This window comes from Streptomyces sp. 840.1, from assembly GCF_003751445.1.
GTDB lineage: Bacteria > Actinomycetota > Actinomycetes > Streptomycetales > Streptomycetaceae > Streptomyces.
Map to the genome: position 1 here is coordinate 2,500,947 of NZ_RJUU01000001.1, position 227,752 is coordinate 2,728,698.

Genomic DNA, 227,752 nt, shown 5'->3' on the forward strand with positions numbered 1-227,752 from the left:
TGGACCCGGCCACGTCCGCCGGGGATGCGGCCGCCTCGGACGCACCGGCCCGCGCCGGGGCCGGTGAGGTGGTGCTCCGGGTCGAGGACCTCGTCAAGACCTTCCCGGTCACCAAGGGGGCCGTCCTCAAGCGCCGGGTCGGCACGCTGCACGCCGTCAGCGGAGTGAGCTTCGAGCTGCGGGCCGGCGAGACCCTGGGCCTGGTGGGCGAGTCGGGCAGCGGCAAGACCACGACCCTGATGGAGATCCTCCGGCTCGGGCGGCCCGAGGGCGGCCGCATCGAGATCGCCGGCACCGAGGTGGGCGCGGCCGGTTCCGCCGCCCGGGTGCGGGAGTTGCGCCGGGACGTGCAGATCGTCATGCAGGACCCGCTGGGCGCGCTGGACCCGCGGCTGCCCGTCTACCAGCTGCTCGCCGAACCCCTGCAGGCCGTCGGGCGGGACCGCGAGGCGATCCGCTCCCGCATCGGTGAACTGCTGGCGCTGGTCGGTCTGGACGACGCGGTGAGCGACCGGTTCCCGGCCGCGCTCTCCGGGGGGCAGCGCCAGCGGGTCGGTATCGCGCGGGCCCTGGCGACCGAGCCGAGACTGCTCGTCCTGGACGAACCGCTCTCGGCCCTGGACGTGTCGGTGCAGGCCGGCGTGATCAACCTGCTGGCCCGGCTCAAGCGCGAACTCGGCCTGGCCTACCTGGTGGTGGCCCACGACCTCGGCGTGGTCCGGTACATCTGCGACCGGGTCGCGGTGATGTACCTGGGGCACATCGTCGAGACCGGGGACACCGAGACGGTCTTCTCCGACCCCCGGCACCCGTACACCCGGGCGCTGCTGTCGGCGATCCCGGTGCCCGATCCGCAGCGCGAGCGCACCCGTGAGCGCGTCGTGCTGGAGGGCGAGCAGCCGAGCGCCGTCGCGCTGCCCGCGGGCTGCGTCTTCGTGGACCGCTGTCCGCTCTACCGCCTGGCCGACGAGGACGTGCGCGAGCGCTGTCGTACGGAACGCCCCGCACCGTCCGAGGTGGCGGGGCGGCCCGGCCACCAGTACGCCTGTCACGCCGTCTGAGACCGGCTCCGCGGTCCGGGAACCCCGTTCACGGCCGCCGGCCACGCGTTCGGGCCGTTCGCTCACTTCTTTCCCCCGCCAGGCCCTCCGGCCCGGCGGCTCCACCGAACCCGAAGGAACCTTTCGTCATGCGCGCAGGACTGGCTCTCCCCCTGGCACTGGTCGCCGCCGTCTCCGTGGCGGCCACCGCGTGCCAGTCCTCCGGCGGGAAGGACACCGACGGCCCGAACGGGAAGGACGCCCCCGGGGCCGCCTCGGCCGCCGTCGACTACAACCCCCAGCCGTACGAGAAGATCAAGGACGGCGGCACCTACACCACGGTCGGCACCTTCGACGACCAGGGCAACCCGTTCAACGTCAACGCCACGCTGACCGCGAGCCGGGTCTGGGGCTGGTACAACGCGGATGCGATCACGTACTCGCCGACCGGCGAGGTGCAGTACAACCCGGACTACTACAGCGATGTGAAGGTCGCGGTCGAGGGCGGCGACCAGAAGGTCACCCTGACGATCAACCCGAAGGCGTCCTTCAACGACGGCACCCCGATCGACTGGAAGGCGATCCAGGCGACCTGGAAGGCCAACAACGGCTCGGACAAGGCCTTCGCCGCCTCGTCCACGGACGGCTACGACCAGATCACCTCGGTCGAGCAGGGCAAGAACGCCAAGCAGGCCGTCATCACCTTCAAGGGCGTCAACGCCTCCTGGTCGACCCTGTTCACCACCTTCCTGCACCCGAAGGCCGCCACGGTCGGGAACTTCAACAAGGCGTACGTCAAGAAGGCCCACCCGGAGTGGGGCGCGGGACCGTACACGGTCGGCAAGTGGGACACGCACTCCGGCAACATCACCTTCGTCCGCAACCCGAAGTGGTGGGGCAGGAAGGGCAAGCTCGACAAGCGCGTCTACGTCAACCTGGAGCCGACGGCGGGCGTCAACGCCTTCAAGAACGGCCAGCTCGACTACACCTCCGCCGTGGACGCGGAGAGCCTCAAGCAGATCAAGGGGCTCAAGGGCACCGAGATCCGCAGCGGCGGCAGCCCCTTCGAGTACGCGCTGTACTTCAACACCAAGTCCGCGGTCCTCTCGGAGACGGCCGTGCGCAAGGCCGTCGCGGAGAGCGTCGACCGCGCGCAGATCGCGAAGATCCAGTTCCAGGGGCTCGACTACCGGGAGCCGCTGCCCGGTTCGGCCGTGCTGTACAGCTTCCAGAAGGGCTACCACGACAACGTGTCGGCCGTACTGAAGCACGCGCCGGACGAGGCCGGGAAGGAGCTCGACGCGGCCGGCTGGAAGCCCGGCCCGGACGGCGTCCGGGCCAAGAACGGCAAGCGGCTCGACGTCGGGTACACGCTCCTGGGCGATGATCCGCTGGGCAAGGCCACCGCGGGCGCACTCGCCGCGATGCTCAAGCCGGTCGGCATCCACCTCGTCATCAAGAAGGGCGACGACGCGGACTTCTCCAAGGTCCTCAGCGACCGGCGCTTCGACCTGTTCCTCTCCGGCAACCGCTCGATGGACCCCTTCGGCGCCCGCTACCTGTGCGACTTCTACTGCTCGGACCGCGACTCCAACATCACCGGCGCCGGAACGCCCGCGCTGGACAAGGAGATCCGCGCCACCACGGAGATCGCCGACCTCGACAAGCAGACCGCCGCGGTCAACGAGGTCGAGCGGAAGGCGCTGCGCCAGTACGCCTTCCTGCCGCTGTTCAGCGGTCCCTCGACCTACGGCGTGAAGAAGGGGCTCGCCAACGTCGGCGCGACCATCTTCAACAGCCCGCTCCCGGAGACGGTCGGCTGGCAGAAGTGACGCGGCGGAGGGCGCCGGTACGGGCGGCCGGTCCGTCGAGCAGCCGCACGCGGCGCTGCCGACGACCGGCCTCCATGTGGCCCAGGTCACATATGCGGGCTCGATGACTTCTCGGGGCGGCGTGGGTCATACCTGCAACACCCGGACGAGAAAGGCCCGCCATGACTCAGACGCTCAACTCCCGCCAGTACACAGCAAGTTCGGCCGAAGCGCAGGCCGCCGTGCCGTCGTCCTCCCGGCTTCTGTCCGCCGGTGCGGTGGTCGCCGGCCCGCTGTTCCTCGGCGCGGGCATCGCGCAGGGCCTGGCGCGGGAGGGCTTCGGTTTCACCCGTAACGCGATCAGCCAGCTGGCCCTCGGCGACCTGGGCTGGATCCAGACCGTGAACTTCGTGCTCACCGGCGTCCTGCTGCTCGCCGGGGCGGCCGGCCTGCGCCGCGTACTGAGACCGGAGCCGGGCGGGACCTGGGGGCCGGCGCTGATCGCCGTCTTCGGGGCGTCGTTCCTGGTCGCGGCCGTCTTCCGGGCCGACCCCGGAGGCGGCTTCCCCGTCGGCTCCCCGGAGGCCGGCACGCTGAGCGCGCACGGTGCGGGCCACATGGCCGGCGGCGGGATCGGATACCTCGCGCTGTCCGTCGCCTTCGTCGTCCTGGCCCCTCCGCTGGCGGCCCGGGGCCACCGGGGCTGGGCGACGGCCTCCCGGATCGCCCCGGTCGTCGTCCTCACCGGATTCATGGCCTCGGCCGCCTCGGTCCTGGTGTTCACCCTCGGAGCCGGCCTCGGCCTCTGCTGGCTGGCGGCGGTCACGGTCCGGCTGCTCACCAGCCGTTCCGCGCAGGGGCGTTAGGCCGTACCGGCGGGCGTGCGGCGGGTGATCGCCCCGCCGGTAGGCTCGTCCGCCATGCCCATACCGATGCCCACCCGGATCACCCCGCGCGGCACGAGAGCCGCCCTCGTCATCGCCGCCGTGTTCGCGTCCGGCTGGTACCTGGGGCAACCCGTGCAGGCCGCGCGGTGCGAGGCGCCGCCGAGGACCGTGCGCTACAGCGACCACCTGGCCGCCGACACCCTCCCGGACTGCGACGAGAAGCCGCGCCTGCTGGCCTGGCTCACCGGGACCCTCCGCTGAGGGCCGGGCGGGACCGCGGCCCCCGGCGCCGGCCCTGACGACGGAGACCTCCCACGGCTCCTTGCCGGGGCCGTGGACCCACACCGTGTCCTGGAGGGCGTAGCAGCAGGCCACCGACGCGTCGAGGAGCACCGGCACGGCAGCCCCGGCCGGCGTCGTAGGACCGCTCGTCGAAGTGCCCGTCCTCATCGGCCCGGCCCATCTGGCAACTTACGGTTACGGAGCGCCGTGGCCCTGATCCTGGAGCGACGCGACGCGGGTGGCGACCAGCCGGCCGTTGACGTGCGGATCCTGCGGAACGGGCAGCACCTGCTCACTGGCACACAGCAACTGCACCTTCCCCGCAGCGGCCAGAGTGACCACACCGGTCGCGCTGAGAGACGCTTCGTTGTAGCCGCTGCCGCGCGGCGTGGCCATCGAGGCGCCGCCCGTGACGTGACAGGTTGCCTTGTCGGCATACACCAGAGACGCGGAACCGGTGAGCGTGTAGGTGCCCTGCGGCAACGTGAGAGCCACCACCTGCGTCGGCGACCCGCCGATCGACGTGACCGAGTAAGCCGTGTAGGTATCGCCCGCAGCGGCGGACGCGGCGGTCGCCTGCTGCCCCGCACCCACTCCCACCCACACCGCTCCCAGCGTCACCACAGCCGCCAGCGCCGTAGCTGCGGTTCCCCACGTTCTTCTGGCACCCATAGCGTGTCGTCCTCCTCGATGAGTTCCGTGGTCGGCGAACGCCAAAGTAACGGCTGCGCACACGTCTGCTCCGTGGGAGTCCGACCTGTCGGCCAAAGGTCATCGGCCGGTTGAACGCAGGTTCCTCACCCACCACGCACCGTTCATCCGTCACTTCGCGGGCCCGCTCCGGGCGCGGCCTCTCGTCAACTCCGTGTCCAGCGACAGGCCCGCGGTGATCTCCCTCAAAACGGCCGTCTGCTCCTCGAAGTACGCCGCCCAGTGCGCGACCGTGTCGCGCTCGTCGACACGGAAGTCCTCCTCGTACCAGCCCTCTTCCACCGTCTCGGGCCACTCGCCGGGGAGCACCCGCCCCGCGACGATGACCTGGAACCACCGGCGTTCCCAGAGCGCGGCGTGCTTGAGCAGGCCCAGCAGGGACAGCGGGCTCACCGTCGGCGCCCTGCGGGCGTCCGCGTCGGACACGCCCACGATCTTCCGGAGCAGGTCATGCCGCGCGACGCTACCGATCTGCGGAACGGACCACGGGGGCCTCGCACCTGTCGCGGATCGCCTGCGTTTGTCGCCGGTCCCCTGCAGCTTTGTCCGCGATCCGTAACGGGGGATCTTGTGGCGGCGTTCGTATGTCTTGATGGGTGCAGGGCATCGGCGAAGACGACAAAGGGGTGGGCGGACATGGCGAAGCACAAGGGAAGGGGATGGCACGGCAGGCTTCTCGCGGCGGCGCTCGGAGTGACGGCGGTGGCGGCCGCCACCTCGGTGTGGACCGCGCAGGCCGACACCACCGGAGGGCGGCAGCCGCAGGCACGGGCCGGCGCACCGGCCAACGGTCCCGCGGCCAAGGTGGCCGAGGACATCGCGCACGCCTCGGACCGGGGCGCACGGGGCGTCAACATCACGATCGACGACGGACCCGACCCCACGTGGACCCCGCAGGTGCTGCAGCTCCTGAAGGAGAGCGGCGTCAAGGCCACGTTCTGCATGGTGGGCACCCAGGCCCAGGCCCACCCGGACCTGGTCAAGGCGGTCGTGGCGGGCGGGCACCGGCTCTGCGACCACACCGTCTCGCACGACACCTCGATGGACCACAAGTCCGAGGCCTACCAGTCCCAGCAGATCCTGGACGCCGAGCGCATGATCACCAAGGCGTCCGGCGGCGTCCGGCCGCAGTACTACCGAGCCCCCGGCGGCGCCTTCACCCCGTACAGCCGGCACCTCGCCGCCTCCCGGGGGATGCGGCCGCTGGGCTGGAACGTCGACACGAAGGACTTCGAGCACCCCGGTGTCGCGGCGATCGTCGCCACCGTGAAGAGCGAGATCTCCAACGGGCCGACCATCCTCTTCCACGACGCCGGCGGGGACCGCGCCGAGACCCTGGCCGCGCTGCGCGAGGTGCTGCCCTGGCTGAAGGAGCAGGGATACAGCTTCGGCTTCCCCGTGCGGTGAGTGCTGCTCTCCCGCGCACACGCCACATCCCGGCTCCGGCAAGGGCGGACCGGGTTGGGTCGGGCGGCGACGGCCGGACGTCCCGGGCGCGCTGTCTGCTGAGGAAGAGGCCGGACCACCACCGCGAAAAGCATCGTTGAGTCCCGTGGAGCCCCCCGCAGGAACGCCCTCATCCGCGCATCGGCACGCACACAAGCCGGCCGCATCACACCTGATGCCGCCGGCTTCCGTGCGCGCCGAGCCCGGGGTGGCCGGGTTCCCGGGCCTGCTGTCCTGTCGTTCCTAGGTGTTCTGCTTGCGGAGTGTCCTGGAGGTGACCAGTACCCCGGCGGCGACGGCTGCCAGGAGGGTGCCGAGGACGGCGGCGACGATCACGGGGGCGTTCAGGTGCAGGCTCACATCGGTGGAGGTGGCCTGGGACAGGCCGGAGGCCATCGCGGCCAGCGGGGGCAGTGTGACCAGGACGCCCAGGGCGGCGCCGATGACGACCAGGAGCGCGGTCTCGCCCGCGGCCAGGAGAACGAGCTGGCGGACCGTGCCGCCGGCGGCCTTCATGACTTCGTAGTCGCGGCGGCGGCCGTGGGCCGCCATCGCCATGCTGTTGGCGACCGCGATCACGCTGTAGCCGACCGAGATCACGATGAGCATGGTGGCCAGGCTGTCGGTGAGCTCGGCGTCGGTGTCGTAGTCGGCCAGTGCGTACTCCAGGGCGTCATGGGTGGCGGTGCCGGGTACGGCGTCGGTGGCCTTGACGCCGGCCGGGACGAAGACGTCGTCGGTCAGGGCGGCCGGGTCGTGGGCGCGGACCAGGCCGCGGGCGACGACGAAGTCGCCGCGGGCCGGGTCGTCGGGCAGCACCGCGCTGACCCTCAGGGTGACGGTGGCGCCGTCGTCGAACCGGACCGGGACCCGCCGGCCCTCCTTGAGGTTCAGGTCCTTGGCGGTGCGGGTGCCGACGACGGCCTGGCCCGGCTCGTCCCACTTGGCGTCCCGGCTGCCCAGGACGTCCATGACGACGGGGCTGTCGGCCTTGCCGACGAAGGCACGGGTGGGCAGGGCGGCCTTGCCGACCGGGTTGGCGGCGACGACCTCGTCGGTGTTCCCGGGGGTGCCGTCCGGGGTGACGATCGTCTGGCCGGCGACTTCGAGGGCCGCACCCGCCGGGTAGGCGAAGCGCATCGTCTCGACCGCCCCGCTGAGCAGGACCGCGAAGCCGACCGCGGCGATGACGGGGGCGACCAGGGCGGCCGCCCGGCGGGCATTGGCGGTGAGCTCGGAGCGGATCAGGACCGGGGCGGCCGTGCCGCGACTGCGGAAGGGGGCGGTCAGCAGCCGGCCGGCCGGGCCCACCAGGACCGGGGAGAGGAGAGCGGCGGCCACGACGAGGGTCATGGTGGCGAAGAGCGCCGTCCCGATCCGGTTGTCCGCACCGGTGGTGGCGGTGGCGATCGCGAGGACCACGCCGAGGCCCAGTACGGCCGAACCGGTGATCCAGCGGCCGCGTCCCATGGCCGTGTTGGCCGAGCGGCTGTCCAGTAGCGCCTCGATCGGAGCGACCCGGGTGGCCTTGCGCCCTGCCGACCAGGCGCCGATCACGCTGACCCCGATGCCGACCGCGGCCGCGGCCGGCATCGGCCAGGCGGCCACGGTCACCCGCATGCCCGGCGGGACGACGCCCAGGCCGTCGAGGATGTTGCGCAGCAGCGGTGCGCCGGCCACGCCTGCCAGACAGCCGGCGATCGAGCCGAGGAGGCCGACGACGGCGGCCTCACCGAGGATCATGCGGCGGATCTGGGCGGGGGAGGCGCCGATGGTGCGCAGCAGGCCGATCTCGCGGCGGCGCATCCCGGTGGAGAGGACCAGCATCGAGGCGACGACGAAGACGGTGGTGAAGAGGCCGAGGGCGGCCATGGCGCTGATCAGCTGCACGCCGAGGAAGCGCTTGTGCTCGATGTACTCCGGCTGGAGCTCGGAGCGGGAGTCTCCGGCGGCGATCGTGCCCTTGCCGTCGAGGACCTTCCGTGCGGCCGAGGAGATGGCGGAGGCGGAGGCGCCCTTCTCCGGAACCAGGCCGATGGCGCGCACGCCGGGCTGCTGAGCGGCGGCGAACGCCTCGCTGAAGTAGTAGCCGGGACCGTCGACCGTGCCGGTGACGGTGAACTGCCGCCGGCCCTGGGTGATGTTGACGGTCAGCCGGCTGCCGACCGGTACGCCCAGGGCGCGGTCCACCACGACGTCGCCCCTGCCTTCCGGAGCCTTTCCGGCAACCAGCCGGTAGGGGGCCATCAGGGCGCTGTCCCAGCCGTGGCCGGACTCCAGGGCGCCCTCGTCGGTGACGGGCCTGCCGTTCCGGATGGCCTGGGCGTAGAAGGAACGGTCCAGGACAGCGGTGGCCACTCCGGGCACCGCGTCGAACCGGTCCCTGAGCGGTGCCGCCTCGGACGGGCTCCACGGGATGCGGTCCTCGGGGCTGCCGTCCCGGTCGAGGGCCTGCTCCGGGAGGGCCATGGCGGCGGCGCCGGCGTAGCGGGGCTGGACGGTGGGGCGGGCGGAGTCGTAGATGATCAGGGTGGTGGTGACCAGGGCGACACCGACCAGGACGGCGAGAAACGCGCCGAGGAATCCGGACCGGCGTTCGCGTACGTTCGCGAGAATGAGCATCACGCCTCCATCCGGGCCATGCGGGCGGCGACGGCCTCGGCGTTGTTGGTGCCGGCATCACGGTCCAGTGCGATCCGGTCCGCGATCCGGCCGTCCTTCAGGAACACGACGACGTCGGCGAACGCGGCGGCCACCGGGTCGTGGGTGACCATCAGCGTGGTCTGTCCCTCCCGGTCGACCAGCATCCGCATCATGCGCAGCACTTCCTGCGAGGTGACCGTGTCCAGAGCGCCGGTGGGCTCGTCGGCGAAGAGGACGTCGGGGCGGGTGACCAGGGCGCGGGCCAGCGCGACGCGCTGCTGCTGGCCGCCGGAGAGCTGACTGGGCCGGTGCCCGGCGCGCTCGGCCAGGCCCACGGAGGCCAGCGCGGCGTCGACCTGCCGCCGGTTGGCCCTGCGGCCGGCGAAGCGGGAGGGGAGCTCCACGTTCTGGGCCGCGGTCAGCGACTCCACCAGGTTGAAGGCCTGGAAGACGAAACCGATGTGATCGCGGCGCAGTTCGGTGCGCCGCGCCTCGTTCATACGGCCGATGTCCGAACCGGCGAGGATGATCTGCCCCTCGCTGGGCTGCTCCAGGCCCGCCGCGCACTGCAGCAGCGTCGACTTGCCCGAACCGGACGGGCCCATGATCGCGGTGAACGTGCCGCTCGGGAATCCGAGGGTGACCCCGTCCAGGGCTGTCACCGCGTGATCGCCACTGCCGTGTACCTTGCGCAGGCCGCGCAGTTCGACCGCGGCCTGAACTGGGGTGTTCCTCGTTGCCGTCATGCATTGATCCCACCGCGGGCGGGGGGCCCCGGGCACTGGCCCTTCCTCTACTTCCGGGGTAGTGCCACCTCTACTCCGGCGGGGGCGTGACCGGGCTACGGTGCCCGGTATGCGTCCCACAACGGCCTGGCAGGCGATGGCCCAACGCCCGGTGAGTTTCCTGACGTCCAGCTGGCCGTGGCGTTCCCTGGCCTACCTGGCCGGCGGGGTGGTGGTCGGTGCGGCAGCGACCGTGGCCCTCGTCGCCGGCCTGGCGACGGGGCTCGTGCTCCTGGTCGTCCTGCTCGGCATCGCACCCCTGGTGGGCCTGGTCCTGGGTTCCACGGTGGTGGCGTCGGTGGAGCGACGGCGGCTGCGGCTGGTCGACCTGGACCCCGTCCCCAACCCGCACCGCGCCCCACCGGCTCCCGGCTTCAGGGCCTGGGTGGCGACCCGCCTCAAGGAACAGGCCACCTGGCGTGAGCTGATGTTCACCCTGATCTCGGCCGCCGCACTGTGGTGGCTGGACCTGCTGGTCCTCGGCTTCTCCTTCGGGGTACCCGCGATCACGGTCTCCTCGCTGGACGGCGACACGTGGCCCTGGGCCGTCTTCGGCGCCACCGTGCTGCTGGCCTCCCCCTACACACTCACCTCCTGGGCGGGCGCACGGGCCGCGATGACCCGCACCTTCCTCGCCCCGCGCGACCAGGAACTCGGCGAGGAACTGCGCGAGGTGCGCGCCACCCAGTCCCGCCTCCTGGACTCCTTCGACGCCGAACGGATCCGTATCGAGCGCGACCTGCACGATGGTGCCCAACAGCGCCTCGTCTCCCTGGGCATGACCATCGCGATGCTCCGCCTCGACACCCCGCAGGACTCTCCGCAGTCCGAGCTGCTGACGCAGGCCGAGACGCAACTGAGCTCTGCGAACCAGGAGTTGCGCGCCCTGATCCGAGGCCTGAACCCGCCCGTCCTGGCCGACCACGGGCTCGTCGCGGCGATCGAGGACTACGCGGGCCGGTTCCCGATCCCGGTCACCGTCGACCTGCGGCTGCCCCAGCGGCTGCCGAGGAAGATCGAGACCACCATGTACTTCCTCCTCAACGAGGCGCTCACGAATATCGCGAAACACAGCGGTGCCAGCACCGCTGCCGTACGCGGCCGTTATCATTCCGATCTGCTGATCCTGGACATCACGGACGACGGCCGCGGCGGCGTGGACACGGAGGCGGGCAGCGGGGTGACCGGGCTGGCCGACCGGGTCACGGCGCTCGAAGGCCGGATGCGGGTGTCGAGCCCGGCCGGCGGTCCCACCCTGCTGCACGTGGAGGTACCTTGTCGCTTCGCCTGATTGTGGCCGAAGACGCCGTCCTGCTGCGTGAAGGCCTCGTCGGCCTGCTGCAACGGGTCGGACACGAGGTGGTGGCCGCGGTGGGTGACGCCGACGCGCTGGTCGCGGCCGTCCGCGCCGACCGCCCTGACCTGATCGTCACCGACGTACGGATGCCGCCGACGATGAGCGACGACGGCCTCAAGGCGGCCGTGCGGCTCCGGCAGGAGTTCCCCGGGCTGCCCGTACTCGTGCTCAGCCAGTACGTGGAACGCTCCTACGCGCTCGGTCTGCTGGACTCCGGCGGCGGGGCGGGCGTGGGCTATCTGCTCAAGGAGCGGGTGGCGGCGGTCGCCGACTTCACCGCTGCGATCGACCGCATCGCCGTCGGCGGGACCGTCGTCGACCCCGAGGTGATCCAGCAGCTCGTACGGCTGCGCCAGGACCCCCTGGAACGGCTCAGTCCCCGAGAGCGCGAGGTCCTCGCGCTGATCGCGCAGGGGCGCTCCAACGCCACCCTCGCGGCCGAACTGTTCATCAGCGAGGCCGCCGTGAACAAGCATGTGGGCAACATCTTCGCCAAGCTCGACCTGCCCGTCGGAGCCGAGGGGAACCGGCGCGTGCTGGCCGCCCTCGCCTACCTCCGGGCGTGACACGGCCTCCTGTTCCCGCAGGCGCTCCGGCTGAGCAGCCCACGGGCCCGCACGGCGGGGGAGGCCCCGCACGCGTCGATCGCGCGTGCGGGGCCTTTCCGGTGCGCGGTGCGTATACCGGGCGGAGCTGAGATCAGCACGCCTCGACGCGCTCCGCGATCTCCCGTACCGCGTCGCGGAGTTCCTGGTCCGACAGATCGTCCGGTTCCTTGAGGGCGGGGTCGATGGAGTAGTCCTCCAGGAGCGAGAAGACCTGGTCGAAGGCCGTCAGCAGCGGCTCGCGGAGCCGTTCGCCGTTGGCGTCGGACGTGCGGCGGGCCGCCGGCCAGCCACGGGCGAAGTCCGCCGCGTCGACGGACCCGATGGCGAAGCCGCGCATCAGCTGCAGTTGCCGGGCCGTGCCCGTCCCGGCGGGAACGTCCCCCGCGCGGCCCCACGCGCGGTGCCGGGGAGGCAGGGACCGAGCGACCGCCTGCAGTTCGGGCCACCGGTGGGCCACGGACCGTGCGTAGCGGGCGAAGCGGGCCCGGCCTCCGTCCACCCCCTCCGGGACGGCGCCCGCCAGGAACTTGGGCGTGCCCGCCACCAGCGCGTAGCCGGGGCGGGAGAACAGGACCGCGCCCTGCCGGTCGGAGGCGGCGAGCAGCGCGGGGCACCCGATTCCGTCCAGGGCCGGCGCTCCGGCGCCCGGCACGACCGGTCGCCAGGTGCGGCCGGAGGCGCCCGGTCCGTTCGTCAGCACCAGCACACCGTCCGCGCCTCCCGCCCGGCAGCCCTCGGTGACGCGCCGGACGAGAGCACCGTCCACGTGCGAGGCGGCGGGGACCGGCACGACGGGTTTCGGGCCGTCGGACAGCCAGGCCTCGTCGAAACTCCAGCTGCCGGGGACGAGATCCGGATCTGCGACCCCGTACCCGTGCCCGTCCGTGCCTCTGTCTCTGTCTCCGTCTCTGTCTCCGTCTCTGCGCGGGGCACTCATGTCGTTCACCGGGGAATCCCCTCTCTGTACGGCCGGCCGGATCCTGTCGAGGGGATACCCGTCACCTTGGCGGGACAGCCGGGAGGGATGCGGGTCCCTGAGTCATACTGGGCCGCCGGGGCCGGGAGGGGCGTAGAGCGTATGAGGTACGGGGCAGACGGCGCGAGCCTGCCGGAGCATATCGGCGGGTACGCAGTGGAGCGGGAGCTGGGCGCCGGCGGGATGGGCACCGTGTACCTGGCCCGCTCGCGCGGCGGCCGTGCGGTGGCGGTGAAGGTGGCGCGCCCGGAGCTCGCGTCCGACCCGCACTTCCGGGAGCGGTTCCGCGCCGAGGTCGCGGCCGCGCGCAGCGTGGGCGGTTTCCACACGGCCCCCGTGGTGGACGCGGACCCGTCGGCGGACGCGCCCTGGCTGGCCACGGCCTACGTACCGGGGCCGACGCTCGCCGCGCTGCTCGATGCGGAGGGGCCGATGGGCGAGGCCCGGCTGCGGCAGCTCGGGGCGGCGCTCGCCGAGGCGCTGGAGGCGATCCACCGCTGCGGCCTGGTGCACCGTGACCTGAAACCCGGGAACATCATCATGGCCTCGGACGGGCCCAGGGTCCTCGACTTCGGCATCGCGAAGGCGCTGGAGTCGCCGCGTCTGACGGCCACCGGCATGGCCTTCGGCACCCCGGGGTTCCTGTCGCCCGAGCAGGCGCAGGGCCAGGAAGTGGGCCCCGCAGCCGATGTGTTCGCGCTGGGCGCCGTGCTCGTGGCGGCTGCGGGCGGCAGCGCGTTCGGGGCGGGTACGCCGATGGGCATGATGTACCGGTCGGTGCACGAGCAGCCGGACCTGACCGCCGTACCGGACGGGCTGCGCCCGGTCGTGGCGTTGTGCCTGGCGAAGGTCCCGGAGCAACGGCCGTCGCTGGGGCACCTGCTGGACCTGATCGCACCGGCCACCGCCGGGCACTTCCCCGCGGCGGCCATTCCTCCGCCGCCGTCCCATGCGCCGCACGTCCCTGCCCCGGTGTATCAGGCTCCGGCGGGATACCTCCCGGGGCGCGAGGTGCCGCCGGACGGCGAAATCGCCTTCGTGGCGGTCGCGCCGGACTGCGCGATCCTGATCGACGGCATGGGTGTCACGCTCGAATTCCGTTACAGGTCACTGCAGTTCACCTGGGATGAGATCAGGACCGTCGAGTACGCGCCCGAGGGCACCAAGCACCTCAGGGTCGTCGTCCACCTCCATGACGGCACGGCCCACCCGTGCCTGCTCGCCGCCCGCAGACGGAGCCGTCTCAGGGAGTGGCTCCAGGACCTCCCGATGATCCTGGCCTGCTTCGCCTGAACGGTGGCCTGCCTCTGGCCGGCCGTCGACCGAAGGAGGCCGTGGATACTGGCCGGCACCGACCCGGACCCGGGCGCAGCATGACCCCGGCACGCGGCCGGGCACGCGGTCAGGCACGTACCGGGGGTGCCCGGCAGCCCTCGTAGGGCGAACGCGGCCTGCCTCACCCCCACCCTCACCCCGCCGCTGTCGCCGCAGACGCCTCGGCCAACTGCTCGAACGTGTCGTTGAGTACCGCCCTGCGCGCTTCCTTGTACGCGGGTTTCGGCTCCAGGCCGTCGATCGTCCGCTCCCACACCGCCAGGAACGTATCCCGCCAGGCCCGGATCACCTCGGGAGGCGGGAGGGTCACACCCACCCAGCCCTGGCGGTCCAGTACGAGCAGCAGCTCCAGGTTGCAGGGGACGGTCACGCCCCAGTACTCATCCGGTTCGAGTTCCACCGGATCGCCGGCCATCGCCTCGGTCACCTCGGCGACCAACCGTGCCACCAGCGACGAGAGATGGTCCGCCGCCGTGTCGCTGTCGAAGTTGCCCGCGCCCCACGTGCCCACAGTTACGCCTCCGCGTCGTGCGTCGTCGATGCGTTCCGTCGGCCATCACAGCAGACGGCACTGACACCCACCCGGGACGGCCCGCCCGGGGGCGCGCGGTGGCGGCTGGCAGGATGCGGTGCCATGACCGCACCGATCACCGAGTCCTGGACGCGCATAGAGAACTGGCTGGCGGCCCACGCGCCGACGACGCACGCCGCGCTGGCGCCGCCCGCGCAGTCGGCGGACATCGCGGCGGCCGAACGTGTCATCGGCCGGCCGCTCCTGAAGCCACTGGTGATGTCGCTTCTGCGGCACGACGGCATGCGCGACCCGCGGTGCGAGCTGCTGCCGGGCTCCTACCGGCCACTGAGCGCACGGGAGACGGCGGCCGAATGGCAACTCCTCACCGGCTTCCACGACAAGCGCACGGCGGACGAGTCAGGAGAGGACGTGGACGAGGACTTCGTCCGTACCGGCGTCAGCGGCCTCCTCTACGGGCACCCCCGGTTGATCCCCGTCGCACGGGACGTCCGCGGGGGTCGCTTGGTGCTGGACCACCGTCCGGTCGCCGACCGGGGACGCCTCCACGAAGCCGAGGTGGAGGACGGCATCGTGCGCGGCCGCGACGGCATGTGGGCATCCCTGCCGGTGCTGCTGGAGAGGGTGGCCACGTCGCTGGAGACCGGCCGGCCCGTCGGCGCCCACGCGCCCGCGGTGGACGAGGGGCAGCGGCTGTACTGGGACTTCGTCCCGCTGCGCGGCGAGCGGAGTCGTCAGGCCGACGACCCGCTGTCGACGACCAGATCGGTGCCGACCACAGCGCCGGCCAACGGCGAGGAGAGGTAGAGCACGGCGGCCGCCACTTCCTCGGCCTCCGCGAGCCGCCCGAGCGGGTTCTCCGACTTCATCCGCTCGACCCGGTCGGCCTCGGTCTCGCCCGGCCGCAGTGACATGGGGGCGGCGGAGGCTCCCGGACTGACCGCGTTGATGCGGATGCCCTGGTGGATGTGGTCGAGAGCGGCGGCCCGGGTCAGCGCCGAGACCGCGGCCTTCGAAGTGATGTACGGGGCGAGGTTCGGGATGCGCAGGTGCGCGCCGAGGTTGGAGGAGATGTTGACGACGACCCCACCGCCGTTCTCCTTCATGTGCGCGATCTCGTGCTTCATCGCCAGCCAGACGCCCGTGACGTTGGTCCGCAGCACCGCGTCCCAGTCCTCCTCGCTCACCTCGCCGACGGGGCCGGCGCCACGGAGTGTCCCGGCGTTGTTGACCGCGATGTCGAGCCCGCCGAAACGGGCGACGCTCTCGCTCACGAGGTCCCGGAGCCGGTCGGAGTCGGTGACGTCGGCCGTGACGGCGGCAGCCGTGCCGCCGGCCGCCTCGATGAGCCGGACCGTCCCGTCCAGCGAGTCCGCGGTGCGGCCCGCAGCGACCACGGACGCGCCCTCGGCGGCGAAGGCGAGCGCGATCGCCCGGCCGAGGCCGGACCCCGCGCCGGTGACGAGCACAGTCTTGCCGGAGAAGTGGGTCATGGTTCGGCAGCTCCTTCGAGTGGTGAGATATTTGATCGATCGTTCCATTATTCGGACAGGCGAGACGTGCCCGTCGGCTCCGGTGAGCCGTGGGAGGGGCCCGGTCCGGTGGGGGTGCCTCAGTCCAGCAGGGTCAGTGCCTGTTCGGCCGCGTCCCGCACCCGGGCGGGATCGCCGGAGGTCTTGCCGACGACCCGCACGCCCTGCAGCAGCACGAGCAGCATGCGGGCCAGTGCGCGCGGATCGCGGTCCTCGGGCAGCTCGCCCTGGGCTCGCGCCCGTGCGAGGGAGGACTGCAGCAGTGTCTCGAAGTGCTCCCAGCTGATCTCGACCCGGCGGGTCGCCGCAGGGTCGTGCGGGGCGAGTTCGGCCGCCGTATTGGTAATGAGGCAGCCGTTCGACCCGTCCTCGGGGGAGGTGGCCTCCGCGGTGAAGCGGCGTACCACCGCCCGTACGGCGGGCAGAGCCGGGCCCGGCTCGGACAGCTCGGCCAGCAGGAGCGGATCGCGCGCCTCGGCGTACCGGTCCAGGGCCTTCAGGTACAGCTCGTGCTTGTTGCCGAAGGTGGCGTAGATGCTGGCGCGGCCGATGCCGAGGTGCTCGACGAGGTCGGCGACCGACGTCGCCTCGTATCCGCGCCGCCAGAACAGCTCGAGCGCCGACTGCAGCGCGGCCTCCGGATCGAATTCCTTGGTTCTGGCCACGTCCAAGACTCTAAGCTAATCCAGAACGATCGGTCAATAACCGCGTGGTCGCTGCAAGTTGCGGCAAGTCGCTTTGCGTGTAGCCGTGTTGTGGTCGCGGGCCGACACGACACGGCCCGCCGGGCTGAAGCTCGGCGGGCCGTGGCGCGTCTCGTGCCGGGATGTCCCGGTCGTCAGTTACGGGCCGCGCGGCGGCGGACCAGCAGGACCGTGCCCGCACCCGCGGCAAGGACCGCGGCAGCCGTGCCCGCCAGGGGGAGGGCCGGACCGGAGCCGGTGTCCGCCAGTCCGCCGTTGCCCGTGGAGCCGGAGGTGCCCGAGGACCCGGTCGTCGTGGAGCCGCCGGTGCCGGAGCCGCCAGTGGAAGCGGAACCGCCGGTGGAGGTCGCGCCGGAGTCGCCGGTGGAACCGGAACCGCCGCTGGAGGACGTCGAGCCGTCCCCGCCCGTCGAGCCGCTCCCGCCCGTCGAACCGCCGCTCGTGGACGTGTCGCCCGTGGCGCCGCCGCCCCCCGTCGAGCCGCTGCCGGGGACGTCGAACGTGAACGTCGTCGCGTCGTTCTTCTTGTTCGTGTCGTAGGGGCGCGACTTCGTTTCGAGCGCCACCGAACCCTTGGCCCCGGGAACCACCTTGTCGACGCGCAGCGTGAAGGGGAAGGACTCGGTGGTGTTCTCCCTGACGAAGGTGTATCCGGCGCTCGTGGGGCGGCAGCTGTAGCTGAGGGCACCGGTCTTGTCGCAGTGGCTGTACGCCTTGGTCACGGTCGTTCCGGCGGGCAGCTTGACCAGGACCCGCGACACCACCGGGCGGAGCTCCTCGTACGCCACCCACGCCGGCCCCGCGTTGACGAAGTCGGCCTCCAGCGTCACCGTGTTCCCGACGCGGCCGGTCTCCCGTGCGGCGACCTGCAAGTCCGCCGTGTTCACCACGTTCAGGGGTGTGGTGATGTAGTCCCTGTCGCGGCCGTCCTGCGAGGACGGCCTGTTGCCGTCGCCCACCGGGGTGGTCGGGGGCAGTTCGACCAGCTTCACGGCGGGTGCGGTTCCCGGTTCGGCGCCCTCGACGAATTCGGCGGGGTCGTAGTTGCTGACCGTCACACCGGTCTGCTCGTACATCGCGTAGTCGAGGACCTTCAGCGAAAGCCCCTTCTCCGGTGCGTAGATGCCGCCGGCCCTCACCGTCTGGTCGAACTCGCAGACCATGGAGAACCCGCCCGGCTGCCCCTCCTCGGTCGTGGCGGCGTCGCTGCCCAGGAGAATGCAGTTGGAGGGCAGCTCCCGGTTCAGCAGTCCGCGGCTGAACTCGTAGGACAGGAAGACCTTGTCGTACGCGGTCGTGCCCCTGTTCGCGAAGGTGCCGGGAATCACCACGCTGCCACCGGGCTCGACTCTGGAGACCGGCGGGAGCGGCCCCACCACCAGACCGGGCCGGCTCTCCTCGGCCGAGGCGGGCACCGCGGCCAGGGCGATCAGGGTGACGGCGCCGATCGCGGCGGCGGTCCTGCGCAGCGGGCGGCCGGTGGAGGCAACAGTTCGGAGCATGGTTTCCCTTGCAGTGAAACGGCGAATACGTACGGGTGAGCGCTGGGGGAACGCGAGTTCCGCCACATCAGACACGCGATGACACCCGACGGTTGTACGGGTCCGGGGCCCGGCCGAGGGCCGGCCGCCACGGCGAACCCGCCGGTGGCCGGGCCGCGTGCCACCTGCGTTACTGGACCGTGGCCGGCGGCAGCCCCACCCGCGTACCGCGCCCGGCACCATCCGGAAAGGCTCGTATGAACTCCACGACCATCGACCAGTTCGCCGTCCCCGGCAGTGGCCCGTACGCCCTCACCACCGGCCCCGACGGCGCCCTGTGGTTCACCCTGACCGGCAGCGGCGGCATCGGCCGGCTGGTGCCCGGGGAACGTCCGAGGGTCCATCAGCTCGACCCGGAATCCGGTCCGACGATCATCACCTGCGGCCCGGACGACGCGCTGTGGTTCACCGAGTACCGGTCCCACCGCATCGGCCGCATCACCACCGACGGCGCCCTCAGCCACGTGGTGCCGCCGACGCCCGAATGCGGGCCGTTCGGCATCGCCACCGGGCCGGACGGCGCGCTGTGGTTCACCGAGACCGCCACCGACCGGATCGGCCGGATCGGCCCCGACGGCGACGTCGACGAGTTCGCGCTTCCCGGAAGCGGGGCGTTCCCGTCCGCCCTCACCGCAGGGCCGGACGACGGAATGTGGTTCACCCTCAACCAGGCCAACGCCGTCGGACGCGTCGGCATGGACGGATCGGTCGCCGTGCGCCCCTTGCCGCCGCCCTTCGGCGCACCGGTCGGGATCACCGCGGGGCCGGACGGCGCGCTGTGGTTCGTCGCCATCGCCTCGGGGCACATCGGCCGGATCACCACCGGCGGCGAGGTCACCGCCTTCGCGCTGCCCGATCCGGCCGCGCGGCCGCACGCCATCACCGCCGGCGGCGACGGCGCCCTGTGGTTCACCGAGTGGGGCGGCAACCGCATCGGCTCCCTGACCCCCGACGGCCGGATCGAGGCCCACGATCTGCCCGTCCCGGCCTCCGAGCCGCACGGCATCACGCTCGGCCCGGACGGCGCGCTCTGGGCCGCCCTGGAGACCGGCGCCCTCGCCCGTATCGTGTCCGGCCGCCGGCCGGGCCGGTAGAGCCCGGCCCCGGGGGGCGGCTCACTGCCCCGGATGCCCCAGGGTGCGCAGGAACTGCTCCGTCAGCTGCTCGGTGTCGATGCCGGCCGCGTCGCGTCCGGACAGGATGTGGAAGAAGGGCGGGCCGATCAGGAGCGCGGTCGCCTGTTCCAGCGAGAGCGCGGTGCCGCTCGACTTCCGCGCCGCCTCCACGACCTCTGCGGCGCTCTCTCCGAGGATGTCGCGTGAGGTGAGCAGGGCGGCGACGTTCGCATCGTGCTGGGCCTCCCCCATGAGGGCGCGGTAGGCCGCGCCCGCGTGCGAGCGGGACAAGAAGGTGACCAGGGCGTCGAGGTACGCCTTGAGGTCCTCGCGGGGGTCGTCGGTCCCGGGGACGGACAGCTCCTTGCGGGCGTCGATGGCGCTGGCCTCGTAGAGGACCTCCGCCTTGTTCGACCACCACCGGTACACGGTCTGACGGCCCACGCCCGCCTGCTCGGCGATGCCCTTCATGGTCATGGCCGCGTACCCGACCTCGACCAGGAGGTCGTCGACGGCGTGCAGCACGGCGGTGCGTGCGCTTTCGCTGCGAGGCCGTCCCAGGCCGCTTCCATCCACCATGCCGCCACTATATATGAGACACGGTGTCTCGCATGTGCTAGCTTTTCGGTGCACGGTGACTCGTAAGTGGTTGCCCCGGCGCTTCCCCCCGTCCGATCCCCGGACGGGCCTGCCGGGCGGCGTCCGGCCGTGCTCCGTACCGCAACCCCCGAAGGAATCGCCGTGCCTCGTACCGCAACCCCAGCCCCGGCCCCGGCCCCAGAAGGAACCGAGGCAATGGCTCCCGCACCGGAAGGCACCGGACACCCGGCGCGGCGGTCCGGCCCGGTGCTCGTCTGCGTGAGCGTGTGCACCGCCCTGGTCGTCGGATTCGTCGCGGCGATCAACCTGGCGGTGCCGCAGCTGGCGGCGAGTTCGCTGCGGCCGTCCTCGGCGAACCTGCTGTGGATCGTCGACGCCTACGTCGTGATCTTCGCCTGCCTGGTCATCCCCGCCGGTGCGGTGGGCGACAAGCTCGGCCGCAAGGGCGTCCTCCTGGCGGGGCTCGGCATATTCGCGCTCGGCGCCGCGCTGTCGGCCGTCGCGCCGAACGTGGCGGTCATGCTGATCGGGCGCGCCGTCACGGGGCTCGGCGCCGCGTGCGTGCTGCCCAACTGCGTCGGCATCCTCCTGCACGCCACGGCCCCCGAGCGGCGCCCGCACGCGCTCGCCGTCTGGGCGGCGGCCTCCGGAATCGGCGGCGTCGCCGGCAACGTCGGAGGCGGCGTGGTGCTGAGCGCGGGCTCCTGGCGGGCACTGTTCGTCGCGGTCGCCCTCGTCGCGGTCTGCTGCCTGGCATGGGCGGCACGGTCCGCGCCGCGCAGCGCCCGGCACGAGCGCACCCTCGACCTGCCCGGCACGCTGCTGTTCGTGGCGGCCGTCGTGGCCCTGCTGATCGGGATCATCGAGGGACCCGAACAGGGCTGGGGCAGCGCGCTCGTCCTCACCGCCTTCGGCTGCGCCATCGTGCTGAGCCTGTGCTGGGCGGGCGCGGAACTGCGCACACCGCACCCCATGCTCGACCCGAGGCTCTTCCGGAGCCCGGCACTCAGCAGCGCCGCCCTCGGCATGACCATCACCTTCTTCGGAAGCTTCGGCCTCTTCTACGTCAACGCCTCACTCCTCCAGTACGGCCGCGGCTTCTCCGTCCTCCAGGCGGGGCTCGGCATCATCCCGGTGACCGTGCCGCTCCTGGTGGGAACGCGCTACGTTCCCGGGCTCATCGCCCGCATCGGCACCCCCGCGACGCTCGCCGCGGCCTTCGCGCTCACCAGCGGCGGCCTGCTCGGGCTCTCGTACACCTCGACCTCGGCCTACCCCGTCTATGCGGCCGCCCTGTTCGTCGTCGGGCTCGGCATCATGCTCGCGGCGCCCTGCCTGACCGCTCAGATCGCTTCGGCCCTGCCCGTGGAGAGGGCGGGCATCGCCGGAGGCCTGCAGTCCGCGACCCGCGAACTGGGCAGCGCGCTGGGTGTGGCGGTCGTCGGCACCGTCCTCACGGCCGGGTTCACCCACCGCCTGCCCGCCGGGCTGAGTGGACGGGCGCCGCTCCCGCGAACGGTGCAGGAGGCGCTCACGCTGGCACCGGCCGACCACACCGCCGTCACCGATGCGTTCACCCACGCCGCGAACAGCGCGCTGCGGGCCGCAGCAGTTGTCGTGCTACTGGCCGGAGCCCTGGTGGTTGCGGGCAGCCGCCGCGCCCACCGGACCGCCCCGCGGTAACAGCGGGGGCAGCGGCTGGGCCACACACCACCTGACCAGGCACCGAGCCGAAATCAGAACACGCCCGCCCACACCCACAACCCCACCCGCACTTCTCTCTCCATCTCCATCTCCATCTCCATCTCCATCTCGTTCACCTGCCCCTCCCGGGGCGAAGGAGGTCACGCGCATGCGCGCATTTGTCACCGGAGCGACCGGCTGGATCGGATCCGCCGTTGTCGACGAACTCATCTCGGCCGGCCACCAGGTCGTCGGCCTGGCCCGGTCCGACCGGTCCGAGCAGACGCTCCTGGCCAAGGGCGCCGGCGTCGTCCGGGGCGACCTGGACGACCTCGCCTCGCTCCGGCGGGGCGCCGCCCGTGCGGACGCGGTCATCCACCTGGCCAACAAGCACGACTGGGGCAACCCCGCCGAGTCCGACCGCTCGGAACGGGCTGCGGTCCAGACCCTCGGCGACGCCCTGGCCGGATCCGGCCGCCCGTTCGTCGTCGCCGCGCCCCTCTCCGGGCTCGTCGAGGGCCGGCCCGCCACGGAGGCCGACGCCTCTCCGGCGATCGGCCCGGACTCCAACCGGGGCGGCGCCGAGAACCTCGCCCTGGACTACGTGGCCCAGGGCGTGCGGACCGTGATCGTCCGCTTCGCGCCGAGCGTCCACGGCAGCGGCGACTGGGGGTTCGTCAACTTCCTCACGGCGGCCGCCCGCAAGCAGGGCGTCTCCGGTTACGTCGGCGACGGCTCGGCGGCCTGGGCCGCGGTGTACCGCGCCGATGCCGCCCGCCTCATCCGCCTCGGCATGGAGCAGGCGCCTGCGGGAACGCGCCTGCACGCCGTCGCCGAGGAGGCCGTCACCACCAGGGCGATAGCCGAGGCGATCGGCCGCAGCCTGGGTCTGCCGGTCGAATCCGTCGCCCCGCAGGACGCCGGAGCCCATTTCGGCTTCGTCGGCGGCTTCTTCGCCTCCACGATGACCGCGTCCAACGACGCGACCAGGCAGCTCCTCGCCTGGGAGCCGACCGGGCCGACCCTGCTCGCGGAGATCGACGCGGGGGCCTACACGGACTGACGGGGCGCCCCGGCGAACCACGAAGGGAAGAGCCGCCGCTACGGCGCGTCCCGAGCCCACTCCGTACCCCGCACCTCACCCCGACCACCCCTCGCAAGGCGCATCGCGCATCGCGCAGCGCCCACCGCTCGAAGGAGCCGGAACCATGCCCACGTACCCCTGCACCCTGGCGGAACCGCGCGTCTCCGCCGCCCTGAACCGCATGTTCGAAGCCGCCGCCCGTGACGATGAGACCGCGGCACGGCTGCAGGAAGTCCAGCCCTACGAAAAGGAGTCACTGACGGCGCGGGAACTCGCCGACGCGGTACAGGAGATCTACATGCCGGTCTCCGCCGACGGCGGCCGGCTTCTCTACAACCTCATCCGCGCGAGCCGGCCGGCCACCGTCGTCGAGTTCGGGACCTCGTACGGCATCTCCACCCTGCACCTGGCCGCCGCGGTCCGCGACAACGGCACGGGCCAGGTCATCACCACGGAGATGAACCGGACCAAGGCGGCCCACGCTCGCGAGACCTTCGCCGCCACCGGCCTCGACGACGTCATCACCGTGCTGGAGGGGGATGCCCTGGAGACGCTCGCCGCACTGAGGCAGCCGGTCGACTTCCTGTTCCTGGACGGTTGGAAGGACCTCTGCCTGCCCGTGCTGCGACTCCTGGAGCCGCACATCGCCCCCGGCACCCTCGTCGTCGCGGACGACGTGGACCTCCCCGACCTCGGCACCTACCTGGAGCACGTCCGCGACACCGCGAACGGCTACCACAGCGTCACGTTCCCCGTGGAGGACGGCCTCGAGATCAGCTGCCGCCTCTGACGGGACCGGAGGCGGGCGGCGGTGTCGGCTCACTCCATGATCTGGAGGTGGGGGTGGTCCGGAGAGGCCGGGCAGACGTGGAGTTGGAGGGTGTAGCCGCCGCGGATGTCGACGAGGGTGGGATCCGCCGGGTCACCCGGGAGGTGCCCGAACGGATCGGCCCGGTCCTCCCCGGGCCGCCAGCTCTCGCTGCCGATGTCCCACTCGGAGCTCGCGATCGTGAGGAGCGGGATCTCCGGGGTGCCACAGGCGGGGCAGTCACGGGGCTCGGGGTCGGTCAGGCTCCAGCAGGTCCAGCCGCCGGCCTTCCAGCCGGGGGCGGTGCTCAGGTTGCGGAAGTAGAACTCGTGCGGATCCTCCGACTCGCCGTCGTCCCACTCCGCTCCGGCGGCCTCCCACCGGCCCTCGTCCTCCACCTGCTCCCGCAACTCCTCGCTCAGCTCCATGGGACCGGGGTACTCGGTGACCTGTTCCGGCGTCAGCAGACAAGGCCGGGGCAGGTAGCCGCCCCCCTCGATCACGGCCGGCTCGGGCGGGGCGTCGAGAACATCGGTGACGGTGGCGGAGGAGCGCCAGAACAGCGCGGTCCGGGGCTCCGACACCCCGTGGCCGTAGGGGCACCACAGGACCTGGAGGAGGTCGGCCCCGGCCGGGCGGGCCGGGAGCGGGACGTCCCGGACGTAGAGCTGGGCCACGGGCAGCATGGCGACCGGCCCGTCACTCCACGCCCGGCCCCGCCCGAGCCGCTTCGCGGTCTCCCGTTCGTCGGGCGTGGGCACGTGCTCCCGGTGCCCGCGCAGCCGCCGCTCGGCCGACGCAGCCCGCTCTCGGCGCAGCACCCGTACATCGTCCGGGGACAGCGGCGTGCCGTCGGCCGCCTTCCTGTCATGCGGCCCCTGGCAGCGCGGCCACGCCTCGTCGGCCGGCCACAGCAACGGCCCGCCCACGGAGCTGTCACGCACACCGGGCGCCCCGGGCCGGGGATGCAGCCGGGTCGCCGTGCGTGCCAGCGTGGCCAGTTGAGGGATGAGCGCGACCGGGTCGACCGGACGCGGCGGAGTGGTGAAACGCATACCGGCTCCCGAAGGCGCGACGTAGGGGTTCGGCTACCGGGGCCGAGCGTCCCGGTGTATTGCCCGGCGTTGGGGCCACGGACGTCGAGGAACGGTGCGCCGCGGCTCTCGTTCGCCTGTTCGCGGCCGTTCGATAGTAGCGATCACCGCGACTCAACCTCCCCGAGCAGCGCCAAGCGCCTGCCGCGACGAGCGGCAGATGCCCACCAGCACCAGCACCAGCACATGGCTCGGGTTCCGCGGAGTCCTCGAAGTCACCGCCGGACGGGTCCGCTCACAGATGGCGACCGTCCGCCGACAGTGTAAGAAATTCCGGAGAGCCCGTCGTTCCTGTCACACGAGACGGAAGTCCTGTTTCCACGGGAGCCTTCACGAGCACCCACCCCACAGCGCTGCCGACTCGTCATGTCCCGGCGGTTGAGGCTGTCTGGGACATGGCGGCGTACACGGGCCTGCCGCCGGACGAGTCTCCTCCCCAACTGTTCGCTGGCTCCTCCCTGGATGGCTCACTCCCGGGTCGGTACCCGAAGCCGGGGTCGACAGATTGTGGTCACGCCCCCCAAGCCCGCCCTCGCCCACCGGGTCGCTTTCACAACCAGTGGGAGCAGTCATCCACGGAGAACTCCCCGACGGCTGCGTCCGTCACGCCCTCAAGGTCCGGGATGTAGGGGAGGACGTCGGGAAGGGGCGTGCAGAAGGTGACGTTGGAGGTCAGCGGTGCCTTGTCCGTGTCGGCGAAGGACAGCGAGACGTAGGCCCTCACCGCAGTGTCGCCGAAATCCTCCTGCGCACGCTGCAGGCAGGCAGCGACGTAGGCCAGGCACCTGCGTACGAGGACAGGCGCGCGTTCGTCCGTCAGGATGGGCAGGTCGTAGTCCGTCATTGCCCTGCCGTTGATTTTGATTTCCTCTGCGAGTCGGTCGCAGTATTGCGGCGAGCTCTCGAGGAGGAGATCGGCCAGCACCCGGCCGCCGGAGGGCGTCAAAGACCATCCGCGCTCCACCACTTCACGGAACATGGGAGGGATGTCCTGGGAGTTCAATCCTGCCGTTTCGGTCTCCTGCAGGAGTGCCCTCATTCGAGCATTGCTTCGCATATCTAGCCCTCGCCGAGCGCGGCGATGCCCTTTCTAATTCCCTTGAGAGAGACAGAACTTCGCCCCGCCGGCAGTCAGCGCGCCCCTTGGAGGCTCCGGCAGCCCTTGCGTTACTACGCAGCGTACGAGCGGTTAGCTCTGCGCCACCACGAGTTCAGCCTCGGCGGCCGGGACGGTGCAGTCGTAGCTCACGGCGGGCTGGAGGCCTCGCGGGGCCCAGCGGATTCACGATGGTCGATCGGACGGCGCCACCACTCCGTAGACTTGAAACAGCCCATCAGCCAGTGTGCTTCCGCAATGTCGAGGATGACGTTTCCGATCCAGGGGATCGGCTCGAATCGGAGCATCCTCTCCTGAATGCGCACCGGCTCCCAATCCAGGTCATGGTGGAGCAGTACCGCGTACGGCTCACCGCGACGCTGCCAGAAGACCATGGGTTCGTGGACCTCGTTCTCGAAGGGTTTGACGATGTCGTCCGGAGCGAACTCGACGTTCGCCATATCCGCCCACCTACCGACCCCCTCGCGTTCCCGTGCCAGGTAGCGCCGCATGACCTGCACGAATGCTGTGAGGTTCGCGTCGTCCAGTAGGGACTCCCGGGAGACGACGATCGACTTCACTTTCTTACGCAGCGCCCTGCCCCGACGAAGCTGACGGGTCGCATTGGCCCAGAAAAGCCCTCCGCGCCCGGCATCGTGAACCACACAGAGAACGGGAAGACTGCCATCGCGCCAGTTGTCGCCGTGATCGCCCACCGGTACGCGGTGCCCGCGTTTGGTTCGGGTCGAGTCTCCACCCTTCACCTGAACGGTCAGGGAATCCTCCGTCCGCTGTCCGTTATCGACAAAGGTGATGAGTAGATCCTCGCCATGGTCGTTACTGCCGTCTATCTCCTGAACGATGTGGCCGTGTCGTTCCAGCAGTGATCGCACCTCATTCACTGCCACCCGTCCGATACGCCTGGATTCTGGCACCTTCGGCATGGAGCCCCCTCACGAATACGCGGGAACCAGATTAGGACCACCCACTGACACACAGGTCGCGTCCGAAGAACTCGGTCGGGTCTGCATGGCGACGCCTGGGCTGACGCCGGTCGCCGTGCTGTCAGCGACGCCGAGGCAGAGGCGGGCGAGCGGGTCGTGTCCCTGTCGGCCTTCGTCCGTACCGACCTTCGGCATCATCATCTGGACCGGTATGTGGAGAAGGGGCCGGACGGACGTCTGTCCGTCGGGGAGAAGTGCGAGCCGTTCCGACGCTCCACCTTCGGGCGGAAACGAAGAGAGAGCCGTGTGCCCGTTGGCCTGCCGGACGGATTCCGCTCCTACGAGCTCTGCCGCACCGGGCACACCCCGGCCATTCGGTTCGGGGCCACCCCTCAAGGACACGCTGGTCCGGGCCGGCAGCCGGCCGATAGTCAGCGCCGGAAACTTCCCTCTCATTTGTCACTTTCATGTCATAAGCTGCCCGACAGCAGCCGCGCCCCGCGCGTCACCGCCCTCTGCGGTCACGTCCGGATGCTGCGCGGCGCTATCAACTCCCGGTCATCCACCGGGTTTTCTCGTGGGGGTTAAACACTGTGCGTACGCGCAGCATCTCGACCGCGACAGCGCTCGCGGTCCTCTTCAGTTCGGTGGTACTGAGTGCCGCCGCGGCCGGTCCCGCGTCGGCGGTCACCGCGACCATCGGCTCGCCCGCGACCGTCGGCTCGCCCGCGGGCATCGTCGTCGACGGCGTCGGACAACGGGTCTTCGTCGGCGACGACACGAACGACAGGATCATCGCCACCGACTACACCGGCAAGATCGTCGACTCGGTGAGCGGCATCGACGGGATCTTCGACCTGGCTCTCTCCGACGACGGCACCACCCTGTACGCGGCGGCGCGGGTCAGCCACGAGATCGTGGCCCTGGACGCGGCCACCCTCGACATCAAGGCCCGGTACCCCGTGGCCACCAGCATCGGCCCGCTGTTCGTCGAGTTCGCCGGCGGCAGGGCCTGGTTCTCCTACGAGGATCAGTCGGACGGCCACGGCAACCTGGGCTCGGTCGACCCGGCGGTGGACCCGGCCGGGGGGACGGACCCGGTGACGCTCGGGCAGCTCTCCCGGGATTCCGGGTTCGGGGGCGCGCCGTTCCTCGACACCGACCCGTCCGCACCTGGACTGCTGGCCGTCGGCGCGACCGACTTCTTCGACAGGACCAAGGACCTGATGGCCGTCGTCGACGTCTCCGGCGTCACGCCCCAGGTGACCGCCTGGCACGACGGCGACTACTCGCTGAACTACGTCAGCGACATCGACCTCGTGCCCGGTACCCGGCAGGTGCTGGTCGACGGCACGGACCGGCACGCCTACGCAGACGGGAAGTTCACCGCCGCCGGCGCCTACCCGGCCGGGCAGCGCGCGGACATCGCCCCGAACGGTCTGGTCGCCCAGATCAGCGGCGCGAACGTGTCGGTCTACCGGCCCGGCGCGACCAAGCCGATCCGCACATACGCCGCCGACACCTCCACCCTCGCCTGGGCCCCGGACGCCTCCCGGATCTTCGCGCTGGTGAGCTCGCCCCGCGGCTACACCCTCAAGGCGCTCACCGACCCGACGCTGAACGTCCCGAGCCTGACGGTGAACGCCCCGTCGTCCGCCGCGCGCGGCAAACAGCTCACCGTGACCGGGAAGCTGTCGGCGACAGTGCCGCTGCCGAGCGGCGTCAGACTCCAGGTCACCCGTACCGACCTGGAGAGCCCCAAGGGCAAGGCGCTGCCCGCTGTCACGCTGAAGTCGGACGGTTCGTACACCTTCAAGGACACCCCGCAGGCCGGCGGCACGGTGACCTACAAGGTCGCCTACGCGGGCGACGCCGCGCACATGGCGGTCAGCACGTCCGACAAGGTCACGGTTCCCCACGCGAAGCCGGCGCTGACCCTGAACAAGAACGGCAACATCTACGCCTACGGCGCCGACGTCTCCTTTACCGCGCACCTGGGCTCGACGTACAAGAACCGCACGGTCGAGATCTGGGCGAACCCTTTCGGCGGCGACAAGCCCAACAAGCTGCTGAAGACCGGGAAGGTCAACTCCAGCGGCAACGTTTCCGCGACGGTGGACATGACGCGGGACACGGAAGTCACCGCGGTCTTCAAGGGGGACACCCGCACCGCGCCCAGGACGGTGAAGTCCACCGCATACGCCCGGGTCAAGGCGTCCACCGCCGTCTCCAAGCACTACAAGACGGCCAAGATCGGCTCGACGTCGTACTACTGGTTCCACAAGAAGACCGATCCGCTGCTCACGACGACCATGACCTACTACAAGGGGCGTAAGCAACGTCTCGACCTCCAGGTCTACTCGGGCGGAAAGTGGTACTCCGCCGGCTCGGAGTACTTCCCGCTCGGCACGAACGGAAAGTCCGCCGTACGCCTGGGGGCGCCGGGGCAGTCCGGGATCAAGGCGCGGATGCGTCCGGTGTACGTCAACGCGTCGTCCGGCGACACCGTGAACACCACGACGTACGGCTCGTGGAAGTACCTGTACTTCTCCAACTAGACCCAGTCCGTTCCGTCCGGATCACTTCGCGGATCCGATGCCTTGTGAAGGGCCCCGCCGCTCGCGGTGGGGCCCTTCGAGGTTCGCCGCACGGCGACGGGGCGCGCCCGGCGGCCGAGCTGCGTGGCCGATGGTCACGCAGGTGGTGTGCGGCCGGGACTCGGAGCCGGGGCGGGCGTCAGCCGGGCGGGGTGTCGGGGCGGGCGTCGTACACGGCGCGGGCGGCGTCGATGTGCTTCAGGTGCGTGGTGCTCCACTCCAGCAGGGGAGCGGTGGCTTCGCGGAGGGTCCTGCCCATCGGAGTGAGCTCGTAACTGACGTGCGGCGGCATGACGTTGAGGACGGTCCGGGTCAGGATCCCATCGCGTTCCAGGCCGCGCAGGGTGACGGTGAGCATGCGCTGACTGATCCCGTCGACGGCCCGCTTGAGTTCGGTGAAGCGGCGTGGGCCCTGGCTGAGGTGGCGCACGACCAGCAGCGACCACTTGTCGCCGACGATGCCGAGCACTTCACGGGCCTGGCACGGGTCCGCCGGCCGCGACGCGCCGCCCGCTGTGCCGCTCATGGGTTACCTCCAGAGAACCGGGGCACCTAAATGTGCCTTATTGATCGAAGTGCGGCAGGTGCAGCACGATGGTTGTGGTTCCTGAAGAGTACCGAGGCACGAACGGGAACCGTGATGTTCCGGTGCCTCGACGCCCCGAAGAGTAAGAAGATCTCCACTTATGTCAACTTTTCTGCTGGTACATGGTGCCTGGCACAGCGGTCGCTGCTGGGAGCGGGTGGTCCCGCTGCTGGAGTCGGCCGGACACCGCGTGTTCGCGCCCTCGCTGACCGGCTACGGCGACAAGGCCCACCTGCTCGGCCCCGGGGTGGGGCTCGACACACACGTCGAGGACGTGCTGAAGCTGATCCACGAGGAGGACCTGACCGAGGTGGTGCTCGTGGGTCACAGCTACGCGGGGCTGGTCGTCTCCTCCGTGGCCAACGAGGTACCGGAACGGATCGCGCATCTCGTGTACCTGGACGCGATGGTCCCGGAGCACGGCGAGACCGCCGTCGACGTACAGCCCATGACCCAGAACCTGATCGACCTGGCCACCAAGTCCGACAACGGCTGGCGCGTCCCGCCGCTGCCCGAGATGCCCCCGCCCCTCGGTCTGTTCGGGGTCACCGACCCGGCGGACATCGCATGGCTGAGTGCGACGCTCTCCGACCAGCCGGTGCGCTGCTTGCAGCAACCGGTCCGGATGGACAACCCCGCCCTGGACTCGGTTCCCCGCACGCACATCCACTGCGTCGGCGCAGAGCCGGCAGGCATCGTGCGGCGGCCCGTCCCCGCGACCCAGCCCAACGGCTCTCCGGCACGGATACGGGAACTGCGGACCGGACACGACTGCATGATCACCATGCCGTCGGACCTGAGCGAACTACTGCTTGAATCCACCCTTCGGTAGCGTCCGAGCCGGGCCCCGCGGCAGCGAGCTGGATCCGGCCCGCCACTGACCGACAGCGCACCTGGGCCACGAAGCCGCCCGCGCGCCACGAGGCCGCCCGCGCGCCACGAGCTGGGACATAGCGGGGCCTCGGCGCCCGCATCGTTGTACGCATGCTCGCGGGTGGGCGACCTGCGCGCACATCCCGGAGAAGGCGCAGGGAGAAGCCCTCTGGTGCGGGTCTGGTGCTGGGCTCTGAACTGGGTGTTTGGTCGAGACGTGTGCGGTTGGAGTGGTCTCCAGGTGCCGTACATGACCGCGGTGGTCCACCCCGCTGGGCACGGATGAGGCACGGGCGGCGCAGTGCACCAGAAACTGCTGAGGTTCATGCTCCGGGTGGGCTGGAGGTCAGAGAGGGATGATGCGGACCTGGCTGCCGCAGAGCTTGGTCATGTCGTCGCTGTCGGAGGTCAGCAGGGCGACGGGTTTCGGCTGGCGGAGCGCGACCTCGGGGACCGTGGCGTCGATGGCGTACTTGTGTCCGTGCAGCCCGGCGCCTTTGAGGAGCTCAGCCGCCGCTTTCGCCGCCTGCTCGGTGACCGGCTCCACCTTGATGCGGGACAAGGCCCAGTTGAGGCGAGGCATGTTGGTACGGGCGTGGGTGACTTCAACGATGGTGTTCGCCCCGATCACCAGGTCGACCCCCATGTCGTGGAAGACCTGCAGAATCGCGAGGAGCTTGCGGTCCTGCGCGATCCAGGCGGAGCGCCCTTCCGAGTCCGGGACAACGGTCTCGATGTGCTCACTCACGCGGCGTCCGCGTCCTTGGCGCAGCCGGGGGTGCCGAAGATCTTCGCGTGGGCCTCGGTGAGTTCCTCGTCGCTGAAGTCTCCGTGCTCTTCCTCGTGCCGACGTATGCACATGCTGGCCCGGCCCAGACCTTCGGTTGCTGTGGAGTCGTCGACCAGGTGCCGGCGAGTTCTGGACAGGCCCGGCTGCGGTGTGCGCAGAGGCGAGTGAGGTGGGAGGGGTGAGAGGAAGAGTAGTGGCACGGCAGCGGCTGCAACTGCTGGTTTCACGCGGCGCACCAAGCGAGCCGCTGTGCCCGGCGGCAGGTGGGGCGGGCACCGAAACGGCTGACCGACAGCGTTCCGCCGGGTTGTACTTCTGGGACAGTGGAAATCGGATTTCGAACCCACGGGCCGCCGTCGGGGTGCAAGCCCTGCCGTTCTGCAGAGCCGCAGGAGGACTGAGCTCGAGCCTCTGCGGCACGTGGAGGGCAATCGCACTCAAGTACCGGATCGCACAGGCAGTACCGACCTCATCAACAGGAGGCACGCCCATGCACGTCCGCACCTCACATCTGTCGAGCAGACCCGTCCGGGCCGTGATGCTCGTTCTGGGCATGGTGGCCGCTCTTCTGGCCGCAGCTCTTCCCGCAGCCGGCCCGGCACACGCCGCCGTACCCGACCGCTGGGGCTTCGCGTACCTGGACAACGCGACTCCGCCCCCCGGCTACGCACCCGACCCCTCTCGGCAGTGGGGCAGTTGGGCTTCACCTTCCGCCAATCCCGTGAAGGTTGACCAAATCGGTCTCGGTTCGTACGTGGTGCACTTCCCCCTGATCGGTGGTCCGGGTGGCATCGCCCACGCCACCGCGGTGAACAGCGTTGCCCACTGGTGTCAGATCGCTGACTGGAAAACTGTGGGACCTGGTCAGGACGTGTACGTGAACTGCTACCTCCCCAGCGGTGCACCGGACAACTCCACCTTCACGGTCCTCTACACGAGCAGCAGCGGCTTGCCCGCCACCCCCTCCGGCTCGTACGGCTACCTGAATTCGGACAGCAGCGGCACCGTACTCACCCAGTACAACTCCGCGGGCTCCACCAATGCGGTGAGCAAGGGCTCGACGGGCATCTGGAAGGCGTGGCTTCCGTCTCTCGGGCTGTCCAGCTACGCGGGCGATCTCCAGGTCACCGCTGTCGATCCACGGCAGGGAGCGCGGTGCAAGGTGTCAGACTGGACACCAGGGACGGCGGGCCAGACCGTGATCGTTGCCTGTTACGACGCGTCCAACCAGCCATACGACACCGAGTGGACTTTGAGTTACTCCTATCTGCGAGCGGTACACGGCCCGGCCTTTCCGCCGAAGTCCTTCGGGTATCTCTGGTACAGCGGGTCACTGCCCGCTCTGACCAACTACAACTCCAGCGGAGCCACCAACAGCCTCGGTGGCTCGGGAGCGCCCTTCACCGTCACCATGCCGTCGGTGGCCGTCCCGTCGGACACCGCGCACGCCACCGCCTACGGACGCAGCGCCGACTACTGCGGCCTGTACAGGCCCTGGGACAGGACCAGCGGTTCCGTCCGGCTCTACGTAGCGTGCTTCGACTCCGGCGGAGCGCCGGTGAAGACGCCCTTCTTCGGCGCCTACACGTCGGCGCTCTGACCTGAGCACGACTACCACCGGAGCACGTTCCTGGAAACGTGCGCTTCGGGCACTCCGGAGGCGCCGAACGAGTGGCACTCGGACCACGAGCGGCAGCGGGGGGTTGCCGATGGGCTGGACCGGATGGTGCGGGCTGTCGCGAAAGGCAGTGTGACCAGCGGCAGAAGGGCCCACGTGGCGCAGAGGTGTTGCGCGGTTCCTGAACGGGTCCAGACCATGACAGAGGCCCAGGTCGCCGACCTGGGCCTCTGTCATGGAGCGGGTGACTTCCTGTGGCTCTGCCCGCGAGGAATAAGCAGCGCTTCTCGATCTGGTGTATGCCAGTGTCCCAGGGCTGGCGATCCGCCTTGCGGGCCGCCGCGTAGACTCTGAGCCATTTGCCACTGGGGAGCGGCATCCATGAAGGTGAAGCGCGGGATTCAGGGACCGGTGATCGCCGCCATCCTTGGGCTGTTCCTTCTGGCCTGTGGGGTGCGTTCTGGTCATGCCACCGACGCTGACATACCCGAGTCTCTGGGCGCGGACGGGACGACGATCGTGGTCGGTGATGAGGACGCGGGTACCACCGTCCAGCTCTTTGAGGATCTGCGCTGCCCTGCCTGTCAGGAGTTCGAGACACAGGGCGCCGGGGTTGAGCTGCACGAACTGACTCAGAGCGGTTCAGTGCAGGTCCACTACACACTCGCGTCCTTCCTCGACGGCAAGTTGGGCGGCAACGGCTCGAAAAAAGCTGTGAACGCGTTGCGCGCCGCACTGGCAGAGGGCCGGTTCGTTGAGTTTCACCAGGTCCTCTACGCAAACCAGCCGGATGAAGCAGTCGATGGCTTTACCAACGATTTCCTCCTGAAGATGGCGTCCCGCGTCGAGGGTCTGCGCGGGCCAGGCTTCGATGGTGCGGTCCGAACGATGAAGTACCAAACCTTCGTCGACGCATCCGAGAGCGCCTTCCAGAACTCCAGTGCCAGAGGTACGCCGACACTCAAGGTCAGTGGAGTGGAACGGCCGGAGTTCGAGAACGGCTACCTCGCCGACTACATCGAGAAGCCCTCCTGGATCTCAAGGCTTTAATACCTTCCAGTCTGCCCCAGCGCCTGGCGCCAGGCCGACTTGATCCCTGATTCGCCCTTGCGTACTCCGCAGAAGCTGGGCGAGAACCAGAGCCAGAACTCGTGAGTAAACCGGACTGCTCTTCGTGGGTGAGCAGGGAGCGCCGTTCCGTCGTTCATCCTTCGGGCGGAAGCGGCGCAGGGCGCGGGGCGCGGTCGGTATGCCCGACAGCTTTCGTTTCTACGATCTTCGTCACACCGGGCACACGCTCGCCACGCGCTCGGGGGCGACGCTCAAGGACACGATGGTCCGGGCCGGGCAGTCGTCCGAGAAAGCCGCACTGATCTATCAGCACTCGGATCACGAGCGGCAGAAAGAAGTGGCGAGCGGGCTGGGCAAGATGGTCCGGGCCGCGCGGGGGAAGGGCGCTGAACAGCGGAAAGACGGTCAAGGTGGTGCGGAGGTGGTGCGCGACGCTTAGACCGGTCTAGACAACAAGAAAGCCCCGGGCCGTTGGCCTGGGGCTTTTGCATGGAGCGGGTGACGAGAATCGAACTCGCGCTCTGAGCTTGGGAATCAACGGTTCTTGGGCTACCAAAGGTGCCCTGACCTGTGGTTTCTCGTTGGATGGGATGGTTGGTTACGGTCCCTGGGAGCGGCACCTGACCGCTGTTGTCCGCTCTGCTGGGCACGGATGGGGCACGAGAGCTGACAGTGCGACCCGTGCTCCGAGCGAGCCGACTGGTCAGAGGAGGATGATGCGGACCTGGTTTCCGCAGAGTTTGGTCATGTCGTCGCTGTCGGAGGTCAGGATGGCGACGGGTTTCGGTTGGCACAGTGCTACCTCAGCGACTGCCGCGTCGTTGGCGTGCTTGTGTCCGTGCAGCCCGGCGCCTTTGAGGAGCTCCACTGCGGCTTTGGCCGTGTTCTTGAACCCTTCTGGGAACAGCTACCCCCGAGCCATGGCAGACCACTTCCACCTGCAGACCGCCACGCGACCTGCCGTTCAGGTGTCGGCATCCGGGGGCGCCTCACTCCGCCGCCCTTCCCAGGAGGCCGGCGGCTCGGCTTGCGGCTACCGAGGGCGGGCTTGCCGAGAGGGGGACACGATCGGGAAGCGCGGCCTGCCCACTCATTCGGGCTCGGATGACCCTAGAAGCTGGATACCTCCCTTCCACGGCAGTTCGTCCTCGAAGTTACACGCCGCAACGGCTTGCGCCTCTACACCCCACAACGCCTCGAGAATGCGTGAGACGATCTCCACCGCAACCGCCTCCCCGTCTTGCGTCGTCGGTTCCGTCTCGACCTGTACAGGCCACCGGACAAAGTCGTTCGACGGAGCTTCGTCGTCCCGTGCATCAGGGTTCCGGCGCACCTCGACTTCAACGTCGCCCACCGTCAGCGCGCGCCGCTCGAAGGTTCCCTTGAAGACGCCGCCAAGAAGGATTTGAGTATCGGCGACCGTAATTCCAGCGACCATGATCCTGCAGTAAGAGTATCGGCTCATGGTGTTCACGGGACCCGAATGAAGGGAGGGTTGTCAAATGGTCCGCCCCTGCGAATGATAGACAGGTCGACCTCCATCCCCAGTTGTGCTTCCAGCGCCTTTCGCAAGCCGCGCAGGCCGGCTTCTCCTGCTTGGATCTTCCCGGTTTCCATGGCGTGCAACATTGTTCGCTCCTTAGCGCTTTCGGGGTTGGGCTTGCCGAAGCGTTCCCCGATCAGTTCGTCGAACTTGCCGGAGTCGACGCGGATCGCGAAGTCGATGTCAGACGTCGGACGGGCTGTTCCGCCGGCTCGGCTGCCTTGGACGACCATGTCATCGCCGTAGTGACCCGCCCCCTCACGCAACATCCTGGCGGCCTCGTCAAAGGACTCTTGGGAGACGCCTTGCGGCGGACCCGGCCGATAGGGCGACAGGCCAAGGGGGTCGCTCCAGGTGTGGGGGTTGTGGACATATGCTGTCGGATTGGGGGCGGGGGACAGCCCCAGAGGGTCGGGAGTAAGGTATCGGGCCGTCTGAGGGTCGTAGTACCGGTGGTGATTGTAGTTGAGGCCGGTTTCGGGATCATAGTACTGGCCTGGGAATCTGAGTGGGGTGTAGGTGGAGGCCCCGGAGTTCCAAGTCGTGGTCCCCCAAAGGGTGCTGCGGGAATACCAGGCGATGTGTCCCTGCTCATCGACAAGTTCGGTGGGAGCTCCGACTAAGTCGGTGGCGATCGCGAAAAAGCGTTCGTCCACTTCAAGTTGAGAAGCGGTATCGATTCGTCGTTCCGTCTGACTGACTGGAGTCAGCCCTCGGTGGTCCCAGGTTAAAGTCACTGGAAATGGCAGTCGGCCGGACTGGACGGTGGTCTGCTCGACCAGGACGGTTCCGTCCCAGGTAAAGGTGGTTTGTTCGGCTACCGTGACGCCGTCGTCAGCGATGCGTTCCTTTCGGGTGCGGCGGCCGAGAGGGTCGTAGCGATAGCGCCACCTGACGCCGTCAGGGGTCGTTACGGCAGTGAGCTGGTTGCTGGCGTTGTAGGTGTAGTGCCAGGTGGCGGGTTTCTTGGACAAGCGGGTTTTGGTACGCGCCACCATGCGGCCCGCAGCGTCGTGCTCGTATCGGTTGCGGCCGGCTCGCAGGACCCGGGTGCCGGTGTATAGGCGCTCACCTGATGTGTCGTTTCCCGCGTGGTGTTCGGGCCAGTCAGCGAACGTTTGGTTGCCCAGAGCATCGTAGGCGTAGCTTTCGGCCCAGTCGGTGGCGGTGACCGCAGTGACCTGGCCTGAAGTGTCGAGTTCAAAGCGAGACGGACCGCGGAGTGCGTCGTGCCATCCCGTGAGATAGCCGTCTTCTTGGTACGTGTAGGAGCGGCGATTCAGTGTGCGCGCGCCACTGGCGAGATGCTGGGAGGAGAGGCGACCAGCTTCGTCCCAGGCAAAGGCCAGAGTGAGGTTGTCGCCGACGGAGCGTATCCGTTCACGGCCGGCCGCGTCGTGTGTGAAGGCGATGCGGTGTCTGCCGGCGGTCAGGCCGGTGGCGCGGCTGACGGCGTCGTACGAGTAGGTGGTCACCTGGCCGCTAGGTGTTGTGCGTTGAGTGCGGCGGCCTAGAGCGTCGTACGCGTACGTGGTGACGTGTCCGTCGGCGAGCTCTGTCTTGACCCGGCCACAACGATCGTAACTGTAGGCCACCTCGCTGCCTGGGCCGACCGCGTGGCTAAGCCGCCCGGCCTGGTCGTAGGCGAACGCTGTCACTTCGCCTGCGGCGTCTCTGTGAGTCATTCGTCCGAGCTCGTCACGCTCGTACGTGATGGTCTCGCCCAACGGTGTTGTCCGGGCCGTCATCTGTCCGGCTTGATCAATGGTGTAAGTGAGCGTGCGGTCGTCGAAGTCCTCCTCGGAGACAAGACGGCCTGCGTGGTCGTAGACGTAGGACCATGTTTGGCCTTGAGGGTTGACGACCTCAGTGAGGCGTAACTGCGAGTCGTGGGTGAACTCGTGACGGCGGCCGTCGGGTTCGACACGGGCTGCCAGAAGGTCGAAGTCGGCGTACTCGAAAGCTGTGGTCCGGCCCATCGCATCGGTGTGACCGATGAGGTTGCCTTCGCCGTCCCAGTTCCATGATTCCGTGTTGCCGTCCGGGCCCGTGCGTTTGGCGAGCTGGCCGTCGACGGTCCACTCGAGGATGGTGGGCAACCCCAGCGGGTCTGTGATGAGAACAGGGCGACCGAAGGCGTCGCGCCGGTACTGGGTGGTGCCGTTAAGCGGGTCGGCTACCTCAAGCGGAAGCCCGGCAGAATCGCAGTGGACTCTGGTCACGCCACCGAGTGCGTCGGTGACGGAGGTGAGATGGCCGCGGGCGTCGTAGGCGTAGTACGTGGTGTGGCCGGCCGGGTCGGTGAGTGCTGTCCGGTTGCCGTGCTCGTCGAACTCCTGGTGCCAACAGGATTCGTCCGGCCCGGAAAACGCCGTCGGTCTCGCCAATGCGGTGTGCGTAGTGTGGAATTGGCTGCCGTCGGCGAGGATCACGTGAGCCAGTCGTCCGTCCTCGTCGTACCTGAAGGTGGTGGTGCGCCCGAGCGGGTCGGTGCGGGTGAGCTGATTGCCCCAGGCGTCGTAGCTGAAGCCGGTTCTGTGGCCCAGTGGGTCCGTTATGGCCAGAACTCGGCACCCGTCGTCGATCAGGTAGCAGGTGGTGCGACCGTCCGGGGTGGTCAATGTTGTCGTGCGGTGGCCGGTGGTGGAGTCCGGTTCGCCGTATGCGAGGCTGACTTGCAGATGGCCAGCTCCACCGCCTTCGGCTGACACTCGGTCCTGATTGTCGTAGGCGTATTCGTAGCTGCGGTTGTTGGAGTCGATCCACATGGTGAGGCGCCGGCGGTTGTCGTACTCGAAGGTGATAGTTCCGCCGGACGGCCTGGTGACGGTGGCGAGGTTGCCATTCGTATAGCTGTAGTTCCTCACGGAGTGGACGACGCCGTGAGCTTCGAGTGCCAGGCAAGTGACGCGGTTCTCCACCACTGTCAGGGTGAGGTGGTGGCCGGCAGAGTGGACCAGGGCCAGGGGCGTGCCGTCGTCGGTGCGGTCGAAGGCGATGGTGTTGTCATTGCGGTCGCTGATTTCGGCGAGCCAGGCGAGACCGTCTTCTCCTGGTTCCGCCCCACGTGGGGCGTCGAAGTGGCGTATGAGGCCGGTGTCTGGGTCGGTGATGGTGTAGTCGCCGGTCTGGTCACGGTTGAGGACGGTGTGTGAGGTACCGGTCTCGGGGCGGGTGGGCAGGCCGGGTGCGGGGTGGGGGTAGGTGATGAGGCGGCCGTCGTCGGTGACGTGGATGACGCCGTTGGCGTCGATCTCCAGGCGTTCGTCGACGGTGGAGGACCAGGAGGGTCCGAAGAAGCGGCCCGCTGTGTAACCGGATTCGGTGCGCCGGGTGAAGGCGAGCGGCAGTACGCCGGGCAGGACGACATCTGTCTGGGGCAGGAACATGCGGCCGGAGGCGAGGTCGACGGGGTCGGTGCCACCGGTGGGGCGTTTGGCGTCGGGGCGGTCGTGGGTGCCTCGGGGGGCGTCGTCCACCAGGCGGCGGGCCTTGTTCGCGTCCTGTGCGAGGTCTGCGAGTTCCTTGGCGGTTCTGGCGCCCTTGACCGCAGCTCCGCCGCCTCCGGTGGCGGCGGTGAGGACGAGGTCGGGGACGAGGCGGCCGAGCCCTTCGGCCGGGTCCTTCATGAACTCGGTGACCATCTGCTTGCCTGCGCCCGCAGGGTCGTTGGCGACCTGGACGAGTCCGGCGGCGGTGTTGTTCAGCGAGAGGGCGTACTCGGCGGGGTGGGTGAGGTTGTACGCGTCCATCGGGTTGACGCTGCGCACGAAGTTGAGCATTCCGGCGGTGCCCTTGGCGATCCCGCCGACGAAGTGGGTGCCCGCCAAGTTGAACTCGGAGACTCCGCTCACGGCCTGCTCGGCGTAGGTGGGTTTCTTCGGTGCGGTGTCCCGGGCGGCCGTCACCAGGGTGCGGGCGGTCTCGCCGGCGGTGTTGCGCTGTTTTCTGGCCTCGGTGAGGAGCTGCTGTGCTTCTTCCATCTGGGCCTTGCCGGGGTCCTTGAACTCCCCGGGGCGCGGGGGCAGCATGGCCGGGTCGCGTTTGTCGGAGGGGAGGGCGTTGTACTTGTCGACGGCCTTGTTGTAGGTGTCGCACCGGTCCTTGTGGGCGTCCATGGCCTCCTCGGACGCCTTGGTGCCCGCCTTCCACTGGTCGATCGCCAGCTGGGCCTGGCCCTGGGCCCATTGGACCGTTCCGGCGAACGACTCCAGTGCGCCTGCGGCCTTCTCGAAGGCGTCGGCGGCTTTGAACCACTTCGGCGGCTCGATGGATACCGAGTCCCGGAAAGCGTCCGCGGTCTTGCCCTTGAGTGTGGAGGCGTCGAGCCCTTTGAGTCCTCCGCCGACCTTGTCGAACGCGCCCTGGAGTGCTTTGAGGTGGGCGGCGGAGGAGCGGAGCCCGGAGGGGCTGCCGTAGATCAGCTTCGTCTTGTCCTCGGTCTGCCCGAGGTCCATCTCGTCGACCTCGGCGCCCATCCGGTTGGCGACCGAACGCGACTGTTCTCGCACCCAGTCCGCACCGGACTCCCAGCCGACGTCATCCAGCCGGTCGGCCGTCCAGTTCCCGACGTCCTCGACCCGGTCGCCGACCCACTTGGTCCCGTCCTCGACCGCGTCCTCAACGACGTCCGGAGTGAGGTCGCTGACAATGTCCCCGATGCCCATGGATCAGTTCCCCCCGTTGCCTTGCTGCTGTTGCCGGGCACGTTCCTCGGGCGAGGGACCGAACGTCTCGTCCACGCCCCGGTCGAAGGTCTCCTGATCGACCCCGAGGAAACGGTTCATCATGTCGGTGTGCCGGCCGCCGCTCCCCTCGGTCAGCAGCGCCCGCCCGGTGTCCTTCCAGGTCTGGTCTGCCTCGTTCTTCGCCCGCTCGGCCGATTCCAGGCTGTAGTCGGGGTTGAGGTAGTCCGGAGTGAACACATCACCCCAGCCCTGCTTGATGACGTCGTCCTCGGACGCGTTCGGATTGCCGACACCGGAATTGACCACGACTTTCAGCGTGCCCTTGATGTACTGGTCCTCCTCCCAAAGGACCCCGGCGGACAAGCCCAGCGCCGCCGCGATGGTGTTGGCGTCCTGGACCAGAGCCCGCACGCCCCACTCCCACCGCTCGCAGAAGTCCTCGAAATCCACCGACAACCCGTAGTAGCCGACCGCCATCCCGGTCATCGACAGGTCCGACAGCCCCTTGCCCAGAAGCGCACCGGTGCCGGTGCCGACCTCCTTCAGCTCGGTCACCACTGCCCGCAGACCACTGGTGATCTGCTGGACACTCGCCGGATCTACGTTGAGATCCGCCGCGTCGCCGCTCATCGCTCACGCTCCTCCGCCGGGGCCTACCCCGCCGACCGCAGCTTCCCCGTCGACGGCGACCGCGTCCGGCACGATGCCCGTCACCGGCGGGAAGAACATCGACCCGTCCGGATCAGCGATATTCACCGCGAGCCCCGCGGGCACTCCCATCGCTGGAATGACCTCGTCCAACAGCCGAGCGCCCCGCAGCTCCGCGAACTCCCACACCCGTCCGCCGGCATCGGGATCGTGCAGAGCACCCCGCGCCTGCGCGAAACGGGCCAGCGCCGCCTCGTCAGTAAACCCGCACACCCAGCGGACCCCGCCGAGCTCAGCGGCCCACAACCCACCACCATCGACGGGCACCAGCACCAACGCCCGACGCAACTCACCCAGCATCGCGCGCGGATCACCGCCACCAACCCGCTGCTCCGCTATCCGCTCCGACAGCGCTGTTCCCTCAGCCACGGATCCCCCGTTCCTAGCCGCCGATCGGTCCCGGACAGCGTAGGACAGCACCCACAGCACGAACCGGCAGCTCCGGCCACAGTGACTGATTCCGGCCGGTGGAAGACGTGAAGTGGCTCGGAGTACGGGGCCCACCCGGCGGAGCAAGGCCGACTCGCGCGCGGGAGGCGCGCATGGGGTCGCACGCAGAAGCTGGTGAAGCACCTGGGAGAACTCGTACGGCCTGGACAACAAACAAGGCCCTGGTCTCCGACCAGGGCCTTCGTCATGGAGCGGGTGACGAGAATCGAACTCGCGCTCTGAGCTTGGGAAGCTCATGTTCTACCATTAAACTACACCCGCGTAGCGCACTGGCTGACCAGCGACGCATCGTTCCACACTGTACCCCATGGCGGGTCTCTCCCTGTGTCGTGCCCTGGTTCCGGGCTGGGTGGGGTGTGTTGTGTCGAGGGGTGGATGCGGTTGGGTGGGGCGGGAGTTGGGGGCGTAGCGTGAGTTGTCGGAGTGCCGCGTGGAGTGGCGTCCCGTTCATCCCCTAATGTGGCTTTCTCGTCCACGGCTTGATGGGGAAGGGACTTGATGGAGTCCATGGAGCGCACCGTCGTCCGCTGTGCCGAAGGGCACGTTTTCGCTACCGCCTCGTTCCCGATGCAGCAGCTCGGGTCCGGGCGGATCGGTCCCGGGCGGCTCATCCGCTGTCCTCGTTGCGCCCGGTTGCGGCATGCCGTGCCGGTGGGGTTCGAGGAGCGGTAGGGCTTCCGGGAGCGTGGTGACAGGCGCGCGGGGCGGCCCGATGTGGGTGGGTCCGCGCGTTCTGCGTATCCTCGGTGGGTGCTTCTCTCAGACAAGGACATCCGGGCCGAGATCGACGCCGGACGCGTACGTATTGATCCGTTCGATACGTCGATGGTGCAGCCGTCGAGCATCGATGTGCGGCTCGACCGCTATTTCCGGGTGTTCGAGAACCACCGCTACCCGCATATCGATCCGGCCGTCGAGCAGGTCGATCTCACCCGCACCGTCGAGCCGGACGGGGACGAGGCGTTCATCCTCCACCCCGGTGAGTTCGTGCTCGCCTCGACGTACGAGGTCATCTCGCTGCCCGACGATCTCGCGTCGCGGCTGGAGGGCAAGAGCTCGCTCGGCCGGCTCGGGCTGGTGACGCATTCGACGGCCGGGTTCATCGACCCGGGGTTCTCCGGGCACGTGACGCTGGAGCTGTCGAACCTGGCGACGCTGCCGATAAAGCTCTGGCCCGGGATGAAGATCGGCCAGCTGTGCATGTTCCGGCTGACCTCTCCGTCGGAGTTTCCGTACGGCTCCGAGCGGTACGGGTCGCGATACCAGGGGCAGCGCGGTCCGACCGCATCGCGGTCCTTCATGAATTTCCACCGGACGCAGGTGTGATGACCGATGGGCGATGACGTGCGGGAGAACCTGACGTACGACGGCTTCGGGCGCGCCGTGCGGGAGCTGGCGCAGGCCGTGGCCGATGACGGGTACGAGCCGGATGTGGTGCTGAGCATCGCGCGTGGCGGGGTTTTCGTCGCGGGCGGCCTGGCGTACGCGCTGGACTGCAAGAACATCCACCTGGTCAACGTGGAGTTCTACACCGGGGTGGGCACCACCTTGGAGATGCCCGTCATGCTGGCACCGGTGCCGAACGCCATCGATTTCTCGGACAAGAAGGTCCTGATCGCCGACGATGTCGCCGACACCGGGAAGACCCTGAAGCTGGTCCGTGACTTCTGTATCGATCACGTCGCCGAGGTGCGGTCCGCCGTCATCTACGAGAAGTCGCATTCGCTGGTGAAGTGCGAGTACGTGTGGAAGAAGACCGATCGCTGGATCAACTTCCCGTGGAGTGTGGAGAAGCCCGTCGTGCGGCGCAGCGGGCAGGTTCTCGACGCCTGAGGCGGTGCGGAGACCGAGCCGAAAAGACCCCCGGGCCTGGCGGCTCCGGGGGTCTTTTCGGCTCGGTCGGGTCAGATCGTGCCCAGCTTGAGGATCGACACCAGCGCGATCAGCTGGATCGCGCTCGCGCCCAGCGCCTTCGGCCACGGCAGGTCGTGGGACTTGCTCACCATGGACGTGAGCAGGGCCGCCGCGGCCAGCCAGGTCAGCCAGCCGAGGATCTGGACCAGGGAGTTCTCGCCGCCCAGGAACAGGGCGAAGATCAGGCGGGGGGCGTCCGTGATCGACATGATCAGCATGGAGAGGCCCACCGTCGGCTGCCAGGCCCCGTCGCCGCCCAGCTGTCGGGCCAGCGAGTGGGTGACGGCGCCGAGCACCAGGCCGCCGATCACGAAGCCCAGGCCCGTGATGATGACGTAGGGGATGGCGTTGCCGACCGGGGCGCTGATCGCGTCGTCGCGGGCCTGGTCGAAGCCGAAGAGGGCCAGCAGGCCGTAGAGGAACGTGACGATGAGCGCCGGGCCCCAGACGGGGTAGTCGCGCATCTGCCAGAACGTCGGGGCGGGGCGCGTCACGATGCCGCTCAGCAGCTGCTTCCAGTGCAGGCGCGGGCCCGACGGCTGGACGGGGGCCTGGCCGGCGCGGTAGGTGTTCCCGTCGCCGTAGGGGTCCTCGTTGATGCTGAAGGCCTGCGTGTGGCCCGGGTTGTTCGCGTACGGGTCGCCCTGGTGCGGTTGCTGGGGCTGCTGCGAGTGGTGTGGTTGCTGGGGGTACGGGTCGGTGAAGTACTCCGGCTCGTCCGCTCCGCCGCCGCCCTGGTACCCGCCGCCCTGGTAGCCACCGTTGCCCTGGTGGCCGCCATTGCCTTGGCGGCCGCCGCCCTGGGGGTATCCGCCGTTGTTCTGGCCGCCTCCGTTGTAGCCGCCCTGGTAGCCGCCGTTGTTGCGCGGGGCGCCGTTTCCTCCCGTCGGCGGCCATTGCTGCTGTCCGTACGGCGGCGGTGCCTGACTGCCGTACGGCTGCTGCCGCGGTTGCTGCTGCGCTTGCTGCGGGGTGCGGTTGTCCCGGCCGCGTCCGATCCTGAATCCAGCCACGTAATCGAACGTACCTGGTCCGTCCGGGGTGGGTGGGAGGGGCGGGGGAACTTGGCTGCCTTTGACGCTCAGCTGTGACATCCCCTAAGGGAACCCTGGGGGGTTGTCCGCAGTGGGCCGGAGCCGTCGTCAGCCCGCGTTGAACAGCGCGCTGGTGAACGTGATCAGCGGGCGGTCCGGGGCGGCCGCCGGGTACAGGGCGATCAGGTCGGCGCTCTCGCCCCGGTGGGTGCGGACCACCGTGTCCGGCTTGCTGTCGCCGTCGAAGTCCGCGTTCCGGATGAGCAGGGTCGTTTCCGCGGAGGCGGTGGCCGAGGCGGAGGTCTTGCCCGGGTTCCTCGGCAGGGGTGCTTCCGGGAGCTTCCCGGCGGGGGCCCTGAAGCGGTACGCGCCACCGGGCCGCCCCGGTCCGTCGGGGCTGCCGAGCAGCAGCGTGCCCTTTGCCGCCGTACCGGGCTCGTGGGGGCGGGCGGCGTACACCAGGTCGTCGTAGCCGTCGCCGTTCGCGTCCGCCCGGGGATCGGGGGGCGACAGGGCCGGGCCCGCGCCGGGAATGGTGCCGCCGGCGGCGTGCGGGCGGCCGGCGCGGGTGAACGGGCCGCGCAGGAAGCTGAGCCGGCCCGCGCTCGCCGTCACGGCCAGGTCGGGCTTCTTGTCCCCGTCGAAGTCGCCGCAGACGGGGTGGTCGGGCCACTCGTTGCCGAAGCGGGCCCGGTCCGGGATGCGCAGCGCGACCGCCTTACCGGTGAGGCCCGCCGGGGAGCCGAACAGGATCTGCAGCGGTACGGGCGGGCGGCCGATGCCGTTGTACGGGGGGTCGGTGGCCACGACCAGATCGGTGAAGCCGTCCTGGTCCAGGTCGCACGAGGCCTCCGCGTCGAACGCCGAGGGGAGCGTGTCGCCGATCTTGGCGGCGTTCGCGTGCGCGCTCAGCAGCTGTCGGGTCGACGGGTCCAGGCCCCGGGAGGCGGAGCCGTAGACGATGCCGATGCCCGCGTCGTCGCCGTGCGCGTCGGACGCGGGCTTCACCAGGTGGTTGAGGACGAGGTCGCGGTGGCCGTCGCCGTTGAAGTCGTCGGGGATGTGGCTGCCGTCGCCGCGCGGGACCCCGTGGCGCTGCGCACCCGCCAGGCCGGACAGGGCGGTGGGCGGGGCGTCGCCGTTCTTGCCCGGCCCGGGGTCCTGGGCGCCCGCGCAGGCCGCCAGGAGGAGGGCGCAGGCGCAGCCGGCCGCGGCGGTGACCGTCGGCCTTGCGATACGTATCCGCACTGGAGTGCTCCGTCCCTCGGCTCTCGTCTGTCCCGTACGATCCGCGTGCCCTGTGCTCCTCGGACGTCCCGTGCGCTCCGCGTGCCCTGCGCGCCTTGGACGTCCCGTGTGCCTCGGAGGCCCTGTGCGCCCCGCGCGCCTCGTACGTCTTGGACGCCCCACATGATGCGTCACCGGGGCGGGAAAGCAGAAGCGGCCGGTCCTGCCCCCGAGGCAGGTCCGGCCGCTGCTGCGCCGCGCGGGCGCGGTTCCGGTTACTTCACCGGTTCCGGCTCCGGCGCGTCCGCCGTTTCCGGCTCGCCCGCCGGGTCGGCAGGGGTCTTCACGGAGTCGAGCAGCAGCTGCGAGACGTCGACCACCTGGATCGACTCCTTCGCCTGGCCGTCGTTCTTCTTGCCGTTGACCGAGTCGGTCAGCATGACCAGGCAGAACGGGCAGGCCGTGGAGACGATGTCCGGGTTGAGGGACAGGGCCTCGTCGACGCGCTCGTTGTTGACGCGCTTGCCGATCCGCTCCTCCATCCACATCCGGGCGCCGCCGGCGCCGCAGCAGAAGCCGCGCTCCTTGTGGCGGTGCATCTCCTCGTTCCGCAGACCCGGGACCTTCGCGATGATCTCGCGCGGGGGCGTGTAGATCTTGTTGTGACGGCCCAGGTAGCAGGGGTCGTGATACGTGATCAGACCCTCGACCGGCGTCACCGGGATCAGCTTGCCCTCGTCCACCAGGTGCTGGAGCAGCTGCGTGTGGTGGATGACCTCGTACTCGCCGCCGAGCTGCGGGTACTCGTTGGCGATGGTGTTGAAGCAGTGCGGGCAGGTCGCGACGATCTTCTTCGTCGCCTTCGCCTTCTTCGTCGAGTCGTCCTCGTCGTCCTCGCCGAAGGCCATGTTCAGCATCGCGACGTTCTCCTGGCCGAGCTGCTGGAACAGCGGCTCGTTGCCCAGGCGGCGGGCGGAGTCACCCGTGCACTTCTCGTCGCCGCCCATGATCGCGAACTTGACGCCCGCGATGTGCAGCAGCTCCGCGAAGGCCTTGGTGGTCTTCTTCGCCCGGTCCTCCAGGGCGCCGGCGCAGCCGACCCAGTAGAGGTAGTCGACCTCGGTGAGGTCCTCGACGTCCTTGCCGACGATCGGGACCTCGAAGTCGACCTCCTTGGTCCACTCGACGCGCTGCTTCTTGGCCAGCCCCCAGGGGTTGCCCTTCTTCTCCAGGTTCTTGAGCATCGTGCCCGCCTCGGACGGGAACGCGGACTCGATCATCACCTGGTAGCGGCGCATGTCGACGATGTGGTCGATGTGCTCGATGTCGACCGGGCACTGCTCCACGCACGCGCCGCAGGTGGTGCAGGACCAGAGCACGTCCGGGTCGATGACGCCGTTCTCCTCGGCGGTGCCGATGAGGGGGCGCTCGGCCTCCGCGAGGGCGGCCGCGGGGACGTCCTTCAGGGCCTCGGCCGAAGCCTTCTCGTTGCCCTCCATGTCCTTGCCGCCGCCGGCCAGCAGGTAGGGGGCCTTGGCGTGCGCGTGGTCGCGCAGGGACATGATCAGGAGCTTGGGGGACAGCGGCTTGCCGGTGTTCCAGGCGGGGCACTGCGACTGGCAGCGGCCGCACTCCGTGCAGGTGGAGAAGTCGAGGATGCCCTTCCAGGAGAACTGCTCGACCTGGGAGACGCCGAAGGTGTCGTCCTCGCCCGGGTCCTCCCAGTCGATCGCCTTGCCGCCCGAGGTCATCGGCTGCAGCGCGCCGAGTGCGACGTCGCCCTCCGCGTTCCGCTTGAACCAGATGTTCGGGAAGGCGAGGAAGCGGTGCCAGGCGACACCCATGTTGGTGTTGAGCGCGACCGTGATCATCCAGATCAGCGAGACGCCGATCTTGATCATCGCGGTGAGGTAGATGAGGTTCTGCAGCGTGCCGAGCGCGAGTCCCTTGAAGGCGAGGACCAGCGGGTACGAGACGAAGTACGCGGCCTCGTAGCCGTCGACGTGGTGGATCGCGCCCTCGAGGCCGCGCAGGGTCAGGATCGCCAGGCCGATGACGAGGATGACGTACTCGACGAAGTACGCCTGCCAGGCCTTCGAGCCCGCGAACCGGGACTTGCGGCCGGCCCGGGAGGGCAGGTTCAGCAGCCGGATGGCGATCAGCACGAGAATGCCGACCGTCGTCATCAGGCCGATGAACTCGATGTACAGCTCGAACGGCAGCCATTCACCGATGATCGGCAGCACCCAGTCGGCCTTGAAGAGCTGTCCGTACGCCTGGAGCAGCGTCGGCGGCAGCGTCAGGAAGCCGATGGCGACGAACCAGTGCGCGAAGCCGACGATCCCCCACCGGTTCATCCGGGTGTGGCCGAGGAACTCCTTGACCAGGGTGATCGTGCGCTGTTTCGGGTTGTCGGTGCGACTGCCGGCCGGGACCGGCTGTCCGAGCGTGACGAACCGGTAGATCTGCGCGACGGCTCGGGCGATGAGCGCAACGCCGACCACGGTCAGCACCAGCGACACGATGATCGCGGCGAGTTGCATTGGGGGCTCCTCGGGCCTGCGAGGGTGGGTTCCAGCGTTTACTGGCGAATGCTTACTGGCGAGTACGGGGACTGCCGGGGACTACTAAGCAGTAACTTAATCAGTCTGTGCTGACACTATCCACTTATTCCGCCGCGCTGTAGTTGGGCAGGCGGTGATCTGTGTCGCTCAGGCATGCCTGGCCGCGCCGGCTGAGGCCGCGCACCGCCCGGCGCAGCGGCGTGTGTACGGCCTCGGCCAGGATCGCCAGGTCCAGGGCGGCCCGGTGGTGCCCGGCGTAGTGCTGGTCGAGGAGGTCCGCCTCGTCCCACGGCATCGTGGAGCGGCGGCGCACCTGCGCGAGGCCGGTCAGTCCGGGCTTGAGCTCCCGCCGCCAGTCCCGCGCACCGGCGGCCGTGCCCCGCTCGTCGCCGGGCGCGAGCGGCTCGGGGCCGACCAGCGAGAGCTCGCCGCGTACGACGTGGGGCAGCCGCGAGAGCACGTCGAGCCGCAGCCGCCGGGTGCGCAGCGATCGCAGTACGAAGGGCCTGCCCGCGAGGCCGGTGCGCGGGGAGCGGTCCAGTACGCCGCCGGGGCGCCGGCGCACGGCGAGGGCGAGAGCGGCCGCCGCGAGGGCGGGGGCGGCCAGGAGCAGGAGGGCCGAGCCGAGGAGCAGGTCCAGGGCGCGCTTGGCGGTGGGGCGCGGCGGGGCGGCAGCGGCGAGGGTCCTGAGGGCGGCGAGGGCGCGTGCCGTGCGGGTGGGGCGCGGTGGCTGCCAGGGGCGGCGCGCCGGGGCCGGCCTCCGGCGCGCGCCCCGCCACCCGCTCTGCCACTGGCCCTGCCACCGGTTCGGCCGCTGATCCCTCCTCGGCACATGCCGCTGCCGCCGGCGCTGCCTGGGCCTCCGCGTCTGCGTCTGCATCGTTCGCACCTGCCTGGTGTCGCTGTCCGGTACCGGATGGCTGGGGTGTCCGGGGTGTGTCTGCTGCCTGCTGTCGATCGAGTGCCGCTTTTGTGCGGCTCGCGGCAATTTGTGACAGAACGATCCCACGGCGCGATGATGGTGGGGGGTGTGTCGCCCACAGAGCGGGCAGGTGTCGCCCGCAAGCGGCTCGGATTCGTCCCGTGTGACGCGTATGCGGTGTGTGTCCGGCACCACAAAAATAGACAAATCGCTGGTGGCGCGGGGTGTGTGCACGATAGTTGAGTCGCCTCGACTCAGGTCTGTTGACGCCGAGGGCGATGTCATGCATCCTTGAGCCAGATCCACTCAAGTAGTCAGTAGGAGGAATTGAAATGGCACGTGCGGTCGGCATCGACCTGGGCACGACTAACTCCGTCGTCAGCGTTCTCGAAGGCGGCGAGCCCACCGTCATCACCAACGCCGAAGGCGCCAGGACCACGCCGTCCGTCGTCGCCTTCGCGAAGAACGGCGAGGTTCTGGTCGGCGAGGTCGCCAAGCGCCAGGCAGTGACGAACGTCGACAGGACCATCCGCTCCGTCAAGCGCCACATGGGCACTGACTGGAAGATCGACCTGGACGGCAAGAGCTTCAACCCGCAGCAGATGAGCGCCTTCATCCTGCAGAAGCTGAAGCGTGACGCCGAGTCGTACCTGGGCGAGAAGGTCGCCGACGCGGTGATCACCGTTCCGGCGTACTTCAACGACTCCGAGCGTCAGGCGACGAAGGAGGCCGGCGAGATCGCGGGCCTGAACGTCCTGCGTATCGTCAACGAGCCGACGGCCGCCGCGCTGGCGTACGGGCTCGACAAGGACGACCAGACGATCCTCGTCTTCGACCTCGGTGGCGGCACCTTCGACGTGTCCCTCCTGGAGATCGGTGACGGCGTCGTCGAGGTGAAGGCCACCAACGGTGACAACAACCTCGGTGGTGACGACTGGGACCAGCGCGTCGTCGACTACCTGGTGAAGCAGTTCGCCAACGGACACGGCGTGGACCTGTCCAAGGACAAGATGGCTCTCCAGCGTCTCCGCGAGGCCGCGGAGAAGGCGAAGATCGAGCTGTCGTCCTCGACGGAGACCACGATCAACCTGCCGTACATCACGGCGTCGGCCGAGGGCCCGCTGCACCTGGACGAGAAGCTCACGCGCTCGCAGTTCCAGCAGCTCACCGCGGACCTCCTGGACCGCTGCAAGAACCCGTTCCACAACGTCATCAAGGACGCGGGCATCCAGCTCTCCGAGATCGACCACGTCGTTCTCGTCGGTGGCTCGACCCGTATGCCGGCCGTCGCCGAGCTCGTCAAGGAGCTCACGGGCGGCCAGGACGCCAACAAGGGTGTGAACCCGGACGAGGTCGTCGCCATCGGCGCCTCGCTCCAGGCCGGTGTCCTCAAGGGCGAGGTCAAGGACGTCCTGCTGCTCGACGTGACCCCGCTGTCCCTCGGTATCGAGACCAAGGGAGGGATCATGACGAAGCTCATCGAGCGCAACACCACGATCCCGACCAAGCGCTCCGAGATCTTCACGACGGCCGAGGACAACCAGCCGTCCGTGCAGATCCAGGTCTACCAGGGCGAGCGCGAGATCGCGGCGTACAACAAGAAGCTCGGGATGTTCGAGCTGACCGGCCTGCCGCCGGCCCCGCGTGGCGTGCCGCAGATCGAGGTCGCGTTCGACATCGACGCCAACGGCATCATGCACGTCGCGGCCAAGGACCTCGGCACCGGCAAGGAGCAGAAGATGACCGTCACCGGTGGCTCCTCGCTGCCGAAGGACGAGGTCAACCGGATGCGTGAAGAGGCCGAGCAGTACGCGGACGAGGACCACCGCCGTCGCGAGGCCGCCGAGTCCCGCAACCAGGGCGAGCAGCTCGTCTACCAGACGGAGAAGTTCCTCAAGGACAACGAGGACAAGGTCCCCGGCGACGTGAAGACGGAGGTGGAGACCGCGCTCACCGAGCTGAAGGAGAAGCTCAAGGGCGAGGACACCGCCGAGATCCGTACCGCCACCGAGAAGGTCGCGGCCGTCTCCCAGAAGCTGGGCCAGGCGATGTACGCCAACGCCCAGGCCGAGGGCGGCCCGCAGGCCGAGGGCCAGCCGGGTGCCGAGCAGGCGCAGGGTGACGCCCAGGACGATGTCGTCGACGCCGAGATCGTCGACGACGAGAAGGACTCCAAGGGCGGTGCGGCGTGACCGAGGAGACTCCGGGCTTCGAGGAGAAGCCCGACGTCCCCTCCGGCGCCACCCCTGAAGACGCCGGGACGGAGGACGCCACCCCCTCTTCGGAGGAGGCGGCGGCCCCCGCCGGGGACGCGAACCAGACAGCCGGTCTGACGGCACAGCTGGACCAGGTCCGCACCGCGCTCTCCGAGCGCACCGCAGACCTCCAGCGGCTCCAGGCCGAGTACCAGAACTACCGTCGCCGCGTGGAGCGGGACCGGGTCACGGTCAAGGAGATCGCGGTCGCGGGTCTCCTGTCCGAGCTGCTGCCCGTGCTCGACGACATCGGCCGGGCCCGGGAGCACGGCGAGCTGCTGGGCGGGTTCAAGTCGGTGGCCGAATCGCTGGAGACGGTCGTCGCCAAGCTCGGCCTCCAGCAGTTCGGCAAGGAGGGCGAGCCCTTCGACCCGACGATCCACGAGGCCCTGATGCACTCGTACGCGCCGGACGTCACCGAGACGACCTGCGTGGCGATCCTGCAGCCCGGGTACCGGATCGGCGAGCGCACCATCCGTCCCGCACGGGTGGCGGTGGCCGAACCCCAGCCGGGGGCGACCCCCGCGGCCGCGAAGGACACGAAAGAAGAGCAGGCAGCCGACGAGGAGAGCGGTGGCGGCGAGGAGGTCTGACATTCTGTCCGACCACTCGGCGGCACACCGCCCGGCCGACGGGGCCGACCGCCCGGAGCGTGCCGGACTCGATGAGTCCGGCAGCAACCGGGCGGGAGGCCCCTGGCCGGTCGTCCGGAAGGAGGGACGTCGATGAGTACGAAGGACTTCGTCGAGAAGGACTACTACAAGGTTCTCGGCGTCCCGAAGGACGCCACGGACGCCGAGATCAAGAAGGCGTACCGGAAGCTCGCCCGCGAGTTCCACCCGGACGCCAACAAGGGTGACAACAAGGCGGAGGAGCGCTTCAAGGAGATCTCCGAGGCCAACGACATCCTCGGTGACACCAAGAAGCGCAAGGAGTACGACGAGGCCCGCGCCCTCTTCGGCAACGGCGGCTTCCGCCCCGGACCCGGCAGCGGCGGCGGCAACTTCAACTTCGACCTGGGCGACCTCTTCGGAGGCACCCCGGGCGGTGGCCAGGGCGGCGGAGCCGGCGGCTTCGGCGGCGGTGGCGGCGGTCTGGGCGATGTCTTCGGCGGCCTCTTCAACCGGGGCGGCGGCGGTGCCGGCACCCGGGTGCAGCCGCGCCGCGGCCAGGACATCGAGTCCGAGGTGACGCTCAGCTTCACCGAGGCGGTCGACGGGGCCACGGTCCCGCTGCGGATGTCCAGCCAGGCGCCCTGCAAGGCGTGCTCCGGCACCGGCGACAAGAACGGCACCCCCAGGGTCTGCCCGACCTGCGTCGGCACCGGACAGGTCTCCCGGGGCACCGGCGGCGGGTTCTCGCTCACCGATCCCTGCGTGGACTGCAAGGGCCGGGGCCTCATCGCCCAGGACCCCTGCGACGTCTGCAAGGGCAGCGGCCGGGCGAAGTCGTCCCGCACCATGCAGGTGCGGATCCCCGCCGGCGTCTCCGACGGCCAGCGGATCCGGCTGCGCGGCAAGGGCAGCCCCGGCGAGCGCGGCGGACCGGCCGGCGACCTCTACGTCATCGTCCACGTCGACGCCCACCCGGTCTTCGGCCGCAAGGGCGACAACCTCACGGTCACCGTGCCCGTCACCTTCACGGAGGCGGCGCTCGGCGGCGAGGTGAAGGTGCCCACGCTCGGCGGACCGCCGGTCACCCTGAAGCTGCCGGCCGGCACGCCCAACGGGCGCACCATGCGCGCCCGGGGCAAGGGCGCGGTGCGCAAGGACGGCAGCCGCGGCGACCTGCTGGTCACCGTGGAGGTGGTGGTCCCCACGGACCTGGGCACGGACGCCCGGGACGCCCTGGAGGCCTATCGCAAGGCCACCGCGGACCAGGACCCGCGGGCGGAGCTGTTCCAGGCAGCGAAGGGAGCTTGAGATGGACGGCCGCCGACGTAATCCGTACGAACTGACCGAAGAATCGCCGGTGTACGTGATCTCGATCGCGGCCCAGCTCTCGGGTCTGCATCCCCAGACGTTGCGCCAGTACGACCGCCTCGGCCTGGTCTCGCCCGACCGCACGGCCGGGCGCGGCAGGCGCTACTCGGCCCGTGACATCGAGCTGCTGCGCACCGTGCAGCAGCTGTCGCAGGACGAGGGCATCAACCTGGCCGGCATCAAGCGCATCATCGAGCTGGAGAACCAGGTCGCCGCGCTCCAGCAGCGCGTCGCCGAGCTCTCGGCGGCCGTGGACGGGGCGGCGGCGACGCTCCAGCAGCGCGAGGCCCAGGTGCACGCCTCCTACCGGCGTGACCTGGTCCCGTACCAGGACGTGCAGCACACCAGCGCACTGGTCGTCTGGCGGCCCAAGCGGCCCAAGGACTGAACGGCCCGAGGACGCAACGGGTCAAGGACCCGACCGGTCAAGGACCGAACGGGTTCGACCCGTCCTCGGCGCAGCCCGTCACCCCGGCGTCACCGGGGGGACGGGCTTCTCCGTCGTCCCGGGCGGTGCGGACCCGTCCATCCCGGAGCGGACGAGCAGCGCGCCGAGCTGGGTGCGGCTGGTGGCGTTGAGGGTGTGCATGAGCCTGGAGACGTGGGCGCGGCAGGTGCGGACGCTGATGCCGAGCTTTCCGGCCACGACCTGGTCGGTGTGGCCCTCGACCAGGAGGCGGGCGACGCTGAGCTGGACGGCGGTGACCGAGACGCTGGGCGGTGGCGCCGGCAGCGGATCGGTGAGCGGGGTGGCCTGCGCCCACAGGACTTCGTACATCTGGATCAGATAGCGGATCAGCGCGGGGTGGCGGATCTCCAGCGCGACGTCGCGGGCGGTGTTGGCGGGGATGAAGGCCACGGTGTGGTCGAAGACGAGCAGCCGCTCGACCGTCTGCTCCAGCGTGCGGATCTCGATGAGGCCCGGCGGCATCTGGTTCAGATAGGCCTTGAAGGTCTGGTTGTAGCGGATGGGGTGCTGGTAGATGTGCCGGAGCGGGGTGCCCCGCTCCAGGGTCAGCCGGGCCCGCGACAGGGCCCGCTGGAGCTGGTCGGGCGGCCGGGTGCTGCCGGGCTGAAGGGTCCTGATCTCCTCCGTGGCGCTCTCCGTCGCGTGCTGGACGGCGGCGTCGATCAGGGGGATGCCTTCGAGGACCGTGATGGCGAGGTTGGGGTCCGTACTGGCCACGGCCGCCAGCGGCGCCAGCGAGTCGGCCAGCGCGGCCGAGAGGCTGATGCGCTCGTGGATCTCCCGGACGACGGGCTGCAGCAGATGGGCCAGGGCGGCGGACGGGGGCACCGGGCGCACCCAGGCCTCGTCCTGCGGGTCGGGGTGGACCAGCGCCAACTCGGTGAGGCAGGGCGCCGGTTCGATGGCGGTCCGGGGTATCCGTCCCGCGCTCAGCGCCTCGGTGTAGATCCTGACCGCCGCGTCGCACAGCGCACGGTTCTTGTGTGCGTGCGCCGGTGTGTCCTCATCCCTGCCCATTCGGGCCCCCCATTTTTTGCAGTGCAGCAAGATGACGGTGGTGGCAGCCCGGTTCGCGGGCCACTGTGGGTGTTGTCGGGGGAGCCGGGAACTCTCCCGGCACCTCGGAGGCGTGGCCAGGTGTCCCCACTGACACGTGGCCGGCTTTCCGGCCCGGGGGTGGGGGCCTCCGGAGCATCGGCCGGTCAGGAGTCCTGATCGAGGATTCCTGACTGGGCGATCAGGTAGCCGAGCTGGGCGCGGCTCGTGCTTCCCAGCACGGCGGACAGCTTGGCGACATGCGCGCGGCAGGTACGGACGTTCATGCCGAGCCGGCGGGCTATCGCTTCGTCGACGTGCCCCTCGATCAGCAGCGTGGCGATGGCGCGCTGGACGCCCGTGATGCCGTCGCGGGCCGGGTCGTAGGGGGCCGCTTCGTCCAGCGGGACGGCGCGGCGCCAGAGTTGCTCGAAGACCTTCGTCAGGTAGGCGACCAGCCCGGGGTGCCGTAGTTCCAGGGCGACGGGCAGGTCGTCCTGGACCGGGATGAAGGCCACGGTGTCGTCGCAGATGATGAGGCGCTCGATGAGCTCCTCGAGCGTGCGGATCTCCATCCGGGCGCCCGCCATGAGGTCGACGTAGGCGAACGTGCGCTGGCTGTGCCTGACGGTGTGCTGGTAGAGAGTACGGACCCTGATGCCGGAATCTATGAGAGGTTTACTGCGGATCAGGGCCTCGCTGAGGACTTCCTCGCTGCGTTTGCCCCCGGGCTGGACCGTCAGCACTTCCCTCCGGCTCTCGGCGATGGCCAGGTCGAGTGCTCCGTTGATCCGGTCGATGCCTTCCAGCACCGTGATCGCGTGCGTCGGCGCGGGGCTCTGGGCGCTGATGGCCAGGAACGGTTCGAAAGCGTCGGTCAGCTCGACGGACGTCCGCCTGCGATCCTGGATCTCGCGCTCCAGCGGGTGAAGACGCTGGGCCAGGGCGGCGGAAGGCGGAACCGGGCGAAGCCATGACGCGTCGTCCGGATCGGGCAGCAGCAGACCGAATTTGACGAGGCAGGGTGCCGTCCTGACCTCGGAGCGGGCCAGGCGGCCCACGCTGAGCGCCGCCGCATACAGCCTGGTGCCCTCGGTGCACAGGTTCGTGACCGCATGAGTATGTGTCGGTTTCGTGTCCATTATAGGCAAAACTCCACCCCCCAGGGTCCTGAACATTCAGGAACATGATGCATCGCTCCTGTGGCATTGACGCGTCCGAATAAGCCATCGTCTCTTGGAGAGCGGGGGAGAGGATCCATCAAGTGAGGACGAAGCCGACTATGAACAAGAGAATGCTTCGCTCAGTGCTTGGCACTGCGTTCGCGGCTGCTGCACTGCTGCTCGTGACGCACGGCTCTGCTCCGGACGTCGGATGGGGCAATGCGGAGGCCGGCGACTCCTATCAGGGCGACGTCGGCTGGGGTTATGTCCAGCCCGCCGGCGGCGGCGGTGTCCACCAGGCCGATGTCGGCTGGGGCAACGCGCAGCCCGCCGCTCTCGGTGGCCCTCAGCAGGCCGATGTCGGCTGGGGTTATGTGTCGCCCGCCGTCTACCAGGGTGATGTCGGCTGGGGCAACGCGCAGCCCGCCGCTCTCGGTGGTGCTCACCAGTCCGACGTCGGCTGGGGGAATTCGGTCGAGAACAGGGCGGAGTTGTGACCACTCCGCCGGACGACCGGACCTTCAGACGTGAAATGGCAACCGCCTACCGCTCAGGGTGGCATTTCATCGACCTCGTCACGGCACTCCCCCACCGTGGTGATTCGTTGATGGTCACCCTGTTCGGCGACCCGGTCGTCGTCGCCCGTGAGGACGACGGGGAGGTCCGCGCCTACCGCTGCCTCCGCAAGCCTCGCGGGGCGCCGCAGCCCGTGCGCTGTGCCATCCGGTACGACATGATTTTTGTGAACCTCGCACAGCGTGACCATCAGCTGTTCGAACCTGAAGCCATCTCCGCCACCCCCCGCAGTGCCTGAGCGATCCCCCGTCGTTCCACGTCGCTCAGACACTCCCCCACACAACGGCGTCACCGTGACCTGAACACGGTGACGCCGTTGTGCTGTGCCCGCCCGCAGGGCGCCCGCCGGTCAGCCGCGGCCGAGTGCCCGGTCCAGGGTGATCTCGATGGCGACGCGGTCCGGGTTGGGCTTCGGCGCGCGCCCGTAGCGGGCCGTCTTACGGCGTACCGCGTCGTCCACCCTGTCCTGCTCCGTGCGCACCCTGGCGACGCCCTCCAGGGTCGCCCAGCGGCGTCCCTCCAGCTGGCAGACCGCGACCCGTGCGCCGTCCGGTCCCGCGGCCAGGATGTTGGCGACCTTGCGGCTGTGCCGGCCGGTGATGATGCGGGCGAGACCCGCCTCGGGGTCGTACGTCACGCACACCGGGACCACGTGCGGCGTGCCGTCGGGGCGCAGCGTCGTGAGGGTGCACACGTGGGGTTCCCGCCAGAAGGCGAGGTACTCGGGGCCGGGGTTGCGTACGTCGACTGCCATGGGGCCAGGGTAGGCAGCCGTGTACCGCTCCGGGGTGGCGGGCGGGCCGGCCGGCCGCTTCACTCGGACATGAGGGGTGCGGCGGCGCGCGTGGTCCGCCGGGGCCGTTGCTACCTTGAGTGGAATAGACTCAACTTTACGCACGTTGATCGTGTCAGAAGTGAAGGTACGGGCCAGTCGTCGCAAGGAGGAGAGAGCGCACGTGGACGCCGAGCTGACCAACAGGAGCCGGGACGCCATCAACGCGGCCACCAACAGGGCCGTGAAGGACGGGCATCCCGATCTGACCCCGGGGCATCTGTTGCTGGCGCTGCTCGCGGGTGAGGACAACGAGAACCTCGTCGATCTGCTGGCCGCCGTCGAGGCGGACCAGATCGCCGTTCGCACCGAGACCGAACGGCTGCTGGCCGCACTGCCCAGCGTGACCGGGTCGACCGTCGCGCCGCCGCAGCCCAACCGCGAGCTGCTCGCCGTGATCTCCGACGCGGCCCGGCGGGCCAAGGAGCTCGGCGACGACTACATCTCCACCGAGCACCTGCTCATCGGGATCGCGGCCGAGGGCGGCCGTGCCGGTGAGATCCTCGACGGGCAGGGGGCCAGTGCGAAGAAGCTGCTGGACGCTTTCGAGAAGAGCAGGGGAGGGCGCCGGGTGACCACACCCGACCCGGAGGGCCAGTACAAGGCCCTGGAGAAATTCGGTACGGACTTCACCGCGGCCGCCCGCGAGGGCAAGCTCGACCCGGTCATCGGCCGTGACCAGGAGATCCGTCGCGTCGTCCAGGTGCTCTCGCGCCGCACCAAGAACAACCCCGTGCTCATCGGTGAGCCGGGCGTCGGCAAGACGGCCGTCGTCGAGGGGCTCGCCCAGCGCATCGTCAAGGGGGACGTCCCCGAGTCGCTGAAGAACAAGCGGCTCGTCTCGCTCGACCTCGGCGCGATGGTCGCGGGCGCGAAGTACCGCGGCGAGTTCGAGGAGCGGCTGAAGACCGTCCTCTCCGAGATCAAGGAGAGCGGCGGCCAGATCATCACGTTCATCGACGAGCTGCACACCGTCGTCGGCGCCGGAGCGGGCGGCGACTCCGCCATGGACGCGGGCAACATGCTCAAGCCCATGCTGGCCCGGGGCGAGCTGCGGATGGTCGGCGCCACCACGCTCGACGAGTACCGCGAGCGGATCGAGAAGGACCCGGCCCTGGAGCGCCGCTTCCAGCAGGTGCTGGTGGCGGAGCCGTCCGTCGAGGACACCATCGCGATCCTGCGCGGGCTCAAGGGCCGCTACGAGGCCCACCACAAGGTGCAGATCGCGGACTCCTCGCTGGTCGCCGCCGCGACCCTGTCGGACCGCTACATCACCTCGCGCTTCCTCCCCGACAAGGCCATCGACCTGGTCGACGAGGCGGCCTCCCGGCTGCGCATGGAGATCGACTCCTCGCCCGTCGAGATCGACGAACTCCAGCGCTCCGTGGACCGCTTGCACATGGAGGAGCTGGCCCTCAAGAACGAGACCGACGCCGCCTCCAAGCAGCGCCTGGAGAAGCTGCGCCGCGACCTCGCCGACAAGGAGGAGGAGCTGCGCGGCCTCAACGCCCGCTGGGAGAAGGAGAAGCAGGGCCTCAACCGGGTCGGTGAGCTGAAGGAGCGCCTGGACGAACTGCGCGGACAGGCCGAACGCGCCCAGCGCGACGGCGACTTCGACAGTGCGTCCAAGCTGCTGTACGGCGAGATCCCGGGCCTCGAACGGGAGCTGGCCGAGGCCGCCGAGGCCGAGCAGGAGGCCGCGAAGGAGCCCAAGGAGACGCTGGTCAAGGAGGAGGTCGGCCCGGACGACATCGCCGATGTCGTCGGAGCCTGGACCGGCATCCCGGCCGGACGGCTGCTGGAGGGCGAGACCCAGAAGCTGCTGCGCATGGAGGAGGAGCTGGGCAGGCGCCTCATCGGGCAGACGGCGGCCGTGCAGGCCGTCTCGGACGCGGTGCGCCGCACCCGGGCCGGCATCGCGGACCCCGACCGGCCCACCGGATCGTTCCTCTTCCTCGGCCCGACCGGCGTCGGCAAGACCGAACTGGCCAAGGCCCTCGCGGACTTCCTCTTCGACGACGAGCGGGCCATGGTCCGCATCGACATGAGCGAGTACAGCGAGAAGCACAGCGTGGCCCGGCTGGTCGGCGCCCCGCCCGGCTACGTGGGCTACGAGGAGGGCGGTCAGCTCACCGAGGCGGTCCGCCGCCGCCCGTACAGCGTCGTCCTGCTGGACGAGGTCGAGAAGGCCCACCCCGAGGTCTTCGACATCCTGCTCCAGGTCCTGGACGACGGGCGGCTCACCGACGGACAGGGCCGGACGGTGGACTTCCGCAACACCATCCTGATCCTGACCTCCAACCTCGGCAGCCAGTACCTGACCGACCCGCTGACCAAGCCCGAGGAGAAGAAGAAGCAGGTCCTGGACGTGGTGCGGGCCTCGTTCAAGCCGGAGTTCCTCAACCGGCTGGACGACCTGGTGGTCTTCTCCGCGCTGTCCGGCGACGAGCTCGCCCATATCGCGGGGCTCCAGATCGACCGCCTCGCGAGGCGGCTGGCCGACCGCCGCCTGACCCTCGACGTCACCCCGGCCGCCCTGGCCTGGCTGGCCGAGGAGGGCAACGACCCGGCGTACGGCGCCCGGCCGCTGCGCCGGCTCATCCAGACGGCGATCGGTGACCGGCTCGCCAGGGAGATCCTCTCGGGCGAGGTCACGGACGGCGACACGGTCCTGGTGGACCGGGACGGCGACGGCCTGACGGTCGGCCCGGCCTCGTGACGGGAGCGCGGGCGCGCCCGTGACCGGAACGGGTGACGGCCCCGGTCCCCACCGGCTGGATATCAGCTTGTGGCGGATCGGGGCCGTTCCCGCTTGCCATGCCCCGCCCGGCATGGGGGAGGATGGCAGCCAACCGCACGAAGGGAAATTACGGTGAGCATCGATCCGTCCTCGATTCCTAACTTCGGGGGCCAGCCCGAACCGCAGGCGGCAGGACCGGAGGGCCCCGTCGTCCCTGACCAGGACCTCGTCAAGCAGCTCCTGGAACAGATGGAGCTGAAGTACGTCCTCGACGACGAGGGCGACCTCGCGGCGCCGTGGGAAGACTTCCGCACGTACTTCATGTTCCGTGGTGAGGGCGAGCAGCAGGTCTTCTCGGTCCGTACGTTCTACGACCGCCCGCACGACACGGACCAGCGCCCGGTCCTGCTCGACGCGATCGACGACTGGAACCGCCGCACCCTGTGGCCCAAGGTCTACACGCACACGCACGAGCCCGAGGAGGGCGCCGAGGACACCACCACCTCGGTCCGCCTGATCGGTGAGGCGCAGATGCTCATCGGCACCGGCGTCAGCCTGGAGCACTTCGTCTCCTCGACGGTCAGCTGGGTGCGGGCCTCGATCGAGTTCGACAAGTGGCTCCTGGAGCGCCTCGGCCTCGCCCCGGCCGAGGACGAGGCGGAAGGCACGGAGCAGGACGCTCCCGAGGCCTGAGCCCGATCCGTCCCACGAGAGCCCGGCGCGGGGAACGGTCCGGCCACCGGACCGTTCCCCGCGCCGGGCTCCGTCACAGCCCCTTCAGCCGCGAGACGGCCTCCTCCAGCACCTCCGTGCGCTTGCAGAACGCGAAGCGGACGAAGGGCGCGCCCTGTTCCCGGTGGTCGTAGAAGACGGCGTTCGGCACGGCCACCACCCCGCACCGCTCCGGCAGCGACCGGCAGAACGCGAAGCCGTCGCCGGCGGCGTCCAGCGGGCGGATGTCGGTGGTGACGAAGTACGTGCCGGCCGGGCGGTAGACCTGGAAACCGGCCTCGGCGAGTCCGCCGCTCAGCAGGTCCCGCTTGGCCCGCAGATCCGCGCGCAGCGCGTCGAAGTAGCTGTCGGGCAGCCGCAGCGCCTCGGCGACCGCGTACTGGAACGGGCCTGCGGAGACGTACGTCAGGAACTGCTTCGCCGAGCGCACCGCCGTCACGAGATCCGGGCTCGCGGTGATCCAGCCGACCTTCCAGCCGGTGAACGAGAACGTCTTGCCCGCCGAGCTGATGGTGACCGTCCGCTCGCGCATGCCGGGGAACGAGGCGAGCGGCAGGTGCTCGCCCTCGAACACGAGGTGCTCGTAGACCTCGTCGGTGACGACGAGCAGGTCGCGCTCGCACGCCAGGGCGGCGATCGCGGCGAGTTCCTCGCGGGTCAGGACGGTGCCGGTGGGGTTGTGCGGGGTGTTGAGCAGCAGCAGCCGGGTGCGGGGGGTGACGGCCGCGCGCAGCTCGTCGAGGTCCAGCCGGTAGCTGCCGGTGGGGGGCTCGGGGTGCAGGGTGACGGGGACGCGGGTGGCGCCCGCCATGGCGATGCAGGCGGCGTAGGAGTCGTAGTACGGCTCCAGCGCGATGACCTCGTCGCCGGGCTCCAGGAGGGCCAGCATCGAGGCGGCGACGGCCTCGGTGGCGCCCGCGGTGACCAGGACCTCGGTGTCGGGGTCGTACGTCAGGGCGTAGCGCCGGGCCTGGTGCTCGGTGATCGCGGTGCGCAGTTCGGGGACCCCGGGCCCCGGCGGGTACTGGTTGCCGTGGCCGGCGCGCAGGGCGCGGACGGCGGCCTCGCGGACCTCCTCGGGGCCGTCGGTGTCCGGGAACCCCTGGCCGAGGTTGATGGCGCCGGTGCGGACGGCCAGCGCGGACATCTCCGCGAAGATCGTCGTGCCGAACTCGGCGAGGCGGCGGTTGAGCAGCGGTCGTCCCTGTGTCATGACCGCCATCCTGCGCGGAAGCTCTGGAGTTGCTCAAGTCTGCTTTGGCCGAACGGGGGCGAGGGAATCCCCCCTCCACGCAGGAACCGGTGCGAAGCGGGGGACTCGCTTCGGGGGACGGAAGGACGTGAGGTCGGTGGAGCTGGCGATCGGTGCGGTACTCGTGCTCATGGTCGTGGCGGTGTTGGTTCTCGTCGCGTCGATGGCGGACACGGCGAAGCGCAACAAGTCACTGGCCGGGAACAAGCGCCGGCGCGGCACTGCCGGTGGCAGTGCGGCGGGCGGCAGCTGGTGGGCGAGCGGCGGCGGGGGCGGTTCGTCGTGCGGCGGCGGCAGCGGTCACTCGGGGGGCCACTCGGGCGGCGGTCACTCAGGTGGCCACTCCTGCGGTGGCGGCCACTCGTGCGGCGGCGGTTCGTCGTGCGGTGGCGGCGGGGGCGGATGCGGCGGAGGCAGCTGACACGGGGCAGCTGGTCCGCAGCCGGGCGGGGCGTACGAAGGCCCGGTGCCGGTGGAGGTGTCCGGCGGGATCGGGGGCGGGGCTGCGCGGCGGCCCGGACGGCCCCGGTCCCGCCGGACACCTTTTTACGTGGCCTTGCGGCGAGTCGCCGGTGAACAGGTGAACCGGAAGGCCCCCGAGGGGATGGAAACCACGTCAAGTTGGGTAAAAACACTGCGAGTGCGGCTTAGTTCGTGATTCCCTCGGTGGAGAGAACATTCAGCCCTCGGACCCCAGTTGGACCTGATCGGGCGCTCCTCACCTCCCACGTGCAGCACGTCGGGGGCGTCCCCCTGTCCATGTGTCCATGTGTGTTTTGCGGAGCCGACCCATGCTCACGACCCTCCATACGGCCTATTCCGACACCCGTGCCGCCGATCTGGCCTGGGCGCTGGGGCGTGAACCGCTCCCGGCGCTCGCCGTGCTGGATCTCCATCTCGCCGGTGCGCAACTCCAGTTGCGCCTGCTCGGCGCCTCCCATCAGGTCCTCCTGGAGGAGGACAACGGCAGTTGTTCCGAAACCGTCGCCTGTATGCCGGGCAGCAGCACCCCGCTGCCCCTCGGCGTCTCCAAGCGGCTCGGGGAGTGGGAGTACGAGTTCGCGGCCCGCGTCGAGACGCTCGGCGCCGGTTCGTTCGCGGGGCGCGCGCAGGAGCTCCTGGCGCTCGTCGCCGACCATCCCCACGGCCTGGCCGGGACGTTCCCGGGCAGCCCGCACGCCTTCACCGCCATGCTCGCCCAGCGGACCGAGGGGCAGGTGCGCTGGCGCACCTGGCACGCGTACCCGCAGGAGGGACAACTGGTGGTGACGCGCACCCGGGTGGGCGTGCGGATGCCGGCGGCCGTGGTGTGACGGGGGCCGACTCCGTCACCGGCTCGGTGGCGAACTCCCTTGCCGCTGAGCCACTTACACCCTTGTGGGTGACAAACGGCGACGTTCCAGTCACGTAGCGTTCGCGGCATGATCGACCAGCAGGTGTCGCTGCGAGGGGGCGCGGCGCGGCTTCCCGTACGGCCGAGGACCGGCCGCTACCTCGTGCTGGCCGCGGTCTTCGTCTGCGCCGCCTGCGGTCTGGTGTACGAGCTCGAACTGGTCGCGCTCGCCTCCTATCTGATCGGTGACTCCGTCACCCAGGCATCCGTCGTGCTCTCGGTGATGGTCTTCGCCATGGGCATCGGTTCGTTGCTCGCGAAACGTTTATGCAGCCGGGCCGCGGTCGGCTTCGGGCTGATCGAGGCGGCGCTCGCCCTGGTCGGCGGCTCCTCCGCGCTGGTGCTCTACGCGACGTTCGCCTGGATCGGGGAGTCGCGGTACGCCCTGGTCGGCTTCTCGCTGGCGATCGGGGTGCTGATCGGTGCAGAGATCCCGCTGCTGATGACGCTGATCCAGCGCGTCGACCGGCAGGACGCGGGCGGGGCCGTCGCCGATCTGTTCGCCGCGGACTACGTGGGGGCGCTGGTCGGCGGGCTGGCGTTCCCGTTCCTGCTGCTGCCGATGCTCGGGCAGCTCACCGGGGCGCTGCTCACCGGCGCGGTCAACGCTGCGGCGGGCGGGGCGCTGGTGATGTGGGTGTTCCGGCGGGACCTCAGCTGCCGGTCCCGGTGGCTGCTCATCGTGGTCAACGTGACGGTGATCGCCCTGCTGGCCACGGTCGCGGTGCTGGCCGACGACTTCGAGCGGGCGGCGAGGCGCGCGGTGTACGGCGACCAGGTGCGGGTCGCGATGCAGACCGACGTCCAGGAGGTGGTGCTGACCGGCGCGGGCCGCAGCTCCCTGGACCTCTACCTGGACGGGCGGCTGCGGGTCAGCTCGCGCGACGAGTACCGCTACCACGAGGCGCTGGTGCACCCGGTGATGAACGGGCCGCACGCGCGGGTGCTGATCCTGGGCGGCGGCGACGGTCTGGCGGCCCGCGAGGTGCTGCGCTACCCCGGGGTGCGGAGCGTCACGCTGGTGGAGCTGGACCCGGCCGTCACCCGGTTGGCCCGTACGGACCGGGCGCTCTCCGCGCTGAACGCGCACGCGTACCGGGACCCCCGGCTGACGGCCGTCACCGGGGACGCGTTCACCTGGCTGCGGGCGGCGCACGGGCGCTACGACGCGGTGATCTCGGACCTGCCCGATCCGGGGATCTCGGCCAGTACGAAGCTCTACTCGGCGGAGTTCTACGGCCTGGTCTCCGAGGCCCTCGCGCCGGGCGGGCGGCTGGTGGTGCACGGCGGGCCGCCGGTCGGCCGGCCGCACACCTACTGGACGGTCGAGGCGTCGATGCGGGCGGCGGGGCTGCACACCCGCACCTACCGGATCGGCGGCCGCTACGCCGGTTTCGACGCGGGCCCGGACCGGGCGGCGGGCGGCGGCACCCAGGTGGGCGGCTGGGGCTTCGTGCTCGCCGGGCTCGGCCGGGCCCCGGCGCTGGGCCTGGACCCGGAGGCGCCGGAGCTGAGGTCCCTGACGGATGCGGCGCTGAGGGAGGCGGGGCGGCGGGCGGAGTCCGGCCGGCTGCCGGGGCTGGCCCCCTCGACCCTGGTGCACCCGAGGTACTGGGACGAGCCGTGAGCGGGGGCCGGCCGGATGCGGGCCGGAGCGGGGGCCGGGCCGGAGGTTTCGCGGGGGGTGTGAGGGGTTCCGGAGGGGCGAAGCGCTGACGTGGCGGCCGGGGCTGAGTAGGCTCGGTTTCCATGGAGCATGAGGTGTTCGTTCCGGTTCCGGTCCCCGTCCTTCGTCGGGCGCTGGGCGACCCTGCCCGGGTCGCGCGCTGCGTGCCGGGGCTTCAGCAGGACGCCGAGGCGTCCGCGGGCCCGCTGGCCGGCCGGCTCAAGGTGCGGGTCGGCGGCCACACCATCACCTACCGGGGCGCGCTGCGGATCACCGCGCAGGCGGACGACGGCCCGGCGGCGGACGGCCCGGCCGACGCCTCCGCGTACACCGTCTCGGTGGCGGGCGAGGGCGTGGAGGCGCGCGGCACCGGCTCGGCCGAGCTGGCCCTGACCGTCCGCCTGAGCGAACGGGACGGCGGTACGGCGATCGCGTTCGAGGGCACGGCGAGCGGCGACGGCCGCCTGGCGGAGCTGGAGGCGGCGGCAGCGCTCGCCGCGGCCCACCGGCTGCTGGACCGGTTCGCGCAGCAGCTGGTGACGGAGGCGCTCGCCGCGCACGGAGACGATTCCGGGGAGCGGCCCGAGGAGTCCGTCGAGGACGAGTCCGCGGGCGCGTCCGTCGAGGATGCCGAGGAGCGGTCCGTCGGGGAGGCGGTGGAGAAGGCCATCGAGGAGGCCGCCGAAGAGGCGGACGACACCGGTGTCGCGGAGGCCCCGACCACGCATGACGCCACCCCCGACGAGGCACCCGGCGGTGAGGCACCCGGCGGTGAGCCGCAGCCGGACGGGGCCTCGGTCTTCGACGCCCCGGTGCCGCCGTCCTCGCTGGACGCGGTGGCCGGCATCGAGTTCACCGTTGCGGACGGGCCCCCGGCCGAGGCCGCGCATGCCCGGCGCACCATGATCGGGCGCAGCGCCGAAGAGGTCGACCACGCCCCGCCGCGCGGCCGGTACGCACCCGTGCCGGCGCCCGGCTCGGGCGGTGCGGGCGCCACGCTGCGCTGGGTGGCCCCGGCGGCCGCGCTCGCCCTGGCCTCCGCCGTGGTGGTGGGCCGGGCGCTGCGGCGCCGGAGGTAGCCGCGCCAGTAGTGTCCTCGTGTGAGCAGCAGCGAGAAGGACGTCCGGCTGTCCGCCGGCGACGCAGAGTTGACCGTGAGCCCCGCCAACGGCTGCCGTATCAGCAGCCTGCGGATCGGCGGTACCGAACTGTTGCGGCAGGGGGAGCGGTACGGCTGCTTCCCGATGGTGCCGTGGTGCGGACGCACGGAGAACGGCCGGTTCCGCAACGGCGGTGTCCTGCACCAGATGCCGCTGACCGCTCCGCCGCACGCCATTCACGGCACGGGCCGAGACACGGCCTGGCAGACCGACCGGGATACCGGTACGCAGGCCTCGTTCCACTACGACCTGGCCGAGCCGTGGCCGTACCCGGGCCGGGTGTCGCAGACCTTCGAACTGACCGAGGACTCCCTCACGTTGGCGTTCGGCATCGAGACGTACGCGGACTCCTTCCCGGCGCAGGCCGGCTGGCACCCCTGGTTCCGGCGCAACCTCGGCGGCGAGGACGTCGCGCTCGCCTTCGACGCGGCCTGGCAGGAGGAGCGCGGCGAGGACCATCTGCCGACCGGCCGCCGCATCCCGCCGCTGGACGGCCCGTGGGACGACGCCTTCGGAATGCCCGACGGCGTCGACGTCACCCTCACCTGGCCGCAGCAGCTGGAGCTGAGTGTGAAGAGCCGGGCCGAGTGGGTCGTGGTCTACGACGAGCAGGCCGAGGCGGTCTGCGTGGAACCGCAGTCGGGCCCGCCGAACGGACTGAACACCGCGCCCCGCTACGTCACCCCGGTCGATCCGCTGGAGATCGCGGCGACGTGGAGCTGGCGCAGGCTCTGAGCCCGCCGGCGTGGGCGCCGGGCGCGGGCGCCGGGCACGGGCCGCTGGTGGGCGCCTTATCCTCGTAGCCATGACAGACGTACGCGCTGAGCTGCTGCAGCAGATCAAGGACAAGGCCGTCGTGCACGGCAAGGTGACGCTCTCCTCCGGCCTGGAGGCCGACTGGTACATCGACCTCCGCCGCATCACGCTGGACGGCAAGGCTGCTCCGATGGTCGGCCAGGTCATGCTCGACGCGACCGCGGAGCTGGACTACGACTGCGTGGGCGGGCTGACGCTGGGCGCCGACCCGGTCGCCACCTCGATGCTGCACGCCTCGGCCGCCCGCGGCCAGGAGCTGGACGCGTTCGTCGTCCGCAAGGCGCAGAAGGCGCACGGGATGCAGCGCCGGATCGAGGGCGCCGAGGTCAAGGGCCGCCGCTGTCTGGTGGTCGAGGACACCTCGACGACGGGCGGCTCGCCGCTGACCGCCGTCGAGGCGGTGCGCGAGGCGGGCGGCGAGGTCGTCGCCGTCGCCGTGATCGTGGAGCGGGGTGCGGCTCCGGCCATTGCCGAGGCGGGTCTCCCGTACGTCCACGTGTACTCGGTCGCGGACCTCGACCTGTCCTGACCTGCTGTTTTTTACGAGGGCGGCCTGTTTCACGTGAAACAGGCCGCCCTCGTCGTGTGCCCGCTCCGGGGTGGCCCCGAATACGGGGGGATCCGCTGGGTGGAGCCGAACCGAGAGTCTGGGAAGATGGGGGCGACGATGACGTCGCCCCCAGGTCAGGGAACCAGCAACGCACACCCGCACATCCCAAGGAGCGGACAGATGCCCATCGCAACCCCCGAGGTCTACGCCGAGATGCTCGACCGGGCGAAGGCAGGCAAGTTCGCCTACCCGGCCATCAACGTGACCTCGACCCAGACCCTGCACGCTGCGCTGCGCGGTTTCGCGGAGGCCGAGAGCGACGGCATCATCCAGATGTCCACCGGTGGGGCTGAGTTCCTGGGCGGCCAGTACAACAAGGACATGGTCACGGGCGCCGTCGCCCTGGCCGAGTTCGCGCACATCGTCGCCGCCAAGTACGACATCACGGTCGCGCTGCACACCGACCACTGCCCCAAGGACAAGCTGGACACGTACGTCCGTCCGCTGATCGAGGTCTCCGCGGAGCGCGTCGCCAAGGGTCTGAACCCGCTGTTCCAGTCGCACATGTGGGACGGTTCGGCCGAGACGCTGGCCGACAACCTCTCCATCGGCCAGGAGCTGCTGGCCAAGGCCGCCGCCGCCAAGATCATCCTTGAGGTCGAGATCACCCCGACCGGCGGTGAGGAGGACGGCGTCACGCACGAGATCAACGACGAGCTGTACACGACCGTCGACGACGCGCTGCGTACCGCCGAGGCGCTCGGTCTGGGCGAGAAGGGCCGCTACCTGCTGGCCGCGTCCTTCGGCAACGTGCACGGCGTCTACAAGCCGGGCAACGTCGTGCTCCGCCCCGAGCTCCTGAAGGACCTCCAGGTCGGCGTCTCCGCCAAGTACGGCAAGCCGGCCGGCAGCCAGCCGTTCGACTTCGTCTTCCACGGCGGCTCGGGCTCCACCGCCGAGGAGATCGCCACCGCGCTGGAGAACGGCGTCGTGAAGATGAACCTCGACACCGACACCCAGTACGCCTTCACCCGCCCGGTCGCGGACCACATGTTCCGCAACTACGACGGCGTCCTGAAGGTCGACGGCGAGGTCGGCAACAAGAAGACCTACGACCCGCGCACCTGGGGCAAGGCCGCCGAGGCGGGCATGGCCAAGCGCGTCACGGAGGCCTGCGCCAACCTGCGGTCCACCGGCACCAAGCTGAAGTAGTCCCGTACGGCTGTGTGTGTGGGCCCGGCATCCCTTGGGGTGCCGGGCCCACGGCATGTCCGCACCCGGCAGGAACGACGATCCGAGGAAACAGCTGTGAGCACGTCCTACGACTTCGACACCGTCATCGACCGCCGCGGCACCTGGTGCGTCCAGTGGGACGGGGTGGCCGACCGGTTCGGGGTGGACGGGCTGCTGCCGTTCACCATCTCGGACATGGACTTCGCGACGGCTCCCGAGGTGCTGGCCGCCCTGCGGGCCCGTATCGACCACGGAGTGTTCGGGTACACCGACTGGCAGCAGGACGACTTCAGCTCGGCGATCGCCCACTGGTACGAGACCCGCTACGACACCACGATCGACACCGGCGGTCTGGTGTACGCGCCGTCCGTGCTCAGCCAGCTGTCGCAGCTGCTCCAGATGTGGACGTCCGAAGGGGACGGCGTCGTCGTCCACACTCCTACCTACGACGGTTTCCGCAAGGCGATCACCGGGCTCGGGCGGGAGCTCCGGGGGGTGCCGCTGGGGGACCCGGACGCGCTGGAGCGGGAGCTCGCCCGCGCGGACAGCAAGGTCCTGCTGCTCTGCTCGCCGCACAACCCCACCGGCCGGGTGTGGACGGAGTCCGAGCTCGCGGAGATGGCCTCGCTCGCCGCGCGGCACGGGGCGGCGGTGATCAGCGACGAGATCCACGCGGACTTCGTGCACGGCGGGCGCCGGCACGTGCCGTGGACGCGGGTGGCGGGCGACGGGCGCTGGGCGGTCATCACGTCCGCGTCGAAGTCGTTCAACTTCCCCGCGCTGACGGGGTCCTACGGGCTCATCGGCCGGCCGGAGGACCGGACGGAGTTCCTGCGCCGGATGCAGACCGCAGAGGGGCTCGCCTCGCCGGCGGTGCTCTCGCTGACCGCGCACATCGCGGCGTACCGGGAGGGCGGGGCGTGGCTGGACGCGGTCCGCGCGTACGTCACCGGGAACCTGGACTTCGTCGCGGAACGCCTGAACGCGGCCTTCCCGGAACTGGGGTGGGAGCCGCCGCAGGCCGGTTACCTGGCCTGGATCGACCTGCGGAAGGCGGGCGTCGAGGACGACGAGGCGCTCCAGCGGGTGCTGATCGAGCGGGAGCGGGTCGCGGTGATGCCGGGGAGCGTGTACGGGGCGGAGGGCTTCGTACGGCTGAACGTGGGGTGCGCGCGGAGCAAGGTGGAGGCGGGGGTGGATGCGTTGATCCGGGGGGTGCAGGCGGTACGGGTCGTCGGCGCGTAGCGGGGGCGGGTGGGGGTGTGGCGCGGGCCGGTTTCGGGGGCGCTGCCCCCGGGCCCCCGCTCCTCAATCGCCGGAGGGGCTTGATTTGTCTGGCTGGGGTTGAGTTGGTGGGCTGCTGGGCTTGAGTTTTCCGGTGGCCTCTTGGGGCGGTGGCGTCGATGCTGGGGGCATGGAGAAGTCAGAGGCGGACGGGCCCGGCATCCGGGTTGCCTCCGCTGCCGGGCGCTGGGTCGTCCTCACGACCGTGCTCGGGTCGAGCATGGCCATGCTCGACTCCACCGTCATCAACGTCGCCCTGCCCCGTATCGGTGAGGACCTCAGCACCGACCTGGCCGCGCTCCAGTGGACCGTCAACGCGTACATGCTGACGCTCGCCGGGCTGATCCTGCTCGGCGGGGCGCTCGGGGACCGGTACGGGCGGCGGCGGGTCTTCGTCATCGGCGTCGTGTGGTTCGCCCTCGCCTCACTGCTCTGCGGCATCGCGCCCAACGCCTTCGTCCTCATCGCCGCCCGCGCCCTCCAGGGCGTCGGCGGGGCGCTCCTCACCCCCGGGTCGCTGGCGCTGATCCAGGCGAGCTTCCACCCGGACGACCGGGCCCGCGCGGTCGGGCTGTGGTCCGGGTTCGGCGGGGTCGGGGCCGCCGTCGGGCCGTTCGTGGGCGGCTGGCTCGTCGACGGACCGGGCTGGCGGTGGGTGTTCCTGCTCAACCTGCCGCTCGCCGCCGTCTGCGTGCCCATCGCGCTGCGCCACGTACCGGAGTCCCGCGACCCGTACGCGCGCGGCCGCTTCGATGTCCTCGGGGCGGCGCTCGGCGCGCTCGCCCTCGCGCTGGTCACGTACGCGCTGATCGAGGCGCCGGGGATGGGCGCCTCCCCGCTGGTGATCGGGGCGGCAGTCGGCGGGGTGCTGCTCGGCGCCGTGTTCGTCCAGGTCGAGCGGCGCCGCGCGAACCCCATGCTGCCGCCGTCGGTCTTCGCGTCCCGGCAGTTCACCAACGTCAACATCGTCACCCTCTGCGTGTACGCGGCGCTCGGCGGCTACTTCTTCCTCTCCGCCATCCAGTTGCAGGTCGTGGCCGGGTACTCGGCGCTCGGCGCGGGCACCGCACTGCTGCCGACGACCGTCCTGATGCTGCTGTTCTCGGCCAGGTCCGGCGAGCTGGGCCAGCGCATCGGCCCCCGCATCCCCCTCACCGTCGGCCCGCTGATCGCCGCCACCGGCATGCTGCTGATGCTGCGCGTGGGGCCGGGGTCGAACACCGTCTCCGGGTACCTCACCGACGTACTCCCGGCGGTCGCCGTCCTCGGCGTCGGCCTGGTCACCGTGGTGGCCCCGCTCACCGCGACCGTCCTGGCCTCCGTGGACACCGGCCGGGCCGGACTCGCCAGCGGGATCAACAACGCCGCGGCCCGCGCCGCCGGGCTGATCGCGGTGGCCGCGCTGCCGCTGCTCGCCGGGATGGGGCCCGAGGCCTACCGGGACGCGGGGGAGTTCGCCGCGACGTTCCGGCGGGCCATGCCGATGTGCGCCGGGCTGCTCGTGGTGGGCGCCGCGATCGCCTGGGCGACCGTCCGCACGCCCCACGCGGCCGTCCAGGACACCGCACGCCCCGAGTGCACGGTGAACTGCGGTGTCGCCGCCCCGCCGCTGGAACCGGCCCCGGAAGCGGCCCGCCGGGCGGACGAGGCCTGAGGGGCCGGGGAGCACGCCTCCGGGCCCTCGGGCGGGCGTCCCGCGCCCCGGCGCCCGCCGTTTGTGCACCGGCGGCGCCGGTGCCAGGCACACTTGGACCATGTCGATCCACGAGAACCTGCTCGGGGGCCCCGCCCCGACCCATCTGCCCGACGAACCGGGACCGCGCGAACTGCTCGCCGCGGACGTGGCGCCCGCCGAGGTCGCCGCGAAGTACCCCACCTCCTCCCTGGCCTGGGCGCAGCTCGCCGACGAGGCGTTCGAGGGCGGCCGGGTCATCGAGTCGTACGCGTACGCCCGTACCGGCTACCACCGCGGCCTGGACGCGCTGCGCCGGGCCGGCTGGAAGGGCCACGGCCCGGTGCCGTTCGAGCACGAGCCGAACCGAGGTTTCCTGCGCGCCCTGCACGCCCTGGCGCGCGCCGCGCAGGCGATCGACGAGAAGGAGGAGTACGAGCGCTGCTCGGCGTTCCTGCGCGACTCCTCCCCGACCGCGGCCGAGACCCTCGGCTAGACGGCACCCGCCCCACCGGCCCCGCGGACGCATCGGCGTCCGCGGGGTCTGCGCGTTCCCCGGGGTGCCGTTTAGGATGCGAACAGGGGACCGGAGCTCCACTTCCTCATGGAAGGGGCGGACCGCTACCCGGAAGCTCGTGTCGAGGAGACAGCGATGTCGACGATTCCCCCCGACCCCGAAGCCACCGGTGCGGCGACCCCGCACCTCGACTTCGCGGGCACGACTCCGTACGAGGACTATGTCCAGGCGGATGTCCTGACCCACCTCCAGCACCTTCGCTCCGACGACCCGGGCGAGATGGTCTTCCTGGTCACCACCCAGGTCATGGAGCTGTGGTTCACCGTCATCGTCCATGAGTGGGAGACCGCCGCGCACGCCCTGCGCGAGGACCGGATTCCCGTCGCGCGGGACGCGCTGAAGCGGTCCGTGCGCGAGCTGGAGGCGCTGAACGGCTCCTGGACGCCGCTCGCCCAGCTCACCCCCGCCCAGTTCAACTCCTACCGGTCCGCCCTCGGCGAGGGCTCCGGCTTCCAGTCCGCGATGTACCGGCGGATGGAGTTCCTGCTCGGCGACAAGTCCGCGTCCATGCTCGTGCCGCACCGGGGTGCGCCCCGCGTGCACGCCGAGCTGGAGAAGGCGCTCGGTGAGCCGGGGCTGTACGACGAGACCCTCGCGCTCCTGGCCCGGCGCGGCCACGCCGTCCCGCAGGCCGTGCTCGGCCGCGACCTCAGCCAGAAGTACGAGCCGTCGCCCGAGGTCGAGGCCGTCTGGGCGGAGATCTACGCCAACCCCGACCAGAACGACGAGCTGGTCAGGCTCGGTGAGGCGCTCACGGATGTCGGTGAGCTGGTCTGGCGATGGCGCAACGACCACCTCGTCGCTACCCGGCGGGCCATGGGCTCCAAGACCGGGACCGGCGGTTCGGCCGGTGTCGCCTGGCTGGAGAAGCGCGCCACCAAGAACGTCTTTCCTGAGCTCTGGACGGCCCGCAGCCATGTCTGACCTCCAGGAGCGCGCACGGGCGCTCGACACCGCCGACGAACTTGCCCCGCTGCGCGAGCTGTTCACCCTCGACGACACCGTCTACCTGGACGGCAACTCGCTGGGCGCCCTGCCCCGGCACGTGCCCGCCCGGCTGCAGGAGGTCCTCGCCCGCGAGTGGGGCGAGCTGCGCATCCGGTCCTGGAGCGAGAGCGGCTGGTGGACCGCGCCGGAACGGATCGGTGACCGGATCGCCCCGATCGTCGGGGCCGCCGCCGGCCAGATCGTCGTCGGGGACTCCACCAGCGTCAACGTCTTCAAGGCCGTCGTCGCCGCGACCCGGCTGGCGCCGGAGGGCCGCGACGAGATCCTGGTCGACGCGAACACCTTCCCCACCGACGGCTACATCGCCGCGTCCGCCGCCCGGATGACCGGTCACCGGATCGTCCCGGTCGCCCCCGGCGACGTGACGGCCGCCCTCGGCCCGCGCACCGCGGCCGTCCTGCTCAACCACGTCGACTACCGCAGCGGCAGGCTCCACGACCTGCCCGCGCTCACCGCCGCCGTGCACGCGGCGGGTGCGATCGCGGTCTGGGACCTGTGCCACAGCGCGGGCGCCCTGCCCGTGGACCTGGACCGGCACGGGGTGGACCTGGCGGTCGGCTGCACGTACAAATACCTCAACGGCGGGCCCGGTTCGCCCGCGTACCTGTACGTCGCGGCCCGCCACCAGGCGGTGTTCGACTCGCCCCTGCCGGGGTGGACCTCGCACGCCGACCCGTTCGCGATGACCCCCGGCTACGAGCCCGCCGAAGGCGCCGTACGGGGCCGGGTCGGGACCCCCGACATCCTGTCCATGCTGGCCCTGGAATCGTCCCTCGACGTGTGGGACGGGGTCGGGGTCGAGGCGGTACGGGCCAAGTCGCTGGCGCTGACGGACTTCTTCCTGGAGTGCGTCGCGGCGTACGTCCCCGAGGGGCGCGTCACCTCGGTCACCCCGGCCGCCCACGCCGAACGCGGCAGTCAGGTCGCGCTGCGGTGCGAGGACGCCGAACCGGTGATGGCCGCGCTGATCGCGCGCGGAGTCGTCGGTGACCTGCGCCGTCCCGACGTGCTGCGGTTCGGATTCACCCCGCTGTACGTGGGATTCGCGGACGCGGAACGCGCGGCGCGGCTGCTCGCGGACGTGTTGGACGGTTCGGCCGCCCCGGTGGCGTAGGCTCCCGGGTCAGTCCGGCGACCGGCTCGCCCCGGTCGCCGGACGGGTTCCGCCCCCGTCGCGGGGCGAGCGGCGGCGGTGACCGCCACCGTGACAGGGAGAGCCTCCCGCGATTCCGTTCCCGCCCCGGCACCGGCGGCAGGGAGCGCCTCCGTACTGATACCGTCCCCGCAGGTCAGCCCAGTTGGGCATTGTCAGGGACGGTTGGAGCAGCATGTCGGATTCTGCCGCGCGTGATCAGGACGCAGCCGAGACCGAGTCCGCGTTCTCGCATCCGGTGCTCGCCCCCGATGCCTCCGCCGCCTACGGCAGCCACCCGGACCAGACCATCGACTTCTACGCCCCGTACGACGGGCGCACCGGCGCGCCCGTCGTGGTCGTCCTGCACGGCGGGGCGTGGCGGGCCCCGTACGACCGGCTCCACCTGTCCCCGTTCGCGGGCTTCCTGGCCCGGCGCGGTTTCGCCGTCGCCAGCGTCGAGTACCGGCGCGGCAGCGAGATCCCGCAGCAGCGCGGCTCGGGCCCGGTCGCGGGCCGCTGGCCGGAGACCTTCGACGACGTCGCGGCGGCGATGGACGCGCTGCCGGCGCTGCTGGCGCGGGAGCTGCCCTCGGCGGACGCCCGGCGGATCGTCGTGACCGGGCACTCGGCGGGCGGGCAGCTCGCGCTGTGGGCGGCCGCGCGGCACGTGCTGCCGGAGGGGTCGCCGTGGCGGCTGCCGCGTCCGCCCGCGCTGCGCGGTGTGGTGGCGCTCGCACCGATCGCGGACTTCGCCTCCGCGGTCGAACTCGATGTGTGCTCCGGCGCGATCGGCCAGTTCCTGGGGACCGACGAGGACTTCGCCGCCCGCAGCGCGCAGGCCGACCCGGCGCAGCTGCTGCCCACCGGCATCGCGACCGCCGTGGTGCAGGGCACCGTGGACCTCACCGTTCCGCAGGCCGTCGTCGAGGCGTTCGTCGATGCCGCGGCGAAGGAGGGCGAGACGGTGGGGCTGACCCTGCTGCCCGGCGTCGGGCACTTCCCGCTGATCGATCCGGCGGCCGACGCGTGCGCCGTGGTGGCCGAGGAGATCGCCCAGCTGGCCTGGTGAACCCCGCAGCGGGACCGGGCGGGGCCCTCGGCGGGCGGCCGGGCGGACCCGGGTAGTACTTGCGACGGACGGTCCAGGATCCGTATCTGTGCTGACGACCCTGCCCGCCGCGCCGCCTACCGTGGAAGCGTGACCGAGACCAAGACCCGAAGCCCCGAGCTCCAGGCCGCCGCGGGTGCGATGGCGGGCCTGCGGCAGGACCTGATCCATGACGCGTTCGCCTACCGCCCGCTGCCGCCCATGCGGACCGACGGGCCGTTGACCCGGCGGCTGCCGGAGCGGCTGCGGGCCCGTGCCGGCTGGACCCCCCACGCGGTGGTGCTGGGGGCCGCGCTGATCGCGTTCATGCAGGGTTTCGCCAGCACCGGCAACGCCGGTGTCCTGCTGTCCGGGCTGCTGCCCGCCCTCTGCATCGCGATGACGCTGATCAGGCCGATCGGGGCGTTCTGGCTGTCGATGGCGCTGATCCCGCTGACCGCGGTCCTCGGCGGCGGGGACGGGCCGTGGGGGCCCAGCTCCTTCTTCGCGCACCTGGCCGTGCTGAACCTCGTCGCGGCCCGGACCCGGCCGCGCACCGCCGCCTGGATGTGGGGTCTGACCCTGCTGCTCGGCACGCTCGTGGAGAACGTGGTCGGCCGGGGCACCGGTTCGGACACCGCGGCCATGGCCGTGGCGTCCGCGTTCGCGCTGCTCGTCGTGAGCCTGGTGCAGATCCGCCGGGAGGCGGAGCGCGAGGTCACCGTGCAGCGCACCGTCACCGCCGTCGAGCGCGACCGCCGCACACTCCTGGAGGAGCGCACCACCATCGCCCGCGAACTGCACGACGTCGTCGCCCATCACATGTCGGTCGTCGCGATCCAGGCCGAGGCCGCCCCGTACCGGGTGGAGAATCCGCCGCCCGAGCTGGAGCAGGCCTTCATCACGATCCGGGAGAACGCCGTCGCGGCGCTCACCGAACTGCGCCGGGTGCTCGGCGTCGTACGCGCCGAGGGCTACGAGGCGCCGGACGCGCCCCAGCCCACCCTGGCCGAGCTGGACCGTCTCCTCGCCAACGTCGGGGAGGCGGGCCTGGCGACGCGCAAGACGGTGACCGGCGCGGTGCGCGAACTGCCGCAGGGCGTCGAGCTGTCGGCGTACCGGATCATCCAGGAGGCCCTCAGCAACACCCTGCGGCACGCGCCGGGCGCCGCCGCCGAGGTCGAGATCGGCTATGTGCTGGGCGGCCTCGGACTGCGTGTCGTCAACGGCCCGCCGACCGGCCCGGTGAAGCCCTCGCCGGGGGCCGGGCACGGGATCACCGGGATGCGGGAGCGGGTCGGGATGCTGAACGGTGAGATGACCGCCGAGACGACCTCGGACGGCGGCTACGAGGTCACCGCTTTCATCCCCGTCCAGCACACCCCCTCCGACACCCCTGTGGAGCAGGCATGACGATGGCCCCGGACGCGGCGACTGCCCCGGACGCGACGATCCGCGTACTGATCGTCGACGACCAGATGATGGTCCGCGAGGGGTTCTCGGTGCTGCTCAACGCGATGCCGGGCATCGAGGTGGTGGGCGAGGCGGTCAACGGCCGCGAGGCGGTCTCGCAGGTCGCCGCCCTCCGCCCCGACGTGGTGCTGATGGACATCCGGATGCCGGAGCTGAACGGGATCGAGGCGACGCGCGAGATCGTCGCCGCCGACCGGGACGCCAAAGTACTGGTGCTGACCACCTTCGACCTCGACGAGTACGTCTACCAGGCGCTGCGCGCCGGCGCCTCGGGCTTCCTCCTCAAGGACGCCTCGGCCCGGCAACTCGCGGACGGGGTAAGGGTGGTGGCCTCCGGCGAGGCACTGCTCGCCCCCACTGTCACCAAGCGGCTGATCAACGAGTTCTCCAAGCTCGCGGCCGGCCCGCGCCCGCCCGCACTCGCCCGGATCGGTGACCTCACCGAGCGTGAGACGGAGGTGCTGGTCCTCATCGCCCAGGGCCTGTCGAACGGGGAGATCGCCTCGCACCTGGTGGTCGCGGAGTCCACGATCAAGACCCATGTGAGCCGCATCCTGGTCAAGCTGGGCCTGCGCGACCGCACGCAGGCGGCCGTCTTCGCCTACGAGGCCCGGCTGGTCACACCGGCCTGAGACGCGGGCCGGGACGGGGCGGGCCGGGACGGGCCGGGACGGGAGGGGACGGGGCGGGGCGGGACAGGGGGAGACAGGGTGGGGCGGGGCAGGGCCGAGACAGGGCGGGGTGCGGTACCGGCAGGTGGGGGCTGGTCCGGTGGCGGGTGGCCGGTTAGCGTCGGTTCATGAACCAGCCCCCGCGTGCCGCCTCCGGCCCCGCCGCCCCCTTCGACCCGTGGTCGGCGGCTTTCGTCGCCGACCCGTACCCCGCTTACGCCGAGCTGCGTGCCACCGGTCGGGCGCACTACTTCGAGCCCACCGACCAGTGGCTCGTCCCGCACCACGCCGATGTGTCCGCACTGCTTCGCGACCGGCGGCTGGGGCGGACGTATCTGCACCGGTTCACGCACGAGGAGTTCGGCCGGACCGCGCCGCCCGCCGAGCACGAGCCGTTCGAGACGCTCAACGGGCAGGGGCTGCTGGATCTGGAGCCCCCGGACCACACCCGGATCCGGCGGCTGGTCTCCAAGGCGTTCACCCCGCGTACCGTCGAGCAGCTCGCGCCGACGGTACGGCGGCTGGCCGCCGGGCTCGTCGACGACTTCGTCGCGCAGGGCGGGGGCGACCTGCTCACGGCGGTGGCGGAGCCGCTGCCCGTCGCCGTGATCGCGGAGATGCTCGGCATCCCGGAGTCCGACCGCGCCCCGCTGCGGCCCTGGTCGGCGGCGATCTGCGGAATGTACGAGCTGAACCCGTCCGAGGAGACCGCCCGCGCCGCCGTGCGCGCCTCGGTCGACTTCTCCGCGTACCTGCGCGAGCTGATCGCCCAGCGGCGCGGCGATCCGGGGACGGATCTGATCTCCGCGCTCATCGCCGCCCACGACGAGGGCGAGCGGCTGACCGAGCAGGAGATGGTCTCCACCTGCGTGCTGCTGCTGAACGCGGGACACGAGGCGACCGTCAACACCACGGTGAACGGCTGGTGGACCCTGCTGCGCCACCCCGAGCAGCTGGCCGCGCTGCGGGCCGACCACGGGCTGCTGCCGTCCGCGATCGAGGAGCTGATGCGCTACGACACCCCGCTCCAGATGTTCGAGCGCTGGGTCCTCGACGACATCGAGATCGGCGGCACGGTCATCCCGCGCGGCTCCGAGGTGGCATTGCTCTTCGGCTCGGCCAACCGCGACCCGGCCCGCTTCCCCGACCCGGACACGCTGGACCTCGCCCGGCAGGAGAACCCGCACATCACCTTCGGCGCCGGCATCCACTTCTGTCTGGGCGCCCCGCTGGCCCGGGTGGAACTGGCAGCCTCCTTCGGGGAGTTGCTGCGCAAGGCGCCGGGCATGCGGCTGGCCGCGGAGCCGGAGTGGAACCCGGGCTACGTGATCCGGGGTGTGAAGGAGCTGCGCGTCGAGCTGTGAGCGGACGGGCCGGGGTCCCGGCCCGCCGTACCGGGCCCCGCGCCCCGGGTGCGGGCCGGGTGCGGCCACCGGTGCGTCCTCAGCAGACCGACCCGCACGGCGGCGGCGGCCCGTCGAGTACGCCGAACGTCACCCCGACGACGGCCAGTACCGCGAGGAGCGCCCCGAAGCCGAGGGCCCCGAGCCACCTCCCCCGGACGAGCCACAGCGTGCCCAGCGCGGCCGCGACACCGCCGAGGGTCATGACCGGCAGCCCGTGCCAGAGCACGTCCCACTCGGAATGGCCCTCGATGCTGCCGAACAGCCCGCGCCGCGCGTAGGGCGCCCAGACGAGCATTCCGGCCGTCGCCCCGGCTGCGGCCACGGCGAACCCGGCAATCCCGCTGAGGGCTTCCCGCCGGCTCTCCCGCCGCCCGTCCCGACCGGTGCCCGTACCAACGTTCGTACCGATGTCCATATCGGCGGGGACGCCTGCGGGGAGCCCCGGGGTTGCGGGCCGTGGCGCTCAGTTCAGCATGTCGCGCCGTCGCAGCGCGGCCAGACCGCCGGCCGTGAGGGCGGCCGCGAGCACGGTGAGCAGGACCACCGCACCCCACACCAGCTCCGCCCCAGGCAGCTTCGGCAGGTGCGTGAACGGCGACAGGTCCATCACCGGCTGCGGCAGATCCAGGGCCGGTCCTATCCAGCCCAGCGCCAGACAGATCCCCACCAGCCCCCAGGCGGCCGAGGCGGCCTTCGGGAGCGCCCCGTACAGCAGGACCGTCACCCCGCCGAGCAGCCAGACGGCGGGCAGTTGTACCAGTGCGGCGCCGAGCACGGCGGGCAGTTCGTGCCCGTACCCGGCGGCGAGACCGAGGCCGCCGGCCGCCATGATCAGGGCCGCGCCGCCGAAGGCGATGAACAGATGACCGGCCGCCCAGCCGATCCGGCCGACCCCGCCTGCCAGCACCGGTTCGGCCCGTCCGCCGGTCTCCTCGTGGTGGAGACGCAGCACCGAGGAGACGATGTACAGCGCCGCCACCGTGCCGAGCACGGAGACCATCGAGGCGAGGAACGCGTCGGTCAGACCCGCCTGGCCGCCCATCCGCTCGAAGATCTGCTTGGTCTTCTCGTTGTCCCCCACGAGATCGGCCGCCCCGCCCGTCAGCCCGCCGAAGACGGCACCGACCGCGCCGAACGCCACCGTCCACCCCAGCAGCGCACCGCGCTGGAGCCGCAGGGCGAGGCCGAAGGCGGTGGAGATCCTGCCCCGGGCAGGCCCCGGCCGCGTCGCCAGGAAGCTCATGCCGACATCGCGCCGCCCCGCCAGTACGTACGCCGCGGCGCACTGCACCGCCACCGCGCCGGCGATCACCAGGAGCACCCACCACCGCTCGTCCGCGTACGGTCTGACGTTCTCGGCCCAGCCGATCGGGGAGAGCCAGGTGAAGACGGACGAACCGTCGTCCGTCGCGGAATCGCCCGCCGCCTTCAGGACGAACGCGGCGCCGACCACCGCGGCGGTCAGCCCCTTCGCGAGCCGGGCGCTCTCGGTGAACTGGGCGGCGATCGCGGCGGTGCAGGCGAACAGCACACCGACCCCGGCGACGGCCAGCGCTATCGCCACCGCCCCGGCCCCGCCCGCCCCCGACCCGGCCATCCCGGCCATGATCACCAGGGCCAGCGCGGCATTGGCGGTCACGGCGGCGAGCAGGGCGGCGGTCAGCGGGGCGCGGCGGCCCACCATGGCCGAGGAGAGCATCTCCTGACGGCCGGTCTCCTCCTCCTCGCGGGTGTGCCGTACGACGATCACCAGGCTCATCACCGCGGCCAGCGCGGCGCCGAAGGCGATCATGCGCCAGCTGACGAGCCCGCCGACGGAGTCGCTGAACACCGGCCCGTACATCGCGCGCAGGGAGCTGTTGCCGTTCATCGAGGCGGCGAGGGCGGCGCGCTGGGCCTCGGTGCCGTAGAGCGAGGAGATGGACTTGCCGACGGAGGAGAACGAGCCGCCGAGCACGAGCACCCAGAGCGGCATGATGATCCGGTCGCGCCGCAGAGCGAGCCTCAGCAGGGCCCAGGTCCCCGCGAGCTGTCCGGTGCCGGTCCCGGTCCGGCGCCCGGTGCCGGCCGGTGCGGGCACGGCCACGGCGGTCATCGCGCCACCACTCCCGTCCCGGCCTTCGCGCCCGGTCCGGCCCCCGCGTCCGCCGCGGTCCCCGTATCCGCCGTGTAGTGCCGCAGGAACAGCTCCTCCAGCGTGGGCGGGGTGCTGGTCAGCGAACGCACCCCGGACGCGGTGAGCGATCTCAGGACGGCGTCGAGCTTGTCCGTGTCGACCTGGAGCGAGACCTCGTACCCCCGCACGTCCAGATCGTGCACACCGGGGAGGCCCGCCAGCCCCTCGGGCTCACCGGCCAGCTCGGCCTTGATGTTCGTCCGCGTCAGATGGCGCATCCCGGCCAGTGACCCCGTCTCCACCGTCCGGCCCTGGCGGATGATGCTGACCCGGTCGCAGAGCGACTCGACCTCGCTGAGGATGTGGCTGGACAGCAGGACCGTGCGCCCGCGCTCGCGCTCCTCGGCGACGCAGCTCTGGAAGACCTCCTCCATCAGCGGGTCCAGCCCGCTGGTCGGCTCGTCCAGGATCAGCAGGTCCACATCGGAGGCGAACGCGGCGACCAGCGCGACCTTCTGCCGGTTCCCCTTGGAGTACGTGCGCCCCTTCTTCGTCGGGTCGAGCTCGAACCGCTCCACCAGGTCGGCGCGGCGGGCGTCGTCCAGCCCGCCGCGCAGCCGCCCGTACAGATCGATCACCTCGCCGCCCGAGAGGTTGCGCCACAGCGTGACGTCACCGGGGACGTAGGCCACCCGCCGGTGCAGCTCCACCGCGTCGCGCCAGGGGTCGCGGCCGAGCAGCTGGGCGGCGCCGGAGTCGGCACGCAGCAGGCCCAGCAGTACCCGGATGGTCGTGGACTTCCCCGACCCATTGGGCCCGAGAAAGCCGTGGACCTCACCGGACTCGACGGTCAGGTCGAGCCCGTCCAGCGCATGCGTCCGGCCGAACGACTTGTGCAGTCCGGCCACGGTGATTGCCTTCGTCATGATTTTGAACGTACGCTACTTTCACAAATTTGTGAAGTTAAGGAAACGTATAAACTTCGGACGAGTGACGGCACCGCTGCCGGTGCCGACGCCGGGACGGGTACCCGGGTGGATACAGGGAGACGATGGAGCTGATGAGCAGCGAGTCCGCGGAGAACACAGAGGACCGGAAGGACGCGGCCGGGGCCCCAGCGCAGCGCGACGCGGAGGCGGTCTCGCGCTTCGTCGAGCGGTTCGCGTCCGACATGACCGAGGCGGGGATGCAGCGGATGGCGTCCCGGGTCTTCGCCGCCCTGCTCGCCGACGACGACGCCTCGATGACCTCGGCCGAGCTCGCCCTGGCGCTGCAGATCAGCCCGGCCGCCGTGTCCGGTGCGGTGAATTACCTCACGCAGGTCAGCATGGTCGGCCGCGAACGCGAACCGGGCTCGCGCCGCGACCGCTACCGCCTGCACAACGAGATCTGGTACACCACCTTCGCCAGCCGCGACCAGGTGCTGACCCGCTGGGAGCGCACCCTTCGGGACGGGGCCCGCACGCTCGGCGAGCACACGCCCGCCGGCGCCCGGATCGCCGAGACGGCGGCCTTCTTCGAGTTCCTGCAGTCGGAGCTGGAGGGGCTCATGGCCCGCTGGCACGACCACCGCAAGACGCTCGACCTCCCGGCGGCCGACGGGGGCGCGGGCGGCCGATACACGTCCGACGAGGGCGCGGGCGGCCGATACGCGTCCGACGGGGGCGCGGACACCTGAAGGCTGAAGGCACCCGCGCCCCGGCCCGGGGGACCTACCCCGCCGGCACCGGCAGCATCAGCCCCCACGCGCCCGCCCGCACCGTCCAGGTGCGTGTCCGCACCGGCCCGCCGACCTGTATGTCCGCGCGGTAGCGGAAATCGGGTCCGGAGACCGTGACGGCCTTGGCCCCCGTGGTGACCGGGTCGCCGTCCGTCGGGTGGATCGTCACCTCCGCGAGGCCGCCGTCCCCGCACCCCGAGGTCACCGTCACCGATTCGACCGGGCGGTCCAGATCGTTCAGCAGGATCCCGTCCGCCTCGATCCGCAGCCGGTGCGTGCGCAGCGGCGCGGGCAGCGCGGAGGGCGCGGGGCGTACCAGGGTCCGGACCAGGGAGCGGCAGGTGTCCCAGACCGCGGTGACGCCCGAATGGGACCCCTCCGTGCCCGGTGCGCTGCTCGGCGCCGGGATGCGCAGCGCGCCGAGCACCACGCCGTCGCTGTCGTCGACCATCAGGTCCAGGCGCCGCACGGCGCCGTCGAGCGCGGTGCGGGCGGCCGCCACCGCACTCGTCGGCACGCCGAGCGAACGGGCGAGTTCCAGGGCCGCCGCCGCGCCGACCGGGATCAGCGAAAGGGCATTTCCGGCCGGTTCCCGCTCCCGGTGCAGCTGGGCCACCGCCCGCCGCAGCGCCCGGTCGTCACCGATCACCACCGGCCGCCGGCCGCCCCTGCGGGAGAGGGCCCGTGCGAACTCCTCAGGGCCGTCGGGAAGGCAGATCTTGGCGTGCGAGCCCGCGCTCAGCACGTCCTTCGCGATCCGGACGGACTCGCCGTCCGTCCTGCGGGCGACCGGATCGATCACCACCAGCAGATGGGGCGCACCGTTACCGGGGGGCTGGGCAGCCGACACCTCGGTCCTTCCTCGGGTAGCATCTTGGTGCAAGAGCCCCTTGCGCTATTGCGCCAGGGGCTTGGTCTATTCCGGGGCACCCGGTTCGACGGTTCAGGCCTTGTCGTACAACGTCGTACGGCATGTACGACGTTTACGTACGCCCCCTGACCTTGGACATGCCCCGCCCGGAAGGGGTGTACGCCTGTGCCCGCACTTGTGCTGCTCGGTGCTCAGTGGGGTGACGAGGGCAAGGGGAAGGCCACCGACCTCCTCGGTGGATCCGTGGACTATGTGGTGCGATACCAGGGCGGCAACAATGCCGGCCACACGGTTGTCGTCGGCGACCAGAAGTACGCACTGCATCTCCTCCCCTCCGGAATCCTGTCACCGGGGTGTACCCCGGTCATCGGGAACGGTGTCGTGGTCGACCCGGCCGTCCTGCTCTCCGAGCTGAGTGGGCTGAACGACCGCGGCGTGGACACGTCCAAGCTGCTGATCAGCGGTAACGCCCATTTGATCACCCCGTACAACGTCACGGTCGACAAGGTGACGGAACGGTTCCTCGGGAAGCGCAAGATCGGCACGACCGGGCGCGGCATCGGCCCGACGTACGCCGACAAGATCAACCGGGTCGGCATCCGCGTCCAGGACCTCTACGACGAGTCGATCCTGGAGCAGAAGGTCGAGGCGGCCCTGGAGCAGAAGAACCAGCTCCTGGCCAAGGTCTTCAACCGGCGCGCGATCGAGACCGGCAAGGTCGTCGAGGACATGCTCCAGTACGCGGAGCAGATCAAGCCCTTCGTCGCCGACACCTCGCTGATCCTGAACGACGCCATCGAGGCGGGCAAGGTCGTCCTCTTCGAGGGCGGTCAGGGCACGCTGCTCGACGTCGACCACGGCACGTACCCCTTCGTCACCTCGTCGAACCCGACCGCGGGCGGCGCCTGCACCGGTTCCGGCGTGGGACCGACGAAGATCAGCCGCGTCATCGGCATCCTCAAGGCCTATACGACGCGCGTCGGCGCCGGTCCGTTCCCGACCGAGCTGCTCGACGAGGACGGCGAGGCGCTGCGCCGCATCGGTGGCGAGCGCGGTGTCACCACCGGCCGTGACCGCCGCTGCGGCTGGTTCGACGCCCCGATCGCGCGGTACGCGACCCGGGTCAACGGTCTCACCGACTTCTTCCTCACCAAGCTGGACGTGCTGACCGGCTGGGAGCAGATCCCGGTGTGCGTGGCGTACGAGATCGACGGCAAGCGCGTCGAGGAGCTCCCGTACAACCAGACCGACTTCCACCACGCGAAGCCCATCTACGAGATGCTGCCGGGCTGGTCGGAGGACATCACCAAGGCGAAGACCTTCTCCGACCTGCCGAAGAACGCGCAGGCCTACGTGAAGGCGCTGGAGGAGATGTCCGGCGCCCCGATCTCCGCGATCGGCGTCGGCCCCGGCCGGACCGAGACGATCGAGATCAACTCGTTCCTGTAGGGAACACCACGGTGGCGGCCGACAGTCATGACCCGTCGGCCGCCACCGTGCACCCGCACCCGCGGGCCGTGTGGTGTGACTAATGTGTCCGCCATGAAGGAGCCAGGATGCTGCTGAGATTCCGGGTGGCGAACGTCCGGTCATTGCGCGACGAGCAGGAGCTGTCGTTCGTCGCGTCCGAAGGGACCGAGAGGGAGCTTGCCGCAGCCCGCGAGACGGTGCTGTCCGACGGGCAGCACCTTTCCGTTCACACCGTGCTCGGAATCTTCGGTGCCAACGCTTCCGGTAAGTCAAACGTAATCACCGCGCTGAAGAGCATGAAGCACGCTGTCATGCGCTCCTACGCCGACTGGACCTCCTACGACGGCATCCCCCGCGACGAGTTCGCCCTTGACCCCAAGGCGGCGACGCAAACGTCTCTGTACGAGGCGGACTTCGTCCTCGACGACGGTGTCCGCTGGACGTACGGGTTCGAGCTGGGTGCGCGCCGGGTCGAGGCGGAATGGCTTTACGCCTACCCCAAGGGCCGTCGGCAGGTCTGGTTCGAGCGGGACGCCGGGCGTGACAAGGACTTCGACTTCCCGGGCGACCGGCTCCACGACCGCACCCGTCTGGCCCGGACGACGCGACAGGACGCCCTCCTTCTGACGCGCGCCGCCAACGACGGCCACGAACAGCTCACCCCGGTCTTCGACTGGTTCAAGAACAACCTCTGGGACGTCACTCCTGAGACGGAACGCAGCCAGCGCGAGGACTACACGGCCGGGAAGCTGTTGCGGAGCGAAGACTTCCGGCGCCGGGCCGAGGAATTGCTGCGGGTAGCCGATCTCGGCATCGCGGGCGTGGAGGTCGAGCGGTCATCGTCCGGGCGTCCGGTCATCCAGCTGATCCATACCAGCGGCGGAGAACGCACGGCGTTGGACTGGGCCTCGGAATCCTGGGGCACCCGCTCCTGGTTCGCGTTGATCGGCCCGCTCCTGCTCGCCCTCGACACCGGCGCGGTCCTGCTCGTCGACGAGCTGGACGCGAGCCTGCACTCGCGCTTCGCCGCAGAGGTCGTACGCCTCTTCCAGACGCCGTGGGTGAACCTCAAGGGCGCCCAGCTGATCTTCACCGGCCACGATCCCTCGCTCCTGCGGACGCCCGGCGGTGGCCGTCTCCTGGAACCGGGGCAGCTGTGGCTCACGGAGAAGGACGACACCGGCGCGACGGAGCTGTCGTCGGTCGCGGACTGGGAACCGACGGACGAGGAGGACCTCATGGCGTCGTACCTCGCCGGGTCCTTCGGTGCGGTGCCGAAGGTCTCAGAGGGGCAGATCGGGCGACGGCTGGTGCGGACGGACGACTTGGCGCGGATGGAGGCGGAAGAGGGCTGATGGCGAGGCCAAGGGGAGGGGACAGCATTTCCCGCAAGAAGGATGGCGGGAAGGGGCGCGCGAATCGCCCTCGTCAGGTGTACATCTTCACCGAGGGCGAGGTCACCGAGCCCGAGTACATCGACATCATCCTGAAGCACGGCACCCCGGCCACTGCGGGCCGCAGTGTGGATCACCACTTCGAGAACGACAAGGCCGTGGGCAAGCACCGTAAGCCTTATCCCATGGTCAAGGACGCTGTCATCACGCTGCGCAAGGTTCGCCGCGAGGCCAAGGACGCCGGGCTGACAGCCAAGGACTGGAACTACCCCGAGGTGTGGGTCCTCTTCGACCGCGACGACCACCTGAACATCCGCGAGGCCAGGCAGCTCGCGGACAAGGAGGGCATCAAGGTCGCCTACTCGCACCCCTGCTTCGAACTGTGGCGGCTCCTGCACTACACGAACTACACCAGCAGTTTCGGCGGCGTATGCACCGACGCCAACAGTCGGCTCCGCTCCCGCCCCGACTTCGCGGCGACGTACGGCCGCAACGTCCGCACCGTTTCCGAGCAGCAGTCGAAGCACATGCGCGAGGAGCAGGTACTGAGCAAGGACGGGCAGCGGTACAAGGACGCCAAGAAATACGCAAAGGCGATCAATACTCGCGTCGAAACGGCCAATCCTGAGAAGTGGGACCCGTTCACCGACATCTGGAATTTCGTTGAGGAAGGCCTTCTTCTCAGCGGCTACTAGGCTGCGTGGAGATACGTCTTCGACGGTCACGGCTGGGCGGTTCGCCGCCCGGCGTCCCCCCTTCAGCTGCACAGCGCAGGCATCACATCATTTTGGAGTCCGTCCGTGGCCAAGCTCACGCTCGATCAACTGGAGCGTCACCTCTTCGCTGCCGCGGACATCCTGCGCGGCACCATGGACGCCGCCGAGTACCGCGACTTCCTCCTGGTGCTGCTGTTCCTGAAGCGGGTGAACGACGAGTTCGAGGCCGCCCACGACCGGATCGTCATCAAGGAGATGGACGACGGACGGAGCGAGGAAGAGGCCCGGGAAGAGGCGGACGAGCCGTACCACTACACGGCCGACCGGATCATGTACGTCCCGGAGGAGGCCCGCTGGGCCCGGCTGGCCGGAGCGGTGGACGACGTGGCCACGAGCTACCTCCAGCCCGCACTGGACGCCCTGGAGGGGCAGCAGGGCAACGAGGGGCTGCACGGCCTGTTCAGCCAGGTCAACTTCAACCGCATCGGTGGCGGCGGCGGTACCGGAACGTCGGCGGCCAAGCTCGCGGACAAGCGGCTCTCCGCGCTCATCGGCCACTTCGGAACCTTGCGGCTGCGGGGTGAGGACTTCGAGTTCCCGGACGTCATCGGCGCTGCGTACGAGTACCTGCTGAAGGACTTCGCCGACTCGGCCGGCTCCAAGGGCGGTGAGTTCTACACCCCGCGCGCCGTCGTGCGCATGATGGTCGAGCTGGCCCGTCCCGAGGCGAACCAGCACGTGTACGACCCGTGCGTGGGCTCCGGCGGAATGCTCATCCACACCAAGGAGTACATCGAGGAGCACGGCGGCGACACCGAGGACCTGGCCCTGGCCGGACAGGACGCCAACAACGGTTCCTGGGTGATGGCCACGATGAACATGCTGTTCCACGGCGCCAGCGACTTCGACCTGCGGACCGGGGACACCCTCACCAACCCGCTGCACGTCGACAAGTCGTACGACGTGGTACTCAGCAACCCGCCCTTCTCCATGGACTACAGCGTCGACGACCTGCCCGAGATCGAAGGCCGGATGAAATACGGCCACACCTCGGAAAAGGGCAAGGCCGACCTGATGTTCCTCCAGCACATGCTGTACATGGTCGAGGGCCGGGGCGGCTCCGTCTTCACCGTGATGCCGCACGGCGTGCTCTTCCGCAGTGGCGCGGAGGGGGACATCCGGGCCAAGCTCATCGAGGCCGACATGCTGGAGGCCGTGATCGGCCTGCCGTCCAACATCTTCTACGGCACCGGTATCCCCGCGTGTGTGCTGGTGCTGCGAGCCCAGGGGCGCAAGCGCGCGGACCGGCACGACCAGGTCCTGTTCATCAACGCCGACCGCGAGTACCACTCGGAGCGCGCGCAGAACGTACTGCTGCCGGAGCACGTGGAGAAGATCGTCTCCACGTTTCACGAGCCGGTCGGGGACGGCTCGGGCGTGCCCCGGTTCGCCCGGTGGGTGAAGCGCGAAGAGCTGAAGAAGAACGGGTACAACCTCAACATCCGCCGCTACGTCGACAACACCCCGCCGCCCGAGCCGCAGGACGTCCGCGCGCACCTGACGGGCGGCGTTCCGAGGTCCGAGATCGAGGCGGCGGACAAGGCGAACCTGCTGACGTCGTACCGGGTCGCGATCAGCGCCCTGTTCGCCGAGAGCTCCCCCGACTCCGAGTACGTCGACTTCCTGCCCGAGGGCGAACGGCCGGACGCCGACCGGCTGACCGCGCTGGCCGAGGGGCGGGAGCGGGAGCTGTGGGACGCGTTCGACAAGTGGTGGGCCACGGAGACGGAGCAGATCGCGTCCCTGGCCCCTTACGAGGGCGACCACCGCACGGAGTTCGAGAAGCGGTCCCAGCTCGCCGGCCTGCGAGCGGGCTTGATCAGCTCGTTTCGTCGGCGGTTGCTCAGTGTCGACCTGCTGGACCGGTACGCCCTCTCGGGGGCGGTCGCCGGATGGTGGCAGGACGCCAGGAACGAGCTGAAGGCTCTGGCCGGCAACGGCTTCAAGGGCGTCGTCGAGGGCTGGGTCGACACGGTCGAGACGCTGCTCGAACCGGAGCCGAACCCGTGGACGGGCGGCGCGCGCAAACGCTCGGGCGCGGAACGCCGCCAGGCGTACGGCCACAAGATCGTGGCCCGGATCGCCTCCGACTTCCTGCGGGACCTGGCCGACGCGGACGCCGTCAAGGCGAAGCTGGACGCCAAGGTGAAGGCTGCCGAGGAAGCGGAGGCCGCGCGGGCGGCGGCTGCGGCGGGCGTCACGGGGGAGGACGGCGAGTCGTCCGAGGCTCTCGATCCGGCGGTGGCGGATGCGCTGCTCAGCGAGCCGGAGTTGAAGAAGCTCAAGAAGGAGCGGACGGTGGCGGGCAAGGCGGTGAAGGCGCTGGAGGAGGCGTTCTATCCGCTGGACGGGATGGGCGGCGCGGCGAAGGCCGCCACGGTTGCCGCTGCCGCGAAGAAGAAGGCCGGGGCGGCGTCTGCGTCTGCCTCTGCGTCGGCCGCGTCCGACGGTCAGACGGCGTTGGACGTGACGGTTGCCGGGGCGGGTGACGGCGCCGAGGAGGCTCGGCCGACGCCTGGGCTGCATGAGGTGCGGGATGCGCTGAGTGAGGACGGTGCGCGGGAGATCGTTCTCGGCATCCTCCGGGACGACTTGGCGTCGAAGCTGGAGGGCCATGTGGTGCGTCGGAGGCGGGAGTTGGTCGACGTGTACCTGGGCTGGGAGCGGAAGTACCTGGTGTCGCTGCGGGATATTGAGGTTCGGCGTGAGGCTGCGGCGAAGCGGCTGGATGGGTTCCTGAAGGAGCTGGGTTATGTCGGCTGAATCGGACGAAATCCGCTGGGTTCCCGTGCGGGAGGTCGGCGAGGTGCGGATGGGTAAGCAGCTTTCGCCTGCGAGTAGCCAGGCGGATGGCATGCACGGCCCCTATCTCCGAGTCGCTAACGTCCTCGATGGCCGGATTAGCTATGCGGATGTGAAGACTATGAGTTTCACCCCTTTGGAGCGGCATAAATATAACCTGTTGCCGGGTGATATTCTGCTCAACGAGGGGCAGAGCTTGGAGCTGGTAGGGCGCAGCTCGATCTATGATGGGCCGCCGGATAGATATTTCTTTCAGAATACTCTTATTCGATTTCGGTGTGGTCCAGAGGTGCTTCCGGCGTATGCGCGCGAAGTATTTAGGGCCTGGGTTAACGATGGAACATTTGCATCGATTGCAAAGAAGACCACGAGTATTGCACATCTTGGTGGCGATAGGTTCGCGAGGCTATCTTTCCCGCTTGTTTCGATGTCGCGGCAGCGTCGTATTATTGAGATCTTGGATGCAGTAACAGACTCAGAACGCATCACCGAGGAGGAGATTTCAAAGCTGCGAGCAACTCGACAGGCGGCCATTGATGGACAGATCTCCGCCTCGGGCCGGTCAATTTCTTTGAGTGGCTACACTCTCGGAATTCAGTCCGGATGGAGCCCTGCGTGCAATCAGCGACCACCAGGCCCCAGTGAGTGGGGCGTAGTCCGTGTCAGTGCTGTGACTCAGGGTATATTTCGCCCGGAAGAGTCAAAGCGGCTACCCGATTCTCTCGACCCTCGCGAGAATCTAGAAATTCATCCAGGTGATCTACTTATGGCTCGCGCTAACGGTGCAAAAAGCCTCGTAGGTGTTACTGCCTTGGTCGGTGAAACTCGCAGAAAGCTCATGCTTAGCGATAAAACTTTTCGAATCATCCCCAGCCCTTCCTGTTCTGGTGCGGAATTTCTGCATGTTCTTCTGGGTGCTAGTATTGTTAGGGCGCAGATCGATTCGCTGCTGAGTGGCAGTACTGGGCAAGCTAATATTTCCCAGGCTGCCGTGATGTCTTTGCGGGTGCCTAAATTTGAGCTGTTGCAGCAGGCGGGCTTTGTTGCGCTATCTGTCAACTATGCCGAGTTGATCAAATCGCGGATGGATGGTCTCCGCAAGCTTCGCCAGGTTGGGGACGGGATCATCTCAGAGTTTCTAACTACCAGGGTTCCGGGTTGAGTCATTCGTGCTTGGTGGGGTAATGTAGGATGAGAGGCGTAATACGTTTCCGTGCGGAAACCACCCACCGCCCGAAAGCGGCGGCTCGGGGCCGAGCTTCGGCGGATGCGGGAACACGTCGGGCTCTCCCTCACCGATGCTGCCGCGCTGCATCGCGTGGACAAGACCGCGATCAGCAACACCGAGTCCGCGAGGTTCGGAGTCAGTGCCGACCGCGTCCGGGTGTGGGCGTCCAACTACTCCTGTCCCGACCACGCGTACGTGGACGCGCTCGCCGACATGGCCCGTGAGCGGGCCGGGGCGAACTGGTGGGACGAGTTCCGGGACTCGGTCGCCTCGTTCATGCTCGACCTGGTGGAGTTGGAGCACCATGCCGTCTCGCTGCGGCATGTGCAGATCACGCACCTGCCCGGACTGTTGCAGCACGAGGACTACGCACGCGCCGTCTTCGGTGAGGCCGTGCCGCCGCTGAGTTCGGCGGCGATGGATCTTCAGGTGAACTTCAGGATGAGTCGTCGGTCGTTGCTCGACAGGGAGAACCCGCCTGGCTGTTCGTTCCTTCTTCACGAGGCCGCACTGCGGATGCTCTTCGGTGACCGGGCCGTCGTGCGGCGGCAGTTGGAGGAGCTGCTCACGTGCTCGGAGCGGGATGCCGTGACGTTGCGGGTCATCCCGTTCGCCGCGGGCGGATTCCCCAGTGCGGGCAGCTCGACCATGTACGCGAGCGGGCCTGTGTGCCAGTTGGACACCGTGCAGATCGACGTGCCGAACAGCATCACGTTCCTTGATGCCGAGACGCATCTGACCAACTACCGCGCGGTGTTGGATCGTATGGAGACGCGCTCGCTCGATCCGAAGCGGTCGCGCGACTTCATTCGCAGCGTGTTGCGCGAGCTATGAAAGCCTGAGGACCGTGGACATTCAGTGGCGCAAGTCGTCCTACTCGGAGCAGTCGGGGAACTGCCTGGAACTCGCAGTGGTCGACGGTGACGTTCTCGTCAGGGAGAGCGACGACCCTGGCGTGATCGTCCGGACGACCCCGTCCAAGCTGGCGGCGTTCCTGGCGGGGGCCAAGGCCGGCGAGTTCGACGACCTCGTGTAGCGGGAGCGCACCGCGCCGGGGAGGGGACACCCGACGTTTGTAGGTGCATATGCAATGCACTTCGTTGCGCATCAACATTGATGCATCAGCACTTTTGTCGCTACTCTTGGTTGCGGGCGGTAGTCGATTGGTTACCGCTTGAACTGGAGTGCCCCGGCGGTGTGCAACCACCCCGGGGCATGGCCAACGCCTCGAAGGAGCGTCAGCATGTCCCACCGTATCCGGACCCCCCTGCCACGCACACTCGTGCACCTGGTTCTGGCATTCCTGGCCAGCGCCCTGTCGGCCTTCAGCCGGCCCGCACCCCCGCCCCATGCCGCCCCCCAGCCCGCGCCCCAACCCCCGCACCCTCTACGCCTCGTCCCTCCGGCCCGCGCCCGCGCCATCGACCCGGAACGCCGCGCACGCCGTACCGCCATGCGGCTCGCGCTCGACGGGTTCGTGGTCAGCGCCGGGGCGGCTCAGGCGTACAGCGCGGGCAGCCTGGTGCTCGCGACGACGAGGGGGGCGGCCTGATGGGCGGCATGGAGCGGGTACGCGTCAGCCGGGTGCCCAGTAAGCCCGTGCGGCGGGAGGCGGACGGGTCGCTGGCGATCGACCTGTGGTTCCGCCGTGACGGGGCCTTCGAGGCCGATGCCGCGCTGCGGCTGACGCCCGCCGAGGCCGAGACGCTGCACGCCCAGCTCTGCTACGCGCTCGACGAGGACCCGGACGCCCGCGTCAGCCCGGCCGCCGACCTCCCGGACTGCCGGAAGAGCATCCTCACCACCCGCCGCCAGGCCTGACAGTCGCCACCCCCGCCAGGCCCCGCGGTTTCACTGCGGGGCCTGGCCCGCATGCCCGTTCCACCCCTGGCGCACAATGGACCCTCGCACGGGTTCACGAGTACGTCGGGTCGGTACGCGGGGGAGGCACGGGGATGGCTGCCGAAGAGGTTGAGGGCACGACCGAGCAGGTCGAGGCGGAGTGGCCGATGCTGGCCCACCTCAAGGCCATGGGGTGGCAGCACATCGAAGGTGCCCGGCTGGCGGCCGCCGGAGAGCGCGACGACTTCAGGGACGTACTGCTTGAGCGGCGGCTGCGGGCCGCCGTGCGCCGGTGCTCCCCGTGGATGACGGACGACGCGCACACCAACCCGGCCGTCCTCGCCCTGCGCGCCGCCGCACGTCACGTGTCCGCGCAGTCGCTGCCGCAGGCCAACCGGGACGCGACTGACCTGATCCTGAGCGGCATCCTGCAGTCAGGACCGGACGACCGGGACGTGAAGACGCGGTTCGTCGACTGGTCGTACGAGGCGCTGGAGGGCAGCCGCGAGGAGCGCCTCGCCCGCAACGACTACCTCGTCGTCGATCAGCTGCGGGTCTGCGACGCGGACAACAAGCCGGCCGTGCTGGACCTCGTGCTCTTCGTCAACGGCATCCCACTCGTCGTCATCGAGTGCAAATCCCCCCGCGTCCGGGACCCGCTGGGCAAGGCCATCCGTGATCTGCGCGCCTACGCCGGGCGTCCCGTGGGCGACGACACCCGCAGTGGACCCGGCGCCCTGCGAGGCGTCCCGCACCTGTTCGCTCCGGCCCAGCTGCTGGTCGCCGCAGACGGAACGGACGCCGCGCTCGGGACGTACTCCTCCTCCGAGGAGCACTACGCGCTGTGGCGCAGCACCAGCCCGGACTACGCGAAGCCGGAGCACCTACGGCGGGAACTGCGCGGCTGGGGGCTCCTGGACGCGAAGGCACAGCCCACCCTTCAGCAGCAGCTGACCGCGATCGTCCTCAAGCCCGGCAACCTGCTCAACGTTCTCCGGCACTACGTCTTCGAAATGCCGCTCGGCGACGTCGCGGGTGCGAAGGGGCGCGGGAGCAAGGCCGTGCAGCCCCGTACGGCGAAGGTGGTCTGCCGCCACCAGCAGTACCGGGCGACGGAGAAGATCATCGAACGGCTGCGTACCCGGCGCAGCCGCGCCCTCACCGGCGGGGACCTCGACGGGCGCGGCGGGGTCATCTGGCACACCCAGGGCGCGGGCAAGAGCTTCACCATGCAGTTCCTGGCCCGGCGGCTCCACGCCAGCCCGGACCCGGCACTGAACCGCATCACGATCGTGGCCGTCACGGACCGCATCGACCTCCAGCGGCAGCTGCGCAAGGCCGTCGCGCTCAGCGATTCCGAGGTGCGCGAGGCGAAGTCCCGTACCGATCTGGAGAGCCTGCTGGGCCGGGCCGGAAAGGACGGCGGGCGCGCGGTCGTGTTCGCGACCATCCAGAAGTTCCTCGGGGACCTGGTGGGCAAGGACGGGGCGGGCGACACGGCGGGCGGCGAGGAGCGGTCGCTCGACGGGGAGTTCGAGGCCGGCCGGGCGAAGGCCGCAGCGGGTGCGAGCGCCCAGGAGATCGCCGATCCCACGCCGGACGAGGAGACCCTGCGCAAGGCCGCACGAATCTTCCCCGAGTGCAGCGACTCCGACCGGGTCCTCGTCCTGGTCGACGAGGCCCACCGCTCCCACACCTCCGTGCTGCACGCCTGTCTGCGCAAGGCGCTGCCCAATGCGGCACGGATCGGCTTCACCGGCACCCCGCTCATGGACGGCCGGTACACCGACACGGGACGCATCTTCGGGCTGGAGCCGAGCACCGCGCCCGGCGGGGATCCGGAGTTCCTCGACACGTACCGGATGACGGAGGCGGAGCGCGACAAGGTCGTCGTGCCCGTGCGCTATTCGGGCCGTGCGACCACGGCCGAGGTCCGTGACAAGGAGCAGCTGGACGACTGCTTCGAGGACCTCATCGAGCCACTGGAGGCGGGCGAGAGGGCCCGTGTGCGGTCCAAGTACGGCACACCGTCCAAGCGGGCCGTGGCGGAGTCGCCGCCACTGATCTGGCGCAAAGCCGCCGACATGCTGGAGCACTACGTCACGGGACCGCTCACGGGCGGGTTCAAAGCACAGGTGGCCGTCGTCAGCAGGAAGGCCGCAGTCCTCTACCGCAACGCGTTCCAGGAGGCACGTACCGAGCTTCTCCTGCGGGTGGCGGAATTCGACCGAAGTGGGCGGCGGGAGTCACTCCGCGGACGGCCGGCGGAGAGCTATAGCAGGGAGGATTCGCTTCTGCTGCGCGCCTGGCAGTTCCAGGAGCTGCTGCGGCGCATCGACTTCGTGCCCGTGATCTCGGCCGGTGAGGAGCAGAAGGACGGGAGGTGGCGCGAGTGGACCGACGAGACGAACCGACGCGAACACATCGCCCGGTTCCTCCAGCCGTTCCCCGAGCTGCCCCCGGACAATCCATGGGCGTTCACGCCTCCCGCCGAGCCCGACCCCGTTCCCGCCGGGTCCGTCGGCGGGATGAACCCCTGGAGCGACCTGGTCTGGGGCGAGGAGGTGGCCGACCCGCCACCTATCGCCTTCCTCATAGTGAAGTCCATGCTGCTCACCGGCTTCGACGCCCCCATCGAGCAGGCGCTCTACCTGGACCGCCCGATCCGCGACGCCGAACTGCTCCAGGCGATCGCCCGCGTCAACCGTCCCGCACGGCGCAAGACCGAGGGGCTGGTGGTCGACTACTACGGCGTACTGAACAACCTCGCCGAGACCCTGGCCGCCTACCAGGGCAATCCACGCGCGCTCGACTCGCTCCGCGACATGTCCGACGAACTGCCCGAACTCGGGCGTACGGCAGCGGAGTTCCGTACCTTCCTGTCGGAAGAGATGCACGCGGGGGACCTCACGACGAGAGCGGGACTCGCGGAGGCGGTGCTTGCGCTCTCGGACCCCGGGCGCAGGGCCGTGTTCGATCGCAAGCTCGGCGAGTTCCTCGGGGCGGTGGACCGGGTCCTGCCCCACCAGGACGCCCTGGATTTCATGCCCGACGCACGGGCGTGGAGCGTGCTCCAGATGCGCGTACGTCGTCACTACCGCGACGACACCGGCGGCGGGTTCGTGATGCGTGGGTACGGCCGCAAGGTGCGGGCGCTGATCGCCGACCACCTGGAGGCGCAGGAGGTGAACCAGGCGGTACCGCCTGTGTCGATCCTCGCCCCCGACTTCGACGAGGTCGTGAGCAGGCTGCCGGTGCGCGAGGCGGCGGCCGAACAGATCCAGGGTCTGCGCTACCACCTGGAGGAGCGGCAGGCGGTGGAGGACCGCGCGGTCTACCGGCAGCTGTCCGTGGAGCTGACGCGGGTCCTGGAGGAGTTCGCCGGACGCTGGGACGACATCGTCCGGGAACTGGGTCCGTTGGTCGCGAGGGCTGTCCGGGCGGAGGAAGTCGACCCCGCCGTCGCCGATCTCACCCCCATGGAGCAGCGGCTCTATGTCCTCATCGGTGAGCGGCTGACGGAGAGCGAACTGCTGGACACCGCGGAGCCACCGGAACTGCGCCGGGTCGTGGCCGAGGTGTACGACGAGATCACCAGCGGGGTGAGCCTGGCTTCCTTCGGCGGTGAGGCCAGGCATGTGGCGCTGCTGGAGGCGCGTCTGATCATCCGCCTCCGTGAGGCCGGGTACCGCCTGCGGGGCGAGGGGCGCCAGGAAGTGAACCGGCTCGCCTCGACACTCGCGGGCTACGCGGCGCAGAACCTCGAGGCCTTCCGGTCGGAAGCGCGGAGAGAATAGGCGTATGCCCTCCTCGTCCCCCGCCCCCGCGCCCCTCCCCGGTGAGCCCGAGCTCATCGAGGACGGTGTGCTGGTCGTCGACGGGCGGGAACTGGGCGTACGGATCAGCCTCCGCCGCCGGCGTCTGGGGCTGACGGTCGAGCGGGACAGATCGCTCACGCTGCACGTGCCCAAGGGGTGCGGGGTGCGGCGGGCCGAGGACTTCGTACGCTCCAGTGCGGGCTGGATCGAGGCCAAGGCGCGGCTCAGCGAGGAGCGTCGGCAGCTCCATCCCGTACGGACCCTCAGGGACGGCGAGATTCACCGGTACCTGGGGCGGGACCATCGGATTCTCGTCGTTGACGACGCGCCGGACGAAGGCCGCCCGGTGCCCGCTGTCCGTCTTGTCGCCGGGAGGCTGCGGCTGGACAGCCGGGTCGCGGCGGACCCGGTGCTCGCGCGCAAGGCACTGGCCGACTGGTACAGCCGGGCGGGACAGCGCTGGGTGCGGGGCCGCCTTCAGCCCTGGGCCGCCCGGATGGACCTCCCCGAGCCGACGGTCGGGGTGCGGGACCTGGGTCATCGGTGGGGCAGCTACCGGGCCGGTAAGAGCGGTGCCGGGGCGATCTCGCTGCACTGGGCGGTCTTCCAGCTTCCGATGCACCTCGTCGACTACGTGGTGGCCCATGAACTGGCCCATGTCCGGGTGCCGGGGCACGGCCCCGACTACTGGCGCCTTCTGGGGCGGGCCCTGCCGGAATGCCGTCGGCTGAAGACCGAGCTGGATGAGCTCGGCCGTCGCGTCTGGATGGGAGACCTCGCCTGACGCGTCCCCCGGCCCCGCACCGGGCGCCCCCTCATTCCTCCCCGCAGATCCGCAGTCCCTGCGGCGTCGCGCACGGCAGGTGGCCGTGGGTGCGGATGATGTCCTGGCCGCTGCCTCGGCTGAGGTAGGCCAGGAAGCTGGAGGCCAGGGAGTCGGCGGGCGGGCTGCCGTAGGTGTACGCGTACTCGATCTCCCGGTACGGGTAGCTGCTGGTGGCGATCGTGTCGACGGACGGGGTCCGGCCGTCGATGGCGATCTGGTGTGCCCCGGCGGGCTTGGTGCCGGAGCGCAGTTCGCTGTAGCCGATCGCACCGGCGAGCCGGCCCACCTCGGCCAGGACCTGTTCGGTGGAGTCGAGTTCGCAGCGGATGACGGCGGCCTGCGGATCGTCCTTCGTGGTGCAGTCGCGGGAGGACTGGGCGGGTTCGTTGCGGCCCAGGACGCGGCGCTGGAACACCTCGCGGGTGCCGGAGTTGGCGTCCCGGCTGACCAGCAGTACGGGGAGGTCGGGGCCGCCCAGCTCCCGCCAGTTGCGGATGTCGCCCCGGTAGATCCGGCGGATGTCGTCGCCGGTCAGGTTCTTCAGCGGGACCCGGTCGTTGACGACGAGGCGGAAGAGCGAGACGGCGACGCGGTTCTCGCGCAGTTGCGGGAAGCCGCTCGGCTTGGGCCCGTCGGAGAGGGCCACCAGGGCCGGTGAGCCGGACTTCCCGGACCGGGCGCCGGTGTCGGCCAGTTCCCGTATCCCGGCGGTGCTGCCGTGCGCGTCCACGGTGACGGTGGCGCCCTCGCACGCCTTGCCGTACTTCGCGGCCAGTTCCCGCAGCGCCGGGGCGAAGGCGGTGGAGCCGGTCACGGTCAGCTCGCCGCGGGCGCAGCCGATGGGCGGCGGGGTGTCGTCCCGCACCAGGATGATGGAGGCAAGGGTGACCACGCAGACGGTGAGCGCCACGGTGATGAACCGGGCGGCGCGGCCGAACAGCGGGGGCTTCTCGTCGGGGCGGGCCGCCTTGTTCGGCGTCACCTCGCCGTCCCGGATGCCGCCGGTGACCCGGACCGGGGAGCCCACCCGGGAGCCGGTCAGCAGCACCAGGAGCTTGAAGTGCTCGCCCCGGTTGAGCGGTACGCGCGGCAGCCGGATCAGGGAGCCGCTCTCGCGCAGACCGGCGGACGGGGTGAAGTGGTCCATGAGGTGGTCGGCGCCCGGGGAGTGGGTGACGGCGATGCCCCGGACCCGGCGTTCGGTGAACTCGACTACCAGGCCGTGGAGTTGTTCGTCCGGTCCGGTGTAGTCGCCTCGGGCGATGGACTGCGATCCGTCGTTCTCGATGCGCAGCAGGACGAGCGTGGCGTCGGACATGTCCGGGGTCTCGCCGAAGAGGCCGAGCCGGACGTTGGCCCGGCCCTGGCCGGCGTCGCCGCCGATCGGGGTGTCCATCTGGACGCGGTAGCCGATGCGTTTGCGGCGGGGCACCCGGCGCTCGTACCAGAGCACTCCGATGGAGACGGCGACGCCGACTACGGCGGTGAGCACGGCCACGACGTTCTCGGCGCTGAGCCACTCCACGGCTTCCACCAGCTCCCCCCGGGGTGCCCGCACACGCGGGGCGGCCGGTCTGCGGTTCGCGTCACCGTACGTGCACGGAAAGGGAGTTGGGGCTATCGGGCGGGACCTTCGGCCGGTGTTCGTCCGCTGTTCGCCCGGCGGCCACGGGTGCGGTGCGACCGGGCGGCGTGCGACGGCTGGTCTAGACCTTGACAGGTCCAGACCAGCGGGGGTTGGGTGTCGGGATGCCCGGACGCATGCCGGAGCCCGTGCGGTGTGCCCTGTCGAAGGAGTGAGCAGCGCTGAACCGCATGAAGAGCCTTCTGACCGCCCTGAGTGCCGTCGTGGCGACGGCCGCCTTCCTCCCGGCCACGGCGAACGCCGCGGCGAACGGCACGGCGAACACGGCGGCCCCCGGGCCCGCCCCGGCCGCCGCCTGCGCGCCGCTCTGGAGCTCCTCGTCGGCCTACACGGCCGGCGGTACCGTCTCGCACCACGGCCGCAACTGGACGGCCAAGTGGTGGACGCAGAACGAGAATCCGGGCGCCACCACCGTCTGGGCCGACGGCGGGGCCTGCACGGGCGGGGTCTCCGACTTCGTCATCAGCGAGGCGGAGTTCGACCGGATCTTCCCGGACCGCGACCCCTTCTACACGTACCAGGGGCTGATCGACGCCCTGCACGCCTACCCGCGCTTCGCGAACACCGGGACCGAGGCGATGCGGAGCCGGGAGGCCGCGGCGTTCCTGACGCACGCGGACTTCGAGTCGGTGGGGCTCAGGTACGTGAAGGAGATCAACGAGGCCAACTACTGGATCAAGTGCGACTACAGCCAGCCCTTCGGCTGCCCGGCCGGGCAGTCCGCGTACTACGGGCGCGGCCCGATCATGTTCAGCTGGAACTTCAACTACAAGGCCGCCGGTGACGCGCTCGGCCTCGACCTGCTCAACAACCCGTGGCTCGTTGAGCGGGATCCGTCGGTCGCCTGGCAGGCCGCGCTCTGGTACTGGAACACCCAGAACGGCCCCGGCGTCATGACCTCGCACGAGGCGATGGTCGGCGGCGCCGGATTCGGCGAGACGATCCGCTCGCTCAACGGCGCGCTGGAGTGCGACGGCGGCAACCCCGGCTCGGTGGCGGCGCGGGTCGCCAAGTACGAGCGGATCACCGGGATCATCGGCACGGCCCCCGGCTCCGGGCTCACCTGCTGACGATCCGCGAGCCGTGGTGTGCGCCGGGGTGCGGCTGACCGGTCGGACAGTAGGGCGTCCCGCATGCTGGACGGGCCCGAAGGTTTTACCTTCGGGCCCGCAGCCGTTCCGGGCGCGGGTGCGGAGCGACTCCCTCCGGAATCAGCCCTGTTGGGGGTGGTGTGGCGCGGGCTGTCTGTGGCTCGCGCGCCGCCGGCCGGCGTGGTGGGAAGGTTTCATTACCATGGTCTAGACCTTGACAGGTCCAGACCAGCAGCGCTTGAGTGTCGGCACCCCCCATGGCGGCGCACCGACGAGCTCGGTGCGCCGCGCCGAAGGAGTGTTCACATGATCAGACGCATCATGGGCCTGCTCACCGCGCTGGGCGCGGTCGTCGCGACGCTTGTCATCCTTCCCGCCACCACGGCATCGGCAGCCGACTGCGCGGCTGCCTGGAACTCCTCGTCCGTCTACACGGGCGGCGGCGCCGCCTCGTACAACGGGCACAACTGGACCGCCAAGTGGTGGACCCAGAACGAGAGGCCCGGCAGCTCCGACGTCTGGGCGGACGCGGGCAGTTGTGGCGGCGGCGGCACCGATCCGGGCGACCCGGGCTCGTCCGACGGCTTCGTCGTCAGCGAGGCGCAGTTCAACCAGATGTTCCCAAACCGCAGCTCCTTCTACACCTACAGCGGGCTCACCGCCGCGCTGAGTGCCTACCCGGGCTTCGCCAACACCGGCAGCGACACGGTGAAGAAGCAGGAGGCGGCGGCGTTCCTCGCCAACGTCAGCCACGAGACCGGCGGCCTGGTGTACGTGGTCGAGCAGAACACGGCCAACTACCCCCACTACTGCGACAGCAGCCAGCCCTACGGCTGCCCCGCAGGCCAGTCCGCGTATTACGGGCGCGGCCCGATCCAGCTCAGCTGGAACTTCAACTACAAGGCCGCCGGTGACGCCCTGGGCATCGACCTGCTGGGCAACCCCTACCTGGTCGAGCAGGACGCCGCCGTGGCCTGGAAGACCGGCCTCTGGTACTGGAACACCCAGAACGGCCCCGGCACCATGACGGCCCACAACGCCATGGTGAACGGCGCCGGATTCGGTGAGACGATCCGCTCCATCAACGGCTCCATCGAGTGCAACGGCGGCAACCCCGCCCAGGTGCAGAGCCGGATCGACCGCTACCAGTCGTTCGTGTCGATCCTCGGCACCACGCCCGGATCCAACCTGAGCTGCTGACCCACGAGCTCCCGTGGACGGGGAGCACCGGCGGCCTCACGGTCGCGGGTGCTCCCCGTCCTGTTGTGCGTCTCCGGTGAGGTCCAGCGCCCGGAAGGCCAGCCACAGGTCGTGGCGGGCGCTCGGGGCCCGCAGGAGCGAGCGCTGGAGTACCGTCTCCAGCCGCGTGAGGCGTTTGCGCACCCCTGGTACGGAGATGGACAACGCCGCAGCTGTTGAACCTAGTTGGGCCTCGCACTCCAGCCAGGTGCGCAGGGTGGTGTGCGGGTCGGCGCAGCGGCCGCCCGCTCCGGGGGCGCCGAGCGGGCGCAGCTGCTGGGCCGCCCAGGCGCGGACCGCCGGGGTGCGCAGGATCTCCTCCAGCGAGGGGGCCGGCGCCCCCGGGGCGCCGGCCGGGCGGCCGGGCCGGGGCAGGGTGGGCGTGGCGCGGACGGCCAGGGCCAGATGGAGCGCGGCCTGGTCCGCGACCCGGTCCAGATCCAGGTCCAGCAGCTCACCGATCAGCCGCAGCCGGGCGGCCAGCGTGTTGCGGTGGATCTTCAGGTGCGAGGTCGCGTGCGAGGAGAACGCGAGCCAGGACGCGAGGGTCGCCGCGAGCTCCTGACTGCCCGGGTCCTGGCCGCGCCGGGGCACGTGGCCGAGCAGCGGCGCCAGCAGGGCGTCCGCCCACCGCGCCCCCTCGGCGCCGACCACCAGCGCCGGTTCGGGCGCCGAGCCGAAGCCCGCGTGCCGGCCGGGCAGCCCGCGCGCGACGGCCAGGGCGTGGAAGGCCTGGCGGTACGCGGTCGCCGTGTCGGACAGCGGTACGTCCTCGCTGATGCCCACGACGCAGTCGTCCACCACCGCGGCCACCTCGGGGCCGAGCCGCCCGTCCGCGGGTTCCGGGCCCGCCGGGGCGATGAGGATCAGATGGCGCGCGTACACCGGGCACCGCACGATCCAGGTCCGGCCGCCGGAGAGGTCCGTACAGATCCGGGCCACCTCGTCCCTGCTGCCGCCCGGACACTCGACGACACAGACCCGCACGGGGTCGGGCAGGACGGGCTTGAGCGCCCCGGCCACCTGGTGGGCGATCGACAGCTGGCCGGTCATGAGCAGGTGCAGTACGGCCTCGCGGCCGCGGGACTCGGCCAGATCGACGCGACGCCGCTTGCGCTCGACGGTCTCGGCCGCCCAGCACATGGCGAGCGGCAGCGCCGCGTCGGACAGGAGCACGGCCAGCCGGTCCGGCAGCGGACGGCGGACGATCACGGCGAGAACGGGTGCGGCGTTGTCCGGCGGGCCGTCCAGGGCGAACATCAGCGCGGTGTGCGGCCCCCGGTCGAGGGCGAGGGAACGGGCTCCGAGCGCCGTCAGCTCCCGTACCCCGCCCGCCGCGACCGCCGCCGCCCCCGCGCTCGCGGCATCGGGGTCCCGGGCGACGCCGTGCAGCACGGTCCCGTCGCCGCCGAGCAGTCCCGCCCAGCCGCCGGCCCGGCCGGACAGCCAGCGCAGCAGTTCCCGGGACCCGCCGGAGCGGGCGAGACCGTGCATCCGTATGACGTCGTCGGCGCGTCCTCGCGCGTGCACAGTGCCCCCGCTCCTGCCAGAAACCGGAACGTAGCGTACCGGTTTGGCTGTGCGAACTGGTACCTCTCGCCGCCCACACAGTGCGAACTGAATCTTTACCGCCCCCTACCCGCCGACCTACAGTCCGAACGCGGTTGCGGGCCTTTCGGGGGAAAGGCACGGGGCCGACGGCAGCGGCTCACGGGGGTGGCCGCTGCCGTCGGCGCAGCCGTTCGTCCGCCGCGAGCCCCGGTTGTCAGTGGTGACCCTTAGCGTCGGGACCGGAGATGGTCGCCGGCGCACGAGGAGAGGTCACCACCATGGAGTTCCGGATCGAGCGCGGCACGCTGGCCGACGCCGTCACCTGGGCGGCCCGGGTGCTGCCCACGAGGTCACCCGTTCCCGTGCTGGGCGGTCTGCTGCTGGAAGCGGCGGACGGCCGGCTGTGCATCTCCGGCCTCGACCACGAGGCTTCGGCCCGGACCGAGGTGGACGCCGAGATCCTGCGGCCCGGCAAGGTGCTCGTCATGGGCCGCCGGCTGCTGGACGTGTGCCGGGTGCTGCCCGAGGGCGCGGTGGAGTGCGCGGTGGAGGGCTCCCGCTTCACGGTGACGGGCAGCGGCGCCGGATTCGGCCTCTCGGTGCTGCCGCTCGACGACTACCCCTCGCTGCCGCCGCTGCCTGAGGTCCTCGGCGCGGTGGACGGCGAGGAGTTCGCGGCGGCCGTCGCGGACGTGACCGTGGCGGCGGGCCGGGACGACACCCTGCCGACGCTCACCGGTATCCGGCTGGGGCTGGACGGCGACCGGATGACCCTGGCGGCGACGGACCGCTACCGCTTCGCGGTCCGCACCCTCGGCTGGAAGCCCGCGGCGGCCGGCGTCCTTGCCGACGTCGTGGTCTCGGCCCGCCGGCTCACCGAGATCGCCCGCTCCTTCGGCCGCGCGGGCATGGTCAGCCTCGCCCTGGACAGCGGCTCGGCCGGCTTCGAACTGGCCGGGACGCGCACCACGGTCCGCCTGCTGGACGGTCGGCTGCCGCGCCACGACAAGCTGTTCGCGATGTCGGCCCCGGTCACGGCGGTCACCGACCTCGCGCCCCTGGTGGAGGCGGTCAAGCGGGTCTCGGTGGTGGCGGACAACGACAGCCCGCTCCAATTCGCCTTCCAGGGCGCCTCGGTGCTGCTCCAGGCCGGTTACGAGGACGACGTGGCCTCCCAGCGGCTGCCCGCCGCGCTCGCGGGTGCCGGGGAAATGGCGGTGGCCTTCAACCCCTCGTACCTGATGGACGCGCTGGCCTCCTTCGACGCACCGGTCGTCCGCTTCCGGCTGATGGGCCCGGGGCAGCGCGCCATGGTCACCGGGCACGACACGTACGAGGACGCGCTGGACACGGCGGAAGGGGCGTCGCCGCCGGCGCACCAGCACCTGCTGATGTCGGTGAGACCGCTGGTCTGAGAGCTGATCCGGCGCATGACGCGGCGCCTGGCCCGGCGCGTGGGCCGCTGCCGTTCCCCGGTCACGCGGAAGGGGAGAGCTGCTCTCGCACCCATTCCGGATCGGGGTTGACGTGCGGCCGTCCTGCCACGAAGACGGTCGGTACGGTCTCGTCGCCGTCGTTGGCCGCACGCACGATCGCCGCCCCGGCCGGGTCCCGCCAGATGTCGACCCAGTGCAACCTGCGGGCGCTGCGGCCCAGCCGGAAGCGCATCCGGAGGCAGTACTTGCAGCCCGACCGCCAGAAGACGACGGGGCGGCCGTCCTCCGCGCTGCGGCGTTGTGCCTCCGCCGCGCCGATCGGCCCCGGGAAGACCAGAGGTGAGTGAATGGCCGCGAACAGGACGAACATCAGCAGGAGTGCTGCGGCTTCGACGGTGCTTCCCGCGAGGACCAGCCCGGTCGCGACGGCCGCGCCGCAGAGCACGAACAGCGTCGGCAGGGCCCAGGAGCGTGTCATGAGGGCGAGCCTATCGACGAGTTGACGAGCGGGTCCGTGCTGCGTGCCCCGGCGCCGGTTCAGCCGGTCTTCGTGTACGTGAGCTTCTCGCCGGTGTCCGTGTTCTCGCGGCTCAGGGTGCCGTCCGGGAGCAGGGTGAGCGTGGTCGGGCCGCCCGGCGTGCAGGATGACATGGGCCGGCCGAGCGTCACGGTGGAGGGGCCGATCCTGAGCGGGTCCTCGCCGGTGACGGCATCCGTCAGATCCGCCTGGAAGACGCAGCGGTAGGTGCCGCCGGTGTCGGTGGGGCCCTCCGCGGTGAGGCTGAGGACGGTGTCGCCGACCCCGCCCTGCTGGATGACGAGTTCGCGGCTGGAGTGGCCGGCGGCGTTCTCGATGCCGCCGGACCAGGTGCCGAGATAGCCCTCGGGGATGCCGTCCTCGCCGTTCTTCCCGTCGGTGGGGGACGGGTCCTGGCTGCCGTCGGGGGAGCCGGAGTTGGACCCCGGACCGGCGTCGGTGCCGCTGGTGCCCTTCGCGGGGGACGGCGTACTGGATTGCTTCGGGGATGCCGTGGTGTCGCCGCTGTCGCTCATCAGCGCGTAGACGGAGCCACCGGCCCCTATCGCGACGAGCACCGCGATCACCACCAGCGCGACGGTCGACCCGGTCCGCTTGCGGGCCGGCTCGGGGGCGGGCGGCTGGGGGGCGGCGGGGTAGGCGGGACCGTACGGAGGCGTGGCGCCGAAATCGGGCTGCTGCTGCGGGTAGCCGTACCCCTGGCCCTGGGCGGGGTTCTGCTGTTGCGGATAGCCGTAGGCCTGGTGCTGGGCGGGGCTCTGCTGCTGGGGGTAGCCGTACGCCTGGTGCTGGGCCTGGTTCTGCTGCGGCGGGTAGCCGTAGCCCGGGGCGGGGGTCGGCCCGTAGCCCGGGGCTGGAGTCGGCCCGTAGCCCTGGGCGGGGGTCGCTGCGTACCCGGGGGCGGGCGCGGCAGACGCCGGGGGTGTGGCGGGTGTCGCGGACGTCGCGGGGGCGGTGGGCGTGGCGGGTGTCGCGGACGGGTGCGCGGCCGGAGGCGGCGCGTCCTGCGGGCCCTTCGCCTCCGCGCGGGTCTCCGCCTCCGCACTGCCCTCCGCCTCCGCACGGCCCTCCGCGTCCGGGCGGCCCTCCGCCTTCGCGAGGGTCTCCGCTTCCCCCGGCTGTGCGGGCGTACCCGGCTGGGCAGGGTCCCCGGTCGTCTCCGGTGCCCCGCGCTCCCCGGGCCCCGTCGCTTCCTCCGGGTCCTCCGAGTCGAGCAGTTCCACCGCGTGGCGCCCGAGTTGGGCGATGAGCGCGCCCGGGAGCCAGGGCTCCGTGCTGTCGTCCCCGGCCAGCCGGTCCAGTATCTCGTCGGTCGTCGGTCTGGCCTCCGGGTCCTTGTGCAGGCAGTCCCGGATCAGCTCCACGAGGTCCACCGGCACCCCGGTCAGGTCCGGGTCCTCCTGCGCGATCCGGAACAGCAGCGCGTGCACCCCGCTGGCCGCATCGCCGAACGGGAGCCGCCCGGTCGACGCGTACGCCAGCACCGAGCCCAGACAGAACACGTCGCACGCCGTGGTCACGGCCTCGCCCCGGACCTGCTCGGGCGACATGAAGCCGGGGGAGCCGACCAGCGCACCGGTGCGGGTGAGGCCGCCGTCGGTGACGGTGTCCAGAGCCCGCGCGATACCGAAGTCGATGACCCGGGGGCCGTCGATCGTCAGCAGGATGTTGGACGGTTTGAGATCGCGGTGGATGAGCCCGGCGGTGTGGATGGCCCGCAGGGCGTGTGCGAGACCGTTGCCCAGGATGTGGACCGAGCGTTCGGGCAGCGGCCCGTACGCGCCGGGGGCGGGGCCCGCCGAGAGGATCGTGCGGCCCGAGACGGTGGACTGGAGGGACGGACCGGCGATGTAACCGGTCGCGACCCAGGGCACGTTGGCGTCGGTGTCGGCGTCCAGCACGGGGGCGGTCCAGGTGGAGCCGAGGCGGCGGGCGGCCATCACCTCCCGCCGGAACCGGTCGCGGAACTCCTGCTGCTCGGCGAGCTCCTCGCGTACCAGCTTGATCGCGACGGTGCGTCCACGGTCCGAACGGGCCAGGTACACCTGCCCCATGCCGCCCGCGCCGAGTCTGCCCAGCAGTCGGTAGGCGCCGATGCGTTGCGGATCTACGGAGCCGAGCTTTTCCATGGTGTGCAGTCCTCCCCCGTACGGCGACACGCCGGACGGGTCGAGAATAGCGGCGCGCCCGTGCCCCGTCGGGGGGTGGTGGCCGGTCCGTGCCCGGAAACGGGGCGCTTCGCCCGGATCAGGACGGGCTGTGCACCGCGTCCATGGCCTGCGCCAGGCGTTCCAGCACGCGCACCGTCTCCGCGAAGGCCTCCGGGCCCAGCTCCTGGTTCAGCCGCGCCGCGAACTCCGCGTGGCCGGGGCCGATCCGGGACATCGCGGCGCGGCCCTCCGCCGTCGGGCGCAGGAGCTTCGCGCGGCGGTGGGCCGGGTTCGGCACGTACTCCGCGAGGCCCTTGCCCACCAGCAGATCGGCGATGCGCTGCACGGCCTGGCGGGTGATGCCCATGTCCCGGGCGATCCCGGAGACCGGCAGCGGCTCGGCCAGCACCGCGCCCAGCACCTGCCACCAGGCGGCGGTCAGCCCGGCCGGGCGGGCCAGCTCCTCCGACAGGGAGAGGAACTGGCCGTTCAGCCGGAAGACGCCGAGCGCGGTCCGGCTCAGCCGGTCCTGTTCCGTGCGGCTCATCCCTGGAGCACCTCGTACGCGCTCGGGTCCGAATCGTGGAAGAGGCGGTACCAGGCGTCGAGCTTCTCGCCCTCGAACACCCCGAGGAGGGCGAAGATCTCGCGGGCGAACGCGACCGGCTCGGTCGGCCCGGCGGTGATCAGGAGCCCTTCCTCGTCCGTCACGGCGTCCGCGTCGACGTAGGCCTTACCGCCCCCGTAGCCGGTGGCCGCCAGATAGAAGGACACCGCGCTCGTGTGTGCCCGCCCGTCGAGCAGTCCCTCGCGGGCCAGCCCGGCCGTCGCCCCGCAGATCGCGGCGACCGGCACGCCCGCGTCCAGGAAGGTCCGGGCGGCGCGGGCGAAGGGGGCCAGCTCGTCGCCGGTGTCCCAGAGCCCGGCGCCCGGCAGGATCAGCAGCGCGCTGTCCTCGGGGCGCAGCCCGGCGAGCGCCAGATCGGGCCGCACGGTCAGCCCGCCCATGCTGGTGACGGGTCCCGTCGTCGGGCCCACCGTCCGGACGGTGAAGCCGTGCTGGGTGAGCTGGGCGGTGGTGTGCCCGGTCTCCCAGTCGGCGTAGGTGTCGTACACGGCCAGATGCACGGTCCCGCGGGTCATGGCGTCCTCCTCGGCGGCAAGGATTTCCGTACCAGGATTTCTATGACAACATGCTGTCATCATGGCAACATGTTGTCAATCTGTCGAACCCTCGCGGTGACCCGACACCCTGCCGAACCACCCGCCCCACTCCATATACAAGGTGGCCATACCGGGCCGTGCCCGGCGATGCCTACGCTCGCCGTATGACCCCTCATCCCCGTCACGCCGCCGACCCCGCCGCAGGCGCGGCCGTGAAGGCCGCCGACCGTGCGCACGTGTTCCACTCCTGGTCCGCCCAGGGCCTGATCGACCCGCTCGCCGTCGCCGGCGCCGAGGGGGCGTACTTCTGGGACTACGACGGCAACCGCTACCTGGACTTCACCAGCGGTCTCGTCTACACCAACATCGGCTACCAGCACCCCACCGTCGTCGCCGCGATCCAGGAGCAGGCGGGGCGGATGACGACCTTCGCGCCCGCCTTCGCGATCGAGTCGCGCTCCGAGGCCGCCCGCCTCATCGCGGAGCGCACGCCGGGCGACCTGGACAAGATCTTCTTCACCAACGGCGGCGCCGAGGCCGTCGAGAACGCCATCCGCATGGCCCGTCTGCACACGGGCCGCAACAAGGTGCTCTCCGCCTACCGCTCGTACCACGGCGCCACCTCCACCGCGATCAACCTGACCGGCGACCCGCGCCGCTGGGCCTCGGACAACGGCTCGGCGGGCGTCGTGCGGTTCTGGGCCCCGTTCCTGTACCGCTCGCCGTTCTACGCGCAGACCGAGGCGGAGGAGTGCGCCCGCGCACTCCAGCACCTGGAGGACACCCTCGCCTACGAGGGCCCCGCGACCATCGCCGCGATCATCCTGGAGACCGTGCCGGGCACGGCCGGCATCATGACCCCGCCGCCCGGCTACCTCGCCGGTGTCCGCGAGATCTGCGACCGGTACGGGATCGTGTTCGTGCTCGACGAGGTGATGGCGGGCTTCGGCCGCACCGGCAAGTGGTTCGCCGCCGACCACTTCGACGTCACCCCCGACCTGATGACCTTCGCCAAGGGCGTCAACTCCGGCTACGTACCCCTCGGCGGCGTCGCCATCTCCGCCGAGATCGCCGCCACCTTCGACACCCGCCCCTACCCGGGCGGGCTGACCTACTCCGGCCACCCGCTGGCCTGCGCGGCCGCCGTCGCCACCATCCAGGTGATGGAGGACGAGAAGGTCATCGAGAACGCCGCCCACATCGGTGAGACGGTCCTCGGCCCCGGTCTGCGCGAGCTCGCCGCCAACCACCCCTGCGTCGGCGAGGTCCGCGGCCTCGGCGCGTTCTGGGCGCTGGAGCTCGTCCGGAACCAGGAGACCCGCGAGCCGCTCGTCCCGTACAACGCGACGGGCGCCGACAACGCCCCGATGGCGGCCTTCGGGGCGGCGGCCAAGAAGCACGGCCTGTGGCCCTTCATCAACATGAACCGCACCCACGCCGTGCCGGCCTGCAACGTCACCGAGACCGAGGCCAAGGAGGGTCTGGCGGCACTGGACGCCGCACTGGCCGTGGCCGACGGGTACACCGCGTAGCCCCACCGCCCGCGCGGAGCGCTCCTCCCCTCGTCCCCTCCCCACCGGCCCGTCCGGCGGGCTCGGTCTAAGGTGGCCGAGACCGAAACAGGGGAGGGGCGCTCATGCGCGCGAGCGGAGCTGTCACCCGCAGTACGCTGCGGCAGCAGATCGCGGACGCGCTGCGTGACGAGGTGCTCGCGGGGCGTCTTCAGCCGGGGCGGGAGTTCACCGTCAAGCAGATCGCGGAGCAGTACGGCGTCTCCGCGACGCCTGTCCGCGAAGCGCTGTTCGACCTCTCCGCGCAGGGCCTGCTCGAATCCGACCAGCACCGCGGATTCAGGGTGCACCAGTTCTCCGTCGCGGACTACCGCTCGATGGTGGAGGCCCGCGCCCTGGTCATGGACGGGGTGATCCGGGACGTCTTCCGCGAGCAGCCCCCGTCCCCGGACCGGCAGACGCGGTACCGCGAGGCACTCGTCTCGGTACGCCGCCGGGCCGAGGAAGCCGCCCGCGCGGCACGCGGCGGCGACCTGGACATCCTCATCGGCTACGACCTGCGGTTCTGGCGGGAGCTGGGCGCGCTCGCCGGCAACACCTACATCGGTGACTTCCTGCACCGGCTGCGGGTCCAGGCCTGGGTGTTCGCCGTCCCGTACCTGCGCGGCGACGCGGACGTACGGGACTGGCTCTGGCAGGGTCACGCCGACCTCGTCGCCTCGGTCACCCTCCGGGACCGCGAGGCGCTGCGTGCGGCGGTCAACGACTACAACGGCCACGCGCTGAGCTGGGCGGACCGGCTGGCGGCCGGGGACCCGGACCACCTCGGTCACGCACCGAAGCCTCCCGGGGCGGACGAACCCGAGGACGGGGCACGGCCGGAGGCCTGAGCGGCGCAAGCTCCCGAAGCCGCTCCCGCAGCCGCGCGCGAAGTCGCTCTTGGGGGAACACTGTCCGCGACGTGGCGACCGCATTACGCTGTCCCGAATTACGCTGTCCCGACCATCGCACGCACCCGTTGGAGAGCGAGACTTCGTGGCCTGTGACCTGTGGCTGGTCCCCCTCGTCGATGTGCTGTGCCACAGCCCCGACAACCCCTTCGCCGAGGAAATAGCCGTCTTCGACAAGGCGCTGGGCGAGGCAGGGCTGCCGCCCGTACCCGTCTACGCCTATATGCCGGGCCTGACCGGAGACGTGGCCCCGGTCGCGGGCTTCGACTACGACGCCCTGCACTTCCTGCGCCGCGCCTACCTGCTCCAGATCAGCGGCCTCGCCGTCACGCCCGTGGACGAACTGGGCGGCGACTACGAGCAGTTGCTGGAGATGTTCGAGCCCACGGCCCAGCAGTCCCACCTGGTGTGGCACTACGACCACGCGGGCGCGTACGTCCCCCTGGACTTCGCGTACCCGATCTCCAGCGACGACCTGCTGGCGGGCGGCGGGCCGCTCGGCTCCGCGCACGGGCTGCTCAGGGAGCTGGAGTTCGTCGCCCCGTCCATCGGCATCGACCCGGCCAACCCGCCGGCCGCCCCGCTGCCGCCCGCCGCGCCCACCGAGCTGGAGGAGCCGGCGGTCCCGATCCCGTACGACGACAACCCGTTCGCCCGGGAGCGCCACGTCTGGCTCGGCCTGCACGCGGCGGTCACCCGCAGCCTCGCCCAGGGCTCAATGATCATCTTCAGCTGACGGGGCAGGGCGCGCCCGCCGGAGCCCCGCACCGGCCACCGGTCATTGCGGGGCTACCGGCTGCCGGCCACCGGACTCCGGTTCACCGCGGGGACTCCGGCGGCCGCTGCCGAGGCATGTTCGGCCGGCCCATCGACTGCAGCGGGAACCTCCCCGGCTGCGCACCCTGCTCCGCCCGCCCGCCACCCGTACCGCCGGACACCAGCGCCTGCATCCCCATCGGCGCGGGACCGGCCCGGAACTCCACCATCCAGTCCGCGGTCTCCGAGCGCACGAGCTCCGTGACGTCCTCCGAGAACCGCCGCAGCACACCGAGGCACCGCTCGGCCGCCTCGCTCGCCGTCCCCTCGGTCGGGCCGAGCACCTCCCGTACGCACTCCGAGGCCCAGTCGAACTGGAGCACCTGAAGCCTGCGCTGTACGGCCTGTGCCGTGGCCAGATTCCTTATCCAGCCCGAGGTCAGGCCGAAGTACCGATCACACGCCATGCACGCGGCGCCCAGCAGCAGCGAAAGATAGCCCCAGCCCGCCGCGCCGTGCAGCGCCCCCGTCAGATCGAGCAGCGGCAGCGCGGCCCCCGCCACCGCACCGGCGGCGGTCCCCATCCGCAGCACCCTGGCCCCGCGGCGCTTCCACACCCGGTCGCCCAGATACCAGTCGGCGGTGCGCAGCGCGTCGGCCTCGACCCAGCGGTACAGCTCGTCGAGCCGCTGGGCGGGTTCGCCCCAGTCGCCGAGCGGGAAGGGCGTTCCGGTCAGATCCCGCCCCGGGGCGCCGGAGCCCGTGCCGGAAGGAGGGGCGGAACCGGCCGGACCCGGCACACCGGAATCGTTGCGGGGCGGCCCTTCGGGCTGCATCTCCGGCTGACTCACCGGGGTACTCCTCTGCATGCTGCATTGCGACGCGTGATGTCGACCGCGTCCTCGACGATGGGCGGGATCTCTGCCCTCTGCTCACTGACGCTCGCTGCGACCGGCAGTGCCCCATGCATAACCTTGCGTGACGGTTGGTGCACGTGCGCGTACCGGGACGCATGCCCTTCCTACCGCCGAATGGTGGGCCGCGGGGTCGGAATCGCGGTATTCCCGGGTGCGCAGAGCCTGTGATCAGGTATAGGAGCCCTGCCCTCCTTGACTTGATCTCACTCGAAAGAGTTGCTCGCCAGTGGGTGGGGCGCGCCGCCCGGGGACAACGTAGGCTCGGCGTACCGAAACATTTGTCGTCGAAATGCCTGGAGTGACCGTGATTCCCGGTGGTGGTCAGCCCAATATGCAGCAGCTGCTGCAGCAGGCCCAGAAGATGCAGCAGGACCTCGCGGAGGCCCAGGAGGAACTGGCCAGGACCGAGGTCGACGGCCAGGCGGGCGGTGGTCTCGTCAAGGCGACCGTCAACGGCTCCGGCGAGCTGCGCGCCCTGGTGATCGACCCGAAGGCGGTGGATCCGGAGGACACCGAGACGCTCGCCGATCTCGTCGTCGCGGCGGTCCAGGCGGCGAACGAGAACGCCCAGACGCTTCAGCAGCAGAAGCTGGGCCCGCTGACCCAGGGCCTGGGCGGCATGCCCGGCCTCCCCTTCTGACCCTTGCGACTCCTCTGATCCCTTCCGGCCAAGGACGGGCCGAGGACATACCCAAGACGGTACGCACCCCCTACGGTACGTACCACGACGCGGCCGACCAGGCGGCAGGAAAGGCTCTCCGTTGTACGAAGGCGTGGTTCAGGACCTCATCGACGAGTTGGGCAGGCTGCCCGGCGTCGGTCCCAAGAGCGCGCAGCGGATCGCCTTCCACATCCTCCAGGCCGAGCCCACGGATGTGCGCCGTCTCGCCCACGCCCTCCTGGAGGTCAAGGACAAGGTCCGCTTCTGCGCGATCTGCGGCAACGTGGCGCAGCAGGAGCAGTGCGGGATCTGCCGCGACCCGCGCCGGGACCTGACGGTCATCTGCGTCGTCGAGGAGCCGAAGGACGTCGTCGCGATCGAGCGGACCCGCGAGTTCCGGGGCCGTTACCACGTCCTCGGCGGGGCGATCAGCCCCATCGAGGGCGTCGGTCCGGACGATCTGCGCATCCGCGAGCTGCTGGCCCGGCTGGCCGACGGCTCGATCACGGAGCTGATCCTGGCGACCGACCCCAACCTGGAGGGCGAGGCCACCGCGACGTACCTGGCGCGGATGATCAAGCCGATGGGCCTGCGGGTCACCCGGCTCGCCAGCGGTCTGCCGGTCGGCGGCGACCTGGAGTACGCGGACGAGGTCACCCTCGGCCGTGCCTTCGAGGGGAGGCGCCTGCTCGATGTCTGACCCGCTGCGCGCTCCCCACCCGGTCCGCCTCCCGGCCCCGCACCCCGCCTCTTGCCCGGGGACTCACTGCGGCTTTACGTTCAGCGCAGATATGTTCTACTCACCGTCTCCGACCGTGCCCACGGGAGGTCCCCGCGATGTCTGACGCCACGCTGAACACTGTCACCCAGGACCCCGACGACTTCGCGGTCCAGATCGCCGACCAGATCAAGACGTTCATCGTCGCGGTCACCGAGGTGTCCAAGGTCGAGGAGCCGGAGGAAGCCGTTCCGGTACTGCTGCTCCAGGTCTCCCAGCTGCTCCTCGCGGGCGGCCGGCTGGGCGCGTACGAGGACATCCTCCCGGACGAGCGCTACGAGCCGGACCTCGGCGCCGAGCCGGATGCGGACGGCCTGCGCGAGCGCTTCGCGGTCCTGCTGGAGCCGATCGACGTCTACTCCGAGGTCTTCGACCCGTACGAGCCCCGCAAGGCCCCGGTCCCGGCCCGCATCTCCGACGACCTGGCCGACCTCGTCACGGACCTGCGCCACGGCCTGGCCCACTACGAGGAGGACCGCACCACCGAGGCCCTGTGGTGGTGGCAGTTCTCCTACTTCTCCAACTGGGGCTCCACCGCCTCCGCCGCCCTGCGCGCCCTCCAGTCCCTGATCGCCCACATCCGCCTGAACCAGCCCCTCCAGGCACTGGACGGCCTGGACACCGACCAGGACGCCGGCGACGACGACCTGGCCGAGGAGGCCGGCCGCGTGATGGTCGAGGAGATCGCGGGCCCGCTGGGCCTGCGCCCGGTCACGTAGCGGACCGGGCGGGGCCGAGCGCGGCGCCGGTAAGTTCACTCGTTCAGCTGGCAATATAAGAATTCCCTTCTACTCATGCGCGACGTACGCTGACATGCGGAGCATGAACTGGGAGATCAACCTCCATCCTTCGGTGGAGCGGTGGCTGCTTGAACTTGCTGAGGAGGATCCGGTGACAGCGGATCTCATCGAGGCCGCGATCGACATGCTCGCGGAGAGCGGGCCCACTCTGGGCAGGCCACTCGTTGACCGGCTTCAGGGCTGCCGAACACACAACCTCAAGGAACTGCGGCCAGGCAGCGCCCGTGCCACCGAGGTCCGCATCCTTTTCGTGTTTGACCCCCGACGCCGAGCGATCCTTCTTGTGGCCGGTGACAAAGCGGGCCGTTGGAGCGACTGGTACCGGGATTCGATCCCGGTTGCGGAGGGCCGTTACGAGGAGTACCTGACCAGCTCGGTGGGAGCAGGGGAAGACGGAGGCGTTCGATGACTCAGTACGGCAGTTGGGCCGATGTGAAGCGTCGGTTGCGGGAGAGTAACCCCGAGGCGTCCGAAGCCGGATGGGAGGAACGTAAGCAAGCCGCACGCACTGCCACCGAAGCGTATGTGCTCGGGCATGGCTTGCGTGAAATCCGTGAAGCTCAAGGTCTTACCCAGGCACAGGTGGCCGAGGCGGTCGGGATCTCCCAGGCGCGGGTCTCCCAAATCGAGCGTGGTGAGATCCACAACCTGGAGACCATGCGCACTTACGCCTCGGCGCTGGGAGCCAAGATCACGGTCTCCATCGAGTACGGCGATCGGATCGTGGGCGCGGCCTGATCGCAGGTGACCGACCTGTCGAAGGTGTCGGTCAGAGGCGTTCCGCCCCGGCGCACGCCTCCCGGCCACCGGGCGCCTGCCGCCTGCCTCGACCGCAGGCGTCCGGGGAGAGCGGTCAGGCGAAGTAGTGGATGGTCCCGCGCAGCGCCGGTTCCGCACCTTCGCAGTGCTGTTCGAAGGTGAGGGCGAGCGCGGTGACCTGCCCCGCCGCGTCCGTGGCCAGCTTGGTCACCGTGAACTCACCGTTGCTGTCGTTGCATCCCCCGCCGCCGACATCGAGCGTGGCCAGCCCGTCATCCCCCATCCGGTTCGCCTCATAGGTGCGGCCCGCCTGGAGCGACTGGCCCGAGGGGGCCGCGATGAGCGCGCCCCAGTTCTCCCGCAGGCCGCTGACGCGATAGTCGAGGCGACCGTCCACCGTGCCGTCGAGAGAGAACGTGCCCGTGCCGCCGGTGAAGGTGCGGCTTCGGCCCCCTCCCGCGTAGTCGCCCGGCTCGCTGACGTAGGAGAACGACAACGGCAGCGCCTTGTACTTGACCGTGCCCCGCAGCGCGGGAGCGTCGGGGGCTTCGCAGCGCTGGACGTACGAGGCGTCCAGCAGGGTGATCGCGCCCGTGCTGTCGGTGCTGATCTGGTTGATCGTGTACTGCCCGTACACGATGTTGCAGCCGCGACCGTCCCCGCTCACCGAAAGGCCGGGCGCCCGGCCGGTGGGCCCGGGGGCGCGTTCGGCGTTGCGGAACACGCCGGGGGTGAGCTGGTCGCCCGCCGGTGCCTGCATCTGGATGTTCCACGTCACGTCACCGGACTCGACGACCATCGTGGCGTACGTGGCGTCGCCCTCGACCCGGATGTTCGCGGCCGGAGACCGGTAGACGGACGTCTCGCCCTGGCCCACCCAGTCACCTGCCTCGCTGCGCTGGGTGTAGGCCGTGACCGGCACCGGCTGCCCGGCCGCGGCCTCCGCGACCGGCCCGGACCACAACACGCACGCGCCTGCCGCACCCGCCACTGCGGTCAGTGCGGTTGCCCTGTTCAACGCACGACGCCATCTGAACCACATGACTCTCACGTTCCCCACCCTTCATGTGCACACGAAAGCAACACGCGCCCAACTACCCACGCTGGTAACGAACATGCGCCGTTCTGCTGAGGGAGGTCGCCGAGTTGTTGAGCCGGTCCACGTGGCCCCCGGTCGCGAGTGGGTGCTGCGCGGCAGGGCTTGTCAGGCTAGGCGTCTAGCATGCTAGCATCGCCCTCATGGGTGGTACGGAGGTCAAACAGTTCAACGTGTATCTGCCGGTCGAGCTGATCAGGCAGGTCAAACATCACGCGATCGAGACGGAGATGTCGCTGTCGGCACTGGTGGCCGAGGCGTTGCGTGCGTATCTCGACGACGCCCATGGGCAGCGGCAGCACTCATCCGGAAAGGAGTCATGACATGACGACCGAAGGCATCGAAGCGGTGTTCCTGGAGACCCACAACTGGGGCAGGACCGCGAAGTTCTTCCAGCAGCTGGGGTACGAGCTGGTGAGCTCGGAGGGCGACGGCTCGGGCGTACTGCGCAACGGCGAGGGTGCCTACCTCGTCGTCGTCGAGATCCCCGAGCACCGGGAGGCCGGCATGCAGATGGTGCTGAAGGTGGCCGACGAGGACGCGTTCAAGGCCGGTTCCGCCGCGGACGTCGTCACCCCGTTCGAGGACACGCACTACGGGACCCGGGAGATGACCGTCCGCGATCCCGACGGGCGGTTGTGGAGCCTTCAGGCGCCTCGCGCCAAGAGCTGACGCCCGCCGGTTCCGTGTGAAGGGCCGTGGGGCGGGACGGGGCGTTGAGGGCGACGGAGGGAAGCGCGAATGACTGGATGGCGCGGCAATCCCTGGGCGGTGCTGGTGACGCTCAGCCTGGGGTTCTTCATGACACTGCTGGATCTGACGGCCGTCAACGTGGCCATCCCCAGCATGATGGGCAACCTGCACGCGTCGCTGGACGAGGTGCTGTGGGTGATCAACGTCTACATCCTGGTCCTGGCCGCGCTGCTGATCATGTTCGGCCGGCTGGGTGACGTACGCGGGCCGCGCACCATGTTCATCGGCGGCGTCGCACTGTTCACCGCGGCGTCCGTGCTGTGCGGGCTCTCGCAGGACCCGGCCCAGCTCATCGCCGCCCGCGCCCTGCAAGGGCTGGGCGCGGCGGCGCTGATGCCACAGACGATGGCGATCATCATCGGCACCTTCCCGGCCGAGCGCCGGGGCGTCGCCCTCGGCGTCTGGGGCGCCGTCGCGGGCGTGGCCACGATCGCGGGGCCCACCCTCGGCGGGCTCCTGATCAGTTCGGCCGGCTGGCGGTGGATCTTCTTCGTCAACGTCCCGATCGGCGCGGCCGTGCTCGTCATGGCCGTCCGGCTCGTGCCCGACATCAGACCGGGCCACCGCCGGAAACTGGATGTCGTGGGCGTCGTACTCGCCGCCGTGGCGCTGGGGTGCCTCACCTTCGCGCTCACCGAGGGGCAGCGCTACCACTGGAGCGTCGGCATCTGGGCGCTGCTGGGTGCGGCCGTGCTGCTGCTGGTGCTGTTCCTGACCCACCAGCGCGCCCGCCAGCAGGACGAACCGCTGCTCCCCTTCGGGCTCTTCCGTGACCGCGACTACGCGGTCATGAGCTTCGTGGCCGCGACCGTCCAGGTCGGGATGCTCGGTCTGTTCCTGCCGGTGATGATCTACCTCCAGTCGGTGCTGCACCTCGGCGCCCTCGAGGCCGGACTCGTGATGGCACCGGCGATGGTGGTGTCGGCGGTGCTGTCACCGTTCTCGGGCGGGATGGCGGACCGGATCGGCGGCAAGTACGTCCTGATGACGGGACTGACGCTGTTCGCGGCGGGCCTGGCCTGGCTCGCCCTGGTCGCCGATGCCGGCCGTGTGTGGTGGGAGCTCCAGCCGGCCTTGATCGTGTCCGGGGTGGGTATCGGCTGTGTCTTCGGTCCGATGGTCACGACCGCCATGTACAACGTGGAGCCCGCGATGGCAGGTGCTGCCTCCGGTGTGCTGAACACGATCCGACAGGTCGGCACGGTGATGGGCAGCGCGGCGGTCGGCGCGGTACTGCAGAACCGGCTGGCCGTCTCGCTCCAGGGCGGAGCCGCCTCGTACGAACACGCGGTCGTCGATGCGATGCGGCCGACCCTGGCCCTGCCCATCGTCGTGATCGCGGTCGGCGCCGCCTCGTGCCTCCTGGTGGGGCGCAGGCAGGGCAGCAGGGCGAGCACCGCTCCGGAACGGGCCGGCCTCGGCACATCCGCCTGACGAGCGCTCCGAGGGCGTGTTCTGATCCGCCAGTCGTTCACCTTGCCGACCCCCGCCCGACAGCCGGGGGCCACCGACCGGGGCGGGCGCGGGTGAGTAGATGTGCGCGACACTCGGCGCGCCCACGCCGCGCCCCGTCCCGCAGACACGTGGAGACCGCATGACCGGCTCAGCCCGTACCCAGTCCCAGCCCCGCGCCTCCCGCCCGCGCCGTCTGGGGGCGGGGATCGCCGCGGGCGCGGCGGTGCTGGGCGGGCTGCTCGCGAGTGGCGGTACCGCCACGGCGGACACCGCGACCGGGCTGACGGCCGGGAGCCCCAAGGCCGGGGATCTCCTCGATGTCACCCTGGGCCGGCTGCACCCCACCCAGCCCACCGTGGGCTTCGACCAGATCTACTACAAGCTGGGCCGCTACACCGCGACCAAGGACGAGGCGAACGGCGACCTCAACAAGCGGTTCGACGACTGGTGCGAGACCAACGGGCAGGAGAAGGCCGCGAGCGCGCGGCCGGGCGCCACGCTCTCCGACGCGTCCAGCTTCAGCTGCACCGTCCCTCTCGGCGAGGAGACGGCCGCGACCCGCGCGGCGATGAAGACGGTCGTCGTCGGACCCGGCGGCGCCCTGTACCTCACCGACGGACACCACTCCCTGACGTCGTTCCTGGAGGCGCCCGACGGCGGCCCGGGTACCCACATCAGGCTGCGCGTCGTGGACAACCTGAGCGGGCTCTCCACCGCCGCGTTCTGGAAGACCATGCAGGAGAACAAGTGGGTCTGGCTGCGCGACGAGAACAACCGGCCCATCACCACGGACCAGCTTCCCCAGCACCTCGGACTGGCCCACTTCCACGACGACCGCTATCGCAGCCTCGTCTACTTCACCCGTGACATCGGCTACCAGGCACCCGACGGCGCCGCGGAGTTCCTGGAGTTCCAGTGGGGCACCTGGATGCGTGAGCGCGTCGACCTCGGCACGTACGACCTGGCCGCCCCCGCCTCGTACCTCTCCGCGATCCGCGCCGCCTCGGAGGCGATGTCGGCGACGCCCGGCGACACCGTCGTCGCCGACGGCCGCACCGCCGACGAACTCGGCCGGATGGCGGAGTGGAACAACGGCAAGAAGCCGACCGGCGGCGAGTTCGGGAAGCTGAGCGCCCCGATATCCGACGCGAAGCCCGGCAAGCTCGCGTACGCCCTCGACTACCGGTCCCGGGTCGCCCCCGCCCCCGCCTGCACGAAGACGGTGACCGGCAAGCACACCGGACCGCTGGTCATCTCCTCCGGCGTCACCTGCCTGGACGGTACGAAACTGACCGGCCCCGTCGTGGTCGCCGCGGGCGCGAGCCTGGTGGTGAGGGGCGCCGAGATCACCGGGCCCGTCCAGGCGGTCGGCGCGCGCACGGTCCAGATCTGCGGCACGTCGCTGACGGGACCGCTCTCGGTGGTCGGCACGAAGGAGCGGCTGACCCTGTCCGGCCCCGGCTGCACCCCGAACACCCTGAAGGGCCCCGTTCAGCTGGTCGGCAACCCGTAACCCGCCGGTGTGGGCTGGGACACATAAGGGAGTGTCCGGGCGATCGGCGGGCAACAGCCTCGTACGAGCAGTTCGGAACGGCGCGCCGGTGATCACGTGGTGAGCGGGACATCTCACCATATGATATCGGCGAGGCGTTTCCGGACTGCTCGTTAAACTGAGCCGACAGCAATGGATTGAGCGAGGAGCGCACGTGGGCCTGGTCGTGCAGAAGTACGGGGGTTCCTCCGTAGCCGATGCCGAGGGCATCAAGCGCGTCGCCAAGCGAGTCGTCGATGCCAAGAAGAACGGCAACCAGGTGGTTGTCGTGGTGTCAGCGATGGGCGACACGACGGACGAGTTGATCGATCTCGCGGAGCAGGTGTCACCGATGCCCGCCGGGCGCGAGTTCGACATGCTGCTGACCGCCGGGGAGCGGATCTCCATGGCCCTGCTGGCCATGGCGATCAAGAACCTGGGCCACGAGGCCCAGTCGTTCACGGGCAGCCAGGCCGGTGTCATCACCGACTCGGTCCACAACAAAGCGCGGATCATCGACGTCACTCCGGGCCGCATCCGGACCTCGATCGACGAGGGCAACATCGCCATCGTCGCCGGGTTCCAGGGGGTGAGCCAGGAGGGCAAGAACATCACCACCCTCGGCCGTGGCGGGTCCGACACCACCGCAGTGGCCCTCGCCGCCGCGCTGGACGCCGAGGTCTGTGAGATCTATACCGATGTGGACGGTGTCTTCACCGCCGACCCCCGGGTCGTCAAGAAGGCCCAGAAGATCGACTGGATCTCCTTCGAGGACATGCTGGAGCTGGCGGCGTCCGGCTCCAAGGTGCTGCTGCACCGGTGCGTGGAATACGCACGCCGTTACAACATTCCGATCCACGTCCGCTCGTCCTTCTCCGGACTCCGCGGAACCTGGGTCAGCAACGAGCCGCAAGGGGACCAGCAGGTGGAGCACGCCATCATCTCCGGAGTCGCCCACGACGTCTCCGAGGCCAAGGTCACTGTCGTCGGCGTGCCCGACAAGCCGGGCGAGGCCGCGGCGATCTTCCGCGCCATCGCGAACGCCGAGATCAACATGGACATGGTGGTGCAGAACGTCTCCGCCGCGTCGACCGGGCTGACCGACATCACCTTCACGCTCCCCAAGACGGAGGGCCGCAAGGCCATCGACGCCCTGGAGCGCAGCCGGGCCGGCATCGGCTTCGAGTCGCTGCGCTACGACGACCAGATCGCCAAGATCTCCCTGGTCGGCGCCGGTATGAAGACCAACCCGGGCGTCACCGCAGGCTTCTTCGAGGCGCTGTCCGACGTCGGCGTGAACATCGAGCTGATCTCGACCTCCGAGATCCGCATCTCGGTCGTCACCCGTGCCGACGACGTCAACGAGGCCGTGCGCGCCGTGCACACCGCCTTCGGTCTCGACAGCGACTCCGACGAGGCAGTCGTGTACGGGGGCACCGGCCGATGACCGCGCGCCGCCCTTCGCTCGCGGTCGTCGGCGCGACCGGGGCGATCGGTGGCGTCATGCTCCAGATCCTTTCGGAACACGCGGATGTCTGGGGCGAGGTGAAGCTGATCGCCTCACCGCGCTCGGCCGGCGGCAAGCTGGTCGTGCGCGGTGAGGAGACCGAGGTCCTCGAACTCTCCGAGGACATCTTCGACGACGTCGACGTGGCGCTGTTCCTGGCACCCGACGAGGTGTCCGAACGCTGGGCGCCGCTCGCCGCGTCCAGGGGCGCTGTCGTCATCGACGACTCCGCCGCCTTCCGGATGGACGGCGACGTTCCGCTCGTCGTCCCCGAGATCAACCCCCACGCCGCCCGGATCAGACCGCGCGGCATCGTCGCGAGCCCGAACTCCACGACGCTGGCACTGATCGTCGCGGTCGGCGCACTGCACGCCGAGTTCGGGCTCCGCGAACTCGTCGTCTCCTCGTACCAGGCCGTCAGCGGCGTCGGGCGCGAGGGCGTCGCCGCGCTGCGCGAACAGCTGTCGACGGTCGCCGGCAGCGAACTGGGCACGAAGCCGGGCGACGTGCGCCGGGTCGTGGGAGACGCGGACGGCGGCCCCTTCGCCGCACCCGTCGCCCTCAACGTCGTGCCGTGGGCCGGGACGGACGCCGGGGACGGCTGGTCGTCCGAGGAACTGGCGATCCGCGACGAGTGCCGCAAGATCCTCGATCTGCCGAGCCTGCGGGTGGCGGCGACCTGCGTGTACGTGCCCGTGATCACCACCCACTCGATGTCCGTGCACGTCCGCTTCGAGAACGAGGTCACGGTCGACCGGGCGCACGAGATCCTGGCGACCGCACCCGGTGTGGTGCTGTACGACAATCCCGGGGCGGGCGACTTCCCGACCCCGTCCGACGTGGTGGGCACCGATCCGACCTGGGTCGGCCGGGTCCGCCGGTCGATGGACGAGCCGAGGGCGCTGGAGCTCTTCGTCTGCGGCGACAACCTCCGCAAGGGTGCCGCACTGAACGTCGCGCAGATCGCCGAAGCGGTCGCTGCCGAATTCCCCGAGTCCTGAATTTCCCCGGTCCTGATCGAACCTGTTTTGTACGTTCTGTGAACGCCCTGTGAGCAACTTGCCGGTCTGAACCTCTTGAGCTGGGGCGTTGCGGTGTCCGACGATGACCTTTCGGCCCGCTGCAACCGCCGGTCGGGCAGCACGCGTCTACGTCGTCACTTCTTGCGCGACGAGACGCACATTCGGGGTATTTGGGGAAGAGCGGTTACGTATGAAGGCATATCGCATGGTGTCAAACGCGGTGCCGTATGCGTACAACCCTGACGGGGGGAAACGTGTCCAACTGGCGTGGCAGAGGTACTCGATATCACAGTGGTGGGCCCCTTGCGCGGCGCTTCGGTGCGACCGCTCAGACGGCCCCGCGCGCCCGGTGGCATGCCGGTGATCGCGCCCATGCCCGCCGCGCACCCGACGGGGCTGCCGTCACAGCGCGAGGGCGCTGAAGGCAGCGTGGCGTCCGGAACTACCGTTGACCATCTCACCGAAACCTATCGCGCCCACTACCGTTCGCTGCTCGGCCTCGCGGCCCTGCTCCTGGACGACACGGCCTCCTGTGAGGACGTCGTGCAGGAGGCGTTCATCCGCGTGCATTCGGCGCGCAACCGGGTACGGGAGCCCGAGAAGACACTCGCGTACCTGCGCCAGACCGTCGTCAACCTCTCCCGCTCCGCGCTTCGCCGTCGCATCCTCGGGCTGAAGCTGCTCTCCAAGCCCATGCCGGACATGGCGAGCGCGGAGGAGGGTGCGTACGACCAGCTGGAGCGGGACGCGCTGATCAAGGCAATGCGGGGGCTGCAACGGCGCCAGCGGGAGGTACTGGTGCTGCGCTACTTCGCGGACATGACCGAGGCGCAGGTCGCCACGACCCTGGGGATATCCCTGGGCTCGGTGAAGGCGTACGGTTCCCGCGGCATCGCGGCACTGCGCGTGGTGATGGAGGCGCAGGCATGAGCCGGCGCGACGGCCACGAGCACGGACGCCGGCACGGGCCCTCATTCGGACATCGGAATGACCGGACTGGAAACGGAATTGTGAATCACGGGCCGGACAGCACCCCGGACAGCACACCGGGTACGGATGGCGATCGGCTGTCCGCCCTCTTCGGCGCCGGTCCCGGTGACGGGTTCGGATCCGGGCCCGGACCTGGATCGGGACCGGGTGATGGTGCCGATGTCGACGAGGACGCGCTGCGCCGGATGATGCGCGGCGCCGTGCAGGGCCTTGAACCCCGTGACGGCAGCCTCGACCACCTGTACCGGGCGGTGCCCGCCCGCCGGGCCCGGCGGCGGCAGGCGCTCGTGGGCGTGGCGGCGGCTGCCCTGCTCATCGGCACCGCGATCCCCGCGTTCGTCCATGTCGCGAACTCCGAAGGATCGAACGCCGCCAGCCCGGCGATCGCCGGTCACGGCGAGCAGGCGCAGGGCGGCAGCGGCGAGGAGCCCGGTCCGGGCTCCGGCGGCGCGAACGACGGTGGTGGGAACGAAGGGCGCCAAGACATCGGCGAGGACGTCCCGGACGCCTCGGCCAGCCCGTCTGTCAGCAGCGGCCAGGGCGTGGAGGGTACGACGGTGGGCGGCTCGGCCGACCCGCAGGCCAGCGTGGCGGCCGACGTGCCGGTCTGCGCACCCGACCAGCTCGGTGTCGCCTCTGCGGAGACCGGCGCGACCGGCGCCGACGGCACGGTGTACGGAACGTTCCGGATCGCCAATGTCTCCGGCAAGAACTGCTCGGTGAGCAGCGGCGGCACGGTGGGCTTCGAGGCGATGGGCGCGGCGGACCCGGCCAAGATCGTGGTCGTCCGGCACACCGAGGGAGACGCGGCGTCCGGCCTGCCCGATCCCGCCGAGGAGGAGGCGACGGTGCTGCTGAAGCCGGAGATGGCGTACGAGGTGCAGTTCGCCTGGGTACCGAAGGACACCTGTCCGACGACCGGCGGCTCGCCCTCTCCGACCCCGACGGACGGTACGACCGGCAGCGCGGTGGGCTCGGCCGGGGCCGGCACGGCCGGCGGGAGCGGGGAGACCGAGACGGGTACGGACACGCAGCTCGGCAGCGAGGACGAGCCGGGGGCGGCAGAGGGCAGCGTCGCCGTGAAGCACACGGCGGAGCCGGGAGCGCCGGTCGCGGAGACGAAGATCAGCAATGCCTGCGCGGGCACGATCTACCGCACGGGCGCGCTGGAATCCTCGCCGCAGAAGTAGCGCAGAAGTAGCGCAGGAGCAGCGCAGGAGCGGCTCGGGATTCGCTCAGCGCAGCTCCCGAGCAGCTCGGGAGCAGTTCGGGAGTCGTGCAGGAGCAGCGCGCGAATCGCTCAGGCGTTTGTGTCCGCGTTCCGGCCCGGGGCGGCCGGCTCCTCCGGGAGCGCGTCCGGGGCCGTTGCCGCCGGGTCCTCGGGGGCCGCCGGGTCCTCAGGGGCCGCCGTCTGCTCGTCCGCGACGAGGCCCAGGCGCACGTCCCGGACGGCTTCGGCCTCGCGCCGGACCAGCCGGAACCACATGAAGAGCACGAACGCCGCGAAGACGAACCACTCGCACAGGTAGCCCAGATTCTGGAAGGCCTTCAGGTCCAGCCCGGTGCCCTGTGCCGCGGCGGCCGGTACGGGGCGCAGGGCGGTGGCCTTCCCGCCCGAGGTGTCGTCGGCCCCTGCCGTGTCCTCGGCCCCCGGGGTGTCCGTCGCCCCCGACGTCCCCGTGGCGGCCGCGCCGCCCGTGCGTACGTCGGACCGCTGGAGTGTCACCCACGCGTCGTACACGTCGTACGGCACGAGGTTGACGAGTGACGCGGCGCTGATCATCCCGACCTGGCCGTCGGGGAGCCCGCCCGTCGCATCGACCCCCGAGGTCGCCGCGTTCTCCGAGGCCTGGAGGTCGCCGGTCACCGTGACATCGCCGGCCGGCGCGGCCGGCACCGGGGTGTGTCCGGCCTTCCCGGGGAGCCAGCCCCGCACCACGGGCAGCGCCTTGCCGCTGTCGGTGCGCAGCATCCCCACGACGTAGAAGCCGGTCCGGTCGTCCAGCTTCCGGCCGGGCACCAGGAACTGGTCGGCGTACCGGCCGGTCGCGGTGGCGGGACGGCCGGAGGTCACCGTGTCGACGGGCAGCAGCTCGTCGATCGGCTTGGCGGCCCTCGTGCCCGGAGCGGGCTGCTTGTCGGCGGCCTCGTGCGTCTGCACGCGGTCCTCGAAGCGGCCGAGCTGCCAGGTGCCCATGAACACGCAGAACGGGATGGCCAGCACGACGAAGAGGTTGATCCCCCACCATCGCGGGGTCAGCAGGAACCGGTACACCCCTCCACGGTACGGTCCCCGCTCCGGCCGTCCGGAGCGGGGGCACCCGTGGGGCCGCCCTTTATCCGGCCCCTACGCGGCCCGGGAGGGCCCTATCCGGCGAGGCCGTCCGGAGCTCCGAGGTGACGGGCGGCGAAGTCGAGCTCCAGCCGCACCTGCTTGATCCGCTCCTCCACGACGAGCGAGCCGTGCCCCGCGTCGTAGCGGTAGACCTCGTGCACCGCGTCGCGGCCCTTCAGCCGGTCCACGTAGTTCTCCACCTGGCGGATCGGGCAGCGCGGGTCGTTGACGCCCGCCGAGATGTAGACCGGGGCCCGCACCGCGTCGACGTAGGTCAGGGGCGACGAGGCCTCGAAGCGCTCGGGCACCTCCTCCGGCGTCCCGCCCAGCAGGGTGCGGTCCATCGCCTTCAGGGCCTCCATCTCGTCGTGATAGGCCGTGACGTAGTCCGCGACCGGGACGGCGGCCAGGCCCAGGGCCCAGTCACCGGGCTGCGTACCGAGGCCGAGCAGGGTCAGGTAGCCGCCCCAGGAGCCGCCGGCCAGGACGAGCCTCGCCGGGTCCGCGAGGCCGGACTTCACCGCCCACTCCCGGACCGCCGCGATGTCCTCCAGCTCGATCAGGCCGATCCGGTGCTTCAGCGCGTCCGTCCAGGCCCGGCCGTAGCCGGTCGAGCCGCGGTAGTTGACCCGGACGACCGCGTAGCCGTGGTCCACCCAGGCGGCGGGCCCGCCCGCGAAGGCGTCGCTGTCGTGCCAGGTCGGGCCGCCGTGGATCTCGAAGACCGTAGGGAACGGGCCCTGCGCCGGGGCCGCCGGGCGCTGGACGAGCGCGTGGACGCGGCCCCCGGGACCCTCCACCCACACGTCCTCGACGGGCACCGACCGGGGGGCCTTCGCACCCGGCGGATCGAGCACCACCGCACCGGACGTGGACCGGACGACGGGGGGCTCTGCGGCCGAGGACCAGAGGTACTCCACCGTGCCGTCCGGGCGGGCGGTGGCCCCGGAGACCGAACCGGTGGGCGTCTCCACCCGCACCAGGGCGCCGTCGGCCGCCGCCGGCCCGTACCGCCACAGCTCGCTGCGGGCCTCGAAGCCGTGCTCGATCAGCAGCGCGGAGCCGTCCGGATACCACTCGGCCCCCACATCGCCGGGCAGCTCGATGGCGAGGTCCGTCTCCGTGCCCGCCACCGGGTCCCAGATCATCGGCTCCCAGCGGCCGCGCCGCTGATGCCCGACCAGCAGCCGGGTGTCCCCGGCCACCGGTGCGAAGCCGAGAACCGCGAGGCCCAGCTCCTTCGTGCCGCCTTCGGTGTCGTCCAGCTCCGCGACCGTGCTGCCGTCCGGCCGCACCACGCGCAGCGCGGAGTGCATCGCGTCGCCGTGCTCGGTGTGCTCCAGCGCGATCAGCGTCCCGTCGTGCGACAGGTCACCGACCCCGGCCGACTCGCGGTGACGGTAGATCTCGACGGGCGCCGCCCCGGGCCGTACGACGTGGACCGTCGTGCCGTCCTCGTCCGTCGAACGGCCTACCACCGCCGTCCCGTCCCGGCCGATCGCGAGCCCGGCGGGGTAGGAGGGGGCGAGACCGGGGGCCGCCGGCTCGTCCTTCACGGCTTCGCCGCCGCGCGCGCCCGCACCCTCGCTGTCGCCCTCACTCTTGCTGTCGCCCGGGGCGGCGTTGAACGGCCGGCGCATCCACACCCCGAACTCGTCGCCGTCGGTGTCGTCGAACCACCAGATGGCCTCGCCGTCCGGCGTCAGCGTGCCGTCCGTCGTCCCGTTGGGGCGGTCGGTCACCTGGCGCTGCTCGCCGGTGGCCCGGTCCCAGGCGTACAGCTCGTACGTCCCCGTCGCGTTGGAGACGAACAGCGCGCGGTCCGGCGCGTCCTCCGCCCAGTCGGGCAGGGACACCCGGGGAGCCCGGAAACGCTGCTCCCACTCCGGGACGGAATCGGTCGTCGAACCAGTGGTCTCAGTCATGCCCACCATTCTGCGCCGGACCGGCGACAATCCGTTCGCCCCGTCCTCAGCCTGTGGATAACCTCGCGGGCATGCATACACCGATACCCGTCGACTGGCGCGATGCCAACCGCGCCATGTGGGATGAACGTGTGCCCATCCACAGCAGCAGCGACTTCTACGACCTGGACTCCTTCCGCGCGGGCAAGGACTCCCTGCGGGCCTTCGAGCTGGCGGAGGTCGGGGACGTGACGGGCAGGTCGCTCCTGCACCTCCAGTGCCACATCGGGCTCGACACCCTCTCCTGGGCCAGGCGCGGCGCCGCCCAGGTCGTCGGCCTCGACTTCTCCGAGCCGGCCGTCGAGACCGCGCGCTCGCTGGCCCAGGACATCGGCCTGGCCCCGGACCGGGCGGCGTTCGTCGTCGCCGACGTCAACGACGCGGCGGAGGCCGTCCCGGACTCCTCGTACGACATCGTCTACACCGGTGTCGGGGCGCTGAACTGGCTGCCCGACATCGACCACTGGGCCGAGACGGCGGCCTCGCTCGTGGCGCCCGGAGGATTCCTCTACCTGGCGGAGTTCCATCCGCTGACCGACTGCCTCGACGACGCGACCGGTGAACGGATCGTGCACGACTACTTCAGCCGCGACGCCTGGGTGGACGAGACCCCGGGCACGTACGCGGACTTCGACGCGCCGACCGTCCACAACCGCAGCGTCGAGTGGCAGCACCCGGTGGGCAGTGTCGTCTCGGCACTCGCGGCGGCCGGGCTGCGGATCGAGTTCCTGCACGAGCACGACACCTCACTCTTCGCACGTTTTCCCGTGCTGGAGCGGCAGCCGGACGGCTGCTACCGCTTCCCGGCGGAGCGGCCGCGCATCCCGCTGATGTACTCGATCAAGGCGACCCGCCCGGCACGGCTTCCCTAGGCCGTGTCCGCGAAGTCCCGTCGTACGCCCGGAGGGCGTGGTCCGCGGCGCCTGGCACGCGCACTCGCCGCGTTGTCGGACTCGCCCTCGTACACCCGGTACGAGGGCGATCCTCCGCCTTGCGATTGCACGCACCAGACGCCGCGGACCACGCCCTCCGGGCGTACGACGGGACTTCGCGGACACGGCCCGGCCCGGCACGGCCTCCCCGGTACGGCGCGTCGGGTGGAGCCGGGCCGACTGTCAGTGGTGGGGTCCAGACTCGGAGCATGACCACGCCTGCTGATCCGCGCGCCGCTGTCGAGAGTTACTGGACCGCGGCCGATCTCCGAGACTGGGACACCTTCGCGGCCACGCTCGCCGACGAGGTGCTGTACGACCTGCCGCAGACCCGTGAGCGCATTCGCGGCAAGGAGCGCTACCTCAGCTTCAACCGGGAGTATCCGGGGGACTGGCGGGTGAGCGTCGAGCGGATAGTCGCCGACCGGGACGGACAGCAGGTGGCGGTACGGACGCTGTTCACGGTCGGCGACCAGGAGCTGCACGCCATCCACTTCTTCACGTTCGACGCGCGGGGGCTGATCAGCGAGATCACCGACTTCTGGCCCGAGCCGTACGAGCCCCCGGCGGGCCGGGAGCATCTCGTCGAGCGGTACTGAGCGCGGCAGGGGGCGACCGGGGCACGGCGAGGGCTCGGGCGGCGCGTACGGTTCGGGCGGCTCGGACGGGGAGCACGGCAGCGGCGCGGCAGGGCCCGGGAGCCGGGGCTCCTGAGCCGTTGCCGCGCCGCTGCTTCCCGTGGTTCCTACGCGGCCGAGCTGAAGGCGGGCAGATAGCCGCCCGACTGTCCCTCGGCCTTGGGGTGATACGAGTTCTCGATGGGGATCGAGACGCTGTGGAGCCACGGGTCGCCGGAGCACAGCTCGTGTCCGGTGAACTCGTCCGCGACGCCGGAGAAGGTGAATCCCGCGTCGGCGGCCTGCTTGGCGATCACTCCGTTCAACACGTCGGACGCGTTGTTGATGGCCGTGCGTTCCGTCTCCGTGAGCCCGGCGACGCAGCTTCCGCCGATCTCGTAGAAGCGCGGGTAGCCGAGCACCACGACATGTGCCTGCGGGGCCTTCGAGTGGATGGACCCGTAGAGCGAGCTCAGACCGGCAGGCAGTGAGCCGTTCATCTGCGAGACGGCCGAGTCCACGCTTGCGAGGCAGGCGTCCTCGCCGGACAGCACGCAGTCCTGCATGACGTCCGCGAACCCGACGTCGTTACCGCCCGCCGTCACGCTGACCAAGGAGGTGGACGAGTTCAGCGGGCCGAGCTGGCTGCCCGCCACCGAGCTCGTGGTGGCGCCCGAACAGGCGACGAAGTCGAAGGAGGAAGGCGAGTGCGCCGCCGCCCAGAGGTAGGCGTAGGCGTTGGTGCTGCGCCGGCAGTCACCGCTGTCGGAGAGGTAGTTCCCCGCCCCGACGCCGGACGAGTACGAGTCACCGAGGGCGACGTACCCGCCGGCGGCGGCCGAGGGGGTTGCCGAGGCCGTCTGGGCCATGCCCAGAGCAGCTGCGGCGGCGAGGATCAGAGTGGATGCGGACGCCCAGAATCTCCGTACTGACATAGCTGTCAGCCCTCCGAAGTGTGGGGGGTGGGTGGGGGGTTGATGGAGCGTCAACCGTTGTAGCAGCTTCCGGTACCAGTCGGTAATAGGCGGGCGGGAACCTGTCGGAATTGCCCGAATGATCGTTCGGTAGCCGTAGCTCCGCGCGTAGATAATCCCCGAACTCCACCCGGAACAAGGGGTTTAGGTCTATCCGATCGTCACTTCGCAGGTCTTCGTCCCACGGCCCGCCCCATGCTGGTTCAGCGGTTCGTCCGGCGGCCTGCCCGCGGGCGGGCGGCCGGACGGCGTGTCCGAATGTGACAGACACCTGTCATTGCGGCCGTGCGCTCGGGCGGTGACGATGGACGCATGTCCTCCAGCACCTGCCGCGTCGTGATCGCGGTCTTCCCCGATGTCGACCTCCTCGACGTCACCGGTCCGGCCGAGGTGTTCGCCCTGGCCAACCGGGAGACCGGCGGCGATGCGGGCTACGAGGTCAGGCTGGCCGGCCCCGAGCGGGGCCCCTTCGTCACGTCGGCGGGGGTGCGTCTCGTGGCGGATCTGGCGTTCGCGGAGGTGGGGGCCGCGGTGGACACCCTGCTGGTGCCCGGCGCCGTCGACATGCGCCCGGAAGGGCCGGTGGCCCGGGTCGACGAGGACGTGGTGGCCTGGGTGCGGGAGACCGCTCCGCACGCCCGCCGTATCGCGTCGGTGTGCGTGGGCGCGCACGTACTGGCGGCGGCCGGTCTCCTGGACGGGCGGCGGGCGACCACCCACTGGTCGACCGCCGCGCAGCTGGCGGCCGACCACCCCGAGGTACGGGTGGACCCCGACCCGATCTTCGTACGCTCCGGCAAGGTGTGGACGGGCGCGGGCATCAGCACCTGCATGGACCTGGCGCTGGCCCTGGTGGCGGAGGACCACAGCGAGGAACTGGCGCTGGTGGTGGCCAGGCAGCTGGTGATGTACCTCAGACGGCAGGGCGGCCAGAGCCAGTTCAGCGTCCCGCTGAGCCGGCCTGCCGCGAGCCGCCGGGACATCGACGAACTGCGGGTGTTCATCACCGGGCACCTGGACGGCGACCTCTCGGCGCCCGCGCTCGCGGAACGCATGTGTCTGAGCGAGCGGCACTTCGCCCGGGTCTTCCACCAGGAGACCGGCACCAGCCCGGCCGCGTACGTGGAAGCGGCCAGGGTCGAGGCGGCGCGCCGACTGCTCGAAGCCACCGATGAGCCGCTGGAACGGGTCGCCGCAGCGGTCGGTCTGGGCTCGGTCGAGACGCTGCACCGGGCGTTCCGCAAGCAGATCAGCACCACCCCGGCCGCCTACCGCCGCCGCTTCCGCACAACAGTCTGAACCGCCCTGCCCGGCCCGTACCGGTTCTCACCTGACCTGACCTGACCTGACCTGACCTGACCTGACCTGACCTGACCTGTCGGTCCGGTCCGCGATGCCCGCTGCCCTCCTGTCCCCTGCCCTTCTGTCCTTCTGTCCCTCTGCCCTTCTGTCCCCTTGCTCGAAAGGAACTTCAGCAATGAGCGTCTCCACGTCCCTGCGCGATGTCATCGGTCTCGACAACACGCTGCCCCGCCTCGGTGCGGCCACCCTGCTCATGATCGACTTCCAGAACACCTACCGCAGCGGCGTCATGGCGCTGGAGGGCTCCGAAGCCGCCCTGGCGGCCGGCGCGCGGCTGCTGGCCGCCGCCCGCGAGGCCGGTACGCCGGTCATCCACATCGTCAACGACGGCGGCAAGGGCGGCCCGTACGACATCCGGGCGGAGATCGGTGCCATCAGCCCCGAGGTGGCCCCTGTGGAAGGGGAGTCGGTCGTCGTCAAGCAGTTCCCCGACGCCTTCCGGGACACGGACCTGGAGAAGGTCCTGCGGGGGCGGGGCGCCGGTCCGGACCTGGTGCTGGCCGGGTTCATGACCCACATGTGCGTCACCTTCACGGCCCAGGGCGCCTTCAACCACGGCTACCGGCCCACGGTCGTGGCCGAGGCCACCGCCACCCGCTCCCTGACCGCCCCCGACGGCGAGGTACTGCCCGCCGCCGCTCTCCAGGCCGCCGCCCTGACCACCGTCGCGGACCTCTTCGGCACCGTGGCCCCGACAGTCGGCCACCTCGCGAACTCACACATCTAAATGTTCAAGCGAACATAATTGTGTTAGAAATAAGGCATGGGTGTCGCTAATCGTCTGGACCTGACCCTGCGGTTGGTGCAGGGCTCCGACCGGGTTTCCGTGTCGGAGCTCTCCCATCGCCTGGGGGTCTCCGAAATGACCGTGCGCAGGGACCTCGACGCGCTTGAGCGCCAGGGGCTGGTGCGCAGGGTGCACGGGGGCGCTGTCGCCACGCGGTCCCGCGAGGAAGGGGCCGGGTTCGCGGCGCGCGAGCCCTGGGAGGCCGCGACCAAGGACCGGCTCGGGGCGGCGGTGGCCGCGATGGTGGAGCCGGGGTCCAGGGTGCTGCTGGATGCGGGCACCACCACCGTCCATGTCGCGGAGCACCTCGCCGAACGGGCCCCGCTCACCGTGGCAGTGCTCAGCCTCCAGGCCGCGGTGAGCCTGGCGGACCGGCCCGGGATCGATCTGCTGGTCGTCGGCGGCCGGTCCCGGCCGGGGGAGCGGTCCCTCGTCGGGCCACTGGCCCTGCGGACCCTGGAGGCGCTGGCCTTCGACTGCTTCGTACTGTCCATCGGTGGTGTGCACGCCGAGCACGGGTGGTCGGAGTTCTCGCTGGACGACGCCGCGGTGAAGCAGGCCGCGCTGGCGGGTGCCACCCGGACGATCGCGGTGGCGGACGCGACCAAGCTCGGGGTGCGCGCGTTCAGCCAGGTCGCCCCGCTGGGCGCGGTCGACGACTTCGTCACCGACGCCGCCGCCGGGGACGCCGCCACCCACCCCAACGGCCCCCACACCCTCGCGGCCCTGCGCGATGCGGGCGTCCGCACCACCCTGGCCCGAACCGGGCCGTGAACCCGGCTCCGCAGGCGGCCCCGAGCCCGTCTTCGATGCCTGTCCCACTGCGAGGAGCACCTGTCATGACCCCCGTCCCGCGCCCCCTGATGATCCTGGTCGCCGGCCCCTACCGGTCGGGGACCGGGGACGATCCGGCCAGACTCGACGCCCATGTGCGCGCGATGAACCGGACCGCGCTGGTGCTCTTCCGCGCCGGGCATCTGCCGCTCACCGGTGAGGCCCTGGCCCTTCCCCTGGTCGAGGCCGCGGGGGGCACACGGCCGGGGGATCCGGTCTTCGAGGAGATCTTCCACCCCGTGGCCGAACGCCTGCTGGCGCGCTGCGACGCCGTACTGCGCATCGGAGGCCCTTCGGCCGGCGCGGACCGGATGGTGGCGAGGGCCGGGGAGCTGGGCCTGGACGTCTACACCGGCATCGACGAGATCCCGGCCGCCCGGTGACCGCCGGCCTCGACACCCCGGACCGGCGCGGGCGCACCGGCCTGGACCGGCACGGCCGCGACCTCACCGGCAACCCGCGCGTCCGCGTCAGGGACGTGGAGGTGCTCTCCTGCGACTGGTACGTCCTGCGCAGGACGACCTTCGACTACCTGCACAGCGACGGGCATTGGAGTCAGGAGCAGCGCGAGACGTACGACCGGGGCGACGGCGCCACGATCCTGCTCCACAACACCGAACGCCGCACGGTGCTGCTGACCCGCCAGTTCCGCCTGCCCGCGTACGTGAACGGGCACCCCGACGGGATGCTGATCGAGACCGCCGCCGGACTGCTGGACGGTGACGCCCCGGAGGAGGCCATCCGCAGGGAGGCGGCCGAGGAGACCGGGTACGTCATCGGCGTCCCGGAGCCGGTGTTCACCGTCTACATGAGCCCGGGGTCGGTCACCGAACGCCTGCACTTCTACGCCGCTCCGTACGACCCCGGATCTTCGGTGACCGCTGTGGCTACGGAGGCCACGGAGGCGGCCGATGGGCACGAGTACGCGTACGAGTACGGGCATGGGGTCGCCGAGGAGGGCGAGGACATCGCGACGGTGGAACTCCCCTTCGACGAGGCCCTCGCGATGATCCGCAGCGGCGAGATCGCCGACGCCAAAACCATCATGCTGCTCCAGTGGGCAGCCCTGGAAGGTCCGTACGGTCCGTCGGGGCCGTACCGGCGTTCCGGTCCCTGACGGCCCTCATCCGTCGGCCGGCTGCTCGCTCAGCACGGTGCTCATGGTGATGGGTTCGCGCCCGATCAGGGTGGCCAGCGTCGGGTCCACGGCGGAGAATTCGCCGGCGCGGGCGGCCGCGAAGATGCCGAGCAGCTGGTCCGCGGCCTCGGCGGGGGCGCCGTGGCCCATCAGCTGCTCCCTGAACTCGGCGTCGGACGCGGTGGTCCTGGTGATCGTGCGGCCCGTGAGCGTGGCGGCGATGCCCGCTATGTCGCCGAACGTGAGCGCCTGCCCGGCGGTGAGCGGCGGCGTGGGCCCGTCGAAGCACCCCTCGTCGGCCAGGACGGCGGCGGCCGCGTCAGCGAGGTCGGCGTGCGCGGTCCAGGTGACCGGCCCGTCCGAGGGGAGCGCGATCTCTCCGGACTCCAGGCCCTGGGCGGCGAACTGCATCGCGCTGGCGGCGTAGAAGCCGTTGCGCAGCGAGGTGAACGGCACGCCGGAGGCGCGCAGCGCGTCCTCGGTGGCGGCGTGGTCGCGGCAGGCCTGGAAGTGCGAGGCGTGGCCGGCGCCCATCTGGCTGGTGTAGAGGATGCGGCGGGCGCCTGCCGCCACGGCCCCGTCGATCGCGGCGCGGTGCTGACGCACGCACTCCTCGCCCATCTTGTCGACGGAGACGATGAGCACCTGGGAGGCGCCCTCGAAGGCGTGGGCGAGGCTGTCGGGGTCGGTGAAGCTGCCCTGCCGCACTCGTACGCCGCGGTCCGCGAAGGCCTTCGCCTTCTGCGGGTCGCGGACGCTGATGCCGATCCGGTCCGCCGGCATGCGCGTCAGCAGTCCCTCGACGACCTGGCGCCCGAGCTTTCCAGTGGCTCCGGTCACGATGATCATGGTGTGCTCCAGTGCTTGGTTCCAGTGGAATCGGATTCACCGTAACACTGGAATTATCAACGGAACCAGCAGGGCTGTATCATCGATACATGTCACCACGTCCACGCGATACCGACAGAGCTACCGGCACTGACACGGGTAACGACACCGGCACTGATGCCGGCAGCGGTGCCGACGTCGAGACCAGCGCGCAGCCCAGGCAGCGGATCATCGAGGCGGCGGCCGGTCTGCTGGCGCGCGAGGGACGCGACGCCGTCACCACCCGCGCGGTCGCGGTCGCTGCGGGCGTCCAGCCCCCGGCGATCTACCGCATGTTCGGTGACAAGGGCGGACTCCTCGACGCGGTGGCCGAGTACGGCTTCGCCCGGTTCCTCGCGACCAAGCACGTGGACCCCGACCCGCCGGACCTCATCGAGGACCTGAGGGGCGGGTGGGATCTGGCGGTCGAGTTCGGCCTGGCCAACCCGGCGTTGTTCTCGCTGATGTACAGCGAGCCCACGCGGCCCACGTCGGCGGCTTTCAGGGCGGGCCTGGACGTCCTCATGGGGCGGATCCGGCGGCTGGCCGCCGGGGGCTGGCTCCGTGTCGACGAGGCGCTCGCGGCGATGCTCATCCACGCCACGGCGCGGGGTGCGGTGCTCACCTGGCTGTCGCTGCCCGAGGACCGGCGCGACCCGGCGCTGCTGACGACGCTCCGGGAGTCCATGGTCGCCGCGGTGACCACTCAGGAGCCTGCGGTGCAGGACACGGGCCCGGCCGGGGCGGCCCGCTCCCTGCGCGCCGCGCTGCCGGAGCAGACGGTGCTCAGTGGCGCGGAGCAGCACCTGCTGAGGGAGTGGCTGGACCGCGTGGCCGCCGAGGGCTGAGCCGCGCGGGACCGTACGCGTTGGGCAGCCCCGGTCCGGGGCTGCCCAACGCGTCGCGGCCTCAGCCGCGCCCGCCGTTGTCGCGCTCGAAGGTGGCGAAGGCCGCCTCCTGGCGCCACTCCGTCGCGGCCTTCGGGCTGGCGGCGAGGTAGCGGGAGCAGCGCGGACCCGGCCGGCCGGCGCCGGGCCGCTCGCCTCGGCAGGCCGGGACCAGCTGGTACCCGGAGGGCGCGGAGCCGTCGGCCCACAGGCTGCGGCCGTCGCGGAAGGCGTACTCCAGCGAGGCGCGGGCCAGGTCCTTCAGCTCGGTGTAGCCGAGGCTGTAGGTCTTGGCCGCGTACTGGTACTCGTGGCTGATGTTGATCCGCGAGACTCCCGGGTCATCGGTGGCCAGGACCACCGGGACGCCGTAGCGGCGGTAGGCGTTGAACGGGTGGTCGTTGCCCGCCACGCCGAGGATCTGCTTGTTGCTGGAGAACGGCACCTCGACGGCGACCTTGCGCTGCGCCATGGTCCGGGCGAGCTGCCGCCAGTTGTCCTCCTGGACCAGGTCCACGCCGTGCCCGATGCGCTCGGCACCGGCGACGAGCACCGCCTCGCGGATGTGGAAGGTCAGGTCCTCGGGCTTGACCAGGCCGGGGGCCAGCTCACCGGCGTGCAGGGTGAGGTGGGCGCCGGGGTACTGGCCGCGCAGGTACTGCAGCATCCGCATCTGGAGGCTGTAGTTGGCCAGCGCGCTCTCGCCGTCCTCGGGCTGTACGAGGTTGACCGCGACGAACCTCGGGTCGCGCTCCGCCAGCCGCATGCCGACCGCGATCTGCGTGAACACCCGCGCCGGAGTGCTTCCCCGGGAGACCTGGGAGACCCACCTGACGGGGAGCCGGCAGCCCGGATCGGGGCGCGCGGTGTCGCAGTGCGCGGCCGCCCGGAACTGGGCGTCGGCACCATCGGCCTCCTTGACCGCGTCGTCGACGACCCGGTCGAGCTGCCCTCCGGCCAGCAGCTTGCGGTGGAAGGCGGCCAGGTCGGCGTCGTAACCGACCTTGTCGGCGAGCTTCTTGGCGCTGTCGGAGGCCGGGGTGACCATGGTCTCCAGATAGAACTGGTTCTGCTCGACCACGGTGTCGGCCACATTGGCGAGGAGTTTGCCCCGGTCCCCGGTCGCCAGGCCGAACTTGCCGAACGTGTCGAAGAAGTGGTCGTGTCCGGACTGGCCGGCCGGGAAGTCCTGCATGGACCAGGCCCTGATGATCTGCTGCCGGAAGGCGGCGTCCGTCCGGGCGTCGGCCGCAGGCCTGGTGCCCGGCCCGCAGGGCGGTGCGACAGCCGTCATCGTCGCGTCGATGCAGAGGCCGTGCTCGATCGCGAGCTTGAGCAGGAACTCGGTGGTGGCCGCGCCCGACAGGTGGTTGTGGAGGTCACCGCCCTTGGGCAGGTCCTCGAAGAAGGCCTTCAGCCGCGCCGGCCTGTTCCGCAGCGAGCCGAGGTACGCGGCGGTCCTGCGCTCGGCCGGGGTCACCACACGGGGCGGGACCTGCCTGGCGCTCTGCGGCGACGCGTCGTTCGCGGGCGCGGCGGCCGCGGTGGCCGGGAGCGACGGGAGCAGGGTCAGAGCGGCGAGTGCGCCGAGCCCGGCCAGGAGACGGGGCTTGGGACGGTGTTTCGTCCGGGTTGTTGAGATCACGGCCGAATGATCGCTTCCGGGAAGGGCATTTTCCCCGAAACGGCATTTATGGCCTGAAACCTCCACTCGATCGAGTGCCTGGGCGGCAGCGACCGGCGTCACGACGTGAGGCCTGCTGATCGCGCCATCCGGTGGAGGCAAACTCGTTCCCGTCCGGGGAAGTTGAGCGGACGCCGTACCTGCCCGGTCCGGTACGCGCGACCGGCCGGTAGGAGTACGCGGGGGTGTGTCCCGGTCCGTGGTCGCGGGGATCCACCCCGTGCGCGGCACGGTTGAATGACCTGAGCGGCCGCACCGGCCGCAACGTCCCGACCGGGGCCCGCCGTGGCGCAGCCGCCGGCGCCGTACGTACGAAATGGAGCATCCGAGGATGGCTCGACACCTGGTAACCAGCGCGCTTCCCTACATCAACGGGATCAAGCACCTGGGCAACATGGTCGGGTCGATGCTTCCGGCCGACGTGTACTCCCGGTACCTCCGCCAGCGCGGCCACGACGTCCTGTACATCTGCGCGACCGACCAGCACGGGACGCCGGCCGAACTGGCGGCCAAGGCGGCAGGGCTGTCGGTCGCGGAGTTCTGCGCGCAGGCGCACGAGGCGCAGAAGGCCGTGTACGACGGCTTCCAGCTGGCCTTCGACTACTTCGGCCGCAGCTCCTCGCAGCAGAACGTCGAGATCACCCAGCACTTCGCGCGCGAGCTGCACAGCCACGGCTTCATCGAGGAGCGGGCGATCCGCCAGGTCTACTCGCCCGTCGACGGCCGCTTCCTGCCCGACCGCTACGTCGAGGGGACCTGCCCGCACTGCGGTTACGACAAGGCGCGCGGCGACCAGTGCGAGAACTGCACCCGCGTCCTGGACCCGACCGACCTGCTGAACCCGCGCTCGGCGATCAGCGGCTCCACGGAGCTGGAGGTCCGCGAGACCACGCACCTGTTCCTGCTCCAGTCGAAGCTCCAGCACGAGGTCGAGGCCTGGGTGGCGCGCCACGAGGACCAGTGGCCGCAGCTGTCCTCCTCCATCGCCCGGAAGTGGCTGACCGAGGGCCTGCACGACCGCGCCATCACCCGCGACCTGGACTGGGGCGTTCCGGTCCCGGCCGACACCTGGCCGGAGCTGGCGGCGGACGGCAAGGTCTTCTACGTCTGGTTCGACGCCCCGATCGAGTACATCGGCGCGACGAAGGAGTGGTCGGACGCCGCCCCGGCAGGCGAGAGCCGTGACTGGAAGTCGTGGTGGTACGAGGCCGACGACACCGTCCGCTACACGCAGTTCATGGCCAAGGACAACGTCCCGTTCCACACGGTGATGTTCCCCGCCACCGAACTCGGTGTCCGCGAGCCGTGGAAGAAGGTCGACGTCGTCAAGGGCTTCAACTGGCTCACGTACTACGGCGGCAAGTTCTCCACCTCCCAGCGGCGGGGCATCTTCACCGACGCGGCCCTGGAGACCCTGCCGGCCGACTACTGGCGCTACTTCCTGATCGCCAACGCCCCGGAGTCGGACGACTCGTCCTTCACCTGGGAGCACTTCGCCGCCACGGTCAACAAGGACCTGGCCGACACCCTCGGCAACTTCGTGAACCGCGTGCTGTCCTTCTCCCGCAAGCGGTTCGGCGACGAGGTCCCCGCAGGCACGGCGGCCGGCGCGGCGGAGGCGCGGCTCGGCGAGGAGACCGCGCGCCTGCTCGGCGAGTACGAGGAGCACATGGCGGCCCTCCAGTACCGCAAGGCCGCTGCCGCGCTGCGCGCCCTGTGGTCGGCCGGCAACTCCTACCTGGAGGAGAAGGCCCCCTGGCTGGAGATCAAGACCGACCCGGAGGGCGCGGCCCTGACCCTGCGCACGGCGATGAACCTCATCCACCTCTACGCGATCGTCTCCGAACCGCTGGTTCCCGCCTCGGCCGCCGCCATGCGCGGCGCCTTCGCGCTGGAGGACGACACCGCGACCTGGGTGACCGCGGAACAGGCCGCTTCCCTGGACGCCGTGCCGGCCGGTACGCCGTTCACCGTGCCGCCGGTCCTCTTCGCGAAGATCTCCGAGGATGACCTGGAGTCCTTCCGGGCGCGCTTCGGCGGAGCCGACGACGCCTGACGGACCGGCCCTGCACCCGCGCCCCCTGAGGGGGCATCAGCCGGCGCCGCCCGCAGGACTGCCGGAGCCGGAGCCGCCATCGGTCTCGGTCTCCGCGTCGGCCTCCCTGGGCTGGTCCGGGGCCGTTTCGGGCTTCGTGTGGAGGACCTCGCGGGCCTGGTCCGCAGAGCGGATCGTGCTCTCGGCGATGAAGTCGAGAAAACGGGCGATGTTCTCCAGGCGGGCCCCGGCCGGGGTGCGGGGGCCGAGGACGCCGACGCCCTGACGTGCGGTCTCCACGATCTGGGCGATGGACCGGGCGCTGGCGATCATTGACTGGTACCAGATGTCGTCGTCGACGACGTAGCGCTCGCGGCGGCGTTCGTCGCGTTCCCGGCGGACGAGGCCCTGGTCGTCGAGGAACGCGACCGCCTTGGAGACGGACGCCGGGCTGACCTGGAGGCGCTGGACCAGTTCGGCCGCGGTGAGACTGCCCGAGTCCGCGGTGTACAGACAGGTCATCACCCGGGCCATCATCTTGGGCGTCCCCGACTGTATGAGGGCGGTCGTGAAGATCTCCTCGTACTCGCGGACCGCCTCGGGATCGCGCCCGTGGACCTGCGCGGGCGCCGCCGATGCCCGGGGTGCGGTCTGCCCGCGCCGATGGGTGCGTTGTTCGGTCGCGCGGTGGGCGAGGTCGGCGCGGTACGTGGTGGGGCCGCCGTTGCGCATCACCTCGCGGGTGACTGTCGAGGTCGGGCGGTCGAGCCGTCTGGCGATCTCCGCGTAGGCCAGGCCATCGGCCAGCCCCAGCGCGATCTGCTGACGTTCCTGCTGAGTGAGCCTGCCTCCGGGCATCGCGGTCTCCTTCATGGTCTGCGGTGCTCCAACATAGCGTTCACTTCCAATCCATTGCAACGCGCACCGGGCATGTTGTTGCGTTAGCTTCAAGACCGTTGCAACAATATTGATGCTCTGAGCTGCACAGATGCATTTTCTATGCAACGAGTGCGTTGCCAGAATCGTGAACACAACGTAGCGTTTCCACTATCAGAAACGGCGAACGCAAGAAGCGCCCGCCGTACCAGAAGGAGAAACGCCATGCAGAAGTTCGACACATCCGCAGCCATCTCGGCCGTACTCGACATCCCCGCCGGACGCATCAGTTTCATCGCCGCCGACCGTGCGGACACCACCGTCGAGGTACTGCCCGCGGACGCCTCGAAGGGCCGCGACGTGCAGGCGGCGGAGCGGATCACGGTCGAGTACGACGACGGGGTCCTGCGGATCGCGGCCGCCGCGCCGAAGAACCGCGTCCTCGGCAACTCCGGATCCGTCGAGGTGACGGTCCAGCTGCCCGCCGGTTCCCGCGTCGAGGCGAACGCGGCCGGGGCCGAGTTCCGGGGCGTCGGGCGGCTCGGTGACGTCGCGTTCGAGGGCGCACAGGGCTCGGTCAAGCTCGACGAGGCGGCGAGCGCACGCATCACCCTCCTCGCCGGTGACATCTCGGTCGGCCTCCTGAACGGCCCGGCGGAGATCAGCACCCAGAAGGGCGACCTCCGGATCGCCGAGGCCGTGCGCGGCGCGGTCGTACTGCGCACCGTGTCCGGCGACGTGTCGATCGGTGCGGCCCGCGGAGTGTCCGCGTCGCTGGACGCCGGCACCACCCACGGCCGGATCGAGAACGCGCTGAAGAACACCGAGGGCGCCGCCGCAGGCCTGAACATCCGCGCCACCACCACCCAGGGCGACATCGTCGCCCGCAGCCTCTGAGGAGCAACTGTCATGACGAACCTGGCCATTGAGGCGCGTGGGTTGTGCAAGTCGTACGGGGACAAGGTGGTCCTGGACGGGATCGATCTGGTGGTTCCGGCGGGTACGGTCTTCGCGTTGCTGGGCCCGAACGGTGCGGGCAAGACCACCGCGGTGAAGATCCTCTCCACGCTGGTCTCGGCGGGTCCGGGCTCGGGGGAGATCCGGGTCGCCGGGCACGACCTGGCCACCGACCGGCAGGCCGTACGCGCCGCGATCGGGGTCACCGGTCAGTTCTCCGCGGTCGACGGCCTGATCACCGGCGAGGAGAACATGCTCCTGATGGCCGACCTCCACCACCTCTCCCGCGCCGAGGGCCGGCGCACCGCCGCCGAGCTCCTTCAACGCTTCGATCTCACGGATGCGGCGAAGAAGCCCGCCTCGACCTACTCAGGCGGCATGAAGCGCCGTCTCGACATCGCGATGACCCTGGTCGGGAACCCGCGGATCATCTTCCTCGACGAGCCCACCACCGGCCTGGACCCCCGCAGCCGCCACAACATGTGGCAGATCATCCGCGAGCTCCTGGCCGACGGCGTCACCGTCTTCCTCACCACCCAGTACCTCGAGGAGGCCGACGAACTCGCCGACCGCATCGCGGTACTGAACAACGGCACGATCGCCGCCCTGGGCACCGCCAAGGAACTCAAGCGCCTCATCCCCGGCGGCCACGTACGCCTGCGCTTCACCGACCCCACCGCCTACCGCCACGCCACCACCGCCCTGCCCGACACCACCCACGACGACGAGGCACTCTCCCTGCAGATCCCCAGCGACGGCAGCCAGCAGGAACTGCGCACCATCCTGGACCGCCTGGACGCCGCCGATATCCACGCCGACGAACTGACCGTCCACACCCCCGACCTCGACGACGTGTTCTTCGCCCTCACCACCACCCCCAACACCCCCAGCACCCCTGCCACCCCGGACATCCCCGGCCAGCCGAAGGAGACCGCACGATGAGCACCCTGCCCCTCGCCGCACGCGACTGCACCACCATGCTCCGCCGCAACCTCCTGCACGCCCGCCGCTACCCCTCCCTCACCCTCAACCTCCTGCTCACCCCCGTCATGCTCCTGCTCCTCTTCGTCTACATCTTCGGCGGCGTCATGAGCGCCGGCATCGGCGGCGGGGGCGGCGACCGCTCCCAGTACATCGCCTACATCGTCCCCGGCATCCTCCTGATGACCGTCGGCAGCACCGTCGTGGGAACCGCCGTGTCCGTCTCCACCGACATGACCGAGGGAATCATCGCCCGCTTCCGGACCATGGCCATCCACCGCGGCTCCGTCCTGGTCGGACACGTCGTCGGGAGCGTCCTGCAAGCGGTCATGAGCGTCATCCTGGTCGGCGCCGTCGGCGTCGCCATCGGCTTCCGCTCCACCGACGCCACCCCCCTGGAATGGCTCGCCGCCCTCGGCCTCCTCGTCCTCTTCGCCACCGCACTCACCTGGATCGCCGTCGGCATGGGCCTCATCAGCCCCAACGCCGAAGCAGCCGGCAACAACGCCATGCCCATGATCCTGCTCCCCCTGCTCTCCAGCGCCTTCATCCCCCTGGACACCATGCCCGCCTGGTTCCGCCCCATCGCCGAGTACCAGCCCTTCACCCCCGCCATCGAAACCCTGCGCGGACTCCTCCTCGGCACCGAAATCGGCAACAACGGCTGGCTCACCATCGCCTGGTCCCTCGCCCTCATCGCACTCGGCTACCGCTGGTCGACCACCACCTTCAACCGCGACCCGAAGTAACCCGAACGAGCCGCCACAACAACGCAACACGAACCACAGCACTCACACCAGCCAGCACCACCAGCCCAGCCCCCCAGTACGACCCAGCACCACCCACTCTCCTCAGCAAGCCAGCAAGCCAGCATCCCCGGCCTCACCGAACCCGCCACCGCAGCAGATCAGTCCGCGTCCGCGCTGGACAGTGCCTCGGTAATCATGCGGGTGGCGAAGTCGGGGTCGTCGGCGATCCGGTTGATGTGTTCCGCGAGCAGGAACGCGGTGACCTCAAGGGGAGTCATCTCCTCGTCGGTCCAGTCCCCGTACTGCATGCGCCACAGGTTGGGACTCAGGCCGGTGCCCGCGGCGATCACCAGGCCGGCCATGGTGGGGATGACCTCGGGACGGACACTCCTGGGCATCATGCGCATCGAGGCGACGAGGGTGGGCACCACGTACTCGATGACGTCCTTGTCGTGCTGCTCGTGCGTCATCCGCAGCCACTTCATGAACATGAAGATGAGCGTGCACGCACCGTCCAGCAGATCCTGAGCCCCCTCGGGCCCCAGCGAAGCGGCGAACTGGTCGACCATCTCCTGTTGTCCGGGGTCGGTCGCGGTCCTGCCGTCATGGACGCACCGGAGCCTGGAGTCGATCATCATGATCGCCGTACCCACATCGCCGGCGGGAGCGTTCTGGGGATCACAGGGCGATGACACAGGGTTCCTCCTCAGTTGCCCACCGTGGGCAGTTCGGCGGATTCGACAGTAGACCGCCGACGCGGCGCGGGTCCCGGAAATCCCCCGCTAGGGCCTCTCGGCAGCCGCAGACGCGGCCGGTCCGCACTCCTGGTCCGACAAGAGCGGCGTCATCGATCCTCCCGGTTTCATCAGTTGGGAGGAATCAGGATCCTGCCGGTGCGCAACATGAGATCGAATGGATACTCTCCGTTACGCCGGGCGGAGGGGCGACAGGCCACCGCGCTCCAGAGAGGTACCGGTCATCATGGACGCCATTCTCCGCGCGACAGGTGTGGAGCTGCTCTACGGCACACAACGGGCCGTGCGCGGAGTGGACTTCGCGTTGAGCGCCGGTGAGGTCTGTGCGGTCATGGGTAGCAGCGGTTCGGGGAAGTCGTCGCTGCTCTACTGCCTGGCCGGAGTCCTGGCGCCGACCTGCGGGGAGGTCTCCTTCGACGGAGTCCCGCTCCAGCAGCTCGGTGACGACGAACTGAGCACGCTGCGCAGAGAGCGGTTCGGGTTCGTGTTCCAGTACGGCGAGCTTCTGCCGGAGTTGACCGTCGAGGAGAACGCGGCACTGCCGCTGCGCCTGGCCGGCCGCCGCAAGTCGCAGGCCCACGAGGAGGCCGGGGAGATCCTCGGCCGGCTGGGGCTCGCGGAGTTGCGTCAGCGCAGGACGTCGCAGATCTCGGGCGGGCAGAGCCAACGGGTCGCGGTGGCAAGGGCTCTCGTCCACCGGCCCGCCGTGGTCTTCGCGGACGAACCGACCGGCGCCCTCGACAGTGCCAACGCAGAATCCGTACTGGAAGAGTTCCTGGCCCTCGCGCGGTCCCAGGGCACCGCCGTGATGATGGTGACGCACGACGCCGCTGTGGCCGCCCGCGCGGACAGCCGCTACACGATGGCCGACGGAGTGCTGGCCAGGCGGGCGGCGGTGTGAGTTCCCGGTCCGCGATCACGTTCATGATCGGGCTGCGACTTCTGCGCGGCACCGGTCGTGCGGGGCAGGCCCGCTTCCTCCTGATGACTCTGGGCTGCGCCATGGGCGTCGCCTGTCTCGCCGCGGTACTGACCATCCCCGCGATCCTTTCGGCCCACGACGGCAGGGCTGCGGCCCGCGAACCGCAGCCGGTGACCGGCGTTCAGCACGCCCGGTCCGCAGAGGACACCGTTTTCCTGACCCGTCAGGACCCGTACGGTTCGCTCCCGTTCACCCGGGTCTTCCTCAGCCACCCGGCAGGCGACTCTGCGGCAGCCTGCGCGCCGGCCTGCCCGCCCGGCATCGACCACCTGCCGGCAGCCGGAGAGGTGCTCGTCTCCCCGAGGCTGCACGCGACGCTCGCCGAACAGCCCGCACTCGCAGGCCTGCTCCCTGGCCGGATCACCGACACCATCGGCCCGGAAGGTCTCACCGGCTCGGACGAGCTGTACGCCTACATCGGCCGCACACCGGGTCAGCTGCCTGCCTCTGCACGCCCACTGGCGAGTTTCGGCTCTGCCTGGACCTCGACTCCCGCTGTGGACTCCTCCACCCTCGACATCCTGCGCTTCGCCCTCGGCTGCCTCGTGCTGCTGCCACTGGGCGTGTTCCTGTCCGTGTGCGCCAGGCTCTCCGCCGAGGCCAGAGCCCGACGGCTCGCCGCGCTGCGACTGCTCGGACTGAGCGTGAAGGGAACCTTGCGGGTCAACGCCGTGGAGACGGTGGCCGCCGCCCTCCTCGGCGCGCTCCTCGGTGTCCTCGCGTACGCCTTGGCCAACGAGGTTCTCGCCCACGTCGGGCTGCCCGGCCTCCAGTGGTACCCGCCCGACGGGCGCCCCTCCGCCGCCGTCCTCGCGGTCTGCCTGCTCGCCTGTCCCGGTCTGGCCTGGTCCGTCGGACGGCATCGCGCCCGCGAGGCCGCGCTCCGCCCGCTACAGGTACGCCGGGGTGCCCAGCCCCGCGCCCCGAAGAAGTACGGGCTGCTCCTGCTCCTGCCCGGACTCGGGGTCATCTGCGGCTACTGCGTACTCGGCGTGCTCGGCCGGGACCCCTCCGGCGGACCGGCCAACGCGGTGCTCGTCCCCGTCGGAGTCCTGCTGACCGGAGCCGGACTCGTCCTCGCGCTCGCGCCGGCCACGGCCTGGCTCGCCCGCCGGCTTGCCGGCACCACCCAGTCCCTCCCCCTGGCACTCGCCATGCGCCGCAACGAAGTCGAGCCCGGCAGTTCCCTGCGCGTGGTCACCGGACTCGTCCTCCTCGTCTACGCCGCCTCTCTCGCCCAGGGTGTCCTCGTCGAGCTCGCCCACATCAGCCGACCCACTTCTCCCACCCAGGAATACGCCCTCCCTCTAGGCGATCTGAGCGAAGGGCAGCGCACCCGGGTGCGTCAGGTCGAGGGCATCCGGGCACAGGCCCTCGCGATGGACTCCTGGATTCCGAGGGCCAGCTCCACCACACCCCGTATCACCGCTGTGGTCGCCGACTGCGGCCAACTCGCCGCATTCACCGCGGTGCCGGTCCGAGAGTGCGTGGACGGCGAGGTGCAGCGCCTGACCGACTCCGACATGGCCGAGGACCCCGACGCCCGGCCCGGTCGCACCTATCCGTTCCTCCTGAGCACGGGCGGCAGCCGGCAGCCGGGGGAGAAGAAGCTCCTCGTCACGCTGCCACGGGACCACCTGGTCATCCGCGCCCGTCGGCCCTCGGCCTTCGTCGGTGCCGACATCCTCATCCCGCCCTCTGCGCTCCCGGCAGGACGGCATCCCGCAACGGGCCGGCTGCTTCTGCTGTCGAGTTCCACGCCGCACACCGTACGGACGGCACTCGACGGCCTCGGCACCATCGCTCCCACCGCGGAGATCGAGGCCGTGGGCGTCAATATCGAATCCCTGCAGCAGATCACCGTCATCAAGAGCCTCCTTGCGACCGGCATGGTCCTGGGCCTCGCCATCGGCGTCGCCGCCTTCGCGGTGTCCGCCGCAGACCGTGCCTTGGAACGCCGAGGCCGGATCGCCACGCTCAACCTCCTCGGCGCCCGCCCTCCGACCGTCCGCGCGGCCCAGTGCATCCAGGTCCTGCTCCCGCTCACCATCGGCCTCGCCGGCGCCCTGGTGGCCGGCCGTCTCGCCGAGTCCAGCTACCTGATCACCGGTGGAGGCACAGTCCACTGGGACGGCGACGGCCTCCCCCTCCTGGCCGCCTGCACCGCCGGAATCCTTCTCACCGCCGCCCTGGCCTCGCTGCCCCTCACCCGCCGCCACGTCGAACTCGAACACATCCGGCGAGACTGATTCGGAACATCCGATGCGACTGATCCAGGCAGACGGCCCCTCACCTGCACACCCAGAAGGTCACGCACACGAAGAACGTCACCCACGTAGGAACGTTCCTAGGTGACTGACCTGATGCTTCACGAACGCGGACCGGCCGCCGTGGTCGAGCTGCAGCGGCACGCGATGCGCGAGGAGGCCGCCGAGGCTCCGGATTTCCCTGAGTTCGGCGCTCATGGAAGCGGCTCATGCTGAACCGATGCTGCGGCAGCTCTACGTGTTCTCCAGCCACTGGACGCTTGGCTTCAGCTCCTGCACCGGTTCCCCATTCCGCGCAGAGGCGTGCATCACCCCGCCATGAAACGGCAGTCCGTGCGGCGTGATGAAACACCTGCGGGCCGAGTTCCGCGGCGGGACGGCCACAGCCGAAGAGGCTGTCGCCATGGCGGTGTCGCACCTTCTCACCGGCCTCGGCCCGGCCGCGGAGGGGGCCGCCGACCGAAATGCGTGACGGTGCTCGTCCCCCATACCGCGACTCCGCCGACCTGAAGGCCGGGGGCTGACGTGTCAGGGTTCCAGGGCCGTGAGGTGTCGCCGGGCCGTGGCCCATACGTCGTCGAACTCCTCGGAGGTCAGCGGTTCCTCGACGTGCCCCTCCCAGTCGGAGACAGGCAACTCGGCAGTGAACCCGTACCGGGCGTCGTCGTCATCGGCAGATGCGGCCGCGATGGGGCGCAGCGCAGGCCCTTCGAGTTCGACCTGCCGTCTCACCCATCCATCGTCGCCGGCCTCCACGTAGAACCACGTGTCTTCTTCGCCCCAGTAGCTGCGGAACCATCGCGTCACCGGCTCATCCTTACCCACGGCTGCCGCCCTCCGGCAGGCTGCGGTCTTCGGTCAGCCGGCCGGAACCCGAAGGCGTGGGGCACACCGAAGAGGCAGGGGAGTGCGTCGTAGGCGTTGCCTCTGTTCAGGAGGGGCGGGGCGGGGTGATGGCGGCCATCCGGACTGCTTCCTCGTCGCCCTCACTCCATAGCTGTGCTCCCGGCCTGCACTTGATCATTCCGCGCAGGGCGGTGGGCGCGAGCGGATGGTGGCGGGCAGGGGTGTGGCTCGGCGTCCGGAATCCGCGGCGGCCTCTCTCTGCGGATTTCTCCCAAACGATCACCGGAGACGCAGCAGGGGCCTGACCCGCGATGCGGATCAGGCCCCTGACCTGGTGTTTTAGCTGTCGGGGTGGCGGGATTTGAACCCACGACCTCTTCGTCCCGAACGAAGCGCGCTGCCAAGCTGCGCTACACCCCGATCGCCGCCGGTCTCCCGGCGACATCGATTACTTTAGCCCACCTGCGGCCGGAGACGAAATCCGGTTTTTGTGCCGGTCGAGGTGTGAGTGAGGGGTACCGGGGTGGGGTACGTCTGGGGGTGTGGGCGCACGGGGGCGTTAGAGGGCTACGCGTCCCGGGGTGTCAGGGTCAGCAGCGTCGCCTCGGGAGGGCAGGCGAAGCGGACCGGGGTGTAGCGGTTCGTGCCGCAGCCGGCCGAGACGTGGAGGTAGGCGCGGTTGCCGTCGACCGAGTGGGAAGAGAGGCCCTTCACACGGTCCGTGTCCAGGTCGCAGTTGGTGACCAGGGCTCCGTAGAAGGGGATGCAGAGCTGGCCGCCGTGGGTGTGACCGGCCAGGATCAGCGGGTAGCCGTCCGAGGTGAACGCGTCGAGGGAGCGCAGGTAGGGGGCGTGGACCACGCCGATGGAGAGGTCGGCGCCCGTCTCGGGGCCGCCGGAGACCTCCGCGTAGCGGTCGCGCTTGATGTGCGGGTCGTCGAGTCCGGTGAAGGCGAGCTCCAGGCCGTCGACCTTGAGGCGGCCGCGCGTGTTGGACAGGTTCAGCCAGCCCGCCGTGTCGAAGGCGTCCCGCATGGGCTCCCACGGGTTGTGGATGACGTTGACCGCGGGTGCGTTCCCGTTGAGGCCGTGCTTGCCCGCCGTCTTCTCGAAGAGGTAGCGGACGGGGTTGCGGAGCTTGGGGCCGTAGTAGTCGTTGGAGCCGAAGACGTACACGCCCGGGAGCTCCATCAGCGGGCCGAGTGCGTCCAGCAGCTCCGGGACAGCTTCCGGGTCGGAGAGGTTGTCGCCGGTGTTCACGACGAAGTCCGGTCGCAGTCCGGCCAGGGACTGCAGCCAGGCGCGCTTCTTCCGCTGGCCGCTCACCATGTGGACATCGGAGATCTGCAGGACGCGCAACGGACGTGCTCCGTGCGGGAGTACGGGGACGGTGACCCTTCGCAGGCGGAACGAGCGGGCCTCGAATCCGGCTGCGTAGGCGAGACCGGCGGCGCCGGCCGCGGCGGTGACCGCCGTGATTTTCAGGGGTACTCCGTAGCGTGCGCGCATGCGCCCATCGTCGCAGACAGCGCGGGCCGACGGGAAAACCGGCGGGCGCCGGGCGCCCCGCACCTGCCACAATCACCACATGACCACGCTCAAGTCCAAGCTCAAGGAAGACCTCACCACGGCCATGAAGGCGCGCGACGAGCTGACCTCGTCCACGCTCCGGCTGACCCTCACCGCGATCACGAAGGAGGAGGTCAGCGGCAAGTCGGCCCGCGAACTCTCCGACGACGAGGTGCAGAAGGTGATCGCCAAGGAGGCGAAGAAGCGCCGCGAGGCGGCCGAGGCCTTCGCACAGGGCGGCAGGGCCGAGCAGGCCGAGCGGGAGAAGAAGGAGGGCGAGCTGCTCGACGCCTACCTCCCGCAGCAGCTGAGCGACGACGAGCTGTCCGCGATCGTGGCCTCCGCGGTCGATGAGGCGAAGGCGGGCGGCGCCGAGGGCCCGCGTGCGATGGGCGCCGTCATGAAGATCGTGAACCCGAAGGTCGCCGGGCGGGCGGAGGGCGGCCGGGTGGCCGCCGAGGTCAAGAAGCTCCTCGCGGGCTGAGACGCCGGGGCCCCCGCAGGGCCTGCGGGTCCGGTGGGTCCGGCGGGCCTGTGAGCCGTCGAGTGTTCTGGACATGAAGGTGGGGCGCCCCCGGCTCGGGGGCGCCCCACCTTCATGTGCGCCGTGACGACTACCGCCGTGGCACTGGCACTGGCACTGAGACGGACAAGGTCAGGGGCCTTGCGTCCCGCCGTTGCCCTGGCCGCGGCCGTGGCCGTTGTTGCCGCCGAGGAGGTCCGGCGGAATGCTGATGCCGGGGAAGGGGTCGTCGCCGCCGGGCTTGTTGTCGTCCTGGCCCGGCTTGTTCTTGTCCCTGTCCTTGTTCTTTCCCTTGTCTTCCTTCGGCTTCGCCCGCGGTACGTCGACCGCGTTGAAGGCCGGGGTCTCGGAGGCGTTCAGGGAGCCGGTCATCGCCGTCTTCCAGATCGGACCGGGCAGACAGCCACCGCAGACCTCGTCGTAGTACTGGCCGCCGATGGTGATGTTGCTCATCGGGAGCTGCCTGGCACCGTCGCTGCCGACCCACACCGCCGTGGACAGGTTCGGCGTGTAGCCGACGAACCAGGCGTTCTTGCGCTCGTCGGTGGTACCGGTCTTGCCCGCGTTGTCACGGTCGCTGAGGCCGGCCTGCTGGCCGGTTCCGTCCGCCACGACGCCCTTGAGCATCTGGTTGATGGTGTCAGCGGTGTGCTCGCTCATGGCCTGCGTGCACTTCGACTTCGGTACGTCGAGCTGCTTGCCGGTCGGGCTGGTCACCGAGAGGATCGCGATCGGGGAGCAGTACTTGCCGCGGTTGGCGAAGGTCGCGTACACCGAGGCCATCGCCAGCGGTGTCGACTCCTGGCCACCGAGGGTGGTGGAGGCGACCGGCTGCAGCGGCTTGTTGTTGCCGCGGATGTAGCCGACCTTGTCCGCCATGGAAAGGGTCTCGCAGAGGCCCGCCTTCTGCTCCAGCTTCGCGAAGTAGGTGTTGATCGACTTGCCCAGCGCGCTGGTCATGTCGAACGTGCCCTTCTCCGACTCCAGCTCGTTCGACACCTCCCACGGCCGGTTGTCCGCAGGCCGGTTGTCACAGGTGCGGAAGCTCTCGCCGGGCAGCGAGATCTGGTGGTCCGAGGTGAAGTCCTGCGCCGGACTGATCCCCTTCTCCAGTGCCGCCGCCGCGGTGATCGGCTTGAAGGTCGACCCCACCTGGAAGCCGGCGTAGCTGCCGCCCATCTTGTGGTCGACGTTCAGGTTCAGCACGGTCTGGTGCTTGGACTGATCCAGCCCGTACGGGCGGGACTGGGCCATCGCCGTGATCTGACCCGTGCCCGGCTTCACCTGGACGACGGCGTCGGCGATCTTGTCGTCCTTGTTCACGCGGGAGGTGGCGGCCTCGTTGGAGGCGGCCTGCGAGCGCGGGTCCAGGGTCGTCTTGATCGTGAGGCCGCCGGTTGCCCAGAGCTTGGCGCGGTCCTTCGCCGTCTTGCCGAAGGCGGGGTCGCCCGTGACGATCTGCCGTACGTAGTCACAGAAGAAGCCCGAGCCGCTGACGGCGGTGATGCAGCCGTTCTGCGGCCGCTTGACCTTCAGCTTGATCGGCGTCGCCTCGGCCTTGGCGGCCTCGGCCTTCGAGATGTCCCCGACATCCGCCATCCGCTGGAGCACGGTGTTGCGACGCTTGGTCGCCTCCTCCGTGTCGTTGACGGGGTCGTAGCGGCTGGGCGACTGCACGATGCCGGCCAGCAGCGCCGCCTCCTCCACCTTCAGGTCCTTCGCCGGCTTCGAGAAGTAGCGCTGCGAGGCCGCCTCGACCCCGTAGGCCTGCTGGCCGAAGAAGGTGATGTTGAGGTAGTTCTCCAGGATCTTCTTCTTGCCGAGCTCTTCCTCGACCTGGATCGCGTACTTCAGCTCCTGGACCTTGCGGCCGAGCGTCTGCTGGGTGGCCTCGGCGACCTTGGCCGGGTCGTCGCCCGCCTCCTCGACGAAGACGTTCTTCACGTACTGCTGGGTGAGGGTCGACGCGCCCTGCGCGGTCCCGCCCGACTGAACGTTGCGGTTCATCGCGCGCAGGATGCCCTTGAGGTCGACCGCGCCGTGCTCGTAGAAGCGGGAGTCCTCGATCGCGATGATCGCCTTCTGCATGTACGGCGAGATGTCCTTCAGCGGCACCACCGTGCGGTCGCGCGAGTAGACCGTCGCGATCTGGCCGCCCTGGTTGTCCAGGATCGTGGTTCGCTGCATCAGCGGCGGAGTCTTCAGATTGGCCGGGATCTCGTCGAATCCGTCGACCGTCCCCTTGGCGGCGAGACCCAGTGCTCCGGCGGCCGGCAGCGCGATGCCCGCCAGGACCACTCCGGAGAGTGCGGCGACACCGAGGAACTTGGCGGCCTGCTGGGTCGTCGTGAGACCCCCGCCCGAGCGCTTCTTTGGCATGGGGGCAGCCTACGTTCTCATTCGCCGGACACACGTATATGCCTTGGCCTAAGCTGCTCTCAACTGTCACAGCAGTCCGGTTTTGTATCAACCCCCCTGCATGACCCTGTGCATGACCCGACCACGATTAAGGCGCTCCCGAAATCGCCTCGTGTGTCATCGAACGTCCGTTGTGTCTCAGATGGTCTGTCCCGATTCTCTCGGGATAGTCGCGGATGTCCTCACCTCACTCCCCTGGGTGATCTGCCGCATACGCATAGTCCGTTCGGGCCATTCAAGATTGGGCCCGAAGGGGGTGTTGTGCTGTCGCCACCTTCCGTAACGTCCTCAACTGGCAGCGGTGAATATGCCGCTGTCGCCGTGGGGGAGCCTCGATTCGGGAGAGGACGGCGCCGGGATGGGCTGGGTAACCGACTGGAGTGCGCAGGCAGCCTGCCGCACTACCGATCCGGATGAACTGTTCGTACAAGGGGCAGCGCAGAACAGGGCCAAGGCGGTGTGCACCGGATGTCCGGTGCGGACCGAGTGCCTGGCCGATGCGCTGGACAATCGCGTCGAGTTCGGCGTGTGGGGTGGGATGACCGAACGGGAGCGCCGCGCACTGCTGCGCAGGCGACCGACCGTCACGTCCTGGCGCCGGCTGCTGGAGACCGCACGCAGCGAGTACGAGCGGTCCACGGGCATCCTGCCCGTGGCGATCGGGCTGGAGGACGACGAACTGCACGAGACGCTCGCCGCCGTGGGGTGACCTGGGCGATGGGCGACCGGTCCGGCCCGGGGGACGGACGGACCGCATGGTGCGGGTGGGGCCTCACGTGCACGGGTGGGTTCTGATCCACACGCGTGGGTTCTGACCCCTTACGGATGCTGATGCGCGCTGACCTGTGCTGATGCCTGCTCGGGCTACGGCTCGGGCTATGGGGTGTCTACGCTGCTCCGGCCGGAGCTGAACCGGTCGCGAGCCGGTCGCCGATGGCCCGCAGCCCCGCGAGATCATGGACATCTCCGGGCAGCGCGGCCACCGCCGTTACGGCCACCTCGGGATGCAGCGCGGTGAAACGGTCGCGGGTGTGCTGTTCGCGCGCGACCACCTGCATCCTTTCGGCGTGCAGATGCAGCAGACCGGCAGTCAGCTGCTCGATGGAGACAGCGGAGTCCGCCGGGGCGCCTGAGTCGGCCGAGGCGGTCGAAGCAGTCGAGTCGGCTGAGACAGGGCCGACAGCGGGCAGAGCGGAGGCATCTGCGTCCGCGTCGGTGGGCTCGTACTCCGAGGCATGCTCGGACAGGTCGGGGGTGGCGGCTCCAGATGTGTCCGTGGGCTGTGCGGTCCCGGCCGCGGGGGAGTCGGCGGGCTCACGAAGTCCAGCCTTCCCGGCCCTCTGATCCACAATGCCGGCTGCATCAAGATTTTCTGCGGCATCCAGCGCCTGCCCGGCCGAGAGCCGGGCGGCCTCGCTCCCGTGGACCCGGTTGAGGACCAGCCCCGCCAGCGGCATGTCCTCCGCGGCCAGCCGCTCCACGAAGTACGCCGCTTCGCGGAGCGCGTCCCGCTCCGGCGTCGCGACGACGAGGAATGCCGTGCCGGGTGCCTGAAGCAGCTTGAACGTGGCATCGGCGCGGGTACGGAACCCGCCGAACATCGTGTCCATCGCAGCGACGAAGGTCTGTACGTCCCTCAGGAACTGGCCACCGAGCAGCTTCCCGAGCGTTCCGGTCATCATCGACATGCCCACATTGAGGAACTTCATCCCCGCCCGGCCGCCCATCTTCGCCGGGGCCATCAGCAGCTTGATGAACTTCCCGTCCAGGAACGAGCCGAGCCGCTTCGGCGCGTCCAGGAAATCGAGCGCGGAACGCGAGGGCGGGGTGTCGACGACGATCAGGTCCCACTCGTCGCGCCCCCGGAGCTGGCCGAGCTTCTCCATCGCCATGTACTCCTGCGTGCCCGCGAAGCCGGCCGACAGGGACTGGTAGAAGGGGTTCTCCAGGATCGCGCGGGCCCGCTCGCCGTCCGCGTGCGCCTCGACGATCTCGTCGAAGGTCCGCTTCATGTCGAGCATCATGGCGTGCAACTCGCCGGAGCCTCGCGTCTCGATGCCCTTGACCCGGCGGGGGACGTTGTCCAGCGAGTCGATCCCCATGGACTGGGCGAGCCGGCGGGCCGGGTCGATGGTGAGGACGACGACCTTGCGGCCGCGTTCGGCCGCACGCACCCCGAGCGCCGCGGCGGTCGTGGTCTTGCCCACTCCGCCCGAACCGCAGCACACGATGATCCGGATGTCCGGGTCGTCGAGGAGGGCGTCGGTGTCCAGGGCGGGGGCAGCGGCAGGGGCAGCCGCCGGGGCGGGGGCGCTTGCCGTCGCGGCCGTCCGCGCGTTCCCGTCCGGCCCGGTCATTCCCTTCGGCCCGGTCGTCGTTGCGTCCGGCCCGGTCGTTGCGTCCGCGTCGGTGTTTCTGCCCGTGCCGGCCGCGCGGTTCGTGGCCCTGGTTCTGGACGTGGACGTGGACGTGGACGTGGACGTGGACGTAGCTGTGGCCTTGCCCTTGCCCGTGGACTGGTTCCTGTCCGATGTCATGAACCCACCCCTTGTCCCGTAGCTTCTCCCGTCGCCCCTTCGCCCACGCCCTGCTTACGGAGCTCCGTGGCCAGCTCGTACAGTCCGGCCGGGTCCACACCCTCGCCGATGAGCGGGAGTTCGTAGCCCGGCAGTCCGAGGCCCGCCAGTACGGCGCGCTGTTCACGTTCCAGCTCGACCCGCTGGGCGTGCTCGGCGCCCTGCGCGAGCAGGGGGCGCACGAGGCCTGCGGAGCCGGTCACGCCCGCCCGGGTCAGCGTCTTGGCGATCTCCTTGCGGCGGCCGCCCGCGGCGGTGCGCAGCGCGTCCTCGTCCAGCAGGTGCGGGCGCACCATGTTCACGATGACCCGGCCCACCGGCAGCTCGGCCGCCCGGAGCTCGGCGATGCCGTCCGCGGTCTCCTGGACCGGCATCTCCTCCAGCAGGGTCACCAGATGGACCGCGGTCTCCGGGGACTTCAGTACCCGCATCACGGCCTGGGCCTGATTGTGTATCGGGCCTATCCGGGCCAGCCCCGCCACCTCGTCGTTCACGTTGAGGAAGCGGGTGATGCGGCCGGTCGGCGGGGCGTCCATGATCACGTAGTCGTAGACGAACCGGTTCTGCTTGTCCTTGCGGCGCACCGCCTCGCACGCCTTGCCGGTCAGCAGGACGTCCCGGACGCCGGGCGCGATCGTCGTGGCGAAGTCGATCGCGCCGAGCTTCTTGAGCGCCCGGCCGGCGCTGCCGAGCTTGTAGAACATCTGGAGGTAGTCGAGGAGCGCGCGCTCGGCGTCGATCGCGAGGGCGTACACCTCCCCGCCGCCCGGTGCGACGGCGATCTTGCGCTCCTCGTAGGGGAGGGAGTCCGCCTCGAAAAGCTGGGCGATGCCCTGTCTGCCCTCGACCTCGACGAGGAGGGTGCGCCTGCCCTCGGTCGCGAGGGCGAGCGCGAGGGCGGCGGCGACCGTGGTCTTACCGGTACCGCCCTTGCCGCTGACGACCTGGAACCTGCTCACGTATTCGAGCCTAACCAGTCGTACCGCAGGCTACGCACGAGGCTGCGCGTCCCGTGGATTGCGCAGGCATTACAGTCGGGCCATGACCAAGTGGGAATACGCGACCGTGCCCCTTCTCGTGCACGCGACCAAGCAGATTCTGGACACCTGGGGCGAGGACGGCTGGGAGCTGGTCCAGGTCGTTCCCGGCCCGAACAACCCCGAGCAGCTCGTGGCCTACCTGAAGCGGGAGAAGCAGTAGTGGCGGGCGCCGTCGAGGCGAAGCTCGCCGAGCTCGGGCTGCCCCTGCCGGGCGTCGTGCCGCCGCTGGCCTCGTACCAGCCGGCCGTGCAGTCCGGGGTGTACGTGTACACCTCGGGCCAGCTGCCGATGGTGGACGGCCAGCTCGCCGTCACCGGCAAGGTCGGCGCCGAGGTCACGCCCGACGAGGCCAAGGAGCTGGCGAAGACCTGCGCCCTCAACGCGCTCGCCGCGGTGAAGTCGGTCGCGGGCGACCTGGACCGGATCGCGCGCGTCGTGAAGGTCGTCGGCTTCGTCGCCTCGGCCACCGACTTCACCGGCCAGCCCGCCGTGATCAACGGTGCGAGCGAATTGCTGGGCGCGGTGCTCGGTGACAAGGGCGTGCACGCGCGCAGCGCGGTGGGCGTCGCGGTGCTGCCGCTGGACGCACCGGTCGAGGTCGAGATCCAGGTCGAGCTGACCGGGGCCTGAGCCGCCCGCCTGCCGCCGGCCTCTTCCGATCCCGTCCGGTCACGACGACCGGGCGGGATCTTCTGTGTCCTGGGCATGTACGGCTGTGTCCTGGGCATGTACGGATCCCCGCCCCCCTCGAACATCCTCGCGGTTCCGGATAGCCTCCGGCCATGTCCAATGGTCAGTGGTACCCACCGGAATGGCCCGACCGGATCCGGGCCCTCGCCACCGGCGAACTGACGGCCGCGACCCCCCGGCGGGCCGCCACCGTGATGCTGCTCCGGGACGCCGCCGCGGGTACCGGGGGCGGTCCCACAGTCCATATGCTGCGCCGGCGCACCTCGATGGCCTTTGCCGGAGGGGCGTACGCCTATCCGGGTGGCGGGGTCGACCCGCGCGACGACGACCGGCTCGTCGGCTGGGCCGGACCCGCGCTGGAGAGCTGGGCGCGGCGGCTCGGTGTCACCACACCCGCCGAGGCGCAGGCGATCGTCTGCGCGGCGGTCCGCGAGACGTACGAGGAGGCCGGCGTGCTGCTCGCGGGCCCGACCGCGGACACCGTCGTCACGGACACCACCGGAGCGGACTGGGAGGCCGATCGCAAGGCCCTGGTCGCGCGAGAGCTGTCGTTCGCCGAGTTCCTTGAGCGCCGCGGGCTGGTCCTGCGCTCGGACCTGCTCGGCGCGTGGGCGCGCTGGATCACTCCGGAGTTCGAACCGCGCCGCTACGACACCTGGTTCTTCGTGGCCGCGCTCCCGGCCGGTCAGCGCACCCGTAACGCCTCCACGGAGGCCGACCGCACGGTGTGGATCGGCCCGGGGGAGGCGGCCGACGGCTACGACCGCGGCGAGCTGCTGATGATGCCGCCGACGGTTTCGACGCTGCGCGGGCTCAGGGCCCACGCCACCGCCGCGCAGGCACTGGAGGCGGCATCTGCCCAGGACCTCGCCCCCGTACTCGCACAGGCGCGCCTGGAGGGCGACGAGCTGGTGCTGAGCTGGCCGGGGCACGAGGAGTTCACCAAGCACATCCCGGCGGCCACCACGGGCACTACGGACGCCCCGGACGCCCCGGGCACCACGGGCACCACGGGCACCACGGGCACCACGGGCGGTGGGGCGGCATGAGCGACGCGGCAGCGCTGCCCGGACAGCCACGCGGCGCGGTGGTCTCCGGCCCCGCCACAGCCCGAGCGGTGAACGTCCTCGCGCCCAACGCGTCGCCGATGACGCTGGACGGCACCAACACCTGGATCATCGCCGAGCCCGACTCGGACCTCGCGGTGGTCATCGACCCGGGGCCCCTGGACGACGGCCACCTTCGGGCCGTCATCGACACCGCCGAGCGGGCGGGCCGCCGGATCGCGCTCACGCTCCTCACCCACGGCCACCCCGACCACGCGGAGGGCGCGGCCCGGTTCGCCGAGCTGACCCGTACGAAGGTGCGCGCGCTCGACCCCGGGCTGCGGCTCGGTGACGAGGGCCTGGGCACGGGCGACGTGATCACGACCGGCGGGCTGGAGATGTACGTGGTGCCGACCCCGGGCCACACCGGCGATTCGCTCTCGTTCCATCTGCCCGCCGACCGCGCCGTGCTGACGGGGGACACGATCCTCGGCCGGGGGACGACGCTGGTGGCGCACCCCGACGGGCGTCTCGGCGACTACCTCGACTCGTTGCGGCGGCTGCGCTCGCTGACGGTCGACGACGGGGTGCACACGGTGCTGCCGGGGCACGGTCCGGTGCTGGACGACGCCCAGGGCGCGGTCGAGTTCTACCTGGCTCACCGCGCGAACCGGCTGGCGCAGGTGGAGACGGCCGTGGAGGCCGGGTACCGGACGTCGGCGGAGGTGGTGGCGCACGTGTACGCGGACGTGGACCCGTCACTGTGGCCGGCGGCGGAGCTCTCGGTGCTGGCTCAGCTGGAGTACCTGGAGGAGCACGGTCTGATCTGAGCACCGGCTGATCTGAGCAGGGTCTGATCTGGGCGCCGGCGGATCTGAGCACGGTCTGCTCTGGGCGTCGGCTGATCTGAGCGCGGCCCGAACTGATATCCGGGCACGGCTTGGTATGAACGCGGCGAGGGGCCCCGCCGGATCGGCGGGGCCCCTCGTGCGCCGTGGTTCGACGGGTCAGCGGGACCGCTTGGCCAGCCGCTCCACGTCGAGCAGGATCACCGCACGGGCCTCCAGCCGCAGCCAGCCGCGGCCGGCGAAGTCGGCGAGGGCCTTGTTGACCGTCTCGCGGGAGGCGCCGACCAGCTGGGCCAGCTCCTCCTGCGTCAGGTCGTGCACCACGTGGATGCCTTCCTCGGACTGGACGCCGAAGCGGCGCGACAGGTCGAGGAGCGCACGGGCGACGCGGCCCGGTACGTCCGAGAAGACCAGGTCGGACATCTGGTCGTTGGTCTTGCGCAGGCGCCGTGCGACGGCGCGCAGCAGGGCGGTGGCCACCTCGGGGCGTACGTTCAGCCAGGGCTGCAGGTCGCCGTGACCGAGGCCGAGGAGCTTGACCTCGGTCAGCGCGGTGGCGGTGGCGGTGCGCGGGCCCGGGTCGAAGAGCGACAGCTCACCGATCAGCTCGCCGGGACCGAGGACGGCCAGCATGTTCTCGCGGCCGTCGGGCGAGGTGCGGTGCAGCTTCACCTTGCCGTCGGTGACCACATAGAGGCGGTCGCCCGGGTCACCCTCGTGGAACAGCGCGTCGCCGCGTGCGAGGGTCACCTCACTCATCGAGGCGCGGAGCTCCGCGGCCTGCTCATCATCGAGCGCCGCGAAAAGCGGGGCGCGCCGCAGAACGTCGTCCACGAGTTCTCTCCTTGTCGGCCTGTTCAGGGAACCGTGGTCCCCATCATGCCGGACGGTAAAACAGTGCGATCAATCACAAACCAGTTTGACGCACGCGCGTGCCGGGACGTACGGCAGGGGGCCGATTGGGGGTGGATCAACGGTGACCGGGGCGGATGTCAGCGGCTGGCTCTAGGCTGGTCGAGTGTCCGGAAGGCCGGTGAGAGTGCAGGCCAAGGGGGTTGATGGGGTGTCGGAAGGCCGCGATTCTGCTGTGGGCGAACAGGGTGTAGGGGAAGCGAAAAATGCGACAAAAAGCCCGGCAGGGCGGATGAAACGGGCGGGAATGACGGAACGGACGGGAGCGGCGAAACGGGTGGGTTCCAAGGACGGCACTGACTCGGCAGCCAAGCCGAAGTCGGAGCCCGATACCAACAAGCCCAGGCCCAAGCCGAACACCAGCGCCAACGTCAAGCCCAAGGCCAACGTCAAGCCCAAGGCCAAGGCCAACGCCAAGCCGGAATCCCATCTGGCCATGGTCCGCAGGGCCCGCCGGATCAACCGTGAGCTCGCCGAGCTGTACCCCTACGCCCACCCCGAGCTGGACTTCCGGAACGCATTCGAGCTGCTGGTCGCCACGGTCCTCTCGGCGCAGACCACCGATCTGAGGGTCAACCAGACCACCCCCGCGCTCTTCGCCGCCTACCCCACCCCCGAGGACATGGCGGCGGCTGTCCCGGAGGAAATGGAAGAGATCATTCGGCCGACCGGCTTCTTCCGCGCCAAGACCAAGTCGCTGCTGGGCCTCTCCGCGGCCCTCCGGGACAACTTCGGCGGCGAGGTGCCCGGACGCCTCGAGGACCTCGTGACGCTGCCGGGGGTCGGCCGCAAGACCGCCAACGTCGTATTGGGGAACGCGTTCGGCGTACCCGGGATCACTGTCGACACCCACTTCGGGCGGCTGGTGCGCCGCTGGAAGTGGACCGACCAGGAGGATCCGGTGAAGGTCGAGGCGGAGGTCGCGGAGATCTTCCCCAAGAGCGAGTGGACGATGCTCTCGCACCGTGTCGTTTTCCACGGGCGCCGCATCTGCCACGCCCGCAAGCCCGCCTGCGGCGCCTGCCCGATCGCCCCGCTCTGCCCTTCGTACGGAGAGGGCGAGACGGATCCCGAGAAGGCCCGGAAGCTTCTGAAGTACGAGATGGGGGGCCGGCCGGGGCAGCGGCTGAGTCCGCCGCCGGACTACCCGGGCGCACCGGCCCCCGCCCTCGGTACCGGCTGACCGCAGGCGCCGCTGCGGAACGAAATGCGTGACGACAGGCGTTGTGAGACGAGGGGTGCCAATGAAGACGCATCAACACAGCACGGACGCGGCGGCCACCGGCGCGTCCGTGCCGGGGGCCGGCCGAGAAGCCTCGGTCGCCGTCACCACCGACGGGCTGCCCGCGTGGCTGGACCCCGTCGCCCACGCCGCGCGCACCGTCGAGCCGCGCCAGCTCAGCCGCTTCCTGCCGCCCGAGAGCGGGGCGGGACGGCAGTCGGCCGTCCTCGTCCTGTTCGGCGAGGGTGCGCGCGGGCCCGAGCTGCTCCTGATGGAGCGCGCCGGGAGCCTGCGCTCGCACCCCGGGCAGCCCTCGTTCCCCGGCGGCTCCCTGGACCCGGAGGACGGCGACCAGGCGACGACGGGCCCGCTCAGGGCCGCGCTGCGGGAGGCCCAGGAGGAGACCGGCCTCGATCCGCACGGCGTGCAACTGTTCGGTGTGCTGCCCCGGCTCTACATCCCGGTGAGCAGCTTCGTGGTGACGCCGGTCCTCGGCTGGTGGCGTACGCCCAGCCCGGTCGGAGTCGTCGATCCCGGTGAGACCGCGCGGGTCTTCACGGTCCCCGTGGCAGATCTCACGGACCCGGCCAACCGGGCCACGGCCGTCCATCCCAGCGGTCACCAAGGCCCGGCATTTCTGGTCGAATCCGCACTCGTATGGGGGTTCACGGCCGGCGTGATCGACCGGATCCTGCACTTCGCGGGCTGGGAGCGCCCCTGGGACAGAGCCAAGCAGGTGCCGCTCGACTGGCGCGCATGACAGGCTGACTCCCCGTGCTCCGCTGCTCCGGGCCTCCCGCCCGGACCCGGAGAGAGACGTACGGGCCCGGTGACGAATCTGTGAGGCTATAGACGGTGAACGTGCTGGACATCCTGCTGCTGGCCGGCGCCGTGTGGTTCGCGGTCATCGGATACCGCCAGGGGTTCGTCGTCGGCATCCTGTCGGTGATCGGGTTCCTGGGCGGCGGTCTCGTCGCCGTCTATCTGCTGCCGGTCCTGTGGGACCAGGTGACGGACGGCTCCGAGGTCTCGTCGACGGCAGCCGTCGTCGCGGTCGTCATCGTGATCGTGTGCGCCTCGGTGGGCCAGGCCTTCACCACGCACCTGGGGAACAAGCTCCGCAGGTACATCACGTGGTCGCCGGCGCGCGCCGTCGATGCGACGGGCGGCGCCCTGGTCAACGTCGTGGCGATGCTGCTGGTCTCGTGGCTGATCGGCTCCGCGCTGGCCGGCACCTCGCTGCCGACGCTGGGCAAGGAGGTGCGCAGCTCCTCGGTGCTGCTCGGCATTTCCCGGGTGATGCCGCCCCAGGCCTCCACCTGGTTCACGGACTTCTCCTCGGTGCTCGCGCAGAACGGCTTCCCACAGGTCTTCAGCCCGTTCGCCAATGAGCCGATCACCGAAGTCAAGGCGCCGGACCCGGCACTGGCCGGCAGCCCGGTCGCCGCCCGCGCCAAGAAGTCCATCGTCAAGGTCGTCGGTACGGCTCCGAGCTGCGGCAAGGTCCTCGAAGGCACCGGCTTCGTCTTCTCCGACCGCCGGGTGATGACCAACGCCCACGTCGTCGGCGGCGTCGACGAACCGACCGTCCAGATCGGCGGCCAGGGACGGCTGTACGACGCGAAGGTCGTCCTGTACGACTGGCGGCGCGACATCGCCGTGCTCGACGTCCCGGACCTCGACGCGAAGCCGCTCGGCTTCACCGACACCGACCACGACGCGGCGACCGGCAACAGCGCGATCGTCGCGGGCTTCCCGGAGAACGGCTCGTACGACGTACGGTCCGCGCGGGTCCGTGCCCGTATCGACGCCAACGGCCCGGACATCTACCACCGGGGCACCGTCCAGCGCGACGTGTACTCACTCTTCACGACGGTCCGCCAGGGGAACTCGGGCGGGCCGCTGCTGACCCCCGAGGGCAAGGTGTACGGCGTCGTCTTCGCCAAGTCGCTCGACGATCCGAACACCGGCTACGCGCTGACGGCCGACGAGATCCGTCAGGACATCGAGCAGGGACGAAGCGCCAACCAGCAGGTCGACAGCCAGGCGTGCGCGCTCTAGCTCCAGGCCGTGAGAGTGAACGCCCGCCGAAGCCCAGGGACTGGGGCCCAGGGCCGGAGCACAGGGCCCCAGTACGGGCGCCAGGGACCATGCGCCAGGGGCCGGGGCTCGGCGATCGCGGCGTCAGGGTGTCGTGGTGGGGGACCGGCAGGTCGTCCGAGGCGGCCGAGATGCGGTCCGGGGAGGCTGCCAGGTCATCCGCGCGGGTGGCGCAGCCGCGCCGAGACCCAGCGGGCCCTGCGGCGGAGGATGCGCGGAATGCCGAGCCGGGGATCATGCAGGACATGCATAGCGTGCACCCGGCCCTGGTGGCCGCCCCCCTCATGAATGCCCGGACCCGCCGTGGCGGTCGAGCGGCGATTGCGTGCTGCGTCACTGAAGTCGTGCGTCCAGCCCATACCTCGACGTCTGCCCGTGGCACATGGTCGGTAACCGCCCATCCGTCAGCCAATTGGCGTATGCGCCAGGCAAGTGGCTGTTCGTAGGACGGGTGTGCGCGCCGGCTAGCGGTCGGGCTCGGAATCCTTGAGCCAGCTGATGAGTTCGGCCGAGAAACCGTCCGGATCCTCCTCGTGCGGGAAGTGCCCCAGACCGTCGAAAAGTCGCCAACGGTACGGTGCCTCGACGTACTCGCCGGACCCCGCCGAACTCCTGGTGCGTACCGCCGGATCGAGTGAACCGTGGAGGTGCAGCGTGGGCACCCGAACCGGCCGCTTCATACGCCGGTAGAACTGGATGCCGTCGGGACGGGCCAGCGAGCGCACCATCCAGCGGTACGGCTCGACCGAGCAGTGCGCCGTCGACGGGATCGACATGGCACGCCGGTAGACGTCCACCGTCGGGTCGTCGGGGAAGTCCGCGGTCCGAGGCCCCGCCCAGTCATGGATCAGCCGCCCCACCAACGCCGCGTCGTCCGCCACGAGCTGACGCTCAGGAACCCACGGCCGCTGGAAGCCCCAGATGTACGAGCCCGCGCGGGACTGCGTGAAGTCGGAGAGCATCGAGGAGCGCCACCGCCTCGGGTGCGGCATCGAGGAGACCACGAGCCGGCGCACCAGCTTCGGCCGCATCACCGCCGCCGTCCAGGCGAGGTAGCCGCCCATGTCGTGACCGACCAGCGCAGCGTCCGGCTCACCGAGCGAACGGATCACGCCGGTGATGTCCAGCGCCAGGTTGGCCGGGTCGTACCCCCGGGGCGTGCGGTCGCTGCCGCCCACTCCGCGCAGGTCCATCGCCACCGCCCGGTACCCCGCGTCCGCGAGGGCGGGCAACTGGTGGCGCCAGGTCCACCAGAACTGCGGGAAGCCGTGCAGGAGCAGGACGAGGGGCCCTTCGCCCATTTCGGCGATGTGGAAGCGGGCGCCGTTCGCCGCGACGTCCCGGTGCGTCCAGGGGCCGTCCAGACGGACCGGGCCACCGGAGCCGGCCGCGGGGCCCAGCGGGCCGGTGAAGGGCGCTGACGCCTGGGACGGTGGTGGCGGTGCGGCGGACGGGCCTGCCTGGGGGCCGGCCGGCCCTTCGTGGTCCGCCCGGTCGTCCGGGCCCACTGAGCCGAATGCGCTGGAATCGGGGACCGTCATGTGGATGAGCGTGCCACAGCCGGCGCCTTGTCCTGGACCGGACCGTTCTCGATGGCCTTGTCCGAAAGTGTGCTGCCGCCCGCCGGAAGGATCACGTTCGCGGCGATGCCCGGACGGGGATGCGGCTTGACGCCCTGGAGGACGGCGGCGGTCTGCTTGGCCGAGGCGATGGACTTCTCCGGCGGCTTGACCTTTTTGAACTTGGCGTAGCCGAAGAGCGCGAGCAGGATCCCGAGCAGGATGAACGCGCCGCCCACGATCAGGAACGACCAGGCGAGACCCAGCCCCAGATTGTGGATTCCGTACGCGGCCGCGAAGCTCAGCACCGGGATCGCGAACAGGAGCAGCACACCCGTGACGATGAACGCCACACTGCCCGTGACGCCGCGCTTGACGTCCTGCCGCACCTCGGCCTTGGCCAGGGCAATCTCGTCGTGTACCAGCGCCGACAGTTCGGCCGTCGCCGAGGCGACCAGCTGGCCGAGACTGCGATCGGCGCTGCCCGCGTAATTGCCGGGGTCGCTCATGCCTGACTCCCTCTCCTGTTCAGTACATCCGATGTCAGATCATGCCGGACTGTCCGGCTTGTTGCTCGCTGCCCCCGCCAGTTGGGCAAGGCGGCGGTGCTCCGCCGCCTTCTTCTCGTGGATCGCGGCCATCCGCAGGTGGTACTCCGGATCGTCCTGTTCATAGACGTCCGGTACCCCGGATTCGTCCTCGTCGAGCTCCTCCGCGTCCGTGAGCGCCCGGTATCTGCGTACCCGGAGTTTGAGCAGTACACCGGAGAGTACGGCGGCGATCAGGGAGCCGAGCAGAACCGACGCCTTGATCTCGTTGATCATCTCGTCGTCGGTGAAGGCGAGCTCGCCGATCAGCAGCGAGACGGTGAAGCCGATTCCGGCGAGCGAGGCGACCGCGAAGACATCGGCCCAGGCCAGCTCCTTGTTCAGCTCCGCCCTGGTGAACCGGGTGGCGAGCCACGTACCGCCGAAGATCCCGATCGTCTTGCCGACGACCAGTCCCAGTACGACACCGAGCGTCTCGGGCCGGGTGAACACGCCGGCCACCGCGCCGCCGGAGAGCGAGACCCCGGCCGAGAAGAGCGCGAACAGCGGTACGGCGAAACCTGCCGACAGCGGGCGGATCAGGTGCTCGACGCGTTCACCGGGGGAGCGCTCCTCCCCTTCGCGCCTGGTGCAGCGCAGCATCAGCCCCATCGCGACACCGGCGATGGTGGCGTGGACGCCGCTGTTGTACATCAGCCCCCAGATGACCAGGGCGAGCGGCACATAGACGTACCAGCCCCGCACGTTCAGGCGCAGCAGCAGGTAGAAGACGGCCAGGCCGACGAAGGCACCGATGAGCGCGATGAAGTTGATGTTCTCGGTGAAGAAGACGGCGATGATCAGGATTGCGAACAGGTCGTCGACAACGGCGAGGGTCAGCAGGAACGCACGGAGTGCCGACGGCAGCGAGGTACCGATGACCGCGAGGACGGCGAGCGCGAAGGCGATGTCGGTCGCCGTGGGGACGGCCCAGCCGCTGGTGGAGCCGGAGCCGAACACCGTCACCAGGGTGTAGACGACCGCGGGCACGGCCATGCCGCAGAGCGCGGCGACGACCGGGAGGGCGGCGGCCTTCGGGTCGCGCAGTTCACCCGCGACGAGTTCGCGCTTGAGCTCGACCCCGGCGACGAAGAAGAAGATCGCGAGCAGTCCGTCGGCCGCCCAGTGCGCCACGGAAAGGTGCAGACCGAGGGCCTCGGGCCCGAAGTGGAAGTGGCTGACCGTCGTGTAGCTCGATCCGAAGGTGTTCGCCCAGATCAGCGCCGCCACCGCGGCGACCAGCAGGATGACTCCGCCGACGGTCTCGGTACGCAGTGCTTCGGTGAGGAAATTCCGCTCCGGGAGCGACTGGCGTCCCAGGAAGGTGCGGCGGGGGGAGGGGGGTGCGGGGTTGGGCGCGGCCACGAGAGAGGACCTCCGGGTCGGTACGGCAGCGACGGCATGGCTGATGCACTTGCCGACCAGACTTCCCGGCACACCCTTTGGAGATTGTTCCTGTCATGTTGTTTGACCAGCTGCCACTGTACCCGGGGCGGGGTGTGCGGGGCCGTGAGCGGTGATTCTCACCAGTGGTGATCTTCACCCTAAATGCCCGAAGGGCATCCGGCGCGCTGCCGGATGCCCTTCGAAGAACTCGGTCCCGAGCCGCTCAGTCGTCAGTACTCAGCCCTCAGTAGCCCTGAGTTCTCAGTAGCCCTGAGTCCTCAGTGGCCCTGAGTCCTCAGCCGCTCAGTCCTCGGAGGCGGACGAGGGGAGCTGGGTCTGGATGAGATCCATGACGGAGGAGTCGGTGAGCGTGGTGACGTCTCCGAGCTCCCTGTTCTCGGCGACGTCGCGAAGGAGGCGCCGCATGATCTTGCCGGAGCGGGTCTTGGGCAGTTCCGCCACCGGCAGGACGCGCTTCGGCTTGGCGATCGGGCCGAGCGTGGTGCCGACGTGGTTGCGCAGCTCCGCGACCAGTTCCTCGGAGGCGGTCGCCGTGCCGCGCAGAATGACGAACGCGACGATGGACTGTCCGGTCGTCTCGTCGGCCGCACCGACCACGGCGGCCTCGGCGACGGCCGGGTGCGACACGAGTGCCGATTCGACCTCGGTGGTCGAGATGTTGTGCCCGGATACGAGCATGACGTCGTCGACCCGGCCGAGGAGCCAGATGTCGCCGTCCTCGTCCTTCTTGGCACCGTCGCCCGCGAAGTACTTGCCCTCGAAGCGCGACCAGTAGGTGTCGAGGAACCGCTGGTCGTCGCCCCAGATGGTGCGGAGCATGGAGGGCCACGGCTCGGTGAGGACGAGGTAGCCGCCCCCGCCGTCCGGGACCTCGCGGGCCTCGTCGTCGACGACGGTCGCGGAGATGCCCGGCAGTGCGCGCTGGGCGCTGCCCGGCTTGGTGGCCGTGACTCCGGGAAGCGGCGAGATCATCATCGCGCCGGTCTCGGTCTGCCACCAGGTGTCCACGATGGGGCAGGTGTCGGCGCCGATGTGCTTGCGGTACCACATCCAGGCCTCGGGGTTGATCGGCTCACCGACCGAACCCAGGACTCGGAGACTGCTCAGGTCGAACTTGGCGGGGATGTCGTCTCCCCACTTCATGAACGTCCGGATCGCGGTCGGCGCGGTGTAGAGGATGCTCACGCCGTACTTCTGGACGATCTCCCAGAAGCGCCCCTGGTGCGGGGTGTCGGGCGTGCCCTCGTACATCACCTGCGTCGCACCGTTGGCGAGGGGCCCGTAGACGATGTAGGAGTGTCCGGTCACCCAGCCGATGTCGGCGGTGCACCAGTAGACATCCGTCTCCGGCTTGAGGTCGAAGACCGCGTGGTGGGTGTAGGCCGCCTGCGTGAGGTAGCCGCCGGAGGTGTGCAGGATGCCCTTCGGCTTCCCGGTGGTGCCCGAGGTGTAGAGGATGAACAGCGGCTGCTCGGCCTCGAACGCCTCGGGGGTGTGCTCGGTGGACTGGCGTGCGGTGATCTCGTGCCACCACACGTCGCGGCCCTCGGTCCACGCGGTGTCCTGGCCGGTGCGCCGGACGACGAGGACGTGCTTGACGCTCTCGATGCGGGACACGGCGTCGTCGACCGCGGGCTTGAGCGCGGAGGGCTTGCCGCGGCGATATCCGCCGTCGGAGGTGATGACGACCTTCGCGTCCGCGTCCTGGATGCGGGTGGCGATGGCGTCGGCGGAGAAGCCGCCGAAGACCACCGAGTGGGCGGCGCCGATCCGGGCGCAGGCCAGCATCGCGACGGCGGCCTCGGGGATCATCGGCAGGTAGACGGCTACCCGGTCGCCCTTGCCGACACCGAGTTCGGTCAGCGCGTTGGCGGCGCGGGAGACCTCGTCCTTCAGTTCCGCGTAGGTGATGGCACGGCTGTCGCCGGGCTCGCCCTCGAAGTGGATGGCGACCCGGTCGCCGTTGCCCGCCTCGACGTGGCGGTCCACGCAGTTGTACGCGACGTTGAGCTTGCCGTCCGCGAACCACTTCGCGAAGGGCGGGTTGCTCCAGTCGAGCGTTTCGGTCGGCTCCGTGGCCCAAGTCAGGCGGCGGGCCTGCTCGGCCCAGAAGCCCAGCCGGTCCGCATCGGCCTGCTCGTACGCCTCGGCTGTGACGTTGGCGTTCGCGGCCAGATCGGCAGGCGGTGCGAACCGCCGCTCCTCTTTGAGCAGGTTGGCCAGGCTTTCGTTGCTCACGACTTCTCCCATTCCCAGGGTGTCCGTTGTGTCCCGGGGCATAGCTCATCAGGCCAAAGGCCGGGTGACAAGTGTCTGCCGGGAATTGGTTTAGACCTGTGTTTCGTGTATGGAGGCACGGTCCCGCCTCCGCGGCGGGGTGGAGCAGAATGCCGGGGTGCCATGCGGTGGCGCAGGGTGCATGGCGCTGCGGAGGCGCGACCCACACGGTCTCACGGACCCGAGGCGTACCCGGTTCAGGCGCCGGTACGCGCCAACTCGGCCGGTTCATAGGGATCGTACGGAGCAGTCGGGCCGACCCGGTCGAAGACCTCGTCGAGCCCGTGGCCCTCGCCGATGCCCTCGGTCAGCAGATACGACTGGGCCTCGGCCACGTGGAAGTACATGCCGTGCAGCTGGAGTGTCCCTTCTGCGAGGCGTCGCGCCACCGATCCATGGGCCCGGAGATGGTCCAGTTGCTGGACGACATTGGTGAGACAGAGCTGCTCCACCTCGTCGGCGGGCAGCCGGCCGGAGATCCGTGCCCAGGCGTGCCGTTTGGAGGCCATCCGCCGCAGGCTGGGCACACCGTGCCGCAGCCAGCGCCACAGCGGGGTGTCCGGGGTGTCGGGCCCCGCGCCGAGCAGGGCGTTCATCGCGCCGCAGCCGGAGTGTCCGCAGATGGTGATGGACTCCACGCCCAGCACATCCACCGCGTACTCGATCGCCGCACCCACCGAGTCGTCAGCTCTCTCGGAGTGCGGTGGCGGCACCAGATTCCCGATGTTCCGTACCGTGAACAGGTCACCTGGACCACTTGCCGTGATCATGCTCGTCACCAGACGGGAGTCCGCGCAGGTGATGAACAGCTGCGAGGGGCGCTGACCCTCCCTGGCCAGTCGTGCCAGCTCCTCACGAACCAGGGGCGCCGTATTGCGCTGGAAGGAGCTGAGGCCGCTGACAAGTCGCTGTCCGCCCGTTTTGCGTGCTGGGGCGGCATCGTGATCGGGCGTGTAGTCGGTTGAACGGGCGGTGGGCTGCTGGGGGTCCGCGTGGGGGAGTCCATCGGGGGCGATGCCGGTGAGGTCGGCGCCGCTCGTGTGGCTCGTGCCGCCCGAGCTGTGTGTGTTGTCCGTGCTGCTCGTGCTGTCCATGTCGTCCGTCGGGGGTGGGGCGGGAGTGGGCGCCAGATGGAGTGGTGCGAGGTGGTGTGGCGGATGCTGGAGCGGGGCGGAGCCGTCCGTCGCGCTCGTGGCGGAGAGGGCGAGCGCGGCGGCAGCGGGGGTAGCGGCGGGGTCGGGGGCGGGGCGTCCGGCAGGCTCGGTGGCTCCGGATCGGCCTGCGGTTTCGGTGACGTCTGCGGCCTCGGCGGCCTCGGTGGTCCGGCTGGCCTCGGCGGATGTGATGGGTTCGCAAGACGTGGCGGATGCGGCGGGCTCGGTGGTGGTGCCGGGGATGTGGCGGGCATGGCCGAAGACAGTGAAGGGCACATGCTCGGGCCGGTCGTGGCAGTGGTGGTTGCGCCAGGGTGTCCAGGGGCGGCAGCAGGAGTGGGCCGCGGAGGCCGGCTCGGCGATCCGGCCGCCGGACCTGTCGGTGAAGACGACCCGGCCGCCGTGAGCGGCATGGGCATTGCTCCAGTCCTGGATCATCTCGTAGGCGGCGTGGTCGATGAAGAAGCCGTCCAGCTCGACGAGTACGTCCGCGTCCTGGGGCAGTTGGCCCAGGGTCCGATTGAGTCGTGGTACCGCCAGGAACGTCAACTGGCCCCGTACGGCCACCAGATGCCGGCCGTCCTGTTGCGTCACGGTGATCCTGGTCCGCGCCAGTCGGTGCAGGGCGACCGCCACCGCCACCGCGATCCCGATGGCCACGCCCTTGAGGACACCGAAGAGGAGCACTCCGGTGATCGTCGCCCCGTACACCAGGAATTCCCGGTGCCTGTGGACGTTACGGATGTGCGCGAAGTTCACCATCTGGATGCCGACCACCATGACGAGCGCGCCGAGGGCGGCCAGTGGGATCCACTCCAGTGCGGTGACCAGCAGACCGGTGGCGAGCAGCACCCAGACGCCATGCAGCACGGTCGAGGCGCGGCTGGTCGCCCCGGCTCGTACATTCGCCGAACTGCGCACCGCGCCGCCGGAGACAGCCAGTCCGCCCAACAGCCCCGACACGGTGTTGGCGATGCCTTGCGCGCGCAGTTCCCGGTCGAGATCGGAGCGTTTGACGGGGGGTGAGGTCGCCGGGCCCGAGCCGGGCTCGGGAGGATCGCTCGCGTGCCCGCCGCCCCGTTCGACGGCCGGTACGGTCGACCTGTCGCTGCTCCGGTCGGCCGTCAGCTTGTCCACGGCGACGGCCGCGAGCAGGGATTCCAGGCTTGCCACCAGCATCATGGTGAACACTGCTGTGGCCAGGCCCAGTACGGGCCCTTGTGGCATCTCCGGCAGGGCGTGCGAACGCCATGACGGCAGGTCGACCCGCGCGATCGACGGTGCCGCGAAGGCTGCCACGGCAGTGGCGACGGCCACGGACACCAGGGCCGCCGGGACCCGCCGCATGATGCGGCCGGGCCGTCCCGGCATCCGGGGCCACAGCACCAGAATCACGATGGTCAGAGCGCCGATCAGCGGTGCGGCGGGGCTCACCTCTGCCAATCGGGCCGGCAGCGTGAGTGCGTTGGAGACGGCTGAGCTCTCCGGTGAACCGCCCAGCACGATGTGCAGTTGGGCGAGCGCGATGGCCACGCCGATGCCGGCGAGCGTGCCGTGCACGATGGCTGGGCTGACGGCGAGCGCGCTCCGGGCGGCCCGCAGCGAGCCGAGCAGGATCTGCAGCAGACCGGCGCCGATGGTGATCGCGCAGGTGGTGCGCCAGCCATAGACCTGGATCAACTCGGCTGTCACCACGGTCAGTCCGGCGGAAGGCCCGGAGACCTGGAGCGGGGTGCCTCCGAGCAGGCCGGCGACGATTCCGCCGACTGCGGCGGAGATGAGGCCTGCTTCCAGGGGGGCATCCATGGCGACGGCCAGGCCGAGCGACATGGGGATGGCTAGAAGGAAGACAGTGATCGATGCGGACACATCGGCGCCCGCGATACGGAATCGTCCGCCGCGATGCGGCGGTGGCGGGCTGTGAGGTCGCTTGATCCCCGATGAACGGGGAGGTCGCGAGCTGCGGGATGAGTGGTCATGACGAGTGGGGACGCAGGCAGACATGTTTCCCGTCTCCTCCGGGGCAGCGCGGTCGCGGAACGTGGGACGCGGCCGTGGGTCACGGCGTGCAGCGGCGGGATATCTCAACTCTCGGTAAATAGATCGTAATGGAGAGTAAAGATCTGTGTCCACGATTGAGGGCAAATGGGCTATCTAACCACCCATTCCAGTGAATAGGCAGCTTTTCATTCGGCCTGTCGCCCGAATTTGTGTGCTGTGCGTGCGACTTTGACCGCGCCGTGTCGGCACGTCAGCGCAATCAGACCTGCAAGGAAGAGAAGGAAGAGGGTGGGCGGATGTTGGCCGCCACGAAGAGGATCGCCGTGGGCGTGATGGCCGTCGCGCTGGTCGCGGGAGTGGCCGGCTGCTCCGGATCGACCCACGGTTCGGGCACATCCGGGCCTGTTGCAGCGAACGGTGCGGCCGGCGGAGCCGAGAAGGGCGCGGCCGGGACCGAGAAGAAGGCCGCCGGTGCGGCCCCCAAGAGTGCGTTCCGGCTCATCGGTGACGGTTCCACGGCCTTCACCGGCGCCCAGCCGAAGCAGCCCGCTGTGCAACGCCTGGCCCCGGGGCAGAAGCCCCCGCAGTTCGTGGTGTTCTCGTGGGACGGCGCGGGGGAGGACAGCCAGCAGCTCTTCTCGCACTTCCGTGAGGTGGGCAAGAAGTACGACGCGACCATGTCGTACTTCCTGAGCGGCGTGTATCTGCTGCCGGAGGCCAAGCGGGAGCTCTACGACCCGCCCAAGCACAACGCCGGCAGTTCCGACATCGGCTTCAACGACACCAAGGGAATCCGGGACACCCTCACCCAGGTCCGCGGCGCCTGGCTCGACGGCAACGAGATCGGCACCCACTTCAACGGCCACTTCTGCGGCAAGGACGGCGGAGTGGGGACCTGGTCCGTCGCCGAGTGGAAGAGCGAGATCAACCAGGCGAAGTCCTTCGTGAAGGGCTGGAAGTCGAACGATCCCGAGCTCAAGAGCATGAAGCCCCTGCCCTTCGACTACGACAAGGAACTCATCGGCGGTCGCACTCCCTGCCTGGAGGGGCAGAAGAACATGGTGACGGCCGCCCGCTCGATGGGCTTCCGCTACGACTCCAGCGGCGTCAACGATCAGGTCTGGCCGAAGAAGAAGAGCGGCATCTGGGACCTCTCGATGCAGCTCGTCCCGGTGCCGGGGCGCGAGTTCGAGACCCTTTCCATGGACTACAACTTCATGTTCAACCAGTCCGGCACGACGCAGGGCGACCCGGACCAGCACGAGTACTGGGGCAACCAGATGCGGGACGGCCTGCTCCAGGCCTTCGACCGCTCGTACGACGGAAACCGCGCCCCGCTGATCATCGGCAACCACTTCGAATCCTGGAACGGCGGCACGTACATGCGCGCCATCGAGGAGACGATCAAGACAGTCTGCACCAAGGAGGGCGTGCGTTGTGTGTCCTTCAAGCAGTTGGCTGACTGGCTGGACGCACAGGATCCAGCGACCCTCGCGAAGCTCAGCACACTGAAGGTCGGACAGGAGCCCACGAAGAGCTGGACAGCCTTCCTCGGTGAGGCCGCGAACCCCGTCAAGGACAAGGGCAAGGACAAGGACAAGGACAAGGGCAAGGACAAGGGCAAGGATCAGGTCCAGAGCAAGGCACAGGAGCAGGACAAGGCCGCCGAGAAGGCGCCCGCCGGGCACTGACGACGGAGGCCTGCCGGTGCCGGACGGACCGGAGCCGCTCCGTCCGGCACCGGCAGGCCATGTGCGGAGCGCCCGTACCGGCATCGGCCGGGGCGTCGTCCGGTCAGACCGGCTGGGCCGCCCCGGTCCGGGCGCAGTGCTCGTCGAGCACGAATGCGGGGTCCACCTGGGCGGCCAGGTCGGCCCCCGTCTTCTCGTTGCCCCAGCTCTCCGCGTTCTTCAGATGGAAATGCACCATCTGCCGTGTGTAGCGCTCCCAGTCGCGCTGTTCGTATGAATCCTCGGCAGCGTTCTGCAGGGCTTGCAGCGCCATCCGGTTGTCGGCCTCCAGCAGCTCGAAGCGGGCTGGCCGACCCTTCTCCATGGACCGCACCCAGTCGGAGTGGCCGACCGTGACCAGCAGGTCGTCGCCCACTTCGGCCCGCAGGAACTCCAGGTCGTCCTCGCCCTGCACCTTGTTTCCGACGACCTTCAGCGCGACTCCGAAGTCACGCGCGTACTCCTTGTACTGCCGGTAGACCGAGACTCCCTTGCGGGTCGGCTCCGCGACCAGGAACGTCATGTCGAAGCGGGTGAACATTCCCGAGGCAAAGGAGTCCGAGCCGGCGGTCATGTCGACAACGACATACTCCTCCGGGCCGTCGACGAGATGGTTGAGGCAGAGCTCGACCGCGCCGACCTTGGAGTGGTAACAGGCCACCCCAAGATCCGACTCGGTGAACGGGCCGGTGGCCATCAGCCGGATGTCCCCGTCGTCGAGCCCGACCGTGCGGGCGCACGCGTCGTAGATCGGGTTGTCCTCGTTCACGCGGAGCAGCCGTGAGCCCTCGCCGGGCGGCGTGGTCTTGATCATCGTCTCGACGGAGGCGATGCGAGGGTTGCTACCGCGCAGATACTCCTTGATCAGAGGCAGCTGCGCTCCCATGGCGGGCAGCGCGGCGGCCTCGTCCTCGTCGAGGCCGAGCGCGGCCCCGAGATGCTGGTTGATGTCGGCGTCCACCGCGACGACGTGGGCCTCATTGGCGGCAAGGTGGCGGATGAAGAGCGAGGACAACGTGGTCTTGCCGCTGCCGCCCTTCCCTACGAAAGCGATCTTCATGTTCACCTAGCGTAGTAGGTCGATCGCTATCCGTTGTCTAACTTCGTGAAGAAGGCCACTCCGTAGAGGTAGGCGCGCAGGGGGCGCGTAGCCTCGCTACTTATGAGTACGACTTCCTCGGACCCGCTCGCCACCCTGGGCACGCTGCCGGGCGTGACGGACGCGGTGGACTCCGTACGCAAGGCTGTCGACCGCGTTTACGGTCACCGCGTCATGCGCCGCCGCAGCAATGAGGTCACCTCGGAGGCGGCCCTGCGGGGCGCCCGCGGGTCGGCCGCGCTCTCCGGCGCCGACTGGAACCTGGAAGAGGTGCGCCGGCGTACCGACTTCACCGGAGACAGCGAGGCGCGTGTGGTCGGAGCCGCTCTGCGGTTGACCGCCGAGGCGGGCCAGCTGCTCTCCATCTGGCGGCAGTCGCCGTTGCGGGTGTTGGCGAGGCTGCATCTGGTCGCGGCAGGGGGTGCGGCGCCGGAGGACGCCGTCGGGCGGCCCCGGCTGGCGGGTGAGCCGGTGCACGAGCCGCTGATCGAAGCGTCCTTGCCCGATGCCGATGAGGTGGCGGGTCGGCTGGAAGGGCTCAGCGGGCTCATTCTTTCGGGGAGTGAGGCGCCGGCTCTGGTGACGGCCGCGGTCGTGCACGGCGAGCTGCTGGCGCTGCGTCCCTTCGGTTCGTACAACGGTCTGGTCGCGCGGACCGCCGAGCGGATCGTGCTGATCGGGAGCGGGCTCGACCCCAAGTCGATCTGCCCGGCAGAGGTTGGCCATGCCGAGCAGGGGCGGGCGGCGTACGTAGCGGCCTTCGAGGGTTATCTGTCGGGAACACCGGACGGCATGGCGGCCTGGATCGCGCACTGCGGGCGGGCGGCGGAGCTCGGCGTCCGGGAGTCGACGGCGGTCTGCGAAGCGCTCCAGCGTGGCGCCGCGTAAGAAACCGCGTGGCCGGCTGTCGGAGCGGTGGGGTGCAGGGGCGTGACTTTGCGGCCACGGACCAGGCGGTCCAGAAGGCCTGGATGGGTTCGCTGCCCGGCAGCACTTCGTGAAATGGGTTGCGGCGGTACCGTCCTCGGTACCGCCGCTGGCATGTCCACCCAGTTACCAAGCGTCCTCGATATATGCCCATCAGGTCGGGTACTTTGCCCGTTCCTGGTGCGGCTGGCCCGTAATCGACGGGTCGACGTCGCGTGGGTGCCCGGTTTTCATGCGCGGTCCGTGGGGCCTTGTCTGCGTTAACAGGTCATCCTCACGGATGTCCTTGGTCTCGCGGGCCGTTGAGTCCTTTGTACTCCAGGGGCCGGATGAGCGGTAGTGGTGGCGACACTTCTTTACTTTTGGGTTCAATTACGGACGAGTCGGTTCAATCGGTTATGCAGGCAATTCGTGTAGCGGCGATGGCGGTGCGCGGCCGACTCCCCGGGCGTCCGGGGCGTCCGATGCGTACGAGGTGATCGGCTGCCCGGTTTGCCGGGGCGGGGTGTCCGGCATCCGGGCCGCCGACGGCGGAGTCGGGAGCGGGCTCGGTCATGCCGAGGCCGCAGCGGTACGTCGGCGTGCGGCGTACCAGACGAGGCCGGCGGTGACTGCGGCCGCGCCGACTGCTGCGGCAGCCAAGAGTGCGGGGCGCGGCGGCAGCGAGAAGGTGGGAAGTCGCTGCTTGAGCCGGACCGGGCGGTCGAAGACGAGAATCGGCCACTCCCGGAGAGTCGCCTCGCGGCGTAGAGCGCGGTCAGGATTCACCGCGTGCGGATGGCCGACGGACTCCAGCATCGGCACATCGGTCGCGGAGTCGCTGTAGGCGTAGCAGCGAGCGAGGTCGTATCCCTCGGACACGGCGAGGGCCTTCACGGCCTCCGCCTTGGTCGGCCCGTACGCGTAGTACTCCACCTCGCCGGTGAAGCAGCCGTCGTCACCGACGACCATGCGCGTGGCGACGACGCGGTCGGCCCCGAGCAGTTCACCGATCGGTTCGACGACTTCGGCGCCGGAGGTCGAGACGATGACCACATCGCGTCCCGCGGTGTGATGTTCCTCGATGAGCGTCGCCGCTTCGTCGTAGATGATCGGGTCGATCAGATCGTGCAGGGTCTCGGCAACAATTTCCTTCACCTGCTGGACGTTCCAGCCTTTGCAGAGCGCCGATAGATACTCGCGCATCCGCTCCATCTGGTCATGATCTGCGCCCCCGGCAAGGAACACGAACTGTGCGTACGCAGTGCGCAGTACGGCGCGGCGGTTGATCAGCCCGCCTTGGTAGAAGGACTTGCTGAAGGTCAGTGTCGAAGACTTCGCAATGACCGTCTTGTCCAGGTCAAAGAAGGCTGCTGTGCGCGGCAAGAAGCAGTTTTCCACAAGGCAGAGCATAGGGGCCCACCATTCGGCGTAAACTCCGGCGCGTGGGTTTGCCTGAGAAGGTGCTCGGGTACACCATGGAAGTCACGGATCGTTCGCGACCGTGCTAACCCGGTCCGGCTCCTCCCCCCCCCGAGTCGGCCGTGGGGACGACCCCCGCTCTCCCCCCCGGCGGGGGTCGTCGCATGTCCGGACGCGTTTCTGTCGCTCGGAATCGAGCATTTCTCCCCTTTCTCGGCCGTTGCGGCCGACCTCTCGATGACTTCCATCAGCATGCACCGTCACAGTGTGTGAGGGAAGGGCCGCTCTCGGAAGTCGCCGGTTCGAGGGACGGAGATATTCACAAGGGCAGAGTTGTCCACAGTTTTTGAGCAAGATCCACACGATTTCCTGAAGCGCTGCACCGTGATTCCACCCGTGAAGTCCACGGGTTCCGGAATCACCGTTCTCGGCACGCTCCGAGATCGCCGCGAACCGCGGTGAAGGTGAGTGAAGAAGGGGGCTGAGATCGTGGCTGAATCCAGCGCACGGGATCGTTTGCAGGCCGTCGGGCCCAAGCGGGGCGGACCGCTGATCGTGACCGAGGATGTGGATCTGCTCGACGACCTGCTGAGGCTGTGTGCGGCCGCCGGTGCGGAGCCCGAGGTCCATCACACGCTGCCGGACCGGCGGGGCAGCTGGGAGCGGGCTCCCATGGTTCTCGTCGGGGACGACGCGGCGCAACGCTGCCGTGGGGCGGTCCGCCGGCGAGGTGTGATGCTCGTCGGGCGGGACCAGGACGCACCCGACGTCTGGCGCCGAGCCGTGGAGATCGGGGCCGAATACGTGCTGCGGCTGCCCGATTCGGAGAACTGGCTGGTCGATCAGATCGCCAATGCCACGGAAGGTGTCGGCAGGCCGGCACTCACCGTCGGGGTGATCGGCGGCCGGGGTGGCGCCGGTGCGTCCACGCTTGCCTGCGCGCTCGCGGTGACCGCGGCGAGGAGCGGTCGGCGGACCATGCTGATCGACGGTGACCCACTGGGCGGCGGCATCGATGTGCTGCTCGGAGGTGAACGTGCGGAGGGTATGAGGTGGCCTGATTTCGCCCATTCCAAGGGGCGAGTCGGCGGCGGCGCCCTGGAGGAGTCGCTGCCCGCGCTGCACGGGCTGCGGGTGCTCAGCTGGGGCCGCGACGACTGGGTGGTCATCCCGCCGCAGGCGATGCAGGCGGTCCTGGCTGCGGCGCGGAGGCTCGGTGGGGTGGTGGTCGTCGATCTGCCGCGTCGTGTCGACGAGGCGGTGGCCGAGGCTCTTGCCCAACTGGATCTCGGGCTTGTGGTGGTGCCCGGGGAGCTGCGGGCCGTCGCGGCAGCGAAACGCGTGGCGTCGATGGCGGGGATGGTGCTCGACGACATCCGGGTGGTGGCGCGCGGGCCGTACGCGTCAGGCCTCGACGAACAGTGGGTGGCGCACGCCATGGGGCTGCCACTGGCCGGCGAACTCCCTTTGGAGCACGGTTTGCTGGCTGAACAGGACGCGGGGGAACCGCCCGGCGGGAGCGCCCGCGGGCCGCTTGCCAGGTTCTGTTCGGCCTTCTGGGACCGGGTGTTCGCAGGTGAAGGCGTCGCAGGTCCCGCTGCCGGAGGTGCCTCATGACAGAGGCGCTGCTCGACGCCGTTAGGCAGCGGCTGGCGCAGAGTGGAGCGGCGCCGACCCCGGCCGGGGTCGCGGCCGCGCTGCGGGCACAGGGCCGACTGCTCGGGGACGCCGAAGTCCTGCGTGCGGCCGATGAGTTGCGCGGAGAACTGATCGGGGCCGGGGTGCTGGAGCCCCTGCTCGCGGATCCGGCGGTCACCGATGTGCTCGTGTCCGCGCCCGACCGGGTCTGGGTGGATCGGGGCCGCGGCCTCGAACTCACCGGGGTGACCTTCGCCGACACGGCGGCGGTGCGCAGGCTCGCACAGCGGCTCGCCGCCGTGGCGGGGCGGCGACTGGACGACGCCAGGCCCTGGGTGGACGCGCGGCTTCCGGACGGGACACGCATGCACGCGGTGCTGCCGCCTGTGTCGGTCGGATCGACCTGTCTGTCGTTGCGGGTGGTCCGGCCCAAGGCCTTCTCACTGGGCGAACTGGTCGCGGCAGGGACGGTTCCACCGGGTGGCGACCGGGTGTTGCGTGCGCTGGTGGAGGCCCGGGTCTCCTACCTCATCAGCGGGGGGACGGGCGCGGGGAAGACGACGCTCCTCGCGAGTCTGCTGGGCTTGGTGGGGGAGCGGGAGCGGATCGTGCTCGCCGAGGACTCCGCCGAGTTGCATCCGGACCATCCGCACGTCGTACGGCTGGAATCGCGTCCCGCCAACCAGGAGGGCGCCGGGCGGGTGACGCTCCGGGACCTGGTGCGACAGGCCCTGCGCATGAGGCCCGACCGGCTGGTGGTCGGGGAGGTGCGAGGGGCGGAAGTAACGGAGTTGCTGGCTGCTCTGAATACCGGCCATGAGGGCGGCTCAGGAACGGTTCACGCGAACGCGGCCGAGCATGTCCCGGCCCGGCTGGAGGCGTTGGGGACAGCGGCGGGGCTGGACCGGACGGCACTTCACAGCCAGTTGGCCGCGGCGCTGTCCGTCGTGGTTCATCTCGCACGGGACCGGGCCGGGCGGCGCCGGATCGCCGAGATCCAGGTGCTGGAACGGGATGCGGCGGGGCTCGTGGTGACCGTGCCGGCACTGCGGTGGAGTGCGGACGGATTCGAGCGGGAGCGGGGCTGGGAGCGGCTGCGGTCACTGATCGGGGGTGAGCTGTGACCGGCGGCGCGGAGGTGGGGATGCCGGAGGCAGTGCGCGCGGCGGCGCTGTGCGCGGGGGCGGCGGCATGGCTGGTGGTGGCCGGTCGGGATCAAGGGAGGCGGAGAGCAAAGGTGTTGCTGGCCGTGGAGGCTGCGGAATCACCCCTGGGGGAGCGCTGGGACTGCGGCCGGAGGCGGCTCAAGGTGTGGCTGATGGGGCGCCGCGAGTTGCTGTGCCTGCCGGTGGCTCTGGTTCTGGGGGTCCTCGGTGAGTCGTGGCTGCCGCTGGCTGCGGGGGCGGCAGCGGTGCCACTGGTGCGGCGATGGCTGCGGAGAAGGGAGTTACGCAAGGGCCGGGAGCGGCGGGTCGACGGGGTGGTGTCTCTGTGCGGTGCGGTGGTGGGTGAGTTGAGGGCCGGCCGTGAACCGGGGCAGGCGCTGCTCGTCGCTGTTCGGGGGACGGGGGTGCTGGGAGTGGCCGAGGCGGGGGTTTCGGCGGCGGCGCAGTTCGGGGGCGATGTCCCGGGAGCACTGAGGCAGGCGGCGGGCGAACCGGGCCTGGACGGGCTCGCGGGAATGGCCGCCTGCTGGCGGGTGGCGGTGGACGGCGGGGCCGGACTCGCGGCCGGTCTGGACCGGCTGGAGAGCGCGTTGCGGGCCGAGCGCCGGCGTAGGGAGGACCTGCGGGCGCAACTGGCCGGGGCGTGGGCGACGGTCGCGGTGCTGGCTCTGTTGCCGGTGCTGGGCATGGGGCTTGGTGCCGCGCTCGGCGCAGAGCCGTTGAGGGTGCTGCTGCACAGTACGGCCGGGTTGGTCTGCCTGGTGACGGGTGGAGCGCTGGAGGCGGCGGGTCTGCTCTGGGCCGGTCGGATCGTCCGGGCGGGAGAAGCCCTGTGAGCGCGGGGGTCGGTGACGTCGCCCACCGGGTGGGGGCTGTCGCGTTGGCGGCTTGGGTGTGCACCCAGTTGGTGCTCGCCCTGAGCCGTCGACGGACGGGGCGGCGGGTGCGGCGCAGGGGAGCGGTGTTTCTGGCGGTGGACGAGCGGGCAGCGGTGGGTCCTCGCGGCGGGGTCAGGGCTGTCGGCCGGGTCCCGCGACGGATCGGGCGGCTGGTGGCAGGTGTTCCGGCGGGACAGTGGGCGGCGGCGCTGGGTGCCGTGTCGGCGGGCTGGGTTCTGCTGGGCGGCCTCTTGGGCTGGGCGGTTGGCCTGGTGGCGGGGTACGGCGCCTGGCGGTGGCAGCGGGCTCGGCCGGGAAAGGCGCCGCGCGCAGCGGCTCGGGAGGCGGTGAATGCCGCGGAGGCCGTACGCCGGCTTCCGCTGGCCGCTGACCTGTTGGCAGCCTGCATCTTCGTCGGGGCCGGTCCGCGAGAGGCGGCGGAGGCGGTGGGTGAGTCGCTGGGCGGGCCGGTCGGTGAGCAACTGGCCCGGACGGCGGCGGAGATCCGGCTCGGCGGGGACCCCGCCGTCGCCTGGGGGAGGTTCGGGGAGATACCGGGCGCTGCCGAGCTGGCCCGTTGCCTGGATCGGGCCGCCGCGACCGGCGCTCCGGCGGCGGAGCCGGTTTCCCGGCTGGCCGAAGCGATGCGGGCCGAGCGGTCCAGCGCGGCGGTGGCGCGTGCGCAGAGAGCCGGCGTCCTGATCACCGCGCCCGTCGGGCTCTGCTTCCTTCCCGCTTTTCTCACGGTGGGGGTGGCGCCCGTGGTGATCGGTCTGGCGACGGGGCTGCTGAACCACTGACGCACCAAAAGAGCCCAAATGCGATGAGTGCCTCAATTAGTAGCTCGATTTCAGCAGAAAACTGTCTCATGGGGGTTTGAAATGAAACGCAAAGTAACGGTTTGGGTGCGGAGTCTGGTACGCGCGGCTCGGGCGGACAGCGGAATGACGACGTCCGAATACGCGGTGGGGACGATCGCCGCCTGTGCGTTCGCTGCGGTGCTCTACAAGGTGGTCACCAGTGCACCGGTCATGGCGCAGTTGCAATCACTGCTGAAGGACGCTCTCGATGCGAAGTTCTGACAGCGGCGCAGCAGTGGCGTCGGATCCCGGGGAACGATCGGGGCGGGTGGGGCCGGGGGGCGACAGTGGAGCGGTGACGGCGGAGGCCGCCATGGTGATTCCGGTGCTGGTGGTGTTCACCCTCGCCCTGGTGTGGGCCCTGATGGCCTCGTCGGCCCAGATCCGGTGCGTGGACGCGGCCAGGGCCGGTGCGCGAGCGGCGGCCCGCTCCGAGCCGGAGGCCCAGGTGCGGGAGGCCGCCCTTTCGGCGGCGCCGGACCGTGCGGGGGTCGACGTGCGACGTGACGGGGCGCTGTGGCGGGTCCGGGTGACCGCGCCGACCCCGGGCCCCGGGGGCCTGGGCGTCACGCTGAGAGCGGAGGCCGTGGCGTCTGCCGAGGACACGGTGGGGGCGGCGCCGTGATGCGGGCGGGGCGGCGGGTGCCGGACGTGTGGCTGCAGGGCCTCTGCGCGCGCTACAGGGGCCGCGAGAGGCGGGACCGGGGGCTGGCCACTGTCTGGGCTGCGGTGGCCACGGTGACGCTGTGCACGGTGTTTGCCGTGGTGCTGGCGCTCGGGCAGGTGGTGGTGGCCCGGCACCGGGCCGGAGGCGCGGCCGACCTGGCGGCCCTGGCGGCGGCTGACCGGGCCTTGGACGGAGCAACGGCGGCCTGCCGGGCGGCCCAGCAGGTTGCCGGGGCGCAGGGGGCGCAAGTGGTGCGGTGCGCCGTGCAGGGGGAGATCGCCGATGTGGTGGCCCGGGTGCGTGTGGGTCCCTACGCCCCGAAGGTCAGGTCCCGGGCAGGGCCGGCGACTGCGGTTCCTGTGGCTACGGGGCCGTCGGGGGGCCCGGAGCGCTCGGCGAGTCCGGGGAGCCCGGAGGGGCGTGCGGTTCGGGGTGCTCGGATTGCTCGGGAGGTGCCGATCGGAGGAGCTCGGTGAGCAGGCGCACCGCGCCGCGTTTGTGCAGCGGTTCGTTGCCGTTGCCGCACTTCGGGGACTGGATGCAGGACGGGCACCCCGCATCGCACTCGCAGGAGGCGATGGCCTGACGCGTGGCGGTCAGCCAGCCGCGCGCGGTGTGGAAGGCGCGTTCGGAGAACCCGGCACCGCCGGGGTGGCCGTCGTACACGAAGACCGTCGGCAGCAGGGTGTCCGGATGCAGCGGTACGGACACGCCGCCGATGTCCCAGCGGTCGCAGGTGGCGAAGAGCGGCAGCATCCCGATCGACGCGTGCTCGGCGGCGTGCAGCGCGCCGCCCAGGATCTCCGGGTTGATCCGGGCGGAGTCGAGCTGGTCCTGGGTGACCGTCCACCACACGGCGCGGGTGCGCAGGGTGCGGGGCGGAAGGTCCAGTTTGGTCTCGCCCAGCACCTCACCGCTGATCAGCTTGCGACGCAGGAAGGAGACGACCTGGTTGGTGACCTCCACGGAGCCGTAGCAGAGCCGCCCGTCGCCCCACGGGACCTCGGTGTCGGTCTCCAGGACGGCGATGGCGGTCGTGTCGCGTGCCGTCGTGGAGTACGGCGGACTCGCCTCCTCGACCAGTGCCGCCGAGTCGTCGAGGTCCAGCTTGCGGACCAGATACGTGCGGCCCTGATGGAGGTGGACGGCGCCCTCGTGGACGGCGGTGTGGGCGGCGGACTCGTCGACGGTGCCAAGCAGCCGCCCGGTGCCCTCCTCGACGATCTGGACGGGGCGGCCGCCCTCGCCCCGGATGTCGGTAAGGTCGGCGGCCCGTTCGCGCCGGGTCCAGTGCCAGCCCGACGCCCGTCTGCGGAGCAGCTTCGCGGATTCCAGCTGCGGCAGCAGGCCGGTGGCGGCGGGGCCGAAGAGGGCCAGGTCGGGTTCGGTGAGCGGCAGCTCCGCCGCGGCGGCACACAGATGGGGGGCCAGGACGTACGGGTTGTCAGGATCGAGGACGGTCGACTCCACGGGCTGCTGGAACAGCGCCTCGGGGTGGTGGACGAGGAAGGTGTCCAGCGGGTCGTCGCGGGCCACCAGGATGGCGAGGGCGCCCTGTCCCGCGCGTCCCGCACGGCCGGCCTGCTGCCAAAGCGAAGCCCTCGTGCCGGGGTAGCCCGCTATGACGACGGCGTCCAGGCCGGAGACGTCGATGCCGAGCTCGAGGGCGGTCGTGGCGGCCAGGCCGAGCAGCTGACCGGAGTGCAGGGCGCGTTCCAGGGCTCGGCGCTCCTCGGGGAGATAGCCCCCGCGGTAGGCGGCCACGCGGGCGGGCAGGGAGCGGTCGATCTCGGCGAGGCGTTCCTTGGCGATGACGGAGATGAGCTCGGCGCCCCGCCGGGAGCGTACGAAGGCGACCGAGCGCACACCCTGCACGGTGAGGTCGGTGAGCAGGTCCGCGGTCTCCGCCGTGGCGGTGCGGCGCACGGGAGCACCCTTCTCGCCGTGCAGCTCGGTCAGGGGCGGCTCCCACAGGGCGAAGACCAGTTCGCCGCGCGGGGAGGCGTCATCGGCGACCTCGACGACCGGGAGGCCGGTGAGGCGGCCCGCCGCGGCCGAGGGCTCGGCCGCGGTGGCGGAGGCCAGGAGGAACACGGGATCGGCGCCGTAACGGGCGCACAGGCGGCGGAGCCGGCGCACCACCTGGGCGACGTGGGAGCCGAAGACACCCCGGTAGGTGTGGCACTCATCGATGACGACGTAGCGCAGGGCGCGCAGGAAGGAGGACCAGCGGGGATGGGACGGGAGTATCCCGCGGTGCAGCATGTCCGGGTTGGTGAGGACGTAGTTGGCGTACTGGCGTACCCACTCGCGTTCCTCTACGGGGGTGTCGCCGTCGTAGACCGCAGGACGGATCGCGTTGCCCAGCGGGGTCGCGAGTTCCTTCACCGAGCGCCTCTGGTCGGCGGCCAGGGCCTTGGTGGGCGCGAGGTAGAGGGCGGTCGTGCCACGGCCGTTAGGTGCCTCGGAGCCGTCCAGGAGGGCGCTGAGGACCGGGGCGAGGTAGGCCAGCGACTTGCCGGAGGCGGTGCCGGTGGCGATGACGACCGACTCGCCGTCCAGCGCGTGCTCCGCAGCTGCCGCCTGATGGGCCCAGGGGTGATCGATTCCGGCGCGCTGGATGGCCGCGATCACTTCTGGGCGGATGCGATCGGGCCAGACCGCATGAGTTCCCGTACGCGGGGGCAGGTGCTCCGTATGAGTGATGCGCGCAGCCCGGTCCGCCCTTGCGGCGAGCCGGTCGAGGACCACGTCCGGAGAGGGGCGGGAACCCCCGCTCTCGGGCGGTCGACTGGGGCGGTGATTCTTGGCCATCGGCACCGAGTGTGTCACTGGCGAGGCGGACAATGGTCCCAAGGCGTCGTGCATGGCAGCTGGTAAGTGATTGAATGCCATCGCGGCTGGCGATCCGTCCCCTGGCTCCGCCGGGGAGACCGAGGGGCGACCGCTCGATAGCAAGGTGCTGGAGGATCCGTGGACCTGTCCTTGTCGACTCGCAATGTGTCCGGCCCTGGTGGCGACCGTACGGTCGTCGAGGTCGGTGGCGAGATTGATGTGTATACCGCGCCCAAGCTGCGCGAGCAGTTGGTCGAGTTGGTGAATGACGGCAGCTACCACTTGGTTGTCGACATGGAAGGCGTCGACTTTCTCGACTCCACCGGCCTCGGCGTGCTCGTGGGCGGCTTGAAGCGTGTGCGGGCCCATGAGGGCTCGTTGCGCCTGGTCTGCAACCAGGAGCGCATTCTCAAGATTTTCAGGATCACCGGTCTCACCAAGGTGTTCCCGATTCACACCACGGTCGATGAGGCCGTCGCGGCAACCGACTGACGGTCGGCTCGCGGTCGGACCGGCTCAAGGGCCGGTCCGGCGGTAGCGGTGCAGCCGGACCGGCGGGTGCCGTCGACAGCTTCGGAGGAAGACTGCCGAGGTTGTGACGGAGGCCTGTCGGACAGCCGATGATTCGGCTGTCCGACATCGGTACGACGTCAATCCTGACGTCGGCCCGTCACCCGTTCGGTGGTCGCCGGCTGATCTATTTTGCCGGTCTTATCGTCGGCCCGGTTGCTGGCCGGTCGCTCACGCGATCGGGTCAGCCGACGGTTGTCGGAGCCATCGGCTGCCGGATCAGCCATCGGCCCGGATCAGCTGCAAGCCGTCAGCTGTCAGCTGTCAGTCGTCAGCCGTCGGTCGGCAGATGTCGGAGCGGCCTTTGGGCGTCGGATCAGCCGTCAGCTGTCAGCTGTCAGCCGTCAGCCGTCAGCCGTCAGCCGTCAGCCGTCAGGATCGGCCGGCGGAGGTCGGGTCGGCGGTTGAACTTCGGCCGTACAACATCCGTCGGGCGGCTGTCCGGTGGATGCCGGGCAGATGCGTCGGCCGGCGGTTTCCGGTCGGTCGGCGGTGACCGGAGTATGAAGAGCCAGGAGAGCCGGGCCATCCGTCCGGTTCCTGGGTGCACACACGTACGTTCGAGGGGGATCGCATGGCCACCGTTGAACTCCGCTTCAGCGCCCAGCCCGAACACGTCAGGACGGCCCGCCTCGTGGCGGCTGCCGTGGCGCGCCGGGCCGGGGTCGACGAGGCAGTGCTCGACGAGGTCAGGCTCGCCGTGGGAGAGGCCTGCAGCCGCGCTGTCGGGCTGCATCGCAGCCATGGCATCACCGCCCCGGTCACGGTCGTCCTGATCGAGGAGGAGAAGTCCTTCTCCATCGAGGTCGGCGACGAGGTTCCGGGCCCGCGCGGCGACGGGTCCGTCACCGGCATGTCCGGACGCGCGGGCGACACGCCCGCCGTGGGGCCGGACGAGCCGGAACCCGATCCGGACGGCGACGGCGAGGACGAGATGGGCCTCGCGGTCATCAGCGGCCTGGTCGACGACGTGGAAGTCAGATCCGGCGCGGACGGCGGAGTCATCCGGATGAGCTGGCCGAAGACGCCGGCGACCGTACTGCGCTGAGCGCGGCGCGTCCCGGGGCGGTTCGGCCGGCCCGGTGGCGCGGACGGTCGCCCCTGATCAGTTTTTCGAGGCCCTGCTGAGCAGGGCCTTTTTCATTTCTGGCTTGATCAATGGTCTCCCGCAATGCGTCTGCCCCATTACTGCATTCGGTCCAGTCCGCGAAGGTGATCAATTTCCGTTCGGTGGATGAAGGTCAATTACATTTACCGCGCACTGTTTTGATCGTGTTCCGCTACCTACAATCCGTCCACGTCTTGAGCGCTGAGCGTCAAGGAGGACGTATGGCGGGGTTCGGCACCACACCACTGGCAGAACTGACGCACTATTCCGCACTTTCCGACCCACCCACCACTCTCGCGGCAGCGGTGCTCACCGATGACAACCGTGTCATCGTGATCGTCGTCGCGGTCGTCGCCGTCGCGGCCCTGCTGGTCGCCCAGCTGCTGGCACGTCAGGTGCTGGCGGCCGGTGAGGGCACCGAACGCATGAAGGAGATCGCGGCCGCCGTCCAGGAAGGGGCGAATGCCTATCTGGCCCGGCAGCTGCGCACGGTAGGAATCTTCGCCGTCGTCGTCTTCTTCCTTCTTCTCCTGCTTCCGGCCGACAACTGGTCCCAGCGCGCAGGCCGTTCGGTGTTCTTCCTGGTGGGTGCGCTTTTCTCGGCGGCCACCGGATACATCGGGATGCGGCTCGCTGTACGGAGCAATGTGCGGGTGGCCGCCGCCGCACGTGAGGCGACTCCCGCAGAAGGCGAACCGGAAAAGGATCTCACCGCCGTCTCGCACAAAGCGACGAAGATCGCATTCCGTACCGGGGGTGTGGTCGGCATGATCACCGTGGGCCTCGGGCTCCTGGGTGCCTCCTGCGTGGTGCTCGGCTATGCCGCGGACGCGCCCAAGGTGCTGGAGGGCTTCGGGCTCGGAGCGGCGCTGATCGCGATGTTCATGAGGGTCGGCGGCGGCATCTTCACCAAGGCCGCCGACGTCGGTGCGGACCTGGTCGGCAAGGTGGAACAGGGAATTCCGGAAGACGATCCGCGCAATGCCGCCACCATCGCCGACAACGTGGGCGACAACGTCGGGGACTGCGCGGGTATGGCGGCCGACCTCTTCGAGTCGTACGCAGTGACGCTGGTCGCCGCGCTCATCCTCGGCAAGGCCGCCTTCGGCGACGCGGGACTCGCCTTTCCGCTGATCGTTCCGGCGATCGGCGTGATCACCGCGATGATCGGCGTCTTCGCGGTCGCGCCGCGGCGCAGTGACCGCAGCGGGATGACCGCCATCAACCGCGGTTTCTTCATCTCGGCGGTCATCTCGCTCGTTCTGGTGGCCGTGGCGGTCTTCGTCTACCTGCCGTCCACGTACGCGGACCTGGACGGGGTCACCGATGAGTCCATCACCTCGCACGGTGGGGATCCGCGGGTGTTCGCGCTGGTCGCCGTTGCCATCGGCATCGTGCTGGCGGCCCTGATCCAGCAGCTGACGGGCTATTTCACCGAGACCAACCGCCGTCCGGTCCGGGACATCGGCAAGTCCTCGCTGACCGGACCGGCCACCGTCGTACTCGCGGGTATCTCCATCGGTCTGGAGTCCGCCGTCTACACCGCGCTGCTGATCGGGCTCGGTGTCTACGGGGCGTTCCTGCTCGGCGGCACGTCGATCATGCTGGCCCTCTTCGCGGTGGCGCTGGCCGGTACCGGTCTGCTCACCACCGTCGGGGTCATCGTCGCCATGGACACCTTCGGCCCGGTATCCGACAACGCGCAGGGCATCGCCGAGATGTCCGGCGATGTCAGCGGCGCCGGTGCGCAGGTCCTCACCGACCTGGACGCCGTCGGCAACACCACCAAGGCCATCACCAAGGGCATCGCCATCGCGACCGCCGTTCTGGCGGCGGCGGCGCTCTTCGGTTCCTACCGCGACGCGATCGCCACCGCCGTCGATGACGTGGGCGCCTCGGCCGGGGAGATGGGGCTGAGCCTGGACATCTCGCAGCCCAACAACCTGGTGGGTCTGATCCTCGGCGCCGCGGTCGTGTTCCTCTTCTCCGGCCTGGCCATCAACGCGGTGTCCCGGTCGGCCGGGGCCGTGGTCTACGAGGTGCGGAGGCAGTTCCGCGATCACCCCGGGATCATGGACTACACGGAGAAGCCGGAGTACGGGCGCGTCGTCGACATCTGCACCAAGGACGCGCTGCGCGAGCTGGCCACGCCCGGTCTGCTGGCGGTGCTGGCGCCGATCGCGGTCGGTTTCAGCTTCGGGGTGGGGGCGCTCGGCTCGTATCTCGCCGGTGCGATCGGCACCGGCACGCTGATGGCGGTCTTCCTCGCCAACTCCGGTGGTGCGTGGGACAACGCCAAGAAGCTGGTCGAGGACGGTCACCACGGCGGCAAGGGGAGCGACGCCCACGCCGCGACCGTCATCGGCGACACGGTCGGTGACCCCTTCAAGGACACGGCCGGGCCGGCGATCAACCCCTTGCTCAAGGTGATGAACCTGGTGGCGCTGCTCATCGCGCCCGCGGTGGTGAAGTTCAGCTACGGCGAGGACGCGAACGCCGCGGTGCGCGCGGTGGTGGCGGCGCTCGCCATCGTGGTCATCGTCGGTGCGGTCTACGTCTCCAAGCGGCGCGGGATCGCCGTCGGCGACGACGGGGACTCCGGAGGCGAGGGCGGGGGCAGCTCGGCCCGGCCGAGCGACCCGGCGACCGTCCAGTGAGTCCGGCGGCAGAGGAAGGCCCTGTCAACGGCCTTCCTGGTCGGCGCCGTTAGGCGCCGCGGGGCCGGCAAGCGGGCGGGCGTGGCATTCCGATGCCACGTCCGCCCCTCCACTTCTTCACCGGCCACTCCGCTCGCCCGTCCGATGGGTCGTCCGGCCGTCAGAGGGCCTGCCGCAGGCGCTCGTTGGCTCATCCGCATTGCCTGTCCGGGTGAATCACCCGAAGGGCTTACCTGAATGACCTACCCGAACGAGTGCTTGTTCGGACGGACGTTCCCGTGTGTGGGGGCCGTGTGGGTGAGTTGTATCTCCCTCATTTCGCTTGGTGCAAATGGCTGCAAAAGCTCACCCATCGGACGCCGGGCGCCCGGACGAAGGGCGCTCGGCGTGTAAGTTCCGGGGCCGAGAGCCTTGGAAGGGACCAATCCGGTGAACAAGAAGCTTGCAGCCGCGCTGTCCGGCGGTGCGGTACTGGTACTTACGCTGTCGGGCTGCAGCGACGACAGCGACAACAAGGTGAACGACTGGGCCAAGAAGGTCTGTGACCAGGTCCAGCCCCAGCTGCAGAAGATCGCGAACGCCAACGCCTCCATCCAGCAGCAGACCGCGGACAACAGCAAGCCCGCCGACGTCCAGAAGACCGACTCGGCCGCCTTCAAGCAGATCTCGCAGGCGTACAAGGCGCTCGGCTCGGCCGTCGACTCGGCGGGCCCGCCGCCGGTCGACGACGGCGAGACCACGCAGAAGGAGGCCGTGAAGGAGCTCAACGCCTCCTCCGTGGCCTACGCGAACCTGCAGAAGAAGGTCGATGATCTCGACACGAAGGACCAGGCGAAGTTCGCGGACGGCCTCAAGGACATCGCTGACGAGCTGAACAAGATCAGCACCAACGGTGACCAGGCGCTGAAGAAGCTCCAGTCCGGCGAGGTCGGCAACGCCATGGCCAAGCAGAAGGGCTGCCAGAAGCCGACGGCCCCCGCATCGCCGTCCGCCGACTCCTCCAAGTCGGCGTCTCCCTCGAAGGACTCGAAGAACTCCGAGGACCCGAAGGACGCGAAGGGCTCCAAGGAGGCGTCTTCCTCCGCCTCGGCCGGCGAGAAGTCGTAACCGGCCGGCTCCTGGACGCGGCCCGGCGGCCCTGGGGTCTGTCCGGCGGATCTTCGCGGGCCCACGAAGATCCGCCGGACAGGCCCCGGAGACCGGCGGGCCGCTGCCGTTGTCAGTGGGAGCCGTCACAATGGGTCACGTGAGTAAGACCAGCCTTCCCGCACCCGACCATGCGACCCGGCTTCGCGAAGCCCTGCTCGCCGCCGCCTTCACCGCCGACGGGCTCCTCGACCTGCTCGGCGCACCCGCCTACGCCGCGCTCGCCCGCAGCGAGACCGTCCCGGCGCTGCGCGCCACCCGGGGCGACGCGCCGCTCGACACGCTCGTACGGCTCTTCCTCCTCCAGCGCCCGGTCCCCTCCGGGCGGGCGGCCGCCGTGCTGCCGCTGCCGGAGTGCGTGGCGGACGGCTGGCTGACCGAGACGGACGGCGAGGTGCGCGCGTCCGTCGACGTGCGGCCCTACGGCGGACCGGACGGCCAGGACTGGTTCATCGTCTCCGACCTGGGCTGCGCCGTCGGCGGCGCGGGCGGCATCGGTTCGCACGAGGAGGGCGTCGTCCTCGGTATCGGCGGCGCCTCCACCACCCTCGCCGGGATCACCGTCCGCAGGCCCGTCGCCGCCGCCCTCGACATCGGTACGGGCTCCGGCATCCAGGCGCTGCACGCCTCGCAGCACGCCACCCAGGTCACCGCCACCGACCTCAATCCGCGTGCCCTCGGCTTCACCCGGCTCACCCTCGCCCTGTCCGGCGCCGCCCCGGCCGATCTGCGCGAGGGTTCCCTCTACGAACCGGTCGCGGGAGAGACGTACGACCTGATCGTCTCCAACCCGCCCTTCGTCATCTCGCCCGGCGCCCGGCTCACCTACCGCGACGGCGGCATGGCGGGCGACGACCTGTGCCGGACCCTGGTGCAGCAGACCGGCGAGCGGCTGAACGAGGGCGGTTACGCCCACTTCCTGGCCAACTGGCAGCACACCGAGGACGAGGAGTGGCAGGACCGGCTGCGCTCCTGGGTGCCGCAGGGCTGTGACGCCTGGGTGGTGCAGCGCGAGGTCCAGGACGTCACGCAGTACGCGGAGCTGTGGCTGCGCGACAGCGGCGACCACCGCACGGAGCCCGCGGAGTACGCGGCTCGGTACGACGCCTGGCTGGACGAGTTCGAGGCCAGGGGGACCAAGGGCGTCGGATTCGGCTGGATCACGCTGCGGAAGTCCGCCGCGGCGGCCGCCGGGGACCCGTCGATCGTGATCGAGGAGTGGCCGCATGCGGTGGAGCAGCCGCTCGGACCGGCCATCGAGACGCACTTCGCCCGCCAGGACTATCTGCGGGACCAGGACGACGCGGCGCTGCTGACCGGTCACTTCACCCTGGCCGCCGAGGTCGTACAGGAGCAGGTCGGGCTGCCGGGGGCCGAGGATCCCGAACATGTGGTGCTCCGTCAGAACCGAGGTATGCGGCGGGCGACGAAGGTCGACGCGGTGGGTGCCGGATTCGCCGGCGTGTGCGACGGATCGCTGCCCGCGGGCCGGATCCTCGACGCCATCGCCCAGCTGATGAACGAGGACCCGGTGCTGCTGCGCGACCGCACCCCGCAGGCCATCCGGCTGCTGGTCGAGGAGGGCTTCCTGGAGCCGGTGCCCCCGGCGGGGCGGACGGCCGGATGATCCGGATCGAGCTGGACGCGCCATCGCTCGGTGCGACGCGGATCGCGATCAGCCCGCTGTGGGACGCCTTCTGTAGCCTGCATCTCGCGATGCCGCACCGCGCCCCCTCCCTGCCTTACCAGGAGTGGGTGGTGCGTGCCCGGGAGGTGCTGAGGGAGGACGAGCGGACGCATGCGCTGCGACTGCTGACCGGCGGCCCCCTGAGCTTCCCGGACTTCCTGCTGCCCCGGCCGGTCGGGGCCACGTCCATCGACGCGGAGCTGGAGACGGTCCGGGCCACCCCGACCGACGTCGTACGGGCCGAGGTCGCCGAGCACTACGCGGGGTTCGAGGACCACCCCGGCATCCGCCCGTACCTGATGGATCCCGAGGGGGCCTGCGCGGCCCTCGCCGGAACCGGGCTCCGCTCTGGTTCGGCCGTGCACTGCCGTATGTACTGAACGGCCTCTTCACCAGCGTCTTCACGCTCTCCGCCGCATGCCTGCTGCTCGGTCTGCGGATTCCGGTTGGCGCTGTTCCCGGGCTGGCGGCGGTGCTGCTCGCCGCCGCGGCGGGGTGTTCCGCGTTCGGCCTCGCGCTCGGGGCGCTGGGGTTGCGCCTCGGGGATGTCTTCCTGATCTCGAACGTGGCGAGTTCGGTGCTCCTGGTGCTGACCGGCGCGAACGTGCCGAGGGAGAGTCTGCCGGAGTGGATGCGCGCCGTCGGCGCCGTACTGCCGCTGGCCCACGCGACCGAAGCGGCACGTGAGTTGTCCGCCGGCGCCGGGCTCGACGTCCGGGATCTCGCCGCCGAGCTCGGGACGGGGGCCGGGCACGCGCTGCTCGCCGTCGTGCTGCTGACGGTGTTCGAACGCGGAAGCCGGCGGCGGGCGACCCTCGACGTCATGTGAGCAGGGCCGGTCCCGTGAGCGGGCCCGGTCCTGTGAGCACGGCCGGTACCGCTGTTCACCCGGGGTTCGCGTCGTCGACGCCCGGTGGTGCGAGCCTCCCCGGAACGGCGCGTCACGAAGCCGTACGGCGCGGTCCGCGCCGGGGGACAGAGAGGCGTACGGGTATGGAGAGCGGACCTGCGATCTTCGCCGGTACGGCGTTCGCACTGTTCGGTGCCGCGCTGCTGCTGTGGACGGGGGCGTGCGTGCTGCATCGCGCGCCGGTGGCGTACCGGGTGAGTCCCGTCGCTTCGACCGTACTCGCGACTGTGTTCGGCGTAGTTTTCCTCGTCCTCGGGGTGTGGTGCCTCACACGCGTCTGAGTACGTGTCGAGCACGCGTCCGAGCCCACGTCCGACTCCGCGTCCGAACCCCTCGCGGGCACCCGCGGCCCGGGGCGTGCCCGGAACACGCCCGGACCGCCCGCACCTCGCACCCGGCACCCGCAGGGCCGCCACAGCGCCGCCGAAACCCGCAGGCAGCGGCCCCGCGCACGGCGGACGGAGCGGGCCGGGCGGCAGGAAAGGCGGAAGTCGGGTTACCGTTCGAGTGGCCGTTGCGGGCTTTTGCCGTTTGACACGGGGGCGGGTTGTACCGTCACACTCCGCAGCGACAGCACTGTCGGCAGCGCGATCGCGCTGCCCGGATGCCCACCGAGTGTCGACCGGAGAGAAGAGCGAAGTTGTCCCCGACCAGCGAGACCGCACAGGGCGGCCGCCGACTCGTCATCGTCGAGTCGCCTGCCAAGGCGAAGACGATCAAGGGCTATCTCGGCCCCGGATACGTCGTCGAGGCGAGCGTCGGGCACATCCGCGACCTCCCGAACGGTGCCGCGGAGGTGCCGGACGAGTACACCGGCGAGGTACGTCGGCTCGGGGTGGACGTCGAAAACGACTTCCAGCCCATCTACGTCGTCAATGCCGATAAGAAGGCCCAGGTCAGGAAGCTCAAGCAGCTGCTGGCCGAGTCGGACGAACTCTTCCTCGCCACCGATGAGGACCGCGAGGGCGAAGCCATCGCGTGGCACCTGCAGGAAGTCCTCAAGCCGAAGGTCCCGGTCCACCGGATGGTCTTCCACGAGATCACCAAGGACGCGATCCGGGCCGCCGTCGCCAACCCGCGCGAGCTCAACCAGCGCATGGTCGACGCCCAGGAGACCCGCCGAATCCTCGACCGCCTCTACGGCTACGAGGTCTCGCCGGTCCTGTGGAAGAAGGTCATGCCGCGACTGTCGGCGGGCCGCGTCCAGTCCGTCGCCACCCGCCTCGTCGTCGAGCGGGAGCGCGAGCGCATCGCCTTCCGCTCCGCCGAGTACTGGGACCTGACCGGCACCTTCGCCACCGGCCGCAGCGGTGACGCCTCCGACCCCTCGACGCTCACCGCCCGCCTCAGCGCGGTCGACGGGCGCCGCATCGCCCAGGGCCGCGACTTCGGTCCGGACGGTCAGCTCAAGGCCGCCTCCGGCCAGACGCTGCACCTGGACGAGACGAACGCCCGCGCCCTGGCCGCCGCGCTCGCCGACTCCTCGTTCGCCGTGCGCTCCGTCGAGTCGAAGCCGTACCGCCGCTCCCCGTACGCGCCCTTCCGCACGACGACCCTCCAGCAGGAGGCGAGCCGGAAGCTGGGCTTCGGGGCCAAGGCCACCATGCAGGTCGCGCAGAAGCTGTACGAGAACGGCTTCATCACCTATATGCGTACCGACTCCACGACCCTCTCGGACACCGCGATCTCCGCGGCCCGCGCCCAGGTCACGCAGCTCTACGGTGCCAATTACCTGCCGGACAAGCCGCGCACGTACGCCGGCAAGGTCAAGAACGCGCAGGAGGCGCACGAGGCGATCCGCCCCTCCGGCGACCGCTTCCGCACCCCTGCCGAGACCGGCCTGACCGGCGACCAGTTCCGGCTCTACGAGCTGATCTGGAAGCGGACCGTCGCCTCCCAGATGAAGGACGCGGTCGGTAACTCCGTCACCGTCAAGATCGGTGGCCGGGCGAGCGACGGCCGTGACGCCGAGTTCTCCGCCTCCGGCAAGACGATCACCTTCCACGGCTTCATGAAGGCGTACGTCGAAGGCGCCGACGACCCGAACGCCGAGCTCGACGACCGTGAGCGCCGGCTGCCGCAGGTCGCCGAGGGCGACGCGCTGTCCGCCGACGAGGTGTCGGTCGACGGCCACGCGACGAAGCCGCCGGCCCGCTACACCGAGGCCTCGCTGGTCAAGGAGCTCGAAGAGCGCGAGATCGGCCGCCCGTCGACGTACGCCTCGATCATCGGGACGATCCTCGACCGCGGCTACGTCTTCAAGAAGGGCACGGCCCTCGTGCCGTCCTTCCTGTCGTTCGCCGTGGTCAACCTGCTGGAGAAGCACTTCGGCCGGCTCGTGGACTACGACTTCACCGCCCGCATGGAGGACGACCTCGACCGCATCGCACGCGGTGAGGCCCAGTCGGTGCCGTGGCTGAGGCGTTTCTACTTCGGCGCGACGGACGGCGACGACACGGCCGGTGCCGGAAAGGCCTCCGACGCGGGCAACGGCGACGGCGACCACCTCGGCGGGCTCAAGGAGCTCGTCACCGACCTCGGTGCGATCGACGCCCGGGAGATCTCCTCGTTCCCGGTCGGCAACGACATCAAGCTCCGGGTCGGCCGCTACGGCCCCTACATCGAGCGCGGCGAGAAGGACTCCGAGGGCCACCAGCGCGCGGACGTCCCCGAGGACCTGGCGCCCGACGAGCTGTCCGTCGAGTACGCGGAGGAGCTGCTGGCCAAGCCGAGCGGCGACTTCGAGCTCGGCGCCGACCCGGTCAGCGGGAACCAGATCATCGCCAAGGACGGGCGCTACGGTCCGTACGTCACCGAGGTGCTGCCCGAGGGCACCCCGAAGACCGGCAAGAACGCGGTGAAGCCGCGGACGGCTTCGTTGTTCAAGTCGATGTCGCTGGACACGGTGACGCTGGCCGACGCGCTGAAGCTGATGTCGCTGCCGCGCGTCGTCGGTGAGGACGCCGAGGGCGTCGAGATCACCGCGCAGAACGGCCGCTACGGCCCGTACCTGAAGAAGGGCACGGACTCGCGGTCGCTGACCTCCGAGGACCAGCTCTTCGACATCACCCTCGACGAGGCCCTCGCCATCTACGCCCAGCCGAAGCAGCGGGGGCGGGCCGCCGCCAAGCCGCCGCTGAAGGAACTGGGCACCGACCCGGTGAGCGGTGCTCCGGTCGTCGTGAAGGACGGGCGCTTCGGCGCGTACGTGACCGACGGCGAGACGAACGCGACGCTGCGGTCCGACGACAGCGTCGAGGAGATCACGCCGGAGCGGGGCTACGAGCTGCTCGCGGAGAAGCGGGCCAAGGGGCCGGCCAAGAAGAAGACGGCGAAGAAGGCTCCGGCGAAGAAGGCCGCCGCGAAGAAGGCGCCGGCTAAGAAGGCGACCGCGGCCAAGAAGACGGTGGCCAAGAAGACGACCGCGAAGAAGGCGACGGCTACGGCGGCGAAGAAGACCGCGGCGAAGAAGTCCTCCGCCTCAGCCGCCTCCTCTACTTCTACGGCTCCCACGGAGGAGTGACCTCGCGGGGTCGATGAGTTTCGCTGCGCCGGGCGGGCTGGAGTTGTTTCTCCGGCCCGTCCGGCGCGTTGTTCTGCGCCTGCGGCGGGCCTTGTCCCCTGCCCGCCCCTTCCCGTAACCGGGGCTCCGCCCCGGACCCCGCTCCTCAAACGCCGGAGGGGCTGCAATGGGGCGGGCAGGGGGCTGGAAGGGTGCCCGTCTGGAAGTGGCGGGGGGACGGGCGAGAGCTGGAAGGGTGCCGTCCGGGGGTGACGGGGGGAACAGGCGAGAGCTGGAAGGGTGCCGTCCGGGGGTGACGAGGGGCGGGCGAGGGCTGGAGGGTGCCGTCCGGAGGTGGCGGGGGGGCGGGCGAGGGCTGGGAGGGTGCCGTTCGGAGGGGCTGGAATGGGGCGGGAGGGGTTCTGGTGGTCGTATGTTCGGACGCGGCCCCCGGGCACCGGTCCGCTCCCGATAGGCTGGGCGGATGACGCGAGCCGAGCAGCCAACGGTCGTGAGCCCCACCTCCGACACACTTGCCGCAGACTCACGCGAGCGCGCCGTACGAGCCCTGTTGCGCATTCCCCCGCTGAAGCGGTTGTGGAGCGCCCAGCTCGTCGGTGGTATCGGCGATGCACTCGCCCTTCTCGTGCTGGTGCTGCTGTCGCTGCAAGCGGCGGTCCTTGAGGGCTCATTCGGATCCGGATACCGCGGGGCGGCCTTTGCCGTCGCCGCCGTGTTCGGTGCCCGGATTATTTCCACCTTGCTCTTCGGAGCCGTACTCCTGGGGCCTTTGACGACCCTGACGGCGCCCGGCGGGCCGATCGACCGGCGATGGCTGATGATCGGGGCGGACGGGCTGCGGCTCGCGCTGCTGGTCGTCGCGCCGCTGTGGATCGACTGGACGCCCGACAGGGCGCTCATGATGATCCTGATCACCGTCTTCGTCACCGGCGTCGGTGAACGCCTGTGGCGGGTCGCCAAGGAGAGCGCCGCTCCCGCGCTGCTGCCCGCCCCGCCCATCGAGGGCGCCGCGGTGCGCCCGCTGCCCGACCACCTCGACCCGCTGCGCCGGCTCTTCCTGCGCACCGACTTCGCCGCTGTCCCCGCCGCCGCGGCCGTGCTGCTGGTGGCCACGCTGATCGGGAACCTGCTGGGCTCGGGCCTGGACTGGTTCTCCTTCCACCAGGCGGCCCTCGGCTCGTACGTCGCGGCCGGGCTGTTCTCCGCCTCCATCTCCATCCTGTACTTCCTGGAACTGCCCGGTACGGCCACGCCCCGGCCGCGCTCCCCGCTCGAGGGGCTGCGCCGGCCGTCCGGCGGCCACGGACCGGACAAGGGCCGCACCGGTGCCGTCCCGCTGATCGTCGGCACCTGCGCCGCCGTCGCCGGAGCGATCGCGGCAGCGGGCGCCGTCGCCGTGCTGCACGCCACCGACCTGGGCGGCGGTCCCGCCACCCTCGCGCTGCTGATCCTCGCCCTCACCGGTGGTGCGGGCGTGGGTATCCGCACCGCGGGCAAGGTGCTGCCGACGCTGTCGCGGCGCCGGCTGCTCTCCCTGGCCACCGCCGTCACCGGCGTCGCGCTGCTGGTCATGGGCCTGGTCCCGGACACGGCGACCGTCGTGCTGATCGCCGTGCTCGCCGGATACGCGGCGGGCGTCGCCGCGAACACCGGCCATGTCCTCGTCGACCAGGAGACCGAGGAGTCCCGCCGGGTCCGCACCACCGAACACCTCCAGGCCGTCGTCCGGGTCCTGATCGCGCTCGGCGCGGTCGGCGGCCCGCTGGTGGCCGCCGCCATAGGAACGCACCGGCTGACAGCCGGGGACTTCGTCTTCGCGCACGGCGGCGCCGCCTTCACCCTGATGCTGATCGGTGCCCTGCTGCTGCCGGTCGCCGCGATCGTCCTCGCGAAGACGGACGACCGTTCCGGGGTGCCGCTGCGCCGCGATCTGCGCGAGGCGCTGCGCGGCGGCGACCCCGCCGTCGCACCCGCCACCACCGGTTTCTTCCTCGCTCTGGAGGGCGGCGACGGAGCCGGCAAGTCCACCCAGGTCGAGGCGCTCGCCGAGTGGATCCGGGCCAAGGGCCACGAGGTCGTCGTCACCCGGGAACCCGGTGCCACGCCCGTCGGCAAGCGGCTGCGGTCGATCCTGCTCGACGTGTCGTCGGCCGGGCTCTCCAACCGTGCCGAGGCCCTGCTGTACGCCGCCGACCGTGCCGAGCACGTCGACTCGGTCGTACGTCCGGCCCTCGATCGCGGCGCGATCGTCATCTCCGACCGCTACATCGACTCGTCCGTCGCCTACCAGGGCGCGGGCCGCGATCTCGCGCCGACCGAGATCGCCCGGATCTCCCGGTGGGCGACGAGCGGGCTCGTACCGCATCTGACGGTGCTCCTGGACGTCGACCCGGAGACCGCGCGGGAACGGTTCACCGAGGCACCCGACCGGCTGGAGTCCGAGCCGCCCGAGTTCCACGCCCGCGTGCGCTCCGGCTTCCTGACGCTGGCCGCGGCCGACCCGACGCGCTACCTGGTGGTGGACGCCGGCCAGGACCCGGAGTCGATCACCACCGCCGTACGGCACCGGCTCGACCAGCTCCTCCCGCTCTCCGAGGCCGAGATCAAGGCCCTGGAAGAGGCCCGCAAGGCCGCCGAGGAGGAGGCCAGGCGCCTCGCCGAGGAAGAGGCCGCGCGCAAGGCCGAGGAGGAGCGTCTGGAGCGCGAGCGCCAGGAGCAGCTCGCCAGGCTCCGTGCCGAGGAGGAGGAGCGCAAGCGCCAGGAGCTGGAGGAGGCGCGCCGCCGCGAGGCCGAACGCCAGGCCGAGGAGGCCCGGCAGCGCGCCGAGGAGGCCCGCCGGATCGCGGAGGAGGAGCGGGCCCGGCTGGAGGCCGAGGAAGCGGCCCGCGAGGCCGAGCAGGCGCGGCTGCGCCGGCAGGCCGAGGAAGAGGCGCGGCTGCGCAAGGAGGCCGAGGCGCTGCGTCTTGAGAAGCAGCGCAAGGCCGAGGAGTCGCTGCTGAGGGCCGAGGCGGCACGCCGCCAGGCCGAGGCCGAGTCGGCCGCCGCAGCCGAGACCGCGCGTGCGGAGGCCGCCGCGGCGGAGGCGGAAGCGGCCGAGGCCGCCGCCAGGGATGCCGCCGCTCGGGCCGCACGGGAGCGGGAGGAGCGCCGGGAGTCCCGGGACTCCGGCCCGTCCGTGCCGGACAACGAGCTGACCGTGCCGACCCCGATCGTCAACCCCAACGAGATCACTCAGCCGGTTCCCTCCCCGGTGGAGCCGTCGTCCGGATCCACCCGTTCCGATTCCCGGTCCTCGTCCGCCACCTGGCCGTCCGACGAGGCCGAGACGACGATGATCCCGAAGTTCACCGAACCGGACGAGCGCTCCGGCGGCCGTGACGCGGCAGGCGCGATGGACGAGACCACGGTCCTTCCGCCGGTTCGGGACGCGGGCCGCGGCTCCGAGCGGGACACCGATCCGACCGGCCGGGTACCGAGGGGCATATTCCGGGACGAGCACCCGGCGGGCTCCGTACCGGAGCGCGAGAACGAGCGCACCCGCGAGCTCCCGCAGATCACGGACCCGAACGCGCCCCGGCCGGCCCCGGACCAGCAGGAGCGCTCCGGCCGGCAGTCCCGGCGGCCCCGCCCCGACTGGGCGGAGGAGACTCCACTGGACGACCTGCCGACGCTGGCCGACGAACTGCTCGGCGACCACGACGACGAGAGCCCCGATTCCCGGGGCCGGGGACGTCGCCCGCGCGGCTGAATCCGGTACGCAGGGGAGCCCCGGTACTTCCGGGGCTCCCCTGCTCCCGTTTTCCCGTGCGTTCCCGCTCTCCTGTTCCTCCTGCTCTCCCGCTCTCCTGTTCCTCCTGCTCTCCCGCTCTCCCGCTCTCCTGCTCCCGGGCTCTTCACGACCCGGTGCCTGCCGGGACTGTCAGACCTGTCCCTCACAATGGGAAGCCGGATCGACGAGTGCCATGGCCCACTGCCGTGGCGAGAGCCACGCAGGGCCGGGCGCTGTTCCACGGAACGGCAGCTCGGCCGCACACCACCGGAAGGGCGGTGCCTCATGTCCGTATGGGACGACCTGGTCGGCCAGGACCGGGTACAGGAACAGCTCGGTGCCGCCGCCCGGGACGCCGACGTGCTGGTCTCCGCCATCTCCGCGGGAAAGCCGGTGCCGTCCGGCTCGAAGATGACCCATGCCTGGCTGTTCACCGGCCCGCCGGGCTCCGGGCGGTCCACCGCCGCCAGGGCCTTCGCGGCGGCTCTGCAGTGCACCAGTCCGGACCGCGCGATGGGCGGGGCACCGGGCTGCGGATTCTGCGACGGCTGTCACACCAGCCTCATCGGTACGCACGCCGATGTCGACGTGATCCGCACCGACCTGCTCTCCATCGGTGTGAAGGAGACCCGGGAGCTGGTCCGCCGCGCCCAGCTCTCGCCCGCCGTCGGACGCTGGCAGGTCATCGTCATGGAGGACGCCGACCGCCTCACCGAGGGCGCGGGCAACGTCCTGCTGAAGGCGATCGAGGAGCCGGCGCCGCGCACCGTGTGGCTGCTCTGCGCGCCCTCCCTCGAAGACGTGCTGCCCACGATCCGCTCCCGCTGCCGCCACCTCACGCTGCGCACCCCGTCGGTCGAAGCGGTCGCCGATGTCCTGATCCGGCGGGACGGCATCGACCCGGAGCGGGCCGCGTCCGCCGCCCGCGCCACCCAGGGGCACATCGGCAGGGCCCGCCGCCTCGCCACCGACGAGCGCGCGCGTTCCCGCCGCGCGGCGGTCCTCAAACTGCCGCTGCGCGTCGAGGACATCGGCGGCTGCCTCAAGGCCGCGCAGGAGCTGATCGACACCGCCACCGACGACGCGAAGCAGGTCGCGGAGGACGTGGACGTCAAGGAGACCGAGGACATGAAGGCCGCGCTCGGCGCCTCCGCCGGGGGCCGGATGCCGCGCGGCACGGCCGGGGTGATGAAGGAGCTGGAGGACAAGCAGAAGCGCCGACGGACCCGTACGCAGCGCGACAGCCTCGATCTCGCGCTCACCGAGCTGACCGGCTTCTACCGCGATGTGCTCGCGCTGCAGCTGGGCTCGCGGATCGCCATCGCCAATGCCGACGCGCAGGACTCCCTCGACCGCATCGTCCGCTCGTCCACACCCGAGCGGACCCTGCGCCGGATCGAGGCGGTGACCGCCTGCCGCCGGGCGCTGGACCGCAACGTGGCTCCGCTGCTCGCGGTGGAGGCCATGACGATGGCGCTGCGGGCGGGCTGAGCCCAGGAGGGGGCGCCACCGCGGCTCCCTGGCAGTGTCCGGGCACACCGAATCACCCGTATGAGTAGGGAATCGGGCGAGTCGTCACCCGGCGGCTACGCTCCGGACATGGACACCAGGCGCCCGCTCCGCACCCTCGCCATCGCGCTCGGCACTGCCGGCCTGCTCATCTCCGGTTGCAGCAGCGGAAGTTCGACGACGAGCGCCTCGTCGTCCACACCGGCGGCCACCGCATCGCCGGTCCCGGCGGCGCTGAAGACGTACTACGCACAGCACCTCAGCTGGCGGGACTGCGGTGTCACCGGGTTCCAGTGCACGACGATGAAGGCGCCGCTCGACTACGCGAAGCCGGACGCCGGTGAGATCAAGCTGGCGGTCTCCCGCAAGAAGGCCACCGGGCCCGGCAAGCGGATCGGCTCGCTGCTGGTGAATCCGGGCGGGCCCGGCGGATCGGCCATCGACTACCTCCAGGGCTACGCCGCGATCGGCTACCCCGCCCAGGTGCGGGCCCGGTACGACATGGTGGCCATCGATCCGCGCGGGGTGGCGCGCAGCGAACCCGTGAAGTGCCTCACCGGTCCGCAGATGGACGCCTATACGCAGGTCGACCAGACGCCGGACGACGCCGGTGAGGTCACCGCGCTGAGCGGTGCGTTCAAGAAGTTCGCCGCAGGCTGCGAGCAGCGATCCGCGGAGATCCTGCCGCATGTCTCCACCGTCGAGACAGCGCGTGACATGGATGTCCTGCGCGCGCTGCTCGGCGACGAGCGGCTGAACTACGTGGGGGCCTCGTACGGCACCTTCCTGGGCGCCACGTACGCCGAACTCTTTCCGGCACGGGTGGGCAGGCTCGTCCTGGACGGTGCGATGGATCCGTCGCTGCCCTCGGCCGAGATGAACCGCGACCAGACCGCGGGGTTCGAGACGGCGTTCCAGTCCTTCGCCGGTGACTGCGTGAAGAAGGCGGGCTGCCCGCTCGGCACCACGTCCGCCTCGGACGCCGCGGACAGGCTGAAGCAGCTCTTCGCCGACCTCGACGCCAAGCCGATCGACACGGGTGACTCGCGCAAGCTCGGGGAGTCCCTGGCCACCACGGGGGTCATCGCCGCCATGTACGACGAGGCGGCCTGGCCGCAGCTCCGTGACGCGCTCACGGCTGCCAGGAAGGGCGACGGCTCCGGCCTGCTCTCGCTGGCGGACAGCTACTACGAGCGGGAGCCGAACGGCACGTACGCGAACCTGATGTACGCGAACGCGGCCGTCAACTGCATCGACCTCCCGCCCGCCTTCACCACCTCCGCAGCGGTCACCCGGTCGCTCCCCGCCTTCGAGAAGGCCTCCCCGGTCTTCGGCAAGGGCTTCGCCTGGGCCTCCCTGAACTGCGCCTACTGGCCGGTCCGCCCCACCGGCACCCCGCACCGCATCAAGGCCGAGGGCGCGGCCCCGATCGTGGTGGTCGGCACCACCCGGGACCCGGCGACCCCGTACAAGTGGGCCGAGTCCCTGGCCGGCCAGCTCAGCTCCGGGACGCTCCTCACCTACGAGGGCGACGGCCACACGGCGTACGGCCGGGGCAGCGACTGCATCGACACGGCGATCAACACCTACCTCCTGGAGGGCACCCCGCCGAGCGACGGCAAGAAGTGCTCCTGACCCCACCCGCCCAGCCGCTGACCTGCGATGACGTCCCGGCGACAGGGCGGTACGGAGCACCCTCGGAAACTGTGTAGACTTGGGCCCGCTGCTGATCGCACCATGGTGTGGCAGGGCGTGCCGCCTTAGCTCAGTTGGCCAGAGCAACGCACTCGTAATGCGTAGGTCTCGGGTTCGAATCCCGAAGGCGGCTCGGATTAACCCCAGGACTCACTCGCCGTGACCTGGGGTTTTTTCATGCCCTGCTCACGTTCCCGAGCCGGGGGCGGCCGGGGCGACGCCCTGGAGGAGGTTGGCGATCAGCCGGTCCGCGAACTCCGTGCTCAGCGGTTGCGCGGGGAGCAACAGCCGGTGGTAGACGGCGCCCCAGAGCTGGTCGACGATCGTCTCGAGGTCGGCCTCCGCGCGGATCTGGCCGGCTTCCTGCGCGCGGGTGAGGCGTTCGACGGCGAGGGCGCGCCGCTGGATGACGTAGTGCGCCGAGAGCGCCTCCGCCAGGCCGGGGTCGCCCTGGGCGGCTCCGATGATGCCGGCGGTGACGGGGCCGGTGCGGCTCAGGAGGTCGACGAAGCTGTGGAGTTGCGTGGTCAGGTCGCGCCTGATGTCGCCCGTGTCGGGGAAGGCGAGGGTCTCCTTGAAGGTGTCGAAGTAGGCGTCGAAGGCCAGGGCTCCGGGGGAGGACCACCACTTGTAGAGGGTCATCTTGCTGACGCCCGCGCGGGAGGCGACCTTCGAGAAGGTGAGGGCGTGAACCCCCTCGGTGAGCAGCAGTTCGGCTGCCGCGGTGAGCGTCGCGCGGCGGACGTCCTCCGCGCGACGGCGTCCGCGCCCCGGCTTGAGCGGATCGGTCGTTGCGGCCGCTGGATCAGCTGGCCCCGCAGGCCCCGCAGGCCCCGCTGGACCCGCAGGCCCCGCTGATTCCTCTGATCGCTCCATGCGTCTGCTCCTTGTCCGGCGTGGCCGGCCCGGTGGGTGCGGGCCTGGAGGGATTATATGGACTCGCTGACCATATCTATATGGACCACGAGTCCATATAGGAGTAGTGTACTCACTGTCCATATATAGAGGGAGGTCGTTATGACCACCGTTGAGCAGTCCGCCACCCGTGTGGCGATCGTGACCGGGGGTTCGGGCGGGATCGGCGGTGCCGTCGCCGCCGCACTGGCCGCGCAGGGCATGGCGGTCGTCGTGCACTACTCCGGCAGCCCCGAGCGCGCCGGAGAGGTGGCGGCCGCGATCCAGGAGGCCGGCGGCCTCGCCGTCGCCGCACCCGGTGACGTCGCGGACGAGGAGGCGATGGCCGCCCTCTTCGACGTGGCCGAGGAGCGCTTCGGCGGGGTGGACGTGGTCGTCAACACCGCGGGGATCATGCTGCTCGCTCCGGTGGCCGAGATGGATCTCGACGCCTTCGACCGGATGCACCGGGTCAACGTGCGCGGCACGTTCGTCGTCTCGCAGCTCGCCGCCCGGCGGCTGCGTCCCGGCGGTGCGCTGATCAATTTCTCGACCTCGGTCACCAGGCTCCAGCAGCCGGGTTACGCCGCCTACGCGGCGACCAAGGGAGCGGTCGAGGCGATGACCCTCATCCTCGCCCGCGAACTGCGTGGACGGGACGTCACCGTCAACGCCGTGGCTCCGGGGCCGACCGCGACGCCGCTGTTCCTGGAGGGCAAGAGCTCCGAGCTCGTCGAGCGGATCGCCGCCGCCTCCCCGCTGGAGCGGCTCGGCACGAGCGAGGACATCGCGAGCGCCGTCGCCTTCCTGGCCGGCCCCGACGGCCGGTGGATCAACGGCCAGGTCCTGTTCGCCAACGGCGGCATCGCCTGAGCGCCGGACTCCCGCCGGGGCGCCCCGCCGTCCTCGCCGAGGGCGTGCGAGCCCCGGACGAGGACGGAACGTTCGTCCGCAGCCACCTCATGGCCCCTCATCCGCAAGAGCGGTGAGGATGATGCCTCTTGTCAGGGAGTTCACCCCACTCCCCGACAGTCCGACCTTTGCGTTCCAGGGCGGATGGATGAAGTCCACAGTTCTTTCGTAGCATTTGATCCAGTCGAGGCTCAGGAGCACCGGATCTCCCGTCACGGCAACGGCCGGAGGGGTCGTGAACCGCTGACCGGTGCGCACCACTCCGCCCATACAGCGGACGATGCAGACAGCGGGCGTGGCCCCGCCGTCTTCCACCGAGTGGATCTGCAGCTCCGCAGCAGGGCTGCTGTCCATGTGCGGCGAGCCTCCGCTGCCTGCCTTCTGGGGTGCCGTGCCCGCCCGGCCCGGGTGGTCTCTCGCTTCGGTGTCCCGGAGGTGCCGACCCATGTCGATGTCCCGCTGCAGCGCGCTGAACCGGGGCTCCTCCCGGCTCGCGTCCAGCACGACGACGTGCAGCCGGTCGCCGGCCTCGGGCGGCGGGCAGTTCTCGTCCCACCAGGAGGGGTGCTTCACCTGGTCGATGAATCCGGTCTCGCCGTCCACCTCGACGCGCGAGCCCACCGAAGCGACCGCGATCACGGTCACATCGAGTTCCTGATGATTGCGGAACATCAATCCGGTCCTCCGGAGATATTGACGCAACTGAAGGTCCTGCGTGAGTTCGTTGAAGCGGTCCAGCTTCCCTGCGGCTGGTGGCCGGCCGGATTCGGGCCGTGGTCGAGCTCGTACCGCGCGTGATCGTCGCGTTCAGACCCTTGGTGAACTTGGTGACCGGCTCCTCGTCCAGATGCGGATCGGCCCGTCACCACTCACCGCCCGGCACCCTCTTCGCCCACACCGGCATCGACGGCGACCGCGTCCGGAACGATCCCGGTGACCGGCGGGAAGAACATCGACCCGTCCTCGTCCGCGATGTTCACCGCCAGACCCGCCGGCTCACCCAGCGCCGGCACGATCTCGTCCACGATCCGCGCGCCCAGCAACGCCGCGTAGTCCATCGGCTGATCGCCCGGCCCGTGCAGCACCGCGAACCGGGCCAGCGCCGCCTCGTCGCTGAACCCGCAGATCCACCGCACCCCGCCCATCCGCGCCGACCACAGCGAGTCACTCGCCACCGGCACCAGGAGAATCGAACGCCGCATCTCGCCCAGCAGCGCTCTCGGGTCCCCGACCCCCGCCCTGCGCTCGGCGATCTGCTCGGCGAGCGCCGTCCCTGCCCGGCCCATGTCTCTCCCCCGTCGTAGGTGACTGAAGGCACCGTAGAACAGGACGCGCGACAGGACACGGCCGGTTCTCCCGAAGGACTCCACCGGGGCGCGGTCGTGGCGCCGTCGATCCGCTGTACGTCCAGGAGTCCGGCGCCCGCCCCGGTGTGACCGAGCGCGGGCTGCGGACCTACCGGCTCAGCCGCGTCACGTCCGTCGAGCCGACCGGGGAGCCCGTCGTGCGGCCCGAAGGGTTCGACCTCGCCACGACCTGGCGTCCGTTGGCCGGGGCGATGGAGGACCGCCCGCACGCCGCGACGGCGCGGGGTCTGGCGGACCCCGGGGCCGAGGCCTTCCTGCAGCGGCTGTTCGGAGGCCGGCTGCGGGTGTGTGAACCGGGCGTTGTGTGAACCGGGCGCAGTGCAAGCCGATCGGCGTGTGAGCCGAACGGTGCCGGCGCGTGGGAGGGCCGGTCAGCGATCCCGCAGAGCCTGCGCGATCAGGTCGTGGATGAGGTGCTCACCGGGGGCCCGGTTCTCCGTCAGGCGCGGAAGGTCGTCGGGGCCGAACCAGTCGTAGGCGGTGTGCTTCGCCCATTCCAGCGCGGGGTTGGCCAGATCGCCGTCGACCTCGACGAGGTAGTCGGCCTCGTGCCGCTCCCCGTTTCCGTCGTCGCCGGTCCAGGTGGTGATCCCGAAGAGGCGGCGGACGCGGTGCAGGCGCCAGCCGGTCTCCTCCTCGACCTCGCGGGCGAGCGCGTCCAGCAGCGATTCGCCGGGCTCGACGTGTCCGCCGACGATGTCCCAGCAGTCGGGGAAGAGGCGACGGTGCGGGCCTCGTCTCTGGGCGAAGGCCCTGCCGTCCGGGGCGAGGATCACCGCGCCGACCGCCCACACCTCGCCGTCGGCCGGGACCGGGACCTCGACGCCGTCGTCCACGGTCACCTCGGGGCCGGAGCCGCCAGGCAGTCCGGGCGTGCTCATGACGGCCCGGACAGGCTCTGGCGCCCGGCCAGCCGTTCCATCAGGGCCGCGCTGCGCGCCAGCACCCTGCGTTCCTCCTCGGAGAGTTCGCCCTCGATGGCCTGCGCCAGCCAGCCTGCCCGGCGGCCGCGTTCCGCCTCCAGCGCGGCCCTGCCGGCGTCCGACAGCTCGACCAGGGATTTGCGGCCGTCCGTCGGGTGGGCCCTGCGGGTGACCAGGCCCTGATCGAGGAGCAGGCCGACCGCGCGGGCCATCGACTGCGGGCGCACCCGCTGGTCGGTCGCGAGATCGCTGGTGGTCATGGCGCCGTCGCGGTCCAGAGCGCCGAGCACGGCGACCTGCCCGACCGGGATCAGGTCCTCGCGCTTCACGCGGCGGCTGAGCTTGCCCATCGCGGTACGCAGTTCGGCGGCGACGGTGGCGGCTTCCGGGGTCGGCATAGGGCACTTTAACCCGGAAACGCCGTCGTGCAGCATAACTGTGCAGTGTGGCTGAACAGCAGAGTTGTACAGCGCAACTGAACAGCGCAACTGAACAGCACAACTGAACAGCCATGCTGTACAGTTTCGTCGTGTCGGGCCGAGCGCCAGCGTCGTCGCAGCCAGGGCCCGGCAGGTGATCAGGGAAGGAACTCCTATGCCCGCACGCACAGTTGAGTCGACCACCATCCGCGGCGTCACCGCTCGCGCCGTTCTCGACAGCCGAGGCAACCCCACCGTCGAGGTCGATGTCGTCCTCGCCGACGGCTCCCTGGGCCGCGCCGCAGTGCCTTCCGGTGCCTCCACCGGGGCCCGTGAGGCGGTCGAGCTCCGCGACGGCGACGCCCGGCGCTGGCACGGCAAGGGCGTCGACCGGGCCGTCGACCACGTCAAGGGCGAGATCGCGGCCGCCGTCACCGGGCGCGATGCCGATGACCAGGCCGGCCTCGACGCCGCGCTCATCGCGCTCGACGGCACGCCCGCCAAGGCGCGGCTCGGCGCCAATGCCCTGCTCGGGGTCTCCCTCGCCGCGGCGAAGGCGGCCGCCGCCTCGCACGGGCAGCCGCTCTACCGCTACCTCGGCGGGGTCGACGCCCGGGTGCTCCCGGTGCCCATGATGAACATCGTCAACGGCGGCGCCCACGCCGACAACCCGCTGGACTTCCAGGAGTTCATGATCGCGCCGGTCGGCGCGGGGTCGTTTGCGGAGGCCGTCCGGATGGGCTCCGAGGTCTTCCACACACTCCGCCGCGACCTGCTGGCAGCCGGTCACTCCACCGGCGTGGGGGATGAGGGTGGCTTCGCGCCCGCCCTGCGTACGGCCGAGGAGGCGCTCGACTTCGTCGTGGCGGCGATCGAGCGGACCGGGTACCGGCCCGGCACGGACATCGGCCTCGTCATGGACCCGGCGGCGTCGGAGTTCTACCGGGACGGCGTGTACGTGTACGAGGGGGAGGGCGTCCGGCGCACGTCGGACGAACAGGTCGACTACTTCGCCGAGTTGATCGACGCGTACCCGATCGTCTCGGTGGAGGACCCGATGGCGGAGGACGACCTCGACGGGTGGCGCGAGCTGACTGCGCGCGTCGGGGCCAGGTGCCAGCTGACCGGGGACGACGTGTTCTGCACCAACGAGGCGCTGGTGCGGGAGGGTATTCGTACGGGCGTGGGGAACGCGGTTCTGGTCAAGGTCAACCAGATCGGGACGCTGAGCGAGGCGCTCGGGACGGTGGGCGTCGCGAGGCGGGCCGGGTGGGCGGCGGTCATCTCGCACCGCTCCGGCGAGACGGAGGACACGACCATCGCGGATCTGGCCGTCGCCACGGGGTGCGGGCAGATCAAGACCGGGTCCCTGTCCAGGTCGGACCGTACGGCCAAGTACAACCAGCTCATCCGGATCGAGGAGGAGCTCGGGGAGTCGGCGGTGTACGGACACGCCGCCCCGCCCGCCGAATCGACGGCGTCCGCCGCCTGAAGCGCGCCGGGGGCGGGCGTCCTCAGCGCAGCCGGCGCAGCGTCGCGGTACGGATCCTCAGGAGGTTCGGCAGCAGGCCGTAGACCACTGCCGGGACGACGATGCCGGTGATGACCAGCGTGCGCAGGAGCATCGGGAGGCCCGTCACGTAAGGGCCGATCGCGAGCTGGACGACGGTGAGGGCGGTGAAGACCGCGAGCCAGGTGAGCAGGACCCGCGTGTGTACGGAGGGCGGCGGGACGGGCTGCGCCTGGGTGGTGGCGGGGGCGGTCGGTGAGGCGGTGGTGGTGGGCATCGGAGGTTCCTTCCGTGGGCGGGGACCGTTCGGTGCCGCCGGGGCTCTGCCGCTGCTGCCCGGTGGCGAGCTCCACTGAACCAACCAACTGGTTGGCTGTCAACCATCCAGTTGGTTGGTTCAGTGGTGGACTCGTTCTACGCTGGTGCCATGACCTCGGAAGCGCCATCCACCAAGGAACGGCTCCTCGCTGCGGCGAAGGAGGAGTTCGCGGCCCACGGCATCGCCGGAGCCCGCGTCGACCGGATCGCGGAGCTGGCCGGTGTGAACAAGGAACGGATCTACGGCTACTTCGGCAACAAGCAGAAGCTGTTCGACGCCGTCGTGGGCCGTGCGCTCGACGAGCTGGCCGAGGCCGTCCCGCTCGAGGCCGGTGACGACCCCGCGGAGTACGTGGGCCGGGTGTACGACTTCCACCGGGGCAACCCGGTCCTGGTCAGGCTCTTCTTCTGGGAGGGGCTGCACTACCGCGACGGGGTGCTGCCCAACGAGGACCGCCGCCGAGGCCGTTACGAGGAGAAGATCGCCGCCCTGGCCGAGAGCTTCGGGACCGAGGCCTCGCCGAAGGTCGCGGCCTGCCTGCTCAGCATGATCGGGCTCGCCGCCTGGCCGAACGCGGTACCGCAGCTCGCGCGGCTGATCATCGGTACCGAAGGGGGAGGGCAAGGGGGAGCGGGAGCGGGGGCCGGCGGGGTGGATCTGCGCGCCCACGTGGTGGCGTTCGCCCGCCAGGCACTGTCCGGGCCGGAAGGCGTATCCGTACCCGAGCCCGAGCCCGAGGCCTGAGCCCGGAGACGTATCCGAGCTCGGGGCCGGAGACGTACCCGAGCTCGGGGCCGGAGACGTACCCGAGCCCGGGGCCGGAGACGTACCCGAGCCCGGGTCCGGATACGTACCCGAACCCGGAGACGTACGCGGGGCCGCCGGTACTGCGCCGGACGCGGCCTAACCGCGCAGGTACGCCAGTACGGCCAGCACCCGGCGGTTCGTGGTGTCGTCCAGCGACAGGTCCAGCTTGCCGAGGATGCTGCCGAAGTGCTTGCTGACCGTGCCCTCGCTCACCGTCATCGCCGCGGCGACCGACGCGTTGGACTTGCCCTCCGCCATCAGGGCGAGTACCTCCTGCTCGCGGGCGGTCAGCCGCGACAGCGGGTCCCTGCGGTGCCGGATCAGCTGGCGGACCACCTCGGGATCCACCACCGTGTCACCGGCGCCGACCCGCTGCAGGGCGTCGACGAACTCCTCGACGTGGCCGATCCGTTCCTTGAGCAGGTAGCCGACGCCCCTGCCGTCCGCGGAGTCGAGCAGATCCTCCGCATAGGCGCGCTGGACGTACTGGCTGAGTACGAGGACGGGGAGATCCGGCTGCCGGGTGCGCAGTTCGATCGCGGCGCGCAGGCCCTCGTCCGAGAAGCCCGGCGGCATCCGGACATCGGTCACGACGATGTCCGGGCGGTGCTCGGTGACGGCCGCGATCAGCTCGTCGGCGGTGCCGGCTCCCGCCACCACCTGGTGCCCGAACCGCTCCAGCAGCCCGACCAGTCCCTCCCGCAGGAGCACGCTGTCCTCGGCCAGTACGATCCGCACGGGTCAGGTCCTTCTGTTCGTGGGCGGCTTGCCCGCAGGCGGCGCGGGGACCTCCAGGCGGAACACCGTGGGGCCGCCGACGGGACTGGACAGTAGCAGGTGGCCGCCGAGCACCGAGAGACGGTCGGCCACCCCCTCAAGTCCCGTTCCGCCGCTGGTCACCGCCCCGCCCACGCCGTCGTCCGAGACCTCCACCACGAGCCGTCCCCGCCCGGCCCGGCCGGTCACCCGGGCCCGCCCCGCCCCGCTGTGCTTGGCCACATTGGCGAGCGCCTCGCACACCGCGAAGTAGACCCCGGTCTCGACCGCTTCGAGCAGCCTCTCCGGCACGTCGAGGTCCACGTCCACCGGCACCACCGAGCGGTCCGCGACGTCCTCCACGGCGGCCCGCAGTCCGCGGTCGGTGAGTACCTGGGGATGGATGCCCCGGATCAGCTCCCTGATCTCCACCAGGGCGACCCCGGCCTCCTCGTGCGCCCTGGCCAGCAGCCCGGCCAGCGGTGGCTCCGGGCTCTCCAGCCTGGCCAGGCCGAGCGTCATGGAGAGGGCGACGAGCCGTTGCTGCGCACCGTCGTGCAGATCGCGTTCGATGCGGCGGCGCTCCGCCTCGAAGGCGTCCACCAGACGGGTCCGGGAGCGGCCCAACTCCTGGATCCTGGAGGCGAGTCCGGTCTCCGGCGGGGAGAGCAGCTGCCGGGTCAGCATCGCCCGCCCGGCCGCCAGCAGCCCCAGCGGGTAGGCGAACACGGGCAGCAGGACCACCCCGGCCAGCAGCGCCGCGAAGGCGGGCGGGTAGGAGTGGGCGAGCCAGATCTTGAGCACCCGGACCTCCTCGCCACCGCTCGCCGCCAGCACCGCGGGCGCCGCGATCAGCCCACCGCAGACCGTGAGGGCCGACCCCACGGCCAGCGCCTCCAGCGGCCACAGCACCAGGGCGAACAGCACGGCGTACCCCAACTCGCGCCAGGTGGAACGCTCCTGGAGGCGGGTGCGCAGCCAGGACGACAGCCCGGTGCCGTCCGGTTCGCGGTGCGCCGGGAGTCTCGCAACACGCCCTGGGGACCGGGGGTCGAGCAGCCGCAGCCTGCGCCGCTCCAGCGCGGCCAGCGGGATGCCCGCGAGCACCAGGGTCAGCAGCAGCGGGATGCCGATCAGGACCACCGAGAGCGCACCGCCCGCGACGGTCAGCAGGACCAGCACGGTGAGCGTCGCGATGCCCAGCGGCACGCTGGTCAGCAGGTACAGCGCGGCCCGCCAGGGCCAGGCGCCGAGTACGTAGCCGCGCTGTCGCAGTGCCTGCGGGAGGCCGGGGGATGAGGGCATGGGGGAACGGTAGGCGGCGCCCGGGAGCCGGACCACCCAGCAGCGTCGACCCCGGTGGTGGAGCTACCTCCACCACCGGGACTCCCGCTCGCTGCGATGTGCCGGAAGGGCGGCGGCGGTTGGCTGGGCCCATGAACGAAACAGCTGTCCGACTCCGCTCGGTCACCCGGTCCTACGGCAGAAGATCCGGCGCGGTGACCGCGCTGGACGGAGTGAGCCTGGACATCCCGCGCGGCACCTTCACCGCGGTCATGGGCCCGTCCGGCTCCGGCAAGTCGACCCTGCTCCAGTGCACCGCCGGGCTCGACCGGCCGACCGGCGGCCAGGTGTTCCTCGGTGACACCGAACTGACCGAGCTCAGCGAGCGGAAGCTGACGCTGCTGCGCCGCAGCCGTATCGGCTTCGTCTTCCAGGCGTTCAACCTCCTGCCCTCCCTCACCGCCGAGCAGAACGTGGCGCTTCCGCTGCGGCTGGCCGGCCGGCGCCCGGCGCGGGCCGAAGTCCTGGGCGTACTGGAGCGGGTGGGGCTGCGCGAGCGGGCGGGACACCGGCCCGGCGAGCTGTCCGGCGGCCAGCAGCAGCGGGTCGCCCTCGCCCGCGCGCTGGTCACCCGGCCCGACGTGCTCTTCGGCGACGAACCCACCGGGGCGCTGGACTCCACCACCGGACGGGAGGTGCTCTCGCTGATGCGCACCATGGTCGACGACGGCCAGACCGTGATCATGGTGACGCACGACCCGGTCGCGGCCTCCCGGGCCGACCGGGTGCTGTTCCTCGCCGGCGGCCGGGTCCGGGACGAGCTGTACGCGCCGGATGCCGGGCAGATCGCCGCGCGCATGACGCGGATGGCGGCGGTCCCGTGCTGAGTCTCGTGCTCCGGGGCATCCGGACCCGCTGGGTCACCTTCGCCGGCTCCTTCGTCGCGCTGGCCCTCGGCGTGGGGATCGTCGCCACCACCGGCCTGGCGCTCGCGGCGACGTTCGACGCCCCGCACCGGGGCCCGGAGCGGTTCGCCGCGGCCCCCGTCCTGGTCCGGGGCGAGGACCGGCTGCGCGTGGACACCCCGATCGGAGTCCGCACCCGGCCGCTCACCGACCCCCGGCCGGTCCCGGCCGCGCTCGCCGCGCAACTCGCCGGCCTGGGCCGTACCGAACTGGACCGCACGTTCCCCGTCACCGTGGGGCACACCGGCGGCGGCGTTGTCGGACACCCCTGGCCCATCGCGGCCGCCACCCCCTACCGGCTCGCCTCCGGACGGGCCCCGGCCGCGTCCGGCGAGATCGTCGTGACGGCCGGGAACGGCTCCGGCCCGGAGGCGGGGGACCGCGTCACCGTCACGACCCCGGCGGGCAGCGCCACCAGAACCGTCGTCGGGACGGTGACGCGGCCCCCCGCCCCCGAAACCACCGCCCCTGGAACAGCCGCCGCCGCTGGGGCAACCTCCGCCCCTGGAACGGCCGCCGCCCCGGAGGCAACCGGCTTCGAGACCGCCGTGTTCTTCACCGAGGCCGAGGCAGCCAGGATCTCGCCGGACATCGACGCCGTGGTGGTGCACGCCGACCCGGCGGCGGTGCGCGCGGCAGTGGGCCGGGACTCCGGCATGGCGGTCCTCACCGGCGACGAGCGGCGGCGGGCCGATCCCGATCCGGACCGGGACGCCGAGGCCCTGGTCTCGGTCAACGCCCTGCTCGGCACGGCCGCAGGCATCACCGCCTTCGTCAGCGTCTTCGTGATCGCCTCGACCTTCTCCTACGGAGTGGCCCAGCGCCGCCGCGAGTTCGGCCTGCTGCGCACGGCGGGCGCCACCCCGGGCCAGGTGCGCAGACTGGTGTACGCGGATGCCGTCCTCGTCGGCGTGCTCGCGTCGGCCGCAGGCTGCCGGCTCGGCCTGTACGGTGCGCCCCGGCTCGCCTCCTGGATGGCCGGCGAGGGGATCGCGCCCCGCTGGTTCGCGATCGGTGACCAGAGCTGGCCGCTGCACACCGCGTTCTGGACCGGGCTCGCCGTGGCGCTGGCCGGAGCGGTCGCCGCCGCGCACCGGGCCGGGCGGACCGGACCGGTCGAGGCGCTGCGCGAATCCGCCGTCGACAGCGGCTCGATGCCGCTGAGCCGGGTGCTGGTGGGCGCGGCCGTACTGCTGACCGGGGCGGTGCTGGTGGCCGTCGCGCTCGTCCAGGACCCCGGCGGGATGCTCAAGCGCAAGACCTACCTCACCCAGCCGATGCTGCTGATCGCCGGGTGCGCCCTGTTCGCACCCGTGCTGGTCCGCCCCGCCACCCGGCTCCTCACCTGGCTGCCGGCCCGGCTGCCCGGCGCCACCGGCGTACTGACGAGGGAGAACGCCTCCGCCGGGCTGCGCCGGACGGCCGCCGTCGCCGCCCCCGTGATCGTCACCGTCGCCCTGGCCGCGTCGCTCATGGGCACGACGGCCACCATCGACGCGGCCAAGGCCGCCGAGGCGCGCACCCAGGCGACCGGGGACTTCGTGGCCACGGCGGACGGCGGGGGCGGCGCGCTCTCCCCTCGGTTCGTCGAGCGGGCCCGGCACATTCCCGGTGCGGTGGTCAGCGCCTCGCGCTCGACCTCGGTGACCGTACTGGAGGAGGGCACGGCGCTCGTCGGCTCCGAGGCCAGGGCGGTGGATCCGGCGGACGCGGCCGCCGTGTCCGCGCTGCCGGTGGTGGCGGGCCGGTTCGCGGACCTCGACGACGGCGGCATCGTCGTCAACGAGGAGTGGCTGACCAGGACGGTCGGTGAGCGCGTCGGCGTCTGGCTGGGCGACGGCCGCCACGTCACCCTGCGGGTGGTGGCCGTGCTCGCCACCGGCACGGGCGGCAACGGCGTCTACCTCACCCCGCGCAACGCCGCCGGTGCCGGCATCGACCGTGTCGACGTCGGGGTCCGGGCCGGTGCGGACGGGCCGGCCGTCGCGGAGCGGCTGTACGCGGCCGGCCGGGCGACCGGCACCGACGTGCTGACCACCCAGCGGTGGGTGGCGGCCGCTCACCCGGCGACCGGCGGCAGCACCCGGACCGGACTGCTGATGATCCTGGCGATCGCCCTGCTGTACACCGGGATCGCGCTGGCCAACACGCAGGTGATGGCCACCTCGGACCGGGTGCGGGAGCTGGCGGTGCTCCGCCTCGCCGGGGCGACGAAGGCGCAGGTGCTGCGGCTGGTCGGGGTGGAGGCGCTGGCCGTGGTCGGGGTGGGCGCGGTGCTCGGCGCGGTCGTCGCCGCGCTGAACCTGCTCGGTGTGCACGCAGCCCTCGGACTGCTCGGCGTCGGGTCCGGCGTCGTCGTCCCGTGGGGCACCGTCGGCCCCGTGGTGGCGGTGAGCGCGGCCCTGGCCGTGGTCTTCGCCGTGCTGCCCGCCTCGCTGGCGCTGCGCACCCGGCCGGTCGAACTGGCGGGCGCGCGCGAATGACGCGCATGAGCGGGGTTCGCGCGTACGGGCGTCCGTCGCAGGACCCTGCGCTGCAGGACCCCGTGCCGTACGGGCCGGGGGCGTACGGCACGGGGTCTACCCGGGCAGGGCGGACAGTGCGGTGACCAGGTCCGACGCCTCGCCGATGCGGGCCAGTTCGGCCGGGCTCATCGACGGGTTGGCGGCGCGGCGGGCCGCCGCCGCGGCGAGGTGACGGGCCGGGATGCCGTCGTCGGCGGCCAGCAGCGGCACCAGGATGTGCACCAGCGCGCGGGCCCCGTCGGCAGCCGGGTCGTGGGGGTCGACCGCGACCTGGGCCAGGATCAGCGCGGTCATGGCCCGGTCCAGGGCGGGCGGACCCTCCGCGGTGTTGCTCCAGTCGATCACCACGGGGCCGTCGGCCGTCAGCATCACGTTGCCCGGATGCAGGTCGAGGTGGAGGATCCGGTCCTCGGGGTCGGCCGAGAGCCGCGCCGGGACGGTGTGCAGGTCCGCGAGCAGACCGGCCAGCATGGCGGAGCCCTCGGCTCCCTGGAGCTCGCCGGACATCAGGGACTCCAGCATCGTCGGCCCGCTCAGGCGCTGCAGGACCAGATCGCCGGGGCCGGCCGAGACGGGCAGCGGGCCGAGCCGGGGGACGGGGTAGCCGGAGGCCGACAGGTAGGACATGACGGGCATCTCGTGCCTGGCGTCCAGCCCGACGCGATAGCGCCGCAGGACCCACCGCTCGTCCAGCTCGTATACGTCGGCGGAGCGACCGGTGCCCAGCAGTTGGCCTATGCGCATGAGGGGAACCTACTCGCGCGGGCCGTGAACGGGGAGGCCGGAGCGCGGGTTTCGCCGTGCCGCCGCCGGTCAAGGCCGCCCCATAACGCGATGCGATGGGGCGGACGGGATCTCCTCGATCCGGGTGCGCGCGGCTACGTTGTCGGCAATTCCCCGGCAACAAGCCCGTCGCAGCACACCCCTCCCCGGGGCCCGATCCGCACCCCCGCAAGGCCTCCCCCGCAACACCCCCGCGACACAAGGAGAGTTCCGTGGAGATTTCCATGCTCCGAAGACGCGCACTGGCCGCGTGCACCGCCACCGTGGCCGTCGGCGCGCTCGGCCTGGCCGGGCTGACCGGCACCGCGTCCGCCGACCCTCCCCCCGCCTCCCCTGCCTCCCCCAAGTCCCCTGTCGCCGGGGCGGACCGGCTCTCTCCCGGCCTGGTCGAGGCGATGCGGCGCGACCTCGGGCTCACCGCCGACGGGGCGCGGGCCAGGATCGGCGCGGAGACCCGGGCGGCAGCCGTGGCCGCCGGACTGCGGCACTCCCTCGGCGCCGGTTTCGGCGGCGCCCGGGTGAGCGGTGACACGGCCGGGCTGACCGTCGCCACCACCGACGCGGCGGACACCGCCAGGATCACCGAGGCCGGAGCGCGGGCCGTCGTCGTCGCCCACAGCCTGGCCGAACTCACCTCGGCCAAGGACGCCCTCGACCGGGTGGCGCGGCACCGGCCGCCGAAGGACGTGCCCGCCTGGTACGTCGATGTGCGCACCAACCGCGTCGTCGTCCAGGCCGACCGGAGCGCCGCCGCCGAGGCCTTCCTCGCTGCGGCCGGGGTGTCCCGAAAGTTCGTGACGATCAGTCAGTCGGCGGGACAGCCACGTACGTTCACCGATCTGCGCGGCGGTGACGCGTACTACATGAACGGTTCGGGGCGCTGCTCCATCGGCTTCCCCGTCAGGCGCGGCACCCAGGGCGGCTTCGTCAGTGCCGGGCACTGCGGGACCCCGGGCGTCAGCACCAGCGGCTACAACCAGCAGGCGCAGGGCTCCTTCCAGGGCTCCACCTTCCCCGGCCGCGACTACTCCTGGGTTGCCGCGAACACCGGCTGGACCCCGCGTCCGCTGGTGAACGGCTACGGCAACGGCGATGTGACGGTCACCGGTTCCACCGAGGCGCTGGAGGGCTCGTCCGTCTGCCGCTCGGGCTCGACGACCGGCTGGCACTGCGGCACCGTCCAGCAGCGCAACAGCAGCGTCACCTACCAGGAGGGCACCGTCTCCGGGGTGACCCGTACCAACGTGTGCGCCGAACCGGGCGACTCGGGCGGCTCGTTCGTCTCCGGGAGTCAGGCCCAGGGCGTCACGTCCGGCGGCACGGGCAACTGCACCCAGGGCGGTACGACGTACTTCCAGCCGGTGAACCCGGCGCTCCAGGCGTACGGGCTGACCCTGGTCACCAGCGGCACCCCGACCGATCCGCCCACCGATCCGCCGACCGACCCCGGTGGGAGCTGGGCGGCCGGCACGGCGTACGCCGCGGGTGACGTGGTGACATACGGCTCCGGCAGCTACCGGTGCCTCCAGGGACACCTGGCCCAGCCCGGCTGGACGCCCCCGAACGTCCCCGCGCTGTGGCAGGCGCTGTAGTACCCCGGCACCGCCGGACCCGGCACCGCAGACCCTGCGGCGAGAGCCCGGCACCGCAAGACCCGGCACCGCAAGACCCGGCACCGCAGACCCCGCACCCCACCCCCGAGGAGTCCGCCATGTCCCCCGACCCCGTCGACCGTTTCTCCCAGGACCGGCCGATCAGCCGCAAGACCCTGCTCAGGGCGGCCCTGGTGGCCACCGCCGTCCCGTTGTTCGCCGGGACCGGGGTGGCGCTGGCACGCGACACCCGCGCCACCGGCCTGCCGCTCGCCCCGACACCGGACTGCGACGACGGCGACGAGCCGACCCACGACCAGATCGAGGGCCCGTACTTCAAGCCGAACTCCCCGCTCCGCACCAGCCTGGTGACCGCCGGAACGCCGGGCGTACGGCTGACCGTCAGCGGCTATGTCTTCGGCCGGGCCTGCAAGCCCGTGCCGGGGGTGCTGCTCGACTTCTGGCAGGCCGACGCCAACGGCGCCTACGACATGAGCGGATTCGCCTTCCGGGGCCACCAGTTCACCGACGCGGCCGGCGCCTTCACCCTCTCCACGGTGGTGGCGGGGCTGTATCCCGGCCGCACCCGGCACATCCACGTGAAGGCCCAGGCGCCCGGCTCGGGGATCCTCACCACGCAGCTCTACTTCCCGGACGAGCCGCGCAACAACCCCGACACCCTCTTCGACCCGGCACTCCTGATGAACGTCAGGCCCGTCGGCTCCGGGAAGGAGGGGACCTTCGACTTCGTCCTCGACGTCGCGCAGGACCCCACGGACCCCACTGATCCGCCGACCGATCCGCCGACCCAGCCGGGCGGCGGCTGGGCGGCCGGCACGCTCTACAAGGCGGGAGACCGCGTCACTTACGGCGGGGTCGCGTACCGCTGTCTGCAGGCGCACACCGCCCTGACCGGCTGGGAGCCGCCGAACGTCCCCGCGTTGTGGGAACGCGGCTAGGGCCTGTCTTCAACTGCCGTCGTCGCCCGGACGGCAGACGGCAGTTTGAAGACAGGCCCTAGGGTCTCTCGTCTGGATCATGCCGGGCTCGCGCGCCGCGCGTGTGCCCCGGGCTCCTCCCCCGGGGCACACGCCGTACCCGCTGACCCGTCCGGTCACTTGGCGTCCGAGTACCGCCGCACCACCGCCGTGGTGAACGGGAAGCGCACGGGTGTGTCACCGAAGGCGATCCGCCCGGCCAGTTCACCGGCGGCCCGGACCGCCTCCACCACCGTCTCGGCCTCCTCCTCCGGACAGTGCACGATCACCTCGTCGTGCTGGAAGAAGACCAGTTCGGCCCGGAGCCCGGCGGCGGCGATCGACCGGCGCAGCGCGGCCAGGAGGAGCAACGCCCAGTCGGCGGCGCTGCCCTGCACCACGAAGTTACGGGTGAAGCGGCCGCGGGCGCGGGCGTCGGACGAGGCGTAGCCGGGCGTGAAAGTACCGTCCGCCGGGTACTCGGAGCCGTCCCCGGGGAGCTCGTCGCCGCCGTCCTGCGGTATTCCGGCTTCCCCGTCGTCCCCGCTGCCGGCCGCCGGCGGGCTGGTCCGGCCGAGCCAGGTCCGTACGAGACGGCCCTCCTCGCCGGCCTTCGCGGCGTCGTCCACATAGGCGACGGCGTGCGGGAACCTGCGGCGCAGGGCGGCCAGATTCTTCAGGCCGTCGCCCGAGGTCTGGCCGTAGACGGCGCCGAGCAGTGCGATCTTGGCGTGCTGGCGGTCACCGTGGAAGGCGCGGTCGGAGAGCGCGGTGTAGAGGTCGCCGTCGTGCCCGGCGACCTCCATGAGGCCCCGGTCGCGGGAGATCGCGGCCAGCACCCTCGGCTCCATCTGGTCGGCGTCCGCGACGACGAGGCGCCAGCCCTCGTCGGCGACGACCGCCCGCCGGATCACCTTGGGGATCTGCAGCGCCCCGCCGCCGTTGGTCGTCCAGCGGCCGCTGACCGTGCCGCCCGGCTGGTACTCGGGGCGGAAGCGGCCGTCACGCACCCAGTCCTGGAGCCAGCTCCAGCCGTGGGCCGTCCAGATCCGGTACAGCTTCTTGTACTGGATGAGCGGCCGCACCGCCGGATGGTCCAGCCCCTCCAGCTCCCAGCGGCGGGTCGACCTCACCTTGATGCCGGCCTGGGCGAACGCCCGCACCACGTCGGCGGGGAGGTCGGGGCGGACCCTGCGTCCGAAGGCGGCCGACACCTCGGCGGCCAGCTCGGCCAGCCTGCGGGGCTCACCGCCGCCCGCGTACCGCTCGCCCAGCAGCTCCTGGAGGACGTCCCGGTGGACGTCGGCCCGCCAGGGCAGCCCCGCGCGGTGCATCTCGGCGGCGACCAGCATGCCGGCCGACTCGGACGCCGTGAGCAGGCGCATCCCGCCCGGCCGGTCCGTGGCGTCGTGCCGGGTGAGCTGCTCCGCGTACACCTGGAGCAGGGCGTCGAAGGACAGATCGGTGCCGGACCGGGGTTCGAACAGGGAGGACTGGGAGCCGGGCACCGCATGGCGCGGCGCCGGATCGCGCGGCACCGGGGCGCGCAGCAGCCGGGCGTGGGCGGCGGCCGCCGAGCGGGGTTCACCGAGCCGGCCCTCGTGTCCCAGCAGCAGGGACTCCGCAGCCTCGATGTCGTAGCAGCGCTCGACGGTCACTCCGGCGCCGAGCAGCCGGGGGTAGATCTCGTTGGTCGAACGCCACACCCAGCGGGTGACTCCGGGGCGGGAGCGGACGGCCTCGGCCAGGTCGGGTTCGGTCACGACCGGGGCGGTGGGCAGGCCTGCGCCGTCCAGCGGGACGAGGCGGGCGCCACCGCTCTCCGTGGTGGCCAGGGCCCAACGTTCGGTCATATGACCGAGTCTGGCACCCGGCACTGACAGTGCGAGGCGGCTGGCACCGGCGGGTCGCAGACGGGAAGATCGACACGGACCTGCTCCGGGGTCCGGAGGACCGACCGAGGGGACAGGCACGATGGAAGCGATCGTTTTCGAGGAGTTCGGCGGACCCGAGGTCCTGCATCCCGCCCGGGTCGAGGACCCGCATCCCGGTCCGGGCCAGGTCCGGGTGAAGGTCATGGCCGCCGGGGTGAATCCGATGGACTACAAGATCCGGCGCGGCTGGATGCGCGAGATGTTCCCCACCTCGCTCCCGGCGATCCCGGGTGTCGAGTTCGCCGGAGTGGTCGACCGGACCGGGGAGGGGGTCACCGGTGTCGAGGTGGGTGACGAGGTGCTGGGCCGCAGCGTCACGGGTTCCTACGCCGAGTACGTGCTGGCCGACGCCACCGGCATCGCCCTCAAGCCGGCCGGGCTGAGCTGGCAGGACGCCGCCGCGCTGACCATCGCGGCGGACACCGCCCACCGCGTCCTGGACGAACTCGCGGTGGCCGAGGGCGAGACGCTGCTGCTGCACGGGGCGGCCGGGGCCGTCGGCTCGGCCGCGGTGCAGCTGGCGGTGGCCCGGGGCGCGACCGTGATCGGCACGGCGTCCGCCGCCAACCACGACTACCTGCGGGTGATCGGCGCGACCCCGGTGGAGTACGGGGACGGGCTCGTCGGCCGGGTCCGTGAGGCCGCTCCCCAGGGTGTGGACGCGGTCTTCGACGTGGCGGGGCGCGGTGCGCTGCCGGACTCCATCGAGCTGCGCGGCGGCACCACGGACCGGATCGTCACCATCGCGGACCCGGCGGCGGCCGAGCACGGCGTCCCCTTCCTCTCCGGTGCCCCCGGCTCCGCCGAGCAGCTGGCCGAGTTCGCCCGGCGCGCGGCCGACGGTGAGCTGCGGGTGCCGGTCGAGCGGGCCCTGCCGCTGGTCGACGCGGCCGACGCACAGCGGCTGAGCGAGGCGGGGCACGTCCGGGGCAAGGTCGTCCTCCTGCCGTGACACGTGCCGGACGCACGGCGGACCGGGGCCGTCGGACCGGGGCCGTCGGACCGACCTCGGCACGGCCCGCGGCCGTCGGACCGGGGTGTGCGGACGGCGCTCGGCAGATTTCGTCCACAGGCTGTGGATTAAATCCGCCGGGCCCACCACGCCTACCCTGACCTCATGGAACCGGTGATCGACCAGGCATTCGCGGCCGCCCTCTACTCGGACGGCGACGCCGGTCTCGACACCGGCGCCTCCCTCATCGCCGCCGACCCGGCCACCGACGCCGAGCTGCTGCGGCGCGGCGAGGAGTTCGTCCGGCGGGCCTGGGAGCGCGGCTGGCTGCCCGCCGATCTCGTACGGGTCGTCCGCCGTGAACTCGGCGAGCACGGGGCCGCGCTCGCCGCCGGACTGATCGCCTCGCAGGTCCGGCGCTACGAGGGGCTGCCGCCCCGCTGGCAGTCCCAGCTGGACGAGCTGCCTGCGGCGCCCCGGCCGGGGCGGCCGGACCGGTTCTCGTACGCGTCCGCGCTGCTCGGGCTCTACCGGGTGCTGCTGCGGCTGCCCGCGATCGAACCCGTCGGGCCCCCGCCCGGTGCGCCGCGCGACGGGCTGCTCCTGCCGCCCGCGCACGACGAACCCCGCATGCTGACCCGCATCCGGGCGCTGCTGGCCAAGGCGGAGGCGACCGGGTTCCCCGAGGAGGCGGAGGCGCTCACCACCAAGGCGCAGGAGCTGATGGCCCGGCACAGCATCGACGAGGCGCTGCTCGCCGCCCGTACCCACAGCGACCGCGCGCCGGGCGCCTGCCGGATCGGGGTGGATGCCCCCTACGAGACAGCGAAGGCGATCCTGCTCGACGCCGTCGCCTCCGCGAACCGCTGCCGCGCCGTGTGGAACAGCGATCTCGGCTTCTCGACGGTCGTCGGCTTCGAGCCGGACCTGGAGGCCGTCGAGCTGCTGCACACCTCGCTGCTGGTGCAGGGCACCGTGGCGATGACCAGGGCCGAGGCGGGCCAGCGGGCCGGCGGGCGCAAGCGGACCAAGACCTTCCGGCAGTCCTTCCTGATGGCGTATGCCCAGCGGCTGGGCCGCCGGCTGGCCGACGGCACCGCCCGCGCGACCGCCGAGGCCGATGCCGAGGGCGTCGCGGCCGGGCCGTCGACCGCGACGGACCCCGGGCTGCTGCCCGTGCTGGCCGCCCGCGACATGGCGGTCACGGACACCGCGGAGCGGATGTTCCCGCAGACCACGACCACCCGGGTACGGGGCGCCGTCGACCCGGACGGCTGGACCCACGGCACGGCCGCCGCCGACCGGGCCAGGATGGGCGCGGACGCGCCGGAGATCTCCGACCGGGGCGGGCGGACACCACGCGGCTGACGCCGCACGCGCCGCCATACGTACAACCCGAGGCGCCGCCGCACGTACAACCCGAGGTGACGCCGCACGCGCAGCCATACGTACAACCCGAGGCGCCGCCGCACCTACAACCCGAGGCAGCGCCGCACGCGGAACAGGCGGCAGCGCCACAAGCAACCCCTGAAACCCCGGCAACTCGGGCATAACGGTAAATCCGGTTAGGCTCTCGGCATGAGCTGGCTCCGGGCGCTGAAGGAGACCGCCCGCTCGGGGCTGACGATCGAGCGGCGGCGCCTCGAACCGCTGATCGCCATCCGCGGCGCGGCCGGTCTCGCTCTGGTGATCGGCGTGAGCCTGGCCCTGTTCGGGCCCGTGGTCGCTGCCGGCGCCGCGTTCGGTGCGTTCCAGGCGGCCATCGCCACCTTCCAGCGCAGCTGGCGGCCCCGGCCGGTGCTCGCCCTGGTCTCCGGTGCGAGCCTCGCGGTGTCCACGTTCATCGGCTACGTCACGGGCTCCCGGCTGCCCGTCTTCATGCTGCTGCTGGTGCTCTGGACCTTCCTCGCCGGGCTGGCCTGGGCGGCGGGCCCGACCGGCGGCATCATCGCCGCGTCCAACGTCGCGATCATGCTGGTGACGATCACGCTGCCCACCTCCGTCGCCGAGGCGGCCCTGCACGGCGCGATGATCGCGTTCGGCGGAGTGGTCCAGGCGGCGCTGATCGTGCTGTTCCCGGTCCGAAGATGGGGGGCCCAGCGCGACGCGCTGGCCGACGCGCTTGCCGCCGAGGCGGACTACGCCCGCAGGCTGCGCCACGACCCGGTCGCCCACTTCGACCCGGTGCCGCTGATGCAGGCCCGCAGCGCCGCCGCCGTCACCCCGCGCCAGGCCCGCCGCCGCCCCGCCGAACTGCACGGCTCACGCGGGGTCGCGGAGCGGATCAGGCCGGTGCTCGCCTCACTCGCGGACCCGGCCATGGGCGTACCGGCCGAGGGCCCCGAGCGCGACCGGGTCCGCGAACTGCTCGCCGCCGCCGGATCGCTGCTCGACGCGGCGGCCAGGGCGATCCGGCAGGGCGAGCCGGTGCGGCTGCCCGCGTCCGCCGTCGCCGCGCTGAAGACCCCCGACACCGGGTCGCTGCTCACCGGCCCGCCGCTGCGCGCCGCCGACCGGCTCGCCGACCTCCTCTCCGACGTGATCGAGGCGGCCGAGGGCGACGGCACCAAGGAGGAGCGGGCCGAGGCCGAGCAGACCGCCGACGCCATCGTCGCGAGCCGGGGCCGGCGGCAGGTGGAGCACCAGCGGCGCCCCACCCTGCTGCGCTTGGTCCCGGTCGTCGTCAAGTCGATGCGCCGCGAACTGCACCCCGGCTCCCCGATCCTGCGGCACGCGATCCGGATCTCCGTGGTCGCGGGCGCCGGCTACCTCATCGGCACCCTGCTGCCCTACGGCCACGGCTACTGGGCGCCGATGACGGCCGTCATGGTGATGCGGCCGGAGTTCTCCAAGACGTACGAACGCTCCGTGGCCCGCTTCGGCGGCACCGTCGTCGGCGTCTTCGTCGCCACCGTCATTGTGCAGACCGCCCACCCGGGGGTGGAGCTGTCCGCCGCGCTCGCCGTGGTCTGCGCCCTGCTGATGTACCTGCTGATGCGCACCGGCTACTCCGTCGGACAGGCCTGCGTCGCCGCGTACGTGGTCTTCCTGCTGGGCATGGCGGGCGACGACTGGTCGCAGACCGTGCTGGAACGGCTCGTGCTCACCCTCGCCGGCGGACTCCTCGCGATGATCTCGTACGCCGTCTACCCGGCGTGGGAGACCCCGAGGCTGCGCAACCGGCTCGGCGACTGGCTCAAGGAGGACGGCCGCTACGCCGCCGCGGTCGTCGACCAGTACGCCCACCCGGCCGACCGGGGCCACGACGACGTGCGCGACGCGCTGCTGCGCACCCGTGCGGCCCGGGTCGCCTGGCAGGAGGCGGTGGCCAGCGCCCAGCACGAACCGGTGCGCCACCGCGGTCTGTCGCACGCCGCGGCCGGCGACACCCAGCAGGCCCTCTCCCAGCTCGGCCGGGTCGCGATGCTGATGGAGGCCCACCTCCCGGAGAGCGGCGCCACCCCGGTACCGGAGGCCGGTCCGCTGGCCGAGGCGTTGCGCAGGGCCACCGAGCAGGGCGCGAAGGCGGTGCGGGAGCGGCGGGTGCCGGACTGGGGGCCGGTGCGGGAGGCGCTGGAGGCGTGGGACGAGCAGGAGCTGCTGCGCGAAGGGGAGACGGACCCGGTCGTGCGCAATGGGGCCGATCTCCTGCTCGAAGCCCTGGAGGAGTTCTCCCGGGGCCTGGACGGCGGCTAGGGAGTGTTCGGAAAGTAGCGTCGTCCGCCCGGAGGGCGGGCCGGCGCCGCCGGGCGGACGGGACTTTCACAACAC

Annotated in this window: 201 protein-coding genes, 3 tRNA genes and 3 pseudogenes (1 of these 207 running past the window's edge); 132 read left to right on the top strand and 75 right to left on the bottom strand. The window is 70.7% G+C overall.

From position 1 onward, the window contains the following. The 4 genes from EDD93_RS11440 to EDD93_RS11455 form a co-directional block, all read left to right on the top strand. On the top strand, positions 1–1,061 hold the 3' portion of the coding sequence (locus EDD93_RS11440; RefSeq protein ID WP_123525054.1) for an ABC transporter ATP-binding protein. The gene continues 1,027 nt to the left of window position 1, outside the view; the window shows 1,061 of its 2,088 coding nt (coding positions 1,028–2,088); the start codon falls outside the window, past its left edge; it ends in the stop codon at positions 1,059–1,061. Between the two features lie 128 nt (positions 1,062–1,189). Continuing rightward, a complete protein-coding gene (locus EDD93_RS11445; RefSeq protein ID WP_123525055.1) occupies positions 1,190–2,872 on the top strand; it encodes an ABC transporter family substrate-binding protein in 1,683 nt (560 codons plus the stop codon). Between the two features lie 161 nt (positions 2,873–3,033). Beyond that, positions 3,034–3,717 carry a DUF998 domain-containing protein gene (locus tag EDD93_RS11450; protein WP_123525056.1) on the top strand — a complete coding sequence of 228 codons (684 nt, stop codon included), beginning with the start codon at positions 3,034–3,036 and terminating at the stop codon, positions 3,715–3,717. A 54-nt stretch (positions 3,718–3,771) separates the two neighbouring features. Next, positions 3,772–3,999 carry a hypothetical protein gene (locus EDD93_RS11455; RefSeq protein ID WP_123525057.1) on the top strand — a complete coding sequence of 76 codons (228 nt, stop codon included), beginning with the start codon at positions 3,772–3,774 and terminating at the stop codon, positions 3,997–3,999. Between the two features lie 216 nt (positions 4,000–4,215). On the opposite strand, the gene EDD93_RS11465 is transcribed toward EDD93_RS11455, so the two are convergent. Together EDD93_RS11465 and EDD93_RS40155 are read right to left on the bottom strand one after the other, a co-directional pair. After that, on the bottom strand, positions 4,216–4,692 hold the full coding sequence (locus EDD93_RS11465) for a hypothetical protein (RefSeq protein WP_123525058.1): 477 nt from the start codon (positions 4,690–4,692) through the stop codon (positions 4,216–4,218). 150 nt (positions 4,693–4,842) lie between these two features. Continuing rightward, positions 4,843–5,397, bottom strand: a complete 555-nt coding sequence (locus EDD93_RS40155; protein WP_311318306.1) for a DUF664 domain-containing protein — start codon at positions 5,395–5,397, stop codon at positions 4,843–4,845. Here EDD93_RS40155 and EDD93_RS11475 point away from each other — a divergent pair. After that, positions 5,368–6,138, top strand: a complete 771-nt coding sequence (locus EDD93_RS11475) for a polysaccharide deacetylase family protein (protein WP_123525059.1) — start codon at positions 5,368–5,370, stop codon at positions 6,136–6,138. The genes EDD93_RS40155 and EDD93_RS11475 overlap by 30 nt on opposite strands. 282 nt (positions 6,139–6,420) lie before the next feature. On the opposite strand, the gene EDD93_RS11480 is transcribed toward EDD93_RS11475, so the two are convergent. Beyond that, the gene (locus EDD93_RS11480; protein WP_123525060.1) at positions 6,421–8,799 is read right to left on the bottom strand and encodes an ABC transporter permease; all 2,379 of its coding nucleotides are present in this window, start codon (positions 8,797–8,799) and stop codon (positions 6,421–6,423) included. Further along, positions 8,799–9,566, bottom strand: coding sequence for an ABC transporter ATP-binding protein (locus tag EDD93_RS11485; RefSeq protein ID WP_123525061.1), 768 nt, complete (start codon positions 9,564–9,566; stop codon positions 8,799–8,801). The genes EDD93_RS11480 and EDD93_RS11485 overlap by 1 nt, the downstream gene beginning before the upstream one ends. A gap of 109 nt (positions 9,567–9,675) precedes the next feature. On the opposite strand from EDD93_RS11485, the gene EDD93_RS11490 reads away from it, so the two are divergent. Continuing rightward, positions 9,676–10,896, top strand: a complete 1,221-nt coding sequence (locus EDD93_RS11490; protein WP_123525062.1) for a sensor histidine kinase — start codon at positions 9,676–9,678, stop codon at positions 10,894–10,896. Next, positions 10,881–11,528, top strand: coding sequence for a response regulator transcription factor (locus tag EDD93_RS11495; RefSeq protein ID WP_123525063.1), 648 nt, complete (start codon positions 10,881–10,883; stop codon positions 11,526–11,528). The genes EDD93_RS11490 and EDD93_RS11495 overlap by 16 nt, the downstream gene beginning before the upstream one ends. A gap of 133 nt (positions 11,529–11,661) precedes the next feature. On the opposite strand, the gene EDD93_RS11500 is transcribed toward EDD93_RS11495, so the two are convergent. Further along, on the bottom strand, positions 11,662–12,507 hold the full coding sequence (locus EDD93_RS11500) for a colicin immunity domain-containing protein (RefSeq protein WP_123527703.1): 846 nt from the start codon (positions 12,505–12,507) through the stop codon (positions 11,662–11,664). A 141-nt stretch (positions 12,508–12,648) separates the two neighbouring features. Here EDD93_RS11500 and EDD93_RS11505 point away from each other — a divergent pair, with 141 nt between their 5' ends. Beyond that, positions 12,649–13,839, top strand: coding sequence for a serine/threonine-protein kinase (locus tag EDD93_RS11505; protein WP_123525064.1), 1,191 nt, complete (start codon positions 12,649–12,651; stop codon positions 13,837–13,839). Between the two features lie 175 nt (positions 13,840–14,014). Here EDD93_RS11505 and EDD93_RS11510 read toward each other — a convergent pair whose 3' ends face one another. Then, complete coding sequence (locus EDD93_RS11510; RefSeq protein WP_123525065.1) at positions 14,015–14,392, bottom strand: DUF4259 domain-containing protein; 378 nt, start codon at positions 14,390–14,392, stop codon at positions 14,015–14,017. 123 nt (positions 14,393–14,515) lie between these two features. Here EDD93_RS11510 and EDD93_RS11515 point away from each other — a divergent pair, with 123 nt between their 5' ends. Continuing rightward, positions 14,516–15,220 carry a hypothetical protein gene (locus tag EDD93_RS11515; protein WP_185092278.1) on the top strand — a complete coding sequence of 235 codons (705 nt, stop codon included), beginning with the start codon at positions 14,516–14,518 and terminating at the stop codon, positions 15,218–15,220. On the opposite strand, the gene EDD93_RS11520 is transcribed toward EDD93_RS11515, so the two are convergent. The 3 genes from EDD93_RS11520 to EDD93_RS11530 form a co-directional block, all read right to left on the bottom strand. Next, positions 15,148–15,906 carry an SDR family NAD(P)-dependent oxidoreductase gene (locus EDD93_RS11520; RefSeq protein ID WP_123525066.1) on the bottom strand — a complete coding sequence of 253 codons (759 nt, stop codon included), beginning with the start codon at positions 15,904–15,906 and terminating at the stop codon, positions 15,148–15,150. The genes EDD93_RS11515 and EDD93_RS11520 overlap by 73 nt on opposite strands. A gap of 119 nt (positions 15,907–16,025) precedes the next feature. Continuing rightward, entirely contained in the window at positions 16,026–16,610 is a 585-nt protein-coding gene (locus EDD93_RS11525; RefSeq protein ID WP_123527704.1) for a TetR/AcrR family transcriptional regulator, read from the bottom strand. 173 nt (positions 16,611–16,783) lie between these two features. After that, positions 16,784–18,151 carry a hypothetical protein gene (locus EDD93_RS11530; protein ID WP_123525067.1) on the bottom strand — a complete coding sequence of 456 codons (1,368 nt, stop codon included), beginning with the start codon at positions 18,149–18,151 and terminating at the stop codon, positions 16,784–16,786. A 236-nt stretch (positions 18,152–18,387) separates the two neighbouring features. Here EDD93_RS11530 and EDD93_RS11535 point away from each other — a divergent pair, with 236 nt between their 5' ends. Further along, positions 18,388–19,284: a virginiamycin B lyase gene (locus tag EDD93_RS11535; protein WP_123525068.1), complete on the top strand. Its 897-nt coding sequence runs from the start codon at positions 18,388–18,390 to the stop codon at positions 19,282–19,284. Positions 19,285–19,305: 21 nt separating this feature from the next. On the opposite strand, the gene EDD93_RS11540 is transcribed toward EDD93_RS11535, so the two are convergent. Beyond that, entirely contained in the window at positions 19,306–19,884 is a 579-nt protein-coding gene (locus EDD93_RS11540) for a TetR/AcrR family transcriptional regulator (protein ID WP_123525069.1), read from the bottom strand. Between the two features lie 216 nt (positions 19,885–20,100). On the opposite strand from EDD93_RS11540, the gene EDD93_RS11545 reads away from it, so the two are divergent. The 3 genes from EDD93_RS11545 (at position 20,101) to EDD93_RS11555 (ending at position 23,462) form a co-directional block, all read left to right on the top strand. Beyond that, positions 20,101–21,588 (top strand): MFS transporter, encoded by a 1,488-nt coding sequence (locus EDD93_RS11545; protein ID WP_123525070.1) that lies wholly within the window; start codon positions 20,101–20,103, stop codon positions 21,586–21,588. A gap of 169 nt (positions 21,589–21,757) precedes the next feature. After that, positions 21,758–22,651, top strand: coding sequence for an SDR family oxidoreductase (locus EDD93_RS11550; RefSeq protein ID WP_123525071.1), 894 nt, complete (start codon positions 21,758–21,760; stop codon positions 22,649–22,651). A gap of 145 nt (positions 22,652–22,796) precedes the next feature. Further along, a complete protein-coding gene (locus EDD93_RS11555) occupies positions 22,797–23,462 on the top strand; it encodes an O-methyltransferase (RefSeq protein ID WP_123525072.1) in 666 nt (221 codons plus the stop codon). A 29-nt stretch (positions 23,463–23,491) separates the two neighbouring features. Here the strand turns inward: EDD93_RS11555 and EDD93_RS11560 are convergent, their stop codons facing one another. From EDD93_RS11560 to EDD93_RS11570, 3 genes are all read right to left on the bottom strand, one after another. Beyond that, entirely contained in the window at positions 23,492–24,535 is a 1,044-nt protein-coding gene (locus tag EDD93_RS11560) for a hypothetical protein (protein ID WP_123525073.1), read from the bottom strand. Between the two features lie 589 nt (positions 24,536–25,124). Continuing rightward, positions 25,125–25,553, bottom strand: coding sequence for a hypothetical protein (locus EDD93_RS11565; RefSeq protein WP_123525074.1), 429 nt, complete (start codon positions 25,551–25,553; stop codon positions 25,125–25,127). A 266-nt stretch (positions 25,554–25,819) separates the two neighbouring features. Beyond that, on the bottom strand, positions 25,820–26,614 hold the full coding sequence (locus EDD93_RS11570) for a DUF4365 domain-containing protein (RefSeq protein WP_123525075.1): 795 nt from the start codon (positions 26,612–26,614) through the stop codon (positions 25,820–25,822). Positions 26,615–27,207: 593 nt separating this feature from the next. On the opposite strand from EDD93_RS11570, the gene EDD93_RS11575 reads away from it, so the two are divergent. After that, a complete protein-coding gene (locus EDD93_RS11575) occupies positions 27,208–29,172 on the top strand; it encodes a YncE family protein (protein ID WP_123525076.1) in 1,965 nt (654 codons plus the stop codon). A gap of 178 nt (positions 29,173–29,350) precedes the next feature. On the opposite strand, the gene EDD93_RS11580 is transcribed toward EDD93_RS11575, so the two are convergent. Next, positions 29,351–29,737, bottom strand: a complete 387-nt coding sequence (locus EDD93_RS11580) for a helix-turn-helix domain-containing protein (protein WP_123525077.1) — start codon at positions 29,735–29,737, stop codon at positions 29,351–29,353. A gap of 160 nt (positions 29,738–29,897) precedes the next feature. Here EDD93_RS11580 and EDD93_RS11585 point away from each other — a divergent pair, with 160 nt between their 5' ends. Then, the gene (locus EDD93_RS11585; protein WP_123525078.1) at positions 29,898–30,629 is read left to right on the top strand and encodes an alpha/beta fold hydrolase; all 732 of its coding nucleotides are present in this window, start codon (positions 29,898–29,900) and stop codon (positions 30,627–30,629) included. Positions 30,630–31,016: 387 nt separating this feature from the next. Here the strand turns inward: EDD93_RS11585 and EDD93_RS11590 are convergent, their stop codons facing one another. Next, the gene (locus tag EDD93_RS11590) at positions 31,017–31,418 is read right to left on the bottom strand and encodes a DNA-binding protein (protein ID WP_123525079.1); all 402 of its coding nucleotides are present in this window, start codon (positions 31,416–31,418) and stop codon (positions 31,017–31,019) included. 532 nt (positions 31,419–31,950) lie between these two features. Between EDD93_RS11590 and EDD93_RS11595 the strand changes: the two genes are divergently transcribed. The 3 genes and pseudogenes from EDD93_RS11595 to EDD93_RS11605 form a co-directional block, all read left to right on the top strand. Beyond that, positions 31,951–33,060: a hypothetical protein gene (locus EDD93_RS11595; protein ID WP_123525080.1), complete on the top strand. Its 1,110-nt coding sequence runs from the start codon at positions 31,951–31,953 to the stop codon at positions 33,058–33,060. Between the two features lie 399 nt (positions 33,061–33,459). Next, entirely contained in the window at positions 33,460–34,128 is a 669-nt protein-coding gene (locus tag EDD93_RS11600) for a thioredoxin domain-containing protein (protein WP_123525081.1), read from the top strand. Positions 34,129–34,240: 112 nt separating this feature from the next. Next, positions 34,241–34,588: pseudogene (locus EDD93_RS11605) on the top strand (site-specific integrase); the annotation flags it as partial. Positions 34,589–34,852: 264 nt separating this feature from the next. Here the strand turns inward: EDD93_RS11605 and EDD93_RS11610 are convergent. The 6 genes and pseudogenes from EDD93_RS11610 to EDD93_RS11635 form a co-directional block, all read right to left on the bottom strand. Continuing rightward, positions 34,853–35,038 (bottom strand): annotated as a pseudogene (locus tag EDD93_RS11610) (DNA-binding protein); the annotation flags it as partial. Positions 35,039–35,239: 201 nt separating this feature from the next. Further along, a complete protein-coding gene (locus tag EDD93_RS11615; RefSeq protein WP_123525082.1) occupies positions 35,240–35,623 on the bottom strand; it encodes a hypothetical protein in 384 nt (127 codons plus the stop codon). Continuing rightward, positions 35,620–40,359 (bottom strand): putative T7SS-secreted protein, encoded by a 4,740-nt coding sequence (locus EDD93_RS11620; RefSeq protein ID WP_123525083.1) that lies wholly within the window; start codon positions 40,357–40,359, stop codon positions 35,620–35,622. The genes EDD93_RS11615 and EDD93_RS11620 overlap by 4 nt, the downstream gene beginning before the upstream one ends. A gap of 3 nt (positions 40,360–40,362) precedes the next feature. Further along, the gene (locus EDD93_RS11625) at positions 40,363–41,010 is read right to left on the bottom strand and encodes a hypothetical protein (RefSeq protein WP_123525084.1); all 648 of its coding nucleotides are present in this window, start codon (positions 41,008–41,010) and stop codon (positions 40,363–40,365) included. A gap of 3 nt (positions 41,011–41,013) precedes the next feature. Beyond that, the gene (locus tag EDD93_RS11630) at positions 41,014–41,457 is read right to left on the bottom strand and encodes a hypothetical protein (RefSeq protein WP_123525085.1); all 444 of its coding nucleotides are present in this window, start codon (positions 41,455–41,457) and stop codon (positions 41,014–41,016) included. Between the two features lie 268 nt (positions 41,458–41,725). Beyond that, a tRNA-Gly gene (locus tag EDD93_RS11635) sits at positions 41,726–41,799 on the bottom strand. A gap of 489 nt (positions 41,800–42,288) precedes the next feature. Here EDD93_RS11635 and dcd point away from each other — a divergent pair. Then, complete coding sequence (gene dcd / locus EDD93_RS11640; RefSeq protein ID WP_073733490.1) at positions 42,289–42,864, top strand: dCTP deaminase; 576 nt, start codon at positions 42,289–42,291, stop codon at positions 42,862–42,864. Between the two features lie 6 nt (positions 42,865–42,870). Next, positions 42,871–43,371 carry a phosphoribosyltransferase gene (locus tag EDD93_RS11645; RefSeq protein WP_123525086.1) on the top strand — a complete coding sequence of 167 codons (501 nt, stop codon included), beginning with the start codon at positions 42,871–42,873 and terminating at the stop codon, positions 43,369–43,371. A gap of 71 nt (positions 43,372–43,442) precedes the next feature. On the opposite strand, the gene EDD93_RS11650 is transcribed toward EDD93_RS11645, so the two are convergent. From EDD93_RS11650 to EDD93_RS11665, 4 genes are all read right to left on the bottom strand, one after another. Next, positions 43,443–44,465 (bottom strand): Yip1 family protein, encoded by a 1,023-nt coding sequence (locus EDD93_RS11650; RefSeq protein ID WP_123525087.1) that lies wholly within the window; start codon positions 44,463–44,465, stop codon positions 43,443–43,445. 129 nt (positions 44,466–44,594) lie between these two features. Beyond that, positions 44,595–45,734 (bottom strand): VCBS repeat-containing protein, encoded by a 1,140-nt coding sequence (locus EDD93_RS11655; RefSeq protein ID WP_123525088.1) that lies wholly within the window; start codon positions 45,732–45,734, stop codon positions 44,595–44,597. Between the two features lie 254 nt (positions 45,735–45,988). Continuing rightward, positions 45,989–48,256 (bottom strand): (Fe-S)-binding protein, encoded by a 2,268-nt coding sequence (locus tag EDD93_RS11660; protein WP_123525089.1) that lies wholly within the window; start codon positions 48,254–48,256, stop codon positions 45,989–45,991. A gap of 124 nt (positions 48,257–48,380) precedes the next feature. Further along, positions 48,381–49,157 carry a sugar transferase gene (locus EDD93_RS11665; RefSeq protein ID WP_123525090.1) on the bottom strand — a complete coding sequence of 259 codons (777 nt, stop codon included), beginning with the start codon at positions 49,155–49,157 and terminating at the stop codon, positions 48,381–48,383. 374 nt (positions 49,158–49,531) lie between these two features. Here EDD93_RS11665 and dnaK point away from each other — a divergent pair, with 374 nt between their 5' ends. From dnaK to EDD93_RS11685, 4 genes are all read left to right on the top strand, one after another. Beyond that, complete coding sequence (gene dnaK, locus EDD93_RS11670; protein WP_123525091.1) at positions 49,532–51,391, top strand: molecular chaperone DnaK; 1,860 nt, start codon at positions 49,532–49,534, stop codon at positions 51,389–51,391. Continuing rightward, positions 51,388–52,047 (top strand): nucleotide exchange factor GrpE, encoded by a 660-nt coding sequence (grpE, locus tag EDD93_RS11675; protein ID WP_123525092.1) that lies wholly within the window; start codon positions 51,388–51,390, stop codon positions 52,045–52,047. The genes dnaK and grpE overlap by 4 nt, the downstream gene beginning before the upstream one ends. A gap of 132 nt (positions 52,048–52,179) precedes the next feature. Continuing rightward, a complete protein-coding gene (dnaJ, locus tag EDD93_RS11680; protein WP_123525093.1) occupies positions 52,180–53,376 on the top strand; it encodes a molecular chaperone DnaJ in 1,197 nt (398 codons plus the stop codon). Position 53,377: 1 nt separating this feature from the next. Beyond that, the gene (locus EDD93_RS11685; protein WP_123525094.1) at positions 53,378–53,824 is read left to right on the top strand and encodes a heat shock protein transcriptional repressor HspR; all 447 of its coding nucleotides are present in this window, start codon (positions 53,378–53,380) and stop codon (positions 53,822–53,824) included. Between the two features lie 78 nt (positions 53,825–53,902). On the opposite strand, the gene EDD93_RS11690 is transcribed toward EDD93_RS11685, so the two are convergent. After that, a complete protein-coding gene (locus EDD93_RS11690) occupies positions 53,903–54,922 on the bottom strand; it encodes a LuxR C-terminal-related transcriptional regulator (protein ID WP_123525095.1) in 1,020 nt (339 codons plus the stop codon). A 185-nt stretch (positions 54,923–55,107) separates the two neighbouring features. Then, complete coding sequence (locus EDD93_RS11695) at positions 55,108–56,082, bottom strand: helix-turn-helix transcriptional regulator (protein ID WP_123525096.1); 975 nt, start codon at positions 56,080–56,082, stop codon at positions 55,108–55,110. Between the two features lie 203 nt (positions 56,083–56,285). Between EDD93_RS11695 and EDD93_RS39365 the strand changes: the two genes are divergently transcribed. Together EDD93_RS39365 and EDD93_RS11705 are read left to right on the top strand one after the other, a co-directional pair. Beyond that, positions 56,286–56,600, top strand: a complete 315-nt coding sequence (locus EDD93_RS39365) for a hypothetical protein (RefSeq protein WP_148083852.1) — start codon at positions 56,286–56,288, stop codon at positions 56,598–56,600. Continuing rightward, positions 56,597–56,917: a hypothetical protein gene (locus EDD93_RS11705; RefSeq protein WP_018522262.1), complete on the top strand. Its 321-nt coding sequence runs from the start codon at positions 56,597–56,599 to the stop codon at positions 56,915–56,917. Before EDD93_RS39365 ends, EDD93_RS11705 begins: the two co-directional genes overlap by 4 nt. 111 nt (positions 56,918–57,028) lie before the next feature. On the opposite strand, the gene EDD93_RS11710 is transcribed toward EDD93_RS11705, so the two are convergent. Then, positions 57,029–57,433, bottom strand: a complete 405-nt coding sequence (locus EDD93_RS11710; RefSeq protein ID WP_123525098.1) for a pyridoxamine 5'-phosphate oxidase family protein — start codon at positions 57,431–57,433, stop codon at positions 57,029–57,031. A gap of 202 nt (positions 57,434–57,635) precedes the next feature. On the opposite strand from EDD93_RS11710, the gene clpB reads away from it, so the two are divergent. Beyond that, positions 57,636–60,230, top strand: coding sequence for an ATP-dependent chaperone ClpB (gene clpB, locus EDD93_RS11715; protein WP_123525099.1), 2,595 nt, complete (start codon positions 57,636–57,638; stop codon positions 60,228–60,230). Positions 60,231–60,383: 153 nt separating this feature from the next. Continuing rightward, positions 60,384–60,944, top strand: a complete 561-nt coding sequence (locus EDD93_RS11720; RefSeq protein ID WP_123525100.1) for a YbjN domain-containing protein — start codon at positions 60,384–60,386, stop codon at positions 60,942–60,944. 73 nt (positions 60,945–61,017) lie between these two features. Here the strand turns inward: EDD93_RS11720 and EDD93_RS11725 are convergent, their stop codons facing one another. Then, positions 61,018–62,196 carry a pyridoxal phosphate-dependent aminotransferase gene (locus tag EDD93_RS11725; RefSeq protein ID WP_123525101.1) on the bottom strand — a complete coding sequence of 393 codons (1,179 nt, stop codon included), beginning with the start codon at positions 62,194–62,196 and terminating at the stop codon, positions 61,018–61,020. A gap of 136 nt (positions 62,197–62,332) precedes the next feature. Between EDD93_RS11725 and EDD93_RS11730 the strand changes: the two genes are divergently transcribed. The 16 genes from EDD93_RS11730 to EDD93_RS11805 all read left to right on the top strand — a co-directional run bounded on the left by EDD93_RS11730 (position 62,333) and on the right by EDD93_RS11805 (position 79,324). Beyond that, positions 62,333–62,656, top strand: coding sequence for a hypothetical protein (locus EDD93_RS11730; RefSeq protein ID WP_185092282.1), 324 nt, complete (start codon positions 62,333–62,335; stop codon positions 62,654–62,656). Between the two features lie 370 nt (positions 62,657–63,026). After that, a complete protein-coding gene (locus EDD93_RS11735) occupies positions 63,027–63,548 on the top strand; it encodes a DUF2617 family protein (protein ID WP_185092283.1) in 522 nt (173 codons plus the stop codon). Between the two features lie 108 nt (positions 63,549–63,656). Beyond that, entirely contained in the window at positions 63,657–65,255 is a 1,599-nt protein-coding gene (locus tag EDD93_RS11740; protein WP_123525103.1) for a polyamine aminopropyltransferase, read from the top strand. Between the two features lie 122 nt (positions 65,256–65,377). Then, entirely contained in the window at positions 65,378–66,373 is a 996-nt protein-coding gene (locus EDD93_RS11745) for an SRPBCC domain-containing protein (protein ID WP_260255693.1), read from the top strand. 21 nt (positions 66,374–66,394) lie between these two features. Continuing rightward, positions 66,395–67,189, top strand: a complete 795-nt coding sequence (locus EDD93_RS11750; RefSeq protein WP_123525105.1) for an aldose 1-epimerase — start codon at positions 66,395–66,397, stop codon at positions 67,187–67,189. Positions 67,190–67,259: 70 nt separating this feature from the next. Further along, positions 67,260–67,799 carry an orotate phosphoribosyltransferase gene (gene pyrE / locus EDD93_RS11755; protein WP_123525106.1) on the top strand — a complete coding sequence of 180 codons (540 nt, stop codon included), beginning with the start codon at positions 67,260–67,262 and terminating at the stop codon, positions 67,797–67,799. Positions 67,800–68,000: 201 nt separating this feature from the next. After that, positions 68,001–69,032 carry a class II fructose-bisphosphate aldolase gene (gene fbaA / locus EDD93_RS11760; RefSeq protein WP_123525107.1) on the top strand — a complete coding sequence of 344 codons (1,032 nt, stop codon included), beginning with the start codon at positions 68,001–68,003 and terminating at the stop codon, positions 69,030–69,032. A 96-nt stretch (positions 69,033–69,128) separates the two neighbouring features. After that, positions 69,129–70,298, top strand: coding sequence for a MalY/PatB family protein (locus EDD93_RS11765; RefSeq protein ID WP_123525108.1), 1,170 nt, complete (start codon positions 69,129–69,131; stop codon positions 70,296–70,298). Positions 70,299–70,467: 169 nt separating this feature from the next. Beyond that, on the top strand, positions 70,468–71,991 hold the full coding sequence (locus EDD93_RS11770) for an MFS transporter (protein WP_123525109.1): 1,524 nt from the start codon (positions 70,468–70,470) through the stop codon (positions 71,989–71,991). 100 nt (positions 71,992–72,091) lie between these two features. Beyond that, positions 72,092–72,505 carry a DUF3151 domain-containing protein gene (locus EDD93_RS11775; protein ID WP_123525110.1) on the top strand — a complete coding sequence of 138 codons (414 nt, stop codon included), beginning with the start codon at positions 72,092–72,094 and terminating at the stop codon, positions 72,503–72,505. A gap of 156 nt (positions 72,506–72,661) precedes the next feature. Beyond that, entirely contained in the window at positions 72,662–73,510 is an 849-nt protein-coding gene (locus tag EDD93_RS11780; RefSeq protein ID WP_123525111.1) for a tryptophan 2,3-dioxygenase family protein, read from the top strand. Beyond that, positions 73,503–74,708: a kynureninase gene (gene kynU / locus EDD93_RS11785; RefSeq protein WP_123525112.1), complete on the top strand. Its 1,206-nt coding sequence runs from the start codon at positions 73,503–73,505 to the stop codon at positions 74,706–74,708. Before EDD93_RS11780 ends, kynU begins: the two co-directional genes overlap by 8 nt. A 214-nt stretch (positions 74,709–74,922) precedes the next feature. Continuing rightward, entirely contained in the window at positions 74,923–75,798 is an 876-nt protein-coding gene (locus EDD93_RS11790) for a S9 family peptidase (RefSeq protein WP_123525113.1), read from the top strand. 180 nt (positions 75,799–75,978) lie between these two features. Further along, positions 75,979–77,229 (top strand): histidine kinase, encoded by a 1,251-nt coding sequence (locus tag EDD93_RS11795; RefSeq protein WP_185092481.1) that lies wholly within the window; start codon positions 75,979–75,981, stop codon positions 77,227–77,229. A 2-nt stretch (positions 77,230–77,231) separates the two neighbouring features. Continuing rightward, complete coding sequence (locus EDD93_RS11800) at positions 77,232–77,921, top strand: response regulator transcription factor (RefSeq protein ID WP_123525115.1); 690 nt, start codon at positions 77,232–77,234, stop codon at positions 77,919–77,921. 167 nt (positions 77,922–78,088) lie between these two features. Then, positions 78,089–79,324, top strand: a complete 1,236-nt coding sequence (locus tag EDD93_RS11805; protein ID WP_123525116.1) for a cytochrome P450 — start codon at positions 78,089–78,091, stop codon at positions 79,322–79,324. A gap of 79 nt (positions 79,325–79,403) precedes the next feature. Here the strand turns inward: EDD93_RS11805 and EDD93_RS11810 are convergent, their stop codons facing one another. Genes EDD93_RS11810 through EDD93_RS11820 form a run of 3 tightly spaced genes read right to left on the bottom strand, consistent with a single transcriptional unit; the run spans position 79,404 to position 82,408 of the window. After that, positions 79,404–79,781, bottom strand: a complete 378-nt coding sequence (locus EDD93_RS11810) for a hypothetical protein (RefSeq protein WP_123525117.1) — start codon at positions 79,779–79,781, stop codon at positions 79,404–79,406. A gap of 48 nt (positions 79,782–79,829) precedes the next feature. Then, complete coding sequence (locus EDD93_RS11815; RefSeq protein WP_123525118.1) at positions 79,830–81,461, bottom strand: ABC transporter permease; 1,632 nt, start codon at positions 81,459–81,461, stop codon at positions 79,830–79,832. Continuing rightward, positions 81,458–82,408, bottom strand: a complete 951-nt coding sequence (locus EDD93_RS11820) for an ABC transporter ATP-binding protein (RefSeq protein ID WP_123525119.1) — start codon at positions 82,406–82,408, stop codon at positions 81,458–81,460. Before EDD93_RS11820 ends, EDD93_RS11815 begins: the two co-directional genes overlap by 4 nt. A 134-nt stretch (positions 82,409–82,542) precedes the next feature. Between EDD93_RS11820 and EDD93_RS11825 the strand changes: the two genes are divergently transcribed. Continuing rightward, a complete protein-coding gene (locus tag EDD93_RS11825; protein ID WP_123527706.1) occupies positions 82,543–83,160 on the top strand; it encodes a GbsR/MarR family transcriptional regulator in 618 nt (205 codons plus the stop codon). Between the two features lie 34 nt (positions 83,161–83,194). Here the strand turns inward: EDD93_RS11825 and EDD93_RS11830 are convergent, their stop codons facing one another. After that, positions 83,195–84,052 carry a diacylglycerol kinase family protein gene (locus EDD93_RS11830; protein ID WP_123525120.1) on the bottom strand — a complete coding sequence of 286 codons (858 nt, stop codon included), beginning with the start codon at positions 84,050–84,052 and terminating at the stop codon, positions 83,195–83,197. A 186-nt stretch (positions 84,053–84,238) separates the two neighbouring features. Between EDD93_RS11830 and EDD93_RS11835 the strand changes: the two genes are divergently transcribed. The 11 genes from EDD93_RS11835 to EDD93_RS11880 all read left to right on the top strand — a co-directional run bounded on the left by EDD93_RS11835 (position 84,239) and on the right by EDD93_RS11880 (position 98,187). Beyond that, a complete protein-coding gene (locus EDD93_RS11835; RefSeq protein WP_123525121.1) occupies positions 84,239–85,522 on the top strand; it encodes an adenylosuccinate synthase in 1,284 nt (427 codons plus the stop codon). 107 nt (positions 85,523–85,629) lie between these two features. Further along, positions 85,630–86,898 (top strand): ATP/GTP-binding protein, encoded by a 1,269-nt coding sequence (locus tag EDD93_RS11840; RefSeq protein WP_123525122.1) that lies wholly within the window; start codon positions 85,630–85,632, stop codon positions 86,896–86,898. 77 nt (positions 86,899–86,975) lie between these two features. Further along, positions 86,976–87,632 carry an RloB family protein gene (locus tag EDD93_RS11845; RefSeq protein ID WP_185092284.1) on the top strand — a complete coding sequence of 219 codons (657 nt, stop codon included), beginning with the start codon at positions 86,976–86,978 and terminating at the stop codon, positions 87,630–87,632. A gap of 105 nt (positions 87,633–87,737) precedes the next feature. Then, on the top strand, positions 87,738–90,476 hold the full coding sequence (locus tag EDD93_RS11850) for a class I SAM-dependent DNA methyltransferase (RefSeq protein ID WP_123525124.1): 2,739 nt from the start codon (positions 87,738–87,740) through the stop codon (positions 90,474–90,476). Further along, the gene (locus EDD93_RS11855; protein ID WP_123525125.1) at positions 90,466–91,677 is read left to right on the top strand and encodes a restriction endonuclease subunit S; all 1,212 of its coding nucleotides are present in this window, start codon (positions 90,466–90,468) and stop codon (positions 91,675–91,677) included. Before EDD93_RS11850 ends, EDD93_RS11855 begins: the two co-directional genes overlap by 11 nt. 51 nt (positions 91,678–91,728) lie before the next feature. After that, entirely contained in the window at positions 91,729–92,577 is an 849-nt protein-coding gene (locus tag EDD93_RS11860) for a helix-turn-helix transcriptional regulator (protein WP_123525126.1), read from the top strand. Positions 92,578–92,590: 13 nt separating this feature from the next. Further along, the gene (locus EDD93_RS11865; RefSeq protein ID WP_123525127.1) at positions 92,591–92,779 is read left to right on the top strand and encodes a DUF397 domain-containing protein; all 189 of its coding nucleotides are present in this window, start codon (positions 92,591–92,593) and stop codon (positions 92,777–92,779) included. 207 nt (positions 92,780–92,986) lie between these two features. After that, positions 92,987–93,295: a hypothetical protein gene (locus tag EDD93_RS39370; protein WP_148083853.1), complete on the top strand. Its 309-nt coding sequence runs from the start codon at positions 92,987–92,989 to the stop codon at positions 93,293–93,295. Then, on the top strand, positions 93,295–93,564 hold the full coding sequence (locus EDD93_RS11870) for a hypothetical protein (protein ID WP_123525128.1): 270 nt from the start codon (positions 93,295–93,297) through the stop codon (positions 93,562–93,564). The genes EDD93_RS39370 and EDD93_RS11870 overlap by 1 nt, the downstream gene beginning before the upstream one ends. Before the next feature lie 134 nt (positions 93,565–93,698). Then, positions 93,699–97,382: a type I restriction endonuclease subunit R gene (locus EDD93_RS11875; protein WP_123525129.1), complete on the top strand. Its 3,684-nt coding sequence runs from the start codon at positions 93,699–93,701 to the stop codon at positions 97,380–97,382. Positions 97,383–97,386: 4 nt separating this feature from the next. After that, the gene (locus EDD93_RS11880; protein WP_260255694.1) at positions 97,387–98,187 is read left to right on the top strand and encodes a M48 family metallopeptidase; all 801 of its coding nucleotides are present in this window, start codon (positions 97,387–97,389) and stop codon (positions 98,185–98,187) included. 31 nt (positions 98,188–98,218) lie between these two features. Here EDD93_RS11880 and EDD93_RS11885 read toward each other — a convergent pair whose 3' ends face one another. Continuing rightward, positions 98,219–99,754, bottom strand: coding sequence for a substrate-binding domain-containing protein (locus EDD93_RS11885; RefSeq protein ID WP_123527708.1), 1,536 nt, complete (start codon positions 99,752–99,754; stop codon positions 98,219–98,221). A 290-nt stretch (positions 99,755–100,044) separates the two neighbouring features. Here EDD93_RS11885 and EDD93_RS11890 point away from each other — a divergent pair, with 290 nt between their 5' ends. Both EDD93_RS11890 and EDD93_RS11895 read left to right on the top strand, forming a co-directional pair. After that, positions 100,045–100,944, top strand: a complete 900-nt coding sequence (locus EDD93_RS11890) for a glycoside hydrolase family 19 protein (RefSeq protein WP_123525130.1) — start codon at positions 100,045–100,047, stop codon at positions 100,942–100,944. Between the two features lie 327 nt (positions 100,945–101,271). Further along, the gene (locus tag EDD93_RS11895; RefSeq protein WP_123525131.1) at positions 101,272–102,165 is read left to right on the top strand and encodes a glycoside hydrolase family 19 protein; all 894 of its coding nucleotides are present in this window, start codon (positions 101,272–101,274) and stop codon (positions 102,163–102,165) included. A gap of 36 nt (positions 102,166–102,201) precedes the next feature. Here the strand turns inward: EDD93_RS11895 and EDD93_RS11900 are convergent, their stop codons facing one another. Further along, positions 102,202–103,698 (bottom strand): helix-turn-helix domain-containing protein, encoded by a 1,497-nt coding sequence (locus EDD93_RS11900; protein ID WP_185092482.1) that lies wholly within the window; start codon positions 103,696–103,698, stop codon positions 102,202–102,204. 335 nt (positions 103,699–104,033) lie between these two features. Between EDD93_RS11900 and dnaN the strand changes: the two genes are divergently transcribed. Further along, positions 104,034–105,170, top strand: a complete 1,137-nt coding sequence (dnaN, locus tag EDD93_RS11905) for a DNA polymerase III subunit beta (protein WP_123527709.1) — start codon at positions 104,034–104,036, stop codon at positions 105,168–105,170. A 61-nt stretch (positions 105,171–105,231) separates the two neighbouring features. Here dnaN and EDD93_RS11910 read toward each other — a convergent pair whose 3' ends face one another. The 4 genes from EDD93_RS11910 to EDD93_RS11925 form a co-directional block, all read right to left on the bottom strand. Beyond that, positions 105,232–105,669, bottom strand: a complete 438-nt coding sequence (locus tag EDD93_RS11910; RefSeq protein ID WP_123525133.1) for a glutaredoxin domain-containing protein — start codon at positions 105,667–105,669, stop codon at positions 105,232–105,234. Between the two features lie 59 nt (positions 105,670–105,728). Next, positions 105,729–107,858 carry a serine/threonine-protein kinase gene (locus EDD93_RS11915; protein ID WP_123525134.1) on the bottom strand — a complete coding sequence of 710 codons (2,130 nt, stop codon included), beginning with the start codon at positions 107,856–107,858 and terminating at the stop codon, positions 105,729–105,731. Positions 107,859–107,976: 118 nt separating this feature from the next. After that, a complete protein-coding gene (locus EDD93_RS11920) occupies positions 107,977–108,426 on the bottom strand; it encodes a MarR family winged helix-turn-helix transcriptional regulator (RefSeq protein ID WP_123525135.1) in 450 nt (149 codons plus the stop codon). Continuing rightward, a complete protein-coding gene (locus EDD93_RS11925) occupies positions 108,423–109,022 on the bottom strand; it encodes a DJ-1/PfpI family protein (protein ID WP_123525136.1) in 600 nt (199 codons plus the stop codon). Before EDD93_RS11925 ends, EDD93_RS11920 begins: the two co-directional genes overlap by 4 nt. 185 nt (positions 109,023–109,207) lie before the next feature. Between EDD93_RS11925 and EDD93_RS11930 the strand changes: the two genes are divergently transcribed. The 3 genes from EDD93_RS11930 to EDD93_RS11940 all read left to right on the top strand — a co-directional run bounded on the left by EDD93_RS11930 (position 109,208) and on the right by EDD93_RS11940 (position 112,240). Beyond that, positions 109,208–110,575 carry an aspartate aminotransferase family protein gene (locus tag EDD93_RS11930; RefSeq protein WP_123525137.1) on the top strand — a complete coding sequence of 456 codons (1,368 nt, stop codon included), beginning with the start codon at positions 109,208–109,210 and terminating at the stop codon, positions 110,573–110,575. A 104-nt stretch (positions 110,576–110,679) separates the two neighbouring features. Continuing rightward, entirely contained in the window at positions 110,680–111,444 is a 765-nt protein-coding gene (locus tag EDD93_RS11935) for a GntR family transcriptional regulator (protein WP_123525138.1), read from the top strand. 145 nt (positions 111,445–111,589) lie between these two features. Next, a complete protein-coding gene (locus EDD93_RS11940; RefSeq protein WP_123525139.1) occupies positions 111,590–112,240 on the top strand; it encodes a hypothetical protein in 651 nt (216 codons plus the stop codon). An 82-nt stretch (positions 112,241–112,322) separates the two neighbouring features. Here EDD93_RS11940 and EDD93_RS11945 read toward each other — a convergent pair whose 3' ends face one another. Next, entirely contained in the window at positions 112,323–113,096 is a 774-nt protein-coding gene (locus EDD93_RS11945; RefSeq protein WP_123527710.1) for an SLATT domain-containing protein, read from the bottom strand. A gap of 385 nt (positions 113,097–113,481) precedes the next feature. On the opposite strand from EDD93_RS11945, the gene EDD93_RS11950 reads away from it, so the two are divergent. From EDD93_RS11950 to EDD93_RS11970, 5 genes are all read left to right on the top strand, one after another. Then, positions 113,482–113,817 carry a YbaB/EbfC family nucleoid-associated protein gene (locus tag EDD93_RS11950; protein WP_123527711.1) on the top strand — a complete coding sequence of 112 codons (336 nt, stop codon included), beginning with the start codon at positions 113,482–113,484 and terminating at the stop codon, positions 113,815–113,817. A gap of 121 nt (positions 113,818–113,938) precedes the next feature. Beyond that, positions 113,939–114,538, top strand: a complete 600-nt coding sequence (gene recR / locus EDD93_RS11955; protein ID WP_024492454.1) for a recombination mediator RecR — start codon at positions 113,939–113,941, stop codon at positions 114,536–114,538. Between the two features lie 137 nt (positions 114,539–114,675). Next, positions 114,676–115,335 carry a DUF5063 domain-containing protein gene (locus EDD93_RS11960; RefSeq protein WP_123525140.1) on the top strand — a complete coding sequence of 220 codons (660 nt, stop codon included), beginning with the start codon at positions 114,676–114,678 and terminating at the stop codon, positions 115,333–115,335. Positions 115,336–115,438: 103 nt separating this feature from the next. Then, on the top strand, positions 115,439–115,825 hold the full coding sequence (locus tag EDD93_RS11965) for a type II toxin-antitoxin system RelE/ParE family toxin (RefSeq protein WP_123527712.1): 387 nt from the start codon (positions 115,439–115,441) through the stop codon (positions 115,823–115,825). Then, on the top strand, positions 115,822–116,154 hold the full coding sequence (locus EDD93_RS11970; RefSeq protein WP_123525141.1) for a helix-turn-helix domain-containing protein: 333 nt from the start codon (positions 115,822–115,824) through the stop codon (positions 116,152–116,154). The genes EDD93_RS11965 and EDD93_RS11970 overlap by 4 nt, the downstream gene beginning before the upstream one ends. Before the next feature lie 115 nt (positions 116,155–116,269). Here EDD93_RS11970 and EDD93_RS11975 read toward each other — a convergent pair whose 3' ends face one another. Beyond that, entirely contained in the window at positions 116,270–117,142 is an 873-nt protein-coding gene (locus tag EDD93_RS11975; RefSeq protein ID WP_260255696.1) for a hypothetical protein, read from the bottom strand. Positions 117,143–117,414: 272 nt separating this feature from the next. On the opposite strand from EDD93_RS11975, the gene EDD93_RS11980 reads away from it, so the two are divergent. The 8 genes from EDD93_RS11980 to EDD93_RS12015 all read left to right on the top strand — a co-directional run bounded on the left by EDD93_RS11980 (position 117,415) and on the right by EDD93_RS12015 (position 125,719). Next, positions 117,415–117,594 carry a ribbon-helix-helix domain-containing protein gene (locus EDD93_RS11980; protein ID WP_123525143.1) on the top strand — a complete coding sequence of 60 codons (180 nt, stop codon included), beginning with the start codon at positions 117,415–117,417 and terminating at the stop codon, positions 117,592–117,594. Position 117,595: 1 nt separating this feature from the next. Further along, positions 117,596–117,943, top strand: coding sequence for a glyoxalase/bleomycin resistance/extradiol dioxygenase family protein (locus EDD93_RS11985; protein ID WP_123525144.1), 348 nt, complete (start codon positions 117,596–117,598; stop codon positions 117,941–117,943). A 69-nt stretch (positions 117,944–118,012) separates the two neighbouring features. After that, entirely contained in the window at positions 118,013–119,458 is a 1,446-nt protein-coding gene (locus tag EDD93_RS11990) for an MFS transporter (RefSeq protein WP_123525145.1), read from the top strand. 160 nt (positions 119,459–119,618) lie between these two features. Next, positions 119,619–120,992: a ParB/Srx family N-terminal domain-containing protein gene (locus EDD93_RS11995; protein WP_123525146.1), complete on the top strand. Its 1,374-nt coding sequence runs from the start codon at positions 119,619–119,621 to the stop codon at positions 120,990–120,992. A 193-nt stretch (positions 120,993–121,185) separates the two neighbouring features. Next, positions 121,186–122,457: an aspartate kinase gene (locus tag EDD93_RS12000; RefSeq protein ID WP_123525147.1), complete on the top strand. Its 1,272-nt coding sequence runs from the start codon at positions 121,186–121,188 to the stop codon at positions 122,455–122,457. After that, complete coding sequence (locus EDD93_RS12005) at positions 122,454–123,518, top strand: aspartate-semialdehyde dehydrogenase (protein ID WP_123525148.1); 1,065 nt, start codon at positions 122,454–122,456, stop codon at positions 123,516–123,518. Before EDD93_RS12000 ends, EDD93_RS12005 begins: the two co-directional genes overlap by 4 nt. 375 nt (positions 123,519–123,893) lie before the next feature. Further along, complete coding sequence (locus EDD93_RS12010; RefSeq protein ID WP_123525149.1) at positions 123,894–124,469, top strand: SigE family RNA polymerase sigma factor; 576 nt, start codon at positions 123,894–123,896, stop codon at positions 124,467–124,469. A gap of 80 nt (positions 124,470–124,549) precedes the next feature. Further along, positions 124,550–125,719: a hypothetical protein gene (locus EDD93_RS12015; protein ID WP_260255697.1), complete on the top strand. Its 1,170-nt coding sequence runs from the start codon at positions 124,550–124,552 to the stop codon at positions 125,717–125,719. 110 nt (positions 125,720–125,829) lie between these two features. Here the strand turns inward: EDD93_RS12015 and EDD93_RS12020 are convergent, their stop codons facing one another. Both EDD93_RS12020 and EDD93_RS12025 read right to left on the bottom strand, forming a co-directional pair. Continuing rightward, positions 125,830–126,804 (bottom strand): SURF1 family protein, encoded by a 975-nt coding sequence (locus EDD93_RS12020; protein ID WP_123525151.1) that lies wholly within the window; start codon positions 126,802–126,804, stop codon positions 125,830–125,832. 92 nt (positions 126,805–126,896) lie between these two features. Then, entirely contained in the window at positions 126,897–128,789 is a 1,893-nt protein-coding gene (locus EDD93_RS12025) for a S9 family peptidase (protein WP_398903412.1), read from the bottom strand. A 71-nt stretch (positions 128,790–128,860) separates the two neighbouring features. On the opposite strand from EDD93_RS12025, the gene EDD93_RS12030 reads away from it, so the two are divergent. Together EDD93_RS12030 and EDD93_RS12040 are read left to right on the top strand one after the other, a co-directional pair. Continuing rightward, on the top strand, positions 128,861–129,700 hold the full coding sequence (locus EDD93_RS12030) for a bifunctional 2-polyprenyl-6-hydroxyphenol methylase/3-demethylubiquinol 3-O-methyltransferase UbiG (protein WP_123525152.1): 840 nt from the start codon (positions 128,861–128,863) through the stop codon (positions 129,698–129,700). Between the two features lie 269 nt (positions 129,701–129,969). After that, entirely contained in the window at positions 129,970–130,359 is a 390-nt protein-coding gene (locus tag EDD93_RS12040) for a nuclear transport factor 2 family protein (RefSeq protein ID WP_123525154.1), read from the top strand. 146 nt (positions 130,360–130,505) lie between these two features. Here EDD93_RS12040 and EDD93_RS12045 read toward each other — a convergent pair whose 3' ends face one another. After that, positions 130,506–131,312: an SGNH/GDSL hydrolase family protein gene (locus EDD93_RS12045; RefSeq protein WP_123525155.1), complete on the bottom strand. Its 807-nt coding sequence runs from the start codon at positions 131,310–131,312 to the stop codon at positions 130,506–130,508. Positions 131,313–131,663: 351 nt separating this feature from the next. Between EDD93_RS12045 and EDD93_RS12050 the strand changes: the two genes are divergently transcribed. From EDD93_RS12050 to EDD93_RS12070, 5 genes are all read left to right on the top strand, one after another. Next, positions 131,664–132,650, top strand: a complete 987-nt coding sequence (locus EDD93_RS12050) for a GlxA family transcriptional regulator (protein ID WP_123525156.1) — start codon at positions 131,664–131,666, stop codon at positions 132,648–132,650. A 178-nt stretch (positions 132,651–132,828) separates the two neighbouring features. After that, a complete protein-coding gene (locus EDD93_RS12055; RefSeq protein WP_123525157.1) occupies positions 132,829–133,440 on the top strand; it encodes an isochorismatase family protein in 612 nt (203 codons plus the stop codon). A gap of 36 nt (positions 133,441–133,476) precedes the next feature. After that, positions 133,477–134,274 (top strand): DeoR/GlpR family DNA-binding transcription regulator, encoded by a 798-nt coding sequence (locus EDD93_RS12060; RefSeq protein WP_123525158.1) that lies wholly within the window; start codon positions 133,477–133,479, stop codon positions 134,272–134,274. Positions 134,275–134,339: 65 nt separating this feature from the next. Continuing rightward, complete coding sequence (locus EDD93_RS12065; protein ID WP_123525159.1) at positions 134,340–134,717, top strand: DUF4406 domain-containing protein; 378 nt, start codon at positions 134,340–134,342, stop codon at positions 134,715–134,717. Further along, positions 134,714–135,451 (top strand): NUDIX domain-containing protein, encoded by a 738-nt coding sequence (locus EDD93_RS12070; RefSeq protein WP_123525160.1) that lies wholly within the window; start codon positions 134,714–134,716, stop codon positions 135,449–135,451. The genes EDD93_RS12065 and EDD93_RS12070 overlap by 4 nt, the downstream gene beginning before the upstream one ends. Positions 135,452–135,457: 6 nt before the next feature. On the opposite strand, the gene EDD93_RS12075 is transcribed toward EDD93_RS12070, so the two are convergent. Then, a complete protein-coding gene (locus tag EDD93_RS12075; RefSeq protein ID WP_123525161.1) occupies positions 135,458–136,321 on the bottom strand; it encodes an SDR family oxidoreductase in 864 nt (287 codons plus the stop codon). An 89-nt stretch (positions 136,322–136,410) separates the two neighbouring features. Here EDD93_RS12075 and EDD93_RS12080 point away from each other — a divergent pair, with 89 nt between their 5' ends. After that, entirely contained in the window at positions 136,411–137,187 is a 777-nt protein-coding gene (locus tag EDD93_RS12080; protein ID WP_123525162.1) for a TetR/AcrR family transcriptional regulator, read from the top strand. Between the two features lie 61 nt (positions 137,188–137,248). Here EDD93_RS12080 and EDD93_RS12085 read toward each other — a convergent pair whose 3' ends face one another. Next, positions 137,249–138,871, bottom strand: a complete 1,623-nt coding sequence (locus tag EDD93_RS12085; protein ID WP_123525163.1) for an adenosine deaminase — start codon at positions 138,869–138,871, stop codon at positions 137,249–137,251. Positions 138,872–139,241: 370 nt separating this feature from the next. Here EDD93_RS12085 and metG point away from each other — a divergent pair, with 370 nt between their 5' ends. Then, a complete protein-coding gene (metG, locus tag EDD93_RS12090) occupies positions 139,242–140,966 on the top strand; it encodes a methionine--tRNA ligase (protein ID WP_123525164.1) in 1,725 nt (574 codons plus the stop codon). Positions 140,967–141,002: 36 nt separating this feature from the next. Here the strand turns inward: metG and EDD93_RS12095 are convergent, their stop codons facing one another. Then, positions 141,003–141,803 carry a helix-turn-helix domain-containing protein gene (locus tag EDD93_RS12095; RefSeq protein ID WP_123527714.1) on the bottom strand — a complete coding sequence of 267 codons (801 nt, stop codon included), beginning with the start codon at positions 141,801–141,803 and terminating at the stop codon, positions 141,003–141,005. Positions 141,804–142,046: 243 nt separating this feature from the next. Between EDD93_RS12095 and EDD93_RS12100 the strand changes: the two genes are divergently transcribed. From EDD93_RS12100 to EDD93_RS12110, 3 genes are read left to right on the top strand one after another with little or no spacing between them, the layout of a single operon-like run. Beyond that, the gene (locus EDD93_RS12100) at positions 142,047–142,718 is read left to right on the top strand and encodes a DUF4097 family beta strand repeat-containing protein (protein ID WP_123525165.1); all 672 of its coding nucleotides are present in this window, start codon (positions 142,047–142,049) and stop codon (positions 142,716–142,718) included. A gap of 12 nt (positions 142,719–142,730) precedes the next feature. After that, positions 142,731–143,720 (top strand): ATP-binding cassette domain-containing protein, encoded by a 990-nt coding sequence (locus tag EDD93_RS12105; RefSeq protein ID WP_123525166.1) that lies wholly within the window; start codon positions 142,731–142,733, stop codon positions 143,718–143,720. Beyond that, the gene (locus EDD93_RS12110) at positions 143,717–144,508 is read left to right on the top strand and encodes an ABC transporter permease (RefSeq protein ID WP_123525167.1); all 792 of its coding nucleotides are present in this window, start codon (positions 143,717–143,719) and stop codon (positions 144,506–144,508) included. The genes EDD93_RS12105 and EDD93_RS12110 overlap by 4 nt, the downstream gene beginning before the upstream one ends. 158 nt (positions 144,509–144,666) lie before the next feature. Here EDD93_RS12110 and EDD93_RS12115 read toward each other — a convergent pair whose 3' ends face one another. Further along, the gene (locus EDD93_RS12115; RefSeq protein ID WP_123525168.1) at positions 144,667–145,203 is read right to left on the bottom strand and encodes a hypothetical protein; all 537 of its coding nucleotides are present in this window, start codon (positions 145,201–145,203) and stop codon (positions 144,667–144,669) included. A gap of 286 nt (positions 145,204–145,489) precedes the next feature. Between EDD93_RS12115 and EDD93_RS12120 the strand changes: the two genes are divergently transcribed. Beyond that, positions 145,490–146,164, top strand: coding sequence for an ABC transporter ATP-binding protein (locus tag EDD93_RS12120; RefSeq protein ID WP_123525169.1), 675 nt, complete (start codon positions 145,490–145,492; stop codon positions 146,162–146,164). Continuing rightward, a complete protein-coding gene (locus EDD93_RS12125) occupies positions 146,161–148,494 on the top strand; it encodes an FtsX-like permease family protein (protein ID WP_123525170.1) in 2,334 nt (777 codons plus the stop codon). The genes EDD93_RS12120 and EDD93_RS12125 overlap by 4 nt, the downstream gene beginning before the upstream one ends. A 78-nt stretch (positions 148,495–148,572) precedes the next feature. On the opposite strand, the gene EDD93_RS39890 is transcribed toward EDD93_RS12125, so the two are convergent. Beyond that, entirely contained in the window at positions 148,573–148,710 is a 138-nt protein-coding gene (locus EDD93_RS39890) for a hypothetical protein (protein WP_221217305.1), read from the bottom strand. 22 nt (positions 148,711–148,732) lie between these two features. Between EDD93_RS39890 and EDD93_RS40160 the strand changes: the two are divergent. Next, positions 148,733–148,984, top strand: a pseudogene (locus EDD93_RS40160) (DUF6193 family natural product biosynthesis protein). Positions 148,985–149,040: 56 nt separating this feature from the next. Here the strand turns inward: EDD93_RS40160 and EDD93_RS12130 are convergent. The 3 genes from EDD93_RS12130 to EDD93_RS12140 form a co-directional block, all read right to left on the bottom strand. After that, complete coding sequence (locus EDD93_RS12130) at positions 149,041–149,319, bottom strand: hypothetical protein (RefSeq protein ID WP_123525171.1); 279 nt, start codon at positions 149,317–149,319, stop codon at positions 149,041–149,043. Positions 149,320–149,704: 385 nt separating this feature from the next. Then, positions 149,705–149,778, bottom strand: a tRNA-Pro gene (locus tag EDD93_RS12135). 147 nt (positions 149,779–149,925) lie between these two features. Continuing rightward, positions 149,926–150,867 (bottom strand): metallophosphoesterase, encoded by a 942-nt coding sequence (locus tag EDD93_RS12140; RefSeq protein ID WP_123525172.1) that lies wholly within the window; start codon positions 150,865–150,867, stop codon positions 149,926–149,928. A 79-nt stretch (positions 150,868–150,946) separates the two neighbouring features. Between EDD93_RS12140 and EDD93_RS12145 the strand changes: the two genes are divergently transcribed. Next, positions 150,947–151,411 (top strand): GatB/YqeY domain-containing protein, encoded by a 465-nt coding sequence (locus tag EDD93_RS12145; protein WP_123525173.1) that lies wholly within the window; start codon positions 150,947–150,949, stop codon positions 151,409–151,411. A gap of 171 nt (positions 151,412–151,582) precedes the next feature. On the opposite strand, the gene EDD93_RS12150 is transcribed toward EDD93_RS12145, so the two are convergent. Further along, complete coding sequence (locus EDD93_RS12150) at positions 151,583–153,829, bottom strand: transglycosylase domain-containing protein (protein WP_123525174.1); 2,247 nt, start codon at positions 153,827–153,829, stop codon at positions 151,583–151,585. Between the two features lie 397 nt (positions 153,830–154,226). Here EDD93_RS12150 and EDD93_RS12160 point away from each other — a divergent pair, with 397 nt between their 5' ends. After that, entirely contained in the window at positions 154,227–154,577 is a 351-nt protein-coding gene (locus tag EDD93_RS12160; RefSeq protein ID WP_185092287.1) for a WhiB family transcriptional regulator, read from the top strand. 178 nt (positions 154,578–154,755) lie between these two features. Here the strand turns inward: EDD93_RS12160 and EDD93_RS12165 are convergent, their stop codons facing one another. Then, positions 154,756–156,225, bottom strand: coding sequence for an ArsA family ATPase (locus tag EDD93_RS12165; RefSeq protein WP_398905039.1), 1,470 nt, complete (start codon positions 156,223–156,225; stop codon positions 154,756–154,758). A 176-nt stretch (positions 156,226–156,401) separates the two neighbouring features. Next, positions 156,402–157,403, bottom strand: coding sequence for an ArsA-related P-loop ATPase (locus tag EDD93_RS12175; protein WP_123525177.1), 1,002 nt, complete (start codon positions 157,401–157,403; stop codon positions 156,402–156,404). An 82-nt stretch (positions 157,404–157,485) separates the two neighbouring features. Between EDD93_RS12175 and EDD93_RS12180 the strand changes: the two genes are divergently transcribed. The 4 genes from EDD93_RS12180 to EDD93_RS12195 all read left to right on the top strand — a co-directional run bounded on the left by EDD93_RS12180 (position 157,486) and on the right by EDD93_RS12195 (position 160,050). Continuing rightward, positions 157,486–157,644 (top strand): DUF4177 domain-containing protein, encoded by a 159-nt coding sequence (locus tag EDD93_RS12180; RefSeq protein WP_003991873.1) that lies wholly within the window; start codon positions 157,486–157,488, stop codon positions 157,642–157,644. Then, complete coding sequence (locus tag EDD93_RS12185) at positions 157,644–158,114, top strand: RidA family protein (RefSeq protein ID WP_123525178.1); 471 nt, start codon at positions 157,644–157,646, stop codon at positions 158,112–158,114. Before EDD93_RS12180 ends, EDD93_RS12185 begins: the two co-directional genes overlap by 1 nt. 152 nt (positions 158,115–158,266) lie before the next feature. Next, positions 158,267–159,223: an NUDIX hydrolase gene (locus tag EDD93_RS12190; RefSeq protein WP_260255699.1), complete on the top strand. Its 957-nt coding sequence runs from the start codon at positions 158,267–158,269 to the stop codon at positions 159,221–159,223. Beyond that, positions 159,220–160,050, top strand: a complete 831-nt coding sequence (locus EDD93_RS12195) for an MBL fold metallo-hydrolase (protein WP_123525179.1) — start codon at positions 159,220–159,222, stop codon at positions 160,048–160,050. The genes EDD93_RS12190 and EDD93_RS12195 overlap by 4 nt, the downstream gene beginning before the upstream one ends. Before the next feature lie 177 nt (positions 160,051–160,227). On the opposite strand, the gene EDD93_RS12200 is transcribed toward EDD93_RS12195, so the two are convergent. Then, complete coding sequence (locus tag EDD93_RS12200; protein ID WP_024490688.1) at positions 160,228–160,902, bottom strand: Crp/Fnr family transcriptional regulator; 675 nt, start codon at positions 160,900–160,902, stop codon at positions 160,228–160,230. Positions 160,903–161,227: 325 nt separating this feature from the next. Here EDD93_RS12200 and nth point away from each other — a divergent pair, with 325 nt between their 5' ends. The 3 genes from nth to EDD93_RS12215 all read left to right on the top strand — a co-directional run bounded on the left by nth (position 161,228) and on the right by EDD93_RS12215 (position 164,263). Further along, positions 161,228–162,163 (top strand): endonuclease III, encoded by a 936-nt coding sequence (gene nth, locus EDD93_RS12205; RefSeq protein ID WP_260255700.1) that lies wholly within the window; start codon positions 161,228–161,230, stop codon positions 162,161–162,163. Positions 162,164–162,224: 61 nt separating this feature from the next. Further along, complete coding sequence (locus tag EDD93_RS12210) at positions 162,225–162,962, top strand: CoA pyrophosphatase (RefSeq protein ID WP_123525180.1); 738 nt, start codon at positions 162,225–162,227, stop codon at positions 162,960–162,962. A gap of 95 nt (positions 162,963–163,057) precedes the next feature. Beyond that, positions 163,058–164,263: a MarP family serine protease gene (locus EDD93_RS12215; RefSeq protein ID WP_123525181.1), complete on the top strand. Its 1,206-nt coding sequence runs from the start codon at positions 163,058–163,060 to the stop codon at positions 164,261–164,263. Positions 164,264–164,457: 194 nt separating this feature from the next. Here EDD93_RS12215 and EDD93_RS40165 read toward each other — a convergent pair whose 3' ends face one another. The 6 genes from EDD93_RS40165 to EDD93_RS12245 all read right to left on the bottom strand — a co-directional run bounded on the left by EDD93_RS40165 (position 164,458) and on the right by EDD93_RS12245 (position 173,290). Next, a complete protein-coding gene (locus tag EDD93_RS40165; protein ID WP_123525182.1) occupies positions 164,458–164,661 on the bottom strand; it encodes a hypothetical protein in 204 nt (67 codons plus the stop codon). 105 nt (positions 164,662–164,766) lie between these two features. Beyond that, a complete protein-coding gene (locus EDD93_RS12225; RefSeq protein ID WP_185092288.1) occupies positions 164,767–165,843 on the bottom strand; it encodes an alpha/beta fold hydrolase in 1,077 nt (358 codons plus the stop codon). Then, positions 165,840–166,370, bottom strand: a complete 531-nt coding sequence (locus EDD93_RS12230; protein ID WP_123525183.1) for a phage holin family protein — start codon at positions 166,368–166,370, stop codon at positions 165,840–165,842. Before EDD93_RS12230 ends, EDD93_RS12225 begins: the two co-directional genes overlap by 4 nt. A 39-nt stretch (positions 166,371–166,409) precedes the next feature. Further along, positions 166,410–167,813, bottom strand: coding sequence for a Na+/H+ antiporter NhaA (gene nhaA, locus EDD93_RS12235; RefSeq protein ID WP_123525184.1), 1,404 nt, complete (start codon positions 167,811–167,813; stop codon positions 166,410–166,412). A 324-nt stretch (positions 167,814–168,137) separates the two neighbouring features. Next, positions 168,138–170,135, bottom strand: a complete 1,998-nt coding sequence (acs, locus tag EDD93_RS12240) for an acetate--CoA ligase (protein WP_123525185.1) — start codon at positions 170,133–170,135, stop codon at positions 168,138–168,140. Positions 170,136–170,329: 194 nt separating this feature from the next. Continuing rightward, on the bottom strand, positions 170,330–173,290 hold the full coding sequence (locus tag EDD93_RS12245) for a bifunctional SulP family inorganic anion transporter/carbonic anhydrase (RefSeq protein WP_123525186.1): 2,961 nt from the start codon (positions 173,288–173,290) through the stop codon (positions 170,330–170,332). Between the two features lie 293 nt (positions 173,291–173,583). Here EDD93_RS12245 and EDD93_RS12250 point away from each other — a divergent pair, with 293 nt between their 5' ends. Further along, positions 173,584–174,978, top strand: coding sequence for a hypothetical protein (locus EDD93_RS12250; RefSeq protein ID WP_185092289.1), 1,395 nt, complete (start codon positions 173,584–173,586; stop codon positions 174,976–174,978). A 103-nt stretch (positions 174,979–175,081) separates the two neighbouring features. Here EDD93_RS12250 and EDD93_RS12255 read toward each other — a convergent pair whose 3' ends face one another. Beyond that, entirely contained in the window at positions 175,082–176,077 is a 996-nt protein-coding gene (locus EDD93_RS12255) for an ATP-binding protein (RefSeq protein ID WP_123525187.1), read from the bottom strand. A gap of 102 nt (positions 176,078–176,179) precedes the next feature. Here EDD93_RS12255 and EDD93_RS12260 point away from each other — a divergent pair, with 102 nt between their 5' ends. Then, positions 176,180–177,004: an oxidoreductase gene (locus tag EDD93_RS12260; RefSeq protein WP_123525188.1), complete on the top strand. Its 825-nt coding sequence runs from the start codon at positions 176,180–176,182 to the stop codon at positions 177,002–177,004. Between the two features lie 591 nt (positions 177,005–177,595). Here the strand turns inward: EDD93_RS12260 and EDD93_RS12265 are convergent. After that, positions 177,596–178,435 (bottom strand): HAD family phosphatase, encoded by an 840-nt coding sequence (locus EDD93_RS12265; protein WP_123525189.1) that lies wholly within the window; start codon positions 178,433–178,435, stop codon positions 177,596–177,598. Between the two features lie 564 nt (positions 178,436–178,999). Between EDD93_RS12265 and ssd the strand changes: the two genes are divergently transcribed. From ssd to EDD93_RS12300, 7 genes are all read left to right on the top strand, one after another. Beyond that, entirely contained in the window at positions 179,000–180,061 is a 1,062-nt protein-coding gene (ssd, locus tag EDD93_RS12270; RefSeq protein ID WP_260255912.1) for a septum site-determining protein Ssd, read from the top strand. Beyond that, the gene (locus tag EDD93_RS12275) at positions 180,058–181,206 is read left to right on the top strand and encodes a TadA family conjugal transfer-associated ATPase (protein ID WP_123525191.1); all 1,149 of its coding nucleotides are present in this window, start codon (positions 180,058–180,060) and stop codon (positions 181,204–181,206) included. Before ssd ends, EDD93_RS12275 begins: the two co-directional genes overlap by 4 nt. Positions 181,207–181,226: 20 nt before the next feature. Continuing rightward, a complete protein-coding gene (locus tag EDD93_RS12280; RefSeq protein WP_123527718.1) occupies positions 181,227–182,084 on the top strand; it encodes a type II secretion system F family protein in 858 nt (285 codons plus the stop codon). Further along, positions 182,081–182,926, top strand: coding sequence for a type II secretion system F family protein (locus tag EDD93_RS12285; protein ID WP_398903437.1), 846 nt, complete (start codon positions 182,081–182,083; stop codon positions 182,924–182,926). The genes EDD93_RS12280 and EDD93_RS12285 overlap by 4 nt, the downstream gene beginning before the upstream one ends. A gap of 81 nt (positions 182,927–183,007) precedes the next feature. Continuing rightward, complete coding sequence (locus tag EDD93_RS12290; protein WP_123525192.1) at positions 183,008–183,208, top strand: DUF4244 domain-containing protein; 201 nt, start codon at positions 183,008–183,010, stop codon at positions 183,206–183,208. Between the two features lie 73 nt (positions 183,209–183,281). After that, the gene (locus EDD93_RS12295; protein ID WP_123527719.1) at positions 183,282–183,611 is read left to right on the top strand and encodes a TadE family type IV pilus minor pilin; all 330 of its coding nucleotides are present in this window, start codon (positions 183,282–183,284) and stop codon (positions 183,609–183,611) included. Continuing rightward, complete coding sequence (locus tag EDD93_RS12300) at positions 183,611–184,129, top strand: Rv3654c family TadE-like protein (protein WP_123525193.1); 519 nt, start codon at positions 183,611–183,613, stop codon at positions 184,127–184,129. Before EDD93_RS12295 ends, EDD93_RS12300 begins: the two co-directional genes overlap by 1 nt. Here the strand turns inward: EDD93_RS12300 and EDD93_RS12305 are convergent. Further along, positions 184,017–186,548 (bottom strand): DEAD/DEAH box helicase, encoded by a 2,532-nt coding sequence (locus EDD93_RS12305; RefSeq protein WP_260255701.1) that lies wholly within the window; start codon positions 186,546–186,548, stop codon positions 184,017–184,019. The genes EDD93_RS12300 and EDD93_RS12305 overlap by 113 nt on opposite strands. A gap of 78 nt (positions 186,549–186,626) precedes the next feature. On the opposite strand from EDD93_RS12305, the gene EDD93_RS12310 reads away from it, so the two are divergent. From EDD93_RS12310 to EDD93_RS12375, 13 genes are all read left to right on the top strand, one after another. After that, a complete protein-coding gene (locus EDD93_RS12310) occupies positions 186,627–186,980 on the top strand; it encodes an STAS domain-containing protein (protein WP_003967428.1) in 354 nt (117 codons plus the stop codon). A 652-nt stretch (positions 186,981–187,632) separates the two neighbouring features. Next, positions 187,633–188,106 carry an ATP-binding protein gene (locus tag EDD93_RS12315; RefSeq protein ID WP_123525195.1) on the top strand — a complete coding sequence of 158 codons (474 nt, stop codon included), beginning with the start codon at positions 187,633–187,635 and terminating at the stop codon, positions 188,104–188,106. A 281-nt stretch (positions 188,107–188,387) separates the two neighbouring features. Beyond that, positions 188,388–190,823, top strand: coding sequence for a sodium-translocating pyrophosphatase (locus EDD93_RS12320; protein WP_123525196.1), 2,436 nt, complete (start codon positions 188,388–188,390; stop codon positions 190,821–190,823). Positions 190,824–191,252: 429 nt separating this feature from the next. After that, positions 191,253–191,930 carry a small secreted protein gene (locus EDD93_RS12325; RefSeq protein ID WP_123525197.1) on the top strand — a complete coding sequence of 226 codons (678 nt, stop codon included), beginning with the start codon at positions 191,253–191,255 and terminating at the stop codon, positions 191,928–191,930. 130 nt (positions 191,931–192,060) lie between these two features. Further along, entirely contained in the window at positions 192,061–193,596 is a 1,536-nt protein-coding gene (locus tag EDD93_RS12330; RefSeq protein ID WP_123525198.1) for a methyltransferase, read from the top strand. Continuing rightward, entirely contained in the window at positions 193,593–194,036 is a 444-nt protein-coding gene (locus EDD93_RS12335; RefSeq protein WP_260255955.1) for a hypothetical protein, read from the top strand. The genes EDD93_RS12330 and EDD93_RS12335 overlap by 4 nt, the downstream gene beginning before the upstream one ends. Then, positions 194,033–194,485 (top strand): ABC transporter permease, encoded by a 453-nt coding sequence (locus EDD93_RS12340; RefSeq protein ID WP_260255916.1) that lies wholly within the window; start codon positions 194,033–194,035, stop codon positions 194,483–194,485. The genes EDD93_RS12335 and EDD93_RS12340 overlap by 4 nt, the downstream gene beginning before the upstream one ends. A gap of 164 nt (positions 194,486–194,649) precedes the next feature. Continuing rightward, complete coding sequence (locus EDD93_RS12345) at positions 194,650–194,847, top strand: hypothetical protein (RefSeq protein ID WP_123525199.1); 198 nt, start codon at positions 194,650–194,652, stop codon at positions 194,845–194,847. 359 nt (positions 194,848–195,206) lie between these two features. Then, positions 195,207–198,089, top strand: a complete 2,883-nt coding sequence (gene topA / locus EDD93_RS12350) for a type I DNA topoisomerase (protein ID WP_123525200.1) — start codon at positions 195,207–195,209, stop codon at positions 198,087–198,089. Positions 198,090–198,552: 463 nt separating this feature from the next. After that, entirely contained in the window at positions 198,553–201,837 is a 3,285-nt protein-coding gene (gene tmk / locus EDD93_RS12360; RefSeq protein WP_185092292.1) for a dTMP kinase, read from the top strand. Positions 201,838–202,143: 306 nt separating this feature from the next. Continuing rightward, positions 202,144–203,349 (top strand): DNA polymerase III subunit delta', encoded by a 1,206-nt coding sequence (locus tag EDD93_RS12365; protein ID WP_123525203.1) that lies wholly within the window; start codon positions 202,144–202,146, stop codon positions 203,347–203,349. A 108-nt stretch (positions 203,350–203,457) separates the two neighbouring features. Beyond that, positions 203,458–205,002: an alpha/beta hydrolase gene (locus tag EDD93_RS12370; protein WP_123525204.1), complete on the top strand. Its 1,545-nt coding sequence runs from the start codon at positions 203,458–203,460 to the stop codon at positions 205,000–205,002. 119 nt (positions 205,003–205,121) lie between these two features. Next, positions 205,122–205,195: transfer RNA gene (locus tag EDD93_RS12375), tRNA-Thr, on the top strand. Positions 205,196–205,248: 53 nt separating this feature from the next. Here the strand turns inward: EDD93_RS12375 and EDD93_RS12380 are convergent. Beyond that, positions 205,249–205,938, bottom strand: coding sequence for a TetR/AcrR family transcriptional regulator (locus EDD93_RS12380; protein WP_123525205.1), 690 nt, complete (start codon positions 205,936–205,938; stop codon positions 205,249–205,251). Between the two features lie 141 nt (positions 205,939–206,079). Between EDD93_RS12380 and EDD93_RS12385 the strand changes: the two genes are divergently transcribed. Continuing rightward, complete coding sequence (locus EDD93_RS12385; protein WP_185092293.1) at positions 206,080–206,829, top strand: SDR family oxidoreductase; 750 nt, start codon at positions 206,080–206,082, stop codon at positions 206,827–206,829. Between the two features lie 87 nt (positions 206,830–206,916). On the opposite strand, the gene EDD93_RS40170 is transcribed toward EDD93_RS12385, so the two are convergent. Both EDD93_RS40170 and EDD93_RS12400 read right to left on the bottom strand, forming a co-directional pair. Further along, entirely contained in the window at positions 206,917–207,513 is a 597-nt protein-coding gene (locus EDD93_RS40170; RefSeq protein WP_260255702.1) for a hypothetical protein, read from the bottom strand. Between the two features lie 224 nt (positions 207,514–207,737). Then, positions 207,738–208,154 (bottom strand): hypothetical protein, encoded by a 417-nt coding sequence (locus EDD93_RS12400; RefSeq protein WP_123525206.1) that lies wholly within the window; start codon positions 208,152–208,154, stop codon positions 207,738–207,740. Positions 208,155–208,300: 146 nt separating this feature from the next. On the opposite strand from EDD93_RS12400, the gene EDD93_RS12405 reads away from it, so the two are divergent. Next, positions 208,301–208,543, top strand: a complete 243-nt coding sequence (locus tag EDD93_RS12405) for a WYL domain-containing protein (protein ID WP_260255703.1) — start codon at positions 208,301–208,303, stop codon at positions 208,541–208,543. Positions 208,544–208,606: 63 nt separating this feature from the next. On the opposite strand, the gene EDD93_RS12410 is transcribed toward EDD93_RS12405, so the two are convergent. Together EDD93_RS12410 and EDD93_RS12415 are read right to left on the bottom strand one after the other, a co-directional pair. Next, positions 208,607–209,116 carry an NUDIX hydrolase gene (locus EDD93_RS12410; protein ID WP_123525208.1) on the bottom strand — a complete coding sequence of 170 codons (510 nt, stop codon included), beginning with the start codon at positions 209,114–209,116 and terminating at the stop codon, positions 208,607–208,609. Continuing rightward, positions 209,113–209,556 (bottom strand): MarR family winged helix-turn-helix transcriptional regulator, encoded by a 444-nt coding sequence (locus EDD93_RS12415; protein WP_123525209.1) that lies wholly within the window; start codon positions 209,554–209,556, stop codon positions 209,113–209,115. Before EDD93_RS12415 ends, EDD93_RS12410 begins: the two co-directional genes overlap by 4 nt. Positions 209,557–209,752: 196 nt before the next feature. On the opposite strand from EDD93_RS12415, the gene eno reads away from it, so the two are divergent. Continuing rightward, positions 209,753–211,069, top strand: a complete 1,317-nt coding sequence (gene eno / locus EDD93_RS12420; protein WP_123525210.1) for a phosphopyruvate hydratase — start codon at positions 209,753–209,755, stop codon at positions 211,067–211,069. Positions 211,070–211,091: 22 nt separating this feature from the next. On the opposite strand, the gene EDD93_RS12425 is transcribed toward eno, so the two are convergent. Further along, a complete protein-coding gene (locus EDD93_RS12425; RefSeq protein WP_123525211.1) occupies positions 211,092–211,364 on the bottom strand; it encodes a hypothetical protein in 273 nt (90 codons plus the stop codon). A 150-nt stretch (positions 211,365–211,514) separates the two neighbouring features. On the opposite strand from EDD93_RS12425, the gene EDD93_RS12430 reads away from it, so the two are divergent. Next, positions 211,515–212,150 (top strand): TetR/AcrR family transcriptional regulator, encoded by a 636-nt coding sequence (locus EDD93_RS12430; RefSeq protein WP_123525212.1) that lies wholly within the window; start codon positions 211,515–211,517, stop codon positions 212,148–212,150. Between the two features lie 159 nt (positions 212,151–212,309). Here EDD93_RS12430 and EDD93_RS12440 read toward each other — a convergent pair whose 3' ends face one another. Continuing rightward, positions 212,310–212,951 carry a response regulator transcription factor gene (locus EDD93_RS12440; protein ID WP_123525213.1) on the bottom strand — a complete coding sequence of 214 codons (642 nt, stop codon included), beginning with the start codon at positions 212,949–212,951 and terminating at the stop codon, positions 212,310–212,312. 3 nt (positions 212,952–212,954) lie between these two features. Then, positions 212,955–214,274, bottom strand: coding sequence for a sensor histidine kinase (locus tag EDD93_RS12445; RefSeq protein WP_123527723.1), 1,320 nt, complete (start codon positions 214,272–214,274; stop codon positions 212,955–212,957). 131 nt (positions 214,275–214,405) lie between these two features. Between EDD93_RS12445 and EDD93_RS12450 the strand changes: the two genes are divergently transcribed. Together EDD93_RS12450 and EDD93_RS12455 are read left to right on the top strand one after the other, a co-directional pair. After that, positions 214,406–215,140, top strand: coding sequence for an ABC transporter ATP-binding protein (locus EDD93_RS12450; RefSeq protein WP_123525214.1), 735 nt, complete (start codon positions 214,406–214,408; stop codon positions 215,138–215,140). Then, positions 215,134–217,701: an FtsX family ABC transporter permease gene (locus EDD93_RS12455; protein WP_123525215.1), complete on the top strand. Its 2,568-nt coding sequence runs from the start codon at positions 215,134–215,136 to the stop codon at positions 217,699–217,701. Before EDD93_RS12450 ends, EDD93_RS12455 begins: the two co-directional genes overlap by 7 nt. 96 nt (positions 217,702–217,797) lie before the next feature. On the opposite strand, the gene EDD93_RS12460 is transcribed toward EDD93_RS12455, so the two are convergent. Beyond that, positions 217,798–218,487 carry a phosphotransferase gene (locus EDD93_RS12460; RefSeq protein WP_123525216.1) on the bottom strand — a complete coding sequence of 230 codons (690 nt, stop codon included), beginning with the start codon at positions 218,485–218,487 and terminating at the stop codon, positions 217,798–217,800. 251 nt (positions 218,488–218,738) lie between these two features. On the opposite strand from EDD93_RS12460, the gene EDD93_RS12465 reads away from it, so the two are divergent. Together EDD93_RS12465 and EDD93_RS12470 are read left to right on the top strand one after the other, a co-directional pair. Further along, the gene (locus EDD93_RS12465) at positions 218,739–220,118 is read left to right on the top strand and encodes an alpha-lytic protease prodomain-containing protein (protein WP_398903456.1); all 1,380 of its coding nucleotides are present in this window, start codon (positions 218,739–218,741) and stop codon (positions 220,116–220,118) included. 119 nt (positions 220,119–220,237) lie between these two features. Beyond that, a complete protein-coding gene (locus tag EDD93_RS12470; protein WP_123525217.1) occupies positions 220,238–221,077 on the top strand; it encodes a carbohydrate-binding protein in 840 nt (279 codons plus the stop codon). A 155-nt stretch (positions 221,078–221,232) separates the two neighbouring features. Here EDD93_RS12470 and EDD93_RS12475 read toward each other — a convergent pair whose 3' ends face one another. Next, the gene (locus EDD93_RS12475; protein ID WP_123525218.1) at positions 221,233–222,948 is read right to left on the bottom strand and encodes a bifunctional 3'-5' exonuclease/DNA polymerase; all 1,716 of its coding nucleotides are present in this window, start codon (positions 222,946–222,948) and stop codon (positions 221,233–221,235) included. 121 nt (positions 222,949–223,069) lie between these two features. Here EDD93_RS12475 and EDD93_RS12480 point away from each other — a divergent pair, with 121 nt between their 5' ends. From EDD93_RS12480 to EDD93_RS12490, 3 genes are all read left to right on the top strand, one after another. Continuing rightward, positions 223,070–223,981: an NADP-dependent oxidoreductase gene (locus EDD93_RS12480; protein ID WP_123525219.1), complete on the top strand. Its 912-nt coding sequence runs from the start codon at positions 223,070–223,072 to the stop codon at positions 223,979–223,981. Between the two features lie 165 nt (positions 223,982–224,146). After that, positions 224,147–225,349: a DUF2786 domain-containing protein gene (locus tag EDD93_RS12485; RefSeq protein WP_123525220.1), complete on the top strand. Its 1,203-nt coding sequence runs from the start codon at positions 224,147–224,149 to the stop codon at positions 225,347–225,349. A gap of 210 nt (positions 225,350–225,559) precedes the next feature. Beyond that, positions 225,560–227,677 carry an FUSC family protein gene (locus EDD93_RS12490; RefSeq protein WP_123525221.1) on the top strand — a complete coding sequence of 706 codons (2,118 nt, stop codon included), beginning with the start codon at positions 225,560–225,562 and terminating at the stop codon, positions 227,675–227,677. The last annotated feature ends 75 nt before the right edge of the window (positions 227,678–227,752 follow it).

Excerpts from the sequence above, each read along its gene's own strand:
- EDD93_RS11945 (WP_123527710.1), bottom strand. The coding sequence starts at position 113,096 with ATGCAGCCCGAAGGGCCGCCCCGCAACGATTCCGGTGTGCCGGGTCCG.
- EDD93_RS11965 (WP_123527712.1), top strand. The coding sequence starts at position 115,439 with ATGAACTGGGAGATCAACCTCCATCCTTCGGTGGAGCGGTGGCTGCTT.
- EDD93_RS11550 (WP_123525071.1), top strand. The coding sequence starts at position 21,758 with ATGCGCGCATTTGTCACCGGAGCGACCGGCTGGATCGGATCCGCCGTT.
- EDD93_RS12105 (WP_123525166.1), top strand. The coding sequence starts at position 142,731 with ATGACGAACCTGGCCATTGAGGCGCGTGGGTTGTGCAAGTCGTACGGG.
- EDD93_RS11580 (WP_123525077.1), bottom strand. The coding sequence starts at position 29,737 with ATGAGCGGCACAGCGGGCGGCGCGTCGCGGCCGGCGGACCCGTGCCAG.
- dnaN (WP_123527709.1), top strand. The coding sequence starts at position 104,034 with ATGGAGTTCCGGATCGAGCGCGGCACGCTGGCCGACGCCGTCACCTGG.
- EDD93_RS11505 (WP_123525064.1), top strand. The coding sequence starts at position 12,649 with ATGAGGTACGGGGCAGACGGCGCGAGCCTGCCGGAGCATATCGGCGGG.
- EDD93_RS12075 (WP_123525161.1), bottom strand. The coding sequence starts at position 136,321 with ATGATCATCGTGACCGGAGCCACTGGAAAGCTCGGGCGCCAGGTCGTC.
- EDD93_RS12245 (WP_123525186.1), bottom strand. The coding sequence starts at position 173,290 with ATGTCTGCCTGCGTCCCCACTCGTCATGACCACTCATCCCGCAGCTCG.
- EDD93_RS12490 (WP_123525221.1), top strand. The coding sequence starts at position 225,560 with ATGAGCTGGCTCCGGGCGCTGAAGGAGACCGCCCGCTCGGGGCTGACG.
- EDD93_RS11810 (WP_123525117.1), bottom strand. The coding sequence starts at position 79,781 with ATGGACATCGGTACGAACGTTGGTACGGGCACCGGTCGGGACGGGCGG.
- EDD93_RS11555 (WP_123525072.1), top strand. The coding sequence starts at position 22,797 with ATGCCCACGTACCCCTGCACCCTGGCGGAACCGCGCGTCTCCGCCGCC.
- acs (WP_123525185.1), bottom strand. The coding sequence starts at position 170,135 with ATGCCCCGGGACACAACGGACACCCTGGGAATGGGAGAAGTCGTGAGC.
- EDD93_RS12055 (WP_123525157.1), top strand. The coding sequence starts at position 132,829 with ATGAGCGTCTCCACGTCCCTGCGCGATGTCATCGGTCTCGACAACACG.
- EDD93_RS12110 (WP_123525167.1), top strand. The coding sequence starts at position 143,717 with ATGAGCACCCTGCCCCTCGCCGCACGCGACTGCACCACCATGCTCCGC.
- EDD93_RS11500 (WP_123527703.1), bottom strand. The coding sequence starts at position 12,507 with ATGAGTGCCCCGCGCAGAGACGGAGACAGAGACGGAGACAGAGACAGA.
- EDD93_RS11445 (WP_123525055.1), top strand. The coding sequence starts at position 1,190 with ATGCGCGCAGGACTGGCTCTCCCCCTGGCACTGGTCGCCGCCGTCTCC.
- EDD93_RS12400 (WP_123525206.1), bottom strand. The coding sequence starts at position 208,154 with ATGGGCCGGGCAGGGACGGCGCTCGCCGAGCAGATCGCCGAGCGCAGG.
- EDD93_RS12365 (WP_123525203.1), top strand. The coding sequence starts at position 202,144 with ATGTCCGTATGGGACGACCTGGTCGGCCAGGACCGGGTACAGGAACAG.
- EDD93_RS11490 (WP_123525062.1), top strand. The coding sequence starts at position 9,676 with ATGCGTCCCACAACGGCCTGGCAGGCGATGGCCCAACGCCCGGTGAGT.
- EDD93_RS12445 (WP_123527723.1), bottom strand. The coding sequence starts at position 214,274 with ATGCCCTCATCCCCCGGCCTCCCGCAGGCACTGCGACAGCGCGGCTAC.
- EDD93_RS11890 (WP_123525130.1), top strand. The coding sequence starts at position 100,045 with ATGAAGAGCCTTCTGACCGCCCTGAGTGCCGTCGTGGCGACGGCCGCC.
- EDD93_RS11745 (WP_260255693.1), top strand. The coding sequence starts at position 65,378 with ATGGAGCATGAGGTGTTCGTTCCGGTTCCGGTCCCCGTCCTTCGTCGG.
- EDD93_RS12160 (WP_185092287.1), top strand. The coding sequence starts at position 154,227 with ATGGGCTGGGTAACCGACTGGAGTGCGCAGGCAGCCTGCCGCACTACC.
- EDD93_RS11880 (WP_260255694.1), top strand. The coding sequence starts at position 97,387 with ATGCCCTCCTCGTCCCCCGCCCCCGCGCCCCTCCCCGGTGAGCCCGAG.
- EDD93_RS12470 (WP_123525217.1), top strand. The coding sequence starts at position 220,238 with ATGTCCCCCGACCCCGTCGACCGTTTCTCCCAGGACCGGCCGATCAGC.
- EDD93_RS12475 (WP_123525218.1), bottom strand. The coding sequence starts at position 222,948 with ATGACCGAACGTTGGGCCCTGGCCACCACGGAGAGCGGTGGCGCCCGC.
- EDD93_RS12180 (WP_003991873.1), top strand. The coding sequence starts at position 157,486 with ATGACCAAGTGGGAATACGCGACCGTGCCCCTTCTCGTGCACGCGACC.
- dnaK (WP_123525091.1), top strand. The coding sequence starts at position 49,532 with ATGGCACGTGCGGTCGGCATCGACCTGGGCACGACTAACTCCGTCGTC.
- EDD93_RS39370 (WP_148083853.1), top strand. The coding sequence starts at position 92,987 with ATGTCCCACCGTATCCGGACCCCCCTGCCACGCACACTCGTGCACCTG.
- EDD93_RS12280 (WP_123527718.1), top strand. The coding sequence starts at position 181,227 with ATGCCGGAGGCAGTGCGCGCGGCGGCGCTGTGCGCGGGGGCGGCGGCA.
- EDD93_RS11660 (WP_123525089.1), bottom strand. The coding sequence starts at position 48,256 with ATGCAACTCGCCGCGATCATCGTGTCGCTGGTGCTGACCGTGGTCGGC.
- EDD93_RS11970 (WP_123525141.1), top strand. The coding sequence starts at position 115,822 with ATGACTCAGTACGGCAGTTGGGCCGATGTGAAGCGTCGGTTGCGGGAG.
- EDD93_RS11820 (WP_123525119.1), bottom strand. The coding sequence starts at position 82,408 with ATGACGAAGGCAATCACCGTGGCCGGACTGCACAAGTCGTTCGGCCGG.
- EDD93_RS11535 (WP_123525068.1), top strand. The coding sequence starts at position 18,388 with ATGAACTCCACGACCATCGACCAGTTCGCCGTCCCCGGCAGTGGCCCG.
- EDD93_RS11465 (WP_123525058.1), bottom strand. The coding sequence starts at position 4,692 with ATGGGTGCCAGAAGAACGTGGGGAACCGCAGCTACGGCGCTGGCGGCT.
- EDD93_RS11855 (WP_123525125.1), top strand. The coding sequence starts at position 90,466 with ATGTCGGCTGAATCGGACGAAATCCGCTGGGTTCCCGTGCGGGAGGTC.
- EDD93_RS11695 (WP_123525096.1), bottom strand. The coding sequence starts at position 56,082 with ATGGACACGAAACCGACACATACTCATGCGGTCACGAACCTGTGCACC.
- EDD93_RS11900 (WP_185092482.1), bottom strand. The coding sequence starts at position 103,698 with ATGCACGGTCTCGCCCGCTCCGGCGGGTCCCGGGAACTGCTGCGCTGG.
- EDD93_RS12030 (WP_123525152.1), top strand. The coding sequence starts at position 128,861 with ATGCATACACCGATACCCGTCGACTGGCGCGATGCCAACCGCGCCATG.
- EDD93_RS11515 (WP_185092278.1), top strand. The coding sequence starts at position 14,516 with ATGACCGCACCGATCACCGAGTCCTGGACGCGCATAGAGAACTGGCTG.
- EDD93_RS11585 (WP_123525078.1), top strand. The coding sequence starts at position 29,898 with ATGTCAACTTTTCTGCTGGTACATGGTGCCTGGCACAGCGGTCGCTGC.
- EDD93_RS12485 (WP_123525220.1), top strand. The coding sequence starts at position 224,147 with ATGGAACCGGTGATCGACCAGGCATTCGCGGCCGCCCTCTACTCGGAC.
- EDD93_RS11935 (WP_123525138.1), top strand. The coding sequence starts at position 110,680 with ATGCGCGCGAGCGGAGCTGTCACCCGCAGTACGCTGCGGCAGCAGATC.
- EDD93_RS11930 (WP_123525137.1), top strand. The coding sequence starts at position 109,208 with ATGACCCCTCATCCCCGTCACGCCGCCGACCCCGCCGCAGGCGCGGCC.
- EDD93_RS11815 (WP_123525118.1), bottom strand. The coding sequence starts at position 81,461 with ATGACCGCCGTGGCCGTGCCCGCACCGGCCGGCACCGGGCGCCGGACC.
- EDD93_RS11625 (WP_123525084.1), bottom strand. The coding sequence starts at position 41,010 with ATGAGCGGCGACGCGGCGGATCTCAACGTAGATCCGGCGAGTGTCCAG.
- EDD93_RS12315 (WP_123525195.1), top strand. The coding sequence starts at position 187,633 with ATGGCCACCGTTGAACTCCGCTTCAGCGCCCAGCCCGAACACGTCAGG.
- fbaA (WP_123525107.1), top strand. The coding sequence starts at position 68,001 with ATGCCCATCGCAACCCCCGAGGTCTACGCCGAGATGCTCGACCGGGCG.
- EDD93_RS11960 (WP_123525140.1), top strand. The coding sequence starts at position 114,676 with ATGTCTGACGCCACGCTGAACACTGTCACCCAGGACCCCGACGACTTC.
- EDD93_RS11565 (WP_123525074.1), bottom strand. The coding sequence starts at position 25,553 with ATGTTCCGTGAAGTGGTGGAGCGCGGATGGTCTTTGACGCCCTCCGGC.
- EDD93_RS11925 (WP_123525136.1), bottom strand. The coding sequence starts at position 109,022 with ATGACCCGCGGGACCGTGCATCTGGCCGTGTACGACACCTACGCCGAC.
- EDD93_RS12320 (WP_123525196.1), top strand. The coding sequence starts at position 188,388 with ATGGCGGGGTTCGGCACCACACCACTGGCAGAACTGACGCACTATTCC.
- EDD93_RS11450 (WP_123525056.1), top strand. The coding sequence starts at position 3,034 with ATGACTCAGACGCTCAACTCCCGCCAGTACACAGCAAGTTCGGCCGAA.
- nth (WP_260255700.1), top strand. The coding sequence starts at position 161,228 with ATGACGGAACGGACGGGAGCGGCGAAACGGGTGGGTTCCAAGGACGGC.
- EDD93_RS11455 (WP_123525057.1), top strand. The coding sequence starts at position 3,772 with ATGCCCATACCGATGCCCACCCGGATCACCCCGCGCGGCACGAGAGCC.
- EDD93_RS11665 (WP_123525090.1), bottom strand. The coding sequence starts at position 49,157 with ATGCAGACGCAGACGCGGAGGCCCAGGCAGCGCCGGCGGCAGCGGCAT.
- EDD93_RS12425 (WP_123525211.1), bottom strand. The coding sequence starts at position 211,364 with ATGCCCACCACCACCGCCTCACCGACCGCCCCCGCCACCACCCAGGCG.
- EDD93_RS12095 (WP_123527714.1), bottom strand. The coding sequence starts at position 141,803 with ATGCCCGGAGGCAGGCTCACTCAGCAGGAACGTCAGCAGATCGCGCTG.
- EDD93_RS11645 (WP_123525086.1), top strand. The coding sequence starts at position 42,871 with ATGGGCGATGACGTGCGGGAGAACCTGACGTACGACGGCTTCGGGCGC.
- metG (WP_123525164.1), top strand. The coding sequence starts at position 139,242 with ATGGCTCGACACCTGGTAACCAGCGCGCTTCCCTACATCAACGGGATC.
- tmk (WP_185092292.1), top strand. The coding sequence starts at position 198,553 with ATGACGCGAGCCGAGCAGCCAACGGTCGTGAGCCCCACCTCCGACACA.
- EDD93_RS12195 (WP_123525179.1), top strand. The coding sequence starts at position 159,220 with ATGAGCGACGCGGCAGCGCTGCCCGGACAGCCACGCGGCGCGGTGGTC.
- EDD93_RS11560 (WP_123525073.1), bottom strand. The coding sequence starts at position 24,535 with ATGCGTTTCACCACTCCGCCGCGTCCGGTCGACCCGGTCGCGCTCATC.
- EDD93_RS11480 (WP_123525060.1), bottom strand. The coding sequence starts at position 8,799 with ATGCTCATTCTCGCGAACGTACGCGAACGCCGGTCCGGATTCCTCGGC.
- EDD93_RS11800 (WP_123525115.1), top strand. The coding sequence starts at position 77,232 with ATGGCCCCGGACGCGGCGACTGCCCCGGACGCGACGATCCGCGTACTG.
- EDD93_RS11710 (WP_123525098.1), bottom strand. The coding sequence starts at position 57,433 with ATGGCAGTCGACGTACGCAACCCCGGCCCCGAGTACCTCGCCTTCTGG.
- EDD93_RS12250 (WP_185092289.1), top strand. The coding sequence starts at position 173,584 with ATGTTGGCCGCCACGAAGAGGATCGCCGTGGGCGTGATGGCCGTCGCG.
- EDD93_RS11995 (WP_123525146.1), top strand. The coding sequence starts at position 119,619 with ATGACCGGCTCAGCCCGTACCCAGTCCCAGCCCCGCGCCTCCCGCCCG.
- EDD93_RS11910 (WP_123525133.1), bottom strand. The coding sequence starts at position 105,669 with ATGACACGCTCCTGGGCCCTGCCGACGCTGTTCGTGCTCTGCGGCGCG.
- EDD93_RS12230 (WP_123525183.1), bottom strand. The coding sequence starts at position 166,370 with ATGAGCGACCCCGGCAATTACGCGGGCAGCGCCGATCGCAGTCTCGGC.
- EDD93_RS12260 (WP_123525188.1), top strand. The coding sequence starts at position 176,180 with ATGAGTACGACTTCCTCGGACCCGCTCGCCACCCTGGGCACGCTGCCG.
- EDD93_RS12385 (WP_185092293.1), top strand. The coding sequence starts at position 206,080 with ATGACCACCGTTGAGCAGTCCGCCACCCGTGTGGCGATCGTGACCGGG.
- EDD93_RS11805 (WP_123525116.1), top strand. The coding sequence starts at position 78,089 with ATGAACCAGCCCCCGCGTGCCGCCTCCGGCCCCGCCGCCCCCTTCGAC.
- EDD93_RS12100 (WP_123525165.1), top strand. The coding sequence starts at position 142,047 with ATGCAGAAGTTCGACACATCCGCAGCCATCTCGGCCGTACTCGACATC.
- EDD93_RS12025 (WP_398903412.1), bottom strand. The coding sequence starts at position 128,789 with ATGACTGAGACCACTGGTTCGACGACCGATTCCGTCCCGGAGTGGGAG.
- EDD93_RS11870 (WP_123525128.1), top strand. The coding sequence starts at position 93,295 with ATGGGCGGCATGGAGCGGGTACGCGTCAGCCGGGTGCCCAGTAAGCCC.
- EDD93_RS11485 (WP_123525061.1), bottom strand. The coding sequence starts at position 9,566 with ATGACGGCAACGAGGAACACCCCAGTTCAGGCCGCGGTCGAACTGCGC.
- EDD93_RS12290 (WP_123525192.1), top strand. The coding sequence starts at position 183,008 with ATGAAACGCAAAGTAACGGTTTGGGTGCGGAGTCTGGTACGCGCGGCT.
- EDD93_RS12010 (WP_123525149.1), top strand. The coding sequence starts at position 123,894 with ATGCCGGTGATCGCGCCCATGCCCGCCGCGCACCCGACGGGGCTGCCG.
- EDD93_RS12060 (WP_123525158.1), top strand. The coding sequence starts at position 133,477 with ATGGGTGTCGCTAATCGTCTGGACCTGACCCTGCGGTTGGTGCAGGGC.
- EDD93_RS11725 (WP_123525101.1), bottom strand. The coding sequence starts at position 62,196 with ATGACACAGGGACGACCGCTGCTCAACCGCCGCCTCGCCGAGTTCGGC.
- EDD93_RS12140 (WP_123525172.1), bottom strand. The coding sequence starts at position 150,867 with ATGCGCGCACGCTACGGAGTACCCCTGAAAATCACGGCGGTCACCGCC.
- EDD93_RS12480 (WP_123525219.1), top strand. The coding sequence starts at position 223,070 with ATGGAAGCGATCGTTTTCGAGGAGTTCGGCGGACCCGAGGTCCTGCAT.
- EDD93_RS12330 (WP_123525198.1), top strand. The coding sequence starts at position 192,061 with ATGGGTCACGTGAGTAAGACCAGCCTTCCCGCACCCGACCATGCGACC.
- EDD93_RS11840 (WP_123525122.1), top strand. The coding sequence starts at position 85,630 with ATGCTGCTGAGATTCCGGGTGGCGAACGTCCGGTCATTGCGCGACGAG.
- kynU (WP_123525112.1), top strand. The coding sequence starts at position 73,503 with ATGTCTGACCTCCAGGAGCGCGCACGGGCGCTCGACACCGCCGACGAA.
- EDD93_RS11990 (WP_123525145.1), top strand. The coding sequence starts at position 118,013 with ATGACTGGATGGCGCGGCAATCCCTGGGCGGTGCTGGTGACGCTCAGC.
- EDD93_RS12190 (WP_260255699.1), top strand. The coding sequence starts at position 158,267 with ATGTCCAATGGTCAGTGGTACCCACCGGAATGGCCCGACCGGATCCGG.
- EDD93_RS11520 (WP_123525066.1), bottom strand. The coding sequence starts at position 15,906 with ATGACCCACTTCTCCGGCAAGACTGTGCTCGTCACCGGCGCGGGGTCC.
- EDD93_RS12120 (WP_123525169.1), top strand. The coding sequence starts at position 145,490 with ATGGACGCCATTCTCCGCGCGACAGGTGTGGAGCTGCTCTACGGCACA.
- EDD93_RS11475 (WP_123525059.1), top strand. The coding sequence starts at position 5,368 with ATGGCGAAGCACAAGGGAAGGGGATGGCACGGCAGGCTTCTCGCGGCG.
- EDD93_RS12150 (WP_123525174.1), bottom strand. The coding sequence starts at position 153,829 with ATGCCAAAGAAGCGCTCGGGCGGGGGTCTCACGACGACCCAGCAGGCC.
- EDD93_RS12145 (WP_123525173.1), top strand. The coding sequence starts at position 150,947 with ATGACCACGCTCAAGTCCAAGCTCAAGGAAGACCTCACCACGGCCATG.
- EDD93_RS11790 (WP_123525113.1), top strand. The coding sequence starts at position 74,923 with ATGTCGGATTCTGCCGCGCGTGATCAGGACGCAGCCGAGACCGAGTCC.
- EDD93_RS12460 (WP_123525216.1), bottom strand. The coding sequence starts at position 218,487 with ATGCGCATAGGCCAACTGCTGGGCACCGGTCGCTCCGCCGACGTATAC.
- EDD93_RS11775 (WP_123525110.1), top strand. The coding sequence starts at position 72,092 with ATGTCGATCCACGAGAACCTGCTCGGGGGCCCCGCCCCGACCCATCTG.
- EDD93_RS12335 (WP_260255955.1), top strand. The coding sequence starts at position 193,593 with ATGATCCGGATCGAGCTGGACGCGCCATCGCTCGGTGCGACGCGGATC.
- EDD93_RS11595 (WP_123525080.1), top strand. The coding sequence starts at position 31,951 with ATGCACGTCCGCACCTCACATCTGTCGAGCAGACCCGTCCGGGCCGTG.
- EDD93_RS12255 (WP_123525187.1), bottom strand. The coding sequence starts at position 176,077 with ATGAAGATCGCTTTCGTAGGGAAGGGCGGCAGCGGCAAGACCACGTTG.
- EDD93_RS12430 (WP_123525212.1), top strand. The coding sequence starts at position 211,515 with ATGACCTCGGAAGCGCCATCCACCAAGGAACGGCTCCTCGCTGCGGCG.
- EDD93_RS12065 (WP_123525159.1), top strand. The coding sequence starts at position 134,340 with ATGACCCCCGTCCCGCGCCCCCTGATGATCCTGGTCGCCGGCCCCTAC.
- EDD93_RS11620 (WP_123525083.1), bottom strand. The coding sequence starts at position 40,359 with ATGGGCATCGGGGACATTGTCAGCGACCTCACTCCGGACGTCGTTGAG.
- EDD93_RS12040 (WP_123525154.1), top strand. The coding sequence starts at position 129,970 with ATGACCACGCCTGCTGATCCGCGCGCCGCTGTCGAGAGTTACTGGACC.
- EDD93_RS11915 (WP_123525134.1), bottom strand. The coding sequence starts at position 107,858 with ATGGAAAAGCTCGGCTCCGTAGATCCGCAACGCATCGGCGCCTACCGA.
- EDD93_RS11920 (WP_123525135.1), bottom strand. The coding sequence starts at position 108,426 with ATGAGCCGCACGGAACAGGACCGGCTGAGCCGGACCGCGCTCGGCGTC.
- EDD93_RS12275 (WP_123525191.1), top strand. The coding sequence starts at position 180,058 with ATGACAGAGGCGCTGCTCGACGCCGTTAGGCAGCGGCTGGCGCAGAGT.
- EDD93_RS12050 (WP_123525156.1), top strand. The coding sequence starts at position 131,664 with ATGTCCTCCAGCACCTGCCGCGTCGTGATCGCGGTCTTCCCCGATGTC.
- EDD93_RS39890 (WP_221217305.1), bottom strand. The coding sequence starts at position 148,710 with ATGAGCGCCGAACTCAGGGAAATCCGGAGCCTCGGCGGCCTCCTCGCG.
- EDD93_RS11740 (WP_123525103.1), top strand. The coding sequence starts at position 63,657 with ATGATCGACCAGCAGGTGTCGCTGCGAGGGGGCGCGGCGCGGCTTCCC.
- EDD93_RS11600 (WP_123525081.1), top strand. The coding sequence starts at position 33,460 with ATGAAGGTGAAGCGCGGGATTCAGGGACCGGTGATCGCCGCCATCCTT.
- EDD93_RS11780 (WP_123525111.1), top strand. The coding sequence starts at position 72,662 with ATGTCGACGATTCCCCCCGACCCCGAAGCCACCGGTGCGGCGACCCCG.
- EDD93_RS11895 (WP_123525131.1), top strand. The coding sequence starts at position 101,272 with ATGATCAGACGCATCATGGGCCTGCTCACCGCGCTGGGCGCGGTCGTC.
- EDD93_RS12450 (WP_123525214.1), top strand. The coding sequence starts at position 214,406 with ATGAACGAAACAGCTGTCCGACTCCGCTCGGTCACCCGGTCCTACGGC.
- EDD93_RS12045 (WP_123525155.1), bottom strand. The coding sequence starts at position 131,312 with ATGTCAGTACGGAGATTCTGGGCGTCCGCATCCACTCTGATCCTCGCC.
- EDD93_RS11875 (WP_123525129.1), top strand. The coding sequence starts at position 93,699 with ATGGCTGCCGAAGAGGTTGAGGGCACGACCGAGCAGGTCGAGGCGGAG.
- EDD93_RS12210 (WP_123525180.1), top strand. The coding sequence starts at position 162,225 with ATGAAGACGCATCAACACAGCACGGACGCGGCGGCCACCGGCGCGTCC.
- EDD93_RS12080 (WP_123525162.1), top strand. The coding sequence starts at position 136,411 with ATGTCACCACGTCCACGCGATACCGACAGAGCTACCGGCACTGACACG.
- EDD93_RS11980 (WP_123525143.1), top strand. The coding sequence starts at position 117,415 with ATGGGTGGTACGGAGGTCAAACAGTTCAACGTGTATCTGCCGGTCGAG.
- EDD93_RS11770 (WP_123525109.1), top strand. The coding sequence starts at position 70,468 with ATGGAGAAGTCAGAGGCGGACGGGCCCGGCATCCGGGTTGCCTCCGCT.
- EDD93_RS11530 (WP_123525067.1), bottom strand. The coding sequence starts at position 18,151 with ATGCTCCGAACTGTTGCCTCCACCGGCCGCCCGCTGCGCAGGACCGCC.
- EDD93_RS12370 (WP_123525204.1), top strand. The coding sequence starts at position 203,458 with ATGGACACCAGGCGCCCGCTCCGCACCCTCGCCATCGCGCTCGGCACT.
- EDD93_RS12265 (WP_123525189.1), bottom strand. The coding sequence starts at position 178,435 with ATGCTCTGCCTTGTGGAAAACTGCTTCTTGCCGCGCACAGCAGCCTTC.
- EDD93_RS12165 (WP_398905039.1), bottom strand. The coding sequence starts at position 156,225 with ATGACCGGGCCGGACGGGAACGCGCGGACGGCCGCGACGGCAAGCGCC.
- EDD93_RS40165 (WP_123525182.1), bottom strand. The coding sequence starts at position 164,661 with ATGGGCTGGACGCACGACTTCAGTGACGCAGCACGCAATCGCCGCTCG.
- EDD93_RS12225 (WP_185092288.1), bottom strand. The coding sequence starts at position 165,843 with ATGACGGTCCCCGATTCCAGCGCATTCGGCTCAGTGGGCCCGGACGAC.
- EDD93_RS11545 (WP_123525070.1), top strand. The coding sequence starts at position 20,101 with ATGGCTCCCGCACCGGAAGGCACCGGACACCCGGCGCGGCGGTCCGGC.
- pyrE (WP_123525106.1), top strand. The coding sequence starts at position 67,260 with ATGACAGACGTACGCGCTGAGCTGCTGCAGCAGATCAAGGACAAGGCC.
- EDD93_RS12300 (WP_123525193.1), top strand. The coding sequence starts at position 183,611 with ATGCGGGCGGGGCGGCGGGTGCCGGACGTGTGGCTGCAGGGCCTCTGC.
- EDD93_RS11570 (WP_123525075.1), bottom strand. The coding sequence starts at position 26,614 with ATGCCGAAGGTGCCAGAATCCAGGCGTATCGGACGGGTGGCAGTGAAT.
- EDD93_RS12005 (WP_123525148.1), top strand. The coding sequence starts at position 122,454 with ATGACCGCGCGCCGCCCTTCGCTCGCGGTCGTCGGCGCGACCGGGGCG.
- EDD93_RS12380 (WP_123525205.1), bottom strand. The coding sequence starts at position 205,938 with ATGGAGCGATCAGAGGAATCAGCGGGGCCTGCGGGTCCAGCGGGGCCT.
- dnaJ (WP_123525093.1), top strand. The coding sequence starts at position 52,180 with ATGAGTACGAAGGACTTCGTCGAGAAGGACTACTACAAGGTTCTCGGC.
- EDD93_RS12410 (WP_123525208.1), bottom strand. The coding sequence starts at position 209,116 with ATGAGCACGCCCGGACTGCCTGGCGGCTCCGGCCCCGAGGTGACCGTG.
- eno (WP_123525210.1), top strand. The coding sequence starts at position 209,753 with ATGCCCGCACGCACAGTTGAGTCGACCACCATCCGCGGCGTCACCGCT.
- EDD93_RS12415 (WP_123525209.1), bottom strand. The coding sequence starts at position 209,556 with ATGCCGACCCCGGAAGCCGCCACCGTCGCCGCCGAACTGCGTACCGCG.
- EDD93_RS12345 (WP_123525199.1), top strand. The coding sequence starts at position 194,650 with ATGGAGAGCGGACCTGCGATCTTCGCCGGTACGGCGTTCGCACTGTTC.
- EDD93_RS12305 (WP_260255701.1), bottom strand. The coding sequence starts at position 186,548 with ATGGCATTCAATCACTTACCAGCTGCCATGCACGACGCCTTGGGACCA.
- EDD93_RS11825 (WP_123527706.1), top strand. The coding sequence starts at position 82,543 with ATGAGCAGCGAGTCCGCGGAGAACACAGAGGACCGGAAGGACGCGGCC.
- EDD93_RS11795 (WP_185092481.1), top strand. The coding sequence starts at position 75,979 with ATGGCGGGCCTGCGGCAGGACCTGATCCATGACGCGTTCGCCTACCGC.
- EDD93_RS11685 (WP_123525094.1), top strand. The coding sequence starts at position 53,378 with ATGGACGGCCGCCGACGTAATCCGTACGAACTGACCGAAGAATCGCCG.
- EDD93_RS11540 (WP_123525069.1), bottom strand. The coding sequence starts at position 19,884 with ATGGTGGATGGAAGCGGCCTGGGACGGCCTCGCAGCGAAAGCGCACGC.
- EDD93_RS11735 (WP_185092283.1), top strand. The coding sequence starts at position 63,027 with ATGCTCACGACCCTCCATACGGCCTATTCCGACACCCGTGCCGCCGAT.
- EDD93_RS11985 (WP_123525144.1), top strand. The coding sequence starts at position 117,596 with ATGACGACCGAAGGCATCGAAGCGGTGTTCCTGGAGACCCACAACTGG.
- EDD93_RS11690 (WP_123525095.1), bottom strand. The coding sequence starts at position 54,922 with ATGGGCAGGGATGAGGACACACCGGCGCACGCACACAAGAACCGTGCG.